Source organism: Stenotrophomonas sp. Steno-C18 (genome assembly GCF_056393195.1).
This window is the reverse complement of the sequence record NZ_JBWJOX010000004.1, coordinates 1-228,586: the sequence shown is the minus strand read 5'-3', so window position 1 is coordinate 228,586 and position 228,586 is coordinate 1. Positions and strand designations below refer to the sequence as shown.

Genomic DNA, 228,586 nt, shown 5'->3' with positions numbered 1-228,586 from the left:
CTGCTGCTGTGGCTGGTGGCCGGCATCGCCGCGCTCGCCCTGCCGGTGCACTGGCTGTCGCTGCAGGCGCAGTACAACGTGCAGTGGATCGTGTTGCTGCTGCCGGTGCACCTGGCGTTGGCTTGGGTGTTGCGTCCACAACGCTTGGCGGCCCCGGCGCGCTGAGGCACGATGGCCGGCATGGAACCGGTCATCACATCTCCGGCACCGGCCAATCCGGCCTGTGTCATCAACTGCACCTGGTATGGCGAAGATGGCGCGTTGCGCGCCATCGACCTGGACAGCATCAGCGACGTCCTCCAGGAAGACAGCAAGGGCTTCGTCTGGGTGGGCCTGTACGAGCCCAGCGATGCCGTGCTGGACAAGGTGCAGGAGGAATTCAACCTGCACCCGCTGGCCATCGAGGACACGCGCAAGGCGCACCAGCGGCCCAAGATCGAAACCTATGGCAACTCGCTGTTCGTGGTGGTCCACACCGCGCAGGTGGTGGACGAGCGCATCCGCTACGGCGAGACCCATGCCTTCCTCGGGCCGCGCTTCCTGCTGACCGTGCGCCATGGCGCCTCGCTGTCGTATGCACCGGTGCGGGCGCGGCTGGAGCGCGAACGCGGGCTGCTGTCGATGGGCCCGTCCTTCTGCCTGTACGCGGTGCTGGATGCGGTGGTGGACAACTACCTGCCGATCACCGACAGCTTCCGCGACACCCTGGACACGCTGGAGAAGGATATCTTCGCCGAGACCTACAAGCGGCGCACGGTGATCCGCCTGTACGAGCTCAAGCGCGAACTCAACAAGATGCGGCTGGCGGTGGCACCACTACAGGACGCCCTGGCGCAGCTGCAGCGCAACCAGGCGCAACTGGTCAACGAGGAAGTGCGGCTGTACCTGCGCGATGTGCAGGACCATGCCGCGCGCGTCAACGACGCCATCGACACCCTGCGCGAGATGCTGGGCACGGCGTTGAGCGTGAACCTCTCGCTGGTCACGCTGGCACAGGGCGAGACCGTCAAACAGCTGGGTGCCTGGGCGGCCCTGCTGGCCGCGCCCACGCTGGTCACCAGCTGGTACGGCATGAACTTCACCCACATGCCCGAGCTCGCCGGCCGCTTCGCCTATCCGCTGCTGATGATCGGCGTGGGCGCGGTGTGCGTGGTGCTGTATCGCCTGTTCAAGCGCTCCGGCTGGCTTTGACGCCGCCGGTCGCGCGCTTCCTGCATCCGGACTTCGAGGGGAACTCCATGGCAAACCCATCCGCCTTCAACGGCACGCGCCGTCATTTCCTGCGCAACTCACTGGCCGTCGGCGCGGCGGCGTTGCCGCTGTCGCAGATGGCGCAGGCCGCGCCTGCGGCCGGTGACAGCGACCTGCCGGCGTCGATCCGCGCCCTGAAGCCGGTCGCCGCGCAGGTGGTGCCGATCGGCAATGACGAGCGCATGGCGCGCGTGGCGCGCGCCCAGCAACTGATGGGACAGCACGGCATCGACGTGCTGTTCATCGGTGCCGGCAGCTCGCTGACCTACTTCACCGGCATGCATTGGTGGAACAGCGAACGGCTGACCGGCGTGCTGCTGCCGCGCTCGGGCGAGCTGGTCTACGTCACGCCCGAGTTCGAGCGCGGCCGCACGCTGGAGCAGATCAAGCTCGGCAACGACGTGCGCGGCTGGCAGGAAGACGAAGACCCGTATGCGCTGGTCGCCAGGGTGGTCCGCGACATGGGCCACGCCACCGGCGTCATCGGCATGGAGGAGACGGTGCCGTTCTTCCGCGCCAAGGGCATCATGGACGCGCTGCCGCAGGCGCGGGTGGTCGACGCCTGGCCGGTCAGCGCCGGCTGCCGCCGGGTCAAGAGCCCGGCCGAACTGGCACTGATGAAGCTGGCCAACGCCAACACGCTGGCCGTGTACGAGGCGGTGTGGAAGGCCCTGCAACCCGGCATGACCGAGCAGGACATCAGCGGCCTGGTGGCGATGGCCTATGCCCGCACCGGGTTGAGGGGCGATGCCGACGTGAACATCGGCAAGTACACCGCCTCGCCGCACGGCTCGGACAAGCCGCAGCACCTGGTCGAAGGCACGCCCATCATCTTCGACGGAGGCTGCCGTGCCGATGGCTACACCAGCGACATGACCCGCACCGTGGTGCTGGGCCAGCCCAGCGACGAGATCCGCCGCATCTTCGACATCGTGCTGCAGGCGCAGACCGCCGCGCTGAAGGTGGCGCGCCCGGGGGTGACCATGTCGGCGGTGGACGGCGCCGCGCGCAAGGTGATCAGCGATGCCGGCTATGGGCCGGACTTCCGCTACTTCAGCCATCGCCTTGGCCATGGCATCGGCCTGGACATGCATGAGTGGGATTACCTGGTGCGCGGCAACCAGCACGTGCTGGAGCCGGGCATGACCTTCAGCGACGAACCCGGCATCTACCTCCCCGACCAGTTCGGCGTGCGCCTGGAGGACATCCTGTACGTCACCGAGGACGGTGCCGCCCTGATGACGCCGCAGAGCCCGTCGATCGATCAACCGTTCGGCTGAGCACAGGCGCGACTTCGGTCGCGACGCGGGAAGTCCTTGCGCCAGGGCGAAGATCACCCCTGCCCGACCCTCCCCTTCGCCTACGGCCAAAGGGGGGGCGAAGCAGGTCAGGCCACGTAGACCGTCTTGATGTTCATGAACTCATGGATGCCGTGGTCGGCCAGTTCGCGGCCAAAGCCCGAGCGCTTGGTGCCGCCGAAGGGTAGCCGCGCGTCGCTCTTCACGACCGAATTGACGAATGCCGCACCGCATTGCAGCTGCAAGGCAACCTGCTCGCCGCGCGCCACGTCGCGCGTCCACACACTGCCCCCCAACCCGAAACAGGTGTCATTGGCCACGCGCACCGCTTCGGCTTCATCCTTGACCCTCAGAATCGCCGCCACCGGGCCGAACAGCTCCTGCGCGTAGGCCGGCATGCCCGGACCGACGTTGTCCAGGATCGACGCGGCATACCCTGCGCAGCTGTCGGCAATCGGTTCGCCGCCCAGCCGCAACGTCGCACCCAGCGCCACCGACTCCTGCACCTGCCGATGCAGTTCATCGCGCAGGTCGGCCCGCGCCATCGGCGCCAGCGTGGTGGCCTCGTCCTGCGGGTCGCCATACACGCGTGCCCTGGCCGCCTCGACGAAACGCTGCACGAATGCATCGGCGATCGCGTCCACCAGCACGAAGCGCTTGGCGGCGATGCAGGTCTGGCCGGCGTTGTCGAAGCGCGACTTCACCGCCGCCGCGACGGCCACGTCCAGATCCGCGTCCTCGAGCACCACGAAGGCATCGCTGCCGCCCAGCTCCATCACGCATTTCTTCAACTGGTCGCCGGCGTTGGCGGCAATCGAGCGCCCCGCCCGCTCGCTGCCGGTCAAGGTGACCGCTTTCACCCGGCGGTCGCGCAGGACGTCGGCAGCCTGGTCGTTGTCGATGTGCAGCACGTCGAACACGCCGTCCGGGATGCCGGCGGCAACCACCACGCCACGCAGCGCATCGGCGCAACCGGGAACATTGCTGGCGTGCTTGAGCAGGGCCACGTTGCCCGCCATCAGGGCCGGCGCCAGGAAACGGATCACCTGCCAGATCGGGAAGTTCCACGGCATCACCGCCAGCACGCAGCCGATCGGCTGGTAGGTGACATAGCTGCGCCGGGCCTCGGTGGTGATCGCCTGCGGCGTGAGGTAGTCGGCGGCGTGGTCGGCGTAGTACTCGCAGGCGGCCGCGCTCTTCTCGATCTCGGCCAGCGCCTCGCGCCGCAGCTTGCCCATTTCCACGCTCATGGTGCGCTGGATGTTCTCCCGTCGCGCACGCAGGCCCGCGGCGACGTTGCGCAGGTACGCACCGCGCTGCGCCAGCGTCAGTGCGGACCAGGCCGGGAACGCGGCATCGGCGGCCGCGAGGCGTTGCTCGATGGCCGCGGCGGCCATCAGTTCGACCGTACGTTCGGCGCGGCCGTTGAAGGGGTTCACGGTTTGATACGAAGCCATGGCGTCACACCTGCATTCAACGAATGCAGCAAGGGTAACGCCGCAGGTGTTGCCGGCAGGTAAAGCACGAACCGGCGGCGCGGTGTCGTGCTCGACCGGGGTTTCAGCGGTGAAGCCCGCCGGGCGTGGCCCGGCGTTGCCGCTGCCTGGCGATCAACCGTTTTCCTGCAGCGCCAGCTGCCGGTCGCGCTGGCGCCGCTTCTCGGTGCGGGCGGAGATCCACCAACCGATGAAGGCCACCGTCGACACCGCCAGCACCATCACCGTGGCCAGCGCGTTGATCTTCGGGCTCACGCCCATGCGCACCGAGGAGAACACTTTCATCGGCAAGGTGGTCGAACTCGGGCCGGCCATGAAGCTGGCGATCACCACGTCATCCAGCGACAGCGTGAAGGCCAGCAGCCAGCCGGACAGCAAGGCCGGGGCGATGATCGGCAAGGTGATCAGGAAGAACACCTTCACCCGGTTCGCGCCCAGGTCCATCGCTGCTTCTTCCAGCGAGCGGTCCATCTCCTGCAGGCGCGAGGAGACCACCACCGTCACGAACGACAGGGTGAAGGTGACATGCGCGATCCAGATCGCCACCTGGCCCTTCGACGGCAGGCCGAACAGCCCGCCCATCGACACCAGCATCAGCAGGATCGACAGGCCGATGATCACCTCCGGCATCACCAGCGGCGCGGTGACCAGCGCCCCGAACACCGTCTTGGTCGGGAAGCGCTTGAAGCGGGTCATCGCCATCGCCGCCATCGTGCCGACCACCATGGACGCGGTGGCGGTCCAGAAGGCGATCTTCAGGCTCAACCACGCCGCGTCGAGCAGCTGCCGGTCGTTGAACAGCTGGCTGTAGGCGCTGAAGGAGAAACTCACCCACACCGTCGCCAGGCGCGAGGAATTGAACGAGTAGATGATCACCAGCAGGATCGGCAGGTACAGGAAGCCAAAGCCGAACAGCAGCGCCAGCCAGCCCCACCACGAATTGCGCCGCGCCATGCTCATGCCAGCTTCCCTTCCAGCTCACGCTGCTGGGAACGGTTGAAGATCAGGATCGGGATCAGCAGCAGCACCAGCATCACCACTGCCACCGCCGAGGCCAGCGGCCAGTCGCGGTTGGTGAAGAACTCGCTCCACAACACGCGGCCGATCATCAGCGTGCCCGGGCCGCCGAGCATTTCCGGGATCACGAACTCGCCCACCGCCGGGATCATCACCAGCATGAAGCCGGCGACGATGCCGTTGCGCGACAGCGGCAAGGTGATCTTCAGGAAGGCCTGCCATGGCTTGGCGCCCAGGTCGTAGGCGGCCTCCAGCAGGCGGTGGTCGAGCTTGACCAGGTTGGTGTACAGCGGCAGCACCATGAACGGCAGGTAGCAGTAGACGATGCCGATGTAGGCGGCCAGCGGCGTGTTGAGGATCTGCAGCGGGGTGTCGATCAGCCCGGCCGCCATCAGCCAGCGATTGAGGATGCCGTTGCTGTCGAGGATGCCGATCCAGGCATAGACGCGGATCAGGAACGAGGTCCACGACGGCAACACCACCAGCATCATCGCGATGTTGCGCGCCGACGGCGACATCCGCGAGATCACGTAGGCCATCGGGTAGCCGATCAGCAACGTCAGCACGGTGGAGATCAGCGCGATCTTGATCGAGCTCAGGTAGGCCAGCACGTACTGGCTGTCGGTGAACAGCGCCGTGTAGTTGCCCAGGTTGAGGTTGACGTTGAACGCGTTGTCCACGTACTCGACGATCGCCGTGTAGGGCGGCATCGCCACGGCCATCTTCGAGAAGGAGATCTTCAGCACGATCAGGAACGGGATCGCGAAGAACAGCAACAGCCACAGGTACGGCACGCCGATCACGCTGGCGCGCACGCCAGGCACCCAGCGCCGCCAACCGGCCGCGTTCTTGTCCGTCTGGCTCATGAGGTCAGCACCACGCCGTCGTTGTCGTCCCAGGACACCCAGACTTCATCGTTCCAGGTGATGCCGTCGCTGTCCCAGCGCTTCATGTTGGCGAAGTTGGAGAGGATCTTGGCGCCGCTGGGCAGGCGCACGTGGTAGACCGAGTGGCTGCCGAAATAGGCGATGTCCTCGACCACCCCGAACGCCTTGTTGGTCTCGCCCTCGGGTTCGTCCTTGGCGATGTGCACCTTCTCCGGGCGCAGCGCGAAGGCGACCGGCTGGCCTTCATACCCGGTGATGCCATGGCCGACGTAGATCGGCGCCGGGAAATCGGCCGTGCGCACGGTGACATACTCGGGCAGGTCCTCGTCGATGACGCCTTCGAACAGGTTCACCGAGCCGATGAAGCTGGCCACGAAGCGGTTGGCCGGCTGCTCGTAGATGTCGTCGGGCTTGCCGATCTGCTGGATCCAGCCCTGGTCCATCACCGCGATGCGGGTGGCCATGGTCATCGCTTCTTCCTGGTCATGGGTGACCATCACGCAGGTCACGCCCAGCTGCTCGATGATGTTGACCAGCTCCAGCTGCATCTTCGAGCGCAGCTTCTTGTCCAGCGCGCCCATCGGCTCGTCCAGCAGCAACAGCTTGGGCCCCTTGGCCAGCGAACGGGCCAGCGCCACGCGTTGCTGCTGGCCGCCGGAGAGCTGGTGCGGCTTGCGCTTGCCGAGCTTTTCCAGCTGCACGAGCTCCAGCATCTCGCCGACGCGGCGGGTGATCGCGTCCTTGGCCATGCCGTCCTGCTTCAGGCCGAAAGCGATGTTCTGCTCCACCGTCATGTGTGGGAACAGCGCATAGGACTGGAACATCATGTTGATCGGCCGCTCGTACGGCGGCAGCGCGGTGATCGGCTGGCCGTCGAGCAGGATGCTGCCCTTGGTCGGGGTCTCGAAGCCGGCCAGGCAGCGCAACAGGGTCGACTTGCCACTGCCCGAGCCCCCCAGCAACGCGAAGATCTCGCCCTTGCGCACGTCCAGGTTGACGTCATCGACGGCGACGAAGCCATCGAATTCCTTGCGCAGGTCGCGGATGGACAGGTAGCCGGGCTCGCTGTTCAGGGCGATGGCATCGTTCCTGATGTCGGGCTTGGCATCAACGGGCATGTGGGGCTCCGGGAGCGGGCAGGTGGAAAACGCGCGTAGTGTAGCCCCCGGGTTTTGCAGGCGACACCGCCGGGTGTGGCGATTGGCGCCGGGCGGACCTTACCGGTCGCCCCCCGGGGCCGGGCGAGCGCTCCGCGCGCCGGGAGGGCGTTGCAACGGGGCCTTGCGCTTCAAAAGCCGCCCTCAGCTGCGCGGCTCGGGGGCCTGCTCCCATCCCAGGCCCAGGCTCTTCTGCAGCGCCACGTAGCGCACCAGCAGCTGCAACTGGGCCTGGGCCAGGCCGTCCTGCGCGCTCAACTGCTGGCGCTGCACGTCGAGCAGGTCGATCTGCGAGGAGGCGCCGGCCTGGCGGCGCTGGGCCATCAACGCCGCCGAGCGGGTGGCCGAGGCCTCGGCGTTGCGGGCCTTGAGCAGTTGCTCGCGGGCCGCGCCGAAACGGGTCAAGGCGCTGTTGGCATCCTGCAGGGCCGCCAGCACCGTGCCCTCGTAGGCGGCCAGGCGGGCCTGGTGACCGGCACGGGCCTGTGCCACGCGGGCCTTGTTCACGCCGAAATCGAACACCGACCAGCGCAGGAACGGCATCACCACGCTCGCGGCCGAGTCACTGTTGAAATCCGACAGCGATGACGCCCCCATGCCGATCGTGCCCAGCAGGTTCACCTGCGGGAAGTACGCCGACAGGGCCTGGCCGATCTGCGCCGAAGCTGCCGCCAGCTCGCCTTCGGCCTTGCGGATGTCCGGCCGGCGCCGGATCAGCGCCGCCGCATCGTCCACCTTCACCTCCGCCGGCAACGACGGCATCGGCCGATCCTCGGCCAGCGTGGCGTCCAGCGCGCCCGGCTCACGGCCGGTCATCAATGCCAACTGGTCGCGCGCTTCGGTGGCCTGCGCACGCAGTGGCGCCAGCTGGGCCTGCTGCTGCTCCAGCTGCACGCTGGCACGCTCCACGTGCAGGTCCGAATCCACGCCGCGCGCGCGGCGCTGCCGGGTCAGGGCCAATGCGTCGGCCGCCGCCGTGGCGTTGTGCTCGGCCAGCGCGATGCGCTGGCGGCTGCCGCGGTAGCCTAGGTAGACCTGGGCCACTTCCGCGGCCAGCTGCACCTGCGCATCGGCCAGCGCCGCGGCGTCGGCATCGGCCCTGGCCGCCGCTTCCTGCGCGGCACGGCGCTTGCGGCCGAACAGGTCCAGCTCCCAGCTCGCATCGACGCCGGCGATGTACAGGCTGGTATCCAGGTCGATCCTCGAGAACTCATCGCGCAGCTGCGCCGCCTCCTGGGGACGGCCATTGCTCTCGGCCACGCGCGCGGCGGATTCACCAACCTGGCGCACGTCGTCCACCAGCACGTCGGGCGGGTTGATGCGGGTGTAGCCGGCCACCGCGCCGACGCTGGGCAGCTGTTCGGCCCGGCGCTGCCGTTGCAGGCCACGCGAGGCCAGCAGCCTGGCCTGCGCGGCACGCAGGTTCGGACTGTTGCGCAAGGCATCGTCGATCAACTGGTCCAGCAACGGGTCGTCGAGCTGCCGCCACCATTGGCTGGGGGGCGTGGCCGGCATCACCCCGGCATCGGCAGCGCGCGGCAGGGCCGGCTGGGCGACGGCGCCCCGGGCGACCTCGGGGCGCACATGGTCGGGGCCGAGCATGCAGCCGGCCAGCGTCAGCGGCAGGGCCAGGCCGAGGGAGATCGGCAACAGGGAACGGGAAACGTGTCGTGCCATCAGTGCATCGCCAGAGGAACGCCCTTGGGCAGGGGCTTGAGCAGGAACACCAGCGGCAGCGTCGCCACCACGATGATGCCGAAGATCCAGAACAGGTCGTTGTAGGCCATCACCAGCGCCTGCTGCTGTACCTGTTGTACCAGCAGCGCGGCGGCCTGCGTCGCATCGCCCGTCTGTCCGCCCAGGGCCTGCAGGTAGTCCTGCGCCAGCGGCGAGTTGGCCGTGGTGGCGCTGCCGATGGCATCGATATGGAAACTGACGCGCCGCTCCTGGAAGGTGGAGATGATGGCCAGGCCGATCGAGCCGCCCAGGTTGCGCGCCGCGTTGAACAAGCCCGAGGCATCGGAGGCCAGCGCGCGCGGCACCGAGGTGATCGCGGCCTGGTTCAGCGCCATCATCGCCAGCGCCAGCCCACAGCCCTGCAGCAACTGGCCGATGACGAAATGCATGCCCACGCTGTCCGCGGTCAACCCGAGGTTGATGAAGCATGCCGCGGCGAAGCACAGCATGCCGCCCATCACCATCACCCGCACATCGATGGTCTCCAGCATCTTCGGCATGAATGGCATCAGCAGTACCGTCGGCACGCCGCCCAGCAGCAGCACGTAGCCGGCCTGCTCGGTGTTGTAGCCGGCGATCACCGCCAGGAACTGCGGGATCATGTACATCACCCCGAACAGGATCATGCCGACCGCGCCGACCATCACGAACACCGCGCCGAAGCTGCGCTGGAACAGGATCCGCAGTCGGATCACCGGCTCGTCGCTGAGGAACTGCGACAACGCCAGCAGCGCGAAGCCCACCAGCGAGACCAGGCTCAGGATCAGGATGAACTCCGATTCGAACCAGCGCTCGCGCTGGCCGTCCTCCAGCACCACGGTCAACGCGCCCAGGCCGGCGGTCATGCCGAGGATGCCCAGCCAGTCCGCGCGCAGCAGGCCACCCCAGTTCGACGTCTCGTGCGGCAGGCCGAGCAGCAGCAGCGCGATCAGTCCGGCGCAGATCGGCACGTTGATGAAGAAGGCGTAATGCCAGCTGACGTTCTCGGTCAGCCAGCCGCCCAGCAACGGGCCGATGATCGGTCCCAGGATCACGGTCATGCCGAACAGCGCCGTGCCCAGCGTCTGCTGTGCCGGTGGCAGCCGCGTGGCCACGATGGTCAAGGCGGTGGGAATCAGCGCGCCGCCGGTGAAGCCCTGGCCGATGCGCCCGAGGATCATCATGTCCAGCGTGCTCGACAGGCCGCACATCACCGAGAACGCGGTGAACAGCGAGGCGCAGATCAGCAGGAAGGTGCGCAGGCCCAGCGTGCGCACGAACCAGCCGGTCAGCGGGATCATCACGATCTCCGAGACCAGGAACGAGGTCGAGATCCACGTGCCCTCGGTGCCACTGGCGCCGACCTCGCCCTGGATGGTCGGCAGCGCGGCGTTGACGATGGAGATGTCCAGCGTCGCCATGAACGAGCCGATGGTGCCGGCGGCCACCGCCAGCCAGGCGCTGGCATCGGCCTTCTGTGGCACCGCGCTGGCGGCGGTGGTGCTCATCGCGCTGTGGCGTCCCCGGACGGCGTGTTGGCGCTGTCCTCACGCGTGTCCACGGTGACCTCTACCGACATGCCGGGCACCAGGATCGTGCGAGTCCGTGCATCGACCTCGATCCGGATCCGCACCGGGATGCGCTGCACCACCTTGGTGAAGTTGCCGGTGGCGTTCTGCGGCGGCAGCAGCGCGAACTGCGAGCCGGTGCCCGGCGAGATGCTTTCCACGGTGCCGTGCAGCGTCGTGCCCGGCAGCGCATCCACCTCGATCCGCGCCGGCTGGCCCGGTCGCATCCGCCCCAGCTGGGTTTCCTTGAAGTTGGCCGACAGGTACAGCGACTGCAGCGGCACCACCGTCATCAGCCGCGTACCGGCACCGACGAACTGGCCCACCTGCGCGGTCTTGTTGCCGATCCGCCCGTCGATGCGCGCGCTCAGCACGGTGTCCTCGAAGGCCACCTCGGCCTGCGCGGCATCGGCCTGGGCCTGCTTCAGCCCCGCGCGCGCCTGGGCCAGTTGCGCCTGGCCGGCCTGCAGCTGGCTTTCGGCCCCGCTGATCTGCGCGCGCGCCGCATCGTACTGGGCCTGCGCCCGTTCCAGGTCGTGCTTGACGCTCTCCAGGTGCTCATGGGTGTCGGCGCCGGACGCCGCCAGCGGGCCGAAGCGCGCCACTTCGGCGCGTGCGAAGCGCAGCGTGGCCTCGGCGGCGCGCAGCTGGGTGCGTGCCTGCAGCAGTTGCGACTGGTTGCCTTCCACCCCGGCGCTGGCGGCGGCGATGTCGGCCTCGCGCACGGCGATCACGGCTTCGGCCTGGTCCAGCGTGGCGCGGTAGGTGCGCGGGTCGATCTTCACCAGCGGCGCACCGGCCTTCACCCATTGGTTGTCCTGCACCAGCACTTCGGTGAGGTAGCCGTTGATGCGCGGCGCGACCGCCACCGCATCGGCCTGCAGGTAGGCGTTGTTGGTCCGCTGCAGGTACCTGCCGGTGGTCAGGTAGTACGCCAGCCATGCGAGCAATGCGACCAGCACCAGCAGGCCGATGCCGGTCAACGTCCAGCGTACCTTGGGGTTCTTCAAGGGCGAGGGTTTGTCCTGCGCCTGCGGTGCGTCGTTCGAGGACGCGGAGGGGGCTTGGGGCTCTTCGCTCATGGTCTCGTCGCGGCTGTCATCCGATAGGCCGGATCGCATTCAGGCGATCACGTACGTGACAGTACGGGAGCGGTGCGGGACGTCAAGTGAAATCCTGCGGAAAACCCATGAAAAAAGCCTCCCCGGCAGCGCCGGGGAGGCTTTGGTCCAGATCCGGGGCATCGGCATGGATGCCTTCAGCGCGTCCCCGCCGTCGATGCCGGGGACGGCCGCGCTGCCTCCGGATGCATCAACGGCCGGTTTTGATCTCGGTCCACAGACGGGTGTACAGCTTGTCCGTGTCCGGCGTGTTGATCGCGTAGGTGAACATCTTGGCCGCCACGTCTTCCGGCGGGTAGATGGTCTTGTCGTCACGGATGGCCGGATCCACCAGCGGCGTGGCCGACTTCACCGGGTTGGCGTAGTGGGTCACGTTGGTGTTGTTGGCGGCCACCTGCGGCTCGAGCAGGTAGTTGATGAAGGCGTAGGCGTTTTCCGGGTGCTGGGCGTCCTTCGGGATGGCCAGCATGTCGAACCACTGCGGGGCACCTTCCTTCGGAATCGAGTAGGCCACTTCCACGCCGTTCTTGGCTTCCTCGGCGCGGTCGCGGGCCTGGATGATGTCACCGGACCAGCCCACCACCAGGCAGGTGCTGCCATTGGCCAGCGCACCGACCAGCTGCGAGGAATGGAAATTCTGCACGTACGGGCGGATCGACTTGAGCAGGTCGGCGGCCTTCTGGATCACCGCCGGGTCGGCGCTGTGCGGGTCTTCGCCCAGGTAATGCAGCGCGATCGGGATCAGGTCGGCCGGCGTGTCCAGCAGCGTCACGCCGCAGTCCTTCATCTTGGAGATGTTCTCCGGCTTGAAGATCAGGTCCCAGCTGTTGGCCACCTCGGTGCTGCCACCGAAGCGTTCCTTGAGCTTGGCCACGTTGTAGCCGATGCCGGTGGTGCCCATCATGTACGGCACGCCGAACTTGTTCTCCGGGTCCTGGCCGGCGATGCGCTGCATCACCGCCGGGTCGAGGTTGGCCAGGTTCGGGATCTTGCTCTTGTCCAGCGGCAGGAACACGCCGGCCTGGATCTGGCGACCGAAGAAGTTCAGGGTCGGCACCACGATGTCGTAACCGCTGTTGCCGGTCAGCAGCTTGGTCTCGACCATCTCATCGCTGTCGAACACGTCGTAGGTGACCTTCACGCCGGTCGCCTTCTCGAAGTTCGGGATGGTGTCCTCGGCGATGTAGTCGGAGTAGTTGTAGACGTTGAGGACCTTGGCCTCGCCGCCTTCCGGCGTCTTGGCGCCCTCTTGCTTGCCACCGCAGGCGGCGAGCAGGGAGATGGCGACACCAACGGTCAGGATGCGCAGATTCATGGATTCTCCAGTGGTGATCCGGGAGCGGGGGGAACCGGCGTGGCCGGCGCGTGGCGCATTGTCCCACTTGCGGACGGCATCGCGCATCTGTCGGGCCGCCAAGGCCCTGGACGGCCTCAGAACAACCGGATCAGCGCGGCGGCGGCCGCGCCCAGCACCACCACCGCCAGGAAAGGCAGCCGCAACGCCAACGCCACCGCGGCCACCAGCAGCGCCCCCAGGCGTGCGTCCAGGGCGATGCCCTGCCCGCTGGAGACGGCGTTCATCGCGGTGAGCGAGGCCAGCAGGCCGATGGTCAAGCTGCCCGCCACGCGATTCATGCGCGGCGATTCCAGCCAGCGCACCGGCACCAGGTAACCGGCGAACTTGGTCGCCCAGGCTACCCCGCACCCCAGCAGCAGCCATCCCCACAGGCTCATCGTGGCGCCTCCCCGCCGGACGGCGGTGCCACGTCCGGCTCCAGCCCCTCCTCCGCCGGCCCTTGGCCGAACCAGCCCCAGATGGCCGCGACCGCCGCGGCCAGCAGGATCGGCACGCCGGGCGGCAGCCACGGCAGCGCCAACACCGTCACCAGCGCGCATGCCACCGCGATGGCGACCGGCTCACGCGAGCGCAGCCGCGGCCACAGCAGGCCCAGGAACGCCGCCACCGCGGCACCATCCAAGCCCCAGCGGCGCGGGTCGCCCATTGCATCGCCGAGCAGTGCGCCCACCAGGGTGAACAGGTTCCACAGCACGTAGACGCCAAGGCCGGCCACCCAGAACCCGCACCGTTGCTCGGCCGGGTCCTGCTGGCTGGCCGCGGTCGCGGCCGATTCGTCGATGGTCAGCTGTGCGGCCAGCGGCCGCCACCACCGGCGTGGCCGCAGCAGGCGGTTGATCTGCGCGCCATACACGGCATTGCGGACACCGAGCAGGCTCGATGCACCGAACGCCGCTGCCCCCGTGCCGCCCGCGCCGACCACGCCGATGAAGGCGAACTGCGAGCCGCCGGTGAACATCAGCAGGCTCAGCAACGCGGTCTGCAGCACGCTGAACCCCGAGGCCACTGCCAGCGCCCCGAAGGAGATGCCATACAGGCCGGTGGCCAGCGCGATCGACAGGCCAATGCGCACCGCGGGCGTGAAACGCACCGGCCGCGTCCTCAGCCGCGCGCCCGCGCGTGTTCGGCGGCGGCCACGAACACCACGTCGGTGGACGAGTTGAGCGCGGTTTCGGCCGAGTCCTGCACCACGCCGACCACGAAGCCCACGCCCACGACCTGCATCGCCACGTCGTTGGGGATGTTGAACAGGCTGCATGCCAGCGGGATCAGCAGCAGCGAGCCACCCGGCACGCCCGATGCACCGCAGGCACCGACGGCGGCAATCACGCACAGCAGCAGCGCGGTCGGCAGATCCACCGGGATCCCCTGCGTATGCACCGCCGCCAGCGTCAGCACCGAAATCGTGATCGCCGCGCCGGCCATGTTGATGGTCGCGCCCAGCGGAATGGCCACCGAGTAAGTCTCCTCATGCAGGCCCAGCTTGCGGCACAACTCCATGTTGACCGGGATGTTGGCCGCCGAGGAACGGGTGAAGAACGCCGTGACGCCGCTTTCGCGCAGGCAGCGCAGCACCAGCGGATATGGATTGCGGCGCATCACCACCGCCGCGATCAGCGGGTTGCCGACGAAGGCCATGAACAGCATCGCGCCGACCAGCACGCACAGCAGGTGGATGTACTCCTTCAGCGCGTCCAGGCCGGACTCGGCCAGGACCGAAGCCACGATGCCGAACACGCCCAGCGGCGCCAGCCGGATGACCATGCGCACCAGCCAGGTGATCGCCGCGGACAGGTCGCTGACCACGCCGCGGGTGGCGGGACTGGCATGGCGCAGCGCCAGGCCCAGGCCGACCGCCCACGCCAGCAGCCCGATGTAGTTGGCGTGCAACAGGGCATTGACCGGGTTGTCGACGACCTGCATCAGCAAGGTATGCAGCACCTCGCCGATGCCGCTCGGCGCGCTGCCGCCGGCCGCGGCGACATCCTTGAGCGTCAGCTGGCTGGGGAACAGGAAGCTGGCCCCCACGCCCACCAGCGCGGCCACCAGGGTGCCGACGACGTAGAGCATCAGGATCGCGCGCAGGTGGGTCTTCTGGCCGTGCTGGTGGTTGGCGATGGAAGCGGCGACCAGCACCAGCACCAGCACCGGCGCCACCGCTTTCAGCGCGGAGATGAACACCGTGCCGAGCAGGCCCACCGCCTTGCCCGCTTCCGGCCAGGCCAGCGCCAGCGCGATGCCCAGCAGCAGGCCGATGAAGATCTGCAGCACCAGGCTGGGCGCGCGGGACGGAAAAGCAGGTGCGGTCATTGCAGGACTCAACGGCGAGGTAAACGCCGATTCTGACCCAAGCGGGCCATCGCCGGCACCGGCGGAACGTCATGGATGCCGCCTTGCACTGACCCCACACCCCGATCCGGCTAGGATTCGCGCATGGAATCCAAGACCCCTCCCCGCCGCTGGCGGCTGCTGCGCCTGCTGGGCATTGTCCTGACGGCGCTGCTGGTGTTGTTCATCAGTGGCCTGCTGCTGGGCGACCGCCTGACTCCCAAGGCCATCGGCGCGCCCTCGCATACCCTGCCGCTGCAGGAGCAGCAGACCCTGATCGACCGCGCACTGGTGCCGGTGCTGGCCGAACATCCGGGCCAGAGCGGTGCGATCTACCTGTCCGAGGGGCTGGAGGCCTACGCCGCGCGGTCGATCATCACCCGCCAGGCCGGGCGCAGCCTCGACCTGCAGTACTACATGTGGCACGACGACATGGTCGGCCACCTGCTTGCCCACGATGTGTACCAGGCCGCCGAGCGCGGCGTGCGGGTCCGCCTGCTGCTGGACGACATGAACACCCAGGGCCTGGACCCGCAGATGATGGCGCTGGACAAGCACCCCAACATCGAGATCCGCCTGTACAACCCGTTCCGCAACCGCGATGGCCTGTGGCGCCTGCTGGAAATGGTGCAACGCGCCTTCAGCATCAACCACCGCATGCACAACAAGGCCTGGATCGCCGATGGCCGGGTCGCCATCGTCGGTGGCCGCAACATCGGCGAGGAATATTTCGACGCGCGGCCGGACGTGAACTTCCGTGACCTGGACCTGCTGCTGGCCGGCCCGGTGGCGGCCGACGCCAGTACTGTGTTCGACCAGTTCTGGAACAGTGACGCGGTGGTGCCGATCGCCGCGCTGCAGTTCAGCACCGACCAGCAGCTGGGCAACTTCATCACCCAGGCCGAACGGGATGCCCGTCAGCAGGAGGCCCTGCCCTACCTGCAGCGCGTCCGCGCGCGCTTCGACGACGCCTACCTGAGCGAACGCCTCGCCCTGCACTGGACCGCGGACATCCATGTCCGTTCCGATCCGCCACGCAAGCGTGGCAACGCCGATCGCTCCGACTGGCTGGTGACGCGGCTGGCCGAGGTGCTGCTCGGCGCACGCCACAAGTCATTGCTGATCTCGCCCTATTTCGTGCCCGGCGCGGCGGGCACCAAGGCGCTGGTACGCCAGGTCCAGGACGGCGTGCAGGTCGGCGTGGTCACCAACTCGCTGGCCGCCAACGACGTGGCCGCCGTCCACAGCGGCTACATGCATTACCGGCGGCCGCTGGTCGCCGGCGGCGTGCAGCTGCATGAACTCAAGTCGCACGGCCACCCGGAGAAGGCCAGCACCTTCGGCAGCAGCGGCGCCAGCCTGCACACCAAGGCCTTCGTGGTCGACGACCGTCGCGGCTTCGTCGGCTCGTTCAACCTGGACCCACGCTCGGCCTACCTCAACACCGAGATGGGCGTCCTGTTCGACGACCCGGTGCTGGCCGCGCGCCTGCGCCAGGAATACCTGCGCCTGGCGGGCCCGGAGCTGAGCTACTGGGTCTACCTCGACCGCGACCATGAACTGCGCTGGCTCGACCGCACCCACGCCCCGGCCATCGCCCTGCGCACCGAACCGGATACCACCTGGATGCAGCGCGCGACCACCCGGGTGATCAGCTGGTTGCCGCTGGAATCACAGCTCTGACTGCCGCCGGCCGGGATGCGCCTGGGCCTCAGCCCAGCTCGGGCTCTTCACGGCTGACCCGCTTCCACAGCCAGCTCGCCACGTGCCCGGGCAGCTGCGTGGACAGGGTCGCGACTGCCTCGTCCTCGCTCATCCGCCCACCGGCATGCAGCATCGCCGCGCTGGCGGCCAGCTGCCCGGTCTGCAGCGAACGCGCCAGCCCCTGCGGCGCCTCGGCATCGACCTCCTGCAAGGCCCTGATGATGGGATCGGCCAGCTTCCAGTGACGGGCAATACGCACCGCGGTCGGCGCGGTGCAGCGCTCCAGCAGGGCCATCAACGTACCCGGCTCACGGGACCGCAGCGGGGGCTGCAACAGCACGTCGGCCGCAGCCTGCATCACCATCGACGCGCTCAGGCCCAGCAGCAGGCCGGCCAACTGCGCGGCAAAGCCGTCCTCGCGCTCGACGCTGCGTGCGTGGTCGGCCGCGGCCAGCGACAGCCGCAACGTGTATTCCCACAACTGCTGCGCGAACAGCGCATCCACGCCGCGCGCCGACTCCATCACCGGCTGCACCAGCGCGGCGGAGATGATCTGGCGGATGCCGTCGTTGCCGATCAGCGTCACCGCCCGCTCGATGCTCTGCACGTCCTGTTGCTGCAGGCGGTACAGCGGGCTGTTGGCGATGCGCAGCAGGGTGGCGGCCAGCACCGCGTCACTGCCGATGATGCGCGCGATCGAACGCGACGAGGCGGCGCTGTCGTTGACGCTCTGGATCAGCTGCGGCAGCAGGTTGGGACGGCGCGGCGTGTAGCGCGAGGACAGGTCCGCGCGGGTCAGTGCCGCGGCCACGTCATCGATCACCGAACGCTGCACGCGCAGCGCATCGGCCGATGCGTCCGGCACCGCCAGCGCATGTAGCAGGAAGCGCCGCTGCAGGTCGCCGGGGGCCACCTGCGGCATGACGTCCACCGGTTCTTCGTCGGCCGGCACGCGTGGCGGTGAAGGCATCTGTGGCGAACGCCTGGCCACCTGCGGCCCGGCGTGGCCGTGCTGCCAGAACCAGGCGATGGCTCCGACCACGAGGGCGGCAAGCAGTGCAGATAGGATCGCCATGGATGCAGGCAGCGGACTCGAACGGAGGACTGCCTGCTACATCGGCGGCAGGCGTTGCATCTTTAACCGTACCGGCACCGCTCAGTCCTCGACCTTCGCCAGTCGCATGCCCATCGGCCCCTGCAACGAACCGTCCGCGTTGACGACCAACTCCAGCGTTGCGTCCGGCTGCCCGGGCACCGTGATCCTGAGGGTGTCCTTGTCGCGGACGTAAGTGGTTTCCTGCGACTGGCCCATGACCTTGATGGCGACCTTGCCGTCGCGGCCGAAGGTATAGGTGGCCATGCCCAACGCGTCGGCATAGGTGCCATCCAGGCCCGCGCCGCAGGCCGACAGCAGCAATACCAGCACCAGGCCCCAGGCATTCTTCATCACAGGTCCGCTCCCGTTGGATGACCGCCGGTTGACGACCATGAACAGCGATTCTGACACACTGCCTGCCGCCCCCCGCGGCGCGCCGCCCGCGCCGCCCGTGTCCAACGGAGGACCGTCCCGTGCGTCGTTTCCTGATGATCGCCTCATTGCTGTCGATGCTCGCCGGCTGCAGCAGCCAGCCCGTGGCCAGCGCGCCCGACCACGGTCATTTCGTCGACCGCCAGCTGCAGTTCGAAGGCCGCACGTTCCGCTATCAGGTGTTCGTTCCCGCCCGCGCGGCCAGCCCTGGCAAACGCCCCCTGGTGCTGTTCCTGCATGGCTCCGGCGAGCGCGGCGATGACGGCGTCAAGCCCACCCTGGCCGGGCTCGGGCCATGGCTGAAGGAAAACCGCGACAGCTTCCCCGCGTTGGCGGTGTTCCCGCAGGTTCCCGAGGGCGAGGAATGGCGTGACCGCAACGCACGCATGGCGCTGGCCGTGCTGGATGCGGCCGGCAACGAGTTCCAGGCCGATCCACGCCGCATCTACCTGACCGGCATGTCGATGGGGGGCTATGGCAGCTGGGAGCTGGCCTTGACCCGGCCCACCCACTTCGCCGCCGTGGTGCCGATCTGTGGCGCGCTGCGTGCACCGCGCCAGGCGCGCCCGGGCCTGCTGGTCGACCAGGTCGCCGCTGAAGCCGATCCCTACGTCGCCACCGTGACCCGCCTGCGTGGCGTGCCGGTCTGGAGTTTCCATGGCGCACGCGATGACCTGGTCCCCACCCACGACGACCGCGCCATCCACGCCGCCAGCGAGCAGTTGGGTGCGGGCTTCCGTTACACCGAGTATCCGGACACCAACCACAACGCCTGGGATCCCACCTACCGCAACCCGGCGATGTGGCAATGGCTGTTTGCCCAACAGCGCACCGAATAGCGGCCGCCACCAATAACGTGATGTACTTCACTGTGAATAGTAGCTGCCACGCACAAGTCACATCGCTGACCCGATCATTCCCCACGCTTCACCGCCCCGCGCACCCTGAAGCACCTTCCGCGCGTACCCCCTTCGTGCCATAACAGCCACGCAAGGGGCCGCTTGCCCACTGCCAACGGGATACGACACCCGGCGGCGGTGCGTACCCATGAAAGGAATCCGGAGACACAGGTTTGGTGACCCGCCCGTCCACCGCTCAATCCCCGCCGCCGCGCACGCGCAGCCTGTACTCGCGGCTGCACTGGCTGATCGCGGCGGCGCTGCTGCCACTGCTGGTGATCGGCGTCATCGCCATCGTCCTGACCGCCCGCGACTACCGGCGCAATTCCGAGCAACGTCTGCAGGAAACAGCCGTCGCCTTGGCACGCGGCGTGGATCAGGGCATCCGCGAGAACATCAACCAGCTGCACCTGCTTGCCGTGCTTGCACCGCACGGCGACCCGGCCAGCCCCGGGCTGCAGGCCTGGTCCGGCAACAACGCCGAGGTCCGGCTGGTGCGCGACGGCAGTGACGAAGCGCAGTCCCTGCCGACGCCGGTGCTGCGCGATGCGCGCCGGACCGGCCAGGCACAGGTCTCCAACCTGTTCTCCGACATCACCGGCGCGCCGCCGGAAGTGGCCATCGCCCTGCCCTTCACCGACAGCGCCGGTCAACCGCAGGTGATCGCGCTGGTGCAGCCGTCCAACCGCCTGATCAACACGATCCTGCATTCGGCCGACGAGGCCAGCCTGCTGGTGGCGGTGGTGGACAGCAACGGCATGATCGCCGCGCGCTCGCGCAACCCCGAGCGCTTCATCGGCCAACCGGCGCCGGACTGGTACAAGCTGCAGCTCAACGGCGGCAACGCCGGAGTGTTCGAGGCCACCACCAAGGAAGGCAAGGGCACCGTGCTGGCCTTCCACAAGCTGCATGCCGCGCCGGGCTGGGCCCTGGTGGTCGGCGAGCCGCAGAGCAGCTTCCAGGCGCGCTGGCAGCGCCCCCTGCTGGGCGTCATCCTCGGCGGCCTGCTGGCGGCCATCATCGCGCTGTTCTCGGCGCGCGCCATTGCGCGCAGCATCCTGTTGCCGATCCGCGCCCTGGCCCAGCGCGGGCGCAACATCGCCTCCAGCGAGGGCACCCCGGCCGATCCCCCCACCTCGCGCATCACCGAAGTGCAGAGCCTGCAGACCAGCCTCAATGACAGCGTGGATGCGCTCAAGCGCAGCGCCGACGAGGCCCGTGCGCTTGCACGTGACCTGAAGGTCAGCGAGCAACGCTACCGCGCCGTCGCCGAGGCTGGCGCCCTGGTGCTGTGGGAATCGGACCGCAACGGCCAGGTCCGTTCGGTCACCGGTTGGCGCGAGCTCACCGGCCTGCCGGAGCAGGACGCCCTGGGCAAGGGCTGGCTGCGCCGGGTCAACGAGGAGGACCTGGCCCCGATCGAGATCGCGCTGGAGCAGAGCTTCACCGCCGGCACCCCGCTGGACGTGGAGTTCCGCGTGCTCGACCTGTATGGCAAGTGGCGCTGGCTGCGCGCACGCGGCGCACGGGTCGGGCCGGAGCAGTCCGGCTGGGCCGGCGTGCTGGAAGACGTGGACGCCCGCCGCCAGGCGCAGGCGCGCATCGCCTACCTGGCCCAGCACGACCCGCTGACCTCCCTGCCCAACCGCACGGTGCTGTTCGAAAAACTCGAGCACGCGCTGGCCGATGCCCGCCGCGGTCGCCACAGCGCCCTGCTGCTGCTCGACCTGGACCGCTTCAAGGAGGTCAACGACACCCTGGGCCATCCCACCGGCGACCGCCTGCTGCAGGAAGTCGCCCATCGCCTGCTCGGTTGCGCGCGCAGCAACGACGTCGTCGCCCGCCTCGGCGGCGACGAGTTCGCGATCCTGATGGCACCGGAAAGCCGGCCACCGGAAGCGGCCGCGTCACTGGCCACGCGCGTGGTGGAGGCCCTGGGCCGCCCGTTCGAGCTGGAGGGACATCCCATCGCCATCAGCGCCAGCATCGGCATCGTGCTGATCGACAACCTTGCCGGCAGTTCGGAAAAACTGATGCGCAACGCGGACCTGGCGCTGTACCGCGCCAAGGAGGAAGGCCGCGGTTGCTACCGCTTCTTCGAGGCGGAGATGGACACCCGCATGCAGCTACGGCGGCAGCTGGAAACCGAGCTGCGGGCCGGCCTGGAGCAGCAGCAGTTCGTGCTGCACTACCAACCGCTGGTGGACCTGCAGCAGCGCCGCGTCACCGGTTTCGAGGCACTGCTGCGCTGGAACCACCCGCAACGCGGGTTGCTGGACCCGGGCCAGTTCCTGGCCCTGGCCGAGGACATCGGGCTGATGATCCCGCTGGGCGACTGGGTGCTGCGCCAGGCCACGCGCGACGCAGCACACTGGCCGGACGAGATGAAGGTGGCGGTCAACCTCTCGGTGTCGCAGCTGGCCCAGCCGGACCTGGCCGATACCGTGGAGAAGGCATTGGCCGACGCCGGCCTGGCCGCGGCGCGGCTGGAGCTGGAGATCACCGAGAACGCACTGATCGCGAACATCCAGGCGGCCTCGTCGCACCTGCTGCGGTTGAAGGTCGCCGGCGTCTCCATCGTCATGGACGACTTCGGCACCGGCTACTCCTCGCTGGGCTACCTGCGCGCGTTCCCGTTCGACAAGGTCAAGATCGACAAGTCCTTCATCCGCGACCTGGGCGAACACAGCCAGGGCAGCGCCATCATCGGCGCGGTCTCGCACCTGTGCGGCAAGCTCGGCATCACCGCCACCATCGAAGGCGTGGAAACCCACTCCCAGCTGTCACAGCTGAAGGACGAGCACTGCGCCGAGGGCCAGGGCTATGTATTCGGACGGCCCATGCCGGTCGAACAGATCCGCGCCTTCATGCGTGAATGGCCCCAGCGCTGGCAGGCCACCGACTGAGCCCCGGACGCAGCGGCCCCCGCGCCAGAGCACGGGGGCCGCTGCATGTGATCGGGACCGCGCGGCTCAGTTGACGCCGCGGATGGCCAGGGTCAGGGCCAGCACGCTCAGGATCACCGCGATGGTGCCGTCCAGCACCCGCCAGGTCGACGGCTTGGTGAACAGCGGTGCCAGCAGGCGGGCACCCAGGCCCTGCGCGGTCAGCCACACGCCGCTGGCGGTGACCACGCCGGCGGCGAAGGCCATGCGCGACTCGCCGAAGTTGTCGGCGATGGAGCCGATCACCATCATGTCCAGCCAGAAGTGCGGGTTGATGATCGAGAAGCCGGCCGCGGCGAGCAATGCCGTGCGCAGCGACTGCTCGGCATTGTCGTCCAGCTGCATGCCGCCACCGCCGGAGAACGCCCGGCGCGCCGACTGCAACGCATACCAGCCCAGGAACGCCACGCCGCCCCACAGCAGCACCGTGGTCAACCACGGCATCTGCTCGGTCAGGCGGCGCAGGCCGACCACGCTGGCCATGATGAACACCGCATCGATCGCGAAACAGGTCGCGATGATCGGAATGACGTGCTGGCGCATGATGCCCTGGCGCAGGATGAACGCACTCTGCGCGCCGACGATGGCGAACAGACCGATGCCGATGCCGGCACCGCTGAACCAGGCACTGCCTGCGGCTTGGGCGGAAATGACGGAAAACATGGGGGACTGCCTTTCTTCTGGGGGATTGCCACGGCGGGAGGAACCCACGCACCGCGGCTGACGGGCGCAATTGTCGCAGCGCAGCATTGAAAAGTAGAGCTAAACTTCGTTAACCATCTTTAGCGGAACTTAATAATGCGGATCGACCACTCCCAATTGCGCGCCCTGGCCGCGGTGATCCGCGAAGGCAGCTTCGAGCGCGCGGCGTTGTCACTGAACGTGACCGCCTCGGCCATCTCCCAGCGGATCAAGGCGCTGGAGGACCGCGTCGGCAAACTCCTGGTCAAGCGCAGCATCCCCACCGAGGCCACGCTGGAAGGCCAGGTACTGGTGCAGCTGGCCGAACAGACCGCGCTGCTGGAGCGTGACGCGTTCGAGCGCATCGGCATCTCCGACGCCGAACTGCCGCGCGCCAGCATCCCGGTGGCAGTCAACCACGACAGCATGGAGACCTGGTTCCCGGAGGCGGTGCAGGCCTTCTCGCAGACCACCACGACCACCCTGGACCTGCATACCGAGGACCAGGACCACACCGTGGCCCTGTTGCGCCAGGGCGCGGTGCTGGGCGCGGTGACCACCCTGTCCGAGCCGGTGCAGGGCTGCCAGATCCACGAGCTGGGCAGCATCCGCTACGCGGCCACCTGCACGCCCGAGTTCCATGCCCGCTACTTCGCCAAGGGCGTCAATGCCCAATCGCTGGCGCTGGCCCCGGTGCTGGTGTTCAACCGCAAGGATGACCTGCAGGCGCGCTACGCGCGCCGCCTGGCGGGCATCGCGCAGCCGTTGAACGCACCGACCTGGTGGATCCCCTCCACCCGCGCCTTCGTCCACGCCAACCTCGGCGGGCTCGGCTGGACCATGAACCCCCTGCCGCTGGTGCGCCGCCACCTGGAAAGCGGGCGCCTGGTCTACGTCAAGGCCCGCGCCTGGGAGGACGTGCCGCTGTACTGGCAGCACTGGAAGGGCGAGGTCAGGACCATGGCCCTGCTGACCCGCGCCATCCTGCAGGCTTCGGCGATGCTGGTGCGGCGGCGGCGCTGATCCCGTCGGGGCGATGCTGCGCTGCAAGTTTCCCCAAAGGACACTGCCCGCCCGCCGGGCAGGGGCGGAAGCTGCACGGATCATCAGGTCCACCCGCCCGGAGCCGCCGCATGTCGACCATCCGCATCGCCCCTGTCCTCGCCTCCTGTTTCCTCGGCACCCTTGGCCTGCCCCTGGCAGGCGCCCTCGCCCTGCTGCCCGGCACGGCCCACGCACTGGATTGCGGCGGCAACAACGGCTACACCTGCACCGGCAGCGCCAACCAGTACGCCGGCGGCTTCAACCCCGGCGTCGGCCAGGGCGGCTTTGGTGGTGGCAGCTGCACCGCCACCCGCACCCCGGTGGTGTTCATCCCCGGCAACGGTGACAGCGCGATCAGCTTCGACATGCCGGCCGGCGCGGTCAGCGGCTACACCACCCCGCCGCGCTCGATCTACGCCGAGCTCAAGGCCGCCGGCTACAACGACTGCGAGCTGTTCGGCCTGACCTACCTCAGTGCCAGCGAACGCGCCGCGCCGCAGTACAACTACCACTCGCCGGCCACCTACCAGGTCATCAAGACCTTCATCGACAAGGTCAAGGCGTACACCGGCAAGAGCCAGGTCGACGTGGTCACCCATTCGCTCGGCGCCACGATGATGCTGGCCACCATCAAGTACCACGGCTACCAGGGTAGCGTGCGTCGCTTCATCAACATCGGCGGTGGCCTGCGCGGCCTGCAGACCTGCCGCAGCACCGGCTACCAGTCGGCGCTGGCACCGACCTGCAATGCCGAAGCCTATGTGTTCCCGTACAACTACTACACCTTCGGCCTGTACCCGAGCACCGGGGTGAGCTACTACGGCTACAACCGCTGGACCGGCAGTGGCAGCGGCAGCCTGCGCACCTTCCCGGCCACCTACACCGGCATCCGCTTCTACACGATCACCGCCGGCCTGCGTGACCAGGTGCACTGCTTCACCACCAGCTACAGCGGAGGCTGCAGCGACGGCGCGCTGTTCAACAGCGCCGCCAACGTCTACGCGCAGGTCGACGTCGGCGCCGGCAGCAGCGCCTACAGCTTCGACTGGGATTGGAGCGACGGTGGTCCGTACAACTTCGGCGGCGGTGACACCAGCAACGGCGTCGGCCATTTCCGTTCCAAGAACAACAGCGGCGTGATCGTCCGCAACATGCTCACCACCGACTGCACCACCGACTGCGCCGCCGGCTACAAGGACGTCCACGGCCCGGCGGTCAATCGCTGAGGCGTCCTCAGTCGAAGGCCAGGGAAAGCCCCACGCCGCCCTGCCAGTCCGTCGTGCGCGCGTCTAGCCCGCGCAGGAAGGAGACATCCAGCTGCAGGCGCGGCGTGGCCATCCAGGTCACGCCGGCACCGGCGGCACGCATGTACTGCGCGTCGGTGCCGTACCCGGCTTCGACATAGACACCCAGGTCCTCGCGCAGGGCAACGCCGTAACTGGGCGACAGCAGCCAACCACTGCCGTCCTCCCCCCACTGCCGGTCCGCGTACAGCGCCAGGCTGGCGTCCCGCGGCATGGCCCATGCCAGGGTCACGCCCAGGTCATAGTCATGGCCGGCCCCGCCCAACGGCGCCTGCCCCCAGGGCAGCGTGGCGCCGGCCTTGAGCGCCAACGACAGCCGCTCCCCGCTCAACGCCGGCGCCCACTTCAACGCTACGCTTCCGTCACCGCCGCCGCTTTCCCGCACGCGCCCGCCGCTGCCGTGCCGGCGCGACTGGCCCCAGCTGTCCGCTCCCAGCTGCAGTTCCAGCGTATCGGACAGGCCGGCGCGCAGCAGCGTGGCCGCGGCCCACGTCGTCGTCGTGGTGCCCGCGCTGCGGTCACGGCTGGCGTCCGGCAGGCCCTGCTCCCAGGCAAACACGCCCCTGCCGAGCGTACGCGTGGAAAAACCGATTCCCGGCCGGTCGAACGCGGGCACCTCGTCGGCGTGCGCACGTGGTGCGACCAGCAGGGACAGGACAAGCAGCGCAAGGAGGGTCTTCATGCCGGCATGGTCCCTGCCCGGCCGGCGTGAGGGCGTGAACGCCCGTGGGCCCGCGCCGCCACGTGGACGCCCGCCTTTGGGCATGCCGGGCGGCAGGCGCCCGGTGCGGATCAGCGATGCGCCAGCGCGTAGTCCAGCGCGCCGACCACGGCTGCGACCTGCGCATCGTTGCACTGCTGCGGGGTCGCCTTCGGGCTGTCCGGGTAGACCTCGGTGGTGGTCGTGCAGCGCGCGCCACTGACGCTGGCGCACAGGCCCAGCGCCTTGAGCGGATATTCGATCACGCCATGCGCCACCACCGGCGAGCCGATGATCTGTCCGTACGCGTCGGCCGGTGCGATATGAGTGACTTTCTCCACCTCGGCGATCACCGCCTGCTGGAATGCCGGCTGCCGGTTCTCGCTGTCGTCGACCAGATAGAAGCCATCGGGGATTTCGCCAGGGTCGAACGGCTTGCCGTCGCGTGCCGCCAGCGCCGGACGGAACTCGGACTCGTCGGTGTCGGTCGTCTCGTGCAGGTCGATGTGCATCAGCACGCGTCCCTTCAGCGGTGCCACCAGCGCCATCAACGCCGCCGACTCCGGCGCCGGGCTGTTCGGCACGAACGAACGGTTCGGGTCCAGCGCCAATGCGTTCCAGCGCTGGATGCGCTCGTAGCCCCACGGGCTGACGCAAGGCACGACCAGCAGGTTGCATTTGTCGGCATAGTCGAAGGCACGCTGGTCCAGGAACTGCAGCGCGCCCTGCACGCCACTGGTTTCATAGCCATGGATGCCGCCGGTCACCAGCATCACCGGCAAGGCGTCGTCCCAATCCGGACTGCGCACGGCCAGCAGCGGATAGCGCGCGCCGGGGTAATCCAGTTCGCCGTACTGCGAGACATCGAAGCGATCACGCAAGGCATCCACCTTGGCCACCACTTCCTCGGCATGGCTGCGCTGCACCTTCTGCCGCGCCAGCCACTGCGCGCGCTCGGCCGCGCCCCACGGCTGCCCGGGCGTACCCACCGGATAGAAAGCGGTATCAGTGCTCATGCGTGACCTCATCAAATGTTGCGGACAGGCGCGCACTGTACACCCGCCGCCGACCGGCGCAGGAACGCACGCAGCAAAAAGGCCCCCGCAGTGGCCTTGATGCTGGGCGGTCCGGGCTCAGCCGCGGCTCTCAAGCAGGCGGCTGATGTCGGCGTCCTTCTGTTCCCACAGACCATTCATCCACTGCTGGAATTGGGCGCGGAAGGTACGGTCATCCTGGTAGTTGCCGTTGATCAACTCGGCGGGAATCGGCAGCTTGCGCACCAACACCTTCACCTCCGGCAGGCGGTTGGCCATCAGGTCGATCATTGACGGGATGCCCTTGGGATAGACGATGGTCACGTCCAGCAACGCATGCAGGCCCTTGCCCATCGCGTCGAGCACGAACGCCACGCCGCCGGACTTGGGCTTGAGCAGATGCCGGAACGGCGAACCCTGGCTGTCATGCTTGGCCGGAGTGAAACGCGTGCCCTCGACGAAGTTCATCACCGCCACCGGGATGGCGTTGAACTTCTCGCAGGCCTTGCGCGTGACCTCCATGTCGCGCCGGCCGAGCTCCGGGTTCCTGGCGATCTGCTTGCGCGTGTAGCGGCCCATGAACGGGAAATCCAATGCCCACCACGCCAGGCCCAGCACCGGCACCCAGAACAGCGAGCGTTTCAGGAAGAAGCGCAGCAGCGGGATGCGGCGGTTGAACACCTTCTGCAGCACCAGGATGTCGACCCAGCTCTGGTGGTTGGCCAGCACCAGGTAATGCCCATCGCGCTCTAGGTCGGCATCGCCGCTGACCTGGAAGCGGGTGCGGGTGAACAGGCCCATCATCGCGCTGTTGGCCCCGATCCAGCTCTCGGCCAATCCGGTCAGCATCGGGTTGCAGGCCAGGCGCACCTTCTTGAACGACAGGATCGCCTTGACCAGCGCGACCACGAACAACGGCAGGCAGTGCGCCAGCGTGTTGAGGGCCACCAGCAGCAGGATCGGAATAACGCGTAACCACACCATGGGAGTACCGGGGCGCCCCTGAGCCATAAAGGCGGACAGGGTAGCAAACCCGATCATGGCTGGTTGGCGTCGAATGAACGGTTTCGTCAGCTTGCCGTTGCCCCGCCTCCGGACGGTGGCGGCACGTGCCGGCCGTGCCCCAAAAGGAAAGGCCGCCCCGAAGGACGGCCTTTCCCGGATGCTCAGGCGGTCAACCCGCTCAATGCATCATGTGATGGTTCATGTTCCACATCACCCACAGCGTGCCGACCACGATGATGCCGATCACCACCAGGGTGAACAGGCCGGCATTGACGTTCCAGCGGGCGGCCGAGGAACGGTCCAGGTGCAGGAAGAACACCAGGTGCACCAGCAGCTGCAGGATGCCAGCGACCACGATCACCGCACCGGTGGCCAGGCCGGAGGACAGGCCGCCGCTCATCACCACCCAGAACGGGATGATGGTCAGCACCGCAGCCAGCACGAAACCGATCAGATAGGACTTCACGCTGCCGTGGCTTTCGCCGCCGGTACCGTGTGCATGATTGTCATGTGCGGACATTACATAGCTCCCGACAGGTAGACGACAGAGAACACGCCGATCCAGACCAGATCCAGGAAGTGCCAGAACAGGCTCAGGCACGCCATGCGGGTCTTGTTGCGCGGGGTCAGGCCATCGCGCTTGAGCTGGATGAACATCACCAGCAGCCACAGCAGGCCGGCGGTCACGTGCAGGCCGTGGGTGCCGACCAGGGCGAAGAACGCCGACAGGAAGGCACTGGAGTCCGGACCGTTGCCGTTATGGATCAGGTGGTTGAACTCCCAGAGTTCCATGCCCATGAAGCCGGCGCCCAGCAGCCAGGTGATGGCCAGCCAGAAGAACATCAGGCCCTGCCTGGACTGGTGCATGGCGATCATGCCCAGGCCGAAGGTCAGCGAGGACACCAGCAGCAGCGCGGTTTCCCAGGCCACGAACGGCAGCTCGAACAGCTCCTTCGGGCCCGGACCGCCATTGGTGCCGCCAGACAGCACCACGTAGGTCACGAACAGCGAGGCGAAGATGAGCAGATCGCTCATCAGGTACACCCAGAAACCGAAGACGGTGTTCTCGCCCGAATCGTGGTGCTCGTGGTCGTGGCCGGCTGCATCTGCAACCGAACCGTGGTTCAACGTGTGGGCGTGCGTGCTCATGCCTTCACCTCGGTCTTCACCAGCCCCTGTGCTTCCAGGTGGCGGCGGTGTTCGTTCTCGATACGTTCCACTTCAGCGGCCGGCACCCAGTAGTCCACGTCCTTGTCGAAGGTACGGACGATGAAGGTACCGATCATGCCGACCAGGCCGATGATGGCCAGCCACCAGATGTGCCAGACCATCGCAAAGCCCAGCACCAGGCTGAACGCGCCGATCACCACGCCGGCACCGGTATTGCGCGGCATGTGGATGTCGGTGTACTTGGCCGGCTTCGGCCAGGCTTCACCACGCTGCTTGCGCTGCCAGAAGTCGTCGTGCTCCTCGCCCTTGGGCAGGGTCGCGAAGTTGTAGAACTGCACCGGGGAAGCGGTTTCCCACTCCAGGGTACGGGCATCCCACGGGTCGCCGGTCAGGTCCATGTTCTTCTTGCGGTCGCGGATGGACACGTAGATCTGGATCACCTGGCACAGGATGCCCAGGGCGATGATCGCGGCGCCGACGGCGGCGACGACGAAGAACGGCTGGTACTCCATGTTCGGGTAGCTCTGCATGCGGCGGGTAGCGCCCATGAAGCCCAGGGCGTACAGCGGCATGAAGGCCACGTAGAAGCCGATGAACCAGCCCCAGAACGCACGCTTGCCCCAGGTCTCGTCCAGCTTGAAGCCGAACATCTTCGGCCACCAGTAGGTGATGCCGGCGAACATGCCGAACACCACGCCGCCGATGATGACGTTGTGGAAGTGGGCGATCAGGAACAGCGAGTTGTGCAGCACGAAGTCGATGGCCGGGATCGCCAGCATCACGCCGGTCATGCCGCCGATGGTGAAGGTGACCATGAAGCCGATCGTCCACAGCACCGGCGAGGTGAAGTGCACGCGACCGCGGTACATCGTGAACAGCCAGTTGAAGATCTTCACGCCGGTCGGGATCGAGATGATCATCGTCGTGATGCCGAAGAAGGCATTGACGTTGGCACCCGAGCCCATGGTGAAGAAGTGGTGCAGCCACACGATGAAGGACAGCACGCCGATGCAGGCCGTCGCGTACACCATGCCCTTGTAGCCGAACAGGGTCTTGCGCGAGAAGGTCGCGATCACTTCGGAGAACACGCCGAATGCCGGCAGCACCAGGATGTAGACCTCCGGGTGGCCCCAGATCCAGATCAGGTTGATGTACAGCATGGCGTTGCCGCCACCGTCGTTGGTGAAGAAGTGCGTCCCCAGGTAACGGTCCAGGGTCAGCAGCACCAGCGTGACGGTCAGCACCGGGAAGGCGGCGATGATCAGCACGTTGGTCACCAGCGCGGTCCAGCTGAAGACCGGCATGGTCATCAGCTTCATGCCCGGGGTGCGCATCTTGAGGATGGTGATGAAGAAGTTGATGCCGCTCAGCGTGGTACCCAGGCCGGACACCTGCAGCGCCCAGATGTAGTAATCCATGCCCACGCTTGGACTGTATTCCAGCCCCGACAGCGGCGGGAACGCCAGCCAACCGGTCGCGGCGAACTCACCGATCCACAGCGAGATCATCATCAGGCCGCAGCCTGCGACGAACAGCCAGAAGCTCAGCGAGTTCAGGAACGGATAGGCAACGTCGCGCGCACCGATCTGCAGCGGCACCACCAGGTTCATCAGGCCGGTGATCAGCGGCATGGCCACGAAGAAGATCATGATCACGCCGTGGGCGGTGAAGATCTGGTCGTAGTGGTGCGGTGGCAGGTAGCCCTCGGCGCCGCCGGCGGCGACGGCCTGCTGGGCACGCATCATGATCGCGTCGGAGAAGCCGCGCAGCAGCATCACGAACGCCACGATCAGGTACATCGCGCCGATCTTCTTGTGGTCCACCGAGGTGAACCACTCCTTCCACAGGTAGCCCCACAGCTTGAACTTGGTGATGGCACCCACGACTGCCAGGCCACCGATGATCGCGCCGATCAGGGTGGTCAGCACGATCGGATCGTGCGGCAGTGAATCAAATGAGAGTTTTCCGAGCATCGTCATTCTCCCGAGCCACCGTGGCCAGCGTGAGCGGCCCCGGCGTTCGCGTCTGCATTGTGACCGTCGTGGCCGTCAGCCTCGCCTGCGGCGGGGGCCGCTGCGGCGTCGTGACCTTCGTGGCCCATGGCTTCATGGTTCATCGCCTCGTGGCCTGCGCCCTCGTGCGACATCGCCTTGCCGTCATGCTTCATGCCGAAGTGGTGGTTGTCGCCCACGTGCTTGGCGATGATCCAGTCGAACAGGCCCTTCTCGGTGCTGCCGTAGTAGGTCACCGGGTGCCAGTCGTGGTTGCGCTCGGCGCTCAGCTCGGCGAAGGACGCCTGGTCCATCACCTTGGCATCGGCGCGCACCTTGGCCAACCAGGCCTGGTACTCGTCGTTGCTGACCGCGTGCGCGTCGAAATGCATCTTGCTGAAGCCCGCGCCGCTGTAGTGCGAGGAGCGGCCGTGGTAGGTACCGGCTTCGTCCGCGATCAGGTGCAGCTTGGTCTCCATGCCGGCCATCGAGTAGATCATGCTGCCCAGATGCGGAATGAAGAACGCGTTCATCACCGTGTCGGCGGTGATCTTCAGGTTCAGCGGGGTGTGCACCGGGAAGGTCAGTTCATTGACCACGGCGACGTTTTCTTCCGGATAGACGAACAGCCACTTCCAGTCCAGCGAGATGGCCTCGACCACGACCGGCTTGGCGTCCGACTCCAGCGGCTTGTACGGGTCCAGGGCGTGCGAGGAGCGCCAGGTCAGCACGGCCAGCACCAGCACGATCATGCAGGGGATCGACCAGACCACCACTTCGATGGCGGTGGAGTGATGCCAGGTCGGCTCGTAGCGGGCCTTGGTGTTGGAGGCGCGGTACTTCCACGCGAACACCAACGTCAGCACGATCACCGGGATGACGACCAGCAGCATCAGCACCGTGCAGGTGATCAGCAGCGTGAGTTCGTCCCGGGCGATCTGGCCCTTCGGGTCAAACAAGGCCCAGTCGCAGCCCGTCATCAAGACGGCCATCGCGACAATCAGGCCCGGACGCAACAAGCGTCCAAGAGATTTCAACGGAATCATCGGTCGATCCAATTGCGGTGGAGGTACTGGCCCCCACGCCCCATGCCACAAGCGCGAACAGCCGCCCGGGGATTGCCCGCCGGGACGACGCTGAACAGGGAACGTGAGTCAGTGCCGCAATTTTAGGCCTTCACGCAACACTTAGGATAGGCATTGACAATGATTTCACGCAGGAAACAGGCACCTGGACGTGCGACACGTTGTCGCACCGGCAGCGCACGCGCGCAGGCCGGAAAGCAAAAAAGCCGACTCGGCAAAGTCGGCTTTCTGCTTTGGTGCCGGAAACAGGAGTCGAACCTGCGACCTACGCATTACGAATGCGCCGCTCTACCAACTGAGCTATTCCGGCGTGGCCGCGAAGTTTAATGAATGCCGGCGGCGTGGTCAATCGACCAGGCGCAGCCGCAGTTCCTTCGGCAGCGCGAACACCATCGATTCCGGTTCACCATCCAGCTCGGCCACGCCGCTGGCGCCGAGCTCGCGCAGGCGGGCGATCACGCCATCCACCAGCACCTGCGGCGCCGATGCACCGGCGGTCAGGCCGATGCGCTGCTTGCCGGCCACCCAGGCCGGATCGATCTCCTGTGCACCGTCGATCAGGTAGGACTCCACGCCTTCACGGCGGGCCAGTTCACTGAGGCGGTTGGAGTTGGAGCTGTTCGGCGAACCGACCACCAGCACCAGGTCGCACTGCTTGGCCAGGTCACGCACCGCGTCCTGGCGGTTCTGCGTGGCGTAGCAGATGTCGTCGTTCTTCGGGCCCTGGATGGCCGGGAAATGGGTGCGCAGGGCTTCGATCACCGCGCGGGTGTCATCCACCGACAGCGTGGTCTGGGTGGTGTAGGCGAAGTTCTCCGGCTGGCTGACCTGCAGCGCCTCCACGTCCTCCACGCTCTCCACCAGGTAGATGTGGCCCTTGCCCTTCTCGCGGTTCCACTGGCCCATGGTGCCTTCCACTTCCGGATGGCCTTCGTGGCCGATCAGCACCACGTCGCGGCCGGCGCGGCAGTGCCGCGCCACTTCCAGGTGGACCTTGGTCACCAGCGGACAGGTGGCGTCGAACACCTTCAGGCCGCGGCGCTCGGCTTCGCCGCGCACCGCCTGCGACACGCCGTGCGCGCTGAAGATCACCGTGTTGCCGTCCGGCACTTCGTCCAGTTCCTCGACGAAGATCGCCCCGCGCGCCTTCAGGTCATCGACCACGAAGCGGTTGTGCACCACCTCGTGGCGCACGTAGATCGGCGCCCCCAGCGTCTCGATCGCACGCTTGACGATCTCGATGGCGCGGTCGACGCCGGCGCAGAAACCACGGGGATTGGCGAGCAGAACGTCCATCTTTCAGATACTCCGGCCGGCAATGGCCGGTTTCGGTGAAACAGGTGGGAATTATCCGGCTTTTTTGCCGGACTTGCCTTCAAACAGGCCCGACACGGCGATGCCGATGGCGCCAGCCACGATCGCCGAATCGGCGATGTTGAACGAGGGCCAGTAATGGTTGCCCACGTACCACTGGATGAAGTCCACCACGTGACCGTGGATCTGCCGGTCGATCACGTTGCCGATCGCGCCGCCGATCACCAGTGCATACGGCAATGCGCTGCGCCAGTTGGCACGCGGCGTGCGCGACAGCCAGAACGCCATCAGGCCGCTGATCGCCACCGCTAGGAAAGTGAAGAACCACAGCTGCCAGCCACCGGCATCACTGAGGAAGCTGAACGCCGCGCCGGTGTTATAGGTGCGATACCAGTTCCAGAAACCGTCGATCACCGGCACCGGGGTGAACTCGGGCAGGCTCGACAGCACCCACGCCTTGCTCCACTGGTCCAGCCCGATCACCGCCACCGAGACCAGCAGCCAGATCAACGCATTGGGTTTAACCGCTTTCGACTGCATGTGTGCATCCGTAGAAATTCTTCAGGAAAGACGCGGGCGCCCGGCCATGGCCGTCGGCACCCCCGTCCCTTCAACCGCCGTGGCTGGTCAGAACCAGCGGCGATCCTCGCCCGCACCTTCGATGTTGCTGACGCAGCGGCCGCACAGTTCCGGGTGCGCGGCCACCGCGCCGACGTCGGCGCGGTAATGCCAGCAGCGCACGCACTTGGCCTTCTCGGTCGGCTGCGCGCTGACGAACACCTCGTCGGTGGTCGCCGGGCGCACGCTCACGTCGCCACTGATGAACAGGAAACGCATTTCATCAGCCAGCGGCTGCCAGCGTGCGGCCTGCTCCTCGTTGGCGGCGACGGTGATCTCCGCTTCCAGCGCCGCGCCGATGGCACCGTTGGCGCGCATCGGCTCCAGCACCTTGGCCACCTGCTCGCGCAGCGCCAGCAACTGGTCGAAGTCGGCCGCCGACAGCTGTGCATCGGCCGGCAACGGAGCCAGGCCGTCGTACCAGGTGGTGAACAGCACGTTGCCGGCGCGTTCGCCCGGCAGGTAGCCCCACAGCTCCTCGGCGGTGAAGGTCAGGATCGGCGCCACCCAGCGCACGAACGCCTCGGCGATGCGGTACATCGCGCTCTGCGCCGAACGGCGGCCGCGCGAATCCTCCTGCATCGTGTACAGGCGGTCCTTGGTCACGTCCAGGTACAGCGAGCCCAGGTCCACGCTGCAGAAGTTCAGCAGCAGCTGGACGATCTCGGCCATGTTGTAGCTGGCGTAGGCGAGCTTGATCTTCTCCTGCAGCTCGAACGCGCGGTGCACGATCCAGCGGTCCAGCGCGACCATGTCTTCCAGCGGGCGCAGGTCCCGGGCCGGGTCGAAGCCGTCCAGGTTGCCGAGCAGGAAGCGCGCGGTGTTGCGCAGGCGGCGATAGGCATCGGCGTTGCGCTTGAGGATTTCCTGCGACAGCGACATCTCGTTGCTGTAGTCGGCCGAGGCGATCCACAGGCGCAGGATGTCCGCGCCCAGCTTGTTCATGATGTCCTGCGGCTCGATGCCGTTGCCCAGCGACTTGGACATCTTGCGGCCGTGCTCGTCCACGGTGAAACCGTGGGTCAGGCACTGCCTGTACGGCGCCGCCTTGTCGATGGCCACGCCGGTCAGCAGCGAGGACTGGAACCAGCCGCGGTGCTGGTCCGAGCCTTCCAGGTACAGGTCGGCCGGCTTGCCGAAGCCACGCGCCAGCAGCACGCCTTCGTGGGTGACGCCCGAGTCGAACCAGACATCGAGGATGTCGGTGACCTTCTCGTACTGCGCGGCCTCATCGCCGAGCAGCTCGCTGGCATCCAGCGAATACCACACGTCGATGCCCTCGACCTGCACGCGGTCGGCCACCTGCTGCATCAGTTCGACGGTGCGCGGATGCGGCTCGCCGGTCTCGCGGTGCATGAACAGCGCGATCGGCACGCCCCAGGTGCGCTGGCGCGAGATCGTCCAGTCCGGGCGCCCGTCCACCATGCTGGCGATGCGCGCCTTGCCCCAGGTCGGGAACCAGCCCACGGTGTCGATGGCCTTCATCGCATCGGCGCGCAGGCCGGCCTTGTCCATCGAGATGAACCACTGCGGGGTGGCGCGGAACACCAGCGGCGTCTTCTTGTGGCGCCAGCAATGCGGGTAGCTGTGCTGGATTTCGACGAACGCCAGCAGCGCGCCGCTCTGGCGCAGCACCTCGATGATCAGCGGTTGGGCCTTCCAGATGTGCAGCCCGGCCAGTTCCTGCGTGCCGGCCGGCGGCGTCGACGGCAGGTACACGCCCGCACCGTCGATCGGGTTGATCTGCCCGGCGTTGTAGTGCTCCAGCAGGCCATAGGCCTGGCTGACCACGTAGTCCTCCTGGCCGTGGCCGGGCGCGGTATGCACCGCACCGGTACCGTCGGCATCGGACACGTGCTCGCCGTTGAGCAGCGGGATGTCGCGGTTGGCGTAGAACGGGTGCGCCAGCAGCTGGTTCTCCAGCGCCGCGCCCTTGGCATGGCCGTGCACCACCACCTCGGCCACGCCATAGCGGGCCAGCGAACGCTCGGCCAGCGCCGAGGCCAGCACCAGCCAACGCGGCTGGCCGTTGTGGGCCGGGCCCTCGACCAATGCATATTCGATGTCCGCGCCCAGCGACACCGCCAGCGAGGCCGGCAGCGTCCACGGGGTGGTGGTCCAGATCGGCACCGCCACTTCCACGCCCGCCGGCAGCGTGACGCCGAAGCTGGCGGCCAGCGCCTTGGCATCCCGCGCGGCGTAGGCCACGTCCACGGCCGGCGAGGTCTTGTCCTGGTATTCGATCTCGGCCTCGGCCAGCGCCGAGCCGCAGTCGAAGCACCAGTGCACCGGCTTGGCGCCGCGCACCAGGTGGCCGTTGGCCACGATCTTGGCCAGCGCGCGGATCTCGTTGGCCTCGAAGTCGAAGCTCAGCGTCTTGTACGGGTTGTCCCAGTCACCGATCACGCCCAGGCGCTTGAAGTCGCGCCGCTGGATCTCGATCTGCTCCTCGGCGTACTCGCGGCACTTCTGGCGGAACTGGACCGCGTCGAGCTTGACGCCGACCTTGCCCCACTTCTTCTCGACCGCGATCTCGATCGGCAGGCCGTGGCAGTCCCAACCCGGCACGTAGGGCGCGTCGAAGCCGTCCAGGTAGCGCGACTTGACGATGATGTCCTTCAGGATCTTGTTGACCGCGTGGCCCAGGTGGATCTGGCCATTGGCGTACGGCGGGCCATCGTGCAGCACGAACAGCGGCCGGCCCTTGGCGTTCTCGCGCAGCTGCGCGTAGATGCCCTGCTCTTCCCAACGCGCCAGGATGCCCGGCTCGCGCTTGGGCAGGTCGCCGCGCATCGGAAACTCCGTTGCCGGCAGATGGAGGGTGGCTTTGTAATCCTGGCTCACGCGGTGGCTCGCAATCTGTGTTCGGAAAGGATGCGACGCGCCTGTTCGGCGTCGCGGTGCATCTGCTCGGTCAGCGCCGGCAGATCGTTGAACTTCTCTTCATCGCGCAGCTTGGCGACGAATTCCACTTCGATGTGGCGACCGTACAGGTCGCCCTGGAAATCGAACAGGTGGGCCTCCAGCAGCGGCTCCACGCCCTCCACGGTCGGCCGCGTGCCGAAGCTCGAGACCGACGGCCACGGCTGCTCGAAGACACCGTGCACCCAGGTAGCGTAGATACCTGAAAGTGCGGGTGTTTTGGGGAAACGCAAGTTGGCCGTGGGGAAGCCCAGCGTACGGCCCAGCTGCTGCCCGCGCACCACCCTGCCGCCGATCGCGTACGGGCGGCCCAGCAGGTCGGCGGCGTGGCCGAAGTTGCCGGCCACCAGCAGCTCGCGGATGCGGGTGCTGGAGATGCGCTCGCCGTTCAGGTGCACCGGCTCGATCTCGCCGGCCACGAAGCCCAGCTCGGCGCCCATCGCCTGCAGCAGCGCGATATCGCCGCCACGGCGGTTGCCGAAGTGGAAGCGGGGGCCGATCCAGACCTCGCGCGCCCCCAGCCGGCGCACCAGCATGTCGCGCACGAAGTCCTCGGCGGTGATCGCCGCCATCCGGGCGTCGAAACGCAGCAGGCCGACCTGGTCGATGCCCAGCTCGCGCAGCGTGGCCACCTTGTCGCGGGCCAGCATCAGCCGCGGCGGCGGGTTGTCCTTGGCGAAGAACTCACGCGGCAGCGGCTCGAAGCCCAGCGCCACGGCGGGCACGCCCAGCGCGCGGGCACGGGCAACGGCGTGGCGCACCAACGCCCGATGGCCCAGGTGCAGGCCGTCGAAGGCACCGATGCAGACCACGCTTCCCTGCGGGGCAAGCACCCCGCCATCGACGTCTCTAAAAAGCCTGCTCATTCCATCCGGATCCGGCCCTTTCCGGGCCGGTTCTGTCTCATGTAGCCCGGAAGTATAGCGGGCGCCTCAATGCCCGCGCAGGTCGCGCGGGCGGAAGCCCATGGCCACCATCGCCAGCAGGTAGGTCAACCCGCCACCGCCGACCAGCAGCGCCAGGCTGCCGATCCGATGCCACTTGTCCATCGGGGTGAACGCCGGCAACCAGTACAGCAGGGCCAGCAGTACCGCCACCATCGCCGCACAGGACAGCAGCAGGCGCACCACGTACCCGCCCCAGCCGGGTCGCCGCTGGTAGACGCCGGTCTTGCCCAGCCAGTACCACAGCAATCCGAGGTTCAGGTAACTGGACAGCGCGCTGGCGATGCCCAGTGCCAGGTGCAGGCCCGGCTGCTTGGCCAGCGCGGCCATCACTCCCTGCGCCTTCAACGCCTCCGGCACCATGATCTGGTAGACCACCGCCAGCAGGATGAAGTTGAACACCATGTTGGCCACCAGCGCGACCAGGCCGGCGCGCACCGGGGTCTTGGTGTCTTGCCGCGAGTAGAACGCCGGCAGCACCACCTTCAACAGCGCAAACGCCGGCAGGCCGAAGCTCAGGCCATAGACCGACAACGCCGTCATCCGGGTATCGAACGGGGTGAACTGGCGGTACTGGAACAGGGTCGCGATCAGCGGCTCGGCCAGCAGCAACAGGCCAAGCATGGCCGGTACGGCGATCAACAGGGTCATGCGCAGGCCCCAATCCAGCGCGTTGGAGAAGCCTTCCCCATCGGTCTTGACGTGATGGCGGGCCAGCGCCGGCAGAATCACCGTGCCCAGCGCCACCCCGAACACGCCCAGCGGCAGCTCCAGGAAGCGGTCGGCCAGCGACAGCCAGGACTGCGAACCGTCGCTGAGCTTGGCCGCGATCACCGTGTCCAGCATCAGGTTGATCTGCGCCACCGAGGAGCCGAACAGGGTCGGCACCATCAGGGTCAGCACCCTGCGCACGTCCGGGTGGTTCCAGCCCCAGCGCGGCAACGTCAGCAGGTTGATGCCCCTCAGCGAGGGCAGCTGGAACAGCAACTGCAGCACGCCGGCCGCCAGTACCGACCAGCCCAGCGCCAGGATCGGCACCTCCAGCCGCGGCGCCAGCCACAGCGCGCCGGCGATCATGCACAGGTTGAGGATCACCGGCGTCAGCGCCGGCATGGCGAACTTCTGGAAGCTGTTCAGCGCCCCGCCGGCCAGCGCGGTCAGCGACACGAACAGCAGGAACGGGAAGGTCAGCCGCAGCAGGTCCACCAGCAGCCCGTACTTGACCGGGTCGGCGGCATCGGCGTCGGCGAACAGCCAGGCGATCTGTGGCGTGAAAATCAGCCCCAGCGCGGTCAGGACCAGTAGAATGCCCCCCAGGGTCCCGGACACCCGGGACATGAGCTCGCGCAGGTCAGCGTGCGGGCGGGTTTCCTTCACCTCGGTGAATACCGGTACGAACGCCGTGGCGAACGAGCCCTCGGCAAACAGCCGGCGCAGGAAATTGGGCACGCGGAAGGCCACCCAGAACGCATCGGTGGTCGCATTGGCACCGAAGGTGATGGATATTGCCTGATCGCGCACGAGCCCGAGGACCCGCGAAATCATCGTCATGCTGCTGAACGACAGCAGCCCCCGCAACATGCGCGGCGAACTCACTTAACAGCCCCCTTGACAACTCGACTTGACGTTCATTTGGTCTGCCATCATACTTGTGAGCTTGCTGTTCCCACCACATCGATTTTCAGGAAACCACCACTGTGGCCAATATCAAGTCCGCCAAGAAGCGCGCCAAGCAGACCGTTGTGCGCAACGCGCGTAACACGGCTCAGCGTTCGATGCTGCGCACCGCCGTCAAGAAGGTGATCAAGGCTCTGGACGCCAACGACGCCGCCGGCGCCGAGGCTGCCTTTGCCGTCGCCCAGCCGATCCTCGACCGTTTCAGCGCCCGTGGCCTGATTCACAAGAACAAGGCTGCGCGTCATAAGAGCCGTCTGACCGCCCGCATCAAGGCCATCAAGGCCGCCTGATCCGGCGATCACCTGGGGCCGCAAGGCTCCCGGCATGAAAAGCCCGGCCCCGCGCCGGGTTTTTTGTTGCCCGTGATCCCCATGGAGCGGAGCCAAGCCCCGCCGGGCTTTCCCGGGAAGACCCTTGCCGAGCCTGGCTCGGCACTGCCGGCATAAAAAAACGCCGCCCTCCCCTTCGGGAGCGCGGCGCTTCTGCCTGCAGCACGGGAGACTCAGCCGCCCTGCGCTTCGCGCTCCTCGGCTTCCAGCAGCTTCTGGTGGTCGAAGAAGGCCATGATGTCCTTCATGATCGGCCAGGTACCTTCACGACCCAGCGCCGAGACCAGGTACCACGGGCCGGTCCAGCCCAGCTCCTTGACCACCTGCTCGGCCGCGGCCTGCGCCTCGTCCTCGAACATCAGGTCGGCCTTGTTCAGCACCAGCCAGCGCGGCTTCTCCAGCAGCTCCGGGTCGTGCTTGCCCAGCTCACGCTCGATCGCACGCACCTGCTCGACCGGCGAGATGCCCTCCACGCCCCCTTCCATCGGCGAGATGTCGACGAGGTGCAACAGCAGGCGGGTGCGCTGCAGGTGACGCAGGAACTGCGCACCCAGGCCGGCGCCGTCGGCAGCGCCTTCGATCAGGCCCGGGATGTCGGCGATCACGAAGCTGCGGTAGTTCTCCACCTTCACCACGCCCAGGTTCGGGTACAGCGTGGTGAACGGGTAGTCAGCCACCTTCGGCGTCGCCGCCGAGACCGCGCGGATCAAGGTGCTCTTGCCGGCGTTCGGGAAGCCCAGCAGGCCGACGTCGGCCAACAGCTTCAGCTCCAGCTTGAGCAGGCGGTCCTCGCCCTCCTCGCCCGGCAGCGCCTGGCGCGGGGCACGGTTGGTCGAGCTCTTGAAGTGCATGTTGCCCAGGCCGCCCTTGCCGCCCTTGGCCACCAGCAGGCGGTCACCATGCTGGACCATGTCACCGATCACTTCGTCGGTGGCCACATTGATCACCACGGTGCCGACCGGCACGGTGATGACCAGGTCCTCGCCACCCTTGCCGTAAGCCTGGCGGCCCATGCCGTTCTCGCCGCGCTGCGCCTTGAAGATGCGGTCATGGCGGAAGTCGACCAGGGTGTTCAGGTTCTCGTCGGCACGGATCCACACACTGCCGCCGTCGCCGCCGTCACCACCATCGGGACCACCGAGCGGAATGAACTTCTCACGGCGAAAGCCCACGCAGCCGTTACCGCCGTTGCCAGCGATGACCTGGATCTCCGCTTCGTCTACAAGTTTCATGATTCTGGTTGCCCACTGATGGCGGGAGGCAGGACTGCCTGGCCGCTGATTCTATGCAATGCCCCGGCCTGGCCGGAACGACGGACCGCTGGCCCGCCAATATATCTGCCAACGAAAAACCCCGCCGAAGCGGGGCTTTCGTCAGCTGCCCACGCTGGACGTGGGCGCCTGCGCGTGCGGAATCAGACTTCCGCGACGACGCTGACGGTGCGACGCTTCTTGGCGCCCTTCACCGAGAACTCGACCTTGCCGTCGACCAGCGCGAACAGCGTGTGGTCACGGCCCAGGCCCACGCCTGCACCCGGGTGGAACTGGGTGCCGCGCTGACGCACGATGATGTTGCCGGCTTCGATGGCCTGGCCACCGAAGATCTTGACGCCCAGGTACTTCGGGTTGGAATCGCGGCCGTTGCGCGAGGAGCCTACGCCCTTTTTATGTGCCATGACGGATTCTCCTTTGCTTAGCCGGCGATGCCGGTGATTTGGATTTCGGTGTAGTACTGACGGTGACCCTGACGCTTCATGTGGTGCTTGCGGCGACGGAACTTGATGATCCGGACCTTGTCGGCGCGGCCATGGGCCACGACGGTAGCGGTCACCGAAGCGCCCTTCAGCGCATCACCCAGCTTGATGCCGTCGGCATCGCCGAGCATCAGGATGTTGTCGAACTTGATCTCGCTGCCGGCTTCGACTTCGAGCTTTTCAACGCGCAGGGTTTCACCCTGAGCGACGCGGTACTGCTTACCGCCAGTTACCAGAACTGCATACATGACCAGACTTCCTCTGTAGTTATTGTGGTCGCCGTGCCCGCCATCGAGGGCGGACAGAAGCGGGATTTTACCGACACAACCCAGCCCGGGTCAACCCACCCCCTGCTCGGGAAAACCGTGTCTGAACAATCACCTGCCTACCGCCCAGTCTCAGCTTTTCGGACTGGCAAATGCGGTAATTGCCCCAAAATCACAAGGCCGCTAGGCTGATCGACTGCCGTCAGCTACGCCCCCCACTTCTGCCGCCGGCCTGCCGGCGGCGGTCCAATACGGATCTCCCATGGCGATGGATTTCATCCGCATCCGCGGTGCGCGGACGCACAACCTCAAGAACATCGACCTCGACCTGCCCCGCGACAAGTTGATCGTGATCACCGGCCTGTCCGGCTCGGGCAAGTCCTCGCTGGCGTTCGACACCATCTATGCCGAAGGCCAGCGCCGCTACGTCGAGTCGCTGTCGGCCTACGCACGCCAGTTCCTGAGCGTGATGGAGAAGCCGGACCTGGACCACATCGAGGGGCTGTCCCCAGCCATCTCGATCGAGCAGAAGTCGACCTCGCACAACCCGCGCTCGACCGTGGGCACCATCACCGAGATCTACGACTATCTGCGCCTGCTCTACGCCCGCGTCGGCAGCCCGCGCTGCCCGGACCACGGCTACCCGCTGGAAGCGCAGACGGTCAGCCAGATGGTCGACCAGGTGCTGGCGCTGGACGCCGAGCAGCGCTACATGCTGCTGGCCCCGGTCATCCGGGACCGCAAAGGCGAGCACGTGCAGGTGTTCGACCAGCTGCGCGCGCAGGGCTTCGTGCGCGTGCGGGTGGACGGCGAGCTGTACGAGATCGACGCGGTGCCGCCGCTGGCGCTGCGCCAGAAGCACACCATCGAGGCGGTGATCGACCGCTTCCGCCCGCGCGAGGACCTCAAGCAACGCCTGGCCGAAAGCTTCGAGACCGCGCTCAAGCTGGGCGACGGCATGGCCTCGGTGCAGAGCTTGGACGACGCCAAGGCCACCCCGCAGCTGTTCTCCTCCAAGTACTCCTGCCCGGTCTGCGACTACGCGCTGCCGGAGCTGGAGCCGCGCCTGTTCTCGTTCAACGCGCCGATGGGCGCCTGTCCGGGCTGTGATGGCCTGGGCATGGCCGAGTACTTCGACCCGTCGCGGGTGGTGATCCACCCGGAGCTGTCGCTGGCCGCCGGCGCGGTGCGCGGCTGGGACCGCCGCAACGCCTACTACTTCCAGCTGATCGCCTCGCTGGCCAAGCACTACAAGTTCGACGTCGACGCGCCGTGGCAGTCGCTGCCGGAAAGCGTGAAACAGGCCGTGCTGTATGGCAGCGGCGAGGACCAGATCACCTTCACCTACTTCACCGAGGCCGGTGGCCGCAGCCAGCGCAAGCACCGCTTCGAGGGCATCATCCCCAACCTGGAACGCCGCTACCGCGAGACCGAATCGCCGGCGGTGCGCGAGGAGCTGGCCAAGTACATCAGCGAGCGGCCGTGCCCGGAGTGCAAGGGCGCGCGCCTGAACAAGGCCGCCCGCAACGTGTTCGTCGCCGACCGCCCGCTGCCCGAACTGGTGGTGATGCCGATCGACGAGGCCCTGACCTTCTTCAACCAGCTGACCCTGCCGGGCTGGCGCGGCGAGATCGCCACCAAGATCGTCAAGGAGATCGCCGAACGGCTGGGCTTCCTGGTCGACGTGGGCCTGGATTACCTCACCCTGGAGCGCAAGGCCGACACCCTGTCCGGCGGCGAGGCGCAGCGCATCCGCCTGGCCAGCCAGATCGGCGCCGGCCTGGTCGGCGTGATGTACGTGCTCGACGAGCCGTCCATCGGCCTGCACCAGCGCGACAACGAACGCCTGCTCGGCACCCTGACCCGCCTGCGTGACCTCGGCAACACGGTGATCGTGGTCGAACATGACGAAGACGCCATCCGCCTGGCCGATTACGTGCTGGACATCGGCCCCGGCGCGGGCGTGCACGGCGGCGAGATCGTCGGCCAGGGCTCGCTGCAGGACATCCTCGATGCGCCGCGCTCGCTGACCGGCCAGTACCTGTCGGGCAAGCGCGCCATCGAGATCCCGGCGCGCCGGCACAAGGCCAACCCGAAGATGACGCTGCACCTGCGCGGTGCCAGCGGCAACAACCTCAAGGGCGTGGACCTGGACATCCCGGCCGGCCTGCTCACCTGCATCACCGGCGTATCCGGCTCGGGCAAGTCGACGCTGATCAACGACACCCTGTTCTCGCTGGCCGCCAACGAGATCAACGGCGCCTCGCACCCGATCGCGCCGTACAAGGAAATCGATGGCCTGGACCTGTTCGACAAGGTGGTGGACATCGACCAGTCGCCGATCGGGCGCACCCCGCGCTCGAACCCGGCCACCTACACCGGCCTGTTCACGCCGCTGCGCGAACTGTTCGCCCAGGTGCCCGAGGCGCGTGCGCGCGGTTACTCGCCGGGCCGCTTCAGCTTCAACGTGCGTGGCGGCCGCTGCGAGGCCTGCCAGGGCGATGGCCTGATCAAGGTGGAGATGCACTTCCTGCCGGACGTGTACGTGCCCTGCGACGTCTGCCACGGCAAGCGCTACAACCGCGAGACGCTGGAGATCCTCTACAAGGGCTACAACATCAACGACGTGCTGGAGATGACCGTCGAGGATGCGTTGCGCCTGTTCGAACCGGTGCCGACCATCGCCCGCAAGCTGGAAACGCTGGTCGACGTGGGCCTGAGCTACGTCAAGCTGGGCCAGAGCGCGACCACGCTGTCCGGTGGTGAAGCGCAGCGCGTGAAACTGTCCAAGGAACTCTCGCGCCGTGATACCGGGCGCACCCTGTACATCCTCGACGAGCCGACCACCGGCCTGCACTTCCACGACATCGAGGCCCTGCTCGGCGTGCTGCACAAGCTGCGCGACGAGGGCAACACGGTGGTGGTGATCGAGCACAACCTGGACGTGATCAAGACCGCCGACTGGATCGTCGACCTGGGGCCGGAAGGGGGCCATCGCGGCGGCACCATCCTGGTCACCGGCACCCCTGAAGACGTGGCCGCGCATCCGGACTCGTACACCGGCCAGTTCCTGGCACGGATGCTGCCGTCCACGCAGGCGCGCCCGGAGCAGCCGGCCGCGGTGGCCAACAAGCCCGATGCGCGCCCGCCGCGCAAGGAAAAGCCCGCCAAGAAGACGGCCACCAAGAAAGCCGCCGCCCCCCGCAAGAAGAAGGCCTCGTGATGAGCAGCGAACACAAGCAACTGGCCCGCGTACCGATCAGCGTGCGCTGGCGCGACATGGACTCCATGGGCCACGTCAACAACGCCAAATACGTCTCCTACCTGGAAGAGGCGCGCGTGCGCTGGATGCTGGGCGTGGAAGGCGTGTCGATGAGCGACCGCATCGCACCGGTGGTGGCCAACACCAACATCAACTACCGCCTGCCGATCGTGTGGCCCAACGACATCGTGGTGGAACTGTTCGTCGAGCGGCTGGGCAACAGCAGCGTGACCATCGGCCATCGCATCGTCGACCAGCAGGACAACAGCAAGCTGTACTCCGACGGCAATGTGGTCGTCGTGTGGATGGATACGCAAACCGGCAAGAGCGCGCCGTTGCCGGAACCGGTGCGGAACGCTTCGAGCTGAGTTGCCGTGTGCATTGCTGGAATGAAGAAAGCCGCCCTTTGGGGCGGCTTTCCTTTTCCCGGCTGAAGCGCAGCAGCGCCCCGTTACTTCAACGCCACCTTCGGGAAATCCACCGGCACATCCAGCGCCACGTTGATGTAGTTGGTGAACAGGTTGAGCGCGACGTGGGCCAGGATCTCCACGATCTGCCCGTCATCGAATCCGGCCCCACGCAGGTGCGCGACATCCGTGTCGGTGAGCTGCGCACGCTGCTCCACCACCTTCAACGCAAACGCCAGCGCCGCCGCGGTACGGGCATCACGGGAGCGACCCAGCTGCGCCTCGGCCATGTCGGTGGCGGTCGCGCCGGCCTGCTGGCCGAGCACGGTATGGGCGGCCAGGCAGTACTCGCATCGGTTGCGATTGGCGATGGCCACGGCGATCTGCTCACCCAGGCGCGCGCCGAGCGTGCCCTTGCCCAAGGCACCGAAAGCGGCCCACATGCTCTGCAGTGCGGCCGGGGAGTTGGCGACGGCCTTGAACATGTTCGGGGTGGCGCCGAAGGCCTGCTGGATCTGGGCGAGCAGCGGCTGGCTGGCGGCGGGAGCGGATTGGGACTGAAGGCTGACACGGGACATGGTGATCTCCTGATCGGTGGGGTGGGACGCATCGGGCGGGCTGCCCGTGGAGCCAGTCTCCGCCATCCGAACGGATCATTTGATACGATTCGTACGCCAAACAAACCAATTGATACAAATGAGCGCCACTCCCCCGATGGATCGGCTGGCCGGCATCCTGGACAACTTCCGCTTCCGGGCGCAGCTGTACCACTCGGGCCCCCTGTGCGGACTCACCCATTTCAACGCCGGCCAAGGCCATGCCTTCCTGCACGTGCTGCGTCGCGGCCAGCTTGAGGTCAGCCACCCGGGCCGCCGCGACCTGCCGGAGCGGATGCATTTCGATGTCCCCAGCCTGCTGTTCTATCCCCGTCCGCTGACCCACCGGTTCCACAACCCGCCCCGCGACGGTGCCGACTTCACCTGTGCCCGGCTGGACTTCGATGGCGGCCTGGCCCATCCGCTGGTCCGGGGGCTGCCGCCACTGGTCGCGCTGCCACTGGACCGGGTACCCGGACTGGCGCTGTCACTGGAGCTGCTGTTCGCCGAAACCGACCAGGCACGCTGTGGACAGCGCCTGCTGACCGACCGCCTGTTCGAGGTCGTGGTCATCCAGCTACTGCGCTGGTTGCTTGATCACCCGGAGGAAGCGGGCATCCGTCCCGGCTTCATCACCGGCCTGTCCGAGCCGCGGCTGGCCCGTGCGCTGGTGGCGATGCATGACACGCCGGGCCATCCATGGACACTGGCACGCATGGCCGAACGCGCCGGCATGTCACGCACCACCTTCGCCAACACCTTTCGCACGTGGGTCGGGCAGACCCCGGCCGACTACCTGACCGATTGGCGCATCGCGCTGGCGCAACGCGACCTGCGGCGTGGCCGGCCGATCACCGCGCTGGCCGAAGAGCTGGGGTATGCCAATGCCTCGGCGCTGTCCCGCGCCTTCACTGCGAAGGTGGGCGCATCACCGCGCGACTGGATGAAGCAGGTGCGGCACGGCCACCAGGCGGCTCCCGGCCCGGACGCGGATCCCGCTGCGTGGGACGGTCAGGGCTGCCCCGGCGCCTGACGCCGCACCTGCAAGGTGCCGTCCACCTTGGCCCCGTCCTCCAGACTCAGCCGCAGGGGCACCTGCGTGCCCTCGGCCAGCGCCAGCGCAGGCTGCATCAACATCAGGTGCAGGCCACCGGGCTTGAGCTCCACCGTCGCCCCGGCCGGAATCGGCAGCCGCGCCACCTCGCGCATCCGGCTGACCCCCTGCACCTGCGTGGTTTCATGCAACGACACCTCGCCGAACGCACGGCTGCCGGCGGCCACCACCACCACCTCGGCACGGCAGCCGTTGCGGAGGCGCGCGTAGCCGGCCGTCATCGGCATGGCGCCCGGCGGCAGCCGTGCCCAGCCATCGGTGATCGTCACGCAGGCCGGCGCGCGCGTTTGAGCCGCGGCGCCGAACCCACACAGGCCCAACAGTACGCACACGAATGGTTTGGTTATCATCGAAACCACGACTCCCTGCCGTACGAGAAACCGCAGCATGACCACGCTCATCGAAGTGATCAACCATGGCCCCATCCGCGAACTGCGCCTGGCCCGGCCGCCGGTCAACGCGCTGGACACCGAGCTTTGCCGGTCGCTGATCGCCGCGCTGAGCCAGGCCATGGCCGAGGACGTGCAGGGCATCGTGCTGTCCGGCAGCGAACGTATCTTCACCGGCGGCATGGACGTGCCGTACCTGCTGCGCCATGGCCAGGACAAGCACAAGCTGCTGGACAGCTGGCAGGCCTTCTTCGGCGCCGCCCGCACGCTGGCCGAAAGCCGCATCCCGGTGGCGGCGGCATTGACCGGCCACTCGCCGGCCGGCGGCTGTGTGCTGGCGCTGTGCTGCGACTACCGGGTGATGGCACGCAGCGTCGACCCGGCCAAGCCCTATGTGATCGGCCTGAACGAAGTACAGGTCGGCCTGGTCGCGCCGGAAGGCATCCAGCGCCTGATGCGGCGCGTGGTCGGCACCCACCGTGCCGGCGTGCTGCTGGCCGGCGGCCAGCTGGTCACCGCCGAGCGGGCGCTGGAGATCGGCCTGGTCGATGAACTGGCCAATGGTGCCGACGCGGTCGTCGCGCAGGCGGTTGCCTGGCTGCAGGCACAGCTCAAGCTGCCGCGCCAGCCGATGCTGCAGACCCGCGCCATCGCCCGCGCCGACCTGCACGACGCCATGCAGCCGGAGCACATCCAGCTTGAGCGGTTCGTCGAGGCCTGGTACTCGGCCGACGCCCAGGGCGCGCTGCAGGCGCTGGCCGCACGCCTGGGCAAGAACTGAGCCCCGCCGGCGGGCGGCGCGCTGCCGCCCGCTATAATCGCGGCCTGTCGAACCGAAGGCCGCCGTCTTGTCCGCCAATGCCGAACCCGTTGTCCCCGAACTGATTGACCTGTTGTCGCTGGAGCGGCTGGAGGACAACCTGTTCCGTGGCCAGAGCCGCGATATCGGCACCAAGTACGTGTTCGGCGGGCAGGTGCTGGGACAGGCGCTGGCCGCCGCCCAGGCCACCATCGACAACGGCCGCCACGTGCATTCGCTGCATGCCTATTTCCTGCGTGCCGGCAACATCGACCACCCGATCATCTACGACGTGGACCGCACCCGCGATGGCGGCAGCTTCTCGGTGCGTCGCGTCACCGCGATCCAGCACGGCAAGGTGATCTTCTTCTGCGCGGCCTCCTTCCAGCAGGCCGAACGCGGCGCCGAGCACCAGCACAAGATGCCGGAGGTGCCGGCACCGGAAGACATCGAGCCCAACCGCCCGCTGCCGGCCGACGTGCTCGAGCGGCTGCCGGTGAAGGTGCAGCGCTGGCTTTCGCGCGGCGGCCCGTTCGAGTTCCGCCATGTCTATCCGCGCGACGAACTGCACCCGCCCAAGCGCCCGCCCTACCACCAGGTGTGGCTGCGACTGAACGAAAGGGTCGGCGATGCACCGGAGCTGCACCAGGCATTGCTGGCCTATGCCTCCGACTTCCACCTGCTCGGCACCGCCACGTTCCCGCACGGCATCAGCTACTACCAACCGCACGTGCAGATGGCCTCGCTGGACCATGCCATCTGGTTCCATCGCCCGTTCCGCGTCGACGACTGGCTGCTGTACTCGCTGGACAGCCCGAGCGCACAGGACGCGCGCGGCCTGGCGCGGGGCCAGTTCTTCACCCGTGACGGCGTGCTGGTGGCCAGCACCGCGCAGGAAGGGTTGATCCGCGTCACGCCTTCCACCGGCGCCGACGGCGGCAAGGAGTAAGCCATGCGCAAGATCTTCAGCAGCCAGCGCGTGGAGAACGCCGAGGCGGTGGCGCAGATGCTGCGCGATGCCGACATCGAGGTCCGCGTCACCAACGGCCACTCGTACCACAGCAAGCGCCGCGGCCAGTTCAGTTACCTGGACAAGAGCGACGGGACCAACCATCCCGCGGTGTGGGTGGTGCATGCCAATGACCAGCCGCGTGCGCGCGAGATCCTGCGCGGCGCCAACCTGCTGCAGACCACCCGTACCGACCATCCCGTCGCCGAGTACGCCTTCCGCGAAATGCCGCAGCAGGAAAGCGGCGGCCGCGGCTGGGCATGGCGCATCCGCATCATCCTGCTGGCGGTGATCGCCGGCGTGGTGCTGCTGATGATGCTGCGCCGGCAGGCCGCGCCCACCCCGCCAGCATCGGCGCCCGCACCGGCGTCCGCACCGCAGGCCCAGCCCGCGGCGCCGCAGGCGCCGGAGGAAGTACGCGTGCGGATCCAGCCGAGCACCGCGCCGGACGCCGGCAAGAAATAACCCGGATCCGAAACGGGGAAACGCCAGTGCCACCACCCTGCCCGGCCTTCTCCCCGTTTCCCCGTCCCCGGTCACATCCAGCGCCGGCCTGCGTCATGCATTGCGAACCCCGAGGGAAGCGCCCATGACCACCGCCACGCTGGATACCCTGCTGCAACAGGAACTGCCCGCCGCCCGCCGCGGCTGCACCCGCTCCTACGGGCGCATCGTGCTGGGTTGCCAGAACACGGTGACCGCCATCGCCCTGGCGATCACCCGCGACGTGCAGGCCAGCGAGGACATCGCCCAGGAGGCCTTCATCAAGGCCTGGCAGCAGCTCAACCAACTCAACAACGGCGCCAGCTTCCTGCCGTGGCTGCGCCAGATCACCCGCAACCTGGCCCGGGACTGGCTGCGCGCCAACCACAACCGCCCCCTCAGCGGCGAGGCGGCCGAGATCGCCATCGGCATGGCCGCCGACCCCGCACCGGATGCGGTCGAGGCAATGAGCCGCGTCGAAGAGGAACTGGCCGCCGAGGAAATCATCTCGGCCCTGCCCGAGGACAGCCGCGAGACCCTGCTGCTGTTCTACCGCGAAGGACAGAGCTCGCAGCAGGTCGCACGGCTGCTGGGCCTGAGCGATGCCGCCGTGCGCAAGCGCTTGTCGCGTGCCCGCGCCACCGTGCGCGACGAACTGCTCAAGCGCTTCGGCGAGTTCGCCCGCAGCACCGCGCCGGGCACAGCCTTTGCCGCGGCGGTCTGCTCGACGGTGATGCTGGCCGCGCCCGGCACCGCCAGCGCCATCGTGGTCGGGACCGCCGCCGGCGCCGGCAAGCTGGGGGCCAGTGGCCTGGGCACGACCACCCTCGGTGGCGGTGCCGCCGCCGGCACGCTCGGGGCGACGGTGAACACCCTGATGCCCAACTCCCACGACATTCTGCTGGTCATCGGCAGCATCGCGTTCGGCATGCTGTCGGCCTACCTGTCCAGCCTCTACCTGCTGCGCTATGCCGAGACCGCGCAGGAGCGCACGCAGTTGCGCCGTTTCCTGCGCCTGCATGTCACCACCGCCTTCCTGTTCTGCACCAGCACGATGGCGACGGTGCTGCTGCGGATGGGCCCCTTGCCCGGGGTGCTGGTCATCGCCGTGGGCATGACCGTGCTGAACTACCAGTACCTGGTCAGCCTGCCGCGGGTGATGGCGCCGATGCTGGCGCGCGACGCCGCGCGCCACGGCCGCCGTGGCCCGACCTGGGTCTATCGCAGCCTGTTCGGCCGCAGTGCGGTGGTTGGCGCGTCGCTGCTCGTGGTGGCTGCGGTGGCCTACGCCTTGATGGGCAACTGAGGCCGGACATGAAACACCCCCGCTGTTGCCAGCGGGGGTGCTGTCGATCAGCGCCTCTCCGGAAGGGTTACTTCGCAGCCGGAGCCTGCGGCGGCATCGGACCGCGCGGGCCGCGCGACCGCTCCTTGCCGCGTGCTGCGTCCAGTTCGGCCTGGCTCAACTTGCCGTCCTTGTCGGTGTCGGCTTGGGTGAACCATTCGGTGCGGCGCTGCTCGGCGCGGGCCTGACGGTCGGCCTGGTCGATGAAGCCGTCCTTGTTGACGTCGAGACGGTCAAAGTGGGCCCGGTATTCGGCAGCGCTGATCCGGCCGTCATTGTCGGTGTCCATGCCGCGCAGCATGAAGCCATCACGTCCGCCGTGGCCCGCATGGCCATGGCCGCCCCGGCCATGCCGGCCGGCGAAACGCGGGGCCGGCAGCTCCTCGCGCGACAGCTTGCCGTCCTTGTTCTTGTCCAGCTCGTCGAAGCGCTGGGCCAGGCGCGGATGCGAGGCGGCTTCCTGGCGATCGATCACGCCATCACCGTTGGCATCCATGCGCGGCGGCGTGGGCCGCTGGCCGGCGGGACTGGCAGCCAGTGCAACACCGGTGGCCGACGTGGCCAGCAGCAGGGCCAGCAGGAGGAAGGGCTTGCGTTGGGTCATGGTGCGACTCCGTTGGTGGAAGAACGGACGCGACAGTGCGTCCTCGCTACCGTCAACGCGCGGGGGAAGCACCGGTTGACGCCTCCACCGGCGATATTCATCGGGCAGACAGACGCAGGTTCTGCGACGACGCGGGGCTATGCTTGCCCCATGGCAGTACATGACGAAACCAATCAGGAACTACGCCTGTTCCAGACCGGGGAACACCCCTGCGGCTACTGGCCGGAGCGGCAGGCGCGCGATCTCGTGCTCGATCCCCAGGACGAGCGCCTGGGCACGCTGTACCCGATGGCCTTGAGCTGGGGCTTCCGCCGCTCCGGCGACCTGGTCTACCGCCCGCACTGCCAGAACTGCCGTGCCTGCGTGCCGGTGCGCATCCCGGTGGCGCGCTTCGCGCCGGACCGCAGCCAACGCCGCTGTCTGGCCCGCAACGCCGACCTGGAATGCCGGGTGCTGCCGGCCGAACGCACCGACGAGCAGTTCGCGCTCTACCAGCGCTACCTGCAGCACCGCCATGCCCGTGGCGGCATGGACGACCATGGCCCACACGAGTTCGACCAGTTCCTGATCGGCAGCTGGTCGCATGGGCGCTTCATGGAGATCCGCAGCCCGACCGTGGACCACCAGCGCGGCCGGCTGCTGGGCGTGGCGGTGACCGACGTCACCGAACTCGGCCTGTCGGCGGTGTACACCTTCTTCGACCCGGAGCAGGACAAGCGCAGCCTGGGCACCTTCGCGATCCTGCAGCAGATTGCCTGGGCCCAGCGCGGTGGCCTGCCCCACCTGTACCTGGGCTACTGGATCCACGGCCATCGCAAGATGGACTACAAGCGCCGCTACCATCCGCTGGAGTATTTCGACGGGCGGCACTGGCGGCAGGCCGATCCAGGGAACGAAGCGTTGCAGTCTTGATTTGAATTTAACCAAAGTTCACGCAAAGTTACGCCCGTCGCCGCGGACCTCGCGGCGGCCAAAAGGAAGAACCCCTGTCCAACTGGAGCTATGCGTGAAGATCAAGATCCTGGCTGTTGCCGCTTTCGCCGTCCTGTCCCTGGCCGCCTGCAAGAAGGCCGAGACGCCTGCCGACCCGGCAGCCCCCGCAGCTCCGGCCGCCTCCGCCCCGGCCGCCGTGACCCCGGCGCCGACCACCGACACCGTTGATGCCGGCACTGGCGTCCCGGAATGCGACCAGTACCTGGAGAAGGTCTACGCCTGCATCAGCGACAAGGTTCCCGAAGCCCAGCGCGACATGATGAAGCAGGGCATCGAGCAGTCGAAGAACGCCTGGAAGGGCATCTCCGACAAGACCGCCCTGGCCGCCCAGTGCAAGACCGCCATGGACCAGGCCAAGACCAGCTTCGGCGCCATGGGCTGCACGTTCTGATCCCACGCTGAGCCGGACCTCGGACGCCCCGCCCCCGCGGGGCGTTCGTATTTCTCGTACCGGTCATGAGGTCGTGAGAAAATGCCCGGATGCGCATTCCCACTTTCCTGCTCCCCATGACCCTGCTGCTGGCAGCCTGTTCCACCTCCGCGAACACCGCCAGCGTGCCCTCCTCCGCCGACCACCTGCGGCTGGCCACGTACAACACCTCGCTGTACTCCGACGAGGAAGGTGGCCTGATCCGCGAACTGCAGGGCGACAGCGCCCATGCACGCAAGATCGCCGCGGTGCTGCAACAGGCGCGCCCGGACCTGGTGCTGCTCAACGAGTTCGACTTCGACCCGGCCCACCGGGCCGCCGAGCTGTTCCAGCAGCGCTACCTCGAAGTGGCCCAGCCCGGTGGCGGCGAACCGCTGCACTACCCCTACCGCTACCTGGCACCGGTCAACACCGGCGTGCCCAGCGGCCTGGACCTGGACAACAACGGCAGCGTCGGCGGCACCGGCCGCGAGCGTGGCAACGATGCGTGGGGCTACGGCCTGCACCCGGGCCAGTACGGCATGCTGGTGCTGTCCCGCTACCCCATCGACGAGAAGCACGTACGCAGCTTCCAGCTGCTGAAGTGGAGCGCCATGCCCGGCGCGCTGCGCCCGATCGAGCCAGGCACCGGCAAATCGTTCTGGCCCGATGCGGTGTGGTCACAGCTGCGCCTGTCGTCCAAGTCGCACTGGGACGTGCCGGTGGAAACCCCGCTGGGCACCGTGCACGTGCTGGCCTCCCACCCCACCCCGCCGGTGTTCGATGGCAAGGAGAAGCGCAACGCCGCGCGCAACCATGACGAGCTGCGGCTGTGGAAGGACTATCTCGATGGCGGCAACGACGCCTGGCTGTGCGACGACCAGGGCCGCTGCGGCGGGCTGGCCGCCGATGCGCGGTTCGTGATCGTCGGCGACATGAACAACGACCCGGTCGATGGCGACGGACGCCACGACGCCATCCTCGAACTGCTCGAGCATCCGCGCGTGCTGCGCTACCCCACGCCGAGCAGCGAGGGCGCGCGCGAGACCAGCCTGGCCTATGCCGAAAAGGGCCTGGTCCGACGCGGCGCACCGCAGCACGCCACCGGTGATTTCGGCCCGCGCTCGGGCACGATGCGCCTGGACTACGTGCTGCCATCCACGGGTTTCAGCTACATCGGCAGCGGCGTGTTCTGGCCGGCCAACGCCAGCCCCGAGGCGAAGATCGCCGACGGCAGCGACCACCATCTGGTCTGGGTGGACGTGCGCTGAGGGCTTACGGAAAACGCCGGCGGAAGCCGGCGTTTTTTGTTGCGGCAAGACCAAGGGCTTACCCCTCCCCCGTCCTCCCCTTGGCGGTGCCATAGGGAGGCGGCGGTTCTGCGCGGCGCTTCAGGCTGCAACGAAGCCTGCTTTTGCCCCTCCCTTTGGCACCGCCAAGGGAAGGGTTGGGGAGAGGGGAGCTCCAAACGAACTCAGCGCAGCTCAATCCCGATCGCTGCCGCCGCATCGCGCGCGATCGCACGCGCCTGGTCCACGTCGGCCGCGCGCGCCAGGGTGACGCCGACGCGGCGCTGGCCCTGCACCATCGGCTTGCCGAACAGGCGCAGCGCCGAATCCGGGTGCAGCAGCGCTTCGGCCACATTGCTGAAGAACGGCACGCCGTTGCCCTGCGCCAGCATCGCGCACGAGGCCGATGCGCCGTGGTGACGGATCACCGGGATCGGCAGGCCCAGGATCGCGCGGGCATGCAGCGCGAACTCACTCAGCTCCTGCGATACCAGCGTGACCAGGCCGGTGTCGTGCGGACGCGGCGAGACCTCGCTGAACCAGACATCGTCGCCCTTCACGAACAGCTCCACGCCGAACAGGCCCCAGCCACCGAGGTCGTCGGTGATGGCGCGGGCAATCTGCTGCGCGCGCTCCAGCGCCTTGGGCGACATCGCCTGCGGCTGCCAGCTTTCGCGGTAGTCACCGTCGCGCTGCAGGTGCCCGACCGGATCGCAGAACGACGTGCCGCCGGCATGGCGCACGGTCAGCAGGGTGATCTCGTACTCGAAGTCGATGAAGCCCTCGACGATGCAGCGACCGGCACCGGCGCGGCCACCGGTCTGCGCGTAGTCCCACGCCGGGCCGATGTCGGCCTCGCTGCGCAACGTGCTCTGGCCCTTGCCCGAGGACGACATCACCGGCTTGACCACGCACGGCAGGCCGATCGCGGCCACCGCATCGCGGTATTCGGCCTCGGTATCGACGAAACGGTACGGCGAGGTCGGCAGGCCCAGCGTCTCGGCCGCCAGCCGGCGGATGCCCTCGCGGTCCATGGTCAGGCGCGCGGCGCGGGCGGTCGGGATCACCCGCAGGCCCTGTTCGGCTTCCAGCTGCACCAGGGTTTCGGTGTGGATGGCCTCGATCTCCGGCACGACCAGATGCGGCTGCTCCTGGGCAATCACGGCCTTCAGCGCCGCCGGGTCGAGCATGTCCAGCACGTGGCTGCGGTGCGCCACCTGCATGGCCGGCGCATCGGCATACCGGTCGGCGGCAATCACTTCCACCCCGAAGCGCTGCAGCTCGATGGCGACTTCCTTGCCCAGTTCACCGGAGCCGAGCAGCAGGACACGGGTGGCGGAGGGCGACAGCGGGGTACCGAGCGTGGTCATCAGGCGATTCCGGGGGCAGGACCAAAAGGGATGCACATTCTAGGCAAGCCGGCCCCTGGGCGGGGGGCGCGCGCCGCACCGCCAGGCGGCAGGCGACATGGAGTTCCGACCACCAACACCCCGCTTCCGGGAGCCAACGCCGGCCGCCCGCGGGGCACTTGCTGATTGATATCAATTTGATATCTTCTCACTCAACCACCACGGAAGACGTGCCATGAAAGAGAAGCCTCTCAGTTCGCTGTCCGGTATCCCCACCCTGCTTGGCACCCTCGCCCTGATGCTGGCGGGCACGGTCGCCATCATCTTCGCCGTGGTCCTGACCAAATCCGGCCTGGGCGGCGGCGGGTTGATGGTGCTTGCCGGCATCGTGCTGGTGACCGTCGGCATCTTCCTCAGCTGCGGCCTGTACATGGTCCAGCCCAACCAGGCCGCGGTGCTCAGCCTGTTCGGCAAGTACGTCGGCACGGTCAAGGACAACGGCCTGCGCTGGAACAACCCCTTCCTGACCAAGCGCAAGGTCAGCCAGCGCGTGCGCAACTTCGAGAGCGGCAAGCTCAAGGTCAACGAGCTGGACGGCTCGCCCATCGAGATCGCCGCGGTCATCGTCTGGCAGGTGGTCGATGCCTCCGAAGCGGTCTACAACGTCGATGACTACGAGAGCTTCGTGCACATCCAGTCCGAGTCGGCGTTGCGCGCGATGGCCACCAGCTATCCCTACGACCAGCACAGCGAAGGCCAGTTGGCCCTGCGCAGCCACGCAGCCGAAATCTCGCAGCACCTGAAGGACGAGTTGGCCGAACGCCTGGCCGATGCCGGCGTGCAGGTGCTCGATGCCCGCATCAGCCACCTGGCCTACGCGCCGGAAATCGCCCAGGCCATGCTGCAGCGCCAGCAGGCCAGCGCGGTGATCGCCGCACGCACGCAGATCGTGGCCGGTGCCGTCGGCATGGTCGAGATGGCCCTGGTCGAACTGCAGAAGAACGCCGTGGTCGAGCTGGACGAGGAGCGCAAGGCGCACATGGTCAGCAACCTGCTCACCGTGTTGTGCTCGGACCGCGGCACCCAGCCGATCGTCAATGCCGGCTCGCTGTACTGAGGATCTCCCGTTGAATGCCCTTGCCCCCCTGATCATCGCCGCCACCGGCATCCCCGCCCTGTGCTTCGCCGCCTGGAGCGGCCGCCCCGGCACCGCGCATGCGCGCGGGCTGGGGCTGCGCTGGGCATTGATCGCGCTGTGCCTGTTCGTCGGCGCGGTTGGCGTGTACCTGGCCGGCGACAACCGCAACATCGCCTACGGCGTGGTGATCGCGCTGGTAATCGCGGTCAACGCGCTGGGCATCTCGCTGGTGGTGCACCTGCGCCGCGAGCGCAACGGAGTCCCCCGCAAGTGAGTGAGAAGAAGGCCTACCCGCTGCGCATCAACGCCGACGTACTGGCGGCGGCCCAGCGCTGGGCCGACGACGAGCTGCGCAGCCTCAACGCGCAGATCGAGTACGTGATCCGCGACGCCCTGCGCAAGGCCGGGCGTCTTCCCAGACCCGACGCTGACACGAAACAGGAAGACCCATGAGCAAGCAATGGAAGTACCTCGTCGTTGAAGTGAAGACCGGCCTGATGGGCGGCTTCAGGCATGAAGCACTGCAGGAAGAACTGGACAAGCAGGGCCGGCTCGGCTGGGAACTGGTCAACGTCGTGCACGCCACGCCGACGATTTCCTCGCCCACGCTTGTGTTCAAGAAGGAGCAATGATGAACACCGTGACGGCCTGGATTGCCGCGGCGATGCTCACCCTGTCCGGCAGTGCGTTCGCGGCGGAGCCGGAGGCATTGGCCACACGCCTGCTCGACCAGCTCGACGCCGGCCAGTACGCCCAGGCCGAGGCCATGTTCTCGGCGCAGATGAAGGCTGCGGTCCCGGCCGACAAGCTCCGCGCGGTCTGGGAGTCGCTGCCGGCGCAGATGGGGGCCGCCACCGGCCGGGGCGATGCACGCACCAGCGAAGCCGACGGCGTGCGCATCGTGGTCATCCCGTTGCAGTACGCCAACGGCGCACTGCAGGCACGGGTCGCCCTGGACAGCGATGACCGGATCACCGGTTTCCTGGTCCAGCCGGCCGGCCCGCCAGCGGCCGCCGCGCCGGCCGCCGATGCGGCCTTCATCGAGCAGGACTTCCAGGTGCCTGCCAGTGCAGCAGGCAAGGCCGCCCTGCCCGGCACGCTGGCCCTGCCCAAGGGCAAGGGCCCGTTCCCGGCGCTGGTGCTGGTGCATGGCTCCGGCCCGCAGGACCGCGACGAAACCATCGGTTCCAATCGCCCGTTCCTGGACATCGCGCGCGGCCTGGCCGCACAGGGCATCGCGGTGCTGCGTTACGAGAAGCGCACCCATGCACGCCCACAGGAGTTCCAGGGTGCTTTCACCGTCGATGACGAAACCACCGACGATGCCGCTGCCGCGGTGCAGGCCCTGGCGGCCACGCCCGGCATCGATCCGCAACAGGTCTACCTGCTCGGCCACAGCCAGGGCGGCCTGCTCGCCGGCCGGATCGCCAGGGCCACCGACGGCAAGCTGGCCGGGCTGATCCTGCTGGCCGCACCGGTGCGGCCGATCCTGGACATCCTGGCCGAGCAGAACCGCTACATGGCCAACCTCGACGGCAGCGTCAGCGCCGAAGAGCAGGCGCAGCTGGTCGCACTGGACGCCGCCATCGCCCAGGCCCGGCGTGATCCCGACGCCACGCTGATGAACCTGCCCGGACGCTTCTGGCAACAACTGGAACAGGTCGACCCGGTCGCCGATGTCCGCGCCAGCGGCCTGCCGGTGCTGCTGTTGCAGGGCGGGCAGGACTTCCAGGTGGTCGATGCCGAGTGGCAGCTGTGGCGCAAGGGCCTGCAGGGCGAACGCTACCGGTTCCATCACTACCCCGCGCTCAATCACCTGGCCATCCGCGCCAGCGGCAAGCCGGCGCTGCAGGACTACCAGCAGCCCGGTCACGTCGATGCTGTGCTGATCAACGACATCGCGCAGTGGATCCACACCCGATGATCCCCCCGGCCCATGCCGCCGCCCACCCGATCCCACTGGCCGCAGCGGGCCGCGGCGCGCTGTGGTGGCTGTGGGGGCCGATCCTGCTGGCCATCAGCCTCGCGCCGCTGCTCCGCCTGTTTGCTGGCAAATCCCCGGTCACCACCGCTTTCGCCTCATGGGGACCACTGGTGGTGCTGCCACTGCTGGCGCTTGCACTGAGCCTGCTCTACCGGCGTCGCTCGATCACGCTCGACGGCGGGCAGCTGGACATCGTCAGCACGCTGTACCGCAAGCGCGTGGCGCTGGGCGAGTTGCGCCTGGACCGTGCACGCGCGGTCCGCTTCGACGAGTACCCGGACTTCAAGCCTGCATCCAAGGCCAATGGCTTCCAGTTTCCCGGCTTCCGCTCGGGCCACTTCCGCATGCCCGATGGCGGCAAGGCGTTCTGCCTGATCACCGACAACCAACGCGTGCTGGTGTTGCCACTGCGCGATGGTTCGGTCGTGCTGGTCAGTCCCGAGCAGCCCCGGCAGCTGCTCGATGAACTCCGCCGGCTGGCCGAGCGGCGTGTGCGCCCCTAAGCTGGGCGGATGCGCAACGCCCCCCATCTCCTGATCAACACCCCGGATATCGAAATCTGGCCCGGCGGGTTGCTGCACGCACGCAGCAACCACGATGCACGCCTGCTGGCGCGGGCCAGCCATGTCCTGCGCCGCAAGCAGGACGGGCGCTACCTCGCCGCGCAGCTTGCTGGCGGGCTGATGCCCCTGCTCCCCCGCCTGGCCGATGCCGCCGGCATCAACGAAGCCCTGGCCGCGCTGGAAACCCGCCTCACGCAACCGGCGCGCATCCCACCACCGCCGGGCACGCTTCCGCTGGACCGCCTGCAGCAGCGCCTAGACCAGCTCGGCCTGGATGAGGCCCGCTATGCCGAACGCACCGGCCTGGCACTGGTGGCCGAACCTGCACACCTGGCATTGGCCGGCTTCGACCGCTACCGCCGCCCCCTGTGGCTCACCCGTGCCGCGGCGCGCGCGTGGCAGCGCATGCAGCAGGCCGCCGCGGTCGACGGCATCGCCCTGGAGACGATTTCCGGGTACCGCAGCCACGCCTACCAGCTGGGCATCTTCGAGCGGAAGCAGGCGCGCGGGCTGTCGGTGGAACAGATCCTCACCGTCAATGCCGCACCGGGCTACAGCGAACACCATGGCGGCAACGCGCTGGACATCAGCAGCCCCGGCGAGCCGGCCGCCGAGGAATCCTTCGAGCAAACGGCTGCGTTCGCATGGTTGCAGCAACACGCCGCCACGTTCGGCTTCCACATGAGCTACCCCCGCGACAATCCGCACGGCATCGTCTACGAGCCGTGGCATTGGTGCCTTGCCAGCCGTGACGACGCACCGAACTGATCCGCGCCGCCGCGCGGTGCTGCAGGGCACGCTATCGGCAGGCCTGCTTGGCGGCTTGACGGCGTGCCGTCGCGACGCCGGGCAGCCGCAGGCGAGCGATGTGGCGCAACTGGACCAGACCCGGATCGCCGGCACGCTGCACCCCACCGGCAGCGCCGGCATTGCCGCGGCACTGCGCCGTTGGCCCGGGGTGGTCTGCATCGCAGGCGGCCGCTACAGCATGGGCGGGCAGACCCGCGAACCGGACGCGCTGCAGCTGGACATGACCACGATGAACCGCCTGGTCTGGCTGGACACCGCCCACCGGCGGGTGCGCGTGCAGGCCGGCATGCGCTGGCGAGAACTGCAGGCGTTGATCGACCCGCACGACCTGTCGGTCAAGGTCATGCAGAGCTACAGCAACTTCTCCATCGGCGGATCGGTCTCGGTCAACTGCCATGGCCGCTACATCGGCAATGGTGCGTTGGCTGGCACGGTGCGCGCCCTGCAACTGGTCACCGCGGCCGGTGAAACGCTGGAGCTCTCGCGCATGCAGCAGCCGGAGCTGTTCGCCGCGGTGATCGGCGGGTACGGCGGGCTCGGCGTGATCACCGAGGTCGAACTCGACCTGACCGACAATGAAGTGATCGCGCGCAAGGTCGAGCAGGTTGCACTGGCCGACTATACGGACTGGTTCCAGGCGCAGGTGCTCGGCCGGAACGACGTGGTGCTGCACAACGCCGATCTGATCCCGCCGGACTTCGACAGGCCCCTGGCGATCAGCTGGCGCCGCAGCCATGCGCCGCTGACCGACCCGCTGCGGCTGATGCCCGGCCAATCCAGCTACCCCAAGCAGCAGAACATGATCTGGGCCGCCTCCGAGCTGCCGGGAGGCGACCAGTTGCGCGACGTCTACCAGACCCGGCAATTGCTGACCCAGCCACGCGTGATCCGGCGCAACCTGGAGGCCAGCCTGGACGCGACCGCGCTGGAACCCCGCACGCGGCGCATGTCGTCCTATCTGCTGCAGGAGTACTTCGTCCCGATGTCGGCCTTCGTATCGTTCGCACGGGCGATGGCGCGCATCCTGCGCGAGGGCGAGGCCAATGCGCTGAACATCTCGGTCCGGCACGCACCGGCGGACACCACCTCGCTGATGCGCTGGGCGCGCGAGGACGTGTTCTGCTTCGTGCTGTACCACAAACAGCGCAACTGGAATGCGGCCGAGCAGAACACCCGTCGCTGGACCCGGCAGCTGATCGCCGCCGCGCTGGCACATGGCGGTTGTTACTACCTGCCCTATCGCCTGCATGCCACGCTGGCGCAGTTCCGCAGCGCCTACCCGCAGGCGCCCCGCTTCGCCGCGATCAAGCGCCAGGTGGATCCGGACAACCGCTTCCGCAACCTGCTATGGGACCGCTATCTGCCGCACGGCTGATCCCCGCGGGAGCGGCCGCCACGAACGACGGAACTGCGCCGGGCGAGGCAACTGCCCCGCGGCAGCGAAGCGGCGCGAGTCACGCCGTGAATCCTGACCGGGACCGGGAGCCTGCCCACTTCGCGGCCGAAGCCGCCCCTACCGGCGGCGCTCAATCCTGAGAGCGGTTGGTGGCCGGCTTCGGATCAGCGCTGAAGTCCGCGATCCGCCACAGGTACAGGCTGGCGTAGGTGCGGTACGGCCCCCAGCGCTCACCCCGTTCGGCCAGCGCCTTGGGCGTCGGCATCGCCCCGGCCTTGTCCACGCGCTGTGCGCCCTTGCGGATGCCCAGGTCATCGATCGGCAGGATGTCCGGCCGGCCCAACCGGAACATCAGCATCATCTCCACCGTCCAGCGCCCGATGCCGCGCACCGGCACCAGCGCGCGGATGATGTCCTCATGGTCCATCGTCGACATCTGCCGCAACGTCGGCAGTTCGCCGGCGGCCTCGCGCCGGGCCAGGTCACGCAGCGCCAGCGACTTGTTGCCGGACACGCCGCACGCGCGCAGCCCCGCATCATCGATCAACGACAAGGTATCGGCATGCAGGCGCCGGCTGCCGATGGCCACCTCTACCCGGCCCACGATCGTGGAGGCCGCCTTGCCGCTGAGCTGCTGGAACAGGATCGCGCGCGCCAGCGCGTCGACCGGGTCGAACGATCGCTTCCAGCCATCCGGCGCCGGCAACGGCCCCAGCCGGCGGATCCAGCCGGCCAGCTTCCGATCACTGCGCTGCAGGTGCGCCAGCGCCTGATCGACATCGAAACCACGCGCATGACGCGGCATGGGGTCAGCGCTTCAGCGCACTGAACGCCAGCAGCACCCAGCCCCCCATCAGGGTCGTGCCGCCGGCCGGTGCAAGCGTGGTCGGCCACTGCGCCAGCACGTTGCCGGCCAGGCTGCCGGAGAACAGCAGCGTCCCCAGCAGCAGCACATACAGCGCGACCCGCGCGAGACCGTTCAACGACGACCCGCCCAACACCGCCAGCACCGCGCCATGGCCCAACGCATACAGCGCGGCGGTGTTCAGGTGCGACTGCGCCAGCGGCTCGCTCACGCCGTGCGAGGCATAGGCCGACAGCCCGATCGCCACGGCCGCCAGCAAGCCGCCGCAGAACCCCAGAAAAGAAGGTTTACGCGAACGTCGTTCCTGTCCAAGCATGTGCCTGCTCCCGTCTACGGGCCGGCCAGGCCGGCCCCAAAAAAAACGCGCCGCAGGGAGCGGCGCGTTTTCGTGTATCACTTCACCAGCAACATCCGGCCGCTTACTTGACGGCCCAGTAGATGTCGTAGGTGCCGTCGGTGGTGAACCCCTTGTCCACGCCACCCTTCCACGACTCGTACGGACGATCCACCACTTCGTTGCCCATGGTGGTTGCCCAGGCACGCAGCGCGTTGCGGGCGACATCCAGGCCAGCCATGTGGCCGGTGTAGGCAGCGGTGGCAGCACGGTGCGGCGTGGTGTGCACGTAGGTGACCGGGTTGCCGGACGGGATCTTGACGGTCAGTGCATCACCGGAAGCGGCAACCGGAGCCGCCGGGGCGGCAGCTTCGCCGTCCTTCTTGTCCTTGTCGCCGGCGGCAGCCGGAGCAGCACTGCCCTTGCGGACCGGCAGGACCACGTCGAAGGCGTACTTCTCGGCACCGAAGTCGGTGGTCACGATGCGCACCGGACCGGCGGCGACCAGGCCGTTGGCATCCATCGCACGCTTGATCCACTCCATGTTGTCGTTGATCGACTGCTTGATGGAGTCGTTGTTGCGGTCGATGTTGCCGGCGTTGACGACCAGCAGGTTCTCGGCCGGCAGCTCGACGACCTTCAGGTCGGTCAGCGGCGCTTCGGCAGCGGCGTAGTCAACGTTCGGCACCGAGGCCAGCATGTTGGCCATGCGCGACAGGCCCAGCTTCAGGTCGTCGCCGACGTGGCGGCTGACGTACAGGCCGGCGTAACGGCCGAACAGGTCGAAGCCGTACTTGACCGAGTAGTCCTGGGTGATCTTGACGTTGCGATCGTTCTTGCCGGTCGGCTCCAGGGTGAAGGTGGTCACCTTGTCCGTGCCGCGGGTCACGTCGTCGATGGCGATCACGACGCGCTTGTTCTTCTCGCTTTCCTTGATCTCCCAGCTGCCCTGGCCCAGGGCGTCATTCTTGGAGGAGTACTCCATGCGGGCACCGACGCCAGCATCCGGGCCGCTGTACTTCAGCTCGACCGCCTTGTCGCGCAGCACCAGCGGGTTCCAGTCCTTGAAGCGGCGCAGGCTGTTGACCGTGTCATACACGATCGTCATCTTGCGGTTGGTTTCGATGCTTTCGGAAATGTGGCGCTCACCCGGCAGACACACGCCGATGATGACAAACAAGCCAGCCACGATCCCCAAGGCAATCAGGAACTCGATAATACGGGTCATTCAGGAGTCTCCGGGGCCGATCCCACGGCCGGGTTGATTGAAGCGAAGCCCCCATCCTATCAGGCTTTTCGCACGATGTTGATTACAAATGGCGTACCGGTTTCCATCCCCGGATGGCGGCGTCAGATCGACAGACCGCAGGGTAGCGCATCAACCGCCAAGCAGATGTGCCTTCATGCATTCGTCAAGGCCATGTGATGACCCTGAGCCGCCCATTCTCACTCCAGTGGCACCGCCGGCACCAGTACCCCACGCGTATTCATCCAACTCTCCCACCGCTCAGACCAGCTGCAGCTCGAAGGCCTTGAGCACGGCACGGGTGCGGTCGCGCACGCCGAGCTTGGACAGGATGTTGGAAACGTGGTTCTTGATGGTGCCCTCGGCCACGCCCAATGAGTTGGCGATCTCCTTGTTGGAGAAGCCGCTGGCCATCAGCCGCAGGATCTCGGTCTCGCGGTCGGTCAGCGGGTCCGGGCGGTCCAGGCTGACGAACTCGTTGCGCATGTGCTCCAGCCCGGACAGCAGCCGCTGGGTCACCGCCGGCTGCACCAGCGAGCCGCCCTCGGACACGGTGCGGATCGCACCGACCAGCTGCTCCAGGGTGACGTCCTTGAGCAGGTAGCCCTTGGCCCCGGCCTTGAGCCCGGCCAGCACCAGTTGGTCGTCGTCGAAGGTGGTCAGGATGATCGACGGCGGCAGCTGGCCCAACCGGCTCAGGGTCTGCAACGCCTCCAGCCCGGACATCACCGGCATGCGCATGTCCATCAGCACCACGTCCGGCTTCACGGTCGGGATCATCTCCACCGCCTGCCGGCCGTCGGTGGCCTCGGCCACCACTTCGATGCCGTCGTCCAGCGCCAACAACGAACGGATGCCCTGCCGTACCAGGGTTTGGTCGTCCACCAGGCAGACACGGATCATCAGTTCACTCCTTGTGGCCCCGAGGCCAACATCATATGGGTAGTCACCGGCAGGCTGGCGCGAAGGCGGAAGCCCTCCCCCTTGCGTGCCGACACATCGAGGCTGCCCTGGTACTGGGCCAGCCGCTCACGCATGCCGCGCAGGCCATTTCCCGGCAGGATCTCGTCAACTTCACCGCCAATGCCGTCATCATGGGCATCAATGACGATCTCACCCCCTTCCCGCTCGACCTGGATCCAGAGGTTGCGGGCGCCGGCATGACGCACCGCATTGGTGATGATTTCCTGGGTGCAGCGCAGCAGCACATGGGCGCGCTCGGGGTCCTCGACGTTCAGCGGGTCATCCATCTGCAGATGGATGTCCAGCGACGGCACCCGCTCGGTCAGCGGCCGCAGCGCCGCGGCCAGGTCGATGGCCCCGCTCTCGCGCAGCTGGCTGACCGCCTCGCGCACGTCGGTGAGCAGCAGCTTGGCCAGCGTGTGCGCCTGCCGGACATGCTCCTGGGCCTGGCCCTCGGTGATGTGGCCGGCCACTTCCAGGTTCAGGCTCAACGCCGTCAGGTGGTGCCCGAGCAGGTCATGCAGCTCGCGGGAAATGCGGGTGCGCTCGTTGACCCGGGCGCTTTCGGCCAGCAGCAGGCGCGTGGCGCGCAGTTCGGCGTTGAGCCGGCGCTGCTCCTCGCGGGCCAGCGTCTGCTGGCGGGCGACCAGGCTGGTGACGAACACGAACATCGAGAAACCGCCGTACAGCAGCGACTGCAACAGCGCCTCGAACAGCGGCAGGCCGATGATCAGGCTGTAGACCGGCAGCACCGCCAGCTGGCTGACCACCAGCCACAGCACGCCCACCCACTTGCTCAGCAGCCACGGGATCACCCCCGCCGCCACCATCATCAGGATGCTGCCCAGCCCGGTGCCGGAGATGTAGCTGACCACCAGCGCCGAGATGGTCAGCAGCAGCAGGGCCAGCCGGTCGTACCAGCCGGTATGCCCGGCGGCATTGAGCCCCCGGGTCAGCCAGAAGTAGCAGCCACCGAAGGACAGGTAGGCGATGAACAGCCAGGCGGCCTCGTTGGCGCCCGGCTGCATCATCCCTTCTTCGGGCGCGTACTGCGTATAGATCAGCGGCAGGCTGACCAGGGCCCAGGTGAACAGGCCGGCCAGGCGGAGGACGCGGGTATGGCTGAGGTATCCCAACATGCGTGCATGGTAAGGATTGCAGGGCCCGTGCGCTCTCCCACGGAAGTCATGCCCGCCAACGGCATGGGGCCGCTCGCCGCCCCTGCGCCAGCCATGCGATAATCGCGGCAAAGCCCGCAGGGCCGACGACCGTTTCACCCCCACGGAGTCACAATGTCGATTGTCATCCGCGACGTGCGCGAGCACGAGCTTGATTCCGTTCTGGCACTGAACAATAACGCTGGCTTGGCGATCCTCCCGCTGGATGCGGCCAAGGTCCGTCGCTTCTACGAGACGGCCGAGTATTTCCGCATCGCCGAGCGCGACGGCAACATGGCCGGCTTCCTGGTCGGCTATGGCAGCCACGCCGAGCACGACAGCTGCAACTTCGCCTGGTTCCAGAAGCGTTACCCCAGCTTCTTCTACATTGACCGCATCGTGGTGGCCAGCCGCCGCCGCGGTGGTGGCGTGGGCCGGGCGTTCTACGCCGACGCCCAGAGCTACGCCGAGCTGCGCTATCCGCAGATGGCCTGCGAGGTGTTCCTCGACCATGGCGCCGATGCCGCGCTGCTGTTCCATGGCAGCTTCGGCTTCCGCGAGGTCGGCCAGAACACCATGCCGGACGTGGACGTGCGGGCCAGCATGCTGCTCAAGGACCTGTGCAGCTACGAATGGGTGAAGGAAACCTATGGCGACAACCTGCCCGACGTTCCTTGGGTGGGCAACACACGCCGGCCGCTGCAGCAGCGTCCGACGGGAACCTGAACATGGCAGTGAATTTGGATTACGAACAGGCAGGTGAACTGAAAATCGGGCAGGTCGGCATCGCCAACCTGCGTATCCGCACCCTCGATGTGGCGCGACTGACCCAGGAAATGCACGAGCGCGTGGCGCGTGCGCCGAAGCTGTTCGGCCGTGCCGCGGTGATCCTGGACTTCGGCGGGCTGATCCAGCTCCCCGACCTGGCCACGGCCCAGGCACTGCTCGCCGGCCTGCGCGAGGCCGGCGTACTGCCGGTCGCCCTCGCCTACGGCACCCAGGAAACCGAGCGTCTGGCCGAGCAGCTGGGCCTGCCGCTGCTGGCCAAGTTCCGCGCCCAGTACGAACGGGCCGATGCCGAACCGGCAGCGCGCCCGCGCGCACCGGAACCGGCACCCGCCCCGGCACCGGCGCCCCCCGCGCCTCCGGCCGCTTCGCCGCAGCCGGGCCGCATGCAATTGACCAACGTCCGCTCCGGCCAACAGCTGTACGCGGAGAACTGCGACCTGACCGTACTCTCAACGGTGGGTGCCGGCGCCGAGGTCATTGCCGATGGCAGCATCCATATCTACGGTACCCTGCGTGGCCGTGCCCTGGCTGGCGCGCAAGGCAATGAAGCGGCTCGCATCTTCTGCCGCGACTTCCATGCTGAACTCGTTGCCATTGCAGGACGCTACAAGGTGCTGGACGATATTCCGGACAATCTGCGTGGCAAGTCCGTGCAGGTTTGGCTGGAACAGGACCAGATCATGATCGCTGCGCTGGATTGACGCAGCCCACCCCGAATATTCAGGAGAAATCCTTTGGCTGAAATCATCGTTGTCACTTCCGGCAAAGGCGGCGTGGGCAAGACCACTTCCAGCGCCAGCATCGCGTCTGGTCTTGCACGCCGCGGCAAGAAGGTTGCCGTCATCGACTTCGACGTCGGCCTGCGCAACCTGGACCTGATCATGGGCTGCGAGCGCCGGGTGGTGTACGACTTCGTCAACGTCGTCCATGGCGAGGCCACGCTCAAGCAGGCCCTGATCAAGGACAAGCGTTTCGAGAACCTGTACGTACTGGCTGCCTCGCAGACCCGCGACAAGGACGCACTGAACAAGGAAGGCGTGGAGAAGGTCCTCAAGGACCTGGCCGCCGACGGCTTCGACTACATCATCTGCGACTCCCCGGCAGGCATCGAGAAGGGCGCGTTCCTGGCGATGTACTTCGCCGACCGCGCCGTGGTGGTGGTGAACCCGGAAGTGTCCTCGGTGCGTGACTCGGACCGCATCATCGGCCTGCTCGACTCCAAGACCGCCAAGGCCGAGACCGGCAACGGCGGCGTGCCGGCCTTCCTGCTGCTGACCCGCTACAGCCCGGTCCGCGTGGAAAGCGGCGAGATGCTCAGCATCACCGACGTGGAGGAAGTGCTGGGGCTGAAGGCCATCGGCGTGATCCCCGAATCCGGTGACGTGCTCAACGCCTCCAACAAGGGCGAACCGGTCATCCTGGACGCCGAATCGCCGGCCGGCCAGGCCTATGAAGACGCGGTGGGCCGCATCCTCGGCGAGGAGCGCCCGATGCGCTTCACGACGGTCGAGAAGAAGGGCTTTTTCAGCAAGCTGTTCGGAGGATAAGCATGGGACTGCTCGATTTCCTGAGGCAGAAAAAGAACACCGCCGAAACCGCGAAGAACCGCCTGCAGATCATCATCGCGCAGGAGCGCAGCACCCGCGGCGGCCCGGACTACCTGCCGCTGCTGCAGCGCGAGCTGCTGGAAGTGATCAAGAAGTACGTCAACATCGATGCCGACGCGGTCAAGGTGGACCTGGTCAAGGACGGCGCCAACGACGTGCTCGACATCTCCGTCGCCCTGCCCGACGACAAGTGACACCCACGCGGCGGCCACGGCCGCCGGGCACCCCGTACCCGTGAACGAAACCCTTTCCCCCGAACCGACCGCCACGGTGATGTGCGTCGGCGACATCCAGTGGGACGACGCCGTCGCCCTGCTCGCCCGCCACGGGCTGCGCCTGAACCACGTCGCTGCCGGCGAGACCATTCCCGGCAGCTACTGGGGCGAGCCGGAGGCCGGCATCATCGCCAACGACGTGTACGTGCGCGATGACACGCCGATCCATTCGATGCTGCACGAGTCCTGCCACCTGATCGTGCTGCCGCCCGAACGCCGCGCGCAGGTGCATACCGACGCCACCGATTCGGTGCCCGAGGAAGACGCCACCTGCTACCTGCAGATCGTGCTGGCCGGGCAGTTGCCCGGCGTGGGCAGCGCGCGGCTGATGGCCGACATGGACGCCTGGGGCTACACCTACCGGCTGGGATCGACGCAGGCCTGGTTCGAGCAGGATGCCGACGACGCCCGGCGCTGGCTGGTCGAACGCGCGCTGCTGCCGTCGTTGGGGGCGGCCGCGTCGTAGCAGCGCCCTCAGGCGCGAAGCCAGCCGTCTGCCCGCCCCTTCCCCGCGATCGCCGCCGGCCGCATTGACGCGGGCACGCCCCGCACCCTGCCGTGCCTTCCCGGCTTCGCGGCCGAGGCCGCGCCTACGCCGAGTCCGGCGGCAACGAACTGCCCATGTCGAGGGTGACGCGGGTGCCGCGCTCGGGTTGCGATTGGATGGTCAGCTCCCAGCCCAGGTGGTCGCACAGGCGTGCGATCAGGTCCATGCCGATGCCCGAGCCCGGGTTGCGCTCGCCCTTGGCCAGCCGCGCGTAGAGCTGGGCGACCTCCTCCGGGCTCATGCCGTGACCGGGGTCCTCGATGGTCACCACCGCCTGCGCCGAAGCGCTTATCCGGATCATGCCGCGGTCGCTGTTCTCGATCGCATTGCGCAGCAGGTTGCCGATCGCCGCCTGCACCACGCCCATCGGCGCGATGATCCGGCAGGGCTCCGCGTGCAGCTGCATGTCCAGCTCCTTGCCGTAGGCCAGATGCCGGTGGTCCTCGATGATTTCCGGCAACAGCTGCTCCACCGCCAGCAACTCGCTCATCGCCGACAACCGCGCCGGGTCCCGCGCCAGCACCAGCAGCAACTGGATCAGCTGCTCCACGCCCTGCGCGGTACCACGCACCCGCTCCAGCTGCTGGCGCGCGCGCGGCGGCAGCTCCGGTTGTTCCAGCGCCAGTTCGGCCGCGCCGCTGATCACGGCCACCGGCGTGCGCAGCTCATGGCTGGCCGCGCTGATGAAGGCGCGCTCGCGCTCGACGAAGTGCTCGTTGCGCTGCAGGTAGTCGTTCAACGCACCGGCGATGACCTCCATCTCGGCCGAACCGCGCCGGTCCACCGCCACCCGCTGCCCGCGCTGTTCGGGCCGCAGCGCGGCGATGTCGCTTGCGAGCGCGGACAGGGGGCGCACCAGCCGTGCCACGCCCAGCCATGCCATCAACAGGGTCACGATGACCAACGCCACGCCAGCCAGCAGCGACCAGCGGGTGATGAAGTGCTCCAGCTCACCGAAGTCGGTGATGTCCAGCGCCAGGATCACCCGTCCGTAATCGGAGGTATCGCGCACCATCACCGCGGTCTGCTTGCCCAGAAACAGCGCACCGTCATGCAGGCCGGGATGCAGCGTGGCCATGCTTTCCGGGATGGGCGCGCCACCACGCTCGATGAACAGGTGCAGGGTGTCCGAATCCTGCCAGTGGTAGTTCTGGTCCACGCGCATGTGCGCCAGCACGCTGTCCAGTTCGGTGTTCAGCAGGGAGCGCCAGACCGCATGCTCGGCGTGCTCGTGCACGTAGTTGGCGGCGCTGAACACCACCAGCGTGATCAACGCCAGGTAGATCCCCAACCAACCCAGCAGCTTGCGCCGCAGCGTGGCGCGCCGGCTCATGCAGCGGTTCCGGGCGACGGCGCCGACAACCGGTAGCCGACCCGCGGCAGGGTATGCAGCAGCTTCTGGGCGAACGGGCCATCCACCGCACGCCGCAGCTCATAGATATGGGAGCGCAGCATGTCGCCATCCGGCGGTTCCTCGCCCCACAGGGCGTACTCCAGCTGGTCGCGGGTGACCGCTGCCGGGCTGGCGCGCATCAGCACCTCCAGCAGCTTGCGGCAGGCCGGGTACAGGTGCAGCACCTGCCCGTCGCGCCGGGCCTCCAGCGACCCCAGGTCCAGCTGCAGGTCGTGGACCTCCAGCACTTTGCGCGGGTTGCGCCCCTTGATCCGCGCCAGCACCGCATCCAGCCGCACTTCCAGTTCGGGCAGGGCGAACGGCTTGGTCAGGTAGTCGTCCGCCCCGGCACGGAAGCCGGCGATCTTGTCCGGCAGCTCGTCGCGGGCGGTGAGCATGATCACCGGCACTTCGGAGCGGTGTTCCTCGCGCAGGCGGCGCAGCACTTCCGGCCCCTCCATGCGCGGCAGCATCCAGTCCAGCAGGATCGCGTCGTAGTCCTGGGTCGCCGCCAGGTGCAGGCCGGTCACCCCGTCCGGCGCCACGTCGAGCACGTGCCCGCGGGCCTCGAAGTAGTCGAACAGGTTGGCGATCAGGTTGCGATTGTCTTCCACGACCAGCAGCCGCATTGCGTTGGACCTCTCCGGCCCCGGCCGGGCCCGGGATCAATTCGGCGATCATCCTAGCGCCCCGGCCGTCGGAATGCCGTCGAAACGCGCGACAATTTCGACGCGCTTCCTACGTCGGGAGCGCCATCATCCATGCCGACCCCTCTGTGAGCCGCACGTGCGCCCGTCCAACCACCGCTCATCCTCCACCCGACTCTGGTTCGCCATCCTCATCGCGCTGGTGGTCGCCAGCCTGCTGGCCGGCCTGGGCATGCGCTCGCCGACCCCGCCGGACGAACCCCGCTTCGTGCTGGCGGCCCGGCACATGGTCGAGACCGGGCAATGGCTGCTGCCCCATCGCGGCAGCGAGCTGTATGCCGAGAAGCCGCCGACCTTCATGTGGATCCAGGCCGGCACCTACAAGCTGCTGGGCAGCTGGAACCTGTCCTTCCTGCTGCCGTCCCTGCTGGCGGCGCTGCTGACGCTGTGGCTCACCTGGGACATGGCACGCCGCCTTTGGAATCCCCGGGTAGCGCGCTACGCGGTGCTGGCGCTGTTCGTCACCCTGCAGTTCGGCCTGATGGCCAAGCGCGCGCAGATCGACATGGTGCTGGTCGGCATGACCACGCTGGCGCTGTGGGGGCTGGTCCGGCACCTGCTGCTGGGGCCGAGCTGGGGCGCGCTGGCGCTGGCGGCATTTGCCGCCGGGGTCGGCACCGTGACCAAGGGCGTGGGCTTCCTGCCGCTGTTGATGCTGGTCCCGTGGGTGATCTGGCGCTGGCGGCACCCGCAGGCGGCCGGCCCCGGCCGCAGCTGGAAGTGGTGGCTGCTGCTGCCGGCCTTCCTGGCCGGTACCGCCGTGTGGCTGGCGCCGCTGGGCATCGCGCTGCTGCAGAACCCCGACCCGGCCCTGCAGTCCTACGCGAAGGAACTGCTGTTCAAGCAGACTGGCACCCGCTATGCCAACGCCTGGCACCACCACCAGCCGTTCTGGTACTACCTGCAGGTGATGTTCACCCTGTGGGTGCCGGGCAGCCTGTTGTTCCCGTGGCTGGTGCCGGCGTGGTGGCGCCGCTGCCGCCGCGCCGACCCGCGCTACCTCCTGCTGCTGGGCTGGGCGCTGCTGGTGCTGGTGTTCTTCAGCGCCAGCCCTGGCAAGCGCGAGGTCTACATCCTGCCGATGCTGCCGGCGCTGGCGGTGGCCGCGGCCCCGCTGCTGCCCGGCCTGCTGCGTCGCACCGGCGTGCGCTGGGTGCTGATGCTGTACGCGCTGCTGCTGTCCCTGGCCACGCTGGTGGTCGGTTACGGTGCCGTGCATGGCGATGGCTGGGCGCAGCGCAATGCGGTCAAGCGGGCGATCGACCCGTGGGTGCTGCCGCAGGTGGGGTGGTGGCTGATCGGCTTTGCCGTGGCCACCCTGCTGGTCATCGCGGTACTGCGCCTGCGCCGGGCCGGGCTGGCCGTGGTCCTGACCACGGTGCTGCTGTGGTGCATGTATGGCCTGGGCGCGATGCCGGCGCTGGACCCGTACAGTTCCGCGTCGCGGGTGATGGACCAGGTACGTGAGCGGATCGGCCCCGATGCCGAACTGGGCATGGTGGCCTGGCGCGAGCAGAACCTGCTGCAGACCTGGCCGCAGGCCACCGACTTCGGCTTCAAGCGTCCGGTCGCCGGCCAATGGGAAGATGCAGCCCGCTGGGTGGCACAGGCACCGGAGCGCCGCTGGCTGTTCGTGCTGGACAAGGTGATGAGCCCCTGTGCCGACCGCAGCCAGGTGATCGACATCGGCAGCGCCAACCGCAACAACTGGCAATTGCTGCCCGGCACCGCGCTGCAGGCCGACTGCGTGGCGCGCACGCACGGCGTGGTCGACGATGCCGACGCGGCACTCCAGGACGACGGCGACTGAGCCGTCGTGGGCAACGCGCCGGGCCCGTGGACCGGCGCTGAACCTCCCACATATTTACGACATTGCTCCGACCCGTCTCCGACAGAACGGGGCACAGCATGCGCCCATCGAGCCCTGATGGTGCGCCTGTTCCATGCCCCCCTTCGCTTCTGCCCGCCCGTGGCGCCCGGCGCTGCCGGGAGCCCGCCTGGAGTTCGCCACCCGGGCCCTGTTGATCCCCGCCGCGGTGCTGCTGCTTGCCAGCGTCGTGTTGATGGCCGGCAGCGGCGACCAATGGCTGGCTGACCAGCTGTATCGCTGGCAGGGCAGCCGCTGGGCACTGAAGGACGCCTGGTGGAGCAGCCACCTGGTCCACAAGGGCGGCCGCAACCTGAGCTTCCTCGCCGCCGCGCTGGTCATGCTGGCCCTGCTGCGCACCTGGCTCAACGCGTCATGGCGGCCACTGCGTCGCCCGCTGTCCTACCTGCTGATGGCGGTGGCACTGTCCAGTGGACTGGTGTCCCTGCTCAAGAGCTGGACCCACATGGACTGCCCCTGGGACCTGGAACGCTACGGCGGGCTGCGCCCCTTCATCGGCCTGTTCGAGTCGCGCCCGGTCTCACTGGGCCATGCGGCCTGCTTCCCGGCCGGTCATGCCAGCGCCGGCTACGCCTGGCTGGCCATCTACTTCTTCATGCTGCAGGTCCGCCCGCAATGGCGCTGGCCGGCGACCCTCTCCGTGCTGGGGATCGGCTTGGTGTTCGGCATCACCCAGCAGCTGCGCGGCGCGCACTTCCTGTCCCATGACCTGTGGTCGCTGGCGATCAGCTGGACCGTGGCCGTCGGCCTGTACCTGGTCATGTTCGAGCCCTCCCCGTCCACCGCAACCGCAACCCTGCCAAAGGCACCGGGAGAACACGCATGAGCACCACCCTGCCCCGCCCCGGTGCTTCCCGCCTGTCCTGGAGCGCGCTGCGCGACTGGCGCCCGGAGATCAGCAGCGAAGCCTTGATCCTGCTGTCCAGCATCTTCTTCGCCGTGCTGTGCAATGGCCTGTTCTGGCGCAACGCCATGGCCACCAACCCGGGCAACGGCCTGTTCGCGTTGTCCCTGTTCACCCTGCTGGTCGGCGTGCATGCATTGCTGTTCGGACTGCTGGTGTGGCGCTGGAACGCCAAGGTGCTGCTGAGCGTGCTGTTCATCACCACCGCGTTCGCGGTGCACTACATGAGCAGCTTCAACGTGTACCTGGACGCGGACATGCTGCGCAACGTGCTTGCCACCGACCACAAGGAGTCCGGCGAGCTGATGACCGCGGCATTGATCCTGCCCTTGCTCGGCTACGGCGTGCTGCCCACCGCTCTGCTGTGGCGGCTGCGCATCCGCAGGCGCAGCCTTGGCCGCACCTTCCTGTGGCGCGGCGTGTTCCTGCTTGGCGTGGTGCTGGTCACCGCCGCCGGTGCGATGGCGTCCTTCCAGAACATCTCCTCGCTGATGCGCAACCACCGCGAAGTGCGCTACCTGGCCACGCCGGTGAACTACCTGATCGCGCTGAAGCAGAACCTGTCCAGTGCCAGCCCGATCAAGCACCAACCGAAGCAACCGATCGGCACCGATGCCCAGGCCACGCCGCGCGCGGCGGGCAGCAAGCCACGCCTGCTGGTACTGGTGGTCGGTGAAACCGTGCGTGCCCAGAACTGGGGCCTGAACGGCTACGCCCGCCAGACCACGCCGGAACTGGCGCAGACCGGCGCGATCAACTTCCCCGACATGCATGCCTGCGGCAGCAGCACCGAAGTCTCGCTGCCCTGCATGTTCTCGCCCTACGGCCGCCACGACTACGACGAGAAGGCCATCCGCAACCACCAGTCGTTGCTGCACGTACTCGAGCATGCCGGCATCAGCACCCTGTGGCGCGACAACCAGTCCGGCTGCAAGGGCGTATGCGATGGCCTGCAGATCGAACGGCTGGACGATGCCACCCTGCCCGGGCTGTGCGCCAACGGCCGCTGCATGGACGAGATCCTGATCAACGACCTGGCCGCGCAGGTCCGCGCCAAGCCGGGCGACCGCGTGGTGGTGCTGCACCAGCTGGGCAACCACGGCCCCAGCTACTTCGAGCGCTATCCGGCGCAGTTCCGCCAGTTCGCCCCGACCTGCGACACGGCCGACCTGGGCAAGTGCAGCCGCGAACAGATCGTCAACAGCTATGACAACGCGATCCGCTACACCGACCATTTCCTGAGCCGCACCATCGCCAGCCTGCGCGAGATGGGCGACTACGACACCGCCATGATCTACCTCTCCGACCATGGCGAATCCCTCGGCGAGAAAGGCCTGTACCTGCACGGCATGCCCTATGCCATCGCGCCGGAGGAGCAGACCCGGGTGCCGTTGCTGATGTGGTTCTCGCCCGGCTTCGCCGCCGACCGCGGGCTGGACCTGCAGTGCCTGCGCCAACGCACCCAGCAGCGCGCCGACCAGGACAACCTGTTCCCCTCGGTGCTGGGGCTGATGCAGGTGCGGACCTCGGTGTACGACCGCAGCCGCGACCTGTTCGCCGATTGCACGACTCCGTCGTAGGAGCGCCTTCCGGCGCGGGGCCGATGACCCCGCGCCCTGCCAAAGCCAGGAGGCTGCCGGAATCCCGGCTTCGCGGCCGAGGCCGCTCCGGCCGCGCCCCCTCCCTGACCTGGTCCACTTGCAGGGCCCGCCCCGCCCCACTAGCCTTCGCCGGTATTCGCAACCATTACCGGGGATTTCCGTGAAACATCGTCATCTGTTGCTGGCCGCCGCCGTGGGCGTGGCCGTGCTCTCGTTGGCTGCCTGCAAGAAGGAAGGCACACCGGAGGCCGCCAAGCCGGCCACCAGCGCCGCCGCACCGGCCGAAAGCGCCGACCAGTTCATTGCCCGCGTCAACGCCGAGTACAAGGCGATGTACCCGGAGATGACCTCGGCGCAGTGGCTGTCGTCCACCTACATCAACGACGACTCCGCGCGCGTGGCCGCCAAGGCCAACGAACGCTGGCTGACCACCCTCAACGGCTGGATCGAGCAGGCCGGCAAGTACGAGGGCCAGCCGATGAGCGCCGACACCGCCCGCGCGATCAGCCTGCTCAAGCTGATGACCTCGATGCCCGCCCCGCGTGACCCGCAGAAGCTGGCCGAGCTGGCGGCCATCGCCACCAAGCTGGAAGGCGACTACGGCGCCGGCACCTACTGCGTGGGCGAAGGCGACAGCCGCAACTGCCGCCAGCTGGGTGACCTGGAGAAGGTACTGGCCACCTCGCGCGACTACGACAAGCAGCTCGATGCCTGGCAGGGCTGGCAGTCCACCGCCGTGCCGTCGCGCGCCAACTACCAGCGCTTCGTCGAACTGGTCAACGAAGGCGCCCGCGAACTGGGCTATACCGATGCTGGCCAGATGTGGCGCAGCGGCTACGACATGCCGGCCGACCAGGTTGGCCCGGAAACCGATCGCCTGTGGGAGCAGGTCAAGCCGCTGTACGAGCAGGTGCATTGCTATACCCGCGCCAAGCTGGACAAGGAATACGGCAAGGACAAGGCGGAAGTTGGCGGCGGCATGATCGCCGCGCACCTGACCGGCAACATGTGGCAGCAGGATTGGAGCAACCTGTGGGACATGACCGCGCCGTACCCGAACGCGGGCAGCTTGGACATCACCGCCGCGCTGGAAAAGCAGTACCAGACCAACCTCAGCGCCGCCCTGGCCAAGGCCGGTGGCAGCGACCCGGCGAGCCGCTTCAAGGCACAGCGTGACGCGGAGCTGGCCACCGCCCGGCAGATGACCGAGCGCGCGCAGGATTTCTACGTGTCGCTGGGCATGCCCAAGCTGCCGGAGAGCTACTGGCAGAACACCCAGTTCATCAAGCCGATGGACCGCAACGTGGTCTGCCACGCCAGCGCCTGGGACATGAACATGGGCGGTGACGGCAAGGATGTCGGCCCGGACGTGCGCACCAAGATGTGCATCACCCCGACCGAGGAAAACTTCACCACCATCTACCACGAGCTGGGCCACATCTATTACGACCTGGCCTACAACCCGCTGCCGCCGCTGTTCCAGGGCGGTGCCAACGACGGCTTCCACGAGGCCATCGGTGACACCATCGTGCTGGCGATGACGCCGAAGTACCTGAACTCGATCGGTCTGGTCGGTGCGCAGCAGGAAAGCCGCGAGGCCACCATCAACGCGCAGATGCGCATGGCCATGTCCGGCGTGTCATTCCTGCCGTTCGGCCTGATGATCGACCGCTGGCGCTGGGGCGTGTTCGACGGTTCGATCAAGCCGGACCAGTACAACCAGAAGTGGTGGGAACTGAAGGCCCAGTACCAGGGCGTGGCCCCGGCCAGCGCACGCGGCGAGGAGTTCTTCGACGCCGGCGCCAAGTACCACGTGCCGGGCAACACCCCGTACCTGCGCTACTTCCTGGCGCGCATCCTGCAGTACCAGTTCTACAAGGGCCTGTGCGATGCGTCCGGTTACACCGGCCCGCTCAACGAGTGCAGCTTCTATGGCAACAAGGAAGCCGGCCAGAAGTTCTGGGCGATGCTGAGCAAGGGCTCCAGCCAGCCGTGGCAGGCCACGCTCAAGGAGCTGACCGGCAACGACAAGCTCGACGCCGGCCCGATGCTGGAATACTTCGCCCCGCTGCAGGAATGGCTGAAGCAGCAGAACGAAGGCCAGATGTGCGGCTGGACGGCAGCACCGCCGGCAGCCGTCGCCGCACCGACGAGCACGCCGTAAACACGACGGACCGGGTTGACCACGAAGGGCGCCGTTTCGGCGCCCTTCGTTCATCCACGGTCAGGCGCATGACGGAGATCATGCGGATGCGGGCCAGGCTCCACCGGCCCGACATTGACAGCCCGCATTGGCATGAACATCTTGCCCGCCTACTCCTGGAGACCCGAATGCCCCCTGCAGCGCGCACCGTGCTTTTCCTCCTGCTCGCCACGCAGACTGCGGCCGGATGGGCGGCACAACACACCGAGCCCCTCCGCGTCGGCTACACCGAACGCGATCGCGCCTTCGGCTTCACGTTCACACCGCCGGCGGGCAAGGACTGGAAACAGGACAAGTGGGGCAGCGGAAACCTCAGCGTCGACTGGAACGCGGGCTCGACCACCGACAGCAGGAAGATCGAGGCCTACATGACCCGGCCCGATGTCCCGACCAGCCCCCTTTCCGGCTACATCGAGAACATCCGGCGCAAGCTGGAGCAGGACTTCTCCAACAGTCCCGTCGCCACCATCAACCACCTGCAGGTAAGCGAATACCCGGCGGACAAGCGCTGCGCCAGCATCCACCTGCGGCTTGAGCTGCGGCAACCCGCCGCCGATGGACAACGGCAATGGGCCGAGCAATACACCTTGTCCTGCGGTTCGCCGCGCTACGCCGATGTTGGCTACGAGCTGCGCTACTTCCACCGCTACACCGACGCTCACCGCGACCCGAACCTGCAGGCCAAGGCCGAGCAGGTGCTGGGCAGCATGCGGATCGAAGAGGACTGATTACCGGGCCAGGCAGCTGGATGGAAGGCCGCTCCTGCGGATCCCTGGCGACCGGGTCGGTGTGCCATCGGGGCCCATGGCGTCATCGTTGCCGCTTTTCCCGGCACCGTTGCCACTTCCCGCGGCATCGCTGGAACATCCCACCCGATGCCTGCCATCCGAAGCGGCATGACTGACGCTTTTTTCGACATCCGTGCCGCTTCAACGGGCAATGCCGGCGCCCCATGTGACATCACAGGCATAGGGGCGACATCGCTGCACCTTGAAGGGATGGGCCTGCCGCTCCAGGTGACACGCCTGCCGCAGAAACAACAAAGGCGCCCTGGGCGCCTTCGCTGATCCGGCAACTTCCCCGCAGACGCTCAATGCGTGCCAGCGGCGCTCTTCGCGCCCACGCCCAGCTCACCGGCCAGGTTGCGCTTGTAGGTGTCGAAATCGATACCCTGCTCGGCTACCTCCGCGTGCGCGGCGTCCTTCAGTGCGTCGGAATACATCAGGCGCACCGGGGTGTTGTTGTTCTCGTGCCATTCGGCGGCCTGCATGATCAGCGCCAGCACGCGTGCGGCGCTGGTGGTCTCCCCGGCGATCTTGCCGTCCATGCCCAGCACCCACTCGCCGTCGCGGCGGACGATGCCCGCCAGCAGGCTGCGCTGCTGGTCACGCAGTTCGGCGTGCGGCTCGACCTTGGCCTTCGGTGCCGGGTTGGCCTCGGCCTGGTTGCGGGCGCGCTCGGCCAGTTTCTTCTTCGCCTCGCGGCGGCCCTTGGATTGAATCGACATCGTGATGTGCTCTTTGCCGTCGCCGCTGATGGCGGCAGGGATAGTGTCCCCGATCGGGGGTGAAGATGGATCAGGCCGCCGGGGTGTTGCGTTGGGCGCGCTGGCTGATGCGCTCCCACTTCCACATCAGCCCGCTACCCAGCGCGAACAACGCCGCGCCGATGGCCAGGCTCAGGCCACTGCGGCTGAGCAGCGGCGACAGCACGCCGGCGATGACCGCATTGGTCACCAGCGTGCTGAAGGCCTGCATCGAGGAGGCCGTGCCGCGCTGGCGCGGGTACATGTCCAGGATCGCCAGGCTCAGGATCGGGAAGATCAGCGCCACGCCGAACGAATTGAGGGTCAGCGCCAGCACCGCCCACGGCACGCTCATCTGCGGGGCCAACGCGTTGTAGGCGATGTTGTAGACCGCCGCCACCGCCATGAACGCATAGCCGATCCGCACCGCGCGCGCGCCGGCGATGCGCCCGGCCGCGCGGCCGGAGGCATAGGCGCCCAGCGCCATGCCGCCGATGGTCGGGATGAACAACCAGGCGAACTGCTGCTCGTTCAGGTGCAGCAGGTCCAGGATGAAGGCCGGTGCCGAGGCGATGTACAGGAACAGCCCGCCAAAGCCCAGCGAGCCGGCCAGGGCCAGGCGCAGGAAGCGCGGGTTGACCGCGATGCTCCAGTAATCCTGGGCCAGCCGTGCCGGGCGCAGGCTCAGCCGGGCCTGCGGCGGGTGGGTTTCCGGCAGCCACAGGCAGGTAACCACCAGCAGCAGCGTGGAGAACGCCACCAGGAACCAGAAGATGCCCTGCCAATGGCTCCAGCCCAGCAGCCAGCCACCGATGATCGGGGCGATGGCCGGGGCGATGGAAAAGATCATCGACACCTGGCTCATCAGCCGCTGGGCGTCGTCGCCGTCGTACAGGTCACGGATGACCGCCCGGCCGATGATGTAGCCCACGCCGGCGGACAGGCCCTGCAGGCCGCGGAACAGCAGCAGCGAGCCCATGTCGCGCGACAGCGCGCAGCCGATCGAGGCCAGGATGAACACCACCAGCCCACCGATGATCACCCGCTTGCGGCCCAGCGCATCGGACAGCGCGCCGTGGACCAGGCTCATCAGCGCATAGGTGAGCAGGTAGACGCTGATGACCTGCTGCATGGCCAGTTTGTCGGCGCCCATCTGCGCGCCGATCTGCGGGAACGCGGGGAACACCGCGTCGATGGCGAACGGGCCGAACATCGACAACCCGGCCACCAGTGCGGCGATCCGTCGCAGCGAAACCTGCTTGCTTGCTTTCATGGCTTCCTGTGGAACAACGTGCATCGGCACCGGCAGGCACACCGGTGCGGGAGGGAAAATGAACAGGGCCGGACACGGTAACGCCGCGCGGCCATATCGCGCCTGTTTATCCGGACATGAACCCGCGTCAGCCCGCGGTACCGGCCTCCCCGCCCACCGCGTGCAACGCGCGATCCTCGGGCCGGGAACGGAATGGTAATCCAAGCCGGTGCGCAGGTCTGCCCCGGGCTATAATCGGCCAGCTGTACGAACACGGTGGGAGAAGCGGCTGACCCCGCTGCCGAAGGCGCAAACGCCCGTAAATCGCTCAGGCCCGATACCACCTGCACCAAAACTCTGGAGAGACCGGTTCAATCCGGCGCCGAAGGGGCACGAAGCACACGATCCTCGTCGCGTTGCTTCCAAACTCTCAGGCAAAAGGACAGAGGGGCGCGAGGCAAGCCACCGGCTTGCCGGCCGTGATGCCGCCTGCGCGGCAGCAGGGCCGTACCGGTGCTTGCCTGGCTCACCGCCCCAGCCCTGCATGCCTTCTCCGGACGTCAGCCATGACCCAGAACACCCCTTCGCTGCGCGAACTCGAACACTCCTCCGCGTTCGTCGACCGCCACATCGGCCCCAACGATGCCGAAATCGCGCAGATGCTGCGCACCGTTGGCCATGATTCGCTTGAAGCCCTGACCGACGCCATCGTGCCGGGCTCGATCAAGTCGCCGGCACCGCTGGCGCTGCCCGAATCGCTCACCGAGGTCGAGGCGCTGGCCAAGATCCGCGCCATCGCCGGCAAGAACAAGGTGCTGCGCAGCTTCATCGGCCAGGGCTACTACGGCACCCACACGCCGAACGTGATCCTGCGCAACATCCTGGAGAACCCGGCCTGGTACACCGCCTACACCCCGTACCAGGCGGAGATCTCGCAGGGTCGCATGGAAGCGCTGATCAACTTCCAGACCCTGGTCGCCGACCTGACCGGCATGGAGATCGCCAACGCCTCGCTGCTGGACGAAGCCACCGCTGCCGCCGAGGCGATGACCCTGGCCAAGCGTTCGGCCAAGTCCAGGTCCAAGGTGTTCTTCGTGCACGACGCCGTGCACCCGCAGACGCTGGAACTGCTGCGCACCCGCGCCGAGCCGATGGGCATCGAGCTGCAGGTCGGCACCCCGGCCGAAGCCATGACCGCCGACGTGTTCGGCGTGCTGCTGCAGTACCCGGACACCACCGGCCACATCGGTGACCACAAGGCGCTGGTCGAGGCCATCCACGCCCGCCAGGGCCTGGTCGCCGTGGCCACCGACCTGCTCGCGCTGACCCTGATCGCCGCTCCCGGTGAATGGGGCGCGGACATCGCCATCGGCAACAGCCAGCGTTTCGGCGTGCCGTTCGGCTTCGGTGGCCCGCATGCGGCGTTCATGGCCTGCCGTGACGCCTACAAGCGCTCGATGCCGGGTCGCCTGATCGGCGTGTCGGTCGATGCCGAAGGCAAGCCGGCCTACCGCCTCACCCTGCAGACCCGTGAGCAGCACATCCGCCGCGAGAAGGCCACCTCCAACATCTGCACCGCGCAGGTGCTGCTGGCGGTGATGGCCTCGATGTACGCCGTCTACCACGGCCCGGAAGGCCTGCTGCGCATCGCCCGCCGCACCCACCGCCTGGCCGCGATCCTGGCCAGCGCGCTGCGCACGGCCGGTGTTGCTGTGGGCAATGACTTCTTCGATACCCTGCACGTCACCGGCGTCGACGCCGCGGCGGTACAGGCCAAGGCCGTGGCCGCGGGCATCAACGTGCGCGTGATCGATGCCGGCGCGGTCAGCATCAGCTTGGACGAAACCGCCACCCGCGCCGACATCGTCGCGCTGGGCCAGCTGTTTGGTGCCACGGTCGACGTGGATGCACTGGACGCCGCCACCGCCGATGCCCTGCCCAAGGGTCTGCTGCGCACCAGTGCGTTCCTGACCCACCCGGTGTTCAACACGCACCACAGCGAGCACGAGATGCTGCGCTACCTGCGCTCGCTGGCCGACAAGGACCTGGCGATGGATCGCACCATGATCCCGCTGGGCAGCTGCACCATGAAGCTCAACGCCACCGCCGAGATGATCCCGGTGACCTGGCCGGAGTTCGCCAACATCCACCCGCTGGCACCGGCCGACCAGGCGCAGGGCTACAAGGAACTGATCGACGGGCTGGAAGCGATGCTGGTCGAATGTACCGGCTACGACGCGGTGAGCCTGCAGCCGAACTCCGGCGCGCAGGGCGAATACGCCGGCCTGCTGGCGATCCGCGCCTACCACCGCTCGCGCGGCGAAGGCCATCGCGACATCTGCCTGATCCCGGATTCGGCGCACGGCACCAACCCGGCCTCGGCGCAGATGTGCGGCATGACCGTCGTCGTCACCAAAACCGATGCCAACGGCAACGTCGACGTCGAGGACATCCGCCGCAACGCCGAGAAGTACAGCGACCGCCTGGCCGCGATCATGATGACCTACCCGTCCACGCACGGCGTGTTCGAGGAAGAGGTGGTCGAGATCTGCCAGATCATCCACCAGCATGGCGGTCAGGTGTACACCGACGGCGCCAACATGAACGCCCTGGTCGGCGTGGCCAAGCCCGGCAAGTGGGGCTCGGACGTGTCGCACCTGAACCTGCACAAGACCTTCTGCATCCCGCACGGCGGCGGCGGCCCGGGCGTGGGCCCGTGCGCGGTCAAGTCGCACCTTGCCCCGTTCCTGCCGGGCAAGCTCGGTGACAACGGCCCGGTCGGCATGGTCAGCGCGGCCAGCTTCGGCAGCGCCTCGATCCTGCCGATCAGCTGGATGTACATCACCCTGATGGGCACCGCCGGCCTGCGCAAGGCCACCCAGGTGGCACTGCTCAATGCCAACTACATCGCCAAGCGCCTGGCCCCGCACTACAAGACGCTGTACACCGGCCGCAACGGCCTGGTGGCACACGAGTGCATCCTGGACGTGCGTCCGCTGGAGAAGACCTCCGGCATCGGCGCCGAGGACGTGGCCAAGCGCCTGATCGACTTCGGCTTCCACGCCCCGACCCTGAGCTTCCCGGTCGCCGGCACGCTGATGGTGGAGCCGACCGAGAGCGAATCGCAGCACGAGCTGGACCGTTTCATCGACGCGATGATCCAGATCCGCGAGGAGATCCAGGCCATCGAGGACGGTCGCCTGGACCGCGAGGACAACCCGCTCAAGCACGCCCCGCACACCGCCGGCGCGGTGTCGGCCAGCGAGTGGACCCACGCCTATCCGCGCGAACTGGCCGCCTTCCCGCTGCCGTCGCTGAAGCTGCAGAAGTACTGGCCGCCGGTGGCACGCGTGGACAACGTGTACGGCGACAAGAACATCATGTGTGCCTGCATCCCGGTGGATGCGTACAAGGAAGACGTGGAAGCCTGATCGGCTTCTGCGTTGGCTTGATGTGACAAAGCCAGCCGGTGCAAACCGGCTGGCTTTTTGTTTGGGCGCTGGGGGCTGAGAGCTAGAAGCCGCCCTCACCCCAACCCCTCTCCCGCAGGCGGGAGAGGGGCTTTAAAGCGGCAATTGCCAGCAATGCTTCAACCTGCAGGGAACTGAGCCCCTCTCCCGCCTGCGGGAGAGGGGTTGGGGTGAGGGCAGCCTCCCCAAAGCGCCTCAGTACCCGTTCTTCCGCAACCAGGCATCCACCTGTGGCTTGCGCTCGGCGCGCAGCTTCACCCGCGTCTGGATACCGGCGATCACCGTCTCCGCATCGCGGCGCGAGGTGGCGGCGATGTACTTGTCGGCGAAGGCGTTGATCTTGTCGACCATCTGCAGGTTGTCGGCCGAGGCCCCCAGCTGCGGGAAGTAGCCTGCCCGCGAGGTACCGTCCACCAGCGTCTCCACCTTCTCGCGGTTGGCCACCGCGAAGTCGAAGGCCAGGTCCGGGTGCTCGCGCGACACGCCGCCGATCATGCCGGCACCGTTGGTCGCGCCCGGCTCTTCGGTCAAGGCCATGTCCAGCGCACGCTGTGCCAGCGTCACGTCCTTGCTCTGCGCCAGCAGGTGGTAGTACTGGTCGCGCACCATCGAGGACGTCTCCTTCTTCGCCAGGGCATGCAACTGCTCCCAGGTCGCGGCATCGGCGTGTCGTGCGACCACGCCCAGCACGGTGCGGCGCAACTCCGGCGACAGCGATTCGGGCTTGGCCAGGAAGGCGGCGAAGCGGCGGCGCGCTTCGGCGATCACCTGCGGGTCGTCCATCGCGCCGAGCATGGCGATCAGGCCGCCGCGCAGCTGGCGCGTCTGCGCCGATTCGCCGTCCCGGTCATCCCAGCCCAGCGAGGCCAGCACCGGCTCCAGACGGGCGTAGGCGTACTTGCGGAATGCCGCCTGGCGCGTGGCATCACCTTCGAACAGGTCGTCCAGCCCACCCAGCGTGCGCGACACGCGCTGCCACAGGTCCGGCGGCGCATCGCCGGCCACCTTGGCGGTGAGGTCCAGCGTATCGGCCTCCGGCTGCAGGCCGACGGCTGCCAGCGCGCTGGCATCCATCATCACCCCGAGCTGGTCGACCACCGGCAGGCGCTCGAAGCCATCGCTCAATGCCTTGAACTGCTCCGGCGAGTACAGCGTGCGGTAGTAGCCCTTCTGCCCGGCGTTGACCAGTACCGGCCCGGCGCAGCCCGGCAGGTCGACGGTGGCGCTGCCGTCGACCAGGGTACGCACGTCCTTGCCGTCGGCGCCGCGCACGGTCACCGGCACGCGCCAGCGCAACGGCTGCTTGTCCTTGCGGTCGATGGTGTATTCGCCCTGCTGCAGCGTCACCCGGGTCTTGCCGTCGATGCAGGCGCTGGCGCTGCGGATCAGCGGGATGCCCGGCTGCAGGGTGAAATCGTGTGCCACTTCGATGAACTGCTTGTCCGGCGCCGCCTTGGCGATCTCGCGCCAGAGGTCATCGGTGACCGCATTGCCGTAGGCATGCGCGCGCACGTAGCTGCGCACACCATCGCGCCATGCGTCGCTGCCCACGTAGTCCTCGAACATGCTGATCACCGCCGCGCCCTTGCCGTAGGTGATGCCGTCGAAGGCCTGGCTGGCCTGCTCCACGGTGGCCACGTGCTGCACGATCGGATGCGTGGTCGCCATCGCATCGCGCCCCATCGCACCACGGCTGGTCATGGCCGCGTCGACGTTGTTCAGGTCCCACTCCGGGTGCAGCTTGCGGGTGGTGCGGCCTTCCATCCAGGTGGCGAAGCCTTCGTTGAGCCACAGGTCGTCCCACCACGCCATGGTCACCAGGTTGCCGAACCACTGGTGCGCGATCTCATGCGCGGCGATGCTGAAGACCGCCTGCTTGTCCGAGACGCTGGAAACCGCCGGGTCCAGCAACAGCGCGTATTCGAAGGTGAAGATCGCGCCCCAGTTCTCCATCGCGCTGAAGAACTGGCTGCCGCCCGGCGCGGCCACGTTGTCGAGCTTGGGCAGCGGATACGGCACGCCGAAGTAGTCGTTGTACTCGGCGATCACGTCACGGCTGGCGTCCAGCGCGAACTGCGCCTGCGACAGCTTGCCGGCCGGCACCACCACGCCGATCTCGGTGCCGTTGTCGGCGGTGACGGCGCTGCGCTCGAACTCGCCGGCCGACATGAAGAGCAGGTAGGTCGACATCTTCGGCGTGGTCTGGAAGACCACCTGCTTGAGCCCGTTGCCCAGCTCGCGGGTGGCGGTGGCCGGCATGTTGCTCACCGCCATCTGCGCGCTGGGCACATTGAGGGTCAGGTCGAAGGTGGCCTTGAACCCCGGCTCGTCCCACGAGGGGATGAAGCGCCGCGCATCGGAGTTCTCGAATTGGGTGAACAGCGCGCGCTTCTTGCCCGAGTCGGTCGGGTAATCCAGCGCGAACAGCCCGTTGGCCTGGGTATTGATGGTGCCGCGGTACGCGGTGCTCAGCGTGTAGCGCCCCGGTGCCAGCGGCTTGTCGAAGGCGAAGGTGGCGGTCTGGTTGTCGGCATCGACGCTGACCTTGGCGACCAGCGGCTGGCCCTTGCCGCCATCACTGAGGCGGCTGTCGCCGAACTCCAGCGCAGCGGCCTGCAGCACGATGCGGTCGGTGGCCGACAACACCTCGATGTCGATGCTCACCTTGCCGTCGAAACGCATCTGCTCCGCATGCGGGGTGATCTCCACCCGGTAGTGCAGCGGCTTGGCCGTGCGCGGCAGCTGGGTGGTGATCTCGGCGACGCCCGGCGCCGAGGGAGCGACCTGCGCGAACGAAGGAACGGCAACAGTGGCCAACGCCACCGCAATGGCTGCAGCAAGGGAGCAACGCATCAAGTCTTCTCCTGGACGGAAGAAACAAAGGGATGAACGACAGTGCGCCGATCATCCGCTTCGCCCAGGGGTGCCGACAGCGCCGGAAGTCATACCGGCGCCGATGCACGCGTTGCCGGCGGCGCCGTGGATCTCAAATCATCACGGCGCGACGGCGATTACTTCCACTCCATCTCACCCTTGGCCACCTTGGCACTGAGCACCAGCGAGTCGGCGCCCTTCAGGGACGGATAGCGCTTCTGCATGGCCTCGACCAATTGCGCAGCATCCTTCGCCTTGGCGGCCTCCTCGTCGAAGGCACGGATGTAGTCGGCGGTGAACGTCACCGCGGCTAGGTCCTGCGGCGCGCCTTCGGCGTAGTGGCCGGGGATCACGCGCGCCGGCTGCAACGCGGCGATGCGCTCCAGCGCGGCCAGCCAGTCCTGGTGCGACTGCGGCGTCTGCGTATCGGCCATGAACACATGTTGCCCGGCATCCACCAGCACGCCGCCCATCACCGTGCGGATCGACGGCACCCACAGCGCGGTGCGCTCGGGGCTGGGACCCTCCAGGCCGATGACCTTCAGCGCCTGCCCTTCCAGCGTCAGCGTGTCGCCCTGCAGCGGCGTCGGCACCAGCAGCTCGGCCGGCGCGTTCGCGCCGAGTTGTGGCCCCCACACCTTCAGCTTGGCGTCCTTGGTCGCCTGGATGTGCGCCACCGTCTGCGGCGTGGCGACGATCCGCGCGTCCGGGAATGCGGCATGCAGCGTGGACAGGCCGAAATAGAAGTCCGGGTCGCCGTGGCTGATGTAGATGGTGGTCAGCTGCTTGCCGGACGCCTTGATCTTCTCCACCAGTTGGGCGGCCTCGGCGGTGGAGAACTGCGCATCGACCAGGATGGCCTCGCGCGCGCCACTGACCAGTTCGGAGGACACCGCGAAGATGGCGCGCTCGCCCGGGTTGAACACCTCCACCGACAAGGGCGCCGGCGCAGGCGTCACCGTTTCCCCGGCGGCCACCGCCGGGACCTGTGGGGCATCCGCCGTGGCCGGCGCATTCCGGTCACAGGCCGCCAGCAGGGCCGTGGCCAGCAACAGGGCAACCGGCAGCAGGTGTTGGGGGTTCGTCTTGAGCTTCATGGAGTCTCCCGGGTTCGGATCGACACCGCCGCGATGGTGCGCGGCAGCGTGCAGTGGTGCGTGCAGGCCGGCAATGCTGGCAAGGCAACGGTTAGCGGGCCGTCAAACGGCCGGCGCGAGCCCTAATGCACGTCCATGGAAAAGCCCGCCAGCGAACTGGCGGGCCATCCGGCTTGCATCAACGCGTGGGGGAGAGCGTCGTGCCGACGAGGATCAGCCGAACACCTTGAAGCGGGCTTCGTCTTCCATGTAGGTCTTTTCGCCGTGCGGGGCCTCGTTGGAACCGAACGGCATCTGCGCGCGCAGGGTCCAATGGGCCGGCACGCCCCAGGCTTCACGCACGCCCTGGTCCACCAGCGGGTTGTAATGCTGCAGGCTGGCACCGATGTCGGCATCGGCCAGCGCGGTCCAGACCGCGAACTGCGCCATGCCGTTGGACTGCTCGGCCCAGACCGGGAAGTTGTCGGCATACAGGGCGAACTGCTCCTGCAGGCCCTTGACCACGTCGGTGTCGACGAAGAACAGCACGGTGCCGGCGCCGGCGGCGAAGCTGTTGAGCTTGCCTTCGGTGGCGGCGAACGCTTCGGCCGGGACGATCTTGCGCAGTTCGTCCTTGGCACGCTCCCAGAACTTCTGGCTCTCGGCACCGAACAGGATCACCGCACGCGAGGACTGCGCGTTGAAGGCCGACGGCGCCTCGCGCACGGCCTGCTTGATCAGGTGGGTGACGTCGTTCTGGCTCACCGGCAGGCTCTTGCCCAGGGCGTACTGCGAACGGCGCTTCTTGAACAGGGAAATGGCTTGGCTGGACACGGTCGAATCCTCTTGGAGATGGAAGCAGACCGGCGGGCTGCCGATCCGTGCTTGACGGGGCCCATTTTATTTGCCGACAAATTCAGAACAATTACCCATTAACCAATAAATCGTTTCATTTTCAGAACAAATATCGCAGCCACCTGCGATCCAAGGCCCAGCCAGCGGCGGCAGGCCCTGGCGCGGCCCGCTGATAACCCCCCGTTTCCAGCACAGAGCCGCTGGTCATCAGCGCGCATGCGCCGCGCTAACGGTTACTGGCGATACTTTCCTGATCCCTGCAACGCGCTGTACCCATGACGCTCAACGACTTCCCCTACCTGCACGGCTTCTCCGCCACCGAGCAGGCCCGGCTGCGCAAACAGGCGCGGCTGTTCGAACCGTCCATCTTCCAGGACATCGACTTCGGCAACTCCCGCCACGTGCTCGAAGTGGGCAGCGGGGTGGGCGCGCAGACCGAGATCCTGCTGCGCCGCTTCCCGGACCTGCAGGTCACCGGCATCGACCTCAACGAGCGCCAGCTGGCCGCCGCCAACGAACACATGGCGCAGATGCCGTGGCTACGCGAGCGCTGCAGCTTCCAGCGTGCCGATGCCACCGACCTGCCGTTCGAGCCACGCAGCTTCGACGGTGCGTTCCTGTGCTGGGTGCTCGAACACGTCCCCTCCCCGGCCCGCGCACTGGCCGAAGTACGGCGCGTGCTCAGCCCCGGCGCGCCGGTGTACGTGACCGAGGTGATGAACGCCTCGTTCCTGCTGGACCCGTACTCGCCCAACCTGTGGCGCTACTGGATGGCCTTCAACGACTTCCAGATCGACAGCGGCGGCGACCCGTTCGTCGGCGCCAAGCTGGGCAACCTGCTGCTGGCCGGCGGCTTCCGCGACGTGCAGACCCGCACCAAGACCGTGCACCTGGACAACCGCGAGCCGGCCCGGCGCAAGGTGATGTTCGCGCTGTGGGAGGAGCTGCTGCTGTCGGCGGCCGACCAGTTGCTGGAAGCCGGCAAGGTCGACGCGGCCACGGTCGACGGCATGCGCCGCGAGTTCGGCCAGGTGCAGAACGACCCGAATGCGGTGTTCTTCTATTCCTACGTGCAGGCCCAGGCCACGGTCTACTGAACGCCCGCGGCAGCCGGCCGGTCCTGCGGGGCCTGCCAGATCCGCTGCCACACCTGCCCCAGTCGCTGCCGCAGCACGCCGCGGTTGCCGGCTTGCCGGTAGGCCGGCAGCACCTGGCGCGGGGCGATGCCCCGCCAGCCATCCCCGTCGGCCGCGGCCACGGCGAAGTTGAAGTTGTAGTCCGGCTCCAGCCCCATGCGCAGGTCACTGAGCACCAGCTCGCCGTCCTGCACCTGGGCGCGCATGAAACCGTGGTTGAACCAGGCCAGCCGCGCGACTGCGGGCAGGTCCGCGGCCTGGCGCAGGGCCTGCACGTTCGACGGATGGCCGCTGAACTGCATCGGGCCGTGGTCGGCCCACAGCGAGCGGTCGCCGACGACATAGCCCTGCGGGGTCATCGCCACCACCCGCCACAGGACGGTATTGAAGGGCATCGGCACCGAGAAGCGCGGCGCGTCGGCCAGCCCCATGCGGGCCAGCGCCTGGTCGGCGGCGCGATCGACCTGCGCCTTGGCCAGCAGCGACCAACCCAGGTAGCCCGTGCTCAGCACCAACCCCAGCACCAGTGCCCGCTGCGCCAGCGGCATGGCCCGCGCGAACCACGCCACCGTACAGCCAAGCAGCAACCACACGGTGTACAGCGGGTCGATGATGAAGACGCTGGACCACATCGTCGGTGGCGGTGCCAGCGGCCACCACAGCTGCGTGCCGTAGACGGTGAAGGCATCCAGCAGCGGATGGGTGACCAGCGCCAGCACGATCGCCCACCACCAGCGCGCCGGCGCGGCGGCCACCCGGCCCTTGCCGTAGCGGCGGAACAGCCACCAGATCAGCGTGCCCAGCAACGGCAGCACGAACAGCGAGTGGCTGAAGCTGCGGTGGATGGTCATCAGGCTCACCGGGTTGTCGGTGAAGGCCCAGATCAGCGCCCCATCCAAGTCTGGCAACGTGGCCAGCGCCGCACCTGCCAGCAGGGCGGCACGACGGTGGGCGGCAGGCGTGGTGGCGGCGGCGATGGCACCGCCAAGGACGATCTGGCTGAGGGAATCCATGCGCCGATGCTAGCAGCCGTCCGGCCGCCGCTTCACCCCCGCGGGGTGCCGCGCAGCCGCCAGCAGGCCAGCGCACCGTAGAGCAGCGCCAGCAGCCCCAGGTTGAGCAGCTCCCCGCCCACCTCCGGCAGCCGCGCGCCCATCTGCTGGGCCCGGACGATGGCATTGATGCCGGGGGTGGTCGGCAGCAACTTGGCCAGGGCCACCAGCAGCGGCGGCGAGGCCAGCGCCGGCCAGGACAGGTTGGACAGGAAGAACAGCGGGATCGACACCCCGGTGACGTACTGGAAGGCGCGTTCGCGGGTGCTGAAGAAGCTGCCGACGAACAACCCGAACGGCACCGTTGCCAGTGCGAACAACAGCACCGACAGCATCAGCACCGGCACGTTGCCGCCGCGCGGGTAGTCCTGCACCCAGGCGGTGAAGCCCACGTAGTACAGCAATCCGCACACGCCCACCAGCACGAACGCCGCGCCCATCCCGAGCAGTGAGGGCGCGTCGAACCGCAGGCGACGGCCCAGCTGCGCGCGCCGGCTGCCCAGCAGCACGCCGATACCGAGCAGCAGCGTCTGGTGCACGATCAGCTCCGACACGCCCGGCACCACGCTGCTGCCATAACCTTCGCGGGTGTTGTAGAGCGGGCGTTGCACCAGCACCAGCGGCGCCGCCTGCGGCGCCCCCATGAACGCGGCCTGGTGCACCGCCTGCTGGCGCGCGAACGCGGTGACGCCTTCGGCCAGCCCACTGAGGATCGCGCTGGCCCGGCTCAGATAGGCACCGTTGCCCAGCAGCACCAGTTCACCGCTGCCACCGCGCAGGATGTCGCGTTCCAACCGCGCCGGAATCAACACGATGCCGTCCACCTGCCCGGCCTCCAGCTGCGCCCTGGCCTGGGCCAGGTCCGCCGGTTGCGATACCACCTGCACCACGCGCAACGCATCGACATGGCGGACCAGCGCGCGGCTGGTCGCGCTGCGGTCGGCATCGACCACTGCGATCGGCAGCGCGCTGGCCACCTGGTGCCGGTACGCGGCCGGGTAGAAGAACGAGTACAGCAGCACCGCGCCGACCATCACCGTCACCGCTGCCTGGTCGGCGAACACCGCCAACAGCGTGGTGCGGAAGGCGGTCAGCACGCGCCTCATGCCGGCACCGGCGCACGCGCGGCACGCAGCAGGCGCAGCCCGCCCAGGCCACCGCTGACCAGCGCCATCAGCAACAGCACCGCCAGCGGCTTCAGCGATACCTGCCATGGCGAACCCATGAACATCTGCTGCATCTGCACCTGCACGTAGGCGGTCAGCGGCAGCAGGGCGTTCCATACCCGGGTGAACAGCGGTGCCTCGATCACCGGGAACGTCGCCCCGGAGAATGCCAATGCCGTGCCGATGGTCAGGCCCACCAGCGACAGGCCGCTGCCCATGTCGCGCGCCACCGCGACGAACAGCAACCCGAAGCAGCAGCAGGCCAGGTAGAACAAGGGCTGGGCCAGCAGCAACAGGCCCAGGCTGCCGTTGATGCCGTCGCCGCGCAGGTAACCCAGGTACAGCACGCCCAGTCCGCCGTACAGCGAGAACAGCGCCACGTAGGGAAACAGCTTGCCGGCGATCGCCGCCCACGGCCGTTGCCCCAGCCAGTCGGCCAACAGGCCGTCGCGACGCTCGCGGCCGAACGCACCGCCGGCGGCCAGCGCGGCCAGCAGCGACAACACCGCCGGGAAAATCAGCGGCAGCAGGAACAATTCATAGCTGCGCGCCGGGTTATGCAGCACCGTGGCCTGCACGCTGACCGGTGCCGCACGCAGCCTGGTCGGCCCGGTCTGGCGGGCGATCTGCTCCTTCAGCAGGCGTGCGTTGTAGGCTGCGACCGCATCGGCGATGTCACGCCCGGCCGATTGCCCGGTGGCCATGTAGGTGGCGTTGTAGAACGCATAAACCGGTGCCTCCTCGCCCCGCAGTGCACGCCGGCTCATGTCGCGCGGCACCAGCACCACGGCGAATACCTCCAGCGCGCGCAGCTGTGCCTGCGCCTCCTGCAGCGCGGCCGGCTGGCTGACGATCGCCAGCCCGGGGCTGGCATCGAGCGTGCGCGCCAGCCCGCGGCTGGCCGGGCTGGCGTCCAGGTCCACCAACGCCACCGGCACCTGCCGCAGCACGGCGCCGGAGAACAACCACATCATCAGCGCCATCAGCAGCCACGGCAGCAGGGTGACCAGTCCCAGCTCCCAGCGGTCGCCGCGCCAATGGCGCAGCTCGCGCCGTACCGAGGCGACGAACGCGCTGCCCGGGCTCAGCCCTGCGGCCATGCGAACAGCACGCTCATGCCGGGGCGGAAGCCCTCGATGGGCTGGCGCGGCCGCACCCGCACCTCGAAGCTGCGCACGTCGTAGCCGGATGACTGACGGGTGCTGCGCCAGGTCGCGTAGTCACCGGCCGGGTTGATGAAATACACCTCGAAGGCGGCCTTGCGCCCACCCAGCGCCGGAATGTTGCCCTCCACCACCGCACCGGGCTTGAGGCCATGCAGCTGGTCCTCGCGCAGGTGCATGGCCACCCACATCCGGTCGATGTCCACCAGCGTGAACACCGGGTAGCCGGCCGGCACCAGTTCGCCGACATCGGACATGCGCTTGCCCACTTCGCCGGCCTGCGGCGCGCGGCCCAGGGTCTCCTGCCGCGCGGCATCCACCTCGGCCTTGGCTCCCTCCGCCTGGCGCACCTGCGCCAGCGCGGCCTGCTTATCCTGGGTACGGGCACCGGCCAGGGCCAGGTCGTACTGCGCGCGCGCGGCACGGGCCAGTTCCTCCGAACTGCGCGCCTGCGCCTGCGCCTCGTCGCGCTTCTGCCGGGTCATCACGCCTTCGCGGTACAGGTTGTCCAGCCGCCGGAAAGTGCTGGTGGCCAGCTCGGCGCCGGCCAGCGCGCGCCGCCAGTTGGCCTCGGCGGCACGGATGTCCTCGCTGCGTGCGCCCTCCTCCGCCTTGGCCGCCATCGCCTGCGCCGCGGCCACCACCGCCTCGGCCTGGCGCTCCTTGGCCGCCACCTCCGGGCTGTCCAGCTCGAACAGCACCTGGCCGGCGCTCACCCGGTCGCCCTCGCGCACCCGCAGGCGCTCCAGCCGCGCGGTGACCTTGGCCGAGACATTGATGTTGTCGGCATCGGCCATGCCCTGCACCTGGTCGCGCGGCGTGCGCAGCCCCAGCCACAGGCCGATCACGACCAGCAGCAACAACAGCACGCCACCGATGGCGAAGAGGCGGCGTTGCCGCGGGTTGGCTTCCGCCTGCAGGGAGTCGCTCATTCCAGCACCTTGTCCGCACGCCGGCGGAAGTCGTCATACCGTTGCAGTTGCCCGCTCACTTCCAGCAGCTGGGCCAGCGCCACGTCGAACTGGTAGGCGGCCTGGGCGCGCTCCACCCGCGCCCCGCCCAGTGCCAGCCGCGCGTCGATCACGTCCAGCGAGGTGGCCTGCCCTTCGCGGAAGGACAGCTCCTGCAGGCGCAGGTTCTCCTCGGCCTGGGCGATGCTGCTGTCGAGCAGGCGGAACTGCGCGCGCGCGGTGTCCAGTTCGTTCCAGGCCTTGCCGACGCCGAGCTGCAGCTGGTTCTCCACTTCGCTGATGCCGGACTGCGCCTGCTCCAGCTGCGCGCGCGCGGCGCTGACCTGCAGTGGCCGCGCGTTGGGAGAGAGGAAGGTGTAGCGCAGGCCGATCCCGAACGCCCAGTCGGCGTCGGTCAGCAGTGCATCGCGGCGGCGCAGGTCGTACTGGCCGAACAGGTACAGCTGCGGCTTGAGCTTGGCCTGTTGCACGCGCACGCCCTGCTCGGCCTGCGCCGCCAGCGCGCGCATGCGGTCGACCTGCGGATGCCGCTGCAGCGCACTGCGCTCGAATTCCTCGCGCGTGCCGAGCGGTGCGCTGATGACGAACAGCGGCGAGCTCGTGCCCACCGTGCCGCCGCTGCGCAGCAGGGTTGCCAGCGCCTGCTGCAGCGTGGCCAGGTCGTTGACCGCCTTCTGGTACTCGCGCTCGGCCTTGTCGCGCGCGACGTTGGCCTGCAGCCGTTGCGCCTTGGTGGCGAAGCCCTCGCGCTCGAGCTTCTGCGCGTCCTGCAGGTGGCGCTCCAGGCCATCGCGCACCTCGCGTCGCACCTGCACCGCCTGCTCCGCCAGCTGCTGGCCGAAGTAGGCCTGCACCAGCTGCAGCGACAACGATTGCCGCTGCGCCTCGCGCTCGGCCTGCGCCATCGTGGTGGCGGCCTGCGCGGCCTGCTGGGCGGCGGGAATCAACCCGCCGCTGTACAGCGGCAGCGTCGCGGTGATGATCGGTCGGGTGCGCCAATCCCGCTCCACGAACTCCAGTGGGGACTCGATGCCGAATGCCTCGGCCACCGGCGCCAGCGAGCCCAGCGGCAGGTTGAGGGTCTTCTGGAACTGCATGCGACGCACGTCACCGGTGATCTCCGGCAAGCGCAGGTAATGGGTGGCGTCCTGCAGGTCCTGCTTGTTGCGCACCCCGGCCTGGGCCGCGGCCAGCGCATCGGAAACCTGCTCCAGCCGCTCGCGGGCCTGCTCGAAGCTCAGCGCCGGCACGTCCGCTGCCAGGGCGGCCGGTGCCAGCCACGCACAGGCCACCGCCACGCAGATCCTTATCGTTACCGGCTGTTTCGCTGCCACCCGGACACTCCCTGTTTCCACAGCTGGGGCCAGCATAGCTGGCTGTCCAGTCATGAAAAAGGCAAGACGGGCGGTTCAGGCCACCCGCGCCAGCCCGGCCGCCCCGGGCAGGCAGGCTAGGCTGTTGCCGGCATGGTCGAGCAGGCGCAGGCTGCCGTCATGGTCCTCGGCCAGCGCGGTCAGGCTCTCGACCCAGTCGCCATCGTTGGCGTAGACCAGCCCGTCACGCTCGACCAGCGCGGCGCGGTGGATGTGCCCGCAGACGATGCCGTCCAGGCCGCGCCGCCGCACGTCCTCCAACCCGGCCTGCACGAACCGCTCGATGTAGCGCTCGGCCGCGCCGCTCTGCCGCTTCAGGAACTCCGACAGCGACCAATACCGCAGCCCCAGCCGCTGCCGCAGCTGGTTGAGCAGGCGGTTGCCGGTGAGGATGCGGTAGTACAGCCAGTCGCCGAAGCGCTCCTGCAGGCCCCCGAAATGGGTGACCCCGTCGTAGTCGTCGCCGTGCACCACCAGCAGGCGGCGACCATCGGCGGTGACATGGATGGCGCGGCGGCGCACCTGCATGGCCGGCAGCATCAGCCCGCAGGTACGGCGCAGCGGCGCGTCATGGTTGCCGGGGATGTAGATGATCTCGGTGCCGGCGCGGCGCAGCGCGTGCAGCGCCTCGATCACGTCATTGTGGGCAGGTCGCCAGCTGGCGCGCTTGTGCGACAACCACCACAGGTCGACGATGTCGCCGACCAGGTACAACCGTTCGCAGCGCAGCGCGCCGAGGAAACGGGCCAGCTCGGCGGCATGGCAATGCCGTGCACCCAGGTGGGTATCGGAGATGAACACGGTGCGGCGGTGCGGTTGCAGCACCCGCGGCGCGTTCACGCCACCGCCCCGGCGTCGCGCAGGTAGCGCTTGCGCTTGTTGGGGCGGATCGCCTGCAGGTCGACCTCGATCAGGCCGTCGATGGAGTCGCTGAAGTCCGGGTCCACCCCGAATGCCAGGAACCGCGCCCCGCCCGGTTCGCACAGGTCGATGTACTGGCGGTACAGGGTCGGCACGCTGGTGCCCAGCGCCGCCAGGTTGGCCTTGAGCACCTCGAACGCCGCCGTGGCATCCATCTCGCCGAAGCTCGGCGGCGCGGCGAAGTACTGGAACGGCCGGTTGGATTCGACCAGGCCCGCGCCGGCGCCGTAATAGCGCTGGTAGTAGGCCACCAGCTGCTCGCGCGCGGCCAGCGGCAGCGCGGCGCTGATCGACACCGCGCCAAACAGGTAACGGATGCCAGGCTGGCGCTGCAGGTAGGCGCCGATGCCCTGCCACAGGTAGTCCAGGCTGCGGCTGCCCCAGTAGTCGGGCACCACGAAGCTGCGGCCCAGCTCCATGCCTTCGGCGATGCGCGGGATGGCATCGTCGGAGTAACGGAACAGGCTGGCCGTGTACAGGCCCGGCAGGCCGTTGCGGGCCAGCGCGGTGGCACCGCGCATGATCCGGTAGGCCCCGGCGATGCGCTGCACCGCCGCGTCCCAGACCACGATGTGCGGGTAATGCGGGTCGTAGTCATCCAGGTCACGGCTGCGCCCGGTGCCCTCGCCGACCTGGCGGAAAGTCAGCTCGCGCAGCCGGCCCAGCTCCAGCAGCAGCGGCGAACCGGCCGCGCAACGCGCCAGCCGGATCTGCTTGCCGTCGCTGGTCTGGCCCAGCAGCTCCGCGGCCTCCAGCGCGTCGGCCACCACGGTGGCGTCGATCGGCTCGGCCAATGGCTCCGGGCCAGCGTCCGGCACTGCCGGCAACGTCGGTTCCTCGCCCAGCGCATACAGCGCCCGGCGCACTTGTTCCAACTGCTCGGCCGGGTTGCCCGCGTCGTCCAGCTGCATGGGCTGGCCGACCCGCAGCCGCAGCGGTCGGCCACGGCGGGCGAACATCTCCCGCGCCAACAACGCAGTGCCGGCCGGCTTGAACACCGCCGAGGCGCCGTAGAACAACGCCGAGTTGCGCGCCTCCACCCGCACCGGCAACACCGGTGCCTGGCAGGCGCGGGCAAAGCGGACGAAGCCGCGGTTCCAGCGCCCATCGCGGATGCCCTGCAGCGACAACCGCGACACCTCGCCGGCCGGGAACACGATCACGCACTGTTCTGCCTCCAGTGCCTGCTCGATGGCCTGCAGGCTGGCGCGCTGCGCCCGTCCGCCCAGGATCCGCACCGGCAGCAGCAGCTCGCGCAGCGGCTCCAGCGCCAGCAGCATGTCGTTGGCGATGATGCGCACGTCGCGGCGAACCTTGCCCACCGCGTCCAGCAGCGCCAGCGCATCCAGCGCGCCGGAGGGGTGATTGGCCACGATCAGCAACCGCCCGCTGGCCGGGATCCGGGCCAGTGCGGCGGCGTCGACCGTGTAGCCGGCCTGCAGGAACGCCAGCGCGGCGCTGACGAAGTCGAAGCCGTGCTGATCGGCGCTGCGCGCCAGGAAGGCGTCCATCCGGTCAAACCCCGACCAGCGCCCCACCGTGCGCAGCAACGGCCGCGCCAGGTGGCCGCGCCGGCCACGGAACCAATCGGGATAGCGCTGCTGCAGGCGGTGCTCGATCTGTTGCATGGGGATACCCCGACGGCCCTGTTGGCCGGCAGCCTGCGCCCGCCAGAAGGCAGGCCGGTTGCGGTTTTGCGGCAGTTCGATGACCCCGGCTTAACCGTATGGCAACGGCGCCCCCTGCACTATTCCCCCCCGGCCCCGAGCGTGTATCATTCGCGGCTATCTTTTCATCCGCATACAGGGATACAAGCTCATGTCCAGCTATCTCTTCACCTCCGAGTCGGTCTCCGAAGGCCATCCGGACAAGATCGCCGACCAGATCTCCGATGCCGTGCTTGACGCTATCCTGGCCCAGGACAAGCGCGCCCGCGTCGCCTGCGAGACGCTGGTCAAGACCGGTGCCGCCATCGTCGCCGGCGAAGTCACTACCTCGGCCTGGGTCGACATCGAGGAGCTGACCCGCAACGTCATCAACTCGATCGGCTATGACAACTCCAACGTCGGCTTCGACGGTCATACCTGCGCCATCATCAACATGCTCGGCAAGCAGTCCCCGGACATCGCCGCCGGCGTGGACGGCACCGACAAGAAGAGCAAGAAGCCGGAAGAACAGGGCGCTGGCGACCAGGGCTTGATGTTCGGCTACGCCTGCAACGAAGCCCCGGAGTTCATGCCGGCGCCGATCTACTACTCGCACCGCCTGGTCGAGCAGCAGGCCAAGGTCCGCAAGAAGAAGAACTCGCCGCTGCCGTGGCTGCGCCCGGACGCCAAGAGCCAGGTCACCCTGCGCTACGGCCAGGACGGCAAGATCGAAGGCCTGGACGCGGTGGTGCTGTCGACCCAGCACGACCCGGGCGTGAAGCAGAAGGACCTGATCGAGGCCGTGCGCGAGCACATCCTCAAGCCGGTCCTGCCGAAGGCATGGCTGGACAAGCTGCCGAAGAACAAGGTGCACATCAACCCGACCGGCATCTTCGTGATCGGCGGCCCGGTGGGCGACTGCGGCCTGACCGGCCGCAAGATCATCGTCGACACCTACGGCGGCATGGCCCGTCACGGTGGTGGCGCGTTCTCCGGCAAGGACCCGTCCAAGGTTGACCGTTCGGCCGCCTACGCCGCCCGCTACGTCGCCAAGAACGTGGTTGCCGCCGGCCTGGCCGACAAGTGCGAAGTGCAGGTCTCCTACGCCATCGGCGTGGCCGAGCCGACCTCGATCTCGGTGACCACCTTCGGCACCGGCAAGATCCCGGACGCGCAGATCGAGAAGCTGATCCGTGCGCACTTCGACCTGCGCCCGTACGGCATCATCAAGATGCTCGACCTGATCCACCCGATGTACCAGCAGACCGCCGCCTACGGCCACTTCGGCCGCAAGCCGAAGGAATTCTCGTACGTCGACGGCGATGGCAAGACCCAGAACGCGACCGCCTTCTCCTGGGAGAAGACCGACCGCGCCGAGGCCCTGCGCAAGGCCGCCAAGCTGAAGTAAGCGCGACCGGCTCCGCCAGTTGCACCCCGACGGGCCGCGCAAGCGGCCCGTCGTCGTTTGCGCAGTTGCCCTTGCAATGCCGCCATCACCCCGCTCACGATGGCTGGCATTCACAAGGAGCGTTGGCATGTTTCAGGCATTGATCGGCAGACTGTTCAAGGACAAACCCGACCCGGACCGCTTCGCCCGCACGTTCATGGCCGCGGTACGCGCCAACGGCTACACGCAGGCGCTGCACTACGAGCCGGACACCTTCCGCATCCGCCATGCCAACGGCTCGTACTTCAACCTTCACAACGCTTACCAGGCCTACCTGGGGGCCCCGCGTGGCGAGCAACGCAAGGCGTTGCAGGCCTTCAGCCAGCTGCTCGGCGTGCATGACAACGACGAGGAAATGACGCTGGAGCAGGCGCGCCCGCTGCTGCGTCCGCTGATCCGCAGCATCACCCAGCTGGAGGAGATCACCCTGCACCATGCCGAGCAGGAGGGCTGGAGTGCACCGCCGCAGCGCCTGCAGTACCGCCGCCTGAGCGAGGAATGCGTGGAACTGCTGGCCGTCGACCACCCCGACCATACCGCCACCCTCACCCAGGGCCCGCCGGAGGAGTGGGACATCAGCTTCGACGAGGCGTTGGTCATCGCCCGCACCAACCTGCGCCAAAGCCCGGACGAACCCTTCGTCGAGGTGGCCCCCGGCCTCTATCAGGCCGCCTGGGGCGACGCCTACGACAGCAGCCGCGCCCTGCTGCCGGACCTGCTGCACCGCGTGCCGGTCGCCGGCCTGCCGGTGTTCATGCTCGCCACCCGCGACATGCTGCTGGTCGCTGGCGAAGGTGACCTGCGCGCGCAGGCGGCGATGCTGGAACTGGCCGGCCAGGCATTCGCCGACGGCCGCGTGATCTCCTGGGAAGTACTGCGCTATGACGATGGCCAGTTGCATCCGCACGTGCTGGCCGACCCTGCGTTGCGCGAGCGGCAACGGCAGCTGCGGCTGGAACTGGACGGCGATGCCTACGCCATGCAGAAGCAACTGCTCGACCGCGTGCACCAGGCCCACGACGAGGATGTGTTCGTGGCCAATTTCATGGTCCACAGCGAGGAGCGGCATTCGCTGTGCGCCTGGACCGAAGGGGTGGCCAGCTCGCTGCCGCGCACCGACCGCATCGTGCTGGTAATGCCGGTCAACGAGGACGATGCGCACACGCTGGTCGTGGACTGGGAGCAGGCCCAGCCGCTGATCGGCCACCTGCTGCAGCAGGACAGCCGCCACCTGCACCCGCCCCGCTACCTCACCCTGGGCTTCCCGGACGCCGAAACGCGCGCCCGCTTGCAGCCGCTCTGACTCGCTCACCGGATGCTCCTGCCACCCCGGCGATGCACTACCATCGCCGCCATGGGGAAAGAAGACCGCAGACCAATCGCCGCCCGTTCCACCGGCTGGGCCCAGGCCCTGAGCGCCGCGTTGGCACGCTCCTCCGTCACGCCGAACCAGATTTCGGTACTGAGCATCTTCTTCGCCGTGATCGGCGCGGTGGGATTGCTGGCCGCGCCCAGCCTGCTCGGCCTGGTCGCCTGCATCATCGGCGTGCAGCTGCGCCTGGTCTGCAACCTGCTCGATGGCATGGTCGCCATGGAGGGCGGCAAACAGACCCCGACCGGGGCGCTGTACAACGAATACCCGGACCGGATCGCCGATTCGCTGCTGATCGTCGCGCTCGGCTACGCCGCCGGCATGCCCTGGCTGGGCTGGCTGGGCGCACTGCTCGCCGCGCTTACCGCCTACGTGCGGCTGTCCGGGGCCAGCCTTGGCCTGCCGCAGGACTTCCGTGGCCCGATGGCCAAGCAGCACCGCATGTTCGTGCTGACCCTGGCCTGCGTGGCGGCGATCATCGAGCAATGGGTCAGCCACACCGGCTACGCCCTGCAGGTGGCCGCCGTGGTGATCGCCGCCGGCGCGCTGCTGACCTGCATCACCCGCACCCGCGCGATCGCCGCGCAACTGAAGGCAAGGTCCTGATGCTCTCCAGCCTGCTGGTCGCCGCCGTCAAGGTCTTCATCGGTGCCTACCCGCGTTGGGTCGGCAGCCGCCCCAACGACACCCAGCGCATCTACTTCGCCAACCATTCCAGCCACCTGGACACGGTGGCGCTGTGGTCGGCGCTGCCGCCAGCCCAGCGCGAGCACACCCGCCCGGTCGCCGCCCGCGACTACTGGAGCAAGGGCATCCGCAAGGTCATCGCTGACAGGGGCTTCAACGCCGTGCTGATCGAGCGCGACCGCAACAAGGTCGAGGGCGACCCGCTGCAACCGCTGTACGACGCGCTGGACGGCGGGGCTTCGCTGATCATCTTCCCGGAAGGCACCCGCAACCACGAACCCATGCCGCAGCCGTTCAAGGCCGGCCTGTTCCACCTGGCCCAGCACTACCCGCACGTGGAACTGGTGCCGGTGTACCTGGACAACGCACGCCGCGCCCTGCCCAAGGGTAGCCTGGTGCCGGTGCCGCTGGTATGCACGGCGCGCTTCGGCCCGTCGCTCAACCGCATTCCCGATGAAGACAAGGCGCAGTTCCTGCAACGCGCCCGGCAGGCCGTGGTGGATCTGGCATGAACAACGTATTCCAGCAATTGCCCCTGGGCAGCTTCCTGCAGCAGGCCATCGAGCGCGCACCTCCCAAGTTCTGGTGGATGATCGGCGGCGTGTTCGGGGTGCTGGTGCTGGCCAGCCTGATCGGCTTCATCATCGGCCGCTTCAAGTCCGGCTCGGTGGTGGACAACCTCAACGCCCGCATCCGTGCCTGGTGGGTGATGGCCGCGGTGCTGCTGTTCTGCTTCGTGCTGGGCAAGATCGCCACGCTGGTGTTCTTCGGCCTGCTCTCGTTCTTCGCGCTGCGCGAGTTCATCTCGCTCACCCCGACCCGACGCGGCGACCACCTGGCACTGTGCCTGTGTTTCTACATCGCCATCCCGCTGCAGTACTGGTTGATCGGCATCGACTGGTACGGCCTGTTCGTGATGTGCATCCCGGTGTACGGCTTCCTGACCCTGCCGGCGGTATCGGCGCTGTCCGGCGACACCGAGAACTTCCTGGAGCGCAACACCAAGATCCAGTGGGGCGTGATGCTCACCGTGTTCTGCCTGAGCCATGCGCCGGCGCTGATGCTGCTGCGCATCCCCGGCTACGAAGGGCAGAACCTGATGCTGCTGTTCTACCTGCTGCTGGTGGTCCAGCTCAGCGACGTGCTGCAGTACGTGTTCGGCAAACTGTTCGGCAAACACCTGCTGGCCCCGCAGGTCAGCCCATCCAAGACCATCGAAGGCCTGGTCGGGGGCGGTCTGGCGGCCACCGGCGTGGGCGCGGCGCTGTACTGGATCACCCCGTTCTCGCCGCTGCAGTCCGCGGCGCTGTCGCTGCTGATCGTGGTCTGCGGCTTCCTCGGCGGCCTGGCGCTGTCGGCGGTCAAGCGCAGCCTCGGCGCCAAGGACTGGGGCGAGATGATCGAGGGCCACGGCGGCATCCTGGACCGGCTGGATTCGGTGGTGTTCTCCGCACCGGTGTTCTTCCACGTGGTGCGCTACAACTTCCAGTAAGCGGCGGCCACGCCATCGCCCCTGCCGCACCGGCACGGGGTACGGCCCCTACCCCCTTCACCCGCAAGGGAGTAGCCTGCGGCTCCCGCCGTCGCAGCCAGCGCCATGATGTCCGAACACAAATCCCACCAGCTCTCGATGACCGTGCTGATGTCCCCGGAGATGGCCAACTTCTCCGGCAAGGTGCACGGTGGCGCGGTCCTGCGCCTGCTCGACCAGGTCGCCTACGCCTGCGCCAGCCGCTACGCCGGCAACTACGTGGTGACGCTGTCGGTGGACCAGGTGACGTTCCGCCAGCCCATCGCGGTCGGCGAGCTGGTCAGCTTCCTGGCATCGGTCAACTACACCGGCACCTCGTCGATGGAAGTAGGCATCAAGGTGGTGGCCGAGGACATCCGCAAGGGCAGCGTGCGCCACGCCAACAGCTGCTTCTTCACCATGGTGGCCGTTGATGACGACGGCAAGCCGACCCCGGTGCCGCCGCTGCAGCCGGAGACGTCCGACGAGAAGCGTCGCTTCGCCGCCGCGCAGATCCGCCGCCAGCTGCGCCAGGAGATGGAACAGCGGCATCTGGAGCTGCTCAAGAGCAACCCTTCGCCCGACGCCTGAGCCCCCCTACGCCCGCAGGCCGGGATGCACTCCCAGCCCGGTGGCGCGCACCGGTCATCGCGACGCCGGGATCAGGCCGCGCTGCATCCCGGCCCATGGTCGGACCCTCAACCTGTGTTCTGCACGCCCTGCGAGACACCGTTGACGCAGGCCACCAGGGCGCGCAGCAACGCCTCATCCTGGCGGTCGCTCGCCCGCCAGCGCTGCAGCAGGTCCACCTGCAGCGTGCTGATCGGGTCGATGTACGGGTTGCGCAGGCGGATGGACAGTGCCAGCCGCGGGTCATGCTCCAGCAGCTCCTGCTGCCCGCTCAGGCGCATCACCCAGCGCTTGGTCAACGCCAGCTCCTCGCCGATGCGCGGGAAGAACTGGTCATGCAACGGCCCGGCCAGGCGCGAGAACTGCTCGGCGATGTGGATGTCGCCCTTGCTCAGCACCATCGACATGTCGTCCAGGAAGGTCTCGAAGAACGGCCAGTCATGCGCCATCTCACGCAGCAGATCTTCCTGCCCGGCATCGGCGGCCGCCTGCAGGCCGCTGCCCACGCCGAACCAGCCCGGGATCGCCGCACGCGCCTGGCTCCAGGCGAACACCCACGGGATCGCACGCAGGTTGCCCAGCGCCGCATCCTGGCCCAATCGCCGCGACGGGCGCGAGCCCAGGGTCATGCGCTCGATCACGTCGATCGGCGTGGCCTGGCGGAAATAGTTCATGAACTGCGGGTCACCCACGAACGCCCGGTAGGCCTGCGAGCTCTGCTCGGCGACCCGCGCCATCACCGGCTTCCACAGCGCCTCGCGCGGCTCGGCCGCACGCGGGCGCAGGCTGGCGCGCAGCACCGCACCGGCGGACTGCTCCAGCGAGCGCAGCGCCAGTGCACGGATGCCGTACTTGCGATGGATCACCTCGCCCTGCTCGGTCACGCGCAGGCGCCCGTCGATGCTGCCGCGCGGCGAGGCGTTCACCGCATGCGTGGTCTTGGTGCCGCCGCGGCTGATCGAGCCGCCGCGACCGTGGAAGAAGGTCAGGTGCACGCCGTGCGCGCTGGCCACCTCCAGCAGTTCGACCTGCGCCTGCTGCAGGCCCCAGCGCGAGGCCGCGATACCGCCATCCTTGCCGCTGTCCGAGTAACCCAGCATCACCATCTGCACGTCGCCGCGTGCGGCCAGATGGGCGCGGTAGACCGGGTCGGCCAGCAGGTCGCGCAGGGTGTCGGTGCCACGCCCCAGGTCGTCGACGGTCTCGAACAGCGGCGCGATATCCAGCGGCACCGCACCGTTGTCATCCTGCAGGCCGCCGCGGCGTGCCAATGCCAGCACCGCCAGCACGTCGCCACGGTCATGCGCCATCGAGATGATGTAGCTGCCCAGCGCATCGGCACCGTGCCGGCGGCGCGCATCGGCCAACGCCGTGAACACCTTGTCCAACCGCTGCCCCCCTTCGTCGGCCCCCGCCGGCAACGCGGCGTCGCCGGCCGCATACGGCGCCAGCGTCCGCGCACGCGCCGCGCCGTCCAGCGCATCGAATGCTTCCTGCCCGCCCAGCACCTCGGCCAATGCACGCGAATGCACGCTCGACTCCTGGCGCACGTCCAACCGTGCCAGGTGGAAGCCGAAGGTGCGCACGCGCCACAGCAGCCGGCGCACCGAGAACCAGCCGGCGTGCTTGCCCTTGTTGGCCTCCAGGCTGTCCAGGATCAGCTGGATGTCGTGGATGAGTTCTTCCGGCGCGGCATACGCACCGGGCGCATCCTGCAGCGTCGCCTGCAGGCGCGCACGCATGCGGTCGTTGAGCAGCCGGTAAGGCATGTCGGCATGGCGCGGGCGCGACTGCACGTCGGGCAGCAGTTCACGGTATTCCTGCACGCGTGCCTGCACCGCGTCACTGACACCGATCAGCTCGGTGGACTGGCTGAGCAGGCTGGCCAGCTTCAACAGGTCCTGGATGTACAGCTCCAGCACCGCGCGCCGTTGTGCATTGAGCGTGGCAGCGACCGTGCTGGCGTCCACGTTGGGATTGCCGTCCATGTCACCGCCCACCCAGGTACCGAAGCGCAGCAGCCGCGGCAACGGCAGGCTGCGCCCCCAGGTATCGAGCAACGCCTGCTCCAGCGATTCGTAGAACACCGGGATCACCCGGTACAGCACGCGGGTCAGGTAGAAACCCACGTGCTCACGCTCGTCGTCCACCGTCGGGCGTACCGGTGAGGAATCGGCGGTCTGCCACGAGGCGGTGAGCGCCATGCGGAACCGCGCGGCATCGGCGGCCTGCTCGCCGGGGGTGCGCTGGCCGTCGAGGTTGTCGACCAGCGCGGCGACCATCAGTTGTTCTTTTTCAAGCAGTGCACGGCGCACCGCTTCGGTTGGGTGTGCGGTGAACACCGGCTCGATGTCGATGCGCGGCAGCCACTGCGCCAGCTCCTCCAGCGTCACGCCCTGGGCCTTGAGCTGGATCAACGCATCATGCAGGCCATCGGGCTGCGGGCGCTTGGTGCCGGCGCGCTGGTAGTCACGGCGACGGCGGATGCGGTGCACGCGCTCGGCGATGTTCACCACCTGGAAGTAGGTACTGAACGCACGCACCAGCGCCTCGGCTTCGCGTGGCGATCGGCCGGCCAGCTGCGTGCTGAGGCCGGCCAGCGGCCCCTGCGTTTCGCGACGGGCGATGGCGGCGGTGCGCACCTCTTCCACTTCGTCCAGGAAGCCCGGTGACACCTGCTCGGCAAGAAGGTCACCCACCAGCGTGCCCAGCCGGCGCACATCGTCGCGCAGGGGCAGATCGGGAGTGGCGAAGACAACGCTGCTACGGTACTCGTTCATCCAGGACGCACAAGCCTTGAGAGCGGGAATCCCCCAAGCCTAACCGAAAAAATGTCCGGTTTTTGCAGTGCATCAAAGGTGAAACAGTTGCATGTGAACCTTGTCCGGACGCTGTCTTTGCAGACAGGAAACGACGCAGTTCCGGCGTCTCGGCGGACATTCGTTGGCATGTGAACGGGACGCACCTACGTCGGGAGCGCCCCCTCCCCAACCCTCCCCCGCGCTTCGCGCGAGGGAGGGAGTAGAGCGCTGCGTCGCGCACTGACACGTCGCGCAGAACCGCCCCTCCCCTTGCCTGCGCAGCAGGCAGGGGGAGGTTGGGAGGGGGTGCATTTCACGACCCACGTCAGAAGCGCCCCTCCCCAACCCTCCCCCGCGCTTCGCGCGATGGAGGGAGTAGAGCGCAGCGTCGCGCACTGACACATTGCGCAGAGCCGCCCTCCCCCTGCGCTTCACGCAAGGGAGGGCGTTCGTCCTCAGCGCTTCTTGCCAGCCTTGCCGTCGGCCGCGCCCAACCACTGGTCCAGCCAGCTTTCACTCTCGGCCAGCATCGTCATGATCGACTCGCGTGCGCGATAGGCGTGCGATTCATTCGGCAGCATCACCAGCCGCGCCGTGCCGCCCAGCCCCTTCACCGCGGCGAACATGCGCTCGCTCTGGATCGGGAACGTGCCGGAATTGTTGTCGTTCTCGCCATGGATGAACAGGATCGGGTCCTTGATCCTGTCGGCGCTGTTGAACGGCGACATCTTCAGGTACACGTCCTGCGCCTGCCAGAAGTTGCGTTCCTCGGCCTGGAAGCCGAACGGCGTCAGCGTGCGGTTGTAGGCGCCCGAACGCGCGATGCCCGCCTTGAACAGGCGCGTATGCGCCAGCAGGTTGGCGGTCATGAACGCACCGTACGAATGCCCGCCCACGGCGATGCGCTCGCGATCACCCACGCCACGCTTGACCACTTCGTCCACCGCCGCCTGTGCACTGGCCACCAGCTGCTGCACGTAGGTGTCGTTCGGCTCGGCATCGCCCTCGCCGATGATCGGCATGGTCGGGTTGTTGAGCACCACGTAGCCCTTGGCCAGGAACGCCTGCGGGCCCCAGTAGCTGATCGCGTTGAAGCGGTGCGGCGAGCCGGTGACCTGGCTGGCGTCCTGCGCGGATTTGAACTCGGCCGGATAGGCCCACATCAGCACCGGGCGCGGGCCATCCTTCTTCGGGTCATAACCCGGCGGCAGCAGCAGGTCGGCGGTCAGTTCGACGCCATCATTGCGCGTGTAGCGGATCTGCTCCTTCTTCACCCCACGCAACGCCGGCAGCGGATGCGCGAAACGGGTCAGCTCCACCGGTGCCGCGTCGGCTGCCAGGCCACGCGCGAACAGGTTGCCCGGCACATCGTTGGACTCGCGGTAGGTGAGGATGCGTGCATCCCCGCCTTCGATGATGGCCAGCGGCTGCTCGTAGTACGGCGCCTGCGAATGGAACAGGCGCTCGCTCTTGCCCGAGGCCAGGTCCACGCGGTCCAGGAACGGGCGGTCGCCCTCGGCCGACGCACCGGTGCCGATGCGGAAGAAACTCTTGCCATCGGTGCCCAGCTGCAGCCGCTCGCGCCCGCTCTCATCGGACTGCAGCAGCGGATCGCCCGGATCAGCGTAGCGGTCATCCTCCGACCGCTCGACCAGCAGCACCGGTGCCTGGTCCGGGCTGCCCGGGTTGATCTTCCACTGCTTCATCTGGCGGCTCTTCCACCAGTACTCGTCCAGCAACGCGACATCGTCCTTGCCCCAGGTGATGCCGGCGTAGCGCGACCCCAGCTGCATCAGCGTGGCTGGCGGCTTGTCGAACGGCGCCGACTGCACCAGCACCGCATCGCGGATGGCCGCCTGTCGTGACGGGTCACCGCCGTCCTGCGCTTCGGCCCAGACCAGCGTGGCCGGCGCATCGGCGCGCCAGCTGATCGAACGCACGCCGGTCGGCACGGCATCGTTGCCGGTCGGCAGCCCGTCGACCAGCGGCAGGCGGGCAACCGTATGCACCTGCATGCCCTGCGCATCGAGCACGTCGATGCGGCGCGGGAAGCTGCTCACCGGCACCGAATACGAGAACGGCCGCTCGACGCGACGGCTGAGCAGGTACTTGCCGTCCGGCGACGGCGACAGCCCCATGAACAGGCCGGGCAGGCCCACCGGACTGGCCTGGCCGGTGATCGATACCCGCACCGGCTGTGCCTGCAGGTAGTACTCGAACAGGCGCGCATCGTCCTCGTTGCGCAGCAGGTCCTGGTAGGTCCGCACCGAACGCACGCCCTGCCCGGCCACGGTCTCCTGCACGGCGGGGCCGGTCGGCACGCCATCCCCCTTCGGCGGCGCGCCCTGCCCGGCCGGGCGCTGCAGCACCAGCAGCCCGTCGCTGCCCGGCAACCACGAATACCCTCGGCCGACGATGCTGTTCAGGCGCTCGGCGATGCGACGGGCGCTGCCCACCTCCACATCCACCAACCACAGCTCGTTGCTGCCGCTGGCCGGGTCCACCTGGTTGAAGGCCAGGTACTTCTGGTCGGGCGACCAGCCCAGCGAGGCCACCGACAATGGCTGCGGCAGGCCGCTGATCTGGCGCTCCCTGCCGTCCAGCGTGGACACCAGCGACAACTTGTTGCCGAACGAGAAACGGCTGTCGGAGAAGGTCTTCGGGTTGATGCGCAGGCCGGCCAGCTTCAGCTCCGGCTGCGCCACCTGGGCGATGGACGGCAGCGATGGGGTCTGCAGCATCGCCGCCAGGTCGCGCCTGGGCGACAGCGACAGGCTGGGCGCACGCGGGGCGTCGACGATGGCCTGCAACGCGGCCGAGGGCAGGCGGTAGCCCTGCGCCTGTTCGGCCGCCTGCGGCGGGGCCAGCGCCAGCACCGGCGGCACCGCCAGCAGCAGGCCGGCGCACAGGACCAGGGCCGCGGAAGTACGGCGGCGGCGGGCGGGGGACAGGTTCATGGCGCTCCTTGGCAGGGGAATAAACCCCCAACTTAACAATCTCTGTCGCCACCCTCCCCTGCCGTTGGTTGGGCTGGCCGCCGCGATATAATCACCGGCCCCGCTCCGAGGGGCGCTGCGACTGTCCGGGAACCCCCGCCACAGCCAGGCTCGGGGCGGCATCCATGCAACAACGGCGCCCGGCGAACGCGAGCCTGCTCGCACCACACCGGAGCTTTACATGAATGCTGTTGCCAGGACCTTCTCCCAGGAAGGTGACTACAAGATCGCCGACATCTCGCTGGCCGATTGGGGCCGCAAGGAACTGGACATCGCCGAGCACGAGATGCCGGGCCTGATGTCCATCCGCCGCAAGTACGCCGCACAGAAGCCGCTGGCCGGCGTGCGCGTGACCGGCTCGCTGCACATGACCATCCAGACCGCGGTGCTGATCGAGACGCTGAAGGACATCGGCGGCGACGTGCGCTGGGCCTCGTGCAACATCTTCTCCACCCAGGACCAGGCCGCCGCCGCCATCGCCGCCACCGGCACCCCGGTGTTCGCCTGGAAGGGTGAAACGCTGGAAGAATACTGGGACTGCACCCTGGAAGCGCTGACCTTCAAGGCCGCCGACGGCACCCTGCTGGGCCCGGAACTGGTGGTCGACGACGGCGGTGACGTCACCTTGCTGATCCACAAGGGCTATGAGCTGGAAAACGGCAGCGACTGGGTCAATACCGCGTCCGGCTCGCACGAAGAGCAGGTCATCAAGAACCTGCTCAAGCGCGTGGCCACCGAGCGCCCGGGCTACTGGACCCGCGTGGTCAAGGACTGGAAGGGCGTCTCCGAGGAGACCACCACCGGCGTGCACCGCCTGTACCAGCTGGCCGAAGCCGGCACGCTGCTGGTCCCGGCCATCAACGTCAACGACTCGGTCACCAAGAGCAAGTTCGACAACCTGTACGGCTGCCGCGAGTCGCTGGCCGACGGCCTGAAGCGCGCGATGGACGTGATGCTGGCCGGCAAGGTGGCCGTGGTCTGCGGCTACGGTGATGTCGGCAAGGGTTCGGCCCACTCGCTGCGCGCCTACGGCGCCCGCGTCATCGTCACCGAGATCGACCCGATCTGCGCCCTGCAGGCGGCGATGGAAGGCTTCGAGGTCAACACCATCGAATCCACCCTGGGCCGCGGCGACATCTACGTCACCACCACCGGCAACAAGGACATCATCCGCATCGAGCACCTGAGCGCGATGAAGGACCAGGCCATCGTCTGCAACATCGGCCACTTCGACAACGAGATCCAGGTCGATGCGCTGGTGAAGTTCCCGGGCGTGCAGCACATCAACATCAAGCCGCAGGTGGACAAGTACGTGTTCCCGAACGGCAACGCGATCTTCCTGCTGGCCGAAGGCCGCCTGGTGAACCTGGGCTGCGCCACCGGCCACCCGAGCTTCGTGATGTCCAACAGCTTCGCCAACCAGACCCTGGCGCAGATCGACCTGTGGGCCAACAAGGACAGCTACAAGGCCGACGTCTACCGCCTGCCGAAGAAGCTGGACGAGGAAGTGGCGCGCCTGCACCTGGAAAAGATCGGCGTGAAGCTGACCACGCTGACCCAGGAACAGGCCGACTACCTCGGCGTGCCGGTGGAAGGCCCGTTCAAGCCGGAGCACTACCGCTACTGATCGGCGAAAGCCTGCAGGCAGCCCCCCCCTCTCCCGCACGCGGCAGAGGGGTGTGGAGTGAGGGCCACTGCCCCGTGCAAGCCCCCACTCCCGCCGCGTCACCAAGCGCTGGAATGCCTCAGCATTGTTCCCGACAAAACGAGCACCGAAAGGTGCTCTTTCTGTTTTCAGGGCCGATGGATCGGAGATGCCACCAGGGAAGTCCCTTCAAGCCAACACCGCCTCGGGTCAACTCCCGCACCAGCCCCCATCCACCGGGTCGCTTCGCCGCTCGGCATGGCTCGCACGATTCGTGTCCTGTCCCGCATCCGCGATGCGCGCCACGCCCTGCCTGACTCCACGCACGGTTTCGCCGCGGTCCATTTCCGTGCAGCATTGCGGACAGGACCACTACCGCCTCATGGCACCCAACGGATACCTCCATGCATCCCAGCGACGAGCGAAAGGTACTCGAGCAGCTCCTGAAAGAGATCGACTCCCCCGGCAAGGCGTCATCGGGGTGGAGTGATGTACCGGTCTGGATCTCGATCGCGGTGATCACGGCGTCCTGCTTCCATTTCTTCGGCCACCCCAGCCTTCCCCATGCCCTCCTGATGGCAGGCTTTTTCCTGGCCGGGCTGGTGTATGCGCAGGTGCGCCTCCGACGAAAGTCGGCCAGGAACTGGCCAATGCTGCGTCCTTTCCTCGACCGGGCGCGGGTCGAGGCACGGCTGCGCGAAATCCTGCTGACGGGCCACTGACGCCCCCTGCGCCCTGCCCTTCCTCGAATCGAACCCGGCATCCCCTCGAATGCACCCCATCGTTTCCCTCTGGCATGTCACCCATGGCGGCCCACAACATGGCCAGATGCTGCGCAAGCTGGAGCGCCTGGCGGGTTTCACCGCCGTTTCACCGATGGTGGAGCGGCTCGTGTGGGAGGGCCGCAAGGAGGCGCATGTGACGTTCGAAGTCCACCACGCCACCGGATCCCATGAAGCGACCGAAGCGGCCCTGCTCGCGCTTGCGTGGCAACTCGCACCGACGTGGCGGATCACCCGTGCTTCCGGCGACCTGGAGGGCGAATGGTCCCAATCGGCGGTCGGCCCCGATCATCCCTTCGAGGCGATCATCGCCGGTTGCACGCGCATCCGCTGGCAGTTGCATGCATCACAGCAGTACACGCGGCCGAACTTCCTGGCGGGCGGCGACAACCACTGGTAGGCACCTGGCGTCACTGCCGTGCTGCGCGCGCTCCGCCGGAGCGCGGCCATTGCCCTGTGGCATCATCCGCAGCACATGCCGGGGCCTTGCATCTACCCGGCCATTTCAGACAGGACAGCAGGACGCATGCCCGTGGAAACCCTGGAAGCGCAGATCACCCGTACGTTGTTGCCCGGCATGCATCTGCCGCCGGCGCTGAAGGCACTGTTTGGCTGGATCGAGGACAACGGCCTTTACATCGACCGGCCGGACAGCACCCGCATCGGTTTCCTGTTCCCCGAGGAAGCCCTGCGCGAGAGCTGGACGGACGACGAGCGTCAGGGCGGAACCAACATCACCTTCTTCGCCGAGGGCAATGCCAACCTGAAGTACTGGTTCGGCCACGCGCGTGCCGAGGTACTCGACCGGCTCTGCGTGTTCGCCAAGACCGGCGCGGAAGGATCGATGGCGGCACTCTGGCTCGCGCCCGACGGCACGCAGAAGATCGTCCATCTGGGCTCGGGCTCCGGCTCGGTCACCGTCTGCGTGCTGGCCGACGATGCGCTCGACTTCCTGCGACTGCTGGCCATCGGCTACGACGAAATCTGCTGGGGTGGTGAACTGGGATCGCCGCCGCCACGCGAGGGCGAATTCGTCGTTCATCCCAATGTGGCCTACCAGCAGTGGGTCCGCAGCCGGTTCGCCACGACCATCCCGGAGATCGGCACCGAGATCGTCAGGCATCCCGAGGACATGCACATCGAGGACGCGGCAGACCCGTTCAACCGCTGGGTCAGCGCGAACTGCGCCTGACCCGGGCCGTTCCACCCGCAGTCGATAGTTTCGCGCAGTAGGCGGCGCGGCACCCAGCGCGTCTGCGCATGCGGTGGCAATACCCTGTTGAGCCCCGCGCTCGCCCCTTCCAACAAGGCCTTCCGATGATCCGCGCCCTGCTCCTGGCATCACTGCTCGCCACCTCCACGAACGCGGCGGCCATCGTCATCCGCCACGATGTCGATGATGCGCAGTACCGGGTACCGGCATCCGAATTGCCGGCGCTGGTCGACATGCCCGGCGAGGGACACGGCGTGCTGATCGCGCCGCAATGGGCGGTGACCGCCGCACACACGCTCCCCCGCCAGGGTCGGCTCGAACAGGTGGTCATCAACGGGGTGGCACGGGACGTGGAGCGGGTCGTCACCCACCCGGGGTACCGCACCCCGCCGCAGGCGCTGATCGACCAGGCGATGGCCAGCGGTGAAGCGATGCTGCTGGTGGTCTTCCTTGGCGGCTCGGACGACATCGCGCTGATCCGCTTGCGCCAACCCATCACCGACATCCCGCCGATCCGCCTGTATGCCGGCAGCGACGAGCCCGGCAAACGCGTCACGCTGCTGGGAAAAGGGGCCACCGGCACCGGCGCCGATGGGCATGATCCGCGAGGGCCCAACCGTACCGGGTTGCGGCGTGCGTTCAACACCGTCACCAGTGCGTATGACCGCTGGCTCTGCTACGTCTTCGATGCACCACCGGATGGTCTTCCGCTTGAGGGCATGCTCGGCAATGGCGACAGCGGCGGCCCGGTACTGCTCCAGTCCGGCGCGCAATGGCAGCTGGCAGGGCTGGCCTCCTGGAAGGTCGTGCAGGGCAACGTGATGACCGCCCGTCCCGGCCGCTACGGGCAGACCGCCTGCAACGTCCGCCTGAGCCACTACCATGACTGGATCGAACAGGTGATCTCCGCAACACCGCAGGCAAGCGGCCAGGATGGATCCCACGCAGGCCCCTGACTGATTCCCCTCCCACCCGCCGCACCGGAACACGCATGAGAGACCCCGCCCGCATCGACACCGTCCTGGCCACGCTTCGCGCGCTTTGGGAAACCTCGCCCGACCTGCGGCTGGGCCAGCTGATCGTCATCGCCGCCGCGCCGCGCGAGCCGGTTCCGGAAATCTTCCATATCGAAGACGACGTGTTGCTGGAAAACCTCGAGCAGCACCTGCGCCGCGCAGCCGTCGCGGCCCTGAGCCCGCTGGAACCGTCGAGGACCCTGCTCGATGCCCCTGGATGACCTGGCCGGCGAAGCCCTGCGTGGCGCATTGCGCGTCGTCGGCCGCATGCTGGTCGAGCTGGTCTTCGAGATCCTGCTCAAGGGTACCGGCCACGTGGTGATCCGTCTGTTCCGTCCCGGCAAGGAACCCGGCGATGCGGCGTGCGCCCTGGTCGGCCTGCTGGTCTGGGCCGGTGTCGCTGCCGGCGCCTTCCTGCTCCATCGGCAGATGACCGGCTGATACCGCGGGAGTGGGTTCTGGATAGAATCCACCGCTATACGGAACCAGGACGGCAGGGATCGCACGCCCGCATCCAGCCGCGTCCCTCAATCCCAGGAACCCCGATGGCTGACCCCTACAACTCCCCCGCGATCCCCGCCGCAACCCCTCACCTCACCGATGCCATGGTCACCACCGCCATGGAACTGCCCGGCCTGCGCGTCACCCGCAGCCTGGGCCTGGTGCGCGGCATCACCGTGCGTTCGCGCTCGGTCGTGGGCAACTTCATCGGCGGCCTGCAGACCCTGTTCGGCGGCAACATCACCATCTACACCGAGCTATGCGAGCAGGCCCGCAACGAGACCTACCGCGACATGGTGCAGCACGCGCGCATGCTCGGCGCCAATGCCATCATCGCGGTCCGCTACGACGCCACCGAACTGATGACCGGCCTGACCGAAGTGCTGTGCTATGGCACCGCCGTGGTGGTCGAGCCGCAGCGCTGAGGCCTCCCTCGCACAACACCCGCGATCACGTCATTGGGCAGGAAGCCGGATTCCATGGGTATTTTCAGCAGGTTCTTCAAAGGTCCGCCGGCGCCCGAGCCGGCCTTGCCACTTCGGCTACTGCTCGAAGCGACCAGGGCATCGGACCCGCACGCCCGCCTCGTCGATGGGCAGGTACACCTGTCCAGCGGCATCACGCTGGGCGTCGAACATATCGAGACGTTCCGCTTCGACAACGGCAACGTACGCACTGCGACGGTCACCACGGCCAGGCACCCGACGTTCTTCACCGAAGGGCTGGTCGAGTTCCAGCATGCAATGGGTGCCGATGAGCAGGCCTCGATGTCGAGCGGCTTCCGCAGCTGGGCGCAGATGGATCTGGCAACCCTGTCCGATGCCGTCCAAGCCGATCCACGGCATTGCCTGGTGATGGAAATCACCCTGCCCGCCTCGGAACAGGCGTCGGAGGCGGTGCGCCAGATCGTGCTGGGCCCGGTCGCGCACTACGCCTCCGAGCCGGTGGATGCCGACGAGGAGCACCCGTTCTGCCCGTGCTGCCTGCTCACCCGGAGCCTGGAGGCCTTCATGCCGGTCCTGCGCGCGGAACAGTTCCTCGGCGTGCGCCTGTTCGCCAGTCGTGCCGACGATGGCAGTTTCAGCGCCGATTGCCGCATCAACGGGCAGGACCATCCCGATGCACTGCCCGCCCTGGTCGAGTACGCCCGGCAATGGGCAGGTACCGGCACGGAGTTCCGCAAGCAGTACGTGATCATTCGCCCGCGGCCATGAGCGTCGGCGCGAGCGCCGGTTTCCCCGCACTTACCTCCCACGCAGACAGGCGCATCGCATGCCTTCCAACGCCGAACTCGAACGTCGCAAAGCCCTGCTGCGCGGGCTCGCCGAGCAGCATCACGCCCAGGCCATCGCGGCGCTGCCGCTGCCGCGGGAAGCATTGACGGCCCTGTTCGATCACCTTGACCAGGCACTGGAGGCCGGCTGCGACCATTCGCTGCGGTTCACCCGCCAGTTCCTGCAACAGCAGGCGCTCGATGAAGCCACGGTGGTGCCGTGGCTGCAGGCCAACGGCGGCTACTGTGACTGCGAGGTGCTGGCCAACGTCGAGGACGCCTGGCAATGATGTTCCTGATCGGCCAGGGCGAGCGCGTGGTCGCGCTGGGCGAACCCGAACAACGTCACTGCCCGAAATGCGGCCAGCTCACCGCATTCCAGAAGCAGCTGCGCTACAAGTACGGCAGCTTCGACATGCTGTTCGGCTTCGCCTACGACAAGCGTTACCAACTGGCCTGCCTGCAGTGCAACCATGGCTGGATCCTGGATACGCGCACCACCGAACGCGAGCTCGGCCGCGTGCCGATCCCGTTCCACCTGCGCTATGGCCTGTGCGTGCTGGCGGTGCTGGCCGCCCTGCTGGGCGCGTCGGCCATGGCCGTGAACGGCCTGCTCTGAACCCGGCGCTACAGTGGGCAACCCGTCGCTGCCGGATGCCCCGCCATGCCCCTGAAACAGCTGATCCCGATGCAGCCGGTGACACACCTGCCGGCCAGCATCGCCTTCTACCGCAAGCTCGGCTTCGAGGTCGAGGACCACAATGACGCCTGGGGTTGGGCGATGCTGCGCTGCGGCCCCTGCCAGGTCATGCTCGATCAGTCCATCAATCCACCGCCCGGCAGTGCGCGCAGCGCCGTGCTCTATCTCTATCCCGATGACCTGCGTGCCTTCCATGCGCAAGCGCGCCAGAACGGCCTGGAGGTACCACCGCTGGAAACCACGTTCTATGGGATGAGCGAATTCCGGCTGCAGGACCCGGACGGCAATCGGCTCTGGATCGGCCAACCCGGTGACTGAGCGACGCCGGCCCGGCCACGATGGACGACGCCAACCGGCCGAATCCGCGCTATAAAGCGCGTGTTTCCCCAGGAGCCACTGTCATGAGCAAGTCCGGATTCAGCGCCGAAGAACGTGCCGCCATGAAGGAGCGCGCCCGCGAACTGGCGGCCGAGGCCAAGGCCGGTCGCAGGAAAGCCGAGGGCGAGGCCGAGGTGTTGGCCCGCATTGCCGAGATGCCAGCGGCCGAGCGCGACATGGCCGGACGGCTGCACGGGATCATCACCACCACCGCGCCGGCATTGTCACCCAAGACCTGGTATGGGATGCCGGCCTATGCCAATGCCGACGGCAAGGTGGTGGTGTTCTTCCAGGGCGCGAGCAAGTTCGGCGCGCGCTATTCCACGCTGGGGTTCAACGACAGTGCCGCACTCGACGACGGCGACATGTGGCCCACCTCGTTCGCGCTCACCGCGCTCACCCCTGCAGTGGAAAAGAAGGTCACCACGCTGGTGAAGAAGGCCGCACGCGCCGCCGGCACCACCAGCCGATAGCCATGCGCGGGGGTGGGCAGCTATCGTGTCCTGCCACGCACCGACCGAAACGCATGCCTTTCTGGACCTGGTTATTCCCCCGTACGCCTGCCGTGTTCCCCAGCCCGCTGCCGCGCGCGCAGGCCGTGCAGAACCTGCGCGCGGCCACCGCACGCGGCAACATCACCGCAACCGGCACCATCGTCGGTTCGGTGGAGGCCGCACGGGTGAACCTGTATCACCGCAGCGCGTTGCGCAACTCGTTCAAGCCGCATTTCCGTGGCCACTTCGTGGACACCGCGCAGGGCTGCGCGCTGCACGGCCGCTTCGCGCCGCCCGCGCTCGTGCATGCCTTCATGGTGTTCTGGCTGGGCTTCTGCGTGCTGGGGACGACGATCAGCGTCGTGCAGCTTGGCAGGATGGACCCGATGCTGATCCCGGCCGCCCTGCCCGGCGTGTTGATGGCCGCCTTCGGCATTGGCCTGGTGCGGCTTGGGCAACACCTGTCCGCCAACGACCCTGCCATCCTGTCGCGCGTGATCCGTCAGGCGTTGCAGTCACACCACACTGAGCCATGAGATCGCGCCAGGCCCGCATGCCCGACCACGACCCGATCGTTGAACTGCACAGACTGCAGACCGAGACGATGCAGCAACTTGAACGCATCGCCGAGGACATCAAGGCCGGCCGTGTTCCGGCAGAGGAAGGCGGGCAACGCGCCCGCGCCCTGGTGGCCGCCAGCGACGCACGCCGCAGCGCATTGTTTGCCGCCGGCGCTGCGGCGGCGGACCGGCGTACACGCCGTGCCTGGCTGATGGCGCTGGCGGTCGTGGTGGCTGCCGCTGTCGCCGTGCTTGGGCGGGTGCTGCTCGGCTAGCCCGGCCCGTCTCTGCCCTCAGCCCAACCCCTCTCCCGCAGCGCGGGAGAGGGGTTGGGCTGAGGGCCGTTCCGGGCTCAGGCATCGGCCGCCACGAACCCACCGGTCTGACGCGCCCACAAGCGCGCGTACAGGCCACCGGCGGCGACCAGCTCGGCATGGGTGCCGGTCTCCACGATCCTGCCCTGGTCCATCACCACCAGCCGGTCCATCCGCGCGATGGTCGACAACCGGTGCGCGATCGCGATCACCGTCTTGTTGCCCATCAGTTCGTCCAGGCTGTCCTGGATCGCCGCTTCCACTTCCGAATCCAATGCCGAGGTCGCCTCATCCAGGATCAGGATCGGCGCATCCTTCAGCAGCACCCGCGCGATGGCGATGCGCTGACGCTGGCCACCGGAGAGCTTCACGCCGCGCTCGCCGACATGCGCGTCGTAACCCTGCCGGCCCTGCCCGTCCACCAGCGCGTCGATGAAGCCTTCCGCACGCGCCTTGGCCACGGCCGCGCGCACCTGGTCTTCGGTCGCATCCGGGCGCCCGTACAGCAGGTTGTCGCGGATCGAACGGTGCAGCAGCGAGGTGTCCTGGGTCACCACGCCGATCTGCGCGCGCAGGCTGTCCTGGGTGACGCGGGCGATGTCCTGCCCGTCGATCAGGATGCGTCCGCTCTCCAGGTCGTACAGGCGCAGCAGCACGTTCACCAGGGTGGACTTGCCGGCACCGGATGGGCCGACCAGGCCGATCTTCTCGCCCGGCTTCACCGACAGGTTCAGCCCGGCCATCACGCCGCCGCGCTTGCCGTAGTGGAAGTGCACGTCCTTGAAGTCCACCGCGCCGGCGCGCACCTGCAGTGGCACGGCGTCGGCCTGGTCCTGCACGGCGATTGGCTGGGCGATGGTTTCCATGCCGTCCTGCACCGTGCCGATGTCCTCGAAGATGCCGTTCACCGTCCACATGATCCAGCCGGACATGTTGTGGATGCGGATCACCAGGCCGGTGGCCAGGGTGATCGCGCCAACGCTGATCAGGCGATCGTTCCACAACCACAGCGCCAGCCCGCAGGTACCGACGATCAGGAAGCCGTTGAGGATGGCGATCACCAGTTCCAGCCCGGTGGTGATGCGGGTCTGCGCGCGGTGCTTCTCGGCCAGCTCCTGGATCGACTCGGCCACGTAGGCCTGCTCGTGCCCGCTGTGCGCGAACAACTTGAGCGTGGAGATGTTGGTGTAGCCGTCGACGATGCGGCCCATGGCCCGTGACCGTGCATCCGAGGCGATCCATGCCCGCTGCTTCATGCGCGGCACGAAGTACACGCCGATGGCCACGTACGCCACCAGCCACACGGCCAGCGGCACCATCAAGCGCCAGTCCACCTGCGCGAACAGGTACAGCGCGGTGCCGGTGTAGACCACGATGTACCAGAGCGAATCCACCATCTGCACGGCGGATTCGCGCAGCGAGGTGCCAGTCTGCATCACCCGGTTGGCGACGCTGCCGGCGAAGTCGTTCTGGAAGAAGGTCAGGCTCTGCCGCACCACGTAGTTGTGCATCAGCCAGCGCGAGCGGTTGCTCAACCCCGGCACGATGGCCTGGTTGACCAGCAGGTTGTGCAGGGCCACCAGCACCGGGCGCGCCAGCAGCGTGATGCCGGCCATCCACAGCAGCTCCGTTGCGTGCCGCCGGAAGAACCCCGGGCCCGCGTTGTCCGAGAGCATGTCCACGATGCGCCCGAGGAAGTCGAACATCGCCACTTCCACCAGCGCCAGCAGCAGGCCGGCCACCAGCGTGGCCAGCAGCACCGGCCACACCGGGCGCAGGTAATGCAGGTAGAAACGCACCACGCCGCGCGGTGGCATGCGGGCATCCACCGGCGGGAATACGGGAATCAACGACTCGAACCAGCGCAACATCGCCACGGCCTGCAAAAACAGAACAGGCCGCGATTGTCCCATCGCGGCCTGTGTTGTGTCTGTCTACGGCATGCGCTTGCCCGCCAGCGGGAGCGGTCCCGGCCGCGACGCCGTTGCCCTCCCCATCCACGATCCTCCGAAGCGCCGCGGGCAATGCCACGGCGGGAACGCCATCCCCGCCGTGGCCGCGGGATCGTTGCGCGCTGCTTACTCTGCCTTAGGCTTGAGCAGCAGGTCCTGGAAATCGAAGCTGAAGTCGGTCAGCGACGACACCGCTTCCATCCGTACCTCGCGCACCTTGCCGTCCGGGGTCAGGCTGAAGTTGACGAAGGCATCGGCGTTGAGCGAGCGGTTGTCCCAGCGCACGATGAAGGTGTCGTGCTGCCAGTGCTCCATCGTGCCGACCAGATCGGCGGTGGCACCGAAGCGCAGGCGCAGCTTGCCGCCCTTCTGCTCGATGACCACATCGCCATACCACGCATCGCGGTATGTGCCGGCATAACCACTCAGCGGCAGCGAGGGCGTGCTCCTGGCGTCACGCGCAGCCACGTGCCGTGCCCAGCCTTCGTCCGCGTTGTCCTGCGCCTTGGCGACGCTGGCCGCATACGCCGCCACCCAGTCATGCGGCGGGGCCCCGAGCATCGCGTCGAGCACGCTCATGGTGATGGCGTTGAAGGCCGCACCCGATTCCTGGTTGGTCAGCACCACCACGCCCAGGCCCTGGCCGGGCACCAGCGTCAGCCGCGACACCTGCCCCGGCCAGCCGCCGGTGTGCCACACCAGCTTCTGCCCGCGGTAGTCACTCAGGCTCCAGCCTTCACCGTAACCGGCGAAGTTCGGGCGCGCGGCTTCCAGCTCCGGCACCGATGGCTTGGGCACCACCTGCGGGATCTGCATCTGCCACATCTGCTGCTGGGTCTTTTCACTGAACAGCGGCGTGCCATCGGCCAGCTTGCCCTCGGCCAACTGCACGTTCATCCACCTGGCCAGGTCGTGCACGCTGGAGTAGATGCCACCGGCGCCGGCGTTGTTGGACCAGGTCAGCGGCGCCACCGGGCGCAGGTCGGTGAAGTCGAACTTGGCGTGGCCGACGGCGGCCTTGTCGCCGGGCTTGAGATGGTCGGCGTTGTAGCGGGTGCCGGCCATGCCGACCTTGTCGAAGATGCGCTGCTGCAGGAACGCGGCGAACGGCTGCCCGGACACCTTCTCGATCACCTGCTGGGCAACCGCGTACAGGATGTTGTCGTAGGCGTAACGGTCGCGGAAACCGTTCTTCAACGGCACCTGGCCCAGTCGCGCCACCACCTCGGCGTTGCTGTAGGTGGTGGTCGGCCAGAACAGCAGGTCGCCGGCGCCCAGGCTCAGCCCGCTGCGGTGCGAGAGCAGGTCGCGGATGCGCATCTCGCCGGTGACGTAGGGATCGGACATGCGGAACGACGGCAGGTGGTCGATCACCCGGTCATCCATCTTCAGCTTGCCTTCCTCGGCCAGCAGGTTCAGCGAGGTAGCGGTGAATGCCTTGGTGTTGGAGGCGATGGCGAACAGCGTGTCGGACTGCACCGGCTCGGGCTTGCCCAACTCGCGCAGGCCCCAGCCGCGCTCCAGCACCACCTTGCCGTCCTTGACCACCGCCACCGCCACGCCCGGCACGTCGAACTGCTGGCGCACGCGCTCCACCGTGGCATCGAGTTGCTGCAGCTCCGCCGGCACCGCCGCCTCCTGTGCATCGGCCACCTGGGCCACCACGCTCATCGCGAGCACCAGCCCGCCCCCAAACCATTTATTCAAAGCGCTCTCCCTCTGGATCGATGCCGGCCCATGGCCGGGCCGGCCTTCTCGCGATGGTAACGCGAGCGCGCCCACGCTCGCCTTTCCGCTCCTGCCCTGAGGCCGCCATGGACCTCGCCGCCACGACCACCGCCACCATCATTCCCTGCCTGCGCTACCGCGATGCCCCGGCCGCCATCGACTGGCTGTGCGACGCCTTCGGCTTCCAGCGCCACGCGGTCTACCAGGAGGGCAACGTCGTGCTGCATGCCCAACTGGTATTCGGCAACGGCATGGTGATGCTCGGCTCGGTGCAGCCCAGCGAATGGGGCAGCAACATGATCCAGCCCGACGAAGTCGGTGGCATGGAAACCCAGAGCGCCTGCGTGATCGTCAGCGACGCCGACGCCCACTACGCCCAGGCCAAGGCAGCCGGCGCGGAGATCGTCATCGACATCGCCGACCAGCACTATGGCGGCCGCGGCTACGCCTGCCGTGACCCGGAAGGCCACCTGTGGTGGTTCGGCAGCTACGACCCCTGGAAAGCCGCGTAGGCGCGGCCTTGGCCGCCGAGCCGTTGAATCCCCGGACCAGGACCTTCCCGATGTCGCGGTCCAGGCCGCTCCCACCGGTTGGCTTGCAGGTACATTGACGGCTTCGCGGCCACGGCCGCTCCTGCCCCGGGGTGTGACTTGAACGACTTGTTTGCCGGTACGGCCAATACCCCCGGGGTCCATATCGGCATCGGCGGCTGGACCTATGTGCCGTGGCGCGGCGGCACCTTCTATCCGATCGGGCTGGTGCAGCGCCGTGAGTTGGAGTTCGCCAGCCGCCAGCTGACCAGCATCGAGATCAACGGCACCTACTACGGCACCCAGAAGCCAGCCATCTACGCCGGCTGGCGCGATGCCACGCCGGAAGGTTTCGTGTTCTCGGCCAAGGCGCCCAAGCGCATCGTCAGCGCCCGCAAGCTGGCCGGGACCGGCGCGCAGATCAATGACTTCATCGATGGCATCGGCCACCTCGGTGACCGGCTCGGTCCACTGGTGTGGCAGTTCGATGCCGGTCGCACGCTGGACCCGGACGACTTCGCCGCGTTCCTGCAGCTGCTGCCGCGGCAGGTCAACGGCCGCCGCCAGCGCCACGCGCTGGAAGTGCGCGACCGTGCGTTCTTCGACGAACGGCTGGTTGGCCTGGCCCGCCAGCACGGGCTGGCACTGGTCTACACCGACTCACCGGACTACCCCAACGCGGCCGACCTCGGCGCGGACTTCGTCTATGCCCGGCTCATGCGCAGCCGCGATGCCTGCGACACCGGCTACCCGGCGGCGGAACTGGCGCAATGGGCCGAGCGCGTGATGGCGTGGCGGCGCGGACAGGACCCGCACGACCTGCCCCACCTCGCCGCGCCTGCGGGGCCTGCGCCGGAGGGGCGCGAGGTATACCTGTACTTCATCAGCGCCGCCAAGCACCGCAACCCGGCCGCGGCGCGCCAGCTGCAGCAACGCGTCGACAAAAACTGAAGCGATCGATGCGGCAATGCGTCGGCACATCGGCGACAATTCGCCGATGGCGACGAACGAACACCGCAAGGCCCTGCTGCAAATCCATTTCTGCGTCCTGCTGTGGGGCATTACCGCCATCCTCGGCAAGCTGATCACCCTGCCCGCCCTCCCGCTGGTGTGGTGGCGCATGCTGCTGGTGGTGGCCATGCTGGCCCTGCTGCCGCGCGTATGGCGCGGGCTGTCCACGCTCAGCCCGAAGGTGGCGCTGGGCTACGCCGGCATCGGCGCGCTGGTGGCGCTGCACTGGCTCACGTTCTATGGCTCGGTGAAGCTGGCCAATGCTTCGGTCGCGGCCACCTGCATCGCGCTGGCCCCGGTGTTCACCTCGGTGATCGAGCCGTGGATCGCGCGTCGGCCGTTCCAGATGAAGGAACTGGCGCTGGGCATCGTGGTGCTGCCGGGCGTGGCGCTGGTGGTGGGCGGCGTTCCCGACGGCATGCGCCTGGGCGTGGCGGTCGGCGCGTTGTCGGCCCTGCTGGTGGCGGTGTTCGGCTCGTTCAACAAGCGCATGGTCGGCCACGCCGACCCATTGACCGTCACCGGCCTGGAACTGGGTGCCGGCGTACTCACACTGACCCTGCTGGCCCCGGCCATGCCGGTGCTGCTGCCGGCCCTGGCCAGCGACCTGTGGGTGCTGCCCAACCTGCACGACGGGCTGTTGCTGCTGGCGCTTTCGGGCCTGTGCACGCTGTTGCCGTTCGCCTTGGCGCTGGTCGCCCTGCGCCACCTCAGCGCCTACACGGTGCAGTTGGTGACCAACCTGGAACCGGTCTACGCCATCGTGCTGGCCATGCTGTTCCTGCGCGAACAGCATGAGCTGACCCCGCAGTTCTACCTGGGCGTGGCGATCATCCTCGGCGGCGTGTTCCTGCACCCGCTGCTGAACCGGCTGCGCCCGGCCGCCACCGCGTAGGCGCGGTCAGGTGGCCACGACCACCCGGTCGCGGCCGTCCTGCTTGGCCTGGTAGAGCGCGCTGTCGGCGCGGTGCAGGGTGTCCTGCGGGCTTTCGCCGGCACGATGCGCGGCCAGGCCGATGCTGACCGTGACCGGCAGCCCGATCGGCAGCAGGCCCACCGACTCACGCAGGTACTGGCATTGCAGCTCGGCCTGCTGCAGCGGCGTGTCCGGCATCAGGATCACGAACTCCTCGCCACCGTAACGGGCGGCCATGCCGCGCCCGGCAAACTGCGCGCGCAGCACGCCAGCCATCTCGGTCAGCACCCGGTCGCCCTCGGCGTGGCCGTGGATATCGTTGACCAGCTTGAAATGGTCGATGTCGACGATGGCCACCGCCGGCGGCACCTCGCCGGCACGCTCGATGGCCTCGCTCAATGCGGTGGCCAGTGCACGGCGGTTGGACAGGCCGGTCAGCGGATCGGTGCGGGTCTGCTCGGACAGCTCGCTGTTCACCTGCTCCAGCTGCAGGTAGTACTCGCCCAGGCGGGCCTCGTACCAGTCATGTTCCTGCTGGTGATGTTCCAGCTCGTGGCGCAGCTTGCGCATCTCCATCATCCGCCCGACCTGGCGTGACAGCGCGCGCAGCGCGTCGGCCTGGCGCTGGCCCAGTACGCCGGGCACCGAGTCGAACACGCACAGCGAGCCCAGTGCGTAGCCGTCGCTGCTCAGCAGCGGTGCACCGGCATAGAAGCGGATATGCGGGTCGCCCACCACCGACGGATTGCCACTGAAGCGCGCGTCCAGCCGCGCGTCCTCGACCACGGTCAGCTCCTGCGGGCGCAGGATGGTATGCGCGCAGAAGGCATCCTCGCGCGGGGTCTGCTCGCCTTCGAGCCCCTGCATCGACTTGAACCATTGCCGCTCGCGGTCGATCAGCGTCACCGCCCCGCAGGCGGTGCCGCAGATGGTGCGGGCGATGGTCACCAGGTCTTCGTACTCCTGCTCGCGCGGCGTATCCAGTATCCGGTAGCGCTGCAGGGCAGCCAGGCGCTGGGATTCATTGGCAGGGATCGCAGGCTTGATCATGCGCGGTTCCGTATCGTGCGGTGGTCAAGGTAAGGCTGGGGCAAGTCTAGCGGCGAGGCGGCATCACCGCGTCAAGGCAGTCACACTTCACCACTCCCGCTGTTGCGGCAGCAGGCCACGCAGCTCCTGTTCGGTGAGGTTGCGCCACTGGCCGGGCTTGAGTGCGCCGATCTTGATGTTGTCGATGCGCACGCGGCGCAACTGGGTGACGCGGTAGCCGAACTCGGCCGCCATCAGGCGGATCTGCCGGTTCAGGCCCTGCTCCAGGATGATGCGGAAGCCGAACTTGGCGATGCGCGAGGTACGGCACGGCAGCGTCATCTGGTTGTGGATGCGCACGCCGCGGGCCATGCCGCGCAGGAACTCGTCGGTGACCGGCTTGTTCACCGCCACCAGGTACTCCTTCTGGTGGCCGTTCTCGGCGCGCAGGATCTGGTTGACGATGTCGCCGTTGCTGGTCATCAGGATCAGCCCTTCGGATTCCTTGTCCAGGCGGCCGATCGGGAAGATGCGCTGCTCATGGCCGACGAAGTCGACGATGTTGCCCTTCACCGCGCTTTCGGTGGTGCAGGTCACGCCCACCGGCTTGTTCAGCGCGATGTAGACATGCTTGCGCCCGGTGCTTTTCTGCACGGTGCGTGCGCGCAGCGGCTGGCCGTCGACGCGGACTTCGTCCCCCTCGCCCACCTCGGCGCCAGTGCCGGCGACGATGCCGTTGACGGTGACGCGGCGGGCGCTGATCAGGCGGTCGGCCTCGCGGCGGGAACAGAAGCCGGTTTCGGCAATGTGCTTGTTGAGTCGGTTGGTCATCGGCGGATTATCCGCCATCGCCCCGTCCCGGGACAGCGCGGCTCAGGCGATCTGCTGCTCGTCGCGCGCATCCACCACCTGGTTGCGCCCGCCCCGCTTGGCCCGGTACATCGCGTTGTCGGCACGGCGCAGCAGCGCCGCCATGTCCTGGTCGTCGGGCTCCAGCTCGGCCAGGCCGATGCTGGCGGTGACCGACAGCCCCGCGTGCTGCAGCGCCTGGCTGTTCTGGGTCACCCGTTCGCGCAGCTGCTCCAGCCGTGGCAGCGCATGGTCGGCGCTGTTGCCGGGCAGCAGGATCAGGAATTCCTCACCGCCCATGCGGATCACGTCGTTGCGGCTGCGCACGCCGGCCTCCAGCGTGCGGGCGACCGACACCAGCACCTCGTCGCCGACATCGTGGCCGTAGCGGTCGTTGATCTGCTTGAACAGGTCGATGTCCAGGAAGCCGATCGACAGCGGCTGCTGGCTGGCCTTGGCATCGCGCAGGTAGCGCTCCAGCTGGCGCAGGCCGGCACGCCGGTTGGGCAGCCCGGTCAGCGTGTCGGTGTCGGCCAGCTGGCGCATCTCGTCACGCTGCTGGCGCAGCTGGCCCAGGCCGCGGTTGAGCGAATAGGCCGACATCATCAGGAACCAGGTAACGGCCACCTGGATCACCTCCACCCGGTACTCCACCAGCAGGCGGCTGCCGAGCAGGTCGGCCAGGTTCATCAGCAGCAGCGGCACCACCGCGACGATGCCGTCCACCGCGGTGTAGCGCCCGGTCCGCACCGATACCGCCGCCAGCAGCAGGATCACCAGGCAGATCACCGTGAACAGGTCATCCAGCGCCGCCGCCGTCCAGCCCAGCACCTGCCAGGACATCAACGGGGTCGCCAGCGCCACCACCAGCAGGGCCAGCATCATCCCCAGCACCCAGCGCCGCGATGCCGGCAGCAGGCGACGACCGCCACTCATCCGCCACAGCACCCAGCCCATCACCGCATAGCTGAGTGCGCTGACCGCCACCATCCACACCGGCGCTGCGCGGCCCAGCGGCAACCACGGCTCGGGATAGCCGCTGAGCCCGCTGAGGATCGCCTGCCAGGTCACCAGCAGCGCGCAGACCAGCACGTACATCAGGAAGTTGCGGCTACGCGTGGTGAAGAACCCCATCAGCGCGGACAGCGCCAGGGCCAGGGCCACCGCCAGGCAGGCGGTGCGCACCAACAGGCGCGCGGTGTCGATCTGCTGCACCGGGCTGGGCGCGCCCAGCCGCACGGTGGGAATCCAGCGCGACTTGAGCGGGGTTTCCCAGGCGACCAGGATCGGGTCGGTGTCGCCCTTGCGCGGCACCACCACCATGCCGATGCCGGCACGGAATCGGGAATCACGGGTGCGCGCGTCCTGCATGTGGCCGCATACCTCGCGGTCGCCATGGCTGATCATCACTTCGCCGCCGTAGATGTTGAACACATCCACCGCCTGGGGGGCACCGGACCACCCGCCCGCCGGCGCGTCGATCTCCACCGGCTCCTGCAGGCGCGCCATGATCTCCGGCGTGCAGGCGCGCACCGGCGCCTGCTGGTCGGTGGCCGCCCCTACCTGCAGCAGGTCGCGGCCCACCTGGGGCGTCTGGGCCGGGGACAGCGCCGGCAGCCACAGGACAAGCAGCACGAACAGCCAACGCACTGTCCAGCCCCACCTGTTGTGCCCCGCAACCGCGCCCCCGTCCTCCGCCATGACCATCCTTTCGCGTTCCCCGACGCGCTTGGGCGGATTATCGCAACAACCCACTGACAGCAGCACGTGAAATCTGTCGCGTGTTCAGCTTGTCGTCTGCGTGCAGCGTGCCGGCATGAAACAGAACAGCCCCGGTTTCCCGGGGCTGTTCAGGCAGGCAGGTGCCGGCGTGGGACTCAGAACTTGCGCGGGCCACGCGGCGGCTTGTTGAAGCCACCTTCACGGCGCGGACGCTCGCCCGGGCCACCCGGACGCGGGCCGGGACGGCCGCCCGGCTTGCTGTCCTTGTTGAAGCGCGGCTTGAACGACGGGCCGGCGTTGACGTCCTCGCCCGGCTCGACCTTGCGCATCTGCAACTGCTGGCCGGACACCCACACCTTCTTCAGGTGCTGCAGCACGTCGCTGGGCATGTCGGCCGGCAGGTCCAGCACCGAGTGGCCGTCATGGATGTCGATGCGGCCGATGTAGCGGCTTTCCAGGCCGGCCTCGTTGGCGATGGCGCCGACGATGTTGGCCGGCTTCACGCCGTGCTGGTGGCCCACTTCGATGCGGTAGGTCTCCATGCCGAATTCCGGGGCGCTGCGCGGCGGCATCTCGCGGCGCGGACGCTCGCCGAACTCACCTTCGCCACGCGGCGGGCGCGGTCCGCGCTCGTCGTCCTGGCGCGGACCACGCTCGAAGCGCGGCTCGAAGCGGGCCGGACGCTCACCACGCTCCTCGCGCTGGCGCGGGAAGCCGCCATCACGCTGCGGACGCTCGGAACGCTCCGGGCGATCGCTGCGCGGCTCGCGGCGCTCGCGCACCGGCGGGGTCAGCAGGAACGGGGCATCACCCTGCAGCAGCTTGGCCAGCGCGGCGGCGATGTCGATGGCCGGCACGTTGTGCTCGCCTTCGTAACGCTGCAGCAGGTCGCGGTAGAAATCCATGTCGCCGCCGGCCAGGGTCTGGCTGATGCGGTCCATGAACTTGCTCACGCGGTGGTCGTTGACCGCGTCCACGCTCGGCAGCTGCATCTCTTCGATCGGCTGGCGGGTGGCACGCTCGATCTGGCGCAGCATGCCCTTCTCGCGCGGGGTGACGAACAGGATCGCCTCGCCGCTGCGGCCGGCACGGCCGGTACGGCCGATGCGGTGCACGTAGCTTTCGGTGTCGTACGGGATGTCGTAGTTCAGCACGTGGCTGATGCGCTCCACGTCCAGGCCGCGTGCGGCCACGTCGGTGGCGACCAGGATGTCGAGCTTGCCTTCCTTCAGCTGGCCGATGGTGCGCTCGCGCTGGGCCTGCTGCATGTCACCGTTGATGGCGGCCGCGGCCAGGCCACGCGCCTGCAGCTTGCCGGCCAGTTCCTCGGTGCCGGCCTTGGTGCGCGCGAAGATGATCATCGCATCGAAGGTTTCCACCTCCAGGATGCGGGTCAGCGCGTCCAGCTTGTGCATGCCCGCCACCCACCAGTAGCGCTGGCGGATGTTGGCCGAGGTGGTGGTCTTGGACGCAATGGTCACTTCCACCGGGTCGCGCAGGTAGGTCTGGGCGATGCGGCGGATCTGCTGCGGCATGGTGGCCGAGAACAGCGCGACCTGGCGGGTCTCCGGCAGCTTCTTGAGCACGGCCTCGACGTCGTCGATGAAGCCCATGCGCAGCATTTCGTCGGCTTCGTCCAGCACCAGCGTCTTCAGCTCGGACAGGTCCAGGGTGCCGCGGTCCAGGTGGTCGATGACGCGGCCCGGGGTGCCGACCACGACGTGCACGCCGCGGCGCAGCGCCGACAGCTGCTGGCCGTACGGCTGGCCGCCGTACACCGGCAGCACGCGGAAGCCCGGCATCGAGGCCGAATAGGTCTGGAACGCCTCGGCGACCTGGATGGCCAGTTCGCGGGTCGGGGCCAGCACCAGCACCTGCGGCTTGGTGGCGGAAAGGTCGATGTTGGACAGCACCGGCAGCGCGAAGGCACCGGTCTTGCCGGTACCGGTCTGCGCCTGGCCGAGCACGTCGCGGCCTTCCAGCATCGCCGGGATGGTGGCGGCCTGGATGGGCGACGGGGTCTCGTAACCGACGTCGGCGACCGCTTTCATCACAGGCTCTGAGAGGCCGAGATCTGCGAACAGCAGCGGCGCGGGGGATTCTTGGGACATGGGAACTCCGGGGGCACCGCCGCGAACGGGCGGGCGAAAAGACGCATATTGTGCGCCCAGAACCCCCTTGCTGTCGCGGGGTTTGCCGATGTCCGTTCAGCTTGCCACCACATGGCCAACGGGTTCAGCCCCCTGCCCGGCCGGCCTTGCCGCACAATAGCGCCCGTTTTTTACCCGGGAACACCATGCAGACCATCGATTTCGAACTGGACCGCGAGTACGTGGAACTGAAGCAACTGCTCAAGCTCACCGACCTGGTGGCCAGCGGCGGCGAGGCCAAGATGATCATCGGCGAGGGCCAGGTGAGCGTGGATGGCCAGATCGAGCTGCGCAAGGCCTGCAAGATCCGCGCGGGCCAGCAGGTCGAGCTGGGCGACGTCCGCATCCGCGTCCTGGCCGCCGAATAACACCTGCAGCAGCGGCCTGGGCCGCGAAACCGATGGCGCTGCCGCCCTGCCGGCGCCTTGCGATGACGTGCATCAGGGCAGCGGACGGGACGCCAGCCTCGCGGCCGGGGGCTCCTATCCGGTGGATCAGGCCAGGCGCTGGGTCAGGTGCCCGGCGATCATTTTCCTGAACGGAACCAGCCCATGCGCGGCCCGCAAGGCGGCCCCGCGCAGCAGCCGGGCCGGCAGGCGGCTGTCGTTGTAGAGGGTGGCGATGGCATTGGTGGCCTCGTACAGCGGCCGGGTCGCCAGCCGGTGGCTGCGCTCGTAGCGGCCCAGCAGGTCCGCCTCGCCGATGTCCCCGCCCCGCTGCGCCGCCGCAGTGACCAGGTCCGCCAGCCGCTGCTGGCTCTGCAGGCCGAAGTTGAAACCGTGCGCGGTGACCGGATGCATGCCCACCGCCGCGTCACCAACCAGCGCATGGCGCGGGCCGACGAAACGGCGCGCATACACGCCGACCAGCGGGTACACATGGCGGGTGCCGGCCGGCACCATCTCCCCCAGCCGGCGTTCGAAGAAGCCGGTGACGACGGCACCGAACTGCGCCGCATCCATCGCCATCAATGCCTGGACCTGCTGCGGCGGCAACGTGATCACCGCCGAGGCCTGGTTGCGCGGCAACGGCAGCATCGCCAACGTGCGGCCGTAGCCGAACCATTCCCAGGCTTCATGGTGATGCGGCCGTTCGCATTGCAGGCGGCAGACCAGCATCGACTTGCCGAAGTCACGCATCTGCGCGCCGATCCCCATCATCCGCCGCGTGCTGGAGAAGCGGCTGTCGGCCGAGACCACCAGCCGGGCCTGCAGGCGGCGCCCATCGCCCAGGGTGACGGTGTTGCCGGCGGTGCCGGTTTCGATCGCGGTGACCGAGGTGCCATCGAGCAGCTCCAGCCCCTGCTGCCCCTGCACCACCTCCCAGGCGGCCTTGCGGATCAGGTGGTTGGGCACCAGCCAGCCCAGTTCATCGACGTTCTCGCGCTCGGCGGCAAAGCCCAGCGCGAACGGCGAGCTGCCGTTCATGACACGGGCACTGCGCAGCGGGGAGATCTCGGCCGGGTCGATGCATTGCCACATGCCCATGGCCTGCAGGATCTGCCGCGAGGCGTGGGTCAGCGCGATCTCGCGCCCGTCGAACGCCGGCTCGGCCAGCGCGGCCGCGCTCTGGGGCTCGACCAATGCCAACGACAGGCCGCTGCCGGCCAGGCTCCGGGCCAGGCTCAATCCCGCCGGCCCGGCACCGACCACCAGTACATCCACCTTGCGCATATCCAGCTCCGCTTTCGCACTGGAGCGCAGGGTAGGCCGCGCGATGTAAGGATTCATTGATCTGGATCAGCCACCCGTGGGAGCGGCTCCGGCCGCAAGGCCGGAAACGCCGGACCACCGCGACCACCTCCGCCATCGTGGGAAGGCCAGTCGTCGCGCCGGGGGATAGCTCAGCCAGCGTCGCGGCCGAGGCCGCTCCCACCGGTCAGTTGGTCGCCGCGCGCACGCTGTAGCCCGAGGTGCGCCAGACCTTGTCCTCGTCCAGGCGGAAGGACACCAGTTCGCGCACCGGCTGTGCGTTGTTGGCGAAGCGGGTCGGGAAGCTCACGTTGATATAGATGCCTTCCGGCACCGCCGCGCCTGCCGGGTACTGCACGCGGGTGATCGAGGGCTTGCCGCGCGACACCAGCGCACCCAGCTTGGTGCGGTCGGAGCTGATGTTGCTGGCGAACTGGTCCCGCGTCACCGCCTTGCGGGCCACCCCGGAGGCCCCGTCCCAGACTTCGGCGGCCTTGTTGCCATCGACCAGCTGCGCCACGCGCTGCGCGGCCTGCGTCATCTGCGCGTCCTGCTGGGCCACCTGCGCCTGCTGCGCGGCACTCAATGCCGGGCCCGGTGCCCGCGTGGCCTGCGTTGCGGCGGCGGCCGGGGCAGCGGCCGGCGCGGGGGCCGCCTGCTGCGCCAGGGCATTTCCACCGACCAGGGACAGCAGCACCAACAAATGACTGGGACGCATGATTGGCTCCATGACGCGTTCGCTTGAAGGGACGCTCATCCAATCATGAAAGCGCGACCGGCGTTGTAAATTTCAGGTCAATGCTGGCCGGCCGGCGCATTCAGCTGGGCAGCGGCGGCCGGCGCGGTGGCCGGCACCTGCGGGTCAGGCGTGGCCTCCAACCGCGGCACCAGCAGGGCGGTGTCGATTTCCGACAACGGGCTTTCGTCCGGGCACACCTCGTCCGGGAAGCCGAACTGCTCCTTCAGCGTCTGCCCGCAGTTGTTCACCGCTTCCAGGTCGGCGCCTTCAACCTTGCACTCGCGGTCGAAGGCGATCAGGAAGGCGTCCTTGCGGCGCACGAAGTCGTCGCCGCACTTGCGCATCTGCTTGATGCGCTCCAGGTCGTCCTGCACCGCATTGGTGCCGTCCAGGCCGTACTGCTTGAGCTCGTCGCTGGTCAGCAGGCGCAGGCTGCGGTTGGGCACGGTCATCATCAGGTCGGCCACGCCCACCGCCACGCCGTTGCGCTGCAGGTAGTCCTTCACGTTGTCGTAGACCTCGTGCAGCTCCTTGTTCAATTCCGCACGCGAGGTGGCGGTGGAACTGATGCGCATCATCCGGTGGATGCCCACCTTGCCGGAGATCAGCCGGTTGTCGCCGGCGGCCAGCACGAACACGCAGGCACTGTGGCAGATCGAGCCTTCGCGCACCCAGATGGTCCAGCCGGACTCACCGATGCTGTCACCGGCCACGATCGCCGCTTCCACCTGCCCGCCGCTGGAGTCCAGGTCCAGGATGCGCTTGCCGATCTTCATCGCATCGGCCACCACCGCCAGCCGCGACACCAGCCCGGCGAAGGAAGGGTTGATCTTGCCCGCATAGCGCACGCGCACCAGCCCGCGCTCCTTGCACGGCTCCAGCGCGGCGTCCAGGCTCTTGCGGTCCAGCGCCTCGAGCGCGGCGCCATCACCGTTCTCGCCGCTGTAATCGGTGTCGCAGCTCACCCATGCCTTGCCGTTCTCCAGCACCAGCTCCGGCCATTCACGGTCCTTGGCCGGCACCACCACCGGCGGCGGTGGCGGCGCGTCGGCGGCGTTGATCGAGACCATGTGGTCGCCATCGGCCGCCAACGCCGTGGCCGGGTCGGCCACCGGCTTCTTCTCCTGCTCCTGCCCATTGCAGGCCAGCAGCCCGACACACAACAACGGCGACCACCAGAATCTGGGCAACATAGGAATGCAATCAGGTCCATGCAGGGCGCAGGCGCGCCGGAAAGTGCACACAGTCTAGTGCCCCTTGGCGCGATGTCCTCAATTGAACCTAAACAACGGTTCGTCATGAGCATTGATGTCCGGAAATGGCCAGTCAGCACGGTCCGATCGGCCTAGACTGGCCGCATGCACAATCCAGCCCTGCCCAGCTACGAGCAATGCGAACAGGCGCGCCTGGCGCGGGACGCCCGCTTCGACGGGCTGTTCTTCACCGCCGTGCGCAGCACCGGCATCTACTGCCGGCCGGTCTGCCCCGCCCCGCCGCCACAGCGGCGCAACGTCAGCTACTACCCCAGCGCGGCGGCGGCCACGGCCGCGGGCTACCGCCCGTGCCTGCGCTGTCGCCCGGAGCTGTCCCCGGACGACGCCAGCCTGGTGCAGGACCACACCCTGCACCGCGCCCTGGCACTGCTCAACGAAGGCATCCTGCAGGACCAGCCGGTCGATGCGCTGGCCCAGGCCATGGAACTGAGCCCGCGCCAGCTGCAGCGGCTGTTCGTGGCCCGGCTTGGCGCGACCCCGGCGCAGCTGCATTCCACCCGCCGCCTGCTGCTGGCCAAGCAGTTGCTGACCGAGACCGCGCTGCCGGTGACGCAGGTGGCGCTCGCCGCCGGCTTCAACAGCCTGCGCCGCTTCAACAGTGCCTTCCTCGCCGGCTGCGGCATGCCGCCCAGTGCACTGCGCAAGCAGCATGGCGCGGTGCCCGGCGGCGAGCCGGTGCTGCGGCTGGCCTACCGCCCGCCGCTGGACTTCCCGTTGATGCTGGCCTTCCTGCGCAAGCGCTCGCTGCCGGGCATCGAGTGCATCGGCCCAGACAGCTACCAGCGCGTGATCGTCAGCAACGGCAGCGCCAGCCTGATCCGGGTCACCGCCGATCCCCGCCGGCCGGAGCTGCGGCTGCAACTGGGCACGACCGACCCCCGCGCGATCCCGGCCATCGTCGCGCGGGTGCGCCGGGTGTTCGACCTGGATGCCGACCTGGGCACCGTGCATGCCACGCTGGCGCAGGAGCCGCTGCTCGCCCGCGGCATCGCCCGGCGTCCGGGGTTGCGCCTTCCCGGTGGCTGGGACGGCTTCGAGGTCGCCGCGCGCGCGGTGCTCGGCCAGCAGGTCAGCGTGGCCGCCGCCACGACCCTGGCGCGACGCCTGGTGGACCGCTTCGGCGCGCATCTGGACGGCATGCCGGAAGGGCTGGACCGCCAGTTCCCGACGCCGGAGGTGCTGTTGGACGCACCGCTGGAATCGATCGGCCTGCCGCGCACGCGTGCAGCCACCCTGCGCGCCATTGCCCGCGCCTGCGCCGAAGGCCACCTGGACTTCAGCCGCGCGCAGACGCTGGAGCATTTCGTCCAGCAAGCGGTCGGCCTGCCCGGCATCGGGCCGTGGACCGCGCATTACATGGCATTGCGGGCGATGGGCATGCCCGATGCGTTCCCGGCCGGCGACCTGATCCTGCAGCAGGTGCTGGGCGAAGGCCAACGCCTGAGCGAACGCGACACCGAACGCCGCTCGCAGCCGTGGCGGCCGTGGCGTGCCTACGCCGTGCTGCACCTGTGGCATCTGGCCGCGGAAACGAACAAGGAGACCTGACCATGACGATCTACTACGACCGCTTCGACAGCCCGATCGGCCCGCTCACCGTCGCCGCCGACGAGAACGGCGTGCGCCACATCCTGTTCGCCGAGAACCGGCACGACGCCAAGGGACGCGAGCAATGGCAGCGTGACCCGGACGCGGTGGCCGAGCCGCGGCGCCAGTTGTTGGAATACCTGCAGGGCAAACGCCGCCGGTTCGACCTGATCCTGGCCCCGGCCGGCACCGACTTCCAGCTCGATGTCTGGCAGATGCTGGCGCAGATCCCGTTCGGCGCGACCTGGAGCTACAAGGAACTGGCCGAGCGCCTGGGCAAACCCACCGCCACCCGCGCGGTCGGTGCCGCCAACGGTCGCAACCCCTTGCCGATCGTGCTGCCCTGCCACCGGGTGATCGGCAACAACGGCGCGCTGACCGGCTTCGGCGGCGGCCTGCCGACCAAGGTCGCGCTGCTGAAACTGGAAGGCGTGCCGGTGGAAGATGAGCGGGTGCCGGATCTGTTTGGTTGAGGCCTGCCGGCCGGGGCAGGCAGCGCCATTGCCCCCGGCCCTCCCTTCGGCGCCGCCAGGGACAGGGCCAGGGAGGCCCGCCTCCCAACCTGGCGTTTCGCCCTGCCCATCGCCATCACGCCAACCACCCAACCCGGCAAGCTCCCGCCCCCAAAGTCGTATTCGTCGCGTCATGCGCGCGAACTATCATGCGCGGATGACTTCGTACCGCCTTCCGCTCCTGTTGCTGGGCACCAGTCTGCTGGTTGCCTGTGCCTCCTCCCCGCATCGCGCCCCGGCCGATTCCACTCCGCCCGCCACTGTCATCCTGCTGTCCATCGACGGACTGCGCGCGGACATGCTCGACAGCGGCAACAGCCCCAACCTGTCGCGCCTGGCGCGCGAAGGCGTGCGCTCGGTGGGCATGCGCCCGTCGTACCCGTCGCTGACCTTCCCCAACCACTACACCCTGGTCACCGGGCTGCGCCCGGATCACCACGGCCTGATCCACAACAGCATGTGGAGCGACGCGCTCGGCCAGTTCCGCGTGGGCGATTCGCAGTCGGTCCGCAACGCGACCTGGTGGGAGGGTGGCGAGCCGATCTGGGTCTCGGTCGAGAAGGCCGGCTACACCAGCGCGACCTGGTCCTGGCCCGGCAGCGAAGCCCCCATCCACGGCATCCAGGCCAGCCTGCGCCACCCCTACGATGAAAGCGTGGCGCTGCCCGAGCGCATGCGCACGGTGCTGTCCTGGCTGCATGGCGCGCCCGGCGTGCAGAAGCCGCGCTTCATCGGCGCCTACATGGAGCAGGTGGACAAGGCCGGGCATGCACACGGCCCGGACTCCCACGAGTACGCCGCCGCGCTGCGCCAGGTCGATGCCGCCATCGGCGTGCTGATCGACGGCCTGGCCCGCGAGGGACAACTCGACCGCACCAACCTGATCGTGGTCTCCGACCATGGCATGGCCAACGTGGCCGCCGACCACGTCGTGGCCACCGAAACGATGGTGCCGCCGGAGGTGGCACGTGTGGTCTCCGAAGGCCAGTCGGTCGGTTTTGCACCGCTGCCGGGCCAGCAGGCGGCGGCGGAACAGGCCCTGCTCGGCCGCCACGCCCACCACGAATGCTGGAACAAGGCCGACCTGCCCACCCGCTGGCATTACGGCAGCAATCCGCGCGTGCCGGCCATCGTCTGCCAGATGGACGAAGGCTGGGATGCGTTGACCCCGGCCTCGCGCAGCAAGCGCTCCCCCGGGATGCGCGGCTCGCACGGCTATGACCCGGCCCTGCCGTCGATGCAGGCGGTCTTCATCGCCCGTGGCCCGGCATTCGCGCAGGGCAAACAGCTCACCGTTTTCGACAACGTCGACGTCTACCCGCTGCTGGCGCGTCTGATCGGTATTCCCGCGCAGCCCAATGACGGCGACCCGCAGGCACTGCAACAGGCGCTGCGCGCTCCCGCCCACTGAAACCCGGGCACAAAAAAAGCGGCGCAAGCGCCGCTTTTTTCTTGCCACGCCAGGCCGGATCAGCCGGCCTTGGCCACCGTCTTCTTGGCGACGGCCTTCTTGGCCGGGGCCTTGGCGACAGTCTTCTTGGCGACCGGCGCAGCTGCGCCCACGGCCACCTTGTTCACGTGCGAGCGCGAATTGCCGTAGCTGGCGTTGTAGCGCTTGCCCTTGGCGGTCTTACGGTCACCCTTACCCATGTCGTCAACTCCTTCAAGTATGAAATCCAAAAAAACCCGTCCGGGACGGGTTCGGCAGGCTCGCAACCGGCTCACCTGCGCCTGAGATGAGAGCCTAGCATGCGTGATTCAATGTGCGCAGCTGGCATCGTGCACGTGGTGATGGTTCAAGCGCAGGTTCAGCAGGTGCGCCAAGGCCACCAGGACGCCGCCAAGCGTCATCACGATGGCATGCGGCACCTGCGAATGATGCAGCTCGGCATGCAGCAGCCCGGCCCACAGCAGCGCCAGCCCCGGGACCAGCACCGCCAGCGCGCGCAGCGCGCGGTGCCGGTAATAGCCCCACAACAGGCTGGCCAGGCCCAGCACGGTGACGAAGATCACCACGGTCAGCTCGACGCTGTCGCTCAGCCAGAACGACAGCCCCAGCGACGGCGCGATCGCCAGCAGGGCCGGCAATACCGCGCAATGCACTGCGCACAACAGCGAACCGGTGGCTCCGAAGCGGTCCAGGTACTGACGTAACGCGGCAGGCAGGGGCATGACTTTCAGCAGGGTCGGCGAATCGTTATGGAATAATATAACATAATCGTCAGCCCGCCAGTCCAAGCCTTCGATCACCTCCCCCATCGCCGTGGGTTTCCCACACCCCTCAGTTGATACACAGTAACAAAAGAGACATCGCCACCATGCCTATCTCCCAACGCCCCCTCCGCCGCCACCTGCTCAGCCTGGCCCTGGCCAGCCTGCTGCCTTCGGCCGCCTACGCCGCCGACAATGACGCCGGCCCCCAAAGCCACAACCTGACCGAGTTGTCGGCGGTCAAGGTCACCGCATCGCCGTTGCAGGGTTCGGCCGACTCGCTGGCACGCCCGGTCGACGTGCTGGCTGGTGAGCGCCTGGACGAGCAGAAGTCCGGCACGCTCGGCGATACCGTCGGCAAGCTGCCCGGCGTGCAGAGCACCTTCTTCGGCCCCGGCGTGGGCCGCCCGATCATCCGCGGCCAGGAAGGCCCGCGCGTGCAGGTGCTGTCCAACGGCGTCGGCAACATGGATGCCTCCACCGTCAGCGCCGACCACGCCACCAGCATCGAACCGTTCCTGGCCGACCAGATCGAGGTGCTCAAGGGCCCGGCCACATTGCTGTTCGGCAGCGGCGCGATCGGTGGCGCGGTGAACGTGGTCGATGGCCGCATCGCCAGCGAACTGCCGGACCGCCCGCTCAGCGGTCGCGCCGAGCTGCGCGGCAATTCGGTCAATGACGAGCGCAGCGGCATGTTCCGGCTCGATGGCGTGAACGGCAACTGGGTGCTGCATGTCGACGGCCTGGTCCGCAACGGCGACGACTACCGGATCCCGGGCTATGCCGTCATCGATGGCCTGGAGGAACACGACGGGCACGACCACGACGAAGCCGATGCGCCACGCCGCGGCACCCTGGACAACAGTTCCATCCGCACCCGCGCCGGTGGCGTCGGCGCAACCTGGCTGGGCGAAGGCGGCTACTTCGGCGTGTCGGCCGGCACCTACCGCACCAACTACGGCATCCCCAACGGCGCGCACGTGCACGCCGACGATGACCATGGCCATGACCACGACGACCATGGCCACGACCACGAGGAAGAAGGCGGCGAGCACGATGTCCGCATCGACATGGTGCAGAACCGCTTCGATACCAAGGCCGGCATCTACGACCCGACCGCGTTCCTGAAGAACATCAACCTGCGCATCGGCTACACCGACTACGAGCACACCGAGCTGGAGGCCGGCACGCCGTCCACCCGCTTCACCAACCGCGGCATCGAAGGCCGGCTGGAAGCGGTGCAGCAGCCCATCGCCGGCTGGGACGGCGCCTTCGGCCTGCAGTTCAGCAACGGCGACTTCGGCGCCAAGGGCGAGGAAGCCTTCGTGCCGGACACCGGCACCCGCAGCCTGGGCCTGTTCGTGCTGCAGGAAAAGCAGTTCGGCCCGTTCAAGCTGGAACTGGGCGGCCGCCATGACCAGGTCAAGCTCGACCCGGCCGACGGCTATCGCCCACGCACCTTCGACGCGACCAACCTGTCGGCCTCCGGCATCTGGAAGCTCAATGATGCGGTGGACCTGCGCTTCGGCCTGGACAGCTCCGAGCGCGCGCCGACCAACGAAGAGCTCTATGCCGCCGGTGCCCACATCGCCACCCGCTCGCTGGAACTGGGCGATGCCAACCTGAAGACCGAGCGCGGGCAGCGTGCGGAACTGGGCATCCACACCCACACCGACCGCCTGGACTTCACCGCATCGATCTACCAGACCAGGTTCAAGGACTTCATCTACCTGGCCGACACCGGCGTGACCGAATCGCTGCCGGTGCGCCAGTGGACCCAGCAGGACGCCACCTTCAAGGGCGCCGAGGCCGAGGCCACCGTGCACATGTTCGAAGGTGACAGCGGTGACTGGGACCTGCGCCTGTTCGGCGACTACGTGAAGGCCGAACTGGATGGCAGCGGCAGCCGCCGGGTCGACATCGCCGTCCCGCACGGCGACCACAACCACAACTACACCGTGGACCTGGCCAACAGCGGCTACCTGCCGCGCATCCCGCCGACCCGCTTCGGCGCCGACCTGCGCTGGTCGCGCGACGGCTGGCGTGCCTCGGTGGGGGCGGTGCGTTACGGCAGCCAGAAGGATGTCGCGCAGAACGAGGAACCCAGTGCCGGCTACACGCTGGTGGATGCACACTTCGCCTACCGCTGGGACCGCAACGCCAGCAACAGCTACGAGGTGTTCCTGGATGGCAGCAACCTGACCAACCGCGAAGCACGCCCGCACACCTCGCTGCTGCGTGACTACTCGCCGTTGCCCGGCCGTGGCGTCGCCTTCGGCATCCGCGCCTGGTTCTGAGCCCGGACAGGCAGGTGCCGGGCATGCCCCGGCACCTGCCTTCCCATCCAAGGGCCAGCACAGCACCGCAGCGTTCCATCCCACCGCGCCCCGATATAGGTGCATATGCACCTATAATCGCGTCCACCGTTTCCCCGGATCCCGCGATGGACGCCACCCGCCCCTGCACCTGCTTCCAGCTGCGCCGTGCCGCGCGCCGGGTGAGCCAGCTCTACGACCAGCACCTGGCCGCCGCAGAGCTCAGCCTCAACGCCTATTCGATCCTGCGCCGCGCGCGGGACCCGCGTCCGCTGGGGGAACTGGCCGACGCCCTGGGCATGGACCGCACCACCCTCACCCGCAACCTCAAGCCGCTGATCGAGGCGGGACTGGTGCAGACCCGACCGGGCAAGGCCGATCCCCGCCAGCGCCAGGTCCTCACCACCGCCGCCGGCATGCGTCGCCTGCACAAAGCGCTTCCGCTGTGGCAGCAGGCGCAGGATGAAGTCCAGTCGCGTTTCGGCAACGCGGCCACGTCCCAGCTCAACCAGCAGCTCGAAGCACTCGCCCGCGCGCTCGAGCCGGAGAGCCGCGCATGAGCGCCACGCCCCTGCAACGCACGCCCTGGGGCATCCTGCTGGTGGCCTCGGCCCTGCTGATGGTGACCATGGGCGTGCGCCAGACCAGCGGCCTGTTGATCGATCCGATCCACGTCTCCACTGGCCTGGGCATCGCCCAGATCAGCTTCTCGCTGGCCATCGGACAACTCGTCTGGGGCGCGGTGCAGCCGGTGTTCGGCGCGCTGGCCGACCAGCGTGGCCCCCTGCCGGTACTGGTCGGCGGTGGCCTGCTGCTGGCTGCCGGCCTGGCGCTGGCCACGTGGGTGCCGACCGCCTGGGGCCTGAACCTGAGCTTCGGCCTGCTGCTTGCCGCCGGTGCCGGTGCCGGTGCCGGCAGCTTCTCGGTGCTGATCGGCGCCAGCAGCTGGCGCATCCCTCCTGCCCGGCGCTCGATGGCCGCCGGCATCATCAACGCCGGCGGCTCCCTCGGCCAGTTCCTGTTCGCGCCGCTGGTACAGGTGCTGCTCACCGCCTTCGGCTGGGTGCGCACGCTGTACGCGCTGGCGGCCATCGTGCTGGTGTCCCTGCCACTGGCCTGGCCACTGCGCCAGCGCGCACCGCGGGTGGAAGGCGGCGCCGACGGTGAGGCGCTGGGCGTGCAGCTGCGCCGGGCACTGCGCGACCGCAGCTACTGGTGCCTGCACCTGGGGTTCTTCACCTGCGGCGTGCACATCGCCTTCCTGGTCACCCACCTGCCCGGCGAGATCGCCCTGTGCGGCCTGTCGCCAACCGTCTCGTCGATCTCACTGGCGCTGATCGGCCTGTTCAACGTCGCCGGCAGCCTGATCATCGGCGCGCTGGGCGAACGCTTCCGCATGAAGTGGCTGCTGTTCTGGATGTACCTCAGCCGCGCGGTGCTGATCATGGTCTACCTGCTGTCACCGCCGACACCCACCACCTTCTACCTGTTCTCCGCCGCGCTGGGCTTCACCTGGCTGGCGACGGTGCCGCCCACCGCGGGCCTGGTCGGCAAGCTGTTCGGGCCGCGCCACATGGGCACGCTGTTCGGCCTCACCCTGCTCTCGCACCAGATCGGCGGCTTCTTCGGCGCCTGGCTGGGCGGCGTCGCGCTGGAGCATGGCGGCGACTACAGCTGGATGTGGTACGGCGACATGGTGCTGGCGGCACTGGCCGCGCTGGTCAACCTGCCGATCCGCGAGCAGGCCCCGCGTCCGGCGGCGCTGGCCGCGAGCTGAATCGCCCAGAACCGGGACAGCGGGTTTCACATCGCGCCGATTGAAATCGGACATTTTTGTCCGGATCATGATCTCCATGCCCTCCTTACGTTCCGACGCTGCCGCTCGTCGCGCCCTGCTGTTGGACGCTGCCGACGCCGTGTTCGGCGAGCATGGCATCACCGCCCCGTTGGACCTGGTGATCGAGCGGGCCGGCGTCGGCCGCGCCACGCTGTACCGCAACTTCCCGGACCGCGCCGCGCTGATCAGCGCCATGCTGGAGCGCTCGGTGGCCCAGCTCCAGGCCCACATCGCCGAACTCGGTGCGCGCGACGACGCCCTGTTCGAACTGCTGGCCGGCATGGCCGGGCGCATCGTGCAGTCGCCGGCGCTGGCCGACTACTGGCGTGCGGTGGACCAGGATGATCCACAGGTGCGCGATGCCCGCCAGCACGTGCTGGCGCTGATGGAGCCCGCCCTGGAGCGCGCCAAGGCCGCCGGCTTGTGCCGCGCGGACATGCAGCTGCGCGACATCTCGCTGATCTCCAGCATGCTCGGCGCCGCCCTGCGCGGCCGTGACCGCGACGAACGTACGGTCCTGGCCAAGCGCGCGCTCGAACTGCTGCTGCCCGGGCTGGCCACCACGCCATGACCACGCTCACGCCCCTGAAGCCGATCCCGGACTGGGAGGACCACGAGAAACCCACCCTGCCCGGTGGTGCCTCGATGCCATGGCACCCGCCGCACCGACGTGCCGCCTATGCGGCGGTGGCGGTGCTGGTCGCCGTCACCGGCGGCCTGGGCAACGCGCTGATCACCGCCAACCTGCCGTGGATCACCGGCCAGATGGGCCTGCAGGCCACCGAGGCGAACTGGCTGGTGGCCGCGTACATGATGGTCAACGTCAGCGCCAACCTGCTGGTATTCAAGTTCCGCCAGGAATACGGCATCCGCCTGTTCGCCGAGATCGGCCTGGGCGTGTACGCCGCGCTGGCGGTGCTGCACCTGTTCGTCGGCAACCTCACCACCACCTTGCTGGTGCGTGCCGGCAGCGGCTTCGCCGGCGCGGCCTGCACCACGCTGGGCACGCTGTACATGCTGCAGGCGCTGCCACGCAAATACGTGGGGCAGATGCTGGTGGTCGGCATGAGCCTGTCGATGCTGGCCACGCCGTTGGCCTGGCTGCTTTCGCCCGGCCTGCTCGATCATGGCGAATGGCAGAACCTGTATCTGTTCGAAGCCGGGTTGGCACTGTGTTCGTTCGCCGCCATCGTGGTGCTGAAACTGCCCCCCGGCATCCAGATCAAGGTGTTCGAGCCAGCCGACTTCCTGACCTTCGCGCTGATCGCCCCCGGCCTGGCGCTGCTGGTGATCGTTCTCAACCAGGGCTTCGTGCGCTGGTGGTTCGACACGCCCTGGCTGGGATGGGCACTGGCCGCGTCGGTGGTGTTGATCACCACCGGGTTATGCCTGGAACACCAGCGCCGCAACCCGCTGCTGCAGGTGCGCTGGCTGATGGGCCCGACCATGCTGCGTTTCATCGCCGGTGCGTTCCTCATCCGCTTCCTCACCAACGAGCAGAACTACGGCGTGATCAACATGCTGCGCACGCTGGGCATGGGGCCGGACCAGATGGCGCCGTTGTTCGCTGTGATCCTGTGCGGCGTGCTGGTCGGCATCGCGGTCGGCGCGCTGACCTTCGGCCCCAAGGCACTGATCCCGCAGTTGCTGGCCTCGATCATCCTGCTCGGCAGCGCCGCCTTCCTCGACCAGCACCGCACCAGCCTGGACCGTCCGATGGACTTCGCGTTGAGCCAGTTCCTGGCGGCGGTGGGCAGTGGCATGTTCATGGGCCCGTTGATGCTGATCGGCATCCGCCAGGCGATGGCACGCGGGTTGGACCACATCGTGTCCTTCGTCGTGGTGCTGTCGCTGACCCAGAACTTCGCCGGGCTGGCCGGCTCGGCCCTGCTCGGCAGCTACCAGCTGCATCGCGAACACGTCTACTCCAGCGCGCTGGTCAGCCAGCTCGACGCCGCCGACCCACAGGTGGCGCAACGCCTGCAGCAACAGCAGCAGGCCTACGCCCGCCTCATCACCGATCCGGTACAACTGCGGGCGCAGGCCAGCGCCGCGCTGGCGACCACCGCCAGGCGCGAAGCCAACGTGCGCGCGTTCAACGACGTGTTCGCGCTCAGTGGCTGGGTCGCCATCTGCTTCCTGAGCTGGCTGCTGCTGGAAGTGACATTGCGCAACCCCCGCGTCAAACAGGCGATCCGGCCCGGCAAGGCCACGCCGTCCTCCCGTTGAGGCACCGATGAGCAAGCACACCCCACCTGCCGAAGCCGCCACGCCGGCACCGGTCTCCAAGTACGCCACCCCCAGCCGCACCGCGGTGGTGGTGATGATCGTCATCGCCCTGCTCGGCCTGACCCTGATCCTGCGCGCCTGGCAGCTGTGGCCGTTCAACAGCAGCCACGTGCATACCGACAACGCCTATGTGCGCGGGCAGGTCACGGTGCTGGCGCCCCAGGTCAACGGCTACGTCACCGAGGTACTGGTCAAGGACTTCGACTTCGTCAAACAGGGCCAGCCGCTGCTCCACATCGACGACCGCATCTACCGGCAGAAGGTGGAACAGGCCCAGGCCGCCTTGGCCGACGCCCAGGCGCAGCTGGCCAATTCCGACCAGAGCCAGGCCCAGAACCGCGCGCAGATCGCGTCGGCGCAGGCCAACCTGTCCGCCGGCCGCGCCCAGCAACAGCAGAGCCAGACCGAACTGAAGCGCTACGAGCAGCTCGCCGCCCAGCAACTGGTCTCCAACAGCGACCGCGACAAGCTGCGCGCCAGCGTGCAGTCGGCCAATGCGGGCGTGGCGCAGTCGCAGGCGGCGATCCGCATCGCCGAGGAGAACCTCACCTCCACCCAGGTGGCGCGTCGCGGCCTGGAGGCCAAGGTCGCCAATGCCGAGGCTGCCCTGCAGCTGGCCCAGATCGACCTGGACAACACCGTCATCAAGGCACCTCGCAATGGCCAGGTCTCCGAGGCCACGGTGCGCCTGGGGCAGTACGTCAGCGCCGGCAGCCAGTTGTTGTTCCTGGTCCCGGACACCTTGTGGGTGGTGGCCAATTTCAAGGAAGGCCAGACCTGGAACATGGCCATCGGCCAGCCGGCCACCTTCAGCGTCGATGCCTTCCAGGGCCAGACGCTCACTGGCCACATCGAACAGATCGCGCCGGCGACCGGCTCGGAGTTCTCGGTGCTCAAGCCCGACAACGCCAGCGGCAACTTCACCAAGGTGGTGCAGCGCCTGCCGATCCGCATCGCCATCGATCCCGGCCAGCCGCTGGCCAAGCGCCTGCGCCCGGGCATGTCGGTGGTGGTGGAAGTCGATACCGCAGCCCGCCCCCGGTAGGAGCGGCCTGGGCCGCGAAGCTGGCCATCCTTCCGCGTGCACGAACACACCCATCAAGCAGCGCCGGATGGCACGTGGCCTCGCAACGGAAACCTCGACAGCTTCGCGGCCAAGGCCGCTCCCGCACGGTGCGCTGCTTCCATGCGTTAGGCTGTAACTCGCCTTGATGCTGGGAGAACCATGATGCGCATCCCTCTGGCCTTTTCGATGCTCGGCATGCTGGCGGCCCCTTGCCTGGCTGCCGACACGCTCTACAGCGGCGGCCCGATCATCACGCTGGACGACCAGCGGCCCTCGGCCGAAGCGATCGTTGTCCGTGATGGCCATATCGCCTTCGTTGGCACGCGCCGTGCCGCGCTCCGATTCAGCCCCGCCGCCACGCAGGTCGACCTGCAGGGGCGCGCACTGACGCCGGGCTTCATCGATGCGCACGGGCACGTTTCCGGCGTGGGCCTGCAGGCGTTGTCGGCCAACCTGTTGCCGGCACCGGACGGCGAAGGCAATTCAATCCCCGCGCTGCAGAGGATCATGCGTGACTTCCGCGCGCAGGCCACGGTCCCCGGCGGCTACAAGGTGCTGATCGGCTTCGGCTACGACGACTCGCAACTGGCGGAAAAGCGCCACCCCACCCGCACCGAACTCGACGCCATCGCCACCGACATCCCGGTGATCCTGATGCACCAGTCCGGGCACCTGGGGGCCTACAACAGCAAGGCGCTGGAGCTGGCCGGCATCACCGCCGGCACGCCCAACCCGGAAGGCGGCGTGATCCGCCGTGAGCCGGGCAGCCAGGTTCCCGATGGCGTGCTGGAAGAAAGCGCGCACAACCTCGCGCTGGCCAAGCTGATGCCCGCCTTGAGCCTGGACCAGGCCATGGCGATGCTCGAAGCCGGCCAGGCGCTGTACATGAAGTACGGCTACACCACCGCGCAGGACGGCAAGACCGACGCAGGCACGCTGGCGATGCTGCCGATGGCGGGCAAGGCCGGGAAGCTGAAGATCGACGTGGTCGCCTACCCGGAAATCCACGTCGCCCTGGAAAGCCCGGCCATGCACGGCCCCTACTACGCGCCGACCTATACCGACCACTTCCGCATCGGCGGGGTGAAGATCAGCCTGGACGGCTCGCCGCAGGGCAAGACCGCCTGGTTGAGCCAGCCCTACTACCAGGTTCCCGAGGGCGAAAAGCCCGACTACGCCGGCTACCCCGCCTATACCGACGCGCAGGTCGATGAATTGATCGGCAAGGCCTGGCAGCACGGCTGGCAGGTGCTGGCACATGCCAACGGCGATGCCGCCATCGACCAGCTCATCCACGCCGTCGCCGCCGCCGAAGCCGCCTATCCGCAGCGCCACCTGCTGCCGGTGCTGATCCACGGCCAGACCCTGCGCAAGGACCAGGTCGGCGAGATCCAGCGGCTGGGCATCTTCCCGTCGCTGTTCCCGATGCACACCTACTACTGGGGCGACTGGCACCGCAATTCGGTACTGGGCCCGGAGCGCGCGGAGAACATCTCGCCCACGCGCTGGGTGCTGGATGCGGGCATGAAGTTCACCTCGCACCATGACGCGCCGGTGGTGTTCCCGGACGCGATGCGGGTACTGGACGCCACCGTCAATCGCACCACCCGCAGCGGCCATGTGCTGGGGCCGGGGCAGCGGGTGACGCCGGAGCAGGCATTGAAGTCGCTGACCCTGTGGGCCGCCGAGCAGTACGGCGAACAGGCCAGCAAGGGCTCGATCGAAGTCGGCAAGCGCGCCGACCTGGTGGTGCTGTCCGGCAACCCGCTGACCATCGCCCACCGCGACCTGCACACCATCAAGGTGCTGCAGACCATCAAGGATGGGCAGGTCGTCTATGAGGCGGCGCCATCAGGCCCATGACACCATCAACCCCGCGCCTTGCGCGCTGGCGCCGGTGCCGTGAATAGGAAAGCCTGCACCGCGATCACGAGGATGAGCGGTAGCGGTAGCACCACGCCGAACATCGCGAACAACTGCACCGCATCGGGATAGTCGAAGGTGGGCGTGCAGCACGGTCACGCGGATTTGCAGCACCAGCCCGCCCGCTCTATAAACGACACGGCACTGGAAGAAGGGCTCCTCTGCAATCCGATGGGTTCATCGTAGAAGGAATTTCCATGGAACTGCATCTGCTCCGAATCCCGGCCAATATGGCCCCGGTCTTCCGACTATTCACATCCCATCGGAAAGGAATCGTCCGAACGACCTCGTCGGCAGCACCCCATCACCGCAACTCCAGCTGCTTGGGCAACCGCTGATGAAGTTTCATGCGACGGTTCACACCACCTTCCTCTGGATGTTCATGCTTTCTGTTTTCGGCTTGATGGCAAACCCGCCTGCCGAGGAAAGTGGCCCGCTGTACAGCCAACTGATCGCATTGAACAATCAATTGCGCGATGAAAGCGGACAGCGGCGCGTGGCCGCCATCGTTTCCAACTATCGAAGGCTCACTACCGGCATTTCCGTGTGCTCACATCCCATAGGCGACGCGGCACGTACCGATGACCTGTTCAGGGCAACCGCATTCACCGAGTTCTATTCGCTGGCGGAAGCTGACGTGGATACCCTGGGCTGCCTGTATCGGGAGCTGTTGACGGACGGCAGGGCCACCGACTGGCACACCCGCACCTATGCAGGGGCCCTTGTCACGGTCGCCCGCTTCGACGATGCCAACCGCCTTTTGGCGCACCTCGAAAGTGAGCAGGCTGCCTTCCTGCCACATATCACAGCCACTCCCAGCCTCACCCCAGATGGGCCATGGCGATACCTGTCACTGGAGGATGGCCGCAGCGCCGCCACCCGGACCTGGACGCCCGTGGCCGGGCACCTGCAGGTCATCGCCATTGTCCATCCTGCATGCGCCTTCTCGACCCGAGCCCTGACCGACATCGGATCAAACGAGGATCTGCGCTGGCTGCGTGAACGCTTGCTGCTGCTTGTTCCCCCAGATCCCTCGCTACCGGGCAAAGGAATTCTTGACTGGAACAATGCGCATCCGGATCTGCCCATGCAGCGCATGTACACATGGCGTGACTGGCAGCCTCTCACCCGTCTCGACACCCCGACGTTCTACTTGATGCAAGGCGATCGTGTCATACAGACATTCGAAGGATGGCCGAATGTCGAAGGCATGGCACGGATGCGTGCCGCCCTGCCCCGCTGAGGGAGATGCCCGACAGCCATTTCCCCGCACTGCAGGAAGCCGCCCTATCGTGCGGCTTCCGGATCGATCAACCCGCGCAGTTCGCGCACAGGCCATGCACTTCCAGCGTCTGCGCCTGCGGCTTGAAGCCCAGCTCCTTGGCGCGGGCTTCAAGCTGGCGGACGATGTCGCGGTCCTCCAGCTCCACCGCGCTGTGGCAGCGGTCGCAGATCAGGAACGGCACCGAATGCTGGTTGCTGCTGGGGTGGTGGCAGGCCACGAACGAGTTGACCGAGGACAGCTTGTGCACGAAGCCGTTGGCCATCAGGAAATCCAGCGCGCGGTACACCGTGGGCGGGGCGTCGGCACCGACGCCCTTGCCTTCACGCACCCATTCCAGCAGTTCGTAGGCCTTGACCGGCTTGCCCGCCTCGGCGATCAGGCGCAGCACGTTGGCGCGGATCGGCGTCAGCCGCAGCCCGCGCTCACGGCACACCCGCTCGACCACCGCGATGAAACCCGCCGCGTCGTCAACGTGGTGGTGCGGCGCAGTACAGGAGTGCGATTCGGTCATGTCTACCTCGTGGGAATCAGGCCCTGGGAACCTTGATGAGTGCGGCGTCGATGCGTTTCAAGGCTTCATCGCGGCCGGCCAGGTACACGGTATGGGAAATGTCAGGGCTGACCTGGGTGCCGGTGATGGCTACGCGCAGCGGCTGCGCGACCTTGCCCATGCCGATTTCCAGCGCCGCGGCGGTGTCGTGCAGGGCCACCCCGACCGCTTCGGCGGTCCACTCCGGCAGCGCCGCCAACAGCTCACGGGCCTTGCCCAGCGCGACGTCGGCACCGGCCTTGAAGTGCTTGGCCACGGCGGCTTCGTCGTACTCGGTCAACGGGGTGTACCAGACCACGGCCTTCTCAGCCATTTCCTTCAGCGTCTGCACGCGTTCACGCAGCGCGATGACCACGTCCACCGGGGCCGGGCCGGCGTTCACGTCCAGGCCCAGCTTTTCCAGCTGATAGACCAGATGCGGCACGATCGAAGCGGGCTCCTCGGTCTTGAGGAAGTGCTGGTTGACCCAACCCAGCTTGGCCATGTCCAGGCGCGAGGCCTTGGAATTGCAGTTGGTCACATCGAACAGGTCGATCAGCTCCTGGCGGCTGAACAGTTCCTGGTCGCCGTGCGACCAGCCCAGGCGGGCCAGGTAGCTGAGCAGCGCGTCAGGCAGGTAGCCGGCGTCCTTGTACTGCATCACGTCGGCTGCGCCGGTGCGCTTGGACAGCTTGGCGCCCTGCTCGTCCAGGATCATCGGCATGTGGCCGAACTTCGGTACCGGGGCACCGATGGCCTCGTACAGGTTGATCTGGCGCGGGGTGTTGTTGATGTGGTCGTCACCGCGGATGACCTCGGTGATGTTCATGTCCCAATCGTCCACGACCACGGCGAAGTTGTAGGTCGGGTAGCCGTCCGGGCGGAAGATGACCATGTCGTCGAGCTCGCTGTTGGCGATCTCGATGCGGCCCTTGATCAGGTCGTCGAACACCACGCTGCCATCGAGCGGGTTCTTGAAGCGGATGACGCGGTTCGGGTCATCCTTGAACGGCAGGTTCAGCTCGCGCGCGGCGCCGTTGTAGCGCGGCTTCTCCTGCTTGGCCATGGCGGCCTCGCGCATCGCGTCCAGCGCTTCCTTGGTCTCGTAGGCGTAGTAGGCCTTGCCCGAGGCGATCAGCTGCTCGGCCACTTCCTTGTAACGGGCGACCCGGTCGGTCTGGTAGATCGGGCCTTCGTTGTAGTCCAGGCCCAGCCAGTCCATGGCCTCCAGGATGGCGTCGATGGCCGCCTGGGTGCTGCGTTCCCGGTCGGTGTCCTCGATGCGCAGCACGAACTCACCGCCGCGGTGGCGGGCCTCCAGCCAGCAGTACAGCGCGGTGCGGGCGCCACCAATGTGCAGGTAGCCGGTGGGACTGGGGGCAAAGCGGGTGCGGACGGTCATGACAGGCGCAGATGTGGGAATCTGGTCATTTTACCCCGTCCCCCCTCAACCTGCCGTGCCCGCCGCAGGAGCGCCCTCGGGCGCGAGGCCGGTGGTCGCGGGGGCTCGGCAGCATCAGGGGTTCGTGAAATGCGCTGGAGAATGGCCGTGGGCATGTTGAAGGGCGGCGCTTGTGCCTTCAGGGCGAAAAGCGCCCCCTCCCCAACCCTCCCCTGCGCTGCGCGCAAGGGAGGGGGCAACCGCAAATGCAGGAGCCGCGCCTTGCTTCTGGATTCGCCTTTGCTCTGCTTTTGCCCCCTCCCTTGCGCACAGCGCAGGGGAGGGTTGGGGAGGGGCGCCTTGGCTTTGGCCCTGCCGTTGCTCCAGAAAGCAGGCAGCCCCGGAAACGAAGAAGGGCCGCATCGCGGCCCTTCCTCATTCCCCCATGAACGCCAGCCGCCTCACGGTTCCAGCAACGGCTTGCGCGGGAAACGCTCCTCACGCATCGCCGCGTTGTACACGAACGAGGCCACGATCGCCGCCGCCTGCTTCAGGTCCTCGGCCTCGGCGTGGTCCCACGTGTCCAGGTGGCTGTGGTGGACGTTGCTGAAGTAATCCAGGCGATCCTGGACGAACTGGAAGCCCGGCAGGCCCACCCGGTCATAGCTGATGTGGTCGGTGCTGCCGGTGTTGCGGCTCACCACCGTCGTCGCGCCCACGTCGTTGAACGGCTTCAGCCACTGCTCGAAGATCGGCATGGCCGCCATGTTCTCCTGCGCGTAGATGCCACGGAAGCGGCCCGAGCCGTTGTCCATGTTGAAGTACACCTGGAACTTGTCGTAATCACGCAGCTTCTGCAGCGCGCCGGTCGGCTCGCGCAGCGAGGCCGGCAGCGCCTTCTGCGCCGGATCGGTGGGCTCCGGGTAACGCGCGAAGTGCTGGGCCACGTAGGCCTGCGAGCCGATCAGGCCCTGCTCCTCGCCGCTCCACAGCGCCACGCGGATGGTGCGCTTGGGCTTGGCGCCCACGGCCTTGAGGATGCGCATGGCCTCCATCATCACCGCCACGCCGGCGGCATTGTCGGCCGCACCGGTGCCGGTGTGCCAGGAGTCCATGTGCGCGCCCAGCATCACGATCTCGTCGGCCTTGCTGCTGCCGCGGATCTCGGCCAGCGTGTTGTGGCCCGGCTGGTCGGCTTCATCGGTGAAGCGTGCATCCACGTTCACCCGCAGGCGCACGACCTGATTGTCCTTGAGTGCACGCACCAGCGGATTGAAGTGCTCGGCGATCATCGCCAGCTCCGGGATGCCCACCGACTCGCCGGCCCTGCGCGAACCACCGCCCGCCACGCGGATGATGCCGTTGTCCCAGCCGCTGATGCTGATCGCCGCCAAGGCGCCTTCCTCGACGAAGAAGGCATTGGTGGCGCGGATCAGCTCCTGGCGCTCGCCGTATTCCTTGACCCGCTTCGCACGGTCATCGGCTGCGCTCTTGGGAATGGTGAACTCCTGCAGGCCTTCCAGCGAGGTCGCATCGTGGCGGTGCGAGTCCGGCTCGGTGCCGCGCTTGTACTCGCGCGCCTCGCCCAGCAGCAGGATCTTGCCGCGCAGCTTGCCCTTGTATTTCTCCAGGTCGGCCAGCTTCTTGATGTCGACCTGGATCAACTCGCCCTCGACCGGACCGTGGGTGCCCGGGGTCCAGGCCTTGGGCAGCGCATGCAGCGGCTGCACGCGTTCGGACAGCATTTCCACGCTGGCCGAGGAGAACTCCCAGCCACGGCCGAAGCCGTCGAACGCCTCGTCGTGCACGTTCACCAGGCCCCATTCGTTGAACTTGCCGCGGGTCCAGCGGTTGGCCTCGGCCATCGCCGGTGAGTTGGTCAGGCGCGGACCAATGCTCTCGGTCAGATGACTGAAGGTGTCCATCACCTGCGAGCGGTGGAAGGCCTCCTGGCGGATCTTGCCCACCATGTCCAGGTCCACCTGTTCGGCTGCCTGCGCCGTAGCGCCCACCGCCAACCCCATGCACAACGCCAGCAAACCGCGCTTGATCACCGTGTATCCCCCGGCCTTCGGCCAAATGACGACAAAGCACCGAGTCTAGCCAGCCCTCCATACTGACCGAGCCGGCCAATGGTCATGGTCCGCCGGTCTCAGGGCACGTTTGTCACCACCGCCAGGGCCAGTGCCGGCTGCAACTGGCCTGGCCAGTCGCGGTCGTTGGCCACCTGGGCCTGCGCGCGACGGGCCTCGAAGGCAGCGAAATCCAGCTCCGCCAGCGCCCATAGCTGCCCTTCGGCGGTCTGCACCAGCACGCCATCGGCAGGAAAACCCACGTCCATCGGCGCGTAGATCGCCGCCTGCCCGGTGTTCACGTCCAGCGCCGGGCTCCATTCGGCCAGACCGGCGGTCACCGACTGGGCCACGAACATGCGGTTCTCCAATGCCCGTGCCAGGCAACCGATGCGCACCCGGGTCGCGCCGGCAGCGGTATCGGTGCAGCTCGGCACGACCAGCAAGCGGGCACCGGCCTCGTACTGGCGCCGTACCGGCAATGGGAATTCGCTGTCGTAGCAGATCGCCACGCCGACGCGGATGCCGTCCACCTCGAACACCTTCAACACATCACCCGGATCGATCAGGCCGGTGCCCTTCTCGAACCCGGTCAGCTGCAGCTTGTCCTGCCACAGCTGCTGGCCATCGGGGGTCAACCAGTCGCAGCGGTTGCGGTAGCGCCCGTTGCCGGTATCGAGCAGGAAGCTGCCCGCCACCACGTGCAGGTCGAACTCGCGGGCCAGTGCCGAGAACAGCGCAAGCCATTGCGGGCGGTATTGCTGGATGGCCGCCAGCGAGGCCGGCAGGTCGCTGAAGATGTGCCTGCGGAAAGTGGCCGCCAGTTCCAGCGACAGGTATTCGGGCAACACCGCGATACGCGCACCGGCGGCGGCCGCCTCGCCCAGCACCTGGCGCTGGCGTGCGGCGAAGGCATCGAAGTCGGTGGGCGAGCCCACCGGGTAACGGGCAACGGCAATCTTCATGCGACAGGCTCCAGCGTGCGGGTCCAGAACGTCAATGGATGCATCACCTCGCCCTGCCCCACCTCGTGCCACAGCAACTGCAGGGTCATCCCGGGTTGCCGGGCATAGCCACGCTTGTGCCAGAACACATCGTTGTCACGGTGCCCCAGCGGGCGCCGCGGGTCATCGGCCGCACGGTCCACCGCGCAGAAGGCCGTGATGGCAAAGCGCCGCAACGCCCGGGCATGCGCCTCGCGCGCATCGAAGAACGCATGGCCGATGCCGCGTCCCCGGTACGACGGCAACAGCACCGACTCGCCGAAGTAGAACACCTGCGCCGGGTCAAGGCCCGCTTCCTCGAATGGCTTGCGGAAGGCCGCGCCGTCATCGAGCAACGGCAGGCCGGTGGACGCGCCCACCACGACGTCGCCATCGCGAGCGACCACGCAGACCGCATCCGGCGTGGCGGCATAGGCGGCCAGGTAGTCACGCTCGTAGTCGAGGCTGCCCTGGTAGAGGTAGGGCCAGTCATTGAACACGCCGATGCGCAGGCGGGCCACGTCATCCAGCACGGGCAGCAGTTCCGGTCCGCGCAATGCGGCGAGGGTGAGGGGCGATTCCATGCGCGAATTCTAGTGCGTGGCGGGCGTCGGGTGCGCCCCCCTTCCCAACCCCTCTCCCGCACGCGGGAGAGGGGCTTTATCCAACGCACCCTGGAACATCACCGGCTGCGACTCAATGCATCCACCCGTACAGCACCAGGCGTTCCACCGGCAGCACCGCCAGCCACGACTGCGCATCCAAGGTGGCGGCGGCATACATCGGGCTGGTGCCGGCGGCGCCCTGCCCAGCTCCTCCGCGCACCTGTCGCCAATGGCCATAGCGGGCCGGTGCATGCCGCGGCAGACCGGCGCGGGCCTGCTGTGCCTGCGCGAAGAACACCAGCCCTTGCCGTTGGATGGCAGCGGCGGTGCGGTTGGCAAGGCGCAGGACCACGATGCCGCCGGCATCACCGCCGAAGATGCTCTCCAGCACGATGCCGGCCATCTGATCCGGCGACATCCCCAACTGCAGCAGCCCACTGGTTTCAATCTCGGCAGGCAGCAACTGCTGCGCACGACGATGGATCGATATGCGGTTCATTGCGGTCACTCCCAGGGAAACGGGGTGGCCTGCGCCACCCCGTTTCGATCACGGCAGGGTCGGCGGTGCGGCCGGCTTGCCCAGCGCGCGGTTGCTCAGCTCGTACCAGTCCATCTTGCGGGTGACCCACATGATCACCGCCAGGATGCCGAACAGCAGCAGCGAGCCCATCAGCAGCGAGTTGGTCTCCGAGGCCAGCAGCAGGTACAGCACGCCGTACAGCAGGGTCAGCATGGTCGAGAACACCAGCGCGTACTTCCAGCTGCGCAGCACGCCGCTGAGATAGAAGCCCTGCAGGCCGATACAGGCCGCCGCGGAGACCAGGTAGGCCTGCCAGAACGGGATGTGCTCGGAAAGGCTGACCAGCAGCAGGAAGAAGATCGCCAGCGCCAGGCCGACCAGCAGGTACTGCAACGGGTGGATCTTCAGCTGCTTGATCAGCTCGAACAGGGCAAAGCCGACGAAGGTCAGCAACACGAACAGGATGCCGTACTTGGTCGCGCGGTCGGCCTGGGTGTAAACGTCCACCGGGTCCACCAGCGCCACGTTCAACGCCTCGATGCTGCCGCCTTCGCCACGGATGGCACGGACCAGCTGCGTCTGCGCCGCCGAGGCCAGCGAGGACACCGCCCATTCGGCCTTGAACCCGCTGCCGTCGATGCTGCGCTCGTTTGGCAGGAAGCTGCCGCCGAACAGGGGATGCTGCCACGGCGAGTTCAACGCCACCCGGGTGTCGTCGCCGATCGGCGCGACCGACAGCGAACGCGTGCCGCCGAGCACGAACTCCAGCTGCACCTTGCCACCTTCGGCCAGGACGCCCTGGCTGGCGTCCGCCAGCACCGACAACGGTGCGTGCAGGCCCTTGGAGGTGTCCTGCATCACGCCGGCGCCCGGTTGCAGGGTGACCGACTTGCCGTCCACGCGCAGGTTCGGGGTACCGACCAGGCCGCGCACGTCGGACAGGCCCAGTGCCAGATAGGGCCGCCCATACACCCGGCCCGGCACCGCGTTGTAGCGGGATTCGGCGAACTCGGCGCTGAGCTGGGCATGCCAGCGGTACACCGGCACCTTGAACAGGCCGATGCGGCGCTCGTCGGTTTCCAGCTTGCCCTGCACGTCCAGCCGTGCCGGCATCTGCAGGTCATAGCCCTGCTCGGTGCGCAGCTCGGTCTTGCGCTGGGCGCTGCCTTCCACGGCCACTTCCACCTCGCGCGTCTGCGTCCATGGCAGCACCCGTACCGGGCCGACCAGCGTCTGCTCGCCGGCGTAACTCTGCGCCACCCGCTCCACCGCCTCGTCGCGGTAGCGTTCGCGCTCGTTGATGGTGCCGCGGATCAGCAACAGGGGAATCAACAACAACAACGCCAGGCCGCCGACGATGGCGAAGCGCAACAACAGCTTGAGGGAAGTCATGTCCCGTCCTCGTGTGGAAACGGGGCCAGCTTCGGGGCTGCCGGTGAGCAGGGTTTGTGTCGAACTTGAAGCGAGTGTGAAGTCAGCCGGCCGGCAGCAGCAGGCGGGCCTCGGCGCCCCCTTCGGGCGCATTGCGCAGGCCGGCCTGGCCGCCATGCAGGCGCGCCACTTCGGCCACGAACGGCAACCCCAACCCGGAACTGCGCTGGCCGGTGCCTGGCCGGGCCAGCGAATAGAAGCGCTCGAACACGCGTTCCAGCGCGTAGTCCGGGACCCCGGGGCCGGCATCCCGCAGGCGGACCTGCCACTCCCCCCCCTGCAGCTCCAGCGCCAGCTCGATGCGGCCACCGGCCGGCGAGAACGCGATGGCGTTGTCGAGCAGGTTGGACAGCGCCTGCCGCAGCAGGAAGCTATCGCCCTGCACCAGCGCGCGCTCGGGCAGCTGGCTGTCCAGTCGCAGCTGTGCGGCCTGCAGCCGCGGCGCGGCATCCTCGGCCAGGCTGCGGCACAGCGCGACCAGGTCCACGTCGGTACGCCGCTGCAACCAACCGTGCTGTTCCACCTCGGCCAGCCGCAGCAGCTGGTCGATGGTCTCGGTCAGGCGCCGCTCCTGCTGCACGATGTTGCCGGCGAAGCGTTGGCGCTCGGCCTCGGGCAAGGGTTCCTGCAGCAGTTCGGCCGCCCCGCGGATGGCGGCCAGCGGGCTTTTCATCTCGTGCGTGAGCGACTGCACGTACTGCTCGACGTAGGCCTTGCCCTCGAGCTTGCGGCGCATGGTTTCCAGCGCCTGCCCGAGGTCGCCGATCTCGTCATGGCGGCGCCGCGGCGGCGGCACCGGCTCGCCGGCACTGACGGCCTTGGCATAACGGCTCAGGCTGCCGATGCCGCGCGCCAGCCACCAGGTCATCAGCAGGCCGATCAGCGCCGACAGCCCGATCAGCCAGGCGCCGCGCGCCACGATGGCGCGCTGGCTGGCAGCGATGAACGGGTCGAAGGTGTCGTTGGGCTGGGCCAGGGTCAGCACGCCGATCAGCGTGCGGCCATCGGCCGGGTCGTACACCGGCGCGGCCACGTGCATCACCGTGCTGGTCTCGTCACCCGGGGTGCGCGCACTGGAGCGGGCGCCGTACTGCCCGCGCAGGGTCAGGTAGACGTCGTTCCAGCGCGAATTGTCGCGCCCCACGTCCTGCCCCAGCGAGTCGTAGATGACGATGCCCCTGGCGTCGGTCACGGTCACCCGGTAATCGATGCTGCGCTTGGGAAAGCGCCACACCATCGCGCGCGGGTCGCGCCGTTGCGCGGTGGCCATGTGCGCGGCGAACGCGCCGTCGGCCATGTGCCCGGCCTTCAGGTCCGGCGCGGCGATCACCGCCAGCACGTTGGCCGCGTCCACCAGCGTGGACTCCATCGCCTGGCGCACCCCCGGCTTGACCTCGTTGACGAACACGCGCATCACGAAGAACGCGGCGATACCCACGATCATGAAGAAGCCCAGGAACAGTTTCAGGCCGAGCCGCATCTAGATTTCCAGTGCGTAGCCCACGCCACGGTGGGTGCGGATCGGGTCGTCCTGCGCTCCTGCCGCGCGCAGCTTGGCGCGCAGCGTCTTGACGTGGGTGTCGATGGTGCGGTCGGCGCTGTCGCTGGCATGGTCCCAGCCGCGCTCCATCAGCTGGCTGCGGCTGAGGATGGACCCCGGGCGGGCCAGCAGCGCCGCCAGCAGGGCGTACTCGTAGCGGGTCAGGTCCAGCGGCGTGTCACGGTAGCGGATGCGCCGGCCCTCGCCGTCGATGGCGAAGGCGCCGTGGACTTTCCACCCCGCACTGGCTGGCGTGGACGGCGCCGGCACGCTGCGACGCAGCCGCGCACGCACCCGCGCCACCAGTTCGCGCGGCGAGAACGGCTTGGTCACGTAATCGTCGGCGCCCAGCTCCAGCCCCAGCACGCGGTCGAACTCGTCGTTGCGCGCGGTCAGGAAGATCACCGGTACCTGGCTGAAGGTGCGCAGCTCCCGGCACACCTCGAAGCCCCCCAGGTCGGGCAGGCCCACGTCCAGCACCACCACATCGGCCCCGTCCGCACGCAGCGTGGCCAGGGCCTGCCGCCCCAACGCGCAGTGCTCGGCGGCGTAGCCTTCGCTGCGCAGGGCATACAACAGGGTATCGGCGATGGCGGCCTCGTCTTCGACGACGAGTACCCGGGCAGGTTGATCGGACATGTGCCCAGCATAGCCGCCACCCGGGCGCCCCCGTACACTTCCCCCATGAATTACCGCCACGCCTTCCACGCCGGCAACCATGCCGACGTGCTCAAGCACATCGTCATGCTGGCGATGATCGACGCGCTCAAGCGCAAGGACTCCCCGTTCTTCGTCCTGGACACTCATGCCGGACGCGGGCGCTATCTGCTCTCGGCCGAGGAAAGCCGCAAGACCGCCGAGGCCGACGACGGCATCCTGCAGTTGATGGCCCTGCCCCAGCTGCCGGAGGTGGTCGAGCAGTACCTGCGCGCGGTGCAGGCCGACAACCCGGTCGGCGCGCTGATTTCCTACCCTGGCTCGCCACTGATGGCCGCCCGTGCCCTGCGCGAGCAGGACCGCATGGCCGCCTGCGAGCTGCAGAAGGAGGAGGCCGCGGCGCTGAAGGAGCTGTTCGCCCACGACCGCCGCGTGCAGGTGCACCCGGGCAACGGCTACGACAGCATCCGCGCCTTCCTGCCACCCAAGGCCGGTGCCACCAAGATCGGCCGTGCCCTGGTCCTGATCGACCCGCCGTACGAGGTCCAGGACGCCGAGTACCCACAGATCCTCGCCACCGTGCGTGAAATCCTGACCCGCATGCCGCAGGCGCAGATCGCGGTCTGGTACCCGATCAAGCAGCGCCGCAGCCTGCAGCAGTTCTTCCGCAAGGCCAGCCACCTGCCGGCCAAGTCGGTGCTGCTGGCCGAGTTCATGGTCCGCCCGGACGACTCCCCGCTGCGCCTGAACGGCAGCGGCATGCTGCTGGTCAACGCCCCGTGGCAGTTCGACAAGGTCATCGCGCCCGCCCTGCCCGTGTTGAAGAAGCACCTGGGCGAAACCGGTGCCTCGACCCGCCTGGAGTGGCTCAAGGCCTCCGAATAACGCCTTTTTGACACCCGTCGGAAGCTGAACGAATCGCTGTGTTGATCGCGTTCACAGAACTTAGCAGGGCGGGTGACAGAATCGACGGGTCTTTGGAGGAACCGTAGTCATGGCTACCCGTAATCGCATGCCCCCGTGGCATGAAAATTTCAAGGCGCCCAGTGGTCGCGAGTTGTTGATCCGCCCCATCCGTCCGGAAGACGGCGCACCGCTGCAGGGCGCATTCGCCCTGTTCGGGCCGGAAGAAGTGCGGGATCGCTACCTGCAGGCGGTGGACTCCCTGTCCGACGAGACGGTCCAGCGCCTCACCCACCCGAATCCGAAGTCGGAGATCGCGCTGGTGGCGGCCGAGCCGCTGCCCCCGGGTGAAGCCGTGGTCGGCGCCGTCGCCCGCGCCACCATCATCCCGGGCACCCGGGATGCTGAATACGCCATCCTGGTCAGCCGTTTCCTCGCCGGCCAGGGCCTGGGCCGGCAGTTGATGCGCAAGCTGGTCAAGTGGGCACGCGGCAAGTACCTGGACCGCATGTACGGCGATATCGCCCAGGACAACGAGCCGATGCTGCAGTTGGCCGCGTCGCTGGGCTTCAAGCAGGTTCCCCATCCCACCGGTGCCCCGGGCCTGGTACGCATGGAGCTGGACCTGGCCGGCTGAGAACCAAGGAGGGGAACACGCCGCGCGCTTGCTCCCCTCCCCGCCAGGCGCCTGGTTTCGCGCACGCGAACCGCAGGGCAGGCATCGGCAAACCGGTGCCTGCCCTTTTCGTCTGTGTCGTCCGGAATGCCCCTGCGCCACAGCGCCGTCGCGGCGGTCCCCGGCAGGTGGTCTGTTAAGATCGGCGGTCCATGTCAGCCCACCCCTACCCCATTCCGCCGCTGCCCCGTTCGGGCCAGCTCCGCGCCTGGTGGCGCGCCCCGGCATCCAGCACCGCCCTGGCCTGGCACGTGGCCCGTGCCGCGGATGTGCATGGCAAGCCGCTGTTGCTGGTCACCCGCGACAACCAGAGCGCCAACCAGGCCGTCGCCGACCTGCAGACCCTGCTAGGCACCGGTCCCGGCGTGCTGCCGGTGCTGTCGTTCCCGGACTGGGAAACCCTGCCCTACGACCAGTTCAGCCCGCACCCGGACATCATTTCCCAGCGCCTGGCCGCGTTGCACCGCCTGCCCACGCTGACCCGCGGCATCGTAGTGGTGCCGGTGCAGACGTTGCTGCAACGGCTGGCCCCGCTGAGCTACATCGTCGGTGGCAGCTTCGACCTGAAGGTCGGCCAGCGCCTGGACATGGATGCGGAAAAGCGCCGGCTGGAAAGCGCCGGTTACCGCAACGTCGGCCAGGTGATGGACCCGGGCGACTTCGCCGTGCGCGGTGGCCTGCTCGACGTCTACCCGATGGGCGCCGAGGCACCGCTGCGCATCGAACTGCTGGACGAGGACATCGATTCCATCCGCGCCTTCGACCCCGAGTCGCAGCGCTCGCTGGACAAGGTGGACGCGGTGAAGATGCTGCCCGGCCGCGAAGTACCGATGGACGAAGCCAGCCTGGCGCGCGTCCAGGCCGCGCTGCGCGAACGCTTCGACGTCGACACCCGGCGCAGCCCGCTCTACCAGGACCTGAAGGCCGGCGTGCTGCCCTCGGGCATCGAGTACTTCCTGCCGCTGTTCTTCGACAGGACCGCGACCCTGTTCGACTACCTGCCCAGCGGCTTCCTGACCGTGGTCGGTACCGGCGTGGCCGAGGCCTCCGACGCGTTCTGGACGCAGACCGGCAGCCGCTACGAACAGCGTCGCCACGACATCGACCGGCCGCTGCTGCCGCCGGAGGAGATCTACCAGTCGCCGGACAACCTGCGCGAGCAGTTCAACAAGCAGCCGCGCGTGGAAGTGTGGCCAGCCGACCATCCGCGCATCGCCGAGGCGCAGCCGCTGGGCGACCAGCCACTGCCGCCGCTGCCGGTCGCTGCCAAGGATGCCCCCGCCGGCCAGGCACTGAAGTCCTTCATCGACAACTATCCCGGCCGGGTGCTGATCGCCGCCGACTCGCCGGGGCGCCGCGAGGCGCTGCTGGAAGTCCTGCAGGCCGCCGAGCTGCGCCCGCCGGTGGTGGCGGACTTCACCGCGTTTCTCCCTTCCCCGCTCGGCGGAAGCGGGCCCGAGGGGCCGGATGGGGGTCGTGCCAATGGCAAGAGCAAGCGCGCCGCCCTCCCGGAGGGAGACGGGCTTGCCAGGTTCGCCATCACCGTCGCGCCGCTGGACGACGGCTTCGCCCTGACCGAGCCGCCGCTGGCCGTGCTCACCGAGCGCCAGCTGTTCCCCGAGCGTGCCGGCCACGCACGGCGGACCCGCCGTGCCGGGCGCGAGCCGGAAGCGATCATCCGCGACCTCGGCGAGCTGACCGAAGGCGCGCCCATCGTCCATGAGGACCATGGCGTCGGCCGCTACCGCGGCCTGATCGCGATGGACGTGGGCGGCATGCCGGGCGAGTTCCTCGACATCGAGTACGCCAAGGGCGACCGCCTGTACGTGCCGGTCGCGCAGCTGCACCTGATCAGCCGCTACTCCGGCGCCTCGCCGGAAACCGCGCCGCTGCACTCGCTCGGCGGCGAGCAATGGACCAAGGCCAAGCGCAAGGCCGCCGAGAAGGTGCGCGACGTCGCCGCCGAGCTGCTGGAGATCCAGGCCCGCCGCCAGGCCCGCGCCGGATTGGCGCTGGACATCGACCGCGCCATGTACGAACCGTTCGCCGCCGGCTTTCCGTTCGAGGAAACCCCCGACCAGCTGGCCGCGATCGAAGCCACCCTGCGCGACCTGCAATCCAGCCAGCCGATGGACCGCGTGGTCTGCGGCGACGTCGGCTTCGGCAAGACCGAGGTCGCCGTGCGCGCCGCCTTCGCCGCCGCCAGCGGTGGCAAGCAGGTGGCGGTGCTGGTGCCGACCACGCTGCTGGCCGAGCAGCACTACCGCAACTTCCGCGACCGCTTCGCCGACTACCCGCTCAAGGTGGAAGTGCTCTCGCGCTTCAAGAGCACCAAGGAAATCAAGGCCGAGCTGGACAAGGTGGCCGAAGGCACCATCGACGTGATCGTCGGCACCCACCGGCTGCTGCAGCCGGACGTGAAGTTCAAGGACCTGGGCCTGGTCATCGTCGACGAGGAACAGCGCTTCGGCGTGCGCCAGAAGGAAGCCCTCAAGGCGATGCGCGCCAACGTGCACCTGCTCACGCTCACCGCCACGCCGATCCCACGCACGCTCAACATGGCCATGGCCGGCCTGCGCGACCTGTCGATCATCGCCACGCCGCCGCCGAACCGGCTGGCGGTCAAGACCTTCATCACCGCCTGGGACAACGCGCAGCTGCGCGAGGCGTTCCAGCGCGAACTCGCGCGCGGCGGCCAGCTGTACTTCCTCCACAACGACGTGGAAAGCATGGGCCGGATGCAGCGCGAGCTGTCCGAGCTGGTACCCGAGGCGCGCATCGGCATGGCCCACGGCCAGATGCCCGAGCGCGAACTGGAGCGGGTGATGCTGGATTTCCAGAAGCAGCGCTTCAACGTGCTGCTGGCCAGCACCATCATCGAGTCGGGCATCGACATACCCAACGCCAACACCATCATCATCAACCGCGCCGACCGCTTCGGCCTGGCCCAGCTGCACCAGCTGCGTGGCCGCGTCGGTCGCTCGCACCACCGCGCCTATGCCTACCTGCTGGTGCCGGACAAGCGTTCGATGACGCCTGATGCGGAGAAGCGCCTGGAAGCGATCGCCTCGATGGACGAACTCGGTGCCGGTTTCACCCTGGCCACGCACGACCTGGAAATCCGCGGCGCCGGTGAGCTGCTCGGCGAGGACCAGAGCGGGCAGATGGCCGAGGTCGGCTTCAGCCTGTACACCGAGCTGCTGGAGCGCGCGGTGCGCTCGATCAAGGCCGGCAAGCTGCCCGACCTGGACAGCGGACAGGAAGTGCGCGGCGCCGAGGTCGAGCTGCATGTACCCGCCCTGATCCCGGACGACTACCTGCCCGACGTGCACACCCGCCTGACGCTGTACAAGCGCATTTCCAGCGCGCGCGACAGCCTCGCCCTGCGCGAGCTGCAGGTGGAGATGATCGACCGCTTCGGCCTGCTGCCGGACCCGGTCAAGCACCTGTTCGCGATCGCCGAACTGAAGCTGCAGGCCAACACGCTGGGCATCCGCAAACTGGAACTGGGCGAGAACGGCGGCCGCATCGTGTTCGAGGCGCAGCCCAACATCGACCCGATGGCGGTGATCCAGCTGATCCAGAAGCAGCCCAAGCTCTACCAGATGGACGGCCCGGACAAGCTGCGCATCAAGCATCCGTTGCCGGAGAGCGCGGACCGCTTCAACGCGGCACGGGCGCTGCTGACCACGTTGCATCCCGGCAGTTCCTGAACGGGGAAAATCGTGAAATTTGCGTGAAAGGGGAGGCGTGCGGAAAATGCCCCCTTCCCTTTCGCCGCGCCCTGTCCCGCAGCCCGATACCGCATGTCGCCGATCAGCACGCCCGTGGGCCTGTCCCTTCCGCCGGATGACCCGTCCTGCACGATCACCGTGCTGGCCGCGGCGCTGGACCAGCGCGACAGCTACACCGACCACCACTGCGACCGCGTCTCGCGGCTGGCACACGCGATGGGGCGCCACTGCGGCCTGGACGAGGAACGCCTCGGGCATCTGGTGCTGGCCGCGCGCTTCCACGACGTGGGCAAGATCGGCGTGCGCGACGACGTGCTGCTGCACCCGGGCAAGCTTGATGACCCACGGCTGTCGGCCATGCGCACTCACCCCGAGCGCGGTGCGCGGCTGTTCCTGGCCACCGGCCGCGACGACGCCCGCCAGGTGGCCGCACTGATCCGCCACCACCACGAAGCGTGGGATGGCAGCGGCTACCCGCATGGCCTGCAGGGCGAGGAAATCCCGATGGAATCGCGCATCCTCACCATCGTCGATGGTTTCGACGCGATGACGTCCGAGCGTCCCTACCGCGGGCCGATGCCGGCCCAGCGCGCCGTCGAACTGCTGTCCAATGAACGCGGCCGGCTCATCGACCCCCGCCTGTTCGGCGAATTCATGGGCCTGATGCGCCAGGGCGAACTGCCGGCCTAGAGCACCGGCGACATCATCGCCACCGCGTTCTGCACCAGCCGTGCGTGCAGCGGCCACTGCCGCACCTGCGACAGGCTGACCGGGGTTGCCACCTGCAGGTACTTCTGCTGGCGCTGGCGCAGCACGCCGACCACCGCCGGATCGGCGATCAGCAGGTTGTTCTCGAAGTTCAGCTCCAGGCTGCGGCGGTCGATGTTGGCCGAGCCGACCAGCGCCACCTCGCCGTCGAACGTGAGCGACTTGGCATGCAGCAGGCCCAATGGATACTCGTTCACCTGCACGCCGCACTGCAGCAGGTCGGCGTAGGTGCTGCGGCTGGTCTGTCCCACCAGCCAGGAATCATTGCGCGCCGGGAAGATCACCTGCGTGGCCACGCCCCGTCGCGGTGCCGCGCACAGCGCGCGCAGGATCGATTCGTCCGGCACGAAGTACGGCGTGGAGATCACCAGTTCGCGGCGCGCGGCGTAGATGCAGGCCACGAACATGTCGGCCATGGCGTTGTGGCGGGTGATCGGCCCGGTCTCGAAGGCCATCGCACGGCTGCCACGGTCGAAGGTGGCTGCCGTACCCCGCGCCGCGTAGCCCTCCATCGCGGTTTCGCCGGTTTCCGGAATCCAGCCGCTGAGGAACAGGTACTGCAGTTGGCGCACCACCGGCCCTTCGCAGCGCAGCAGCAGGTCGATCCACGGCGCATAGGCCGGCTTCACCCGGAACTCGGCATCGGCGCAGTTCTGGCTGCCGCAGTAGGCGATGCGGTTGTCGATGACCACGATCTTGCGGTGGTCGCGCAGGTCCATGCGGCTGAAGGCCATGTGCTGCAGGCGATTGACGTCGTCCAGCGTCTTGAGCAGCGCCACCCCCGCCCCGGCGAGCTGGCGCCAGCGCGGGCCATCGATGAACGCGCGCGAGCCCAACGCATCCACCATCACCCGGCAGGCCACGCCCCGGCGCGCCGCCGCCGCGACCGCATCGGCCACCCGCCCGCCGGCGCCATCGTCCAGCCAGATGTAGAAGGCGATGTGCACGCTCTCGGTGGCGTGATCGATGTCGGCGACCAATGTCGCCATCGCGGCCCGGCAATCGGCCACCGGATCATCGGCGGCGCTCCCCTCGGCACCCAGCAACGCGATGCGGTTGCCCGCCTGTGCGTGGAAGCCGTTGATCGAATGCGCCAGCTCGAACAGGGGCGCGATGTTGTCGGCCAATGCGGCATCCGGGCCAGCCACCGGCTGTCCCGGGTCGGCCTCGTGCAGGCGGCTCATGTTGTGCCGCACCTGCTGCAAGCGCCGGAACCGTGAACGGCCAATGCTGGTTTCGCCCAGCAGCAGGTAGGCCACCATGCCGACCAATGGCGCCAGCATGATCACCGCCACCCAGGCCGCGCGCGACGCCGGCGCACGGTTCGGCCGGGTCAACGCCCGCGCCGCGGTCAGCAGGTGCGCGATGAAAACCAGCACCGTGCCACCCAGCTGCAGCAGGCCCTGCCAGTTGCCAGGATCGAACGTCATTGCCCCCTCTCTCCCCGAACTCGCCTGCGCTGCCGGACGGCGACATCCATAGCATGCGACCGGTGTTGCCGATGTCGGCGTACTGCAAGCGCGGCCGTCTCCGCCGTCATGGCCATGGACATGGCGCTTGACCGATGGTCGGTCGCAATGAATATATGATTCATATATACTCCATATAAACCTCACGGGAGATGGCCCGCATGGGCATCGTGAACATCGACGACGACCTGCACGACAACCTCCGCCGGGCCAGCACGGTATCGGGGCGTTCGATCAATGCCCAGGCCGGCTTCTGGATCCGAATCGGCATGCTCTGCGAGCTCAACCCGCACCTGAGCTACCAGGAACTGGTCGCGCGGGAACTGGCGGCGGCCGGGGTCCGGCCCGCGCCGTTGTTGGCGCCCAGCCCATGATCAAGCAACCCCACGAACTGGCCCTGATGGCCGAATCCGGCCGCCTGCTGGCATCGGTGTTCGAAGCGCTGGACCGGTTGCCGCTGGAAGGCCTGAGCACCCTGCAGGTCAACGACTGGGTCGAGCGCTTCATCGTGCAGGAACTGAAGGCCCGCCCGGCCAGCAAGGGGCAATACGGCTTTGCCTATGTGCTCAACAGTTCCATCGACAACGTGGTCTGCCATGGCATTCCCTCCGCCTCGGACATCCTGCGCGAGGGCAGCATCGTCAACCTCGACATCACCCTGGAGAAGAACGGCTACATCGCCGATTCCAGCAAGATGTACCTGATCGGCGAGGTCAGCCATGCCGCGCGCCGGCTGGTCAACGCCACCCGTGAAGCGATGTGGAAAGGCATCGCCAGCGTGCGCCCCGGCGCGACGCTGGGCGACATCGGCTTCGCCATCCAGCGCCATGCCAAGGATGCCGGCTATTCGGTGGTCAAGGAGTACTGCGGGCACGGCATCGGCCGCGAGATGCACGAGGAGCCGCAGGTGCTGCACTACGGCCATCGCGGCGCCGGCCTGGCGCTGGAGCCGGGCATGACCTTCACCATCGAGCCGATGATCAACCAGGGCCGCGCCGCCATCGACAGCAGCGACGATGGCTGGACCGTCACCACCCGCGACGGCAAGTTGTCCGCGCAATGCGAGCACACCGTCGAGGTCACCGACAGCGGCGTGCGCGTGCTCACCCTGCGCACGGAGGAGCGCGCGTTGGCCGAGCGCCTGCTGGGCAAGGCCGGCTGAGTTCCACGCCCGGCGCGTCCCCCCGCAGCATGCTCCTGCAGTCGAGGCGATCTGCCCGACGCAGACCGCACGAGCGGAACGCCACGCGTCACCCGACGTAAGAAGGCCCGGCAATGCCGGGCCTTCTTCGTTCCACTCACGCCATCATGCTGGCGTGCGGGTTACCAGATCACCACGCGCTTGTCGTCGGCGCGCACCATCGCATCGCCGGCCTTGCACTGGAACGCAGCCGCGAACGAGGGCATGTTCGACGGTGCGCCGTTGGCGCGGAAGTTGGCCGGTGCGTGCGGATCGGTGTTCAGGCGCACACGCAGCTCGCCGTCGGTGAAGTTGCGGCGCCACACCGTGGCCCAGTTCATGAAGAAGCGCTGGTCCTGGGTGTAGCCGTCCACCGGTACATTGGCCTTCGGGTCTTCCTTCAGCGCCATCTGCAGCGCGTCGTAGGCCACGGTCAGGCCACCGAGGTCACCGATGTTCTCGCCCAGGGTGAGCTTGCCCTTCACGTTCACGCCCGGCAGTGCCTCGTAGCCATCGAACTGGGCGACCAGCTGGTCGGTGCGGCTGGTGAAGGCCGTGCGGTCGGCATCGGTCCACCAGTTGTCGAAATTGCCGTTGGCGGCGAACTGGCTGCCCGAGTCGTCGTAGCCGTGCATCATCTCGTGGCCGATCACCGCGCCGATGCCGCCGTAGTTCAAGGCCGGGTCGGCCTTGGCATCGAAGAACGGCGGCTGCAGGATGGCGGCCGGGAACACGATCTCGTTCTTGGTGGCGTTGTAGTAGGCATTCACCGTCTGCGGGCTCATGCCCCACTCGGTCCGGTCCACCGGCTTGCCGATCTTGCCCAGCATGTAGCGGTAGTTGAACGCGCGCGCGGCCTGCACGTTGGCCAGGTAGTCCTCGCCATTGGTGGCCAGGCCCGACCAGTCACGCCACTTGTCCGGGTAACCGATCTTCGGGGTGAAGCTGGCCCACTTTTCCAGCGCCTTCTTCCTGGTTTCCTCGCCCATCCACGGCAGCGTTTCCAGTCGCGCCTTCAGCGCCACCGACAGGTTTTCCACCAGGTGCTGCATGGCCACCTTGGACTCGGCCGGGAACACCGCATCCACGTACAGCTGGCCCAATGCCTCGCCCATCGAGCCGTTCACGGCCTCCAGCACGCGCTTCCAGCGCGGCTGCATTTCCTGCTGTCCGCGCAGGGTCTTGCTGAAGAACTCATAGTTGGCCTGCTCGAAGCCGCTGCTGAGGTACGGCGCAGCGTCATCCACCGCGTGGAAGCGCAGGTAGGCCTGCCAGGTACTGGCCGGCACGTCGGCGAGCATGCTGTTCACTTCGGCGAAGAAGCCCGGCTGTGCCAGCGAGAACTTGTCCTTGGCCGGGATCTGCAGCGTGTCGAACAGCGCCGTCCAGCTGAAGTTCGGGGTCTGCTTGTCGGCGTCGGCGGCACTGAGCGGGTTGTAGCGCTTGGCCGGGTCGCGCAGCTCGATGCGCGACAGCGAGGCCTTGGCCAGGCGGGTTTCAAACGCCATCACCGCATTGGCCTGCTCCTTGGCCTGCGCGGCATCCACGCCGGACAGGGTCAGCAGCTGTTCGATATAGGCCACGTAGGCCGCGCGGATCGCGGCCTGCGATTCGTCGAAGTAGTAGCCCTTCTCCGGCAGGCCCAGCCCGCCCTGGCCGACATAGGCGATGACGTTGGCCGAGTCCTTGAAGTCCGGGCTGGCATACAGCGCGAACAGCCCGCCATTGCCGCGCGCGAAGCTGTCGCGCAGGTAGCCGCCGATGGCGGCGGTGTCGTTCAGTGCGGCGATCTTGTCCAGTTCCGGCTGCAGTGGCGTGATGCCCGCCGCTTCGATCGCGGCCTCGTTGTTGCCGGTCTTCCAGATATCGCCGATCTTGGCCTCGTTCGAACCGGCCGCGGCCTTGCCGTTGGCGGCCTGCTCGACCAGCGCATGCTGCACTTCCAGCGAGCGCTCGCGCAGGATCTCGAAGCTGCCCCAGGTCACCTGGTCACCCGGCACCGGGTTGGCGGCCAGCCACTTGCTGTTGACGAAGCCGTTGAGGTCGGCGCAGGCCTGCACGGCCGGATCCAGGTCGGCGGCGTTGAGCGAGATCAGCGCGGTCTTCAGCTGCGACGCGTCGAACGCCGGCTTGGCGTCGGCAGCCGGGGTGGCGGGAGCCTCGGTCTTGCCGCAGGCGGCAAGCGAAGCGGCGATGGCGACCGTCAGCGACAACGGGACAAGCTTGTAAAACGACATGGACATCTCCGGGCCAAACAGGGAAAGGCGCCGCAGGCACGTGCGGCGCAGCTTGGGAGCGTAGGGCATACCGGTCCGCGACGGGATCGGCCGAAGGTCACAGCGCGTGGCTCATCCCAACGCGTCGCGCCAATTCAGCCACCATGCCTTCGGCGGCCGCGGCACCTGCTCCCACCAGCGGTTCATGGCATGCACGCTGCCCCGCTGCCAGGCCTGGCGGTGGGCCGGATCCGGGACCGTTTCACCGAACATCGCTGCCAGACGTGGATACAGCGGTCCCGACGCCAGCGCCGGGTAGCGGGTCAGCAGGGTGAGTATGGTGAAGCGATCATCGTCGGTTGCGCGCTCGGCCACCTGCGCCTCGACACCGGTCACGCGCTCGCCCCTGGCCATTGCCAGGTCCAACTGCTCGACCTGTGCCGCGAACGCGACGCTTGCCGTCTCGGCCAGCGGAATGCCGCTGCGCGACGCATCAAAGCGCAGGTGCGAGCCAGCCGGCACCAGGGTTTCCTGCCCCTGCACGCGGTGCATCACCCAGCCACTGAGCACGCGGATGTCGCCTTCGCCCTGGAGATTGCGCTGCATTTCGAACGCGCAGCCCAGGTCCACGGTTTCGGCATCACCGGCGGCAATGCCGAAGTGGCCCGGTGGTGCCCAGATGCGGGCACGCACCCGGCCGTCCAGCAATTCCAGGCGGTGATGCCCGGCGCGTGTGTCGACCAGCCGGACCCGTGTCCCCGGCAACACCTGCATGCGACCGATGCGGGCCACCTGGACGGTCGCGGTTTCCCCTGCCGAGGTCGCCAGCGTCTGCCCGACCCGCAGCGTGCGCGGCAGCGCCGGGGCGTCGGTTTCAACCGCCCAGTCGTGGTGCTCGCTCCATTGCAGCCGCCACGGCAACCACGCCGCGATCCCGACCACACAGGCCACCAGCATCGCGGCCATCGCCAGGGCAGGCCGCCGCCAGCGCGGTGCGCGCCGTGCGGGGGGCAGCGCCCACGCCTGTCCTTCGGCCGGCACATGCCGGTAGCGGCCCAGCAGCGCTTCAAGCCGCACCAGTTCGTCGTCACCCGGCAACGCCGGGTCCCACAGCGGGTCTGGCCTATCCACCATCGTTGTTCTCCTCCTGCCGCTGCGCGATGCCCAGCGCCTCGCGCAGCCGGCCCATGCCGCGGTGCAGGTTGACCCGGACCGACTGCGGCGTCAGCCCGGTGAGCGCGGCGATCTCCGCGCCACTCAGGCCTTCGACCAGGCGCAGGATCAGTGTCTCGCGATAGGCCAGCGGCAACGCGCGGATGGCCTGCAGTGCCTCGCCGGCCTGGGCCATCGATTCCGGCCCGACCCCACCCCAGGGCGGATCGGCGCAGTCGCCGATGGCCACGGTTTCGACCGTTGCCGCCGGCCGCATGCGGCGCGCGATCATCGCGATCCATGGCCCGAAACGCTCCGGTTCACGCAGTTGGTCCAGCCGGGCGAATGCCAGCACGAAGGTTTCCTGGGTCAGGTCGTCCACCCGCGCACGCGCCACCGCGCCCAGGTGGATGGCATGCACCAGTGGCGCGAAGCTGCGGTACAGCCAGGCGTAGGCCGCCTGCGATCCGCGCCGGGCGTCCTGCACCTGCCGTGCGATGTCCTGTGGCGGAAGCGCGGGCTTCATGTCCTTGGGGATCGGGGGTGACCTGGATCAGGAGGGTAGCCGGGGCCGAAGCGTTAACACGTGTCCGGCGGTTAACGCTTCCATCGGGCGAACGCTCCTGATCGACACGCCACTCCAAAGAACCGTCATGCCCTGCTCCCCTTTCCTACTGGCCGGCCCCGTGCTCCTCAGCGTGCGCGGCAGTGCCTTGTTGATGCTGCTGGCCGCTTGCGCCCGCGCCGATGCCGGCCCGCCCCCGGTGGTCGGCCTGCCCTGCGAAGACTGCGAGGTCGCCTTGATCGGCCTGCCCGACGCTCCGCCCGTCGTGATGCGCCTGGCGCCGGACACCGAGCCGGGCGAACGGCTGCGCCTGCAGGGCCGGGTGAGCGATGCACGCGGACGGCCGCGCGCGGGCGTGATCGTGTATGCCCACCAGACCAACCGCGACGGCATCTACCCGGGCGAACGCAGTGATCCCGACCCCGGTGTCCGCCGTCATGGCCGGCTGCGCGGCTGGGCCACCACGGCATCGGACGGAAGCTACCGCTTTGACACGATACGCCCGGGCAGCTACCCGGGAACGCGGATGCCGCAACACATCCACCTGTACATCATCGAGCCCGGCTGTGCGCTGTACTACATCGACGATGTGCTGTTCAGCGATGATCCCCACCTCACCGCCGCCGTCGCACGCAAGGCCGACCTTCGCCGGGGTGGCAGCGGCATCGTCACCCCTGCAAAGGTTCCCGGTGGCTGGCAGGCCCGCCGCGACATCGTGACCGGCCAGAACATTCCCGGCTATCCGGCATGCCCGGCATGAGCGCATCGGCCGTCGAACGGTATCCGCTGGTGTTGCGCGTGCTGCATTGGCTGCTGGCGGCGCTGCTGATCCTGCAGCTCGGCCTGGGCCTGGCGGCCGAGCACGCGGTGCCGCCTGCCATCGCCGATCGCCTGCTCGCCGTCCACTTCCCGCTGGGCATCGTGATCCTGTGCCTGATGGCCCTGCGCCTTGTGCTGCGCCTGACACTGCACGCACCGGCGGCGCGGCGCGATGAGCCCCGCTGGCGCCAGCGCGTGCGGTCAGGCGTGCATGCCGCGCTGTATGTGTTGGTCCTGCTCCTGCCGATCAGCGGCCACGTGATCTGGGTATGGATGGGGGCGGACCGGCACCTGCCGGGTGGCAGGGAAGTGCCCGCCTTCTTCATGCCCCCCGAAGACGAGACCGGGCGTGCCCTTGCCTGGTACGTGCATGTCTACGGCGCGTGGTTGCTGCTGGCACTGGTGGTGCTGCACGTAGCCGCTGCATTCCACCGCCAATGGACGCGTGGCGATGGCTTCATCGCACGCCGGATGGGCTGGGGTAGCCAGCCACCGCGCCGTCCATGCGCCGCGAAGCGCCGCACCTGATACGCGCGCATCCGTCGCGAATCGTTGCCTGCCGGTAGCCACCGCTTGCCGGCGATGCGGCACATGCATCATGGTTGCGCGGGATGATCCAGCGTGCCGCCTGCGGCTCACGTGCTGGCACACCTGCATCCCTTGCCTGAACCTCCATGATCAAGACCCTCTTCTTCGACTTCGACGGCGTGTTGACCACCGACCCGAGCGGTTCAGCGACGACGCTGCGCGCGCTCGCCGAGCAGTCCGGCCTGGACGAGCAGGTCCTCTGGGCAGCCATCGAACCCTTCAACCGCGACCTGATCCTGGGCCACACCACCCACGCCCGGATCTGGCCCGATGTCTGTGCACGGCTGGGCACCGAGATTCCCTTCGAACACCTGACCACCGCGTTCCTGCAGACGCCCATCCACCAGCCGGTGCTTGCGCTGGCAAGGGAACTGCGCGCGGAATTCGCCATCGGCATGATCACCGACAACAAGTCCGATCGCATGGATGTGATCGTCAGGCAGCATCGACTGGAGGAGGTCTTCGATCCCATCGTCGTCTCCGCCGAGGTCGGCCACAGCAAGCGTGGGGCGGCAATCTTCCGGGAGGCGCTGCGCCGGGCCGGTGCCGAGGCGAGGACATCCTTGTTCATCGACAACACCCTGCGCAACCTGTACGGCGCGGCAGCCATCGGGATGAAGACCTTGCTGTTCGATGGCACCACGGAAGGTGCCGCAGAACTGCGCAGCGCCCTGCAGCTCATCTTCACCAGCGACTGAAGGACGGCCGAGGCCGGGGCCTGCCGTCGTTCCATGAACATCGCACAGGACAGCGCGGCCGGACCTCATGGCAACGGCGTACGGCGCAGGCCGGCCAGAATTTCACCCTCATTGGAGGCAGGGAATCTTCCCGACCGGTGACGCAGGCTCAACGCACCCGCAGTGACGCGCCCAGTACCGCCACGCCGGCCAGCGCGGTTGCCGCCAGCAGGAACGCCGCCGGCAGGGACCAGTGCTGGGCAACGAAGCCGATCGAGGCCGGCCCCAGCAACACGCCGGCGTAGCCCAGGGTCGTCACCGCCGGGATCGCCACGCTCTCCGGCATGCGGGTCTGGCGTCCGGCCAGGCTGAACATCACCGGCACGATGTTGGCGCAACCGATACCCACCAGCGCATAGCCCAGCAACGCCGCGCCGAATGCCGGGACCAGCGTCGCCAGGAAGAAACCGCCGCTGCCGACCAGGCCGCCGATCAGCACCGCACGTGCGCTGCCCAACCGGTTGACCAGGCCGTCGCCGAACAGGCGCGTCACCGTCATCGCCACGTTGAAGGCGACAAAGCCCCACCCGGCATGCGCGAGCTCCACGCCACGCACCTCGTGCAGGAACACCGCACTCCAGTCCAGCATCGATCCCTCGGCCAGGAAGCTGACGAAGCAGACCAGGCCGATCAGCACCACCACGCCACGCGGCAACGCGAACGCCGCTTCCCCCTGGGGCGCGCGTTCGGTGCGCCAGCAGCGCATCGACGCCACCGTCACCAGCACCACGCCCAGTGCGGTTGCCAGGGTGGCCGCCAACGCACCGGCGCCGGTCGACAGCAGCAACGCCACCAGCGCCGCACCACACAAGGCACCGATGCTGTAGAACGCGTGGAAGCCGGACATCATCGCCCTGCCCGACTCGCGCTCGACGAACACCGCCTGGATGTTCATCACGCAATCCATCGCGCCGATCGCCGCGCCGAATACCAGCAACGAAAGCCCGATCGTCAACGGCGTGGGGGCGAGCGCCAGCAACGGCAGCGCCGCCGCGATGATCACCACGGTCACCTGCATCACCGCACGGCAGCCGAAACGCGCTGCCAGCAGGCCGGCCAGCGGCATCGCCAGCAACGAGCCCAGACCCAGGCACAGCAGCACCACGCCCAGCAGGGCGTCATCCAGGCCGGCGCGCACCTTTGCATACGGCACCAGCGGCGCCCAGCAGGAAATGGCGAATCCGGGGACGAAGAAAGCGGCGCGCGTGGCCATCTGTTGGCAACGCTGGAGGACATGCAGGTCGGTCATGGAAACATCGGCACAGGGGGAGAGAACCGAAGCCGCACGCGGCAACGGGCGAAGATCAATCAGGCCGCGCCGACCGGCACCAGGTGCAGCTGCGCCGGCCCGGCCAGGAACTGCTCGCGCAGCTCGGCGGGCAGGTCGTCGGCAACGACAAGGTGATCCACCTGCGCGAGCGTGCCGATGCGATAGGTGGCGCGCGTGCCCAGCTTGCCCATGCCTGCGACGATGATGGCCACACCGCTGGCCTGGATCATGGCCTGCTTGAACGCCACTTCTTCGGCATGGATTCCCCAGACACCGGTCTCCGGGTCCACCGCGCAGGTGCCGGGAATACAGATATCCACCTGCAGTTCGGCAAGCTGGCGCTGCGCGATCACGCCGATGGCGCCACCACTTGCCGGATCCACGCGGCCGCCGATCATCACCACCTCGGCGGCCGGGTCACCGCACAGCGCCGCGGCGACGGTGGGCGCGTTGGTGATCACGGTGACCGCCTTGCCGCGCAGTGCCTGCGCGATCTCGACATTGGTCGAACCGGCGTCCAGCAGCACGGTCTGCCCCGCTTGCACCAACGATGCCGCGTGGTTGGCCAACGCACTGCGCTCTCCGTCCCGGCGCTGCATGCGTTGTGGCAACCCGTCGAAGTGCACGGTCGGCAACAGCGCGCCGCCGTATACCCGCCGGCACAGGCCCCTGCCCGCCATGTCACGTAGGTCACGGCGGATGGAATCCTCGGAGACCTCGAAGCGTGCGGCCAGCTCGCTGGCCACTACGCGTCCGTGGGCCTTGAGCAAGGCCAGGATCCGCTGTTGGCGCTCCTGCGGCAGCACCTCGTTGTGGGGCAAATTCATGTGACCCGGCTCCGTTGATCGCGGGAAGCGTTGGGGACGCGCCACGGCTTGCAGCCCGTTCGGCGTCATTGCGACGCCAGCAATCATGCATAAACGTGATTAAACGTGCAACAACCTGCATCCAGGGCCACCCCGCTCCGGCGCAGGCAGTGGTGCGGGTACGCATCGCCACCCCCGGCGCCAAGGCGCGGGGCGTCCTACCGCCACACAGGCCGATGGACCCACGCAATCCACGGCAGGACACCGCAACCGTCCGTGCGATCAGGACCGGGGATCAGGCTCTCTGGCCGGCAGTTCGAAGCTGTAGCCCACCCCGTAGATCGAACGCACACCGTCTCCCTGCATGCCGGCCTCGCGCAGCCGGCGACGAAGGTTGCGCACATGGCTGTCCACGGTGCGGTCGGTCACCACCCGGTGGTCGCTGTACAGATGGTTGAGCAGTTGCTCACGCGACCACACCCGGCCCGGGCTACCCAGCAAGGTGCGCAACAGGCGGAACTCGACCGCCGTCAGGTCCAGCACGCGGCCATGCAGGAAAGCGCGATTGCCGGTTTCATCGATGACCAGGCCCGCTTGCCGGGGCTCCGCCTGGCCGTGGCGGTAGCGGCGCAACACCGTCCCCACACGCGCCACGACTTCCTTGGGACTGAACGGCTTGCACACGTAGTCGTCGGCACCGACCTCCAGCCCGAGCAGACGATCGATCTCCTCCACCCGCGCGGTCACCATGATCACCGGTACATCACTCTCCGCGCGGATGGCACGGCACAACTCCACGCCATCACGCCCCGGCAGCATGATGTCCAGCAACACCAGGGCGGGCCGGCGTGCGTGGAAGGCGGCCATCACCTGGTTGCCGTCGGCCACCCAGTCACTGCGGTAACCGGCTGCGTGCAGGTAGTCGCGCAGCACTGCCGCCAGGCGCGGTTCGTCCTCGACAACGAGCACTTCCACGGCGGCGTCGATGGATGTGCTCATGCGTGCAGTGGCAGTTCCACCACGATGGCCAGCCCACCGAGCGCGGACGCTTCGGCGTGGATGGCGCCGCCATGGGCCAACACGATGTTGCGGCAGATCGCCAGGCCCAGCCCGCTGCCACCACTGGCGCGATTGCGCGAGGCATCCACCCGGTAGAACCGCTCGAACAGGCGCCCACGCTTGTCCTCGTCCACGCCCGGCGCGCTGTCCTCGATGCTTATCCGCACGTGCCGTTCATCGCGCAACGCATGTACCGCGACGCTGCCGCCGCGGTCGGTGTAACGCAACGCGTTCTCCAGCAGGTTGGCGAACAACTGCTGCAGGCGCCGTTCATCCCCCTGCACCGGCAGCGGGCCGGGCGCGGATGACACGACCAGCGCCAACCCCGCGTCGTGGAAGCGGCAGCGCATGCCTTCCACCGTCGCGCGCAGCACCGCATCCAGGTCCAGCGGCACATGTTCGTAGGCCAACTCGCCGGACTGGGTCAACGCCAGCTCGTGCAGGTCGTCGATGAGCTTGCCCAGCTGCCGCACTTCGCCCTGCAACGGTGCCAACGTCGCCGCGCTCATCGGCCGGATGCCGTCCTGGATGGCCTCCAGTTCCGCACGCAGCACCGACAACGGCGTGCGCAGCTCATGCGAGATGTCGGCCATGAACTCACGCCGGTTCCGCTCGCTGTTCTCCAGCGCGCCGGCCATGCGGTTGAAGTCCTGCGCCAGCCGCCCCAGCTCATCGTCGGCGCCGGGCACGATGCGTGTGGCGTAGTCCCCGCCGGCCAACCGGTGGGTCGCCGCCCCCATGCCCTGGATGCGCTTGCGCAGGGGGCGGGTCAACAGCCACGCCAACGTACCGGCGACCAGCACCGCGACGATGCTGATCGCCCACCAGCGCCGCACCTGCGCCTCCATGAAGCGCTGCTCGTTGCGCGCCAATATCTTCTGGAACGGCACCATCGCCAGCCAGCCCACGGTATGGCCTTCCACCACGATCGGGCGGCGGATCGCACTGCCATCGACGTCGGCGTTGCCGATCACACGTTGGCCCTGCGCATCAAGCAACGCGAAGCGGGCCACCGCGCCGGTCTGGTCCGACACCGGTGGCGCACTCAGCAAGGCTTCGTCGGCAACCGGGTCGCCCACATGGGGACGGATCAGCCGCAGCCAGACCTTGCGCTGGCCGCGCACGAACTCCCAACTGCCATGTTCGGCGTACTCGGCCTGCAGGCGCGGCAACAGCAATTCCATGCGGCCGATGCCCTGGCCATTGAGGTAGCCCAGGAAGCCCCTTTCGAACAGCCATTTGCCGGCCACGCCATTGACCAGCAAGGCGACCGCGCACATCAACAGCATGGCGCAGAAGATCTTGGCGGCGATTCCGAATTTCATGGTGCGCGGATGTGGACGGGCCGTGACGGGATGGCCCCATTAGCGGCGCCCTGCCGCCGCGATGCAAGCCCGCGCCATCAATCTCCATATTTGCTGCACATTTGCCTCGCAGGCTGGCGTCACCTGGAAACCACCGAGTGCCCCCCATGCCCGCTGCTGTTCCACCCCGCACTGCCCTGGTTCCGTTGGCCCTGCTGGTCTGCGGCGTGCTCACGGCCTGTTCGTCCAAGCAGGCGACGCCCTCCCGCGAGGTGACCGTCTCGGTACAGCCGGTCACTGTCCAGCGAATGGCCATGGAGCAGACGTTGCCGGGCCGGACGGTGGCGTTCATGACCTCGGACGTGCGCCCGCAGGTGGGCGGCATCATCCAGAAGCGGCTGTTCACCGAGGGCGAGCAGGTGAACGCCGGCCAGGTGCTCTACCAGATCGACCCGGCCAGTTACCAGGCAGCCTACGACAACGCGCGCGGCACCCTGGCCCAGGCCGAAGCGGCGGTACTCTCCGCGCGCCCCAAGGCCGAACGTTATGAAAGCCTGGTCAAGGCCGATGCGGTCAGCAGGCAGGACGGCGACGATGCCCTGGCCGCGCTGCGCCAGGCCGAGGCGGCGGTGGTGGCAGCGCGCGCCGGGCTGCAGAGCGCGCGCATCAACCTGGACTACACCCGCATCACCGCCCCCATCAACGGCCGCATCTCCACCTCCACCTATACCCCCGGTGCCCTGGTCACCGCGGGCCAGACCACCGCACTGACCACCATCCAGCAGCTGGACCCGATCTACGTGGACGTCAGCCAGACCAGTGCCCAGTTGCTGGCGCTGCGCCGGCAGCTGGCCTCCGGCGCGCTGCAGTCCGTGGACGGCAAGGCACAGGTCAGCGTCACCCTGGAGGACGGCAGTACCTACGCGCACACCGGCACCCTCGAGTTCGTGGGCACCGCCGTGGACACCGGCACCGGCAACGTCACCCTGCGCGCGGTGCTGCCCAATCCCGACGGCCTGCTGCTGCCCGGCATGTACGTGCGCGCGGTGCTGCCGATGGCCATCAATGACAAGGCCATCCTCGTGCCGCAGAGCGCAGTCACCCGCAATACGAAGGGGGAAGCCACCGTCAAGCTGGTGGGCGAAGGCGACAAGGTGGTCGAGCAGGTGGTGACGCTGGGCGACGCCGTCCGCAACCAATGGGTGGTCACCGCGGGGTTGAACGCGGGGCAGCGGCTGATCGTGGCCAATGGCAGCAAGGCCAGCGCCGGGCAGACGGTCAAGGTACAGGCCGCCAACGCCGCCGCGGCCGCGGCCGACCCCGCCACCGCCACTCCCGGCACCAAGTAAGGATCGGCCATGGCACGTTTCTTCATCGACCGGCCGATCTTCGCGTGGGTCATCGCCATCGTCATCACCCTGGCCGGCACGCTGGCGGTGTTCTCGCTGCCGCTGGAGCAGTACCCGGACATCGCCCCGCCGTCGGTCTCCATCCGTGCCAACTACACCGGTGCCTCCGCGCAGACCGTGGAGAACGCCGTCACCCAGGTCATCGAGCAGCAGATGACCGGGTTGGACAACCTGATGTACATGTCCTCCAGCAGCAGTTCCTCCGGCGGCGCGCAGATCACCCTGACCTTCGAGTCCAGCACCAATGCCGACACCGCGCAGATGCAGGTGCAGAACAAGCTCCAACAGGCCGAATCCAAGCTGCCTGATGCGGTCAAGAACACCGGCGTCACCGTCACCAAGTCCTCCGGCAACATCTTCATGGTGGTGGCCTTCAGCTCGGCCGACGGCTCGATGCAGAAGAACGACATCGCCGACTACATGGTCTCCTCGGTGCAGGACCCGATCAGCCGTGTCTCCGGCGTGGGCAACGTGCAGGTGATGGGAGCCCAGTACGCAATGCGGATCTGGCTGGACCCGGAGAAGCTGCGCACCTATTCGCTGATGCCGTCGGACGTCAGCAATGCGATCAGCGCGCAGAACGCCGATGTGTCGTCCGGCCAGCTCGGCGCCCTGCCCGCCGTGGACGACCAGGGCCTGAACGTCACCGTGACCGCGCGCAGCCGGCTGCAGACCCCCGAGCAGTTCCGCCAGGTGGTGATCAAGTCCGATCCCGGTGGTGCGGTCGTGCACCTGTCCGACGTGGCCACCGTCGAGCTGGGCGGGGAGAGCTACAACGTCATGTCCACCTTCAACGGCAAGCCCGCCGCCGGCATGGGCATCGAGCTGGCCAGCGGTGCCAACGCACTGCAGGTGGCCGACGCGGTGCAGGCCCGCCTGCAGCAGCTCAAGCCGTTCTTCCCCACCGGGCTGCAGTACCAGGTGGCGATGGATACCACGCCGTTCGTGCGCATCTCCATCGAAGAAGTGGTCAAGACCCTGATCGAGGCCATCGTGCTGGTGGTGCTGATCATGTACCTGTTCCTGCAGAGCTGGCGGGCGACGCTGATCCCCGCGGTCGCGGTGCCGGTGGTGCTGATGGGCACCTTCGGCGTGCTGTCCCTGCTGGGCTACTCGATCAACACCCTGACCATGTTCGCGATGGTGCTGGCCATCGGCCTGCTGGTGGACGATGCCATCGTGGTGGTGGAGAACGTCGAGCGCGTGATGGCCACCGAACACCTGTCCGCGCGCGAGGCCACCCGCAAGTCGATGCAGCAGATCACCGGCGCGCTGGTCGGCATCGCGCTGGTGCTGACGGCGGTGTTCCTGCCCATGGCGTTCTTTGGCGGCTCCACCGGCATGATCTACCGCCAGTTCTCGGTGACCATCGCCTCGGCGATGATCCTCTCGGTGCTGGTGGCCATGACCTTGACGCCGGCCATGTGCGCAAGCCTGCTGGTCGCGCCCGGCCCGGACGGCCACGCCGTGCATCGCGGTCGCCTGGGCCGCTTCTTCGCCGGCTTCAACCGGCGCTTCGACGCCAGCGCCGAACGTTACCAGCACGGCGTGCAGCGCCTGCTCGGCCGCCGTTCGCTGGGCGTGGCCTGCTATGCCGTGCTGTTGCTGGTGATGGGCCTGCTGTTCTGGCGCCTGCCCACCTCGTTTCTTCCCGCCGAGGACCAGGGCACCCTGATCGTGCAGGTCAAGCTGCCTTCGGGCACCACCATGCAGCGCACCCAGGCCGTGATGGACCAGCTCACCGCCTATGCGCTCGAGCAGCCGGAGGTTTCGACCATCATGGCCAACGCCGGCTCCGGTGGTGGTGGCGGCAACAGCGCGCAGAACTCGGCACAGGCCTACATCCGCCTGAAGGACTGGTCGTTGCGCGAGGCCAGCGCACAGGAGGTGGGCGTGCGCATCACCCAGGCCATGTCCCGCATCCCCGATGCCCAGATCTTCGCGGTAACCCCGTCCGGCATTCCCGGCATGGGCCAGACCGGCGGCTTCACCTTCCAGCTGCAGGACCTGGGCGGCGCCGGCCATGAAGCGTTGGTCGCCGCCCGCGACCAGCTGCTCGGCAGCGCCGGCCAGGAATCCGCCCTGGCCAAGGTGCGCTATACGGCGGTCGACGATGCGCCCAGCTTCAAGGTGGAGATCGACGATGCCAAGGCTGGCGCACTGGACCTGGCCACCAGCGACATCAACAACACCCTCTCCACCGCATTGGGCGGCACCTACGTCAACGATTTCATCAACCGCGGCCGGGTGAAGAAGGTCTACGTACAGGGCGAGGCCTCCGCGCGCATGCTGCCGGCCGACGTCGGCCGCTGGTCGGTGCGCAACAGCGATGGCCAGATGGTGGCGTTCTCCGCCTTCTCCACCTCCTCGTGGGATTTCGCACCGGCGACACTGACCCGCTTCAACGGCAGTGGCTCGATGGAGATCAGTGGCGAAGCCAATGCCGGCACCAGTTCGGGCACGGCCATGGAGACGATGGAACGGCTTGCCGCGGCGTTGCCGACGGGCATGGGCTTCTCCTGGTCGGGGATGTCCTACCAGGAACGTCTGGCCGGCAACCAGGCACCCTTGCTGTACGGCGTCTCGCTGCTGTTCGTGTTCCTGTGCCTGGCCGCCCTGTATGAAAGCTGGTCGGTGCCGTTGTCGGTGATGTTGGCCGTTCCGATCGGCGTGGTGGGCGCGCTGCTGCTCACCAGCCTGCGCGGGCTGGAGAATGACGTGTACTTCCAGGTCGGCCTGTTGACCACCGTCGGCCTGGCCGCCAAGAACGGCATCCTGATCGTGGAGTTCGCCAAGGAACTGGAAGAACAGGGCCAATCGTTGCTGCAGGCGGTGCTGCATGCCGCGCGCATGCGCCTGCGTCCGATCCTGATGACCTCGTTGGCCTTCCTGCTCGGCGTGTTGCCGCTGGTGGTCAGCAGCGGTGCGGGGTCGGCCGGTCGGCATTCGCTGGGCACCGGCGTGTTCGGCGGCACGCTCGCCTCCACCGCGCTGGGCATCTTCTTCGTCCCGCTGTTCTACGTGATCGTGCGTACCCTCTCGCCGCGCAAGGCGCGTCCGCAGGCGACCGAAGTGGAGAATCCGTCGTGACCCGAACCTGTCTCCCGCGCGGACCGCGCCACTCCATGCTGCTGGCTGGCTGCCTGCTTGCACTGGCTGGATGCACCAGCATGGCACCGCGCTACACGCGGCCGGCCGCACCGGTCAGCGACACCCTTCCCGCGGGTGTTCCCGCCATTGCCAGTGACGCGGGCGCCGTGGTCGACCTGCCGTGGCGGCAGGTGTTCCTGGACACCCGCCTGCAGCAGGTGATCGCACTGGCGTTGGAGAACAACCGCGATCTACGCATCGCCCTGCTCAACATCGAAACGCAGCGTGCCCAGTACCGGATCCAGCGGGCTGCATCGTTGCCGTCGATCGATGCATCCGCCGCACAGTCACGCAGTCGCGGCACCGACGCCTCGGGACAAAGCGGCGTCAGCCGCAGTGCCAGCGCCGAGGTCGGCATTGCCAGTTGGGAGCTGGATCTGTTCGGCCGCGTCCGTAGCCTCAAGGACCAGGCCCTGGAGAACTGGTTGGCCACCACGGAAACCCAGCGCGGTACCCGCCTGACGCTGGTTGCCGAGGTGGCGAGCGCATGGCTGACGCTTTGCGCCGACCAGCAACGGCTGGAACTGGCCCGGCAGACCCTGCACAACCAGCAACAGACACTGGCACTGACCCAGGAACGTCATGCGCAGGGCATCGTCTCCGGGCTGGATCTGTCGCAGGTCGAGGCCAGCGTGCACAGCGCGCGCTCCGACCTGGCCAGCTATACCGTGCAGCTGGCACAGGACCGCACTGCATTGGAGCTGTTGGTCGGCACCCGCCTGGAAGCCCCCTTGCTGCCGTCCAGCGAAGCACTGGACAGCGCCGTGGCGCTGGCACCGATTCGGTCGGGTCTGGATTCACGGGTACTGCTGGACCGGCCCGACGTGCTGGCCGCCGAGCACGCCCTGAAGGCGGCCAATGCCAACATCGGCGCGGCACGTGCCGCCTTCTTCCCCAGCATCGCGCTCACCGCCAACACCGGCCGCAGCAGTGACGCGCTGTCCTCGCTGTTCAGCGGGGGCCAGCGCACCTGGTCGTTCATCCCCAGCATCAGCATCCCGATCTTCCATGCCGGTGCGCTCAGGGCCGAACTGGACGTCGCCACGCTCGGCAAGCACATCGAGGTTGCCCGCTACGAAAAGAGCATCCAGAGCGCCTTCGCCGAAGTCGCCGATGCCCTGGTCGCCCGCGCCAACCTCGATGAACAACTGGAGGCACAGCGCGCACTGGTCGCGGCCAACCAGCGCGGCTTCACCCTCGCCGACACCCGCTACCGCACCGGCGTGGACAGCTACCTTGAAGCGCTGGACGCGCAGCGTTCGCTGTACAGCGCCCAGCAGGCGCAGATCACCCTGCAGCTGTCTGAAGCAAACAACCGGGTGACGCTGTACAAGGTGCTGGGCGGCGGCGCCGACGCACACACCACCGACATCGCCGCCGCCCCACCTCCGTAGGAACGGCTTCGGCCGCGAGGTCGCTGCCGTGTGATTGCCGAAGGCGCCCCGTCCAACGATGACGGGACGACAGAAACCACCGCGTCGGTCACTTCCCCAGCTTCGGGGCGAACGCCGCTCCTACCCATCCGCGCCCTGTCCGCCCCCGTAGGAGCGGCTTCGGCCGCGAAGCCACAAACCAACGCCTGCATCCCCCGCCCCCTCCAGAAGCACCTGTCAAACGGCCAGCAATCTCCACGCGACCTGCGCTGCAGGTCTCGGATGATTCCTAGCCGATGCACCCTTTGGGTGCGGCCGCAGCGATGGGAGCGGCAGCGCCGGCACCTGCAACGGCATCAGCGGCGCTTCAAACGCCATCACTGGCGTTTTTCCCGCCATCAAGGGCACTTCAACCTTCAGCCTTGGCGCTTTTTCCGGCATCGCTGACGCTTCAGGCGACATCAATGCCCCTTGAAGGGGCGTCGTGCAATCACAAGTGGCACGGATGGCCTCTCAAACCGCATCCGTGCCGCTTTTCCCGGCGGACGACGCACGCTCGACGGGGGCATTCCCATGTTCGGCAACCCGCCACCGACCGCATCCTGCCAGCCCGGCCCGACGCCAGCACCCCTTCCCAGGGTCGCCGGCACCCGCCCCCTTCGGCACGTTGCAGGAAGCGTCAGCCCTGCGTCGTCTCCACCGCGTCGGCGGCAAGCGCCAGTGCCGCAGCGGCGCTGGCGCCCTTGCGCTCGCTGTAGCGGTCAACCAGGTAGTCGCTGCGACCACGCACCAGCAGCGTGAACTTCATCAGCTCCTCCATCACATCCACCACGCGATCGTAGTAGGGCGAAGGACGCATGCGTCCGTTTTCGTCAAACTCCTGCCAGGCCTTTGGGACCGAAGACTGGTTGGGGATGGTGACCATGCGCATCCAGCGCCCCAACACGCGCAATGCGTTGACCACATTGAACGATTGCGAACCGCCGCATACCTGCATGACCGCCAGCGTGCGGCCCTGGGTAGGACGTACGCTGCCTTCTTCCAACGGCAGCCAGTCGATCTGGTTCTTGAACACACCCGTCAAGGTGCCGTGGCGCTCCGGTGACACCCATACCTGGCCTTCGGACCACTGCGACCACTCCCGCAGTTGCCGCACCTTGGGATGGTCCTTGTCGCAACTGTCGAGCATCGGCAGCCCGTGTGGATCAAAGACGCGCGTCTCTGCCCCCAGTTGCAGGAGGACACGCTCCGCCTCCAGGGCCAGCTTGCGACTGAACGATTGCGGGCGCAGCGAGCCGTACAGCAGCAGGATGCGTGGCCGATGCAGGCCATCGGAGGCTGCCCGCAACCCACCATCCGGCACCGGTAGCAGATCGAGGTTGATGTTGGGCAGGGCGTCAATTGGGGATTGCTGATCGATATTCATTCCATTATTCTAGAATTATGGAAACGAATCAGGCAATCGCCGCCCTTACCGCGCTCGGCCACGGCACCCGGCTGGCTGCATTCCGCCTGTTGGTGGAGGCCGGCCCCGACGGCCGCATGGCCGGTGAAATCGCCGAATCCCTGGCCGTCCCCAACGCCACCCTTTCCTTCCACCTGAAGGAACTGCTGCATGCAGGCCTGGTGCAGAGCGAAAGCGTCGGACGCAATGTCTGTTACCGCGCCGACTACACCGCCATGAACGCGTTGATGGCCTACCTCACCCACAACTGTTGCGCCGGCTCGCCCGGCAGCCGCTGTGCCCCCACCCCCACAAACTCCTGCTGCTGAGGCGTCCATGCCCGCCTACATCCGCGCTCCGCACCCGACCGACCTGCCCCGGCTGGTGGCGCTGCTTGCCGCCGCCGGGCTGCCGGTCGATGACCTGGCAACGGGACAGATCGACTTTCTCGTCGCCATGGAGGATGGGCAACTGCTCGGCATCATCGGCGTGGAAGCCGTACCACCGGATGGCCTGCTCCGTTCGTTGGCGGTGGTTCCCGGTGCACGCGGCAGTGGACTCGGCGGGCGCCTGCTGCAGGCCATGGAGGCACATGCCGCCGCGCGTGGTGTCCGCCGCCTGACACTGCTGACCACCACGGCCGCACCGTTCTTCCAGCAGCGTGGCTATCAGCCCGTGCCGCGGGCCGATGTCGCCCTGGCCATCCAGGCCACCGCCGAGTTCCGCAGCCTCTGCCCGGCCTCGGCGACCTGCATGCACAAGCACCTGGCCGTGGATTGAACACCCAGCCGAGGCCGTTCATCGCCGACCGGCATCCGGCATCCATCCGCCGCACCCGTTGAAACCCGATTCCTTCCCTGACGGACACGCCATGAGCATCAACGTTCTCTTCCTGTGCACCGGCAACAGTGCCCGTAGTGTGCTGGCCGAAGCCACCCTGCGGGCCTGGGGCGGCAACCGTTTCGTCGCATTCAGTGCGGGTAGCCAGCCCACCGGCACGGTCAATCCATTCGCCTTGGCCCAGTTGTCCGCGGAAGGCATTGCCACCGCCGGCCTGCGCAGCAAGTCCTGGGACGAGTTCACGCAACCCGATGCCCCTCGCATGGACCTGGTCATCACGGTCTGTGATTCGGCCGCCGCTGAAACCTGTCCGGTGGTGTTCGGCGACTTCCTGCGTGCCCATTGGGGACTGCCGGATCCGGCGGCGGTGGAAGGCAGTGACGATGAAAAGCGCGCGGCATTCGCGCTGGCGCATGCCGTGGTAAAGGCCCGGCTGTTGGCGCTGCTTGCCGTCCCGGCGACGCAATGGCAGGACCGCCTGCAGCTCCAGCACGCCCTTGATGGCATCGGGCAGGTGCAGCCGGAAACGGGACGCCGGGACAATGACTGAGGGCACCGCCCGGCTGGGCCTGTTCGAGCGTTACCTGACCTTGTGGGTGGCGGTGTGCATCGCCGTTGGCACCGGTCTGGGGCACATGTTCCCCGGGGCATTCGCGCAGTTGGGCGCGCTGGAAGTGGCGCGCGTGAACCTGCCGGTCGCCGTGCTGATCTGGCTGATGATCATCCCGATGCTGTTGAAGGTGGACTTCGGGGCGATGCGCCAGGTGGGCCAGCACTGGCGGGGTATCGGCGTCACCCTCTTCATCAACTGGGCCGTCAAGCCGTTCTCGATGGCGTTGCTGGGCGGTCTGTTCCTGCGCCACGTCTTCGCCGCATGGCTGCCACCTGGGCAGGTGGACTCCTACATGGCGGGGCTGATCCTGCTGGCGGCCGCGCCGTGCACCGCGATGGTGTTCGTCTGGAGCAACCTGTGCCGGGGCGATGCCAACTTCACCCTGAGCCAGGTCGCGCTCAACGACGCGATCATGGTGCTGGCCTTCGCGCCCCTGGTGGCCGTGTTGCTGGGCCTGTCGTCGATCACCGTGCCATGGGCGACGCTGGCGCTTTCGGTCTCCCTGTACATCCTGCTGCCGGTCGCGGTGGCCACGTTGCTGCGACGCTGGCTGCTCGCGCGCGGCGGCCCGCCCAGGCTGCAGCAGGTACTGCAGCGGCTAGCCCCCGTATCGCTGCTGGCACTGCTGGCCACGCTGGTGCTGCTGTTCGGCTTCCAGGGCCGGCAGATCATCGAGCAGCCACTGGTCATCGCCATCCTCGCCGTGCCCATCCTGTTGCAGGTCTATTTCAACGCTGGGCTCGCCTACCTGCTCAACCGGCGTCTCGGTGTTGACCACTGCGTGGCCGGACCATCGGCATTGATCGGCGCCAGCAACTTCTTCGAGCTGGCCGTCGCCGCAGCGGTCAGCCTGTTCGGCGTGCACTCCGGCGCCGCGCTGGCGACCGTGGTCGGCGTGTTGATTGAAGTACCGGTGATGCTGACCGTGGTGGCCATCGTCAACCGCTCGCGTCGCTGGTATGACGCGGGAGCCATCCCTCGACCCTAGCGTGCCTGGCGGTTCACGCTGTTCCTGCAAGGAATGCATCCTGCGTAGGAGCGGCCTCGGCCGCGAGGCTGGTGGTGCTCGATCAATCGTGCGACCAGCAACCTCATGGTTGCTGGCAACACGGCCCTTCAACCCCACCGTGCTTCGCGACTGAAGCCGCTCCTGCAAGGAAGGCCCCATCCACAGGAGCGGCCTTGGCCGCGAAACCTGCGCTGCCTGATCGGCAGTGCGGCCGGCATTCTCATGCTTGCCGGCAGCACTGCGCTTCAACTGCCGCGTGCGTCGCCGCTCGCGCCGCTCCTGCAAGGTCGCGCAGGATCAGTGACTGCGCCGATTCGGCAGGAACGCGGCCACCATGCCCAGCAATGGCAGGAACGAGATCACCTTGTAGACCCACAGGATGCTGGTGTGGTCGGCCAGCACGCCCAGTACCGCGGCACCCAGGCCGCCCATGCCGAACGCGAAGCCGAAGAACAGGCCCGAGACCGTGCCGATGCGATGCGGCATCAACTCCTGCGCGTACACCAGGATGGCCGAGAACGCCGAGGACAGCACGAAGCCGATGATCAAGGTCAGCACCGTCGTCCATTCCAGGTTCGCGTAGGGGAGCATCAACGCGAACGGCGCCACGCCCAGGATCGACGCCCAGATCACCGGCTTGCGACCAATGCGGTCACCTACCGGCCCGCCGATCAAGGTGCCCGCCGCCGAGGCCAGCAGGAAGCCGAACAGGTGCAACTGCGCGCTCTGCACCGACACGTGGAACTTCTGCATCAGGTAGAACGTGTAATAGCTGCTCAAGCCAGCGATGTAGAAGTATTTGCTGAAGATAAGCACCAGCAGGATCGCGATCACCCATGCCACCGTGCGCTTGGGCAGCAGCGACTCACTGCTTGCCATGCCCGCCTTTGGCTTGCTGGCGCTGACGACCAGGTGCTGCTGGTACCAGCGGCTGACATAGGTCAGCAAGCCGATGCCGATCAGCGCCGCGCCGCCGAACCAGGCGACGCTGCGCTGGCCGTTGGGAGCGATCACCGCTGCGGCCAGCAACGGCCCGATCGCCGTGCCGGCGTTGCCGCCCAGCTGGAACACCGACTGCGACAGGCCATGCCGTCCGCCCGAGGCCAACCGCGCGATGCGCGAGGATTCCGGGTGGAAGATGGCCGAACCGATGCCGACCAGCATCGCCGCGACCAGCACCGTGCTGAAGTTCGGCGCATAGGCCAGCAGCAACAGGCCGCACAGCGTGGAGGTCATGCCCATCGGCAGGGAGTACGGCGCCGGGCGCTTGTCGGTACGCAGGCCGATCAACGGCTGGAACAGCGAAGCGGTGAGCTGGTAGGTCAGGGTGATCATGCCCACCTGGGTGAAGCTCAGGTGGAACTGCGCCTTGAAGATCGGATACAGCGCCAGGATCAGCGACTGCATCATGTCGTTGACTAGGTGCGAACTGCTGATCGCAGCCAGCACGCCGACGGCGGCCGGGCGCCGCGCGGGGGTACTGGAAGCGGCCACGGGTGGAGCGGTGGAGGACATGGCGTTATCACGGGATGAGGGGAGCCGGCGCATGGTAGAGTCGCTCGCCACGCCCTTCCTGCGCGATATGGTCATGCACCCTCTCGAAAAGGACACCGACAGCCGCAAAGGCCGGCGCCTGCCGCTGCCGGCGGGCCCGGAGACGGCGGTGTATTGCAGGGCACGGGACTACGAGGCGGACACGCTGATCCCGCTGCACCACCACCCCGATCGCCACCAGCTCGTGTATGCCGAGACCGGCGTGCTGGTCGTGCGCGCCGGCATGGGCCGCTGGGTGGTGCCCAGCACCCGTGCAATCTGGATGCCGGCCGGCACCGGCCACCAGGTGCATTGCATCGGCCAGGTGCAGATGCGCAGCCTCTACGTCACGCCGGCCGCGATGCGGCAGCCGCCCGCCGGCCCATCGGCGGTCTCGGTCACGCCGTTGTTGGCGGCACTGATCCGCGCAGCGGCCAGCGTGCAGCAGCCCTATGTGGAGGATTCACGCGACGGCCGGGTGATGCGCCTGATCCTGGACGAGATGCAGACCCTGCCGGTGCTGCCGCTGCACCTGCCCGAGCCGAAGGACGCGCGTCTGCGCATGATCGGCCGGCAGCTGGAGCGACACCCGGACGATGCGTCCACCCTGCACGACTGGGCGCAGCGCCTGCAGGTCGACGTCAAGACGATCCAGCGCCTGTGCACGCGCGAGCTGGGCATGACCTTCGGCCAATGGCGCCAGCAGGCACGGCTGCTGCGCGCACTGGAGCGGCTGGCGGTCGGCGAGAAGGTCATCGACGTGGCCCTCGCATTGGGCTACGAAAGCCCGAGCGCGTTCACCACCATGTTCAAGCGTCGCTTCGGCCTGACCCCCAGCCAGTTCTTCCGCTGACGCCGCCGGCAGGAGTGGCTTCAGACGCGAAGCTCGTGGGTGCCGTCGTGGCAATGCGTGCGATTGCAAACCGAGGCGTTGAGGCGCCATCGGCTTCGCGACTGGCGTCGCGCCTACGGGAGCGCATCGGTGTGCATTGCCGGCGGGGGCGACGGTTGCTTCATGTAACGTTCGCCGTCGTATTCGAAACCACTGATCTGGCCCTGTCCGTCGCGCAGGAACTGCAGGGGCTCCGGTGCGTCCAACGGCCCGCCCTGCGCGCCAAACAGGTCCACGGTCGCCGGTTGCAGCTCACGCGCGAGCGCTCCCATCTGCAGGTGCAGGCCATGCCCCGTCTCGGTGACCGCCGCCTCCACCGGCAGGCGCTCGGCATGGAACCGTGCCGTGTACGCGGCACGCACCCCGGCGTCTGGCTGCCATGCCCAGCCCTGCCACCGCGCCTGTGCGCGTTCCTTGGCCTGGCGCGCCTGCAGCCCGGCCAGCTGCTCGGCCACCCGCGTCGGGTACACCTGCCGACGTGTCCGCGCCCAGGTGTCCGCCTCCGGGTGGTCCACCAGGTACTGGAAGAACTGCACCACCGTGCGCGAGGTGAACCAGCCGGTGGCGTTGTCGGAATTGGAGAACACCCCGATGCCCACGCCCAGGTCCGGCGAGAACGCCATCATGCTGCGCGCACCGGTGTAGCTGCCGCCATGGATGTACAGCGTATGCCCCTCGAAGTCGCAGACGTTCCAGCCGAATGCATAGCCGTGGCAGGGAAGCTCATAGGCGTTGCGGGCCTTCGGGTCGACCTGCACGCCGATGGCATGTGCCCTGTCGACCACCCCGGGCGCGATTGAGGGTGGCAGCGTCCCGCCCAGCTGCAGCCGCAGCCAGCGGCCCAGGTCGCGCGGCGAGGTCATCACGCCGCCGGCCGAATGCATGATGGCGTCCGGCTTCGGCGCCACCACCTGCCATCCCCGCCCTTCCCCGAGCCACTGATGGTTGTAGGCCAACTGGGCGGGATCGAACACGGAGGTGCGCGCGGCGGTCTCACGCATTCCCAGCGGCGTGAACACCAGTTCCTGCAACCAGTCCTGCCAGTGCCTGCCGGTACGCTGGTACAGGAGGGCGGCGTAGATGTTGTAGCCCAGGTTGTCGTAGTCGAAGCCGGCCGGCCGCGCCGTCGCCAGCGTGGCAAGCAACTGCGGGTACAGCACGGGGTCCGGCGCGCCGATGTAGGCCTCCATCGTGGTGAGCGCATCGGCATGCAGCGGCACGCGGTGATTGAGCAGGTCGGCCAGGGTCCACGCCGCAGGATCCACGCCGTCGGGCAGGCGCAGCTGCGGCCAGTGATCGGCCAGGGTGCTGTCCAGGCGCAGCACGCCGCGTTGATCAAGCAGGTGTGCCAGCAAGCCCATGTACGACTTGGTCTGCGAGGCGACGTACATCGGCGTGTGCATCGTCAAGGGCGCGCCGCTGGCGGTGTTGCGCTGGCCGCGGGTGTAACCGAGCAGTTGCCGGTCACGATCCACCACCACGACCGCGTAGCCCGGCCCCAAGCCGGGGATGCCATCAAGGAAGCCCTGCAGACGCCGCGACGCCTGCTCCGGTGTCGTCGCCGTAGCCGACAGCGCGGTCGCGGCGACAAGCAGCAGGCACAACTGGCAGCGCTGGAGGAAAAGGTGGCGCATGGTGCGATTCCACGGGGACATGAGGCGATGCTGCAGCGGCGAAGGGGCCGGCGTATTGAATGGATCGAACCTGCGCGCCCTTCCAATCAAGCGCGCAACACCCTGGCCAGGCGAGCCGGTGTCAGGCCACTGTATTGGCGCGCCACGCGGCTCAGGTGCGCCTGGTCGGCGAAGCCGGCCTGGCATGCCGCCGCTGACAGCGACTGGCCGGCCGCCAGCAGCGGCAGTGCACGCTGCAGTTGCGCGCGCAGCCGGAACGCCGAGGGCGCGCAGCCCATCCAGCGCGCGAATGCACGCGCGAAATACACCGGGTGCAACCCGTGTTCCTGCGCCAGCGCCGTCACCGGCACCGCTTCCTCGCCCAGGCGCTCGCACGCCAATGCCAGCCAGCGCGGCGGCGTTCCCGCTGGCCGTTGATCCACCTGGACCATCATCGCCAGCAGCTCCCACAGGCGCGCTTCCATCTCCTCTGCAGGAAGTCCTCCCCCTGTCAGCTGCGCCAGCGTGGAGCCGCCCCGCGCCAGCATCGTCGGTGCCGCACGCTCGCGCCACTGCCAGCCCCCGCCAACGCCAAGCTCCCTCTCCAGGTCGAACCGGCCCGGCAGATTGATGCCCAGGATCAACGCCCCGGACGGCCCGTAGTCATTGGCATGCACCAGCCCCGCGGGCTTCACGCCAACGGCCGATGTCGCCAGCCGCACTTCGCGATGTGGCGTCTGCTCGCCCAGCGTTCCGACCAGCAGCAGCGAGAGCTGATGGCACTCATGCACGTGCCGCGACATGCGCAGTCCGGGCGCATACCACCCCACCCGCGCGGACAGCCGTTCACCCACGAACAACGTACGGCTGCAGGCGGCGCTGCCGGCCTGGGTCTGCGGTGATGGAAGCGACGGCATGGACGTGGGCAATCACCGCAGGGGTTCAAGCGCAGTCTAGTGAACGCATGTCGCGCCGCGCCTGCCATTGGTCGTGGTGCCAGGCACCCCGCCAACGGGCCGCGCCCGGCGCGCAGGCCACTGGCGCCGTGTCACCGACGCCAGTGGCCGGGTGGCCGCGGGGTCACGCCTGCTGCGCGGCCTCATCGATCAGTGCCGCCACTTCCTGCGGATGCGACGCCAGCGATGCGTGGCTGGCCTCCAGGGTCAGCACGCGGCGCGGCTTGATGCGCTCAGACATCGCCCTCTGGTTCTCGGGGGCGATCATCCGGTCGCGGGTCGAAAGCTGGTACCAGCTCGGCTTGTGCCTCCACGCCGGGTCGGTGATGGCGTCACCGAAGGTGCTGGCCAACGGTGCCTTCTGGGTCACGCCCATCACGAAGCCCTCCTCCGGCGACAGGTCCTGGCAGAAGCTCTCGTGGAACTTGGCCGGGTTCAACCACAGGTAGCCATCGCTGTCCGGCGCAAGGTTCGGCGCGGCCTCGGGCAGGTGCTGCTGGGTGATGCCACCTGGGCTTTCACCGGCATCGGGGGCGAACGCGGCGATGAAGACCAGTGCCTTGACGTTGTCCAGATTGCCCGCCTGGCTGATCACCGCCCCGCCATAGGAGTGCCCCACCAGCACGACCGGGCCCTGCACCTGCGCCACCATCTTGCGGGTGCGCTCGGCGTCGTCGGCCAATGAGGTCAACGGGTTCTCGACCGCACGGATGTCGGCGTAGCCGAGCCGCTTCAACTCCAGGATGACCTTGGCCCAATGGGCGGCACCGCCCCAGAACCCATGGACCAATACCACTGCCGGCTTGTTCATGACGTTGTTTCCTGCGCTGGGGAAAGAGACCCTGGCACCGCTGCGCGCTGCCAAGGCACGCACGACAGTGACGGAGTGCGCAATCTTTCAGCCCGGCCGTAAATGGCCCGTGAGGAATCGGCGGGATAAACAAGAACCCGGCTTGCGCCGGGTTGCCGTGGCCATGCGCCCTGCGGCCGTGGCCTGCCCTGCCTGGCCGCCGCCGGTAGCGCCCCCTGCCCTCAGGGGAGGGAGGCCGGCTGCGCCAGCAGGTACTCCAGCCCCTGCATGAATCCGCGCGGCGCGACGGTCAGGTGGTCCTCGTCGTTGAGTACCTCCAGCTGCAACTGCAGCGATGCATAGCGGCGCGATGCCAACACCTTCTGCATCCGTCGTGCATCCTCGACCATGTCGGCGTCGCCACCGTGCGCCCGTGCTTCACGCTCACCGACGTACATGTAGATCCGTGCCGGCAGGTCACGATGCGCTGCAGCGAAGCGGCTCTCCTGACGCTCCATCACGTGCCGGTCGTACCAGTACGACGGGCTGCCGAGGATGTAGCCGGCGAACAGCTGTGGACGCTCGAACAGAATCTGGGTGCCCAGCAAGGCGCCGTAGGAGTGGCCGAGGAACAACCTGCGTTGTTCGTCGGTGCGGTAGTGCTGTGCGATGAACGGCAGTACCTGGCTGTCCAGATAGCCCAGATAGGAAGCACCGCCACCGTGCACGCTATCAGCAGGCGTGCCGCTGGGGGCGTTGGGAGTGGGCGTGTAGTCGCGGCGACGGCTGGGCATGCCGCCCTCGCCCTTCGCGTAGGACAGGCCCACCAGGATGAAGTCCTCGATGCGCGGACCTTCCACGTTCAGGCGACGCGCCATCTGCCGGATCAACGGGAAGGCGTAATCCGCATCGGTGACGTAGAGCACCGGATAGCGCCGGTCCGGATTCTCGGCGTAACCGGCCGGCAAGGCGACGAACACCTGGTAGACACGGGCCGATACCGGGTCCGGCACATCCCACACTTCACTGCCGATGACTTCGTAGGGCTGGCCGCCACCACGTTGTGCGAGCTGTGCGTTTGCAGGTTGCGCCGGAACCACTGATGCGCTCTGTGCCAGCGCGCCCCCTGTCAGCAACAGGGCAAGACATCCTGCAATCACCTTTCGCTTCACGCTTCACTCCTGTGCATTTTCCGTGCCGGATCATGGCACAGGGCCAAGCACGGCCACAAAGCAGGACACCCGGCACGAGGCCGGGTGTCCAGGAGAAACGGGGGGCCGGCTTACTTCGCCTTGCCCTGGTTGGCGACCGCTTCGGCCGCCTTCTTCGCCGCTTCCGGATCACCGAGGTAACGGAACGACTGCACGGTCAGGTCATCGTTCAATTCGAACAACAGCGGGATGCCGGTCGGGATGTTGAGCTCGAGGATTTCTTCCTTGCTCACGTTGTTGAGGTACTTGTACAGCGCGCGCAGCGAGTTGCCATGCGCGGTGACCAGCACGGTCTTGCCGTCCTTCAACTGCGGGGCGATCGCGTCGTGCCAGTACGGCAGCACGCGGTCCAGTGTGGTGGCCAGCGATTCGGTGGCCGGCAACGCGTTGCGGTCCAGGCCAGCGTAGCGGCGGTCATGGATCGGATGGCCCGGGTCTTCCAGGTCCATCGGCGGCGGCGGGATGTCGTAGGAACGGCGCCACACCTTGACCTGCTCCTCGCCGTGCTTGGCGGCGGTCTCGGCCTTGTCCAGGCCCTGCAGGCCACCGTAGTGGCGCTCGTTCAGGCGCCAGGACTTGTTGACCGGCAGCCAGTCCTGGCCCATCTCGGCCAGCGCCCCCTGCAGGGTGTGGATGGCGCGCTTGAGCACCGAGGTGTGGGCGACATCGAACTGCAGGCCCTCTTCCTTCATCAGGCGACCGGCGGCGGCGGCCTCGCTGCGGCCCTGCTCGGTGAGATCCACGTCCACCCAACCGGTGAAACGATTGTCGAGGTTCCACTGGCTCTGGCCATGGCGCAACAGCACGAGTTTGCGGGTCACTGCGGATATCTCCGGGTTGGGGAAGGAAGGCCGTCGATTGTAGCCCGTCCCCCTGACCCCCGCCCCGTTGCGGGGCGGGAAGTGGCAGGCTTGGGGGCATGGACACGTCAACGCCCGCACCCGACTACGCGCGCCTGCGCCAGCAGCAACGCGAGCTGGCGGCACAGGTCGAACTGGTCGATGCCTTCCAGGGCCTGCCTGATCGCATCGCCGGCGTGGACACCGGCTTCGAGGAAGGCGGCAGCATCACCCGCTCGGCGGCGGTCCTGCTCGACGGCCAATCCCTGCAGCCCCTGCATTCGGCGCTGGCGCGTCGCCCGACCGCCCTGCCCTATATCCCCGGCCTGCTCAGCTTCCGTGAGCTGCCGGCTGCGTTGGAGGCGTTGGCGCAACTGCCCGCGCCGCCGGCACTGGTGATGGTGGACGGGCACGGCATCGCCCACCCGCGCGGGTTGGGCATCGCCGCGCACCTGGGCGTACTCACCGGCCTGCCCAGCATCGGCATCGGCAAGAGCCGCCTGGTCGGCGACTACGAGGAGCCGGGCCCGCAGCGCGGCGACCATTCGCCGCTGTTGTTCAAGGGCCGGCAGGTGGGGTGGGTGCTGCGCAGCAAGCCGCGTTGCAAACCGCTGTTCGTCTCGCCCGGCCACCGGGTATCGGTGGCGCAATGCCTGCCGCTGGTAGTGGCCTGCCTGGCCGGCTACCGGTTGCCGGAACCGACACGGCTGGCGGACCGCTTGGCGTCGCGGCGGTAGCGGGCCCGGTCAAGGCGTGCCGCCGCCCCGGTGCAAAACAATCCGTTGCCGCACTGGTCACGACAGCCTCGCGCCGGGCATGCCATCCTCGCCCCTCGGTCCACAGCCAAGGAGCAGCCATGACCACGATCATCAGCCCGCGCGTCCACGACCTGGGCGGCTTCCAGGTGCGTCGCGCCGTCCCCAGCCTGCAGGCGCGCAGCGTGGGGCCGTTCGTGTTCGTGGACCACATGGGGCCGGCCATCTTCACCCCCGGCGAAGGCATCGACGTCCGCCCGCACCCGCACATCGGCCTGGCCACGGTCACCTTCCTGTGGGCCGGCCAGATCGGGCACCGCGACACCCTGGGATCGGAGCAGGTCATCCGCCCGGGTGACGTCAACTGGATGACCGCCGGGCGTGGCATCGCCCACTCCGAGCGCACCCCGCTGGCCGCGCGCGAACACGAACAGGCCGTGCATGGCATGCAGACCTGGGTGGCGCTGCCCAGGAGCCACGAGGAAACCGACCCGGCCTTCTTCCACTTCGCCGCCGACCAGCTCCCGCAGCAGCGCCGTGACGGCGCCCTGCTGCGTGTCATCGCCGGGCGCGCCTACGGCGAGGAATCGCCGGTGAAGGTGTTCACCGACACCTTGAACGTCGCCATCGACCTGCAGCCCGGCGCCGAGGTGGACCTGGACACCTCGCACGTGCAGCGCGCGCTCTACATCCTGGAAGGCGACGCCCAGCTGGACGGCACCGACATCCCCGCCCGGCACCTGGTCATCCCCGAGGCCAACGCGCGTGGCCGGCTGCGCGCCAAGACCCCGGTCAAGGCCATGCTGATGGGCGGCGAGCCGCTCGACGGCCCGCGCCACCTGTGGTGGAACTTCGTCTCCAGCTCCAAGGAACGCATCGAGCAGGCCAAGGACGACTGGAGCAATGGCCGCTTCGGCACCATCCCCGGCGACGACAAGGAGTTCATCCCGCTGCCGGCCCACTAGGCCGGATTAACGAATTCGATACGCAGCAACCAAATTACTTCCGTTATTTTCTGTACGCCCGTTACGGGTCTATCTTGGGGAACATCATGAGCATGGGTAAACGACTGGCAGCCGAATTCCTCGGCACCTTCTGGCTGGTCCTGGGCGGCTGCGGCAGCGCCGTGCTGGCCGCCAATTTCGGCGGTGACGGCAATCCGCTGGGGATCGGCTTCGTCGGCGTCGCACTGGCCTTCGGCCTCACCGTACTGACCGGCGCCTATGCGTTCGGCCATGTTTCCGGCGCGCACTTCAACCCGGCGGTGAGCATCGGCCTGTGGGCCGGCGGGCGCTTCTCCGGCAAGGACCTGCTGCCCTACATCGTGGCCCAGGTGCTCGGCGGCATCGTCGCGGCCTTCATCCTGCTGCAGATCGCCCAGGGCAACCCGAGCTTCGTGATCGATGGCAGCCAGGCCGGCGCGTTCGCCAGCAATGGCTACGGCGCGCTGTCGCCGGGCGGCTACACCGTCGCGGCCGCCTTCCTGTGCGAAGTGGTGCTGACCGCGGTGTTCCTGGTGGTGATCATGGGCGCCACCCATGGCCGTGCGCCGGCGGGCTTCGCCCCGATCGCCATTGGCCTGGCCCTGACCCTGATCCACCTGATCAGCATCCCGGTCACCAACACCTCGGTGAACCCGGCCCGCTCCACCGCGGTGGCGGTGTTTGCCGGCTCCGGCGCGCTGAGCCAGCTGTGGCTGTTCTGGGTCGCCCCGATCCTGGGCGCCCTGATCGGCGGCCTGGCCTACAAGTGGATCGGCAGCGACAAGTAAGCCGCCCTTCCCGCACCACCCGACAAACGGCCCCGCATGGGGCCGTTTCTTTTGTAACCATCCATCCTTTGCATGCGGTGGCACTTCTGTAATACCGTCGGTACCAGCCGCCGAACATGAAGGGAACATGAAGGGCGAAGGGGGTCAACGCCCACGGCCGGCAACGCTTTCAACTCTGTCCAAACAACCATCGTCGGCGCCGTCCGGCCGATGTTTCATGGGGAATGTGAAGTGAAGACCGCCTGTTTCGTTTCCGCAGCACTGCTGCTCGCCGCCAGCGCCACCGCCGCCGCGCAAAGCACCGCGCAATGCCCTTCCCTGCCCTCGGACAGTGGCCTGCACTGGGAACAGCAGGCGCAGACCGACTTCATCGTCTGCAAGGCCACCACCGAAGACGGCCGTCCGGTGCTCAACATGATGCTGACCCCGCGTGATCCGGACATGCTGCTCAACCGCTCGTTGCGCGCGGAGAAGGGCAGCTTCGCCGGCGAGAGCCTGCATTGGTACAAGCTGGACATGGGCGGCCGCGATCTGCCGGGGCTGGAGTCGCGCCGCATCACCGTGGTCAAGCTGGACAAGAACCGCTACGCGCAGATCTGGATCGATGCGGCCGATACCGGCGAACTGGGCAACCTGCAGGCACTCACGCAGACGTTGAACCTCAACCCGTCGACACTGGCCGGCGGCGACCACTGAGGCCGCCTCCCGGCGATGACCGCGGGCACCGGCAAGGCCGGCGTCCGCGGCGCTGTCCGCTTCAGAACTTGCCGTCCTGGTAATCGGCGAAGGCCTGCATCAGCTCCTCGCGGGTGTTCATCACGAACGGGCCATACCGGGCCACCGGCTCGCGCAGTGGCTTGCCCGCCACCAGGATCAGGCGCGCGCCCTGGCTGCCACCTTCGACGCTGAGCTGGCGGCCGCCGCCCAGCACCGCCAGGGTCTGCGTGGCAACCGGCTGGCGCTGCGCGCCGTCGCCGAACAACGCCTGCCCTTCGAACACGTAGGCGAACACATTGTGTCCCTCCGGCAACGGGACGGACCAGCGCGCTCCGGCAGCCAGCTCGATGTCCAGGTACAGCGGCTCGGTGGCCGGCTGCCGGATCGGCCCGGTCACCTCGCCCACCTGCCCGGCGATGACCTTCAGGGTGACGCCTTCGGCCGGCGTGGCCTGCGGAATGCGATCCGGGGCGAACTCCTGGTAGGCCGGGGCCACCATCTTCTCGCGCGCCGGAAGGTTCACCCACAACTGGAAGCCACGCATCCGCCCCGATTCCTGCTCGGGCATCTCCGAGTGCACGACACCGCGGCCGGCGGTCATCCACTGCACGCTGCCGGAGGTCAGCAGGCCTTCGTTGCCATGGTTGTCGCGGTGGCGCATGCGGCCATCCAGCATGTAGGTGACCGTCTCGAAGCCACGGTGCGGATGGGAGGGAAAGCCGGCCAGATAGTCTTCCGCGCGGTCCGTGCCGAACTCGTCGAGCATCAGGAACGGGTCCAGGTCCGGCAGGTCCTGCGTGCCGATCACCCGGGTCAGGCGCACGCCCGCACCGTCGGAGGTGGGCATGCCCCGCAGGGTGCGCAATACGCGGGCATTGTCATCGCTCATGGGAAACCTCCTCGCAGAAGATCCGACAATGGCGGCCAAGCCCGCAGCCGCCAACAGCCAGCACTGCAACCGATTGTTCCAGATCGGCGACGGCAGCAGGCAAGCGACCCGCGCAGTCAGTTTCGGGCCGGACATTTCCCTAAGACCAAAGTCGAATCCGCTTCACCTGCCGTACACATTGACCCCCGGCGTGCATGGGTAGACCCTTGGATCCATTACCCCTGCGAGGCGACTCGATGAAAGGTTTCTCCAAAGCCGGATGGGCAGTGCTGTCCCTGATCGGTGCTTTCTGTCTGGGCGTCGTGGCGCTACGCCGCGGCGAACACATCAATGCCCTGTGGATCGTGGTCGCGGCGGTCTCGCTGTATCTGGTCGCCTTCCGCTACTACGGCCTTTTCATCGCCAACAAGGTGCTGGGGGTTGATCCCACCCGCGCCACGCCCGCCATCCTCAACAACGATGGCCTGGACTACGTGCCCACCAACAAGCACGTGCTGTTCGGCCACCACTTCGCCGCCATCGCCGGCGCCGGCCCGCTGGTCGGCCCGGTGCTGGCCGCGCAGATGGGCTACCTTCCCGGCACGCTGTGGCTGATCGCCGGCGTGGTGCTGGCCGGCGCGGTGCAGGACTTCATGATCCTGTTCATCTCCAGCCGCCGGAACGGCCGCTCGCTGGGCGACCTGGTGCGCGAGGAAATGGGCCAAGTGCCCGGCACCATCGCGCTGTTCGGCGTCTTCATGATCATGATCATCATCCTGGCGGTGCTGGCGATGATCGTGGTGAAGGCATTGGAGGGCAGCCCATGGGGCATGTTCACCGTCATCGCGACGATGCCCATCGCCATCCTGATGGGCGTGTACATGCGCTACATCCGCCCCGGCAAGATCGGCGAGATCTCGGTGGTCGGCCTGGTGCTGCTGCTGGCCGCGATCTGGTACGGCGGCAAGGTCGCCGCCGACCCGGTGATGGGCCCGATGTTCACCTTCACCGGCGTGCAGATCACCTGGATGCTGATCGGCTACGGCTTCGTCGCCGCGGTGCTGCCGGTGTGGCTGCTGCTGGCCCCGCGCGACTACCTGTCCACCTTCCTCAAGATCGGCACCATCGTCGGCCTGGCGATCGGCATCCTGATCGTCATGCCGGAGCTGAAGATGCCGGCGCTGACCCAGTTCACCGACGGCACTGGCCCGGTGTGGAAGGGCAGCATGTTCCCGTTCCTGTTCATCACCATCGCCTGCGGTGCGGTGTCCGGCTTCCATGCGCTGATCAGCTCGGGCACCACGCCCAAGCTGCTTGCCAATGAAGGCCACGCCGCCTACATCGGTTACGGCGGCATGTTGATGGAATCGTTCGTGGCCATCATGGCCATGGTCGCCGCCTCGATCATCGAGCCGGGCATCTACTTCGCGATGAACAGCCCGGCCGCCATCATCGGCACCGACGTCGTGCACGCCGCGCAGGTGGTGTCCAACTGGGGCTTCACCATCACCCCGGAGCAGCTGACCAGCACCGCCGCGGAAATTGGCGAGCACTCCATCCTGTCGCGCGCCGGCGGCGCACCGACGCTGGCCGTGGGCATCGCGCAGATCCTGCACGCGGTGTTGCCGGGCGACGGCATGATGGCGTTCTGGTACCACTTCGCCATCCTGTTCGAAGCGCTGTTCATCCTGACCGCGGTCGATGCCGGTACCCGTTCGGGCCGCTTCATGCTGCAGGACCTGCTGGGCAACTTCGTGCCGGCCCTGCGCCGCACCGACTCGTGGGTGGCCAGCTTCATCGCCACCGGTGGCTGCGTGGCGCTGTGGGGCTACTTCCTGTACCAGGGCGTGACCGATCCGCTGGGCGGCATCAACATGCTGTGGCCGCTGTTCGGCATCGCCAACCAGATGCTGGCCGGCGTGGCGCTGCTGCTGTGCACCGTGGTGCTGTTCAAGATGAAGAAGGGCAAGTACGCCTGGGTGCCGCTGCTGCCGGCCATCTGGCTGCTGATCTGCACCGTGGCTGCCGGCTTCATCAAGATCTTCTCCAACGAGCCGGCGGTGGGCTTCATGGCCCAGGCACACAAGTACCGTGATGCCATCGCAGCCGGCAACCTGCTGCCGCCGTCGAAGAACTTCGACCAGATGCAGCAGGTGATGGTGAACAACTACATCAATGCCGGCCTGACCGCGCTGTTCCTGTTCGTGGTGTTCGCGGTGCTGGTGTACTCGATCAAGACCATCCGCCAGGCCCGTCGTTCGCCGGTGCGCACCGACCACGAAACGCCGTACGTGGCACTGAAGCCGCACGAGGTGGACCTGTAATGGGCACCGAGCTGGTCCCCGTCGGCCAGTACCAGACGTTCCGCCGCACCTGGCGGCGTCTGGTACAGACTGCACGCCTGTGCTGCGGGGTACCGGATTACGACAACTACGTCCGGCACATGCAGGAGAAGCATCCCGACCGCGAGGTCATGGATTACAAGACCTTCTTCCGCGAGCGCCAGGAGGCCCGGTTCGGTGGCAAGCGGGGCTTCCGCTGCTGCTGAACGAATGATGTTGGAGCAATAAAAAAGGCGGAGCCCATGGGCTCCGCCTTTTTCGTGGGAGCGGCCTTGGCCACGAAGCCGCTGGACGGTCAGATTGCCGCTGTTCCGGCCGCTGCGAGATTCCCTGCCTCGCGACCGAGGTCGTTCCTACCGCTCGACCTCTTGCCGGTGGCGCCGAATCCTGCCCCCGCTCCAGTGCCGATCAGGCGCCGGCCATCCACTTGAGCATCAGGCCGGTCATGTAGGCGATGACCGTGCCGGTCGCGTAGCCCACGGTGCCCAGCAGCACGCCCACCGGTGCCAGGGTCGGGTGGAACGCCGCAGCGACCACCGGGGCCGATGCCGCTGCACCGATGTTGCCCTGCGAGCCAATGGCGAAGAAGAACAACGGCGTGCGCAGCAGGCGGCCGACCAGGTACAGCAGGCCGATGTGCACGCCCATCCAGATCACGCCCAGCAGGAACAGCCACGGGCGGTCGACCAGCGACAACAGGTCCATCTGCATGCCGATGCAGGCGATCAGGAAGTACAGGAACAGGGTGCCGATCTTCGAGGCGCCCGCCGCTTCCAGGTTGCGGGCCCGGGTGAAGCTCAGGCCCAGGCCGATCAAGGTCGACAGCATCACCACCCAGACGAAGGCCGAGTTCAACGAAGCCTTGCTGGCCCAGCTGACGTTCTCGCCGAACCACGTGGCCAGCGGCGTAGCCAGCGCATGCGCCAGACCGACCACGCCCAGGCCGACACCGACGATCACCATCAGGTCGGTCAGGCTCGGATTGCGCGCGCTCCTGGCTTCGTATTCGGCGATGCGCCGCTTCATGTCATCGATGGCCGAGGTATCGGCACCGGTACGCGCATCGATGGCCTGCGAGCGGCCGGCCAGCCACAACAGGATCGCCATCCACAGGCTGGCGCAGGCCACATCGACCACGGCGAACTGGCCGAAGGTGGTGGCATCGACGTTGAAGGTCTCGCGCATGGCGGCCATGTTGGCGCCACCGCCGATCCAGCTGCCGGCCAGTGCGGCCATGCCGGCCCAGGTGTCACCGGCCACGGTTTCCGGGTGGATCAGCTTCATGAGCTGGAACGACACCGCCGCACCGAGCACGATGCCGACGGTGCCGGTGACGAACATGACCAACAGCTTCGGCCCGAGGCGGATGATCCCCTTCAGGTCGATGGACAGGGTCAGCAACACCAGCGCGGCCGGCAGCAGCACGTCACGGGCAATGGGGTTGTAGAGCTTGGTGCCATGGCCGTCTATCAGGCCGACGGTGTTGTAGATGGCCGGGATGAAGTAGCACAGCAGCAGTGCCGGCACCCAGGTGAATACCTTCCGCCAGAAGGCAGTGGGTCCGCTGGCCAACCAGAAGATCAATGCCAGCGTGGCGGCGATCAGGCCGAGGCCGACGATGTCATTGGTGATGATGGCGGTGGAGCTTTCGGTCGGCATATGTCCGGTTCCTGTCGATCGAATGAGAATAAAAACGCCACGTTGGGAACGTGGCGTGGGAGCGTGGAGCCTAGCATGGGGCAACGGCTGAATGCGCACTCCGCAGGAGTGCCCCCCGCCGCGAAGCAGCCGTTATCCCGGCTATCGCATGAGTGATATCGGGGCGTCCATCTGCTTCGCGGGCGAGCCCGCTCCTGCGAATGTGGTCAGCCTGCGCCGGCCATGGCGCGCAGGGCGATGCCCACCGCATAGGCGGCACCGGTGCCGACCGCATAGCCCAGCGTGCCGAGCAGCACGCCCACCGGCGCCAGTGCCGGGTGGAACGCGGAGGCCAGCACCGGCGCCGAGGCCGGGCCACCGATGTTGCTCTGCGAGGCGATCGCGAAATAGAAGAACGGCACGCGCAGCAGCTTGCCCACCCCCCATAGCAGCACGATGTGCACGCCGATCCAGATCACGCCCAGCGCGAACAGCCAGGGCTTCTCCAGCAACGCCAGCAGGTCCATCTGCATGCCGATGCAGGCGATCAGGAAGTACAGGAACATCGACCCCCATTTGGACGCGCCCACGCCTTCCAGCTCGCGGGCACGGGTGAAGCTCAAGCCCAGGCCGATGAACGTGGCCAGCAGCACCACCCAGACGAACGGCTTGTCCAGGCTCACCGAGGCCGACCATGCAAAGGTGGCACCGAACCAACCCGACAGCGGGCCGGCCAGGGCATGTGCGATGGCCACCGTGCCGAAGGCCACGCCCGCCATCACCATCAGGTCACCCAGGGCCGGGATGCGCGCGTGCTGGGCCTGATAGTTGGCCACGCGGTCACGCAGGTCATCCAGGGCAGTCGTATCGGCGCCACTGTGCTTGTCCAGCGCTGGGGCCCGTGCGGCGAAGAAGATCAGCACCGCCATCCACACGTACCCCACGCCGACATCCACCACCGCGAACTGGCCGAAGGTGGTCGCATCGACCTCGAAGATCTCCTTCATCGCCAGCATGTTGGCGCCGCCACCGATCCAGCTGCCGGCCAACGCCGCCATGCCGCCCCAGGTGCCACCAGCAACGGTGTCCGGATGCACCCAGGACATCACCTGGAACGCCACCAGCGCGCCGAGCATGATGCTCAGCACCGCCGCCACGTACATGGCCAGCATCTTCCAGCCCAGGCCGAGGATGCCTTTCAGGTCGATGGACAGGGTCAGCAGCACCAGCGCCGCCGGCAGGAACACATCGCGGGCGATGGGGTTATAGAGCTTGGTGGTTTCGCCGTCGATCAGCCCGAAGGTGTTGTAGACCCCGGGAATGAAGTAGCACAGCAACAGCGCGGGCACGAAACTGTAGAACTTCCTGAGCAGGCGGTTGCTGCTGCCGGACGTCCAGAAAATCACCCCCAGCGTGGCGGCGATCAGGCCGAACACGATGATGTCGTTGCTGATGAGCGCACCGGTTGCGGCTGCCGTCATCGTCTATCCCCTTTGTCGCATGAGCGCGGGCAAGCCCCCTGCCCGAATGAGAAAACCTGCAGCGGGACCGCTCCGGTCAGGAAGACAGGGATTGCGCAGGACCAACCACCACGGCGACTCCCTCGCCCCTGCCCAACCCATCCGGGCGGGCAGGACACTACTTCCGCTTCACCGCCAGGCTGGCGGCATTCCCCCCACACGCTCCACCGCGCGGCTAGACGCCCTGCACGATGGTCGCACGCTGGCGCGCATGCTCGGCCTCGCTGATCAGGCCTTCGGCCTTGAGCGCGTCGAGTTGCCGCAGGCGCTCGGCCACCGATGGCAACGCTGCCGCGGGTGTTGCGGCGCCCCTTGCCGAGCGGGTCACCCACCAGATCACCACGCCGAGCAGGCCGACGCCGCCTCCCAGGAACACCAACAGGACCAACAGATGCCAGATGCTGAAAGAACCCACGTTTCGCCTCTCCCTGGGAACCCGATGACAAGCGACCGGAAGGCTAGCGCAACGCGGCACATGACATCAAAACGAAAGGGCGCGCCAACGGCGCGCCCTTTCCTGCGACGGATTACTGGCCGATGTGCTGCTTGAGCCAGTCATTGACGGTGTCGTGCCACTTGACGCTGTTGTGCGGCTTGAGCACCCAGTGGTTCTCGTCCGGGAAGTACAGGAACTTGGACTCGATTCCCTGACGCTGCAACGCGGTGAACGTGGCCAGGCCCTGCTCGACCGGGATGCGGTAGTCCAGCTGGCCCTGCACCACCAGCATCGGCTTTTTCCAGTTGGCGACGTGGTTGACCGGGTTGAACTTCTCGTAGTTCTGCGGGACGTCGTACGGCGTGCCGCCCTGCTCCCACTCGGTGAACCACAGTTCTTCGGTGGCATAGCCCATGGCACGCTGGTCGAACACGCCGTCGTGGTTGACCAGGCACTTCCACGGCTCGTTCCAGTTGCCGGCGATCCAGTTGACCATGAAGCCGCCGTAGCTGGCGCCCAGTGCGCAGGCCTTGTCGCCGTTGAGGAAGCTGTACTGCTGCTGCGCGGCGGCCCAGCCCTTCTGCAGGTCTTCCAGCGGGCGGTCGCCCCAGTGCTGGCTGATCGCATCGGTGAAGGCCTGGCCGTAGCCGGTGGAGCCGTGGAAGTCGATCATCACCACCGCGTAGCCCTGGCCGGCGTAGGTCTGCGGGTTCCAGCGGTTGCTCCAGCCATTGCCGAAGCTGCCCTGCGGGCCACCATGGATCAGGAACGCCACCGGGTACTTCTTGCCTTCCTGGTAGTCGTGCGGCTTGACCACGTAGCCGTGCACGGTTTCGTTGTTCCAGCCCTTGAACGAGAACTGCTCGAAGTCACCGAAGTTCACGTCCGGCAGCATCTCACCGGCGCTCTGGGTAATCGCACGCTGCGGCGCGCCGGCAGCGGTGGTGCTGGTGAACACCTGGTCGCCGCTCTTGAGCGAGTTGCGGCTGAAGGCCAGCGTGTCGCCGGCGATGTCGAAGGCCGAGATGCTGCCCTCGCCCACCACCTTGCTGACCACACCATCGGCCACCTTCACCGCGAACAGCGGGTGTTCGCCCATGTCCTGCGCGGTGGTGTAGACGGTGCTGCCATCGGCCGACAGGGTGATGCCATCAGCCGAACGGTCCCACTGCGGGGCAATCTCGCGGGCTTTGCCACTGGCCAGGTCCAGCGCCATCAGGCCGAAGCGGTCGGCTTCGAAGCCCGGGCGCTTCATGGCGCGGTAGAACAGGGTCTTGCCGTCGGCGCTGAACACCGGGCCGGCATCCCACGCCGGGTTGGCGGCGGTCAGGTTGACCGGGGCGGCCTTGCCGGTGGCATCGAGCTTGTACAGGTCGAAGTTGGTCGACCACGGCTCCTGGTTGCCCTGCACGCGGATGCTGGCCACCACCGAGGTGCCATCCGGCGACCAGACGAAATCGTCGTTGCCACCGAACGGCTTGGACGGCGCATCGCCGGCCAGGGTCGCGCTGATCGCCGAGGCGCCCTTCACCGCGGCAGCACCAGCGGCCGGCAGCGGCGCGACGAACAGCGTGTTGCGACGGCCATCGGCCCAGGTGTCCCAGTGGCGCACGAACATGCTGTCGTAGATCTGCGCGCTGCTCTTGTCGGCCTTGGCCGCATCAAGCCGCTTGCTGGTGCAGGCCAGGTCCGAACCGCAGTCCTGGAACACGCCGGCGCTGAACAGCACGCGGTCGTCCTGCGGCGAGATGCGGTAGCTGTCCACGTCCAGCGCGAAGTCGGTCAGCTGGCGCGGCGTGCCACCGGCCAGCGGCATCACGTACAACTGCTGGCTGCCGTTCCTGGCACTCAGGAAGTACACGCTCTGGCCGTCGGCGGAGATGGATGCCGAGTTCACGTTCCAGCCTTCCGGCGACAGGCGCTTGGGCGGGGCCAGGTCACGGGTACGCAGGTCGCGGATCCACAGGCTGCTGCTGCCCTTCAGGTCGGCGTCGACCACGCGCTTGGCGAACACCACCTGGGCCCCGTTGCCGGCCAGCAGCGGCGCCGATACGCGGTCCAGCTTGACCATGTCGCGGACTTCAAAACCGCGCGCACTGGCCAGCGAAGGCAGGGCGGCGAGCAGGCACAGGGGCAGCAAGGCGTGACGAAGCTTCATGGGCATCTCCCGGGAAACGGCAAAACACGGATGGTAGGCGGCGCACGGACCCCGATGCAAAGGCATGAAGTCATGCCCGTGAAACAGCCGCAAACGGCAAAGCCGCCCTTGGGCGGCTTTGCGTTGGCTTGGTCCCGCCAGGCGTCTGCTTGAGCCCCGCTACCGCGTGAGCCCTGGCCTCCGCGTGAGCCCCTCTCCTGCGAAGCGGGAGAGGGGTTGGGGCGAGGGCGCCTTGGCTTTGCGCCAGGAGCTACGGCCAGATCAACCCCCAAGCGCCCCCATCCGCCCTTCGGGCCCCTTCCCCCGCAAGCGGGGGAAGGGACAAAGTCACAGCAGGGTTGGTCTGCCTCAGGCCTTCGCCGCCTGCTCACCCTTCTTGCCGACCCGGTACAGCAGCAGGCCGACCAGGAACAGCACCACCAGGCCCGCCCAGGCCGAAGCCGAGGCCCAGGTATCGGCGAAGCTGCCCAGGTTCACCGCCAGCACGTCGCCACGGCCGCTGACCACGATCGGGATGGCGATGGCGATGCCCATCAGCGCCTCACCGGTGATCAGGCCGGCGGCGAACAGCACGCCCGGGCGATGCACGCGGTCACGGCCTTCCTCGTCGTCCGGCTTGATCTTGTGGAAGCGTTCGACCAGGTAGGCCAGCAGGCCGCCCAGGAAGATCGGCACCATCAGTTCCAGCGGCAGGTAGATGCCGATGGCGGCGGCCAGCACCGGCACGCGGAAGCGCTTGCCGGTCTTCTTCAGCCATTCGTCGATGGCGATGATCACCGCGCCGACGCCGGCGCCCAGCGCGATCATCATCCACGGCAGCTCGCCGCCGAACAGGCCACGCGCCACCGAGGCCATCAGGTTGGCCTGCGGAGCAGCCAGCGAGTTCGGATGTTCGGCAGTCGGAGCACCGATGCCGTAGGCGTGGGCCAGCAGGTTCAGCACCGGGGCCATGATCAGGGCACAGGAGAACGCACCGATGCCCAGCATCAGCTGCTGCTTCCAAGGGGTCGCGCCCACCAGGTAGCCGGCCTTGAGGTCCTGCAGGTTGTCACCGCCGACCGCGGCCGCGCAGCACACCACCGCGCCGATCATGATCGCCGCCACCGGGCCCAGCGCCGAGTCACGGCCCATCAGCAGCACCAGCACCGCCGAAGCGAACAGGATGGTGGAGATGGTGATGCCCGAGACCGGGTTGTTGGACGAACCGATCAGGCCGGCCAGGTAGGCCGACACCGACACGAACAGGAAGCCGGCCACGATCATGATCAGGGTCATCGGGATCGAGACATGCCACTGGCCGACGATGGCCTGGTACAGGCCCAGCAGCGGCAGGGTGAAGGCCACCAGCGCAATCAGCATCCACTTCATCGGCAGGTCGCGCTCGGTCTCGGCCACCTGCACCGCACCGGCACTCTTGCGGGCCGCGGCGAAACCGCTCTTGATGCCCTTGACCAGCGACTTGCGCAGCGAGAACAGGGTCCACACGCCGCCGATCAGCATCGCGCCGACGCCGAGGTAACGGATCTTGGCGCCCCAGATGGCGAACGCGGCATCGGCCGAGGAGGCCGTGGCGATCTGCCCCGCCAGGCCCGGGTCGGTGTTCATGAAGAACGCCTGGTACAGCGGGATGGCGATGTGCCAGGACAGGATCGAGCCGGACACCACCACGATGCCGACGTTCAGGCCGACGATGTAGCCCACGCCCAGCAGCGCCGGCGACAGGTTGGTGCCGATGAAGGCGGTGATCTTGGAGCTGCCGACGTAGGCCGACTGCGCCCAGGCGTCCGGGAAGATGCGCAGGCCCGAAGCGGCGGCCAGCTTGACCAGGCCACCGATGGCGGCCGACAGGCCCAGGATCTTCATGCCCGGGCCGGGGTTCTCACCGGCCTTGAGCACTTCGGCCGCTGCCTTGCCCTCCGGGAACGGCAGCGGGTCCTCGACGATCATCGAACGGCGCAGCGGCACCGAGAACAGCACGCCCAGCAGGCCGCCCAGGCCGGCGATACCCAGCACCCACCAGTACTTGAAGTCCGGCCAGTAGCCCATGATGACCAGCGCCGGGATGGTGAAGATCACGCCGGCGGCGATCGACGAGCCGGCCGAGGCGCCGGTCTGGACGATGTTGTTTTCAAGGATGGTGCCGCCACCGAGCAGCCGCAGCACGCCCATCGAGACGACGGCGGCGGGGATGGCGGTGGCGATGGTCAGGCCTGCGAACAGACCCAGGTAGGCATTGGCGGCGGACAGGATCACCGCCAGCACGACGGCGAGCAGCACCGCGCGGAAAGTGAGCTGCCGAGGCGCAGCGTTATTCATGGAAAGCCCTTGGATGGCAAAAAACCGCTGCCACGCTAACGCCCGCTTAACGTCAAGTCCAGACGCAACGCGCCATCCGGTGGCAATGGGCAAAGCCTGTCCCCGGATCCGGCCTGCCCGGCCGCCGCATCCGGCAAGGTCCCGGAGCAGGCCGGCAACGGCCGCCAAAGCGCGCCTATACTCGCCGGCTTCCTCCTTCCAGCACCGCCAATGTCCACCCGCCCATCCCTGTCCCGGGCCGGCAGCGACGACTTCCTGGGCCACCCCAAGGGCGTCTATGTCTGCTTCTTCACCGAAATGTGGGAGCGCTTTTCCTTCTATGGCATGAAGGCGCTGCTGTTGCTGTACCTGACCAAGTACCACCTGTTCGGCGACAAGGCCGGCCTGGACCTGCTGGGCGCCTACGGCGGGCTGGTCTACTGCATCCCGGTGTTCGGCGGGCTGCTGGCCGACCGCTGGCTGGGCATGCGCAAGGCGGTGGTGTTCGGCGGCATCCTGCTGGTGCTGGGCCATGCCGGCATGGCCTTCGAGGGCCAGCAGGCCCACCACGTCGGCGGCCAGGTGGTGCGCGACGAGGCCGCGCTGGGGGTGACCTACCTGTCGCTGGCGCTGATCATCATGGGAGTGGGCTTCCTGAAGCCGAACATCTCCACCATCGTCGGCAAGCTGTACCCGGACAACGACCCGCGCCGTGATTCAGGCTTCTCGCTGTTCTATGCCGGCATCAACCTGGGGGCATTGTTCGCCTCGCTGGTGTGCGGCTTCCTGGGCGAGGCCTATGGCTGGAAGTACGGCTTCGGTGCGGCCGGCATCGGCATGCTGGTGGGCCTGGCCATGTTCCTGTGGGGCCAGAAGTACCTGCACGGCCACGCCGAACCGCCGCAGCCGGCGACCCTGCGCGAGCGCGTGCTCGGCATCCGTCGCGAGTGGCTGATCTACGTGCTGGCGGTGCTGGCGGTGGTGCCGGTGGCGGCGTTGATGTGGGCCGCGGCCAACGGTGCGTTCGCGCTTGGTGGCGAAATCAGCCTGGCGCTGATGCTGATGATCGTGGTGCTCGGCGGCGTGCTGCTGTGGTTTGCCTGGTTCACCGGCACCCAATGCACGCCGGTGCAACGCCAGCAGATGATCGCGCTGATGGTGCTGATCTTCATGGCGCTGGTGTTCTTCACCCTGTATGAGCAGACCTACGGCTCGTGGGTCACCTTCACCGACCGTCTGCTGACCAAGGACCTGGTGCCGGCACTGGTGATCCGCGACGGCACGCCGCTGCCATGGTCGATCGTGTCGCTGCTGCTGGCGCCGCTGGGCTTCGTGGTGGCCGCACGGCTGTCCGACCGCAACCCGGATTCCAATGCGCCACGCGTGCTGTTCGCACTGATCGTCGCCGCGATGCTGGTGATGCTGGTACGCGACTGCCTGGTGCTGCCGCAGACGGCCGGTTCACTGACCTACCTGGGCGCGTTGTTCCTGGTGCTGCTGGCGCCGCTGTTCGCGGCGTTATGGGCATGGCTGGACAAGCGCCGGCTGGACCCCTCCAAGCCGGTGAAGTCCTCGTTCGGGCTGGTGTTCGGCGCGTTGTCGTTCGTGCCGCTGGCGCTGGCCGCGCAGCAGGTGGGCGCAACCGGGCAGATGGCCAGCGTGTGGTGGCTGGTGCTGGCCTACTTCGTGCTGGAAGTTGGCGAGATGTGCCTGTCGCCGGTGGGCCTGTCGGCGGTCACCCAGTTGGCGATGCCACGGGTGATGAGCCTGATGATGGGGACCTGGTTCCTGGCAACGGCGTTCTCCGAGACGCTGGCGGCCTTGTTCGGCAAGCTGGCGGCCATCGACGTGCCCGAAGGCGAGGTGATGAACATCGCCGAGGCTGCCGCGCGCTACGAACATCTGTTCTGGCTGCTGATGTGGATTGGCCTGGGCTGTGCGGTCGTCGCCCTGCTGGCCTCGCCCCTGCTCAAGCGGATGATGCACGGCGTACGCTGAGCTAGGCAGGAGCGGGTTCGGCCATGAAGCCGATACCGCTCCGGGCAAAGCCAACGGCAACCCCTCCCCAGCCCTCCCCTTGCCTGCGGCAAAGGGAGGGAGCAGTCCGTGGCACCTGACACGGCAGGCGCGGCCTCGGCCGCGAAGCCGATACCGCTTCGGGCAAAGCCAACGGCAACTTTTCCCCAACCCTCCCCCTGCCTGCAGCAAAGGGAGGGAGTGGTCCGTGGCACCTGACACGGCAGGCGCGGCCTCGGCCGCGAAGCCGATACCGCTTCGGGCAAAGCCACCTGCCTGCGAAGGAATCACACGGCGCCCGCAACCGTCATCAGAACGATGTCTGCACCTTGATGCCCGCCACGAACGCGCCGTCCACTTCCGTCACACCACCGGGGTGGCGCACGTACTGCAGGTTCGGGCGAATCGTCAGCCACGGCGCGACATGCACGCCGTAATACACCTCGGCGTTGTACTCGGTGTCCTGTAGCGGCTGATACAACGGATCAAGGTAATCCTCGACACCATTCACCGCGTTCAACAACATCTGCCGGCGACGCACCTCTGCATTGACATGGATCCGTGCCACGCCGATGCCCAGGTCATCCTGCGGACGGGCGTCGAAGGGGCCGGCATAGACCAGGCCGACCTGCTGGTAGTTGTCCACCTCATTGGTCGCCTTGTCATGCGCGGTGTAGGTGGCGAACACCCTCAGCCCACGCGTGGCATCGCCGCCACGGGCCGTGAGCTGCTGCTGTACCTCCACCCACGCGCCGTGCTTGCGGTCATGCGACTGGAACGGATTTCCCGTCACTGCCTGGGGCAACCCGTCCACGTCCTTGAAGACGTCGTCGGCCCGCGCGGTGCTGTAGTAGTAGCCCAGCCGGTACTCGCCCGGCAGCGCCGCGGTCCCCAGCCGGGGGTGCCAGACCAGTTCGATGGGGACCAGCGTTCCGGCGCGCCCCTCCGTGCTGAAGGTGAAACCGCGTCGGCGGTCGAGGACCGAGGGATTCTGTTCATAGGCACCCACCTGCACGAACCAATCCGGCGCGAAGCTGTAACGGACGCGTGCCGCCCATTGGCTGACCGGCCAGTTGTACCAGATGCTCCCCGCCCAGTTGCCCACCTGCGAGCCGCAGAAGGCCAGGTTCTGGAAGTCGCAGGGAAAGCTGTTGAAGTCCTCGCCTGGGCCAAAGCGCCCGAGCTTCACATCCAGGGCACCATCAAAGTAGGCCTGCTGGTACCAGAGCTGGGTAAGCCGCCAGGTCTGCCCTCGCCCCCAGATCTCCTGCACCGAACTGAGCTGCCCGGCACGCGGGTCGGCGATGCGCGCATTGGACAGATTCTTGCCGCTCCGCTCGGTGACGGTCACCTGCAACTGCGCCGCCTTCCAGCCGAACACCTTTTCCAGATCCAGGTGCATGCCCAGCGCGAACTGGTCGCTGTAGCGCCCCACCCGGTCGTCGTTGTAACCACCGTCAAGGTTGGTCGCCACCTCGCCGACATAGTCGAGGTTGAAGTCGATGCCGCGCGCCTGGAGCTCCGTGCGCTTGCCCCCCCAATCACCCAGCATCCACTTCGAATCGGACGCGAAGGCATCGGCCGCATGCGCCGGGCCACACAAGGCCATTGAACACAACAAAAACGCGCCGCCCGCTGCAAGCGTTGGCGAACGGAGAGTGGGGACTTTGATCACGTGGCGACCTCCTCGGGTGGTTCTTGCCTCCGCGCATGGCGCGGCCCTCTCCAAGCCCCGCCCTACGGGCATAAGGATGCATGGAGACATGCATTGCTCTGTGAAATACGGCAAGGCAGCGGCCCGCGCCGTACCGGCCGCGGCGTTACGCCCGGGGGCGAATCCGCGAACCCCGCGCACAAGGAACCCTTCCGTCCCAGCGGCACGGGTTGGCCGCGCAGCGATGTTAGGTTCGTGCCCACCGCGCACGCGCGCGCCCTTGCAGGACGCATCGTTACGCTGGCCAATCGACCACTCGCGACATGCGGCACACACGCGCATGCGCCTCACCTTCCTTCAGAAACACCGTCGCCGAGTCTCGTTGAATCAATGGCATGCGAAATCAAATGCGGACAATCAGTGTCTGCCGGACAGCGGGAATGATCACCGCGCCCTGTTTAGGACATGCAGCGTTTCGCCCTGTTCATTGCGCTGACATATCCGCGGCACACAGCGCGCACCCACCCACGACCTGCAAAGCGGGATGGCAGGAAGAACGATGCAACGCGCATGGAATCCGGGAACACCGACCTATCACCGCTTGGATGGCAGCGATCAACTGCCCGATTTTCGGCGCGCACTGTCTCCCTATCGCTGTGGACAGCGGACACAATCGCAGGCCATGCCGCCGCCAACGGTCGCCGGCATTCAATCCGCCGACGCGCCTTCCTGCTGCACCTGCAGGAGAATGAACACGTGTAATGACCCACTGAAAACCTGCTCAGGTGTTAATTTCCCCGAAGGAGACACCGATGAGCGAAATGATGGAAGAAGAGATCAAGCGCTGGACCGCCCGGCGCAAGTCGGCACTGGTCCTTGAGATCATCCAGGGCAAGACGACGGTGGCCGCTGCCAGCCGTCAGTTCGACCTGACCCCGGCCGAGATCGAAAGCTGGGTTGAAGACGGTAAGCGCGGCATGGAAAACGCTCTGCGGGCCAAGCCGGAGGACGTGCGCGAGCAGTACGAGCGCCAACTCAAGGACCTGCAGGAGGCCTACGGCGAGGCGATGCTGGAGATCCGCGCCCGAAAAAAGCTGGCGTCCCTGCTGGGAAAGGACGAGAGCTGATGCGCTCGGTCCAGCAGGGCCTGAAAGACGAAGGTGTTGCCGTTCCAATGACCAAGCTGTGTCGGTGGTTTGAGGTGGCCCGCCGCACGACGTACTACAAGTCCGCCCGGGCGCCGGCGAAGGTCAACCCCGAACTGGCCGCGCCGATCAAGGAAATGATCGAGGCCGAGCCGTCGTTTGGCTACCGCACCGTGGCCGCGTTGTTGGGCATGAACAAGAACACGGTGCAGCGCATCTTCCAGCTCAAGGGCTGGCAGGTCCGCAAGCGGGCGCTGGGGCAGCGGCCGAGGATCGAAGCCAAGGTCTCCCGCGCCGAACTTCCGGATCAGCGTTGGGCCACGGACCTGTGCCGCGTGTGGGGCGGCAAAGACGGCTGGCTCAGCTTGGCGCTGGTGATCGACTGCTATACCCGGCAGCTACTGGGCTGGCACCTGTCACGGACTGGCAAAGCCAGCACAGCGTCTGCCGCCTTGGAGCAGGCCCTGATCACGCGCTCCGGCACGCTGGGCCGCGTGCCGGAGCCGTTCCTGCTGCGCTCGGATAACGGGCTGGTCTTCACCAGTCGCGATTACACCCGCCTGGTGCGCAGCTACGGCCTGAAGCAGGAGTTCATTACCCCGCACTGCCGGCAACAGAACGGGATGGTGGAACGTGTGATCCGGACACTGAAGGAGCAATGCGTGCACCGGCACCGCTTCGAAAGCCAAGCCCATGCCCTGCGGGTGATTGCCGACTGGATCGCCTTTTACAACCGACAGCGCCCACATCAGGCGCTGAAGATGATGACCCCGGATGCGGCCTATGCCGCTACATTAACCGCATGACCTGAGCAGAAAGCGGTGGGTCATTACACACTTCAACGCCGAAGAATGAGAAAAGCGAGGGTCCGATTCTTACGAAAGTCAACTCTGCTCTCCGTTTCCCATTTCACTTGACCCACCCCCAGAAAACTGGTGCAGGCTAAAGTAGAGACGTCGGCAGCATTGGGCCCAGTGACAAACGAGGATTCAGGCATGAAGAAGTCGCGTTTCACCGAGGAGCAGATTGCCTACGCGCTGAAGCAGGCGGAGCTGGGAACGGCAGTAGGCGAGATCTGCAGGAAAATGGGTATTGCCGAGGCCACCTTCTACGTATGGCGAAAGAAGTACGGTGGGCTTGACCCTTCGGAATTGAAACGTTTAAGGCTGCTGGAAGATGAAAGCCGAAAACTCAAGCAATTGGTTGCTGATCTCAGCCTGGACAAAGCCATGCTGCAGGAGGTGGTCACAAAAAAGCTCTAAGGCCTGCCCAGCGACGCACCAGGGTTGGCCGGCTGCAAGAGCGCTTTGGGGTCAGCATGCGGCGGGCACTGCAGATGGTGGCGCTGTCGTATTCCAGCTATTCGTACAAGGGCAAGGCAAGGGACAGTCAGGCGGTACGAATGCGCATGCGTGAGATCACCTCAAGTCGGGGGCACTACGGTTGCGCGCGCGTGTTCGTGGTTCTGCGCCGAGAAGGCTGGCGTGACAACCACAAGCGGGCCCATCGGATTTACAAGGAGGAAGGCCTTTCTTTAAGGCATTGCCGGCCTCGGCGCAGTAGAAGTGCACGCCGGCGTCAGCCGATAAAGGTAGCCGTTGCTCCCAATGCACTTTGGGGGATGGACTTCGTCGGCGATGCACTGTTTGACGGCCGCCGTTTCCGGATGCTGACCGTGGTTGATACTTCACGCATGAGTATCTGGCCATCGTCGTGGACCAGTCGCTACGCGGGGAACATGTGGCGGAGGCAATGACAAGGTTGGCAGCCCTGCGAGGATCGCCGGGCGCTATCAAGGTGGACAACGGTAGCGAGTTCGCCGGGAAGGTAATGAATCGTTGGGCTTATGAGAACAGCGTGGCGCTGGACTATTCCCGAGGCGGCACGCCGACAGACAACGCGCTTGTCGAAAGCTTTAACGGTCGCCTTCGGCAGGAGTGCCTGAATGAGCATTGGTTCTTGTCACTGGCCGACGCGCGGAGCAAGATCGAAGGGTAGCGGCGCTTCTATAACGAGGAACGTCCCCACAGTGCACTAGGATGGAAAACACCGAAGGAATTCGCCCTGAAACACGGGTCCCATGCGAACTCCAGGGTGCCGTAGAACGCCGGATTTTCTACTTTGAAATGCACCGGGAATTGGGGGCGGGTCAGAACGCCGGGGTTTCTACTTTGAAATGCACCGGAAATTGGGGGCGGGTCAAAACAGGAGTCAGAACCCGCTCCTTACGAAATCCGACTCTGACCCCTGTTCTTGTTTCCATCAAGCCCCTTCCATCCGATTACAACATTACTCCATGGAAAGGTCGCCAGCTTCTGCCAATCTCTGCTTCTCAACAGCAATTCGTCGTTCAAACTCCCACGGCCTCATTAGCCTATTTTGCTGCCGGGCCCAGTCATTTGCGGCCTCCCATGCGCGCTTAAAGCCCGCGTCATCAACCCAATCCAATGAACGGAGAATCCAATTATTTGTAGATAGAACCAATAGGGACTGGCGCAGCCTGCTGTCTATAGCACCAACAGCCCCATCATCAACAGTCAGCGCCTCGGCATCCGAACAAAAATAAAACAATGCCTCAATCGGATCTGGCACGACGACACCACTGCCATTAATGCGCCACAACACCCCAAACTCATCAATTAACTTGTCATAATAAACCTCAAAATCAAATAACCCCGCCTTAAATGTGACATACCCAATGCGCCCAGAGGAACGCTCGCCACGATCCTCACCCTCAAATATCCCCACCTCTCGACAAACACCAATTTCATCGAGCCAAAGCTCTTTCTCACTATTCATTCTTTCACCATCCACCCCGTCTTTGAATAATAATACCGCCTCAGCTCAAGATACTTAACCTCACGCCCAAATCCGGATTCGTTCTTTTCCTCAAACCCACGCACTCGCATCGTGTAAAAATCGCCAAATACGTCTTTCCCCAACCTTCGTTTTGACTAATGAAGAAATGGTATTCACCTCTCGCGCCGCAAAAATCGCCCACCACGGACGGCCATCCTGCAAACTATCAAAAGGCGTGACGATGGTCCTTAAAACACTCTTCCCGTATAGGAGCCAGAGCATCTCGGAAATATATTCATCCTTCAATGCTACGAGCATTTCGAAGTATTCCGATTCAAACTCACGCGACCTTGCCATCCGCCAAGACTTAAGAAGTTCCTGATTAATACAATCCATAGATGGATCATCAGCACCAAGAGACTGAGAATGGACGTGCGAGCCCAATATCCTTCACCTTTACATAATAAAGATCCGTTAAATCCGGGCCAATGAGACACCCTCCCGATCCTTGCTCAGCCCATGCCGCTAATGCAGCGACATGGGCCGCATCCGGGGTCATCATCTTCAGCGCCTGGTGCACGCGCTGTTGGTGGTAGAAGGCGATTCAGCCACCGATCACCCACAAGGCGTGGGTCTGGCTTTCGAAGCGACTCCGATGCACGCACTCCTTCAATGTCCGGATCAAGCGCTCTACCATCCCGTTCTGTTGCGGACGGTGCAGGATAATGAACTCCTGCTTCAGGCCGTAGCCGCCCACCAAGCGAGTGTAGTTGCGACTGGTGAATACCAGACCGCTGTCCGAGCGCAGTTCGAACGGCTCTCGCACACGGCCCAGTGCGCCGTAGCAGGTAACACCCACCTGCTCCAGGGCGGCGGACGCGGCGCTGGCCTTACCGGTCCGTGACAGATGCCAACCCAGCAACTGCCGGGCATGGCAGTCGATCGCCAGCCAAGCTGAGCCATTGAGACAAAAATGCTTCTCGCGGGAACCTTTCCAGAATTACTTAGGCGAAATAGCCCCCCACCCAACCGCACGAATAAATCTCAAAACCGCCCTGACGGAGCAACCACACAACTTAATTGCAAAACCCCGTCGACCGCCCTCTATTCGTACAATCTTCCGGACTACGAATCGCGTACCCTTTGGACTTCATGCAATTGTCGATACGAATCCTTCGCCCCATGACTTGCTGAGTCGTCATTCCCGGATATACAACATTACCATCAAGATTTCCCTCGTTATAATTCATGACGCCACACTCGAGGGCACCCCTCTTTCGCTGAATAGAATCAGTCCGTCCTATCGCCTCGATCTTCTGATAGGCCTGAATCGCCTTATATCCATTATATACATCAGGATTCCACCTACTTACAACACAGGCCGTCAACGAAAACCACAGCCCAACAGAAACTAGTGCAACCAGAATTCTCACGGCAACCTTCCTAGCTTAATCAAAACCTGCATCAAATCCGACGAAATCAAATCGGACAGCGCAAACGGCGCTGCCACGGGGATGCAACGAATTTTGTTACGCCAGAAGCAAGCTCTAATGCTCTTTGTGTAACGCATAGCACTCATAACCACCGCCGTCAAAGCCATAGCTTTTAGTTGTGGAGTGCTCATGTAGCTCCATCACCAATTAGCATCTGAAACCCCAAAACTGAAAGACTAATCACCGCAACAACAAGCACAAAAAAGGCAACGAAAGAGTCGAGTCTTCGAGAAATCGAACACTTTCCGCTCATTCTTTTGAATGCGATGTCGATGGCGCCACCCGCCAAGAACTCCACCACCTTCTTCGAAGCACACGTCACTCTCGACGCAAATTTTCGAAGAAAAAGTGCATCGTCAGTTACAAAAACCGGTTGGCCTGCCCTTATTTGTGCAATCTATTGGACTGCGAATGATGTACCCCTTGGACTTCATGCAATTGTCGATATTAACCCTTCGCTCCATCACCTGCTGAACCGTCATTCCCGGATATTGAGCAGCACCATCGAGATTACCTTCATTGTAATTCAGGACACCACAATCAAACGCATCCTTCTTTCGTTGCACGACATCAGTATGGCCGACGACCTCACTCTTCTGATAAGCCTGAATCGCCTTATACCCATTCGAGACATCGGGATTCCACCCTGTCACCACACAGGCGGCAAGCAGTGAACTCAACCCCACTACGATTAATACAAATGCGACCCTCATGGCAACCTTCCCAGCTTGATTAAAACCTGAATGACATCCGACGAAACCAAGTCGGACAGCGCAAACGGCGCTGCCACCGGGATCGCAACGACTGTCGTTACGCCAGAAGCCAGCTTCTGTGGCTTGGTTCGATCGATCGCTGTATTACCATCACTGCCATACCATCCCCATATCTGCCCACCCAGCAGATCATGCGTCCCAGCGAAAGCTTCCACCAACCTGTCGGAGAAACTGCCCGACTTATAGGGAATAACCACATTAAACGGCAGATACCATGCCCCTTCGACAGGCTGAAATCCTCCTGTTGGCCCATGTATATCTTTGGATGCCTTCAAATCCTTCTCGAAGGACTCATACGTCGGATGCCGCTCATCGCCAATGTACTTATAATTCCCATTGACGTCAGCAAGCAAATTCCCCTTGCCGTCATTGGCGCACCTGATATTACCCTCACCACAAATTGTCTCCGTATCCAACCTTACGCCTCCCAACTTAACACCATCAAACGCGCCACTGTCATAGGAGACGTTACTGATGACCGTGCCATTTGCATCGATCACCATCCCTGGCGACTTCCGCGAGTTTGCCAGTGTCTCTTCGCGCATCGCGGTGGCGGCCAGTTGCAGAGTGCCTTGGGTGATGGCTGCGGCCGGGTCCGCCGACACGATATTGATGACTGTTTCAAGGAAACGTCGTTGGTACTGGAGCTTGTAGATCTCGTCGTACAGCACGGTCTTTTCCTCCTCCGTCGTCGCCTGCTTGATCTGCTCCCGCAGTGCCGCTTGCTTTGCATCCGCATAGGCATTAACCATGCCACGACTATTCTGCTGGAAGTTCTGAGTCACTTGCACCTGAATATTCAGTTCATTCATCACCGTGTCGGCATCGAACCTATCACTCAGCGCACCACTGTCCGCAGCCACGGCATAGGTACTGGTCGTCGTCACCACACCTGCCTTGATCTGCTCGACAGTCTTGCCGGTTGCCGCCTGTCCGTCCACGTCGGTGATAACCAGGCTACTGGTATTGATACCGCTTACGGTTGTGCTGCTCTGGTTGTCGCCGGTGCTGCCCAAGCCCACTGATTTACCGGAAGATCTGCCTCCCGCCACACCATCGGCCGAGCCCATTGCCATTTGATGCTCCCGCTGCTCGCCCTTGCCATTTTTACCGAGGCCACCCGACACACCAAACGACGCACCACTGTAGTCAGCATGGTTCTCGATGTTGCTGGCACTCAACGTGCCGGTACTGAGCCGATTAAGGCCGGCGACTTCGGCCGCAGCGGTGCTGGTGATGATGGCACCCTGCAGGTCGGTACTGCCGGCTACGTTGACTTCATAGCCGCCGTCGCCGGCCAGAATGCCGCTTTGCTGAACCACGCTGGCGTAGCTCGAATCGAGCTTGGATTGGCTATAGCTCCCGCTGGCCGAAAAGCCGTATCCCACCGTCACCTGGGCACTAGCATTCTTCTGTTCCCCCGTGTAGGTCGCGGTATCCTGCGCACTTTCGATGGCCAGATGGACCGCCTCCACTTCAACCCGATCGCCCGTCACCTGCCCGCCACGAATCGTTGTGTTACCGCCACTGATCAACGTGGTGGTACCCCCGCCGCCAACGTGCGAATTGACCTGAGTGACCGTCTCTCCATCCTCACGGCCCTTGCCCGCGTTAACTCCTGCGGTGATACCCGCCGCCCATCCACTGGAACCACCACTAACCGCCACGCCGGCATTCCAGCCGCTGGAGCTGCTTTCCGTATGCTGGGCTGACCTGTTCTGTGCGGCCACGATGTCGATTGCACCGACCGCGTACAAGCCCGTACCTGCACCGCCCTGCAAAGTGGAACCGGAAATGCGGATATCGGAGCCCCCCCCCGCACCCGTTGCCACCATATCCACGCGACCCGCTGCCGCAACCGTACTACCGACGGCTTTGCTGACATCGGTTTGTGTCCTGCTGCTCGACTTCTGCGAACCAACCGTGGCTGAGATACCCACCACCTGTCCACTGCTCATCGCCGCACCTGCGGCGCCTACAGCCTGATACCCGTCGTAAACCGCGTTTGCTACCGCCAGCGCATTGATACGACTGTCACTGCTTTGCCCAACGACTCTAGTCGATTGAGCTGCATTCACCGCCGCATCGACCACTGGCGCGGTCAAACTCACCGTCAACCCCGCCTGCTTGAACCGCGTTTGTTGCTCGACGGTACTGGTGTCCTGCACTTCGGTGATCGAAATGGACTTGGCCTTAGCGGTGATATCGCCCTGCAGGGCAATGACATCGCTACCTTCAATCTTCAGTGCATTGCCCGCAACAAGCGTCACGTCTCCCGTCAAGCTACCGACCGTACTGCCTGTGTGGGTAACGCCCGTGAAGTCGGCTTCGGTATCGGCCTGCTGCTTGCCGATGGTGAAGCCAATTCCACCACTGCCGAACAGGCCGGATTTCTTGACCGTCTTGTCGTGCACTTCCGTCGACGTACTCTGTGCTGCCCCAAGCATCAGGTCACGCCCGGCAGCCAACAGCACATCACCAGTGCCCGCTATCTGCGCGCCTTGCGACGTGAGATCGCGCCCTGCCGCAATGGTGACCGTCTCGCCGCTGAGCGAGGTGGTCACGGCGATGCTTTCGTGCCATTCGTCGTGGGTGGTGGTGGTCTTGCTCTTGAGGAAGCCCTTCTTGGTGCGCTGTTCGTCGATGGTCAGATCGTGCTGTTCCTGCGCTGCGGTCAGATTGACATCGCGCCCTGCCGACAACCCAACCCCACCTTCCTCACTGCTCACCGTCGCGGCCTGCAGGGTGATATCACGCCCCGCCTGCATTGCGATGTTGCCGCCCGCATTGAGCTGGGTGCCCTGCACGGCTTCCTCGGAGGCCGAGACCGTCCTGGACCAGCGCTTGCCGGCCTGGCTGTGATCCAGCGTGGCGGTGTCGGTAGCGGCCGTGCTGTTGATGTCACGCCCGGCCTGTACCACGATGGCTTTACCCGCGCTCACGTTCGCCGCCGCCAGATTGACGTCGTTTCCAGCCTGCAGCACGACGTTGCCCGCACCACTCACCGTGCTGCCCAACTGCGTGGCCTGACTGGTGCTGTAGCGGTTGCGGCTGTCGGTAATGACGTCCACGTTGCGCGTTTCGGTGATTGTGGCAAGGTTGAGGTTGCCGCCCGCAGCAAGCACCGTTGCGCCATCCACACCGGCATTGACCACCTGCGCGGCAGTCAGGTTGACGTCACCACCCGCATTCACGGCCAGCACGCCTTGCCCACCTGGGTTGGTCACATACAGGCCGGCCACACGATCGATGCGGGTGGTGCGCTGCTGGTACGAGCCACCGGTATCCCACGACTGCGTGGTGGAGGCGACTGTGATGTTGCCGCCAGCCTTGACGCTCATCGCATCGGTGGCGGTGACCGTACTGCCAATGATGTCGATGTCCTGCCGCGCCTGTAGGCCTACCTGCTGGCCGCTGATGTTGGCGCCGGACAGGTTGCGGATGTTGCCGGCATCAATCGATACCAGCTGACGGCCGGCAATGTCGCCTTGATTGACCAGATCACCCTGGAGCTTGATGTCGACGTTGGCACCTGCCAGCAGCGCGCCGTTGCGATCCAGGTCACCGGGCTGCACGCGCAGGTACACCTGCGGCACCAGCGCGGTGGTGGTGGAGCCATCGGCCAGAGTGATGGTCTGTTCAACCAACCAGACGATGTCACTGGTCAGCTGCGCCATCTGCTCGGCGCTGAGCGCGATGCCCGGCCGCAGACCCCAGCCCTTGGCGAAGGTAGCGCCCGCCTCCAGCAGTGCACGGTACTGCTCTTCGTCGTTCGCATAGCCGTCCAGGAAGCGCCGACCGGTGAGTTCTCCAATCTGCTCCCGTACCAGCTTCTGCTCGTAGAAGCCGTCGCCCAGGCGCTTGTGCGTGTTGGCCGGGTCGAAACCCATCTGGGCCAGCAGATGGTCGGAACTCAACCAGTTGCGGTAGTTGGCAAAGCGCGGATCGGTCTCGACCAGATACTTCCCGCCATTCGCATCCACCTTGAACAGACTGGCATTGGGTGCCTTGTTGTTGAGCGTGGTCGTGACCACCATGCCCGGGTTGTCACCGGCGGCCTGCACGGCGGTCGTACTGCCAAGCGCTGACGCACCGTCCACCACGATGCTGCTGCCCTGCCCGTTGTTCTGCGCGGCACCTGGACCTGCAATGGCCGCGACATCCGCACCGCGGCCAGTCAGGTTCTGCAGTTTTCCACTCGTGATGTCCGAACCTGCACCTGCGCCGCCTGCAGCCCCTGGGCCCTGCACAGATGAGGTATTGGCGCCCTGCCCATTGGCCTGCCCCGGCCCCTGCACCTGGCCGGCACCCGGGCCCACGTTGCCACCTGCGGGTCCCTGCGTGTTGAGGTTGGCGACCAGGGCACCGTCCTGGACGTTGGGCGCATCACGTCCATTGTTGAGATTGCTGAGGTCACCCACATCCACCGTCAGCGTGCCGCCGGCCGTGATGAGCCCGCCAATCTGCCCAGCCCGCTCGGAGATATCCGGATTGCTCCAGGCACTGGTGGAACCGTTGTAGGCGTAGGACACGTTACTGAAGGAATGCGTGCGGTACAGCGTGTAGCCCACATTGTTGACCGACGATGTGCTCTGGTTTATCCCGACGATTGCCAGATCGCGGTCGGCAGAAATGCTCGCGTACTGATTCAACAACGCATCGGCACGAATGCGCATGTTGCCGCCCGCGTGGATGACTGCATCGGCGCCGGCCGACACCAACACATCCTCCACTACCGTATGGGTGGCGATGCGGTACTGCTCGTTGCCGCTGAGATTCTGCGGATGACGCCGCATTTCAGTGAGGATGTGATCCGGATCGTCATACTGATGGAGCGCAGTCAGCTGCACGCAGTTGGTCGTGCAGGTTCCGTAGGCATTGGAATACGACAGCGTATCGCTCACGTAGCTGAAGGCCGGCGACCCCGGATCCATGTGCCGAAGCTCCAGGAACGGATCATCCGCCCCACTACTCACCTGGTCCGGATTGGCCTGGCCATCCTGGCGCCCCGTGTAATAGATCGTCATGGTGCCGTCGCCCATGACCAGTCGCGAACGCTCCCCCTTGGCACCGTACAGCGCACCGCGGCCGAAGAAATAGGCACTGGTCTGCGGCGTGACACGGATGACCGCCTTGCGGATCATGTAGCCGTCCGGCGTCACATACGATTCGTCTTCCAGGATGTCGTCTGCGCTGAGGTAATAGACCTCATACGCCCGGTAGTTCGACGTACTACGGATATCCGAAGTATTGTTACTGCCGTTGTTGAACCACCCCGGCTGATCCATGCGAACCGGTGCCTTGACCGTCTTGGATTGGGTGACTACCACGTTCTCGCGGATGTTGTTGACCACCAGCGACGCGATATCCAGGTCGCCACTGACCTCGATGGTCGAACTGATGTTGTCGATCTTCGCCGCCGCGCCCACCGCTATGCGATTGGCATCCAGCGCACCGCCAATGGCCGCAATGCCGTCACTGAAGATCAGGCTCTGACCGGTGTTACTGAGTGTGCCTACGCCCAGATCCAGGCGTTCACGCGCCGCGATGGTTGCAGCCGTGGTGATACCGGCTACGGATTCAGCACGATTGAGCAGGTCGCCGGCCTGGATGGCAACATGGTCGCCGTAGATGCGCCCGCTCCCGACGTTGTCCAACTCGCTGGCCTGGATATGGTTGATGACACCATCCAGCAGACCGCGATTGACGATGGCGCCATCTGCCACCAGATGGGTGAGGCCGGCGCTGCTGATTTCACCGTTGCTGGCATTGTTGATGCGACTGGCGTGGACCTCCAGGCTGCCACCTTGCAGTTTGCCTTGATTGTCCAGAGCACCCTGCGTGGTGAGGGAGAGCTTCCCGTTGGCCGCCACTTCGTCGGTGTTGGTGAAACCCTCGACAAGGTTCAGCGTGGCATTACCCTGCGAAAGCACCTTGCCGTCGCCACTGAGATAGCGCGCATCCAACTGCAGGTTGCCGCCGGACACCAACGTGCCCTGTGTGTTGACCACGTCATCGGCACGCACGCCCAGATCGCCCCCCGTGGACACCTGTCCTGCGGTGTTGTTCAACTGACCGGTCAATTCCAGGCGTGCACCATCGTCGGCAATCATCTGCCCTTGCTGGTTGTCCAGCCGCTGCGCCTTCACCTGCAGACTGCCGGCCTGAAGCCCGAGTGTTGAACCCTCCGCCGTATTGCGGTTGTCCACGGTCGCTGCCTGCAGCACCAGGTTGCCCGTGGAAGCGACCAGGCCTGCATTGTTGTCCAGCGCCCCCTGCAGGCTGATGTCTGCATTGCGGCCCGACTTCAACTCACCGCCACTGTTGGTCAGCGAGAGCGCGCGCAAGGTCACGTCGGATGCACTGACCAGGGAACCTCCCTGCGTGTTGTCCATGGCACCCACACCCAGTTGTGCATTGCCTTGCGCGAACACCACACCGGCACGGTTGTCCAGATTGCCGCTGGATATCTCCAGCGTGCCTGCGCTGACGATGCCACCGGCGCTGCCGGAGTTGCGATTGGTCAGCGCATGGCCTGCGGTATTGATGCTGAGTCCAGCGGCGGATTGCAGCAGACCGCCGGAGTTGTCCAAGGCGCCGCTGTGGATGCCGAGCGAGCCGCTCAGGCTCGCCAACGTGCCTGAGCGGTTGTCCAAGGCAAGGCCGCGCGTATCCACATCCACGCTCGCGCCCAGAACCGTACCTGCCGTGTTGGTCAGACCCTGGTTGGAAAGCGTGAGCGCCTTACCTGCCTGCACCAGACCACTTTCGTTGTTGATCGTGCCGACGGTTGTTACCGTGAGCGCGCCCCCCGTGGCCAATGTGCCGTCGCGATTGTCCAGCGACTGGGCGGTTACGACCGCGTCGCCACCGCTGGACACCAAACCCTCGGTCCGATTGTCCAGCAGCCCGTCCACGTCGAGGACCAACTGCGATATTCCCGCCGCATGCAATGTGCCGCCACGGTTGTCGAAGGAACCCACCTCGACCGTTGCATTCCCCGCGGTGAGAATGCTGCCGCTTCGATTTTCCAGTGCACCGGCTACATTCAGTCGGTTGTTGCCTGCCCCTGCAGCCTGCAGAGCACCTTGATTGTTGATGAAAATTGCGGCGGTCAGATCCACCGCGCCATTGCTGCCGATGGTGCCGCCGGTGTTGTCCAGGCGATTGCGCACCTGCAGCTGCAGCGTGTCGGTGCTGGTGGCAGAAAGCTGCCCACCCGCTGTGGTCAGATCGCCGGTGGTGATGCTGATGCGTTGCGCCGAGGTGGTGCCGTTGCTCAGGTCGGTGGTTTGCCCGGTGAGGGTCAACGTGCCGTTGCCCAGCAGCGTGCCGCCCTGGCCGTTCAACGTCGTTGCATCGATGCTCAGGCTTCCGGTGCCGGCGTGCTGCACGGTGCCGCCTGCGTTGCCCAGCGTTGCCGCTTGCAGCGACAGATCCCCGTTGCTGGCGATCGTACCGCCCTGGCTATTGTCCAGCGTGCCCTGCACCTGGATCGTGTTGGCCTGCTGGCCGGTGGCCACCACGGTGCCGCCCCGGTTGTCGAAGCCGGCTGCATTGACCGTGAGCTGGCTGGCATTGAGCGTGGCATTGCGGTGATCCACCGTGCCAGCGGTCAGCGTCAGCGC

General features: G+C 67.3%; 202 protein-coding genes, 1 tRNA gene, 2 pseudogenes and 2 riboswitches (1 of these 207 cut by a window edge). Of the genes and pseudogenes, 102 read left to right on the top strand and 103 right to left on the bottom strand.

Features of this window, described 5'->3' with window-relative positions:
• The 3 genes in view from AC06FE_RS10415 to AC06FE_RS10405 are tightly spaced (at most 47 nt apart) and all read left to right on the top strand, a layout consistent with a single transcriptional unit that may run on beyond the window.
• A protein-coding gene (locus AC06FE_RS10415) for a lipoprotein N-acyltransferase Lnb domain-containing protein (RefSeq protein WP_478072994.1) crosses the window boundary here: on the top strand, positions 1–165 show its 3' end. 1,068 nt of this gene lie to the left of the window's left edge; the window shows 165 of its 1,233 coding nt (coding positions 1,069–1,233); the start codon falls outside the window, past its left edge; it ends in the stop codon at positions 163–165.
• Between the two features lie 6 nt (positions 166–171).
• Positions 172–1,191, top strand: coding sequence for a magnesium and cobalt transport protein CorA (locus tag AC06FE_RS10410; protein ID WP_192286292.1), 1,020 nt, complete (start codon positions 172–174; stop codon positions 1,189–1,191).
• Between the two features lie 47 nt (positions 1,192–1,238).
• Positions 1,239–2,531, top strand: coding sequence for a M24 family metallopeptidase (locus AC06FE_RS10405; RefSeq protein ID WP_192286293.1), 1,293 nt, complete (start codon positions 1,239–1,241; stop codon positions 2,529–2,531).
• Between the two features lie 107 nt (positions 2,532–2,638).
• On the opposite strand, the gene AC06FE_RS10400 is transcribed toward AC06FE_RS10405, so the two are convergent.
• The 11 genes and pseudogenes from AC06FE_RS10400 to sstT all read right to left on the bottom strand — a co-directional run bounded on the left by AC06FE_RS10400 (position 2,639) and on the right by sstT (position 15,178).
• Entirely contained in the window at positions 2,639–4,006 is a 1,368-nt protein-coding gene (locus AC06FE_RS10400) for an NAD-dependent succinate-semialdehyde dehydrogenase (protein WP_478072993.1), read from the bottom strand.
• A gap of 153 nt (positions 4,007–4,159) precedes the next feature.
• Entirely contained in the window at positions 4,160–5,005 is an 846-nt protein-coding gene (locus AC06FE_RS10395) for an ABC transporter permease subunit (RefSeq protein ID WP_192286295.1), read from the bottom strand.
• Positions 5,002–5,928, bottom strand: a complete 927-nt coding sequence (locus AC06FE_RS10390; protein ID WP_192286296.1) for an ABC transporter permease subunit — start codon at positions 5,926–5,928, stop codon at positions 5,002–5,004. Before AC06FE_RS10390 ends, AC06FE_RS10395 begins: the two co-directional genes overlap by 4 nt.
• The gene (locus tag AC06FE_RS10385; RefSeq protein WP_192286297.1) at positions 5,925–7,067 is read right to left on the bottom strand and encodes an ABC transporter ATP-binding protein; all 1,143 of its coding nucleotides are present in this window, start codon (positions 7,065–7,067) and stop codon (positions 5,925–5,927) included. Before AC06FE_RS10385 ends, AC06FE_RS10390 begins: the two co-directional genes overlap by 4 nt.
• Before the next feature lie 183 nt (positions 7,068–7,250).
• Positions 7,251–8,783, bottom strand: coding sequence for an efflux transporter outer membrane subunit (locus AC06FE_RS10380; RefSeq protein ID WP_478072992.1), 1,533 nt, complete (start codon positions 8,781–8,783; stop codon positions 7,251–7,253).
• On the bottom strand, positions 8,783–10,330 hold the full coding sequence (locus tag AC06FE_RS10375; RefSeq protein ID WP_478072991.1) for an MDR family MFS transporter: 1,548 nt from the start codon (positions 10,328–10,330) through the stop codon (positions 8,783–8,785). The genes AC06FE_RS10380 and AC06FE_RS10375 overlap by 1 nt, the downstream gene beginning before the upstream one ends.
• A pseudogene (locus tag AC06FE_RS10370) lies at positions 10,327–11,415 on the bottom strand (HlyD family secretion protein); the annotation flags it as partial. The pseudogene AC06FE_RS10370 and the gene AC06FE_RS10375, both read right to left, overlap by 4 nt.
• Before the next feature lie 286 nt (positions 11,416–11,701).
• Positions 11,702–12,826 carry a polyamine ABC transporter substrate-binding protein gene (locus tag AC06FE_RS10365; RefSeq protein WP_192286301.1) on the bottom strand — a complete coding sequence of 375 codons (1,125 nt, stop codon included), beginning with the start codon at positions 12,824–12,826 and terminating at the stop codon, positions 11,702–11,704.
• Between the two features lie 116 nt (positions 12,827–12,942).
• The gene (locus tag AC06FE_RS10360) at positions 12,943–13,245 is read right to left on the bottom strand and encodes an AzlD domain-containing protein (protein ID WP_478072990.1); all 303 of its coding nucleotides are present in this window, start codon (positions 13,243–13,245) and stop codon (positions 12,943–12,945) included.
• Positions 13,242–13,958: an AzlC family ABC transporter permease gene (locus AC06FE_RS10355; RefSeq protein WP_478072989.1), complete on the bottom strand. Its 717-nt coding sequence runs from the start codon at positions 13,956–13,958 to the stop codon at positions 13,242–13,244. The genes AC06FE_RS10360 and AC06FE_RS10355 overlap by 4 nt, the downstream gene beginning before the upstream one ends.
• Before the next feature lie 11 nt (positions 13,959–13,969).
• The gene (gene sstT / locus AC06FE_RS10350) at positions 13,970–15,178 is read right to left on the bottom strand and encodes a serine/threonine transporter SstT (protein WP_192286303.1); all 1,209 of its coding nucleotides are present in this window, start codon (positions 15,176–15,178) and stop codon (positions 13,970–13,972) included.
• A gap of 123 nt (positions 15,179–15,301) precedes the next feature.
• Between sstT and AC06FE_RS10345 the strand changes: the two genes are divergently transcribed.
• A complete protein-coding gene (locus tag AC06FE_RS10345) occupies positions 15,302–16,879 on the top strand; it encodes a phospholipase D family protein (protein ID WP_478072988.1) in 1,578 nt (525 codons plus the stop codon).
• 28 nt (positions 16,880–16,907) lie between these two features.
• Here AC06FE_RS10345 and AC06FE_RS10340 read toward each other — a convergent pair whose 3' ends face one another.
• Both AC06FE_RS10340 and AC06FE_RS10335 read right to left on the bottom strand, forming a co-directional pair.
• On the bottom strand, positions 16,908–17,975 hold the full coding sequence (locus AC06FE_RS10340; RefSeq protein WP_478072987.1) for an HDOD domain-containing protein: 1,068 nt from the start codon (positions 17,973–17,975) through the stop codon (positions 16,908–16,910).
• Positions 17,976–18,056: 81 nt separating this feature from the next.
• Positions 18,057–18,347, bottom strand: coding sequence for a hypothetical protein (locus AC06FE_RS10335; protein WP_478072986.1), 291 nt, complete (start codon positions 18,345–18,347; stop codon positions 18,057–18,059).
• A gap of 137 nt (positions 18,348–18,484) precedes the next feature.
• Between AC06FE_RS10335 and AC06FE_RS10330 the strand changes: the two genes are divergently transcribed.
• The gene (locus tag AC06FE_RS10330) at positions 18,485–19,267 is read left to right on the top strand and encodes a carboxylesterase family protein (protein WP_243694092.1); all 783 of its coding nucleotides are present in this window, start codon (positions 18,485–18,487) and stop codon (positions 19,265–19,267) included.
• A gap of 236 nt (positions 19,268–19,503) precedes the next feature.
• Positions 19,504–22,233, top strand: coding sequence for a bifunctional diguanylate cyclase/phosphodiesterase (locus AC06FE_RS10325; RefSeq protein ID WP_478072985.1), 2,730 nt, complete (start codon positions 19,504–19,506; stop codon positions 22,231–22,233).
• A gap of 66 nt (positions 22,234–22,299) precedes the next feature.
• Here the strand turns inward: AC06FE_RS10325 and AC06FE_RS10320 are convergent, their stop codons facing one another.
• Complete coding sequence (locus AC06FE_RS10320; protein WP_132864499.1) at positions 22,300–22,935, bottom strand: LysE/ArgO family amino acid transporter; 636 nt, start codon at positions 22,933–22,935, stop codon at positions 22,300–22,302.
• A gap of 135 nt (positions 22,936–23,070) precedes the next feature.
• Between AC06FE_RS10320 and AC06FE_RS10315 the strand changes: the two genes are divergently transcribed.
• Both AC06FE_RS10315 and phaZ7 read left to right on the top strand, forming a co-directional pair.
• Entirely contained in the window at positions 23,071–23,976 is a 906-nt protein-coding gene (locus AC06FE_RS10315; protein WP_132864500.1) for a LysR family transcriptional regulator ArgP, read from the top strand.
• A 110-nt stretch (positions 23,977–24,086) separates the two neighbouring features.
• Complete coding sequence (gene phaZ7 / locus AC06FE_RS10310; protein WP_478072984.1) at positions 24,087–25,223, top strand: extracellular native short-chain-length polyhydroxyalkanoate depolymerase PhaZ7; 1,137 nt, start codon at positions 24,087–24,089, stop codon at positions 25,221–25,223.
• A gap of 7 nt (positions 25,224–25,230) precedes the next feature.
• Here phaZ7 and AC06FE_RS10305 read toward each other — a convergent pair whose 3' ends face one another.
• The 13 genes from AC06FE_RS10305 to murJ form a co-directional block, all read right to left on the bottom strand.
• Positions 25,231–25,983 carry a transporter gene (locus tag AC06FE_RS10305; protein ID WP_313255557.1) on the bottom strand — a complete coding sequence of 251 codons (753 nt, stop codon included), beginning with the start codon at positions 25,981–25,983 and terminating at the stop codon, positions 25,231–25,233.
• Positions 25,984–26,093: 110 nt separating this feature from the next.
• Positions 26,094–27,017, bottom strand: a complete 924-nt coding sequence (locus AC06FE_RS10300) for a M14 family metallopeptidase (protein WP_478072983.1) — start codon at positions 27,015–27,017, stop codon at positions 26,094–26,096.
• Positions 27,018–27,134: 117 nt separating this feature from the next.
• A complete protein-coding gene (locus tag AC06FE_RS10295; protein ID WP_478072982.1) occupies positions 27,135–28,019 on the bottom strand; it encodes an acyltransferase in 885 nt (294 codons plus the stop codon).
• Between the two features lie 199 nt (positions 28,020–28,218).
• Positions 28,219–28,560 carry a cytochrome o ubiquinol oxidase subunit IV gene (gene cyoD / locus AC06FE_RS10290; RefSeq protein WP_132864505.1) on the bottom strand — a complete coding sequence of 114 codons (342 nt, stop codon included), beginning with the start codon at positions 28,558–28,560 and terminating at the stop codon, positions 28,219–28,221.
• A complete protein-coding gene (cyoC, locus tag AC06FE_RS10285; protein ID WP_478072981.1) occupies positions 28,560–29,189 on the bottom strand; it encodes a cytochrome o ubiquinol oxidase subunit III in 630 nt (209 codons plus the stop codon). Before cyoC ends, cyoD begins: the two co-directional genes overlap by 1 nt.
• Positions 29,186–31,183: a cytochrome o ubiquinol oxidase subunit I gene (gene cyoB / locus AC06FE_RS10280; RefSeq protein ID WP_132864507.1), complete on the bottom strand. Its 1,998-nt coding sequence runs from the start codon at positions 31,181–31,183 to the stop codon at positions 29,186–29,188. Before cyoB ends, cyoC begins: the two co-directional genes overlap by 4 nt.
• A gap of 2 nt (positions 31,184–31,185) precedes the next feature.
• The gene (cyoA, locus tag AC06FE_RS10275) at positions 31,186–32,247 is read right to left on the bottom strand and encodes a ubiquinol oxidase subunit II (protein ID WP_192286312.1); all 1,062 of its coding nucleotides are present in this window, start codon (positions 32,245–32,247) and stop codon (positions 31,186–31,188) included.
• 273 nt (positions 32,248–32,520) lie between these two features.
• Positions 32,521–32,596, bottom strand: a tRNA-Thr gene (locus AC06FE_RS10270).
• Between the two features lie 35 nt (positions 32,597–32,631).
• Entirely contained in the window at positions 32,632–33,582 is a 951-nt protein-coding gene (gene ispH, locus AC06FE_RS10265; protein WP_132864509.1) for a 4-hydroxy-3-methylbut-2-enyl diphosphate reductase, read from the bottom strand.
• Between the two features lie 51 nt (positions 33,583–33,633).
• Positions 33,634–34,140, bottom strand: a complete 507-nt coding sequence (gene lspA, locus AC06FE_RS10260) for a signal peptidase II (RefSeq protein ID WP_192286313.1) — start codon at positions 34,138–34,140, stop codon at positions 33,634–33,636.
• Between the two features lie 87 nt (positions 34,141–34,227).
• A complete protein-coding gene (gene ileS, locus AC06FE_RS10255; protein WP_192286314.1) occupies positions 34,228–37,062 on the bottom strand; it encodes an isoleucine--tRNA ligase in 2,835 nt (944 codons plus the stop codon).
• Entirely contained in the window at positions 37,059–38,006 is a 948-nt protein-coding gene (locus tag AC06FE_RS10250) for a bifunctional riboflavin kinase/FAD synthetase (RefSeq protein ID WP_132864512.1), read from the bottom strand. Before AC06FE_RS10250 ends, ileS begins: the two co-directional genes overlap by 4 nt.
• 66 nt (positions 38,007–38,072) lie before the next feature.
• Positions 38,073–39,665 (bottom strand): murein biosynthesis integral membrane protein MurJ, encoded by a 1,593-nt coding sequence (murJ, locus tag AC06FE_RS10245; RefSeq protein WP_192286316.1) that lies wholly within the window; start codon positions 39,663–39,665, stop codon positions 38,073–38,075.
• 116 nt (positions 39,666–39,781) lie between these two features.
• On the opposite strand from murJ, the gene rpsT reads away from it, so the two are divergent.
• Positions 39,782–40,051 (top strand): 30S ribosomal protein S20, encoded by a 270-nt coding sequence (gene rpsT, locus AC06FE_RS10240; protein WP_057629708.1) that lies wholly within the window; start codon positions 39,782–39,784, stop codon positions 40,049–40,051.
• A 212-nt stretch (positions 40,052–40,263) separates the two neighbouring features.
• Here the strand turns inward: rpsT and obgE are convergent, their stop codons facing one another.
• From obgE to rplU, 3 genes are all read right to left on the bottom strand, one after another.
• The gene (obgE, locus tag AC06FE_RS10235; RefSeq protein ID WP_132864514.1) at positions 40,264–41,322 is read right to left on the bottom strand and encodes a GTPase ObgE; all 1,059 of its coding nucleotides are present in this window, start codon (positions 41,320–41,322) and stop codon (positions 40,264–40,266) included.
• Positions 41,323–41,504: 182 nt separating this feature from the next.
• Positions 41,505–41,765, bottom strand: coding sequence for a 50S ribosomal protein L27 (rpmA, locus tag AC06FE_RS10230; RefSeq protein ID WP_132864515.1), 261 nt, complete (start codon positions 41,763–41,765; stop codon positions 41,505–41,507).
• 17 nt (positions 41,766–41,782) lie between these two features.
• Entirely contained in the window at positions 41,783–42,091 is a 309-nt protein-coding gene (rplU, locus tag AC06FE_RS10225; RefSeq protein WP_057634525.1) for a 50S ribosomal protein L21, read from the bottom strand.
• Positions 42,092–42,371: 280 nt separating this feature from the next.
• Here rplU and uvrA point away from each other — a divergent pair, with 280 nt between their 5' ends.
• Entirely contained in the window at positions 42,372–45,332 is a 2,961-nt protein-coding gene (gene uvrA, locus AC06FE_RS10220; RefSeq protein WP_478072980.1) for an excinuclease ABC subunit UvrA, read from the top strand.
• Complete coding sequence (locus AC06FE_RS10215) at positions 45,332–45,739, top strand: acyl-CoA thioesterase (protein ID WP_192286318.1); 408 nt, start codon at positions 45,332–45,334, stop codon at positions 45,737–45,739. Before uvrA ends, AC06FE_RS10215 begins: the two co-directional genes overlap by 1 nt.
• Before the next feature lie 83 nt (positions 45,740–45,822).
• Here the strand turns inward: AC06FE_RS10215 and AC06FE_RS10210 are convergent, their stop codons facing one another.
• Complete coding sequence (locus AC06FE_RS10210) at positions 45,823–46,356, bottom strand: carboxymuconolactone decarboxylase family protein (protein ID WP_132864519.1); 534 nt, start codon at positions 46,354–46,356, stop codon at positions 45,823–45,825.
• 118 nt (positions 46,357–46,474) lie between these two features.
• Between AC06FE_RS10210 and AC06FE_RS10205 the strand changes: the two genes are divergently transcribed.
• On the top strand, positions 46,475–47,407 hold the full coding sequence (locus tag AC06FE_RS10205) for an AraC family transcriptional regulator (RefSeq protein WP_478072979.1): 933 nt from the start codon (positions 46,475–46,477) through the stop codon (positions 47,405–47,407).
• Here the strand turns inward: AC06FE_RS10205 and AC06FE_RS10200 are convergent.
• Positions 47,386–47,838, bottom strand: coding sequence for a copper chaperone PCu(A)C (locus tag AC06FE_RS10200; RefSeq protein WP_478072978.1), 453 nt, complete (start codon positions 47,836–47,838; stop codon positions 47,386–47,388). The genes AC06FE_RS10205 and AC06FE_RS10200 overlap by 22 nt on opposite strands.
• 37 nt (positions 47,839–47,875) lie before the next feature.
• On the opposite strand from AC06FE_RS10200, the gene AC06FE_RS10195 reads away from it, so the two are divergent.
• From AC06FE_RS10195 to AC06FE_RS10180, 4 genes are all read left to right on the top strand, one after another.
• Complete coding sequence (locus AC06FE_RS10195; protein WP_132864522.1) at positions 47,876–48,658, top strand: enoyl-CoA hydratase/isomerase family protein; 783 nt, start codon at positions 47,876–47,878, stop codon at positions 48,656–48,658.
• A 67-nt stretch (positions 48,659–48,725) separates the two neighbouring features.
• Positions 48,726–49,625, top strand: a complete 900-nt coding sequence (tesB, locus tag AC06FE_RS10190; protein WP_323437818.1) for an acyl-CoA thioesterase II — start codon at positions 48,726–48,728, stop codon at positions 49,623–49,625.
• 3 nt (positions 49,626–49,628) lie between these two features.
• Positions 49,629–50,150 carry a putative signal transducing protein gene (locus tag AC06FE_RS10185; protein WP_478072977.1) on the top strand — a complete coding sequence of 174 codons (522 nt, stop codon included), beginning with the start codon at positions 49,629–49,631 and terminating at the stop codon, positions 50,148–50,150.
• A gap of 124 nt (positions 50,151–50,274) precedes the next feature.
• The gene (locus AC06FE_RS10180; RefSeq protein ID WP_478072976.1) at positions 50,275–51,474 is read left to right on the top strand and encodes an RNA polymerase sigma factor; all 1,200 of its coding nucleotides are present in this window, start codon (positions 50,275–50,277) and stop codon (positions 51,472–51,474) included.
• 67 nt (positions 51,475–51,541) lie between these two features.
• Here the strand turns inward: AC06FE_RS10180 and AC06FE_RS10175 are convergent, their stop codons facing one another.
• Positions 51,542–52,117 carry an EF-hand domain-containing protein gene (locus AC06FE_RS10175; protein ID WP_478072975.1) on the bottom strand — a complete coding sequence of 192 codons (576 nt, stop codon included), beginning with the start codon at positions 52,115–52,117 and terminating at the stop codon, positions 51,542–51,544.
• 150 nt (positions 52,118–52,267) lie between these two features.
• Between AC06FE_RS10175 and AC06FE_RS10170 the strand changes: the two genes are divergently transcribed.
• From AC06FE_RS10170 to AC06FE_RS10160, 3 genes are all read left to right on the top strand, one after another.
• Positions 52,268–53,029, top strand: coding sequence for an arginyltransferase (locus AC06FE_RS10170; RefSeq protein ID WP_132864527.1), 762 nt, complete (start codon positions 52,268–52,270; stop codon positions 53,027–53,029).
• Positions 53,030–53,123: 94 nt separating this feature from the next.
• Positions 53,124–53,501 carry a hypothetical protein gene (locus tag AC06FE_RS10165; protein WP_165931079.1) on the top strand — a complete coding sequence of 126 codons (378 nt, stop codon included), beginning with the start codon at positions 53,124–53,126 and terminating at the stop codon, positions 53,499–53,501.
• Positions 53,502–53,617: 116 nt separating this feature from the next.
• On the top strand, positions 53,618–54,790 hold the full coding sequence (locus AC06FE_RS10160) for an endonuclease/exonuclease/phosphatase family protein (RefSeq protein WP_243694093.1): 1,173 nt from the start codon (positions 53,618–53,620) through the stop codon (positions 54,788–54,790).
• Between the two features lie 203 nt (positions 54,791–54,993).
• Here the strand turns inward: AC06FE_RS10160 and purT are convergent, their stop codons facing one another.
• Positions 54,994–56,178 carry a formate-dependent phosphoribosylglycinamide formyltransferase gene (gene purT, locus AC06FE_RS10155; protein WP_132864530.1) on the bottom strand — a complete coding sequence of 395 codons (1,185 nt, stop codon included), beginning with the start codon at positions 56,176–56,178 and terminating at the stop codon, positions 54,994–54,996.
• Between the two features lie 214 nt (positions 56,179–56,392).
• Between purT and AC06FE_RS10150 the strand changes: the two genes are divergently transcribed.
• From AC06FE_RS10150 to AC06FE_RS10115, 8 genes are read left to right on the top strand one after another with little or no spacing between them, the layout of a single operon-like run.
• A complete protein-coding gene (locus tag AC06FE_RS10150; protein WP_478072974.1) occupies positions 56,393–57,274 on the top strand; it encodes an SPFH domain-containing protein in 882 nt (293 codons plus the stop codon).
• Positions 57,275–57,284: 10 nt separating this feature from the next.
• Positions 57,285–57,569, top strand: a complete 285-nt coding sequence (locus AC06FE_RS10145) for a hypothetical protein (RefSeq protein WP_192286326.1) — start codon at positions 57,285–57,287, stop codon at positions 57,567–57,569.
• Entirely contained in the window at positions 57,566–57,748 is a 183-nt protein-coding gene (locus AC06FE_RS10140; RefSeq protein WP_132864533.1) for a type II toxin-antitoxin system antitoxin, read from the top strand. The genes AC06FE_RS10145 and AC06FE_RS10140 overlap by 4 nt, the downstream gene beginning before the upstream one ends.
• The gene (locus AC06FE_RS10135; protein WP_132864534.1) at positions 57,745–57,927 is read left to right on the top strand and encodes a DUF4177 domain-containing protein; all 183 of its coding nucleotides are present in this window, start codon (positions 57,745–57,747) and stop codon (positions 57,925–57,927) included. Before AC06FE_RS10140 ends, AC06FE_RS10135 begins: the two co-directional genes overlap by 4 nt.
• The gene (locus tag AC06FE_RS10130) at positions 57,927–59,219 is read left to right on the top strand and encodes an alpha/beta hydrolase (RefSeq protein WP_478072973.1); all 1,293 of its coding nucleotides are present in this window, start codon (positions 57,927–57,929) and stop codon (positions 59,217–59,219) included. The genes AC06FE_RS10135 and AC06FE_RS10130 overlap by 1 nt, the downstream gene beginning before the upstream one ends.
• On the top strand, positions 59,216–59,782 hold the full coding sequence (locus AC06FE_RS10125; RefSeq protein WP_478072972.1) for a PH domain-containing protein: 567 nt from the start codon (positions 59,216–59,218) through the stop codon (positions 59,780–59,782). Before AC06FE_RS10130 ends, AC06FE_RS10125 begins: the two co-directional genes overlap by 4 nt.
• 9 nt (positions 59,783–59,791) lie before the next feature.
• Complete coding sequence (locus AC06FE_RS10120; RefSeq protein ID WP_478072971.1) at positions 59,792–60,610, top strand: M15 family metallopeptidase; 819 nt, start codon at positions 59,792–59,794, stop codon at positions 60,608–60,610.
• The gene (locus AC06FE_RS10115) at positions 60,591–62,027 is read left to right on the top strand and encodes an FAD-binding oxidoreductase (RefSeq protein ID WP_478072970.1); all 1,437 of its coding nucleotides are present in this window, start codon (positions 60,591–60,593) and stop codon (positions 62,025–62,027) included. Before AC06FE_RS10120 ends, AC06FE_RS10115 begins: the two co-directional genes overlap by 20 nt.
• Before the next feature lie 151 nt (positions 62,028–62,178).
• On the opposite strand, the gene AC06FE_RS10110 is transcribed toward AC06FE_RS10115, so the two are convergent.
• The 5 genes from AC06FE_RS10110 to AC06FE_RS10090 form a co-directional block, all read right to left on the bottom strand.
• A complete protein-coding gene (locus AC06FE_RS10110; RefSeq protein WP_478072969.1) occupies positions 62,179–62,853 on the bottom strand; it encodes a DNA-3-methyladenine glycosylase family protein in 675 nt (224 codons plus the stop codon).
• Between the two features lie 4 nt (positions 62,854–62,857).
• On the bottom strand, positions 62,858–63,229 hold the full coding sequence (locus AC06FE_RS10105) for a DUF423 domain-containing protein (RefSeq protein WP_478072968.1): 372 nt from the start codon (positions 63,227–63,229) through the stop codon (positions 62,858–62,860).
• A gap of 103 nt (positions 63,230–63,332) precedes the next feature.
• Entirely contained in the window at positions 63,333–64,475 is a 1,143-nt protein-coding gene (locus AC06FE_RS10100) for a polyketide cyclase (protein WP_313255512.1), read from the bottom strand.
• A gap of 279 nt (positions 64,476–64,754) precedes the next feature.
• Entirely contained in the window at positions 64,755–65,396 is a 642-nt protein-coding gene (locus AC06FE_RS10095; RefSeq protein ID WP_132864540.1) for a response regulator, read from the bottom strand.
• The gene (locus AC06FE_RS10090; protein ID WP_132864541.1) at positions 65,396–66,595 is read right to left on the bottom strand and encodes a sensor histidine kinase; all 1,200 of its coding nucleotides are present in this window, start codon (positions 66,593–66,595) and stop codon (positions 65,396–65,398) included. Before AC06FE_RS10090 ends, AC06FE_RS10095 begins: the two co-directional genes overlap by 1 nt.
• A gap of 153 nt (positions 66,596–66,748) precedes the next feature.
• Between AC06FE_RS10090 and AC06FE_RS10085 the strand changes: the two genes are divergently transcribed.
• From AC06FE_RS10085 to AC06FE_RS10065, 5 genes are all read left to right on the top strand, one after another.
• Positions 66,749–67,339: a GNAT family N-acetyltransferase gene (locus tag AC06FE_RS10085; RefSeq protein WP_132864542.1), complete on the top strand. Its 591-nt coding sequence runs from the start codon at positions 66,749–66,751 to the stop codon at positions 67,337–67,339.
• A gap of 2 nt (positions 67,340–67,341) precedes the next feature.
• Positions 67,342–68,103 (top strand): septum site-determining protein MinC, encoded by a 762-nt coding sequence (gene minC / locus AC06FE_RS10080; protein ID WP_313255508.1) that lies wholly within the window; start codon positions 67,342–67,344, stop codon positions 68,101–68,103.
• 33 nt (positions 68,104–68,136) lie between these two features.
• On the top strand, positions 68,137–68,949 hold the full coding sequence (minD, locus tag AC06FE_RS10075; RefSeq protein ID WP_132864544.1) for a septum site-determining protein MinD: 813 nt from the start codon (positions 68,137–68,139) through the stop codon (positions 68,947–68,949).
• A gap of 2 nt (positions 68,950–68,951) precedes the next feature.
• Positions 68,952–69,203, top strand: coding sequence for a cell division topological specificity factor MinE (gene minE, locus AC06FE_RS10070; RefSeq protein WP_132864545.1), 252 nt, complete (start codon positions 68,952–68,954; stop codon positions 69,201–69,203).
• Positions 69,204–69,282: 79 nt separating this feature from the next.
• Positions 69,283–69,750: a hypothetical protein gene (locus AC06FE_RS10065; protein ID WP_478073085.1), complete on the top strand. Its 468-nt coding sequence runs from the start codon at positions 69,283–69,285 to the stop codon at positions 69,748–69,750.
• Positions 69,751–69,874: 124 nt separating this feature from the next.
• Here AC06FE_RS10065 and AC06FE_RS10060 read toward each other — a convergent pair whose 3' ends face one another.
• Together AC06FE_RS10060 and AC06FE_RS10055 are read right to left on the bottom strand one after the other, a co-directional pair.
• On the bottom strand, positions 69,875–71,164 hold the full coding sequence (locus tag AC06FE_RS10060; RefSeq protein WP_478072967.1) for a sensor histidine kinase: 1,290 nt from the start codon (positions 71,162–71,164) through the stop codon (positions 69,875–69,877).
• Positions 71,161–71,853, bottom strand: a complete 693-nt coding sequence (locus AC06FE_RS10055; protein WP_446541188.1) for a response regulator transcription factor — start codon at positions 71,851–71,853, stop codon at positions 71,161–71,163. Before AC06FE_RS10055 ends, AC06FE_RS10060 begins: the two co-directional genes overlap by 4 nt.
• 250 nt (positions 71,854–72,103) lie before the next feature.
• Here AC06FE_RS10055 and AC06FE_RS10050 point away from each other — a divergent pair, with 250 nt between their 5' ends.
• From AC06FE_RS10050 to AC06FE_RS10030, 5 genes are all read left to right on the top strand, one after another.
• The gene (locus AC06FE_RS10050) at positions 72,104–73,741 is read left to right on the top strand and encodes an ArnT family glycosyltransferase (RefSeq protein WP_243694094.1); all 1,638 of its coding nucleotides are present in this window, start codon (positions 72,104–72,106) and stop codon (positions 73,739–73,741) included.
• Positions 73,742–73,874: 133 nt separating this feature from the next.
• Entirely contained in the window at positions 73,875–74,645 is a 771-nt protein-coding gene (locus AC06FE_RS10045; RefSeq protein ID WP_478072966.1) for a phosphatase PAP2 family protein, read from the top strand.
• Positions 74,642–76,303, top strand: a complete 1,662-nt coding sequence (locus tag AC06FE_RS10040) for a phosphoethanolamine transferase (protein WP_192286337.1) — start codon at positions 74,642–74,644, stop codon at positions 76,301–76,303. The genes AC06FE_RS10045 and AC06FE_RS10040 overlap by 4 nt, the downstream gene beginning before the upstream one ends.
• 181 nt (positions 76,304–76,484) lie before the next feature.
• Positions 76,485–78,488 carry a M2 family metallopeptidase gene (locus AC06FE_RS10035; RefSeq protein WP_446541191.1) on the top strand — a complete coding sequence of 668 codons (2,004 nt, stop codon included), beginning with the start codon at positions 76,485–76,487 and terminating at the stop codon, positions 78,486–78,488.
• A 188-nt stretch (positions 78,489–78,676) separates the two neighbouring features.
• Positions 78,677–79,255 (top strand): hypothetical protein, encoded by a 579-nt coding sequence (locus tag AC06FE_RS10030; RefSeq protein WP_478072965.1) that lies wholly within the window; start codon positions 78,677–78,679, stop codon positions 79,253–79,255.
• A 362-nt stretch (positions 79,256–79,617) separates the two neighbouring features.
• Here the strand turns inward: AC06FE_RS10030 and AC06FE_RS10025 are convergent, their stop codons facing one another.
• A complete protein-coding gene (locus AC06FE_RS10025) occupies positions 79,618–80,034 on the bottom strand; it encodes a hypothetical protein (protein WP_192286340.1) in 417 nt (138 codons plus the stop codon).
• Between the two features lie 70 nt (positions 80,035–80,104).
• Positions 80,105–81,325, bottom strand: a complete 1,221-nt coding sequence (locus AC06FE_RS10020; RefSeq protein ID WP_313255496.1) for a multidrug effflux MFS transporter — start codon at positions 81,323–81,325, stop codon at positions 80,105–80,107.
• 326 nt (positions 81,326–81,651) lie between these two features.
• Positions 81,652–81,760, top strand: a riboswitch (glycine riboswitch).
• Positions 81,761–81,870: 110 nt separating this feature from the next.
• Between AC06FE_RS10020 and gcvP the strand changes: the two genes are divergently transcribed.
• Positions 81,871–84,735, top strand: coding sequence for an aminomethyl-transferring glycine dehydrogenase (gene gcvP / locus AC06FE_RS10015; RefSeq protein ID WP_478072964.1), 2,865 nt, complete (start codon positions 81,871–81,873; stop codon positions 84,733–84,735).
• A gap of 234 nt (positions 84,736–84,969) precedes the next feature.
• Here gcvP and AC06FE_RS10010 read toward each other — a convergent pair whose 3' ends face one another.
• From AC06FE_RS10010 to AC06FE_RS10000, 3 genes are all read right to left on the bottom strand, one after another.
• The gene (locus AC06FE_RS10010) at positions 84,970–87,627 is read right to left on the bottom strand and encodes a M1 family metallopeptidase (protein ID WP_478072963.1); all 2,658 of its coding nucleotides are present in this window, start codon (positions 87,625–87,627) and stop codon (positions 84,970–84,972) included.
• Between the two features lie 158 nt (positions 87,628–87,785).
• Positions 87,786–88,745 carry an MBL fold metallo-hydrolase gene (locus tag AC06FE_RS10005; protein ID WP_478072962.1) on the bottom strand — a complete coding sequence of 320 codons (960 nt, stop codon included), beginning with the start codon at positions 88,743–88,745 and terminating at the stop codon, positions 87,786–87,788.
• A gap of 213 nt (positions 88,746–88,958) precedes the next feature.
• The gene (locus AC06FE_RS10000) at positions 88,959–89,558 is read right to left on the bottom strand and encodes a nitroreductase family protein (protein ID WP_132864558.1); all 600 of its coding nucleotides are present in this window, start codon (positions 89,556–89,558) and stop codon (positions 88,959–88,961) included.
• A 296-nt stretch (positions 89,559–89,854) separates the two neighbouring features.
• On the opposite strand from AC06FE_RS10000, the gene AC06FE_RS09995 reads away from it, so the two are divergent.
• Positions 89,855–90,676, top strand: coding sequence for a methyltransferase domain-containing protein (locus tag AC06FE_RS09995; RefSeq protein ID WP_192286345.1), 822 nt, complete (start codon positions 89,855–89,857; stop codon positions 90,674–90,676).
• Here the strand turns inward: AC06FE_RS09995 and AC06FE_RS09990 are convergent.
• From AC06FE_RS09990 to olsF, 7 genes are all read right to left on the bottom strand, one after another.
• Entirely contained in the window at positions 90,670–91,728 is a 1,059-nt protein-coding gene (locus AC06FE_RS09990) for a metal-dependent hydrolase (protein ID WP_478072961.1), read from the bottom strand. The genes AC06FE_RS09995 and AC06FE_RS09990 overlap by 7 nt on opposite strands.
• Before the next feature lie 32 nt (positions 91,729–91,760).
• Positions 91,761–92,873 (bottom strand): ABC transporter permease, encoded by a 1,113-nt coding sequence (locus tag AC06FE_RS09985; RefSeq protein WP_478072960.1) that lies wholly within the window; start codon positions 92,871–92,873, stop codon positions 91,761–91,763.
• Positions 92,870–94,033 (bottom strand): ABC transporter permease, encoded by a 1,164-nt coding sequence (locus AC06FE_RS09980; protein ID WP_478072959.1) that lies wholly within the window; start codon positions 94,031–94,033, stop codon positions 92,870–92,872. Before AC06FE_RS09980 ends, AC06FE_RS09985 begins: the two co-directional genes overlap by 4 nt.
• On the bottom strand, positions 94,018–95,028 hold the full coding sequence (locus AC06FE_RS09975) for an HlyD family secretion protein (RefSeq protein ID WP_478072958.1): 1,011 nt from the start codon (positions 95,026–95,028) through the stop codon (positions 94,018–94,020). The genes AC06FE_RS09980 and AC06FE_RS09975 overlap by 16 nt, the downstream gene beginning before the upstream one ends.
• Positions 95,025–96,377, bottom strand: coding sequence for a TolC family protein (locus tag AC06FE_RS09970; protein WP_478073084.1), 1,353 nt, complete (start codon positions 96,375–96,377; stop codon positions 95,025–95,027). Before AC06FE_RS09970 ends, AC06FE_RS09975 begins: the two co-directional genes overlap by 4 nt.
• Positions 96,378–96,476: 99 nt before the next feature.
• Positions 96,477–97,280, bottom strand: a complete 804-nt coding sequence (locus AC06FE_RS09965; protein WP_446541201.1) for a UDP-2,3-diacylglucosamine diphosphatase — start codon at positions 97,278–97,280, stop codon at positions 96,477–96,479.
• Positions 97,277–98,989: a bifunctional ornithine lipid synthase OlsF gene (gene olsF, locus AC06FE_RS09960; RefSeq protein ID WP_478072957.1), complete on the bottom strand. Its 1,713-nt coding sequence runs from the start codon at positions 98,987–98,989 to the stop codon at positions 97,277–97,279. The genes AC06FE_RS09965 and olsF overlap by 4 nt, the downstream gene beginning before the upstream one ends.
• A gap of 190 nt (positions 98,990–99,179) precedes the next feature.
• On the opposite strand from olsF, the gene metK reads away from it, so the two are divergent.
• The 6 genes from metK (at position 99,180) to AC06FE_RS09930 (ending at position 104,614) form a co-directional block, all read left to right on the top strand.
• On the top strand, positions 99,180–100,415 hold the full coding sequence (metK, locus tag AC06FE_RS09955; protein ID WP_132864565.1) for a methionine adenosyltransferase: 1,236 nt from the start codon (positions 99,180–99,182) through the stop codon (positions 100,413–100,415).
• 127 nt (positions 100,416–100,542) lie between these two features.
• Positions 100,543–101,757: a DUF1444 domain-containing protein gene (locus AC06FE_RS09950; protein ID WP_478072956.1), complete on the top strand. Its 1,215-nt coding sequence runs from the start codon at positions 100,543–100,545 to the stop codon at positions 101,755–101,757.
• A 51-nt stretch (positions 101,758–101,808) separates the two neighbouring features.
• On the top strand, positions 101,809–102,432 hold the full coding sequence (locus tag AC06FE_RS09945; RefSeq protein ID WP_132864566.1) for a CDP-alcohol phosphatidyltransferase family protein: 624 nt from the start codon (positions 101,809–101,811) through the stop codon (positions 102,430–102,432).
• Positions 102,432–103,025: a lysophospholipid acyltransferase family protein gene (locus tag AC06FE_RS09940; protein WP_192286353.1), complete on the top strand. Its 594-nt coding sequence runs from the start codon at positions 102,432–102,434 to the stop codon at positions 103,023–103,025. The genes AC06FE_RS09945 and AC06FE_RS09940 overlap by 1 nt, the downstream gene beginning before the upstream one ends.
• A 77-nt stretch (positions 103,026–103,102) precedes the next feature.
• Entirely contained in the window at positions 103,103–104,005 is a 903-nt protein-coding gene (locus tag AC06FE_RS09935) for a phosphatidate cytidylyltransferase (protein WP_478073083.1), read from the top strand.
• Positions 104,006–104,110: 105 nt separating this feature from the next.
• Positions 104,111–104,614: an acyl-CoA thioesterase gene (locus AC06FE_RS09930; RefSeq protein WP_132864568.1), complete on the top strand. Its 504-nt coding sequence runs from the start codon at positions 104,111–104,113 to the stop codon at positions 104,612–104,614.
• A gap of 107 nt (positions 104,615–104,721) precedes the next feature.
• On the opposite strand, the gene ppc is transcribed toward AC06FE_RS09930, so the two are convergent.
• Both ppc and AC06FE_RS09920 read right to left on the bottom strand, forming a co-directional pair.
• Entirely contained in the window at positions 104,722–107,433 is a 2,712-nt protein-coding gene (gene ppc / locus AC06FE_RS09925; protein ID WP_478072955.1) for a phosphoenolpyruvate carboxylase, read from the bottom strand.
• Between the two features lie 476 nt (positions 107,434–107,909).
• Positions 107,910–110,411: an alpha/beta hydrolase family protein gene (locus AC06FE_RS09920; protein WP_478072954.1), complete on the bottom strand. Its 2,502-nt coding sequence runs from the start codon at positions 110,409–110,411 to the stop codon at positions 107,910–107,912.
• Between the two features lie 101 nt (positions 110,412–110,512).
• A riboswitch (S-adenosyl-L-homocysteine riboswitch) is annotated at positions 110,513–110,599 on the top strand.
• Positions 110,600–110,631: 32 nt separating this feature from the next.
• Between AC06FE_RS09920 and ahcY the strand changes: the two genes are divergently transcribed.
• From ahcY to AC06FE_RS09845, 15 genes are all read left to right on the top strand, one after another.
• Positions 110,632–112,077 (top strand): adenosylhomocysteinase, encoded by a 1,446-nt coding sequence (gene ahcY, locus AC06FE_RS09915; RefSeq protein ID WP_132864571.1) that lies wholly within the window; start codon positions 110,632–110,634, stop codon positions 112,075–112,077.
• Positions 112,078–112,499: 422 nt separating this feature from the next.
• Positions 112,500–112,817, top strand: coding sequence for a hypothetical protein (locus AC06FE_RS09910; RefSeq protein WP_478072953.1), 318 nt, complete (start codon positions 112,500–112,502; stop codon positions 112,815–112,817).
• A gap of 106 nt (positions 112,818–112,923) precedes the next feature.
• A complete protein-coding gene (locus AC06FE_RS09905; RefSeq protein ID WP_478072952.1) occupies positions 112,924–113,277 on the top strand; it encodes a hypothetical protein in 354 nt (117 codons plus the stop codon).
• A 126-nt stretch (positions 113,278–113,403) separates the two neighbouring features.
• Positions 113,404–114,069, top strand: a complete 666-nt coding sequence (locus tag AC06FE_RS09900) for a hypothetical protein (protein WP_478072951.1) — start codon at positions 113,404–113,406, stop codon at positions 114,067–114,069.
• Between the two features lie 125 nt (positions 114,070–114,194).
• Positions 114,195–115,046, top strand: coding sequence for a S1 family peptidase (locus AC06FE_RS09895; protein WP_478072950.1), 852 nt, complete (start codon positions 114,195–114,197; stop codon positions 115,044–115,046).
• A 35-nt stretch (positions 115,047–115,081) separates the two neighbouring features.
• Complete coding sequence (locus tag AC06FE_RS09890; RefSeq protein ID WP_478072949.1) at positions 115,082–115,327, top strand: hypothetical protein; 246 nt, start codon at positions 115,082–115,084, stop codon at positions 115,325–115,327.
• Positions 115,314–115,547, top strand: coding sequence for a hypothetical protein (locus tag AC06FE_RS09885; protein WP_132864575.1), 234 nt, complete (start codon positions 115,314–115,316; stop codon positions 115,545–115,547). The genes AC06FE_RS09890 and AC06FE_RS09885 overlap by 14 nt, the downstream gene beginning before the upstream one ends.
• A gap of 104 nt (positions 115,548–115,651) precedes the next feature.
• Complete coding sequence (locus AC06FE_RS09880) at positions 115,652–116,032, top strand: YbjQ family protein (protein ID WP_192286360.1); 381 nt, start codon at positions 115,652–115,654, stop codon at positions 116,030–116,032.
• Positions 116,033–116,086: 54 nt separating this feature from the next.
• Complete coding sequence (locus AC06FE_RS09875) at positions 116,087–116,821, top strand: DUF6348 family protein (protein ID WP_478072948.1); 735 nt, start codon at positions 116,087–116,089, stop codon at positions 116,819–116,821.
• A 58-nt stretch (positions 116,822–116,879) separates the two neighbouring features.
• The gene (locus AC06FE_RS09870) at positions 116,880–117,170 is read left to right on the top strand and encodes a DUF2695 domain-containing protein (protein WP_132864578.1); all 291 of its coding nucleotides are present in this window, start codon (positions 116,880–116,882) and stop codon (positions 117,168–117,170) included.
• On the top strand, positions 117,167–117,499 hold the full coding sequence (locus AC06FE_RS09865) for a hypothetical protein (protein WP_478072947.1): 333 nt from the start codon (positions 117,167–117,169) through the stop codon (positions 117,497–117,499). The genes AC06FE_RS09870 and AC06FE_RS09865 overlap by 4 nt, the downstream gene beginning before the upstream one ends.
• 45 nt (positions 117,500–117,544) lie before the next feature.
• Entirely contained in the window at positions 117,545–117,898 is a 354-nt protein-coding gene (locus AC06FE_RS09860; RefSeq protein ID WP_478072946.1) for a VOC family protein, read from the top strand.
• Between the two features lie 83 nt (positions 117,899–117,981).
• Complete coding sequence (locus tag AC06FE_RS09855; protein ID WP_478072945.1) at positions 117,982–118,431, top strand: iron chaperone; 450 nt, start codon at positions 117,982–117,984, stop codon at positions 118,429–118,431.
• 92 nt (positions 118,432–118,523) lie between these two features.
• Positions 118,524–118,988: a hypothetical protein gene (locus AC06FE_RS09850; RefSeq protein WP_478072944.1), complete on the top strand. Its 465-nt coding sequence runs from the start codon at positions 118,524–118,526 to the stop codon at positions 118,986–118,988.
• 17 nt (positions 118,989–119,005) lie between these two features.
• Positions 119,006–119,287 (top strand): hypothetical protein, encoded by a 282-nt coding sequence (locus AC06FE_RS09845; RefSeq protein ID WP_192286366.1) that lies wholly within the window; start codon positions 119,006–119,008, stop codon positions 119,285–119,287.
• Between the two features lie 77 nt (positions 119,288–119,364).
• On the opposite strand, the gene AC06FE_RS09840 is transcribed toward AC06FE_RS09845, so the two are convergent.
• Together AC06FE_RS09840 and AC06FE_RS09835 are read right to left on the bottom strand one after the other, a co-directional pair.
• A complete protein-coding gene (locus AC06FE_RS09840; RefSeq protein WP_132864583.1) occupies positions 119,365–121,197 on the bottom strand; it encodes an ABC transporter ATP-binding protein in 1,833 nt (610 codons plus the stop codon).
• Between the two features lie 207 nt (positions 121,198–121,404).
• Positions 121,405–122,985, bottom strand: coding sequence for a serine hydrolase (locus AC06FE_RS09835; protein ID WP_478072943.1), 1,581 nt, complete (start codon positions 122,983–122,985; stop codon positions 121,405–121,407).
• Positions 122,986–123,092: 107 nt separating this feature from the next.
• Between AC06FE_RS09835 and AC06FE_RS09830 the strand changes: the two genes are divergently transcribed.
• The 3 genes from AC06FE_RS09830 to AC06FE_RS09820 all read left to right on the top strand — a co-directional run bounded on the left by AC06FE_RS09830 (position 123,093) and on the right by AC06FE_RS09820 (position 125,442).
• Entirely contained in the window at positions 123,093–123,518 is a 426-nt protein-coding gene (locus AC06FE_RS09830) for a VOC family protein (RefSeq protein WP_446541218.1), read from the top strand.
• A gap of 138 nt (positions 123,519–123,656) precedes the next feature.
• Positions 123,657–124,487, top strand: a complete 831-nt coding sequence (locus AC06FE_RS09825) for a DUF72 domain-containing protein (RefSeq protein WP_478072942.1) — start codon at positions 123,657–123,659, stop codon at positions 124,485–124,487.
• Between the two features lie 46 nt (positions 124,488–124,533).
• Positions 124,534–125,442, top strand: coding sequence for a DMT family transporter (locus AC06FE_RS09820; protein WP_478073082.1), 909 nt, complete (start codon positions 124,534–124,536; stop codon positions 125,440–125,442).
• 6 nt (positions 125,443–125,448) lie between these two features.
• Here AC06FE_RS09820 and AC06FE_RS09815 read toward each other — a convergent pair whose 3' ends face one another.
• The 4 genes from AC06FE_RS09815 to AC06FE_RS09800 form a co-directional block, all read right to left on the bottom strand.
• Positions 125,449–126,513 (bottom strand): GGDEF domain-containing protein, encoded by a 1,065-nt coding sequence (locus tag AC06FE_RS09815; RefSeq protein ID WP_313255423.1) that lies wholly within the window; start codon positions 126,511–126,513, stop codon positions 125,449–125,451.
• An 87-nt stretch (positions 126,514–126,600) separates the two neighbouring features.
• Positions 126,601–127,323: a pseudouridine synthase gene (locus tag AC06FE_RS09810; protein ID WP_132864589.1), complete on the bottom strand. Its 723-nt coding sequence runs from the start codon at positions 127,321–127,323 to the stop codon at positions 126,601–126,603.
• A gap of 42 nt (positions 127,324–127,365) precedes the next feature.
• Entirely contained in the window at positions 127,366–129,042 is a 1,677-nt protein-coding gene (locus tag AC06FE_RS09805) for a sensor domain-containing diguanylate cyclase (RefSeq protein WP_478072941.1), read from the bottom strand.
• 176 nt (positions 129,043–129,218) lie between these two features.
• Positions 129,219–131,174 carry a DEAD/DEAH box helicase gene (locus tag AC06FE_RS09800; RefSeq protein WP_478072940.1) on the bottom strand — a complete coding sequence of 652 codons (1,956 nt, stop codon included), beginning with the start codon at positions 131,172–131,174 and terminating at the stop codon, positions 129,219–129,221.
• A gap of 185 nt (positions 131,175–131,359) precedes the next feature.
• Here AC06FE_RS09800 and AC06FE_RS09795 point away from each other — a divergent pair, with 185 nt between their 5' ends.
• Entirely contained in the window at positions 131,360–131,581 is a 222-nt protein-coding gene (locus AC06FE_RS09795; protein ID WP_132864591.1) for an RNA-binding S4 domain-containing protein, read from the top strand.
• 126 nt (positions 131,582–131,707) lie between these two features.
• On the opposite strand, the gene ubiM is transcribed toward AC06FE_RS09795, so the two are convergent.
• The 3 genes from ubiM to AC06FE_RS09780 all read right to left on the bottom strand — a co-directional run bounded on the left by ubiM (position 131,708) and on the right by AC06FE_RS09780 (position 134,836).
• Positions 131,708–132,886 carry a 5-demethoxyubiquinol-8 5-hydroxylase UbiM gene (gene ubiM / locus AC06FE_RS09790; RefSeq protein WP_478072939.1) on the bottom strand — a complete coding sequence of 393 codons (1,179 nt, stop codon included), beginning with the start codon at positions 132,884–132,886 and terminating at the stop codon, positions 131,708–131,710.
• A gap of 205 nt (positions 132,887–133,091) precedes the next feature.
• Positions 133,092–133,622, bottom strand: a complete 531-nt coding sequence (locus AC06FE_RS09785) for a DUF4019 domain-containing protein (RefSeq protein ID WP_478072938.1) — start codon at positions 133,620–133,622, stop codon at positions 133,092–133,094.
• Positions 133,623–133,699: 77 nt separating this feature from the next.
• Complete coding sequence (locus AC06FE_RS09780) at positions 133,700–134,836, bottom strand: COG3904 family protein (protein WP_313255413.1); 1,137 nt, start codon at positions 134,834–134,836, stop codon at positions 133,700–133,702.
• 165 nt (positions 134,837–135,001) lie between these two features.
• Here AC06FE_RS09780 and AC06FE_RS09775 point away from each other — a divergent pair, with 165 nt between their 5' ends.
• From AC06FE_RS09775 to AC06FE_RS09765, 3 genes are all read left to right on the top strand, one after another.
• Positions 135,002–136,465: an AlkA N-terminal domain-containing protein gene (locus tag AC06FE_RS09775; RefSeq protein WP_478072937.1), complete on the top strand. Its 1,464-nt coding sequence runs from the start codon at positions 135,002–135,004 to the stop codon at positions 136,463–136,465.
• A gap of 2 nt (positions 136,466–136,467) precedes the next feature.
• A complete protein-coding gene (locus AC06FE_RS09770) occupies positions 136,468–136,977 on the top strand; it encodes a methylated-DNA--[protein]-cysteine S-methyltransferase (protein ID WP_478072936.1) in 510 nt (169 codons plus the stop codon).
• Between the two features lie 196 nt (positions 136,978–137,173).
• A complete protein-coding gene (locus tag AC06FE_RS09765) occupies positions 137,174–138,427 on the top strand; it encodes an alkaline phosphatase family protein (RefSeq protein ID WP_478072935.1) in 1,254 nt (417 codons plus the stop codon).
• Positions 138,428–138,486: 59 nt separating this feature from the next.
• Here the strand turns inward: AC06FE_RS09765 and AC06FE_RS09760 are convergent, their stop codons facing one another.
• Together AC06FE_RS09760 and AC06FE_RS09755 are read right to left on the bottom strand one after the other, a co-directional pair.
• Positions 138,487–138,666 (bottom strand): 30S ribosomal protein THX, encoded by a 180-nt coding sequence (locus AC06FE_RS09760; RefSeq protein ID WP_132864598.1) that lies wholly within the window; start codon positions 138,664–138,666, stop codon positions 138,487–138,489.
• A 108-nt stretch (positions 138,667–138,774) separates the two neighbouring features.
• Positions 138,775–139,188, bottom strand: coding sequence for a MerC domain-containing protein (locus tag AC06FE_RS09755; protein WP_192286378.1), 414 nt, complete (start codon positions 139,186–139,188; stop codon positions 138,775–138,777).
• Positions 139,189–139,334: 146 nt separating this feature from the next.
• Here AC06FE_RS09755 and AC06FE_RS09750 point away from each other — a divergent pair, with 146 nt between their 5' ends.
• From AC06FE_RS09750 to AC06FE_RS09715, 8 genes are all read left to right on the top strand, one after another.
• Entirely contained in the window at positions 139,335–141,524 is a 2,190-nt protein-coding gene (locus AC06FE_RS09750; RefSeq protein ID WP_478072934.1) for a TonB-dependent receptor, read from the top strand.
• A 146-nt stretch (positions 141,525–141,670) separates the two neighbouring features.
• On the top strand, positions 141,671–142,102 hold the full coding sequence (locus tag AC06FE_RS09745; protein ID WP_323438125.1) for a MarR family winged helix-turn-helix transcriptional regulator: 432 nt from the start codon (positions 141,671–141,673) through the stop codon (positions 142,100–142,102).
• On the top strand, positions 142,099–143,319 hold the full coding sequence (locus tag AC06FE_RS09740; RefSeq protein WP_478072933.1) for an MFS transporter: 1,221 nt from the start codon (positions 142,099–142,101) through the stop codon (positions 143,317–143,319). Before AC06FE_RS09745 ends, AC06FE_RS09740 begins: the two co-directional genes overlap by 4 nt.
• Before the next feature lie 76 nt (positions 143,320–143,395).
• A complete protein-coding gene (locus AC06FE_RS09735) occupies positions 143,396–143,950 on the top strand; it encodes a TetR/AcrR family transcriptional regulator (RefSeq protein WP_478072932.1) in 555 nt (184 codons plus the stop codon).
• Positions 143,947–145,608 carry an MFS transporter gene (locus AC06FE_RS09730; RefSeq protein WP_478072931.1) on the top strand — a complete coding sequence of 554 codons (1,662 nt, stop codon included), beginning with the start codon at positions 143,947–143,949 and terminating at the stop codon, positions 145,606–145,608. The genes AC06FE_RS09735 and AC06FE_RS09730 overlap by 4 nt, the downstream gene beginning before the upstream one ends.
• Positions 145,609–145,615: 7 nt before the next feature.
• Positions 145,616–146,713: an HlyD family secretion protein gene (locus AC06FE_RS09725; RefSeq protein WP_478072930.1), complete on the top strand. Its 1,098-nt coding sequence runs from the start codon at positions 145,616–145,618 to the stop codon at positions 146,711–146,713.
• A gap of 180 nt (positions 146,714–146,893) precedes the next feature.
• Entirely contained in the window at positions 146,894–148,597 is a 1,704-nt protein-coding gene (locus AC06FE_RS09720; protein ID WP_478072929.1) for an amidohydrolase, read from the top strand.
• A 397-nt stretch (positions 148,598–148,994) separates the two neighbouring features.
• Complete coding sequence (locus tag AC06FE_RS09715) at positions 148,995–149,900, top strand: hypothetical protein (protein WP_478072928.1); 906 nt, start codon at positions 148,995–148,997, stop codon at positions 149,898–149,900.
• 67 nt (positions 149,901–149,967) lie between these two features.
• On the opposite strand, the gene AC06FE_RS09710 is transcribed toward AC06FE_RS09715, so the two are convergent.
• From AC06FE_RS09710 to creB, 9 genes are all read right to left on the bottom strand, one after another.
• The gene (locus tag AC06FE_RS09710; protein WP_132864607.1) at positions 149,968–150,453 is read right to left on the bottom strand and encodes a Fur family transcriptional regulator; all 486 of its coding nucleotides are present in this window, start codon (positions 150,451–150,453) and stop codon (positions 149,968–149,970) included.
• A 16-nt stretch (positions 150,454–150,469) separates the two neighbouring features.
• Positions 150,470–151,873 carry a glutamate--tRNA ligase gene (gene gltX, locus AC06FE_RS09705; protein WP_478072927.1) on the bottom strand — a complete coding sequence of 468 codons (1,404 nt, stop codon included), beginning with the start codon at positions 151,871–151,873 and terminating at the stop codon, positions 150,470–150,472.
• 440 nt (positions 151,874–152,313) lie between these two features.
• Positions 152,314–153,906: a M20/M25/M40 family metallo-hydrolase gene (locus tag AC06FE_RS09700; protein ID WP_478072926.1), complete on the bottom strand. Its 1,593-nt coding sequence runs from the start codon at positions 153,904–153,906 to the stop codon at positions 152,314–152,316.
• Positions 153,907–154,004: 98 nt separating this feature from the next.
• Positions 154,005–154,889 (bottom strand): carbon-nitrogen hydrolase family protein, encoded by an 885-nt coding sequence (locus tag AC06FE_RS09695; protein ID WP_478072925.1) that lies wholly within the window; start codon positions 154,887–154,889, stop codon positions 154,005–154,007.
• Complete coding sequence (locus tag AC06FE_RS09690; RefSeq protein ID WP_478072924.1) at positions 154,886–155,491, bottom strand: GNAT family N-acetyltransferase; 606 nt, start codon at positions 155,489–155,491, stop codon at positions 154,886–154,888. The genes AC06FE_RS09695 and AC06FE_RS09690 overlap by 4 nt, the downstream gene beginning before the upstream one ends.
• Positions 155,492–155,603: 112 nt before the next feature.
• Positions 155,604–156,011 (bottom strand): hypothetical protein, encoded by a 408-nt coding sequence (locus AC06FE_RS09685; protein ID WP_478072923.1) that lies wholly within the window; start codon positions 156,009–156,011, stop codon positions 155,604–155,606.
• A 48-nt stretch (positions 156,012–156,059) separates the two neighbouring features.
• Positions 156,060–157,424: a cell envelope integrity protein CreD gene (gene creD, locus AC06FE_RS09680; protein WP_478072922.1), complete on the bottom strand. Its 1,365-nt coding sequence runs from the start codon at positions 157,422–157,424 to the stop codon at positions 156,060–156,062.
• Positions 157,425–157,506: 82 nt separating this feature from the next.
• Entirely contained in the window at positions 157,507–158,943 is a 1,437-nt protein-coding gene (creC, locus tag AC06FE_RS09675) for a two-component system sensor histidine kinase CreC (RefSeq protein WP_478072921.1), read from the bottom strand.
• The gene (creB, locus tag AC06FE_RS09670) at positions 158,944–159,642 is read right to left on the bottom strand and encodes a two-component system response regulator CreB (protein WP_132864615.1); all 699 of its coding nucleotides are present in this window, start codon (positions 159,640–159,642) and stop codon (positions 158,944–158,946) included.
• A 45-nt stretch (positions 159,643–159,687) separates the two neighbouring features.
• Between creB and AC06FE_RS09665 the strand changes: the two genes are divergently transcribed.
• The 4 genes from AC06FE_RS09665 (at position 159,688) to AC06FE_RS09650 (ending at position 165,663) form a co-directional block, all read left to right on the top strand.
• A complete protein-coding gene (locus AC06FE_RS09665; protein WP_478072920.1) occupies positions 159,688–160,545 on the top strand; it encodes a 23S rRNA (adenine(2030)-N(6))-methyltransferase RlmJ in 858 nt (285 codons plus the stop codon).
• 109 nt (positions 160,546–160,654) lie between these two features.
• A complete protein-coding gene (locus tag AC06FE_RS09660) occupies positions 160,655–161,200 on the top strand; it encodes a GNAT family N-acetyltransferase (RefSeq protein WP_192286393.1) in 546 nt (181 codons plus the stop codon).
• Between the two features lie 191 nt (positions 161,201–161,391).
• The gene (gene mfd, locus AC06FE_RS09655; RefSeq protein ID WP_478072919.1) at positions 161,392–164,952 is read left to right on the top strand and encodes a transcription-repair coupling factor; all 3,561 of its coding nucleotides are present in this window, start codon (positions 161,392–161,394) and stop codon (positions 164,950–164,952) included.
• Positions 164,953–165,045: 93 nt separating this feature from the next.
• Positions 165,046–165,663 carry an HD-GYP domain-containing protein gene (locus tag AC06FE_RS09650; protein ID WP_446541237.1) on the top strand — a complete coding sequence of 206 codons (618 nt, stop codon included), beginning with the start codon at positions 165,046–165,048 and terminating at the stop codon, positions 165,661–165,663.
• On the opposite strand, the gene cls is transcribed toward AC06FE_RS09650, so the two are convergent.
• A complete protein-coding gene (gene cls, locus AC06FE_RS09645; RefSeq protein ID WP_478072918.1) occupies positions 165,660–167,171 on the bottom strand; it encodes a cardiolipin synthase in 1,512 nt (503 codons plus the stop codon). The genes AC06FE_RS09650 and cls overlap by 4 nt on opposite strands.
• Positions 167,172–167,371: 200 nt before the next feature.
• Here cls and AC06FE_RS09640 point away from each other — a divergent pair, with 200 nt between their 5' ends.
• Together AC06FE_RS09640 and map are read left to right on the top strand one after the other, a co-directional pair.
• Positions 167,372–167,584: a ParD-like family protein gene (locus AC06FE_RS09640; protein WP_132864621.1), complete on the top strand. Its 213-nt coding sequence runs from the start codon at positions 167,372–167,374 to the stop codon at positions 167,582–167,584.
• Positions 167,581–168,372 (top strand): type I methionyl aminopeptidase, encoded by a 792-nt coding sequence (gene map, locus AC06FE_RS09635; RefSeq protein WP_192286397.1) that lies wholly within the window; start codon positions 167,581–167,583, stop codon positions 168,370–168,372. Before AC06FE_RS09640 ends, map begins: the two co-directional genes overlap by 4 nt.
• 161 nt (positions 168,373–168,533) lie before the next feature.
• Here the strand turns inward: map and AC06FE_RS09630 are convergent, their stop codons facing one another.
• From AC06FE_RS09630 to AC06FE_RS09620, 3 genes are all read right to left on the bottom strand, one after another.
• Positions 168,534–170,627 (bottom strand): M13 family metallopeptidase, encoded by a 2,094-nt coding sequence (locus AC06FE_RS09630; RefSeq protein ID WP_478072917.1) that lies wholly within the window; start codon positions 170,625–170,627, stop codon positions 168,534–168,536.
• Between the two features lie 111 nt (positions 170,628–170,738).
• The gene (locus AC06FE_RS09625) at positions 170,739–171,740 is read right to left on the bottom strand and encodes a hypothetical protein (protein WP_478072916.1); all 1,002 of its coding nucleotides are present in this window, start codon (positions 171,738–171,740) and stop codon (positions 170,739–170,741) included.
• Entirely contained in the window at positions 171,730–172,284 is a 555-nt protein-coding gene (locus AC06FE_RS09620; protein WP_192286400.1) for an RNA polymerase sigma factor, read from the bottom strand. Before AC06FE_RS09620 ends, AC06FE_RS09625 begins: the two co-directional genes overlap by 11 nt.
• Before the next feature lie 127 nt (positions 172,285–172,411).
• On the opposite strand from AC06FE_RS09620, the gene AC06FE_RS09615 reads away from it, so the two are divergent.
• From AC06FE_RS09615 to AC06FE_RS09605, 3 genes are all read left to right on the top strand, one after another.
• Complete coding sequence (locus tag AC06FE_RS09615; RefSeq protein WP_478072915.1) at positions 172,412–173,083, top strand: dioxygenase family protein; 672 nt, start codon at positions 172,412–172,414, stop codon at positions 173,081–173,083.
• Complete coding sequence (locus AC06FE_RS09610; RefSeq protein WP_478072914.1) at positions 173,080–173,670, top strand: cytochrome b/b6 domain-containing protein; 591 nt, start codon at positions 173,080–173,082, stop codon at positions 173,668–173,670. The genes AC06FE_RS09615 and AC06FE_RS09610 overlap by 4 nt, the downstream gene beginning before the upstream one ends.
• A 146-nt stretch (positions 173,671–173,816) precedes the next feature.
• Complete coding sequence (locus AC06FE_RS09605; protein ID WP_478072913.1) at positions 173,817–174,428, top strand: HAD family hydrolase; 612 nt, start codon at positions 173,817–173,819, stop codon at positions 174,426–174,428.
• 148 nt (positions 174,429–174,576) lie between these two features.
• On the opposite strand, the gene AC06FE_RS09600 is transcribed toward AC06FE_RS09605, so the two are convergent.
• The 4 genes from AC06FE_RS09600 to baeS all read right to left on the bottom strand — a co-directional run bounded on the left by AC06FE_RS09600 (position 174,577) and on the right by baeS (position 178,927).
• Positions 174,577–175,716 carry an MFS transporter gene (locus tag AC06FE_RS09600; protein WP_478072912.1) on the bottom strand — a complete coding sequence of 380 codons (1,140 nt, stop codon included), beginning with the start codon at positions 175,714–175,716 and terminating at the stop codon, positions 174,577–174,579.
• 59 nt (positions 175,717–175,775) lie between these two features.
• On the bottom strand, positions 175,776–176,564 hold the full coding sequence (locus tag AC06FE_RS09595; RefSeq protein ID WP_478072911.1) for a DeoR/GlpR family DNA-binding transcription regulator: 789 nt from the start codon (positions 176,562–176,564) through the stop codon (positions 175,776–175,778).
• A 261-nt stretch (positions 176,565–176,825) separates the two neighbouring features.
• Complete coding sequence (locus AC06FE_RS09590; RefSeq protein WP_446541246.1) at positions 176,826–177,542, bottom strand: response regulator; 717 nt, start codon at positions 177,540–177,542, stop codon at positions 176,826–176,828.
• Positions 177,539–178,927 (bottom strand): sensor histidine kinase efflux regulator BaeS, encoded by a 1,389-nt coding sequence (baeS, locus tag AC06FE_RS09585; protein ID WP_446541247.1) that lies wholly within the window; start codon positions 178,925–178,927, stop codon positions 177,539–177,541. The genes AC06FE_RS09590 and baeS overlap by 4 nt, the downstream gene beginning before the upstream one ends.
• 146 nt (positions 178,928–179,073) lie before the next feature.
• Between baeS and AC06FE_RS09580 the strand changes: the two genes are divergently transcribed.
• The 3 genes from AC06FE_RS09580 to AC06FE_RS09570 are packed head-to-tail and all read left to right on the top strand — an operon-like array spanning position 179,074 to position 184,859.
• Positions 179,074–180,255: an efflux RND transporter periplasmic adaptor subunit gene (locus tag AC06FE_RS09580; protein WP_478072910.1), complete on the top strand. Its 1,182-nt coding sequence runs from the start codon at positions 179,074–179,076 to the stop codon at positions 180,253–180,255.
• Positions 180,256–180,264: 9 nt separating this feature from the next.
• On the top strand, positions 180,265–183,405 hold the full coding sequence (locus AC06FE_RS09575) for an efflux RND transporter permease subunit (RefSeq protein WP_478072909.1): 3,141 nt from the start codon (positions 180,265–180,267) through the stop codon (positions 183,403–183,405).
• Between the two features lie 35 nt (positions 183,406–183,440).
• Positions 183,441–184,859 carry an efflux transporter outer membrane subunit gene (locus tag AC06FE_RS09570; RefSeq protein ID WP_478073081.1) on the top strand — a complete coding sequence of 473 codons (1,419 nt, stop codon included), beginning with the start codon at positions 183,441–183,443 and terminating at the stop codon, positions 184,857–184,859.
• A gap of 658 nt (positions 184,860–185,517) precedes the next feature.
• On the opposite strand, the gene arsH is transcribed toward AC06FE_RS09570, so the two are convergent.
• Positions 185,518–186,264 (bottom strand): arsenical resistance protein ArsH, encoded by a 747-nt coding sequence (gene arsH / locus AC06FE_RS09565; protein WP_192286410.1) that lies wholly within the window; start codon positions 186,262–186,264, stop codon positions 185,518–185,520.
• Positions 186,265–186,281: 17 nt separating this feature from the next.
• On the opposite strand from arsH, the gene AC06FE_RS09560 reads away from it, so the two are divergent.
• The 4 genes from AC06FE_RS09560 to arsB all read left to right on the top strand — a co-directional run bounded on the left by AC06FE_RS09560 (position 186,282) and on the right by arsB (position 188,723).
• Positions 186,282–186,611 (top strand): ArsR/SmtB family transcription factor, encoded by a 330-nt coding sequence (locus tag AC06FE_RS09560; RefSeq protein WP_313255647.1) that lies wholly within the window; start codon positions 186,282–186,284, stop codon positions 186,609–186,611.
• 7 nt (positions 186,612–186,618) lie between these two features.
• Positions 186,619–187,062 carry an arsenic resistance N-acetyltransferase ArsN2 gene (arsN2, locus tag AC06FE_RS09555; protein ID WP_478072908.1) on the top strand — a complete coding sequence of 148 codons (444 nt, stop codon included), beginning with the start codon at positions 186,619–186,621 and terminating at the stop codon, positions 187,060–187,062.
• Positions 187,063–187,153: 91 nt separating this feature from the next.
• Complete coding sequence (locus AC06FE_RS09550; RefSeq protein ID WP_478072907.1) at positions 187,154–187,672, top strand: arsenate reductase ArsC; 519 nt, start codon at positions 187,154–187,156, stop codon at positions 187,670–187,672.
• A gap of 13 nt (positions 187,673–187,685) precedes the next feature.
• The gene (arsB, locus tag AC06FE_RS09545) at positions 187,686–188,723 is read left to right on the top strand and encodes an ACR3 family arsenite efflux transporter (protein ID WP_478073080.1); all 1,038 of its coding nucleotides are present in this window, start codon (positions 187,686–187,688) and stop codon (positions 188,721–188,723) included.
• Between the two features lie 318 nt (positions 188,724–189,041).
• On the opposite strand, the gene AC06FE_RS09540 is transcribed toward arsB, so the two are convergent.
• On the bottom strand, positions 189,042–190,259 hold the full coding sequence (locus AC06FE_RS09540; protein WP_192286414.1) for an MFS transporter: 1,218 nt from the start codon (positions 190,257–190,259) through the stop codon (positions 189,042–189,044).
• A gap of 73 nt (positions 190,260–190,332) precedes the next feature.
• Between AC06FE_RS09540 and AC06FE_RS09535 the strand changes: the two genes are divergently transcribed.
• Entirely contained in the window at positions 190,333–191,130 is a 798-nt protein-coding gene (locus tag AC06FE_RS09535) for an AraC family transcriptional regulator (protein ID WP_478072906.1), read from the top strand.
• A gap of 113 nt (positions 191,131–191,243) precedes the next feature.
• Here the strand turns inward: AC06FE_RS09535 and AC06FE_RS09530 are convergent, their stop codons facing one another.
• The 5 genes from AC06FE_RS09530 to gpmA all read right to left on the bottom strand — a co-directional run bounded on the left by AC06FE_RS09530 (position 191,244) and on the right by gpmA (position 196,560).
• Positions 191,244–192,803: a serine hydrolase domain-containing protein gene (locus tag AC06FE_RS09530; protein ID WP_478072905.1), complete on the bottom strand. Its 1,560-nt coding sequence runs from the start codon at positions 192,801–192,803 to the stop codon at positions 191,244–191,246.
• A gap of 86 nt (positions 192,804–192,889) precedes the next feature.
• The gene (locus AC06FE_RS09525) at positions 192,890–193,699 is read right to left on the bottom strand and encodes a helix-turn-helix domain-containing protein (RefSeq protein ID WP_478072904.1); all 810 of its coding nucleotides are present in this window, start codon (positions 193,697–193,699) and stop codon (positions 192,890–192,892) included.
• Positions 193,700–193,862: 163 nt separating this feature from the next.
• Positions 193,863–194,549 (bottom strand): alpha/beta hydrolase, encoded by a 687-nt coding sequence (locus AC06FE_RS09520; protein ID WP_478072903.1) that lies wholly within the window; start codon positions 194,547–194,549, stop codon positions 193,863–193,865.
• A gap of 221 nt (positions 194,550–194,770) precedes the next feature.
• Positions 194,771–195,700, bottom strand: coding sequence for an alpha/beta hydrolase (locus AC06FE_RS09515; protein WP_478072902.1), 930 nt, complete (start codon positions 195,698–195,700; stop codon positions 194,771–194,773).
• Positions 195,701–195,810: 110 nt separating this feature from the next.
• Positions 195,811–196,560, bottom strand: a complete 750-nt coding sequence (gene gpmA / locus AC06FE_RS09510) for a 2,3-diphosphoglycerate-dependent phosphoglycerate mutase (RefSeq protein ID WP_132864650.1) — start codon at positions 196,558–196,560, stop codon at positions 195,811–195,813.
• A gap of 98 nt (positions 196,561–196,658) precedes the next feature.
• Between gpmA and nfi the strand changes: the two genes are divergently transcribed.
• From nfi to AC06FE_RS09490, 4 genes are all read left to right on the top strand, one after another.
• Positions 196,659–197,315 (top strand): deoxyribonuclease V, encoded by a 657-nt coding sequence (gene nfi, locus AC06FE_RS09505; protein WP_478072901.1) that lies wholly within the window; start codon positions 196,659–196,661, stop codon positions 197,313–197,315.
• 119 nt (positions 197,316–197,434) lie between these two features.
• Entirely contained in the window at positions 197,435–198,298 is an 864-nt protein-coding gene (locus tag AC06FE_RS09500; protein ID WP_132864652.1) for a pirin family protein, read from the top strand.
• Between the two features lie 86 nt (positions 198,299–198,384).
• The gene (gene aqpZ, locus AC06FE_RS09495) at positions 198,385–199,104 is read left to right on the top strand and encodes an aquaporin Z (protein ID WP_132864653.1); all 720 of its coding nucleotides are present in this window, start codon (positions 198,385–198,387) and stop codon (positions 199,102–199,104) included.
• A 231-nt stretch (positions 199,105–199,335) separates the two neighbouring features.
• Complete coding sequence (locus AC06FE_RS09490; protein ID WP_132864654.1) at positions 199,336–199,800, top strand: hypothetical protein; 465 nt, start codon at positions 199,336–199,338, stop codon at positions 199,798–199,800.
• Between the two features lie 61 nt (positions 199,801–199,861).
• On the opposite strand, the gene AC06FE_RS09485 is transcribed toward AC06FE_RS09490, so the two are convergent.
• A complete protein-coding gene (locus AC06FE_RS09485; protein WP_313255296.1) occupies positions 199,862–200,710 on the bottom strand; it encodes a pirin family protein in 849 nt (282 codons plus the stop codon).
• 236 nt (positions 200,711–200,946) lie between these two features.
• On the opposite strand from AC06FE_RS09485, the gene AC06FE_RS09480 reads away from it, so the two are divergent.
• Both AC06FE_RS09480 and AC06FE_RS09475 read left to right on the top strand, forming a co-directional pair.
• Positions 200,947–203,013, top strand: coding sequence for a carbon starvation CstA family protein (locus AC06FE_RS09480; RefSeq protein ID WP_132864656.1), 2,067 nt, complete (start codon positions 200,947–200,949; stop codon positions 203,011–203,013).
• Entirely contained in the window at positions 203,013–203,237 is a 225-nt protein-coding gene (locus AC06FE_RS09475; protein WP_132864657.1) for a YbdD/YjiX family protein, read from the top strand. Before AC06FE_RS09480 ends, AC06FE_RS09475 begins: the two co-directional genes overlap by 1 nt.
• A gap of 202 nt (positions 203,238–203,439) precedes the next feature.
• Here the strand turns inward: AC06FE_RS09475 and AC06FE_RS09470 are convergent, their stop codons facing one another.
• The 5 genes from AC06FE_RS09470 to AC06FE_RS09450 all read right to left on the bottom strand — a co-directional run bounded on the left by AC06FE_RS09470 (position 203,440) and on the right by AC06FE_RS09450 (position 211,099).
• Complete coding sequence (locus AC06FE_RS09470) at positions 203,440–204,690, bottom strand: DUF819 family protein (protein ID WP_192286423.1); 1,251 nt, start codon at positions 204,688–204,690, stop codon at positions 203,440–203,442.
• A gap of 206 nt (positions 204,691–204,896) precedes the next feature.
• Positions 204,897–206,150 (bottom strand): DUF819 family protein, encoded by a 1,254-nt coding sequence (locus AC06FE_RS09465; RefSeq protein WP_132864659.1) that lies wholly within the window; start codon positions 206,148–206,150, stop codon positions 204,897–204,899.
• 214 nt (positions 206,151–206,364) lie between these two features.
• Positions 206,365–206,604 (bottom strand): SHOCT domain-containing protein, encoded by a 240-nt coding sequence (locus AC06FE_RS09460; protein ID WP_323438161.1) that lies wholly within the window; start codon positions 206,602–206,604, stop codon positions 206,365–206,367.
• Positions 206,605–206,716: 112 nt separating this feature from the next.
• Positions 206,717–208,783: a S9 family peptidase gene (locus AC06FE_RS09455; RefSeq protein WP_313255286.1), complete on the bottom strand. Its 2,067-nt coding sequence runs from the start codon at positions 208,781–208,783 to the stop codon at positions 206,717–206,719.
• Positions 208,784–209,131: 348 nt separating this feature from the next.
• On the bottom strand, positions 209,132–211,099 hold the full coding sequence (locus tag AC06FE_RS09450) for an OPT family oligopeptide transporter (protein WP_192286426.1): 1,968 nt from the start codon (positions 211,097–211,099) through the stop codon (positions 209,132–209,134).
• Between the two features lie 210 nt (positions 211,100–211,309).
• Here AC06FE_RS09450 and AC06FE_RS09445 point away from each other — a divergent pair, with 210 nt between their 5' ends.
• A complete protein-coding gene (locus AC06FE_RS09445; RefSeq protein ID WP_478072900.1) occupies positions 211,310–213,076 on the top strand; it encodes a peptide MFS transporter in 1,767 nt (588 codons plus the stop codon).
• Between the two features lie 328 nt (positions 213,077–213,404).
• Here the strand turns inward: AC06FE_RS09445 and AC06FE_RS09440 are convergent, their stop codons facing one another.
• Positions 213,405–214,703, bottom strand: coding sequence for a carbohydrate porin (locus tag AC06FE_RS09440; RefSeq protein ID WP_478072899.1), 1,299 nt, complete (start codon positions 214,701–214,703; stop codon positions 213,405–213,407).
• 857 nt (positions 214,704–215,560) lie between these two features.
• On the opposite strand from AC06FE_RS09440, the gene AC06FE_RS09435 reads away from it, so the two are divergent.
• The 3 genes and pseudogenes from AC06FE_RS09435 (at position 215,561) to AC06FE_RS09425 (ending at position 217,996) form a co-directional block, all read left to right on the top strand.
• Positions 215,561–215,875: a DUF1153 domain-containing protein gene (locus AC06FE_RS09435; protein ID WP_017158377.1), complete on the top strand. Its 315-nt coding sequence runs from the start codon at positions 215,561–215,563 to the stop codon at positions 215,873–215,875.
• On the top strand, positions 215,875–216,699 hold the full coding sequence (locus AC06FE_RS09430) for an IS3 family transposase (protein ID WP_478072898.1): 825 nt from the start codon (positions 215,875–215,877) through the stop codon (positions 216,697–216,699). Before AC06FE_RS09435 ends, AC06FE_RS09430 begins: the two co-directional genes overlap by 1 nt.
• Positions 216,700–216,888: 189 nt before the next feature.
• Positions 216,889–217,996: pseudogene (locus AC06FE_RS09425) on the top strand (IS3 family transposase).
• Between the two features lie 186 nt (positions 217,997–218,182).
• Here AC06FE_RS09425 and AC06FE_RS09420 read toward each other — a convergent pair.
• The 6 genes from AC06FE_RS09420 to AC06FE_RS09395 all read right to left on the bottom strand — a co-directional run bounded on the left by AC06FE_RS09420 (position 218,183) and on the right by AC06FE_RS09395 (position 228,562).
• Complete coding sequence (locus AC06FE_RS09420; RefSeq protein ID WP_478072897.1) at positions 218,183–218,692, bottom strand: hypothetical protein; 510 nt, start codon at positions 218,690–218,692, stop codon at positions 218,183–218,185.
• Positions 218,693–218,782: 90 nt separating this feature from the next.
• On the bottom strand, positions 218,783–219,136 hold the full coding sequence (locus tag AC06FE_RS09415; protein WP_478072896.1) for a hypothetical protein: 354 nt from the start codon (positions 219,134–219,136) through the stop codon (positions 218,783–218,785).
• 160 nt (positions 219,137–219,296) lie between these two features.
• On the bottom strand, positions 219,297–219,614 hold the full coding sequence (locus tag AC06FE_RS09410; RefSeq protein ID WP_478072895.1) for a hypothetical protein: 318 nt from the start codon (positions 219,612–219,614) through the stop codon (positions 219,297–219,299).
• A gap of 507 nt (positions 219,615–220,121) precedes the next feature.
• Positions 220,122–220,316, bottom strand: coding sequence for a hypothetical protein (locus AC06FE_RS09405; protein ID WP_478072894.1), 195 nt, complete (start codon positions 220,314–220,316; stop codon positions 220,122–220,124).
• 225 nt (positions 220,317–220,541) lie between these two features.
• The gene (locus AC06FE_RS09400) at positions 220,542–220,898 is read right to left on the bottom strand and encodes a hypothetical protein (protein ID WP_478072893.1); all 357 of its coding nucleotides are present in this window, start codon (positions 220,896–220,898) and stop codon (positions 220,542–220,544) included.
• Positions 220,895–228,562, bottom strand: a complete 7,668-nt coding sequence (locus AC06FE_RS09395) for a hemagglutinin repeat-containing protein (RefSeq protein ID WP_478072892.1) — start codon at positions 228,560–228,562, stop codon at positions 220,895–220,897. The genes AC06FE_RS09400 and AC06FE_RS09395 overlap by 4 nt, the downstream gene beginning before the upstream one ends.
• Positions 228,563–228,586 lie beyond the last annotated feature (24 nt).

What these genes read in the sequence shown, in the direction of transcription:
- AC06FE_RS10200 (WP_478072978.1), bottom strand. Translation starts at nt 47,838, where the DNA reads ATGATAACCAAACCATTCGTGTGCGTACTGTTGGGCCTGTGTGGGTTC.
- rplU (WP_057634525.1), bottom strand. Translation starts at nt 42,091, where the DNA reads ATGTATGCAGTTCTGGTAACTGGCGGTAAGCAGTACCGCGTCGCTCAG.
- AC06FE_RS09480 (WP_132864656.1), top strand. Translation starts at nt 200,947, where the DNA reads ATGAAAGGTTTCTCCAAAGCCGGATGGGCAGTGCTGTCCCTGATCGGT.
- AC06FE_RS09875 (WP_478072948.1), top strand. Translation starts at nt 116,087, where the DNA reads ATGGGTATTTTCAGCAGGTTCTTCAAAGGTCCGCCGGCGCCCGAGCCG.
- AC06FE_RS09975 (WP_478072958.1), bottom strand. Translation starts at nt 95,028, where the DNA reads ATGAGCGACTCCCTGCAGGCGGAAGCCAACCCGCGGCAACGCCGCCTC.
- AC06FE_RS10330 (WP_243694092.1), top strand. Translation starts at nt 18,485, where the DNA reads ATGATCGCCTCATTGCTGTCGATGCTCGCCGGCTGCAGCAGCCAGCCC.
- AC06FE_RS10020 (WP_313255496.1), bottom strand. Translation starts at nt 81,325, where the DNA reads ATGAAAGCAAGCAAGCAGGTTTCGCTGCGACGGATCGCCGCACTGGTG.
- AC06FE_RS09465 (WP_132864659.1), bottom strand. Translation starts at nt 206,150, where the DNA reads ATGACGGCAGCCGCAACCGGTGCGCTCATCAGCAACGACATCATCGTG.
- metK (WP_132864565.1), top strand. Translation starts at nt 99,180, where the DNA reads ATGTCCAGCTATCTCTTCACCTCCGAGTCGGTCTCCGAAGGCCATCCG.
- AC06FE_RS10210 (WP_132864519.1), bottom strand. Translation starts at nt 46,356, where the DNA reads ATGTCCCGTGTCAGCCTTCAGTCCCAATCCGCTCCCGCCGCCAGCCAG.
- AC06FE_RS10405 (WP_192286293.1), top strand. Translation starts at nt 1,239, where the DNA reads ATGGCAAACCCATCCGCCTTCAACGGCACGCGCCGTCATTTCCTGCGC.
- AC06FE_RS09710 (WP_132864607.1), bottom strand. Translation starts at nt 150,453, where the DNA reads ATGACCGAATCGCACTCCTGTACTGCGCCGCACCACCACGTTGACGAC.
- AC06FE_RS10025 (WP_192286340.1), bottom strand. Translation starts at nt 80,034, where the DNA reads ATGTCGATTCAATCCAAGGGCCGCCGCGAGGCGAAGAAGAAACTGGCC.
- AC06FE_RS10120 (WP_478072971.1), top strand. Translation starts at nt 59,792, where the DNA reads ATGCGCAACGCCCCCCATCTCCTGATCAACACCCCGGATATCGAAATC.
- AC06FE_RS09800 (WP_478072940.1), bottom strand. Translation starts at nt 131,174, where the DNA reads ATGTCCCAAGAATCCCCCGCGCCGCTGCTGTTCGCAGATCTCGGCCTC.
- AC06FE_RS10005 (WP_478072962.1), bottom strand. Translation starts at nt 88,745, where the DNA reads ATGAAGCTCAAGACGAACCCCCAACACCTGCTGCCGGTTGCCCTGTTG.
- AC06FE_RS09440 (WP_478072899.1), bottom strand. Translation starts at nt 214,703, where the DNA reads ATGGCCTTGTGTGGCCCGGCGCATGCGGCCGATGCCTTCGCGTCCGAT.
- nfi (WP_478072901.1), top strand. Translation starts at nt 196,659, where the DNA reads ATGGACACGTCAACGCCCGCACCCGACTACGCGCGCCTGCGCCAGCAG.
- AC06FE_RS10205 (WP_478072979.1), top strand. Translation starts at nt 46,475, where the DNA reads ATGAGCGCCACTCCCCCGATGGATCGGCTGGCCGGCATCCTGGACAAC.
- AC06FE_RS09450 (WP_192286426.1), bottom strand. Translation starts at nt 211,099, where the DNA reads ATGAATAACGCTGCGCCTCGGCAGCTCACTTTCCGCGCGGTGCTGCTC.
- gltX (WP_478072927.1), bottom strand. Translation starts at nt 151,873, where the DNA reads ATGACCGTCCGCACCCGCTTTGCCCCCAGTCCCACCGGCTACCTGCAC.
- AC06FE_RS10295 (WP_478072982.1), bottom strand. Translation starts at nt 28,019, where the DNA reads ATGGTGTGGTTACGCGTTATTCCGATCCTGCTGCTGGTGGCCCTCAAC.
- purT (WP_132864530.1), bottom strand. Translation starts at nt 56,178, where the DNA reads ATGACCACGCTCGGTACCCCGCTGTCGCCCTCCGCCACCCGTGTCCTG.
- AC06FE_RS10410 (WP_192286292.1), top strand. Translation starts at nt 172, where the DNA reads ATGGCCGGCATGGAACCGGTCATCACATCTCCGGCACCGGCCAATCCG.
- AC06FE_RS09665 (WP_478072920.1), top strand. Translation starts at nt 159,688, where the DNA reads ATGAATTACCGCCACGCCTTCCACGCCGGCAACCATGCCGACGTGCTC.
- AC06FE_RS09935 (WP_478073083.1), top strand. Translation starts at nt 103,103, where the DNA reads ATGATCGGCGGCGTGTTCGGGGTGCTGGTGCTGGCCAGCCTGATCGGC.
- baeS (WP_446541247.1), bottom strand. Translation starts at nt 178,927, where the DNA reads ATGAAATTCGGAATCGCCGCCAAGATCTTCTGCGCCATGCTGTTGATG.
- AC06FE_RS09795 (WP_132864591.1), top strand. Translation starts at nt 131,360, where the DNA reads ATGCAGACCATCGATTTCGAACTGGACCGCGAGTACGTGGAACTGAAG.
- cyoD (WP_132864505.1), bottom strand. Translation starts at nt 28,560, where the DNA reads ATGTCCGCACATGACAATCATGCACACGGTACCGGCGGCGAAAGCCAC.
- AC06FE_RS09660 (WP_192286393.1), top strand. Translation starts at nt 160,655, where the DNA reads ATGGCTACCCGTAATCGCATGCCCCCGTGGCATGAAAATTTCAAGGCG.
- AC06FE_RS09690 (WP_478072924.1), bottom strand. Translation starts at nt 155,491, where the DNA reads ATGGAATCGCCCCTCACCCTCGCCGCATTGCGCGGACCGGAACTGCTG.
- AC06FE_RS10380 (WP_478072992.1), bottom strand. Translation starts at nt 8,783, where the DNA reads ATGGCACGACACGTTTCCCGTTCCCTGTTGCCGATCTCCCTCGGCCTG.
- AC06FE_RS10215 (WP_192286318.1), top strand. Translation starts at nt 45,332, where the DNA reads ATGAGCAGCGAACACAAGCAACTGGCCCGCGTACCGATCAGCGTGCGC.
- AC06FE_RS10105 (WP_478072968.1), bottom strand. Translation starts at nt 63,229, where the DNA reads ATGCTTGGACAGGAACGACGTTCGCGTAAACCTTCTTTTCTGGGGTTC.
- AC06FE_RS09855 (WP_478072945.1), top strand. Translation starts at nt 117,982, where the DNA reads ATGAGCAAGTCCGGATTCAGCGCCGAAGAACGTGCCGCCATGAAGGAG.
- AC06FE_RS09900 (WP_478072951.1), top strand. Translation starts at nt 113,404, where the DNA reads ATGCCCGTGGAAACCCTGGAAGCGCAGATCACCCGTACGTTGTTGCCC.
- AC06FE_RS09685 (WP_478072923.1), bottom strand. Translation starts at nt 156,011, where the DNA reads ATGAACCGCATATCGATCCATCGTCGTGCGCAGCAGTTGCTGCCTGCC.
- AC06FE_RS09530 (WP_478072905.1), bottom strand. Translation starts at nt 192,803, where the DNA reads ATGCGCCACCTTTTCCTCCAGCGCTGCCAGTTGTGCCTGCTGCTTGTC.
- AC06FE_RS09485 (WP_313255296.1), bottom strand. Translation starts at nt 200,710, where the DNA reads ATGAGCGATGACAATGCCCGCGTATTGCGCACCCTGCGGGGCATGCCC.
- AC06FE_RS10050 (WP_243694094.1), top strand. Translation starts at nt 72,104, where the DNA reads ATGCGCTCGCCGACCCCGCCGGACGAACCCCGCTTCGTGCTGGCGGCC.
- AC06FE_RS10385 (WP_192286297.1), bottom strand. Translation starts at nt 7,067, where the DNA reads ATGCCCGTTGATGCCAAGCCCGACATCAGGAACGATGCCATCGCCCTG.
- AC06FE_RS10305 (WP_313255557.1), bottom strand. Translation starts at nt 25,983, where the DNA reads ATGAAGACCCTCCTTGCGCTGCTTGTCCTGTCCCTGCTGGTCGCACCA.
- AC06FE_RS10085 (WP_132864542.1), top strand. Translation starts at nt 66,749, where the DNA reads ATGTCGATTGTCATCCGCGACGTGCGCGAGCACGAGCTTGATTCCGTT.
- AC06FE_RS09405 (WP_478072894.1), bottom strand. Translation starts at nt 220,316, where the DNA reads ATGAGCACTCCACAACTAAAAGCTATGGCTTTGACGGCGGTGGTTATG.
- AC06FE_RS09550 (WP_478072907.1), top strand. Translation starts at nt 187,154, where the DNA reads ATGAGCATCAACGTTCTCTTCCTGTGCACCGGCAACAGTGCCCGTAGT.
- AC06FE_RS09815 (WP_313255423.1), bottom strand. Translation starts at nt 126,513, where the DNA reads ATGATCAAGCCTGCGATCCCTGCCAATGAATCCCAGCGCCTGGCTGCC.
- AC06FE_RS09810 (WP_132864589.1), bottom strand. Translation starts at nt 127,323, where the DNA reads ATGACCAACCGACTCAACAAGCACATTGCCGAAACCGGCTTCTGTTCC.
- AC06FE_RS09695 (WP_478072925.1), bottom strand. Translation starts at nt 154,889, where the DNA reads ATGAAGATTGCCGTTGCCCGTTACCCGGTGGGCTCGCCCACCGACTTC.
- ispH (WP_132864509.1), bottom strand. Translation starts at nt 33,582, where the DNA reads ATGGACGTTCTGCTCGCCAATCCCCGTGGTTTCTGCGCCGGCGTCGAC.
- AC06FE_RS09940 (WP_192286353.1), top strand. Translation starts at nt 102,432, where the DNA reads ATGCTCTCCAGCCTGCTGGTCGCCGCCGTCAAGGTCTTCATCGGTGCC.
- AC06FE_RS09910 (WP_478072953.1), top strand. Translation starts at nt 112,500, where the DNA reads ATGCATCCCAGCGACGAGCGAAAGGTACTCGAGCAGCTCCTGAAAGAG.
- AC06FE_RS10110 (WP_478072969.1), bottom strand. Translation starts at nt 62,853, where the DNA reads ATGCCGCGTCATGCGCGTGGTTTCGATGTCGATCAGGCGCTGGCGCAC.
- AC06FE_RS09455 (WP_313255286.1), bottom strand. Translation starts at nt 208,783, where the DNA reads ATGAAGCTTCGTCACGCCTTGCTGCCCCTGTGCCTGCTCGCCGCCCTG.
- minE (WP_132864545.1), top strand. Translation starts at nt 68,952, where the DNA reads ATGGGACTGCTCGATTTCCTGAGGCAGAAAAAGAACACCGCCGAAACC.
- AC06FE_RS09720 (WP_478072929.1), top strand. Translation starts at nt 146,894, where the DNA reads ATGATGCGCATCCCTCTGGCCTTTTCGATGCTCGGCATGCTGGCGGCC.
- AC06FE_RS09615 (WP_478072915.1), top strand. Translation starts at nt 172,412, where the DNA reads ATGCCCTGCTCCCCTTTCCTACTGGCCGGCCCCGTGCTCCTCAGCGTG.
- murJ (WP_192286316.1), bottom strand. Translation starts at nt 39,665, where the DNA reads ATGTTGCGGGGGCTGCTGTCGTTCAGCAGCATGACGATGATTTCGCGG.
- AC06FE_RS09620 (WP_192286400.1), bottom strand. Translation starts at nt 172,284, where the DNA reads ATGAAGCCCGCGCTTCCGCCACAGGACATCGCACGGCAGGTGCAGGAC.
- aqpZ (WP_132864653.1), top strand. Translation starts at nt 198,385, where the DNA reads ATGAGCATGGGTAAACGACTGGCAGCCGAATTCCTCGGCACCTTCTGG.
- AC06FE_RS10010 (WP_478072963.1), bottom strand. Translation starts at nt 87,627, where the DNA reads ATGCGTTGCTCCCTTGCTGCAGCCATTGCGGTGGCGTTGGCCACTGTT.
- rpmA (WP_132864515.1), bottom strand. Translation starts at nt 41,765, where the DNA reads ATGGCACATAAAAAGGGCGTAGGCTCCTCGCGCAACGGCCGCGATTCC.
- AC06FE_RS10045 (WP_478072966.1), top strand. Translation starts at nt 73,875, where the DNA reads ATGCCCCCCTTCGCTTCTGCCCGCCCGTGGCGCCCGGCGCTGCCGGGA.
- AC06FE_RS09890 (WP_478072949.1), top strand. Translation starts at nt 115,082, where the DNA reads ATGAGAGACCCCGCCCGCATCGACACCGTCCTGGCCACGCTTCGCGCG.
- map (WP_192286397.1), top strand. Translation starts at nt 167,581, where the DNA reads ATGATCAAGCAACCCCACGAACTGGCCCTGATGGCCGAATCCGGCCGC.
- AC06FE_RS09625 (WP_478072916.1), bottom strand. Translation starts at nt 171,740, where the DNA reads ATGGTGGATAGGCCAGACCCGCTGTGGGACCCGGCGTTGCCGGGTGAC.
- AC06FE_RS10185 (WP_478072977.1), top strand. Translation starts at nt 49,629, where the DNA reads ATGCGCAAGATCTTCAGCAGCCAGCGCGTGGAGAACGCCGAGGCGGTG.
- AC06FE_RS09560 (WP_313255647.1), top strand. Translation starts at nt 186,282, where the DNA reads ATGGAAACGAATCAGGCAATCGCCGCCCTTACCGCGCTCGGCCACGGC.
- AC06FE_RS09920 (WP_478072954.1), bottom strand. Translation starts at nt 110,411, where the DNA reads ATGAACCTGTCCCCCGCCCGCCGCCGCCGTACTTCCGCGGCCCTGGTC.
- AC06FE_RS09430 (WP_478072898.1), top strand. Translation starts at nt 215,875, where the DNA reads ATGCGCTCGGTCCAGCAGGGCCTGAAAGACGAAGGTGTTGCCGTTCCA.
- AC06FE_RS09990 (WP_478072961.1), bottom strand. Translation starts at nt 91,728, where the DNA reads ATGGATTCCCTCAGCCAGATCGTCCTTGGCGGTGCCATCGCCGCCGCC.
- AC06FE_RS10375 (WP_478072991.1), bottom strand. Translation starts at nt 10,330, where the DNA reads ATGAGCACCACCGCCGCCAGCGCGGTGCCACAGAAGGCCGATGCCAGC.
- AC06FE_RS10135 (WP_132864534.1), top strand. Translation starts at nt 57,745, where the DNA reads ATGAGCAAGCAATGGAAGTACCTCGTCGTTGAAGTGAAGACCGGCCTG.
- creB (WP_132864615.1), bottom strand. Translation starts at nt 159,642, where the DNA reads ATGTCCGATCAACCTGCCCGGGTACTCGTCGTCGAAGACGAGGCCGCC.
- AC06FE_RS09930 (WP_132864568.1), top strand. Translation starts at nt 104,111, where the DNA reads ATGATGTCCGAACACAAATCCCACCAGCTCTCGATGACCGTGCTGATG.
- AC06FE_RS09725 (WP_478072930.1), top strand. Translation starts at nt 145,616, where the DNA reads ATGAGCAAGCACACCCCACCTGCCGAAGCCGCCACGCCGGCACCGGTC.
- AC06FE_RS09525 (WP_478072904.1), bottom strand. Translation starts at nt 193,699, where the DNA reads ATGCCGTCGCTTCCATCACCGCAGACCCAGGCCGGCAGCGCCGCCTGC.
- AC06FE_RS10315 (WP_132864500.1), top strand. Translation starts at nt 23,071, where the DNA reads ATGCGGATCGACCACTCCCAATTGCGCGCCCTGGCCGCGGTGATCCGC.
- AC06FE_RS09840 (WP_132864583.1), bottom strand. Translation starts at nt 121,197, where the DNA reads ATGTTGCGCTGGTTCGAGTCGTTGATTCCCGTATTCCCGCCGGTGGAT.
- AC06FE_RS09600 (WP_478072912.1), bottom strand. Translation starts at nt 175,716, where the DNA reads ATGACCGACCTGCATGTCCTCCAGCGTTGCCAACAGATGGCCACGCGC.
- AC06FE_RS10095 (WP_132864540.1), bottom strand. Translation starts at nt 65,396, where the DNA reads ATGATCCGTGTCTGCCTGGTGGACGACCAAACCCTGGTACGGCAGGGC.
- AC06FE_RS09950 (WP_478072956.1), top strand. Translation starts at nt 100,543, where the DNA reads ATGTTTCAGGCATTGATCGGCAGACTGTTCAAGGACAAACCCGACCCG.
- AC06FE_RS09765 (WP_478072935.1), top strand. Translation starts at nt 137,174, where the DNA reads ATGACTTCGTACCGCCTTCCGCTCCTGTTGCTGGGCACCAGTCTGCTG.
- AC06FE_RS09770 (WP_478072936.1), top strand. Translation starts at nt 136,468, where the DNA reads ATGACGATCTACTACGACCGCTTCGACAGCCCGATCGGCCCGCTCACC.
- AC06FE_RS10195 (WP_132864522.1), top strand. Translation starts at nt 47,876, where the DNA reads ATGACCACGCTCATCGAAGTGATCAACCATGGCCCCATCCGCGAACTG.
- AC06FE_RS09830 (WP_446541218.1), top strand. Translation starts at nt 123,093, where the DNA reads ATGGACCTCGCCGCCACGACCACCGCCACCATCATTCCCTGCCTGCGC.
- creD (WP_478072922.1), bottom strand. Translation starts at nt 157,424, where the DNA reads ATGACTTCCCTCAAGCTGTTGTTGCGCTTCGCCATCGTCGGCGGCCTG.
- AC06FE_RS09880 (WP_192286360.1), top strand. Translation starts at nt 115,652, where the DNA reads ATGGCTGACCCCTACAACTCCCCCGCGATCCCCGCCGCAACCCCTCAC.
- AC06FE_RS09905 (WP_478072952.1), top strand. Translation starts at nt 112,924, where the DNA reads ATGCTGCGCAAGCTGGAGCGCCTGGCGGGTTTCACCGCCGTTTCACCG.
- ubiM (WP_478072939.1), bottom strand. Translation starts at nt 132,886, where the DNA reads ATGCGCAAGGTGGATGTACTGGTGGTCGGTGCCGGGCCGGCGGGATTG.
- AC06FE_RS10065 (WP_478073085.1), top strand. Translation starts at nt 69,283, where the DNA reads ATGTGCGTCGGCGACATCCAGTGGGACGACGCCGTCGCCCTGCTCGCC.
- AC06FE_RS09745 (WP_323438125.1), top strand. Translation starts at nt 141,671, where the DNA reads ATGGACGCCACCCGCCCCTGCACCTGCTTCCAGCTGCGCCGTGCCGCG.
- AC06FE_RS10180 (WP_478072976.1), top strand. Translation starts at nt 50,275, where the DNA reads ATGACCACCGCCACGCTGGATACCCTGCTGCAACAGGAACTGCCCGCC.
- AC06FE_RS09870 (WP_132864578.1), top strand. Translation starts at nt 116,880, where the DNA reads ATGCCTTCCAACGCCGAACTCGAACGTCGCAAAGCCCTGCTGCGCGGG.
- AC06FE_RS09860 (WP_478072946.1), top strand. Translation starts at nt 117,545, where the DNA reads ATGCCCCTGAAACAGCTGATCCCGATGCAGCCGGTGACACACCTGCCG.
- AC06FE_RS09500 (WP_132864652.1), top strand. Translation starts at nt 197,435, where the DNA reads ATGACCACGATCATCAGCCCGCGCGTCCACGACCTGGGCGGCTTCCAG.
- AC06FE_RS10175 (WP_478072975.1), bottom strand. Translation starts at nt 52,117, where the DNA reads ATGACCCAACGCAAGCCCTTCCTCCTGCTGGCCCTGCTGCTGGCCACG.
- creC (WP_478072921.1), bottom strand. Translation starts at nt 158,943, where the DNA reads ATGCGGCTCGGCCTGAAACTGTTCCTGGGCTTCTTCATGATCGTGGGT.
- AC06FE_RS09735 (WP_478072932.1), top strand. Translation starts at nt 143,396, where the DNA reads ATGCCCTCCTTACGTTCCGACGCTGCCGCTCGTCGCGCCCTGCTGTTG.
- AC06FE_RS10365 (WP_192286301.1), bottom strand. Translation starts at nt 12,826, where the DNA reads ATGAATCTGCGCATCCTGACCGTTGGTGTCGCCATCTCCCTGCTCGCC.
- AC06FE_RS10100 (WP_313255512.1), bottom strand. Translation starts at nt 64,475, where the DNA reads ATGACCCGTATTATCGAGTTCCTGATTGCCTTGGGGATCGTGGCTGGC.
- AC06FE_RS09805 (WP_478072941.1), bottom strand. Translation starts at nt 129,042, where the DNA reads ATGGCGGAGGACGGGGGCGCGGTTGCGGGGCACAACAGGTGGGGCTGG.
- AC06FE_RS09610 (WP_478072914.1), top strand. Translation starts at nt 173,080, where the DNA reads ATGAGCGCATCGGCCGTCGAACGGTATCCGCTGGTGTTGCGCGTGCTG.
- ahcY (WP_132864571.1), top strand. Translation starts at nt 110,632, where the DNA reads ATGAATGCTGTTGCCAGGACCTTCTCCCAGGAAGGTGACTACAAGATC.
- AC06FE_RS09420 (WP_478072897.1), bottom strand. Translation starts at nt 218,692, where the DNA reads ATGAATAGTGAGAAAGAGCTTTGGCTCGATGAAATTGGTGTTTGTCGA.
- AC06FE_RS10340 (WP_478072987.1), bottom strand. Translation starts at nt 17,975, where the DNA reads ATGGCGATCCTATCTGCACTGCTTGCCGCCCTCGTGGTCGGAGCCATC.
- AC06FE_RS09985 (WP_478072960.1), bottom strand. Translation starts at nt 92,873, where the DNA reads ATGAGGCGCGTGCTGACCGCCTTCCGCACCACGCTGTTGGCGGTGTTC.
- AC06FE_RS09775 (WP_478072937.1), top strand. Translation starts at nt 135,002, where the DNA reads ATGCACAATCCAGCCCTGCCCAGCTACGAGCAATGCGAACAGGCGCGC.
- AC06FE_RS09885 (WP_132864575.1), top strand. Translation starts at nt 115,314, where the DNA reads ATGCCCCTGGATGACCTGGCCGGCGAAGCCCTGCGTGGCGCATTGCGC.
- arsN2 (WP_478072908.1), top strand. Translation starts at nt 186,619, where the DNA reads ATGCCCGCCTACATCCGCGCTCCGCACCCGACCGACCTGCCCCGGCTG.
- AC06FE_RS09630 (WP_478072917.1), bottom strand. Translation starts at nt 170,627, where the DNA reads ATGTCGTTTTACAAGCTTGTCCCGTTGTCGCTGACGGTCGCCATCGCC.
- AC06FE_RS09750 (WP_478072934.1), top strand. Translation starts at nt 139,335, where the DNA reads ATGCCTATCTCCCAACGCCCCCTCCGCCGCCACCTGCTCAGCCTGGCC.
- AC06FE_RS10055 (WP_446541188.1), bottom strand. Translation starts at nt 71,853, where the DNA reads ATGCGGCTGCTGGTCGTGGAAGACAATCGCAACCTGATCGCCAACCTG.
- AC06FE_RS09740 (WP_478072933.1), top strand. Translation starts at nt 142,099, where the DNA reads ATGAGCGCCACGCCCCTGCAACGCACGCCCTGGGGCATCCTGCTGGTG.
- AC06FE_RS09595 (WP_478072911.1), bottom strand. Translation starts at nt 176,564, where the DNA reads ATGAATTTGCCCCACAACGAGGTGCTGCCGCAGGAGCGCCAACAGCGG.
- AC06FE_RS10345 (WP_478072988.1), top strand. Translation starts at nt 15,302, where the DNA reads ATGGAATCCAAGACCCCTCCCCGCCGCTGGCGGCTGCTGCGCCTGCTG.
- minC (WP_313255508.1), top strand. Translation starts at nt 67,342, where the DNA reads ATGGCAGTGAATTTGGATTACGAACAGGCAGGTGAACTGAAAATCGGG.
- AC06FE_RS09470 (WP_192286423.1), bottom strand. Translation starts at nt 204,690, where the DNA reads ATGCCGACCGAAAGCTCCACCGCCATCATCACCAATGACATCGTCGGC.
- AC06FE_RS09400 (WP_478072893.1), bottom strand. Translation starts at nt 220,898, where the DNA reads ATGAGGGTCGCATTTGTATTAATCGTAGTGGGGTTGAGTTCACTGCTT.
- AC06FE_RS09980 (WP_478072959.1), bottom strand. Translation starts at nt 94,033, where the DNA reads ATGGCCGCAGGGCTGAGCCCGGGCAGCGCGTTCGTCGCCTCGGTACGG.
- cls (WP_478072918.1), bottom strand. Translation starts at nt 167,171, where the DNA reads ATGACGTTCGATCCTGGCAACTGGCAGGGCCTGCTGCAGCTGGGTGGC.
- AC06FE_RS09780 (WP_313255413.1), bottom strand. Translation starts at nt 134,836, where the DNA reads ATGTTGCCCAGATTCTGGTGGTCGCCGTTGTTGTGTGTCGGGCTGCTG.
- AC06FE_RS09535 (WP_478072906.1), top strand. Translation starts at nt 190,333, where the DNA reads ATGCACCCTCTCGAAAAGGACACCGACAGCCGCAAAGGCCGGCGCCTG.
- AC06FE_RS10170 (WP_132864527.1), top strand. Translation starts at nt 52,268, where the DNA reads ATGGCAGTACATGACGAAACCAATCAGGAACTACGCCTGTTCCAGACC.
- ppc (WP_478072955.1), bottom strand. Translation starts at nt 107,433, where the DNA reads ATGAACGAGTACCGTAGCAGCGTTGTCTTCGCCACTCCCGATCTGCCC.
- AC06FE_RS09570 (WP_478073081.1), top strand. Translation starts at nt 183,441, where the DNA reads ATGCTGCTGGCTGGCTGCCTGCTTGCACTGGCTGGATGCACCAGCATG.
- AC06FE_RS09520 (WP_478072903.1), bottom strand. Translation starts at nt 194,549, where the DNA reads ATGAACAAGCCGGCAGTGGTATTGGTCCATGGGTTCTGGGGCGGTGCC.
- AC06FE_RS10300 (WP_478072983.1), bottom strand. Translation starts at nt 27,017, where the DNA reads ATGAGCACTGATACCGCTTTCTATCCGGTGGGTACGCCCGGGCAGCCG.
- AC06FE_RS09820 (WP_478073082.1), top strand. Translation starts at nt 124,534, where the DNA reads ATGGCGACGAACGAACACCGCAAGGCCCTGCTGCAAATCCATTTCTGC.
- gcvP (WP_478072964.1), top strand. Translation starts at nt 81,871, where the DNA reads ATGACCCAGAACACCCCTTCGCTGCGCGAACTCGAACACTCCTCCGCG.
- AC06FE_RS10400 (WP_478072993.1), bottom strand. Translation starts at nt 4,006, where the DNA reads ATGGCTTCGTATCAAACCGTGAACCCCTTCAACGGCCGCGCCGAACGT.
- olsF (WP_478072957.1), bottom strand. Translation starts at nt 98,989, where the DNA reads ATGCAACAGATCGAGCACCGCCTGCAGCAGCGCTATCCCGATTGGTTC.
- AC06FE_RS09590 (WP_446541246.1), bottom strand. Translation starts at nt 177,542, where the DNA reads ATGAGCACATCCATCGACGCCGCCGTGGAAGTGCTCGTTGTCGAGGAC.
- AC06FE_RS10250 (WP_132864512.1), bottom strand. Translation starts at nt 38,006, where the DNA reads ATGAGCAGGCTTTTTAGAGACGTCGATGGCGGGGTGCTTGCCCCGCAG.
- AC06FE_RS09865 (WP_478072947.1), top strand. Translation starts at nt 117,167, where the DNA reads ATGATGTTCCTGATCGGCCAGGGCGAGCGCGTGGTCGCGCTGGGCGAA.
- AC06FE_RS09785 (WP_478072938.1), bottom strand. Translation starts at nt 133,622, where the DNA reads ATGCGTCCCAGTCATTTGTTGGTGCTGCTGTCCCTGGTCGGTGGAAAT.
- phaZ7 (WP_478072984.1), top strand. Translation starts at nt 24,087, where the DNA reads ATGTCGACCATCCGCATCGCCCCTGTCCTCGCCTCCTGTTTCCTCGGC.
- AC06FE_RS10160 (WP_243694093.1), top strand. Translation starts at nt 53,618, where the DNA reads ATGACCCTGCTGCTGGCAGCCTGTTCCACCTCCGCGAACACCGCCAGC.
- AC06FE_RS10390 (WP_192286296.1), bottom strand. Translation starts at nt 5,928, where the DNA reads ATGAGCCAGACGGACAAGAACGCGGCCGGTTGGCGGCGCTGGGTGCCT.
- AC06FE_RS09605 (WP_478072913.1), top strand. Translation starts at nt 173,817, where the DNA reads ATGATCAAGACCCTCTTCTTCGACTTCGACGGCGTGTTGACCACCGAC.
- uvrA (WP_478072980.1), top strand. Translation starts at nt 42,372, where the DNA reads ATGGCGATGGATTTCATCCGCATCCGCGGTGCGCGGACGCACAACCTC.
- AC06FE_RS10360 (WP_478072990.1), bottom strand. Translation starts at nt 13,245, where the DNA reads ATGAGCCTGTGGGGATGGCTGCTGCTGGGGTGCGGGGTAGCCTGGGCG.
- AC06FE_RS10090 (WP_132864541.1), bottom strand. Translation starts at nt 66,595, where the DNA reads ATGTTGGGATACCTCAGCCATACCCGCGTCCTCCGCCTGGCCGGCCTG.
- cyoB (WP_132864507.1), bottom strand. Translation starts at nt 31,183, where the DNA reads ATGCTCGGAAAACTCTCATTTGATTCACTGCCGCACGATCCGATCGTG.
- AC06FE_RS10040 (WP_192286337.1), top strand. Translation starts at nt 74,642, where the DNA reads ATGAGCACCACCCTGCCCCGCCCCGGTGCTTCCCGCCTGTCCTGGAGC.
- mfd (WP_478072919.1), top strand. Translation starts at nt 161,392, where the DNA reads ATGTCAGCCCACCCCTACCCCATTCCGCCGCTGCCCCGTTCGGGCCAG.
- AC06FE_RS09760 (WP_132864598.1), bottom strand. Translation starts at nt 138,666, where the DNA reads ATGGGTAAGGGTGACCGTAAGACCGCCAAGGGCAAGCGCTACAACGCC.
- AC06FE_RS09755 (WP_192286378.1), bottom strand. Translation starts at nt 139,188, where the DNA reads ATGCCCCTGCCTGCCGCGTTACGTCAGTACCTGGACCGCTTCGGAGCC.
- arsH (WP_192286410.1), bottom strand. Translation starts at nt 186,264, where the DNA reads ATGAATATCGATCAGCAATCCCCAATTGACGCCCTGCCCAACATCAAC.
- AC06FE_RS10335 (WP_478072986.1), bottom strand. Translation starts at nt 18,347, where the DNA reads ATGAAGAATGCCTGGGGCCTGGTGCTGGTATTGCTGCTGTCGGCCTGC.
- AC06FE_RS10395 (WP_192286295.1), bottom strand. Translation starts at nt 5,005, where the DNA reads ATGAGCATGGCGCGGCGCAATTCGTGGTGGGGCTGGCTGGCGCTGCTG.
- AC06FE_RS10060 (WP_478072967.1), bottom strand. Translation starts at nt 71,164, where the DNA reads ATGAGCCGGCGCGCCACGCTGCGGCGCAAGCTGCTGGGTTGGTTGGGG.
- lspA (WP_192286313.1), bottom strand. Translation starts at nt 34,140, where the DNA reads ATGCAGTCGAAAGCGGTTAAACCCAATGCGTTGATCTGGCTGCTGGTC.
- AC06FE_RS09650 (WP_446541237.1), top strand. Translation starts at nt 165,046, where the DNA reads ATGTCGCCGATCAGCACGCCCGTGGGCCTGTCCCTTCCGCCGGATGAC.
- AC06FE_RS09730 (WP_478072931.1), top strand. Translation starts at nt 143,947, where the DNA reads ATGACCACGCTCACGCCCCTGAAGCCGATCCCGGACTGGGAGGACCAC.
- AC06FE_RS09845 (WP_192286366.1), top strand. Translation starts at nt 119,006, where the DNA reads ATGCCCGACCACGACCCGATCGTTGAACTGCACAGACTGCAGACCGAG.
- obgE (WP_132864514.1), bottom strand. Translation starts at nt 41,322, where the DNA reads ATGAAACTTGTAGACGAAGCGGAGATCCAGGTCATCGCTGGCAACGGC.
- AC06FE_RS09540 (WP_192286414.1), bottom strand. Translation starts at nt 190,259, where the DNA reads ATGTCCTCCACCGCTCCACCCGTGGCCGCTTCCAGTACCCCCGCGCGG.
- cyoC (WP_478072981.1), bottom strand. Translation starts at nt 29,189, where the DNA reads ATGAGCACGCACGCCCACACGTTGAACCACGGTTCGGTTGCAGATGCA.
- AC06FE_RS09995 (WP_192286345.1), top strand. Translation starts at nt 89,855, where the DNA reads ATGACGCTCAACGACTTCCCCTACCTGCACGGCTTCTCCGCCACCGAG.
- cyoA (WP_192286312.1), bottom strand. Translation starts at nt 32,247, where the DNA reads ATGATTCCGTTGAAATCTCTTGGACGCTTGTTGCGTCCGGGCCTGATT.
- AC06FE_RS09435 (WP_017158377.1), top strand. Translation starts at nt 215,561, where the DNA reads ATGAGCGAAATGATGGAAGAAGAGATCAAGCGCTGGACCGCCCGGCGC.
- AC06FE_RS10125 (WP_478072972.1), top strand. Translation starts at nt 59,216, where the DNA reads ATGATCCCCCCGGCCCATGCCGCCGCCCACCCGATCCCACTGGCCGCA.
- AC06FE_RS10320 (WP_132864499.1), bottom strand. Translation starts at nt 22,935, where the DNA reads ATGTTTTCCGTCATTTCCGCCCAAGCCGCAGGCAGTGCCTGGTTCAGC.
- AC06FE_RS09715 (WP_478072928.1), top strand. Translation starts at nt 148,995, where the DNA reads ATGAAGTTTCATGCGACGGTTCACACCACCTTCCTCTGGATGTTCATG.
- AC06FE_RS09575 (WP_478072909.1), top strand. Translation starts at nt 180,265, where the DNA reads ATGGCACGTTTCTTCATCGACCGGCCGATCTTCGCGTGGGTCATCGCC.
- sstT (WP_192286303.1), bottom strand. Translation starts at nt 15,178, where the DNA reads ATGACCGCACCTGCTTTTCCGTCCCGCGCGCCCAGCCTGGTGCTGCAG.
- AC06FE_RS10150 (WP_478072974.1), top strand. Translation starts at nt 56,393, where the DNA reads ATGAAAGAGAAGCCTCTCAGTTCGCTGTCCGGTATCCCCACCCTGCTT.
- AC06FE_RS09445 (WP_478072900.1), top strand. Translation starts at nt 211,310, where the DNA reads ATGTCCACCCGCCCATCCCTGTCCCGGGCCGGCAGCGACGACTTCCTG.
- AC06FE_RS10130 (WP_478072973.1), top strand. Translation starts at nt 57,927, where the DNA reads ATGAACACCGTGACGGCCTGGATTGCCGCGGCGATGCTCACCCTGTCC.
- AC06FE_RS09475 (WP_132864657.1), top strand. Translation starts at nt 203,013, where the DNA reads ATGGGCACCGAGCTGGTCCCCGTCGGCCAGTACCAGACGTTCCGCCGC.
- AC06FE_RS09640 (WP_132864621.1), top strand. Translation starts at nt 167,372, where the DNA reads ATGGGCATCGTGAACATCGACGACGACCTGCACGACAACCTCCGCCGG.
- AC06FE_RS09945 (WP_132864566.1), top strand. Translation starts at nt 101,809, where the DNA reads ATGGGGAAAGAAGACCGCAGACCAATCGCCGCCCGTTCCACCGGCTGG.
- AC06FE_RS09580 (WP_478072910.1), top strand. Translation starts at nt 179,074, where the DNA reads ATGCCCGCTGCTGTTCCACCCCGCACTGCCCTGGTTCCGTTGGCCCTG.
- AC06FE_RS09895 (WP_478072950.1), top strand. Translation starts at nt 114,195, where the DNA reads ATGATCCGCGCCCTGCTCCTGGCATCACTGCTCGCCACCTCCACGAAC.